We start from the raw sequence: 221,193 nt of genomic DNA on the forward strand, positions 1-221,193 counted from the left end.
CGAAAGAGATTTTTGGTGCCGCCAAGGGCCTCGGCGCCGCGCATATAGCTCGGACCTCCACGGACCCATTCTATCGGCTCGCACCCAATCTTTATCTTATCAAAACACCGGAAATCGGTGCGCAAGGCATAAGTTGCATTGAGGACTTGTTCGATCCCGCGCTTTTGAAAACCGTCATTGATGGTAAGGTGTTCGACCCCAACAAGAAGCACGGAGAGGCCGGGAAATACGGCAAAGCCAGGTTCGCCGAGAAGGTTGTGCAGCCGCAGAAGGACACGATCGATTTCTCGAAATTTGCCGGGTTACTCGACCGGATCGTGGCTGCGCTCGACGATTACGTTGCCAATCCGCCGCCACCCTGAAGGGATCAGGTACGCGGTGGCATCATAGAGGTATCGAGCCTGCGATGGATCAGCGATACGAGCGTCAGCAGATCCTCGGCGTCGGTCTTGGTCATCGGCCAGTGGATGCGCGCCTCGTGGGCAGTTGGGTTGCGGAACATGCCGAAGACGCCTTTGACGAGATTGGCGAAGCCGCTCTGCTCGCTGCGCTCGCTGACCGTGCTTCGCGGATTGATCGCCAGCATCGGCGGCTCGCCGCCGAGCACGCGGTCTACCAGCGTCCCCCCGTCATCGGTGAGGCCAGTCCGCACGCGCATCTTGTCGGCGATGCTTTTCACCGCTTCCTGGACCGCATGGAAATAGTCGTCGGCCAGCAGTTCGGCCCGGCAGAAGCGCAGCACGTCGGCATGGACGCCGCGCGTCTCCAGATCGGTGCGCAGTTCCTTCGCCCGGCGCTGCGCTTCCGGCAGCGTCGTCGCCTGTTCGACCGCTTCGATCTTCCCGGCCTCGCTGACCACAAGGCCGGCGAAGGCGAGTGCCTGGTTGAGACTGGCACGCATCGGCTCGTAGCGATGCGGCTCGCGGCTGTATCGCGCAGGACGCATCGCATGGCGGATGAAGCCGAGGATGCGGGTGCGGTCCTGCCGCGCGTTCTGGCTTTCGGCGAAGGCGTTGTAGATGCGGTGCCGCTTGGTCATCTCGCCGGGATCGGCCATTTGACAGGTCGCGATCAGCATCGCGATCTCGGTTCCTTTCAGCCCGGTTTCCGTATCGCCAAGCGCACCGGCTATGGCTTCGAGCTGATCCTGCGAAAACAATTTCGTCACGTCCTTCCCCCGAATCCTCACGTCCCCATGTGGCTGAAGCAGCCGCACCTTGGAACGTAGAATGAACATCGCGCAAGGCTGCTGGCGGGGTTGCCGACACAAACGGCAGGCATAGCGGAAATCTCATCCCTCGGAGCCGAGCGCCCCGGCGGCCTCTCAATGGCGTGATCTGACCGAGCGACGGCTTCGCCTCGATTGTCTTCGCAACGGCTATGGCCCGCTATTTTCCGCCGCGCGTGCCGCGCTTTGCATCGCGAACCAAAATAACGGGCCGCCGCCATCCTCCGCTCACGCTGCGGCCGCTTTGCGGTGCGCGGCCAATCGCCCCCGGCCTGCCGATCACCATCGAGGCCGCGAAGGGCGTGGCCCGAAAGAACGGAGATTACGACATGGCTACGATCGGCACCTTCACCGCCAACAGCAAGGGCGAGTTCACCGGCGTCATCAAGACGCTCACTCTCAACACCAAGGTCATCTTCCGTCCGGTCGAGAAGGACGGCGAAAAGTCCCCCGACTTCCGCGTCAGCACCGCCGACATGGATATCGGCGCTGCCTGGAAGAAGACCAGCCGCGAAGGCCGCGAATACACCTCGGTCAAGCTGGACGATCCGAGCTTCCCGGCTCCCGTCTACGCCACGCTGTCCGAAACCGACACCGCCGGCCAATACGCCCTCATCTGGTCGCGCTGACCGGACGACGCGTCCCGCCTTTCGGCGGGGCGCCTTCCTCGATCAGACGGTCATTCGCACTTGCCGATGACACGGCGTCAGGCTAGTTAAGAATCATTCGCAAAAGCGAAAGGGGCCAAGTCTAGGAAGGATCGACACGTGACCCGCCATTTTTCGCCGCCCACACAGGATGCGATCGCCGTTCCGGCGATGCTGGTTGATGCGGCGCGGTGCTGGCGGAATGCGCGGGACAGTGGAGCGTCGGTGCAGCCCCGCTTGGCGCACACGTTCGACGCCCATGACTGCACCATGCTCGCGCCGGTGCTCGACAGCCTATGCCTCTTCTATGAAACGGCGCTCGGCCGGCCGATGATCGTCGGCGAAGGACCGGGCCTGTCCGACGACGAGCATCTGCTGCTCGGCCTGGTCGATGGATCCAGCCCGCGCTGCCTCGACTGCCCTCAGAACGCGGCGAACGCGCTCGACTGCGCGCTCTGCTCGACACGGATCATGCTGGCGCTCACGCTCGGCCAGCCCGTGCGGACACTGCAATGAGCGGCGCGGCGATCACCACCGTCGCCGAGCTGGAAAGCGTGATCGGCAGGACTCCGCCGCCGATGCACCTCAAGGTGATCGACCATCTCGATGTCGGCGCGCTGCGCTGGATCTCCGCATCGCAATTGATGTTCGCCGGCTTCGGCGATGGATCGGGCGTCGGCATCACACTGGCCGGCAGCGCGCCGGGCTTCGCCAGCGGCGATGCCCAGGAATTGCGCGTTCCGCTGGCGCTGCTCGACGATCCCGCTCTCGCGCAGCCGGGCGCGGCGTTCGGCGCGCTGTTCCTCCTCTCCGGCATCGGCGAGACGCTGCGCGTCAACGGCCGGGTCGCCGGCATCGACGCCGATCATGTCCGTGTCGCCGTGGACGAATGCTACGGTCATTGCGCCAAGGCGCTGATCCGGTCCGAACTATGGGCGGCGCAGCCGGCCCACGCTCCTGACGATTCTGCCGCCTTCGTTGCCGCAAGCCGTTTCCTGGCGCTGGCGACGATCGGCGCGGAAGGCCGCGCCGATCTCAGCCCAAAGGGCGATCCGGCCGGTTGCATGGCGCAGCTCGATGGGGACGTGCTGTGGTTCGCCGACCGGCCCGGCAACCGCCGCGTGGATAGCTTCCGCAACGTCGTCGAGCAGCCGAATATCGCGCTGGCGCTGCTGATCCCCGGCGCGAACCGGATCGCCGTCGTGCGGGGGCAAGCCCGTCTTACTACTGACGCGACGGCGCGCGAGCGCTTCACCGTCAAGGACAAGACTCCGCTGCTGGCGATCGGCGTGGAGATCGAGACGCTCGACCTGCGCGAAAGCCCGGCGCTGGCCCGCGCGGGCCTCTGGCCGGTTCACACGGAAACCGACATCGACCCCGCCGAGCTGTTTGTCGAGCATATCAAGCTCAACAAGGCGGGTGGCATCGGCGCCAGTCTGGCGCGCGCGACTCTTTCCGTCCCCGGCGTGACCGGCCTGCTCAAGAAGGGCTTGGACAAGGACTATCGCGACAATCTCTATTGAGCGCCGCGAACTGGAGCTCCACCCGGCGAGCCGGGCGAAGCGCCATCCCCCATAAACTCAGCCGTTGAGCTTGTCCTTGACCGCTTTGGCGGGCGTGAACACCAGCTTCTTCGACGCCTTGATCTTGATCGTCTCGCCGGTCGATGGATTGCGGCCGTCGCGCGCTGGGCTGGCCTTCACCTTGAACTTGCCGAAGCCGTTGAGTGAGACTTCCTCGCCCTTGGCGGCTGCGTCACCGATCGCGGCGAACACCGCATCGACGAGCTTCTTCGCATCGGTCTTGGTGACGCCGTGGGCGGCAGCCAGTTGTTCGGCCAGGTCGCTGTTGTTCATTATTGTACTTCCAGGTCTTCGGTTCTTGATCCGCGCCCGATTATGGGCGGGGCACTATTTGCGAGTTGCTCGCAGGTATCTCTAATCCAGATGGGCCGATCAAGCATCCTTGATCGTCGCGCTGGTCGCAGCGCGGCTGGCGCCGCGCGGTTGCTAAGGGCGTTGCCCTCGCGCCGGGCAAGGGAAGTGGAACCGTCCGGGGCGGTATCCCCAGCCTTCCGCGCTTCGCTTGTGCAGGCCGGGTGATCCCCCTCCGCCCCGGCCGCCCTTGCCCTTTGCTACCCCTGGCTCGCCGCCGGGCAGGGTTTCAGCGCGGCGCTTCGCTGCGCGAAACCCAGACCCAAGGAAGGACAGACTCATGAGCATCCATCATCTCGCTACCCGGTTCGGCCGCAACGCCCACCAGATCAGCGGACGTGAACCGCTCGACAACGAGGCGCTGTATCGCCACGTGCCATCCATCTTCGCCCGCGAGGCGCACGACAGCCGTTCCGAGCGCTATGTCTATGTCCCCACCATCGACATCGTGGAGGGGCTGCGCCGCGAAGGATGGTTCCCGTTCTTCGCCGTGCAGTCGGTCCCGCGCGACGGCAGCCGCCACGGCCACGCCAAGCATATGCTGCGCTTGCGCCGGGATGACGGTATCGGCAAGCCGGAGGCGGCGGAAGTCATCATCGTTAACAGCCATGACGGGACCAGCGCCTATCAGATGTTCGCTGGGATGCTGCGCTTCGTCTGCACCAACAGCATGATTGCGGGCGAGCGGTTCGAGGAGGTCCGCGTGCCGCACAAGGGCAACATTCAGGACGACATTATCGAGGGCGTTTATACCGTGGCGGAAGACTTTCCGCGACTGATCGACGCCAGCGAGACCATGAAGGGTGTGCAGCTTTCGCGAGACGAACAGCGCTTGCTTGGCGAGGTAAGCCTTGTCGCCCGCTATGGCGACGATGAAAGCCCGCTTCGCCCCGAGCAGATCATCGAGCCGCGCCGCCGCGAGGATGTAGGCAACAGCCTGTGGAGCACGTTCAACGTGATTCAGGAGAACGTCATTCGGGGCGGGTTGCATGGCCGCAAGCGTAACGCTGAGGGCCGTATCCGCCGCAGCCAGACTCGCGCCATCAATGGCATCGACCAGAATGTGACACTCAATCGCGCGCTCTGGACGCTAGCCGAAGGGATGCAGCGCCTAAAAACGGGTTGACCGTTTCGAGCCGCAGGGCTGGACCGCCCGGCTCTGCGGCTTCGCTTCCCATCGCCCACACGACGCCGCCGACCCGCTCCCCGGATCGGCGGCGGCCGCGCATCCCGATGGTCTGCGCGGCCGCTCAAAGGGCGCGCTCGCCGGGTATTCACCCAGCTCGCGATCAGGATATTCCAATTCCCCCAAGACGACTATAATAGTCGTTTCCGTAGCGAACGACCCGAAGGTTGTGGAGGTGATCTTGCATGATCACTTCCCGCCAGGTGCGGGCCGCTCGCGCACTTCTTGGCTGGACACAGGAGACGCTCGCCGAGAAGGCCATTATTGCTCTGACCGCGCTGAAGCGGCTGGAATCGGAGAGTTATAAGCCGGTGAACGACAATACCCGGCATCAGGTGATGAAGGCGCTTGAGGCGGCGGGGATTGTCTTCCTCGATTCGGATCGAGGCCGAGGCGTGTTGCTCGTGACCGATTCAAGTCCCGAACAGCGCAAGTAGCCGGCAACGGAGCGGGTCCGACTGTTCGCGCAGTATCAGAGGGCCATAGCAAAGACGGTGCGATTACTTCGATCCATTATGGTGTATAGGCGATGAATCAGCAGGCGCAGGGGGCTATGGCTGAAAGCGGAACGAGGCGATGGCAATAGCCGCTTTCGAGGATCGCGCCCCGGACGCGCCCCATGTCACCGACTATGATGAGCATCATCATCGGACCTATTGGCGACTGCTCGATGCGGCCGACGAAAATGCCGACTGGCGCGAAGCCGTTCGCATCATCTTCGGGATCGACCCTGCCGCCGAACCGGAACGCGCCCGCTCCGTCTATGACTCGCATCTCGCCCGCGCGCGCTGGATGACCGCGACCGGCTATCGCCACTATCTGCGCCCGCCGCCGAACTGAGAGCGGCCCCGGAACACGCGCAGCGGTGCGTATAATCCCTTCAAAATGCTGACTTGAATCCGCTATGCGGCCGCCTGCCCGGCAGGGCTTCTCGGCAACGGCGGCGGTGAGAACATCTTCCAACGCGCCCCGCAGAGGGCCATGCTTGGGAGGGTTACGATGCCGCCTGAGAGGGACTGGCGCGCGCCCCTGAACGAGACCGGGGACGACGCGCTGCAATATACGGACATCGCCATCGGCTATCTCGGCCGCAATACCCGCTATCGCGCCGAATACCAGCGCGCGCTCGGCCGCGTGAAACGTGGCGCGATCTCCGCCGACGACGCTACCGCCGCCCTGGTGGATCGCTGGGGGATCAGCTACCACGCCGCGCCCGGCGCGGCCTTCGACCGCAAGCTGGCGGTCGCGCGCCCCGACCTCTCGCCGGCGAGCATCATCCTCGCGCCCGCGGTCGCCGGCATCGGCGCCGGCCCGCTCGACTTGGCGGCGCTGGGCGACATTCGCGCCCGGATCAGGATGGGCGACGTCCTGCATGTCATCCTCGCCGATCCCGATGGCGATGAGCATCTGTGCGTGTGCGGATCACGTCACGACGCGATGGCCTTGATGGTGCCGATCGAACCCGCCCCCTTCGCGCGCCTCGCATCGGCCGAGCGCCTGTGCCGCCGCCTCAGCGGCATGGCGGCCGGCCCGCCGGCGCTACGCCCGCCGCCCTTCCGGCGCGAACATCTCCTCACCCTGCTGCAAGTGCTCGACGGTCGCCGCGCGGGCGCCAGCCAGCGAGAGCTGGCCGCCTCGCTGATCCACCCCAAGGTCCGTCACTACACGCCTACCGAATGGACGGACAGCGCGGAACGCAAGTGCATCAGACGCTGGCTCAAGGAAGCCGTCGAGCTGCGCGACGGCGGTTACATCCGGTTGCTGCGGGGCGGCTGAGGGGGACATTGGCGACCCGGTCGCCCGCGTCCCCTTCTCCACATAGGGGGCATTTCGCCATCATTCCCTCCTGTCCGCCGGACCCCTTTTTCGGGGCCGGCCGTCACCAGGAGGATCATCATGGCCGAGCTTGTCGCCGCCACAACGCCACGCTATCTCAAGACGCCCGACGCGGCGATCCACCTCGGCCTCTCGGCCCGCACGCTGGAAAAGCATCGCTGCTACGGCACCGGCCCCGTGTTCCGCAGGCTCGGCGGTCGGATCGTCTATGCGATCGACGATCTCGACGCCTGGGCCGCGCTCGGCACCCGCCGGTCCACGTCCGATCCGGGCAGCGGCGTCGTCCATCCCGCCAAGCGCCTGCCCACCGATTGCGTGCGCCGCTGAGCACCGATGCCCACCGCACGCTCCCTTTCCGGCCGGTCGAGCGCCGAGCGCACGCAGCTTGAACTGTTCCGCTCGGTCCCCGGCGACCTTGCGGCCCGCGACGCCCAGAACTTGATGGCCTGGCCGTTCTTCTCGCTCGCCAAGGCCCGCCGCACCGCGCCCATCGACTTCCGCGTGGGCGCGACATGGATCTCGGTCGAGGCCGTGCCCGAGCACGGCATGGCGACTATTTGGGACGCCGACGTGCTGATCTGGGCGGCGAGCCAGCTCATCGAGGCGCGCGACGCCGGACGGCCGACCTCGCGCCTGATGGTGACGACGCCGCACGAGATACTGGCGTTCACCCGGCGCGGCACCGGCAAGGCGAGCTACGAGCGGCTGAAGGCCGCGCTCGACCGCCTGCAATCCACGACCGTCGCCACTTCGATCCGGCAGCAGCACCAGCGCCGCCGCCATCGTTTCTCATGGATCAACGAATGGCGCGAGCTGGCGGACAGTAACGGCCGTGCGCTCGGTATCGAGCTGATCCTGCCCGACTGGTTCTATGCCGGCGTGCTCGACCGCGCGCTCGTGCTGACCATCGACCGCGCCTATTTCGACCTCACGGGCGGGCTTGAACGCTGGCTCTACCGCATCGTGCGCAAGCATGGCGGGCGGCAGGAAGGCGGCTGGAGCTTCGACGTTCCGCACCTCTACCTGAAATCCGGCGTGCTCTCGCCGCTGCGCCGGTTCGCGTTCGAGCTGCGCGCCATCGTCGCGCGCCAACCGCTCCCCGGCTACGTCCTCACGCTTGAACATGCGCTCGGCCGCGACCGGCTCAACTTCACCCCTATCCCCGTCGATCCGTTCGACGCGGCCATGCGCCGTGTCGGCCTCAAGCCTGTGGAGAACTGGCCATGAGGCTCGGACTATCGGGAACGGCCGGATTCGGACGATCGGGAACGCGAGACTCGGACTTTCGGGAACGCGCGGTCCTCGCAAACCCGCAGAAATCCTCGCGGAATCGGCCCCCTTCTAACGATGCTAATAGAAAAGAATCCTTCGGATTCTTGCTAACGGCGCGCGCGGCTCTGGACGCCGCTGCCAGTCAGCACGCGCGGCACACCCCCGGAGACCTCCCATGATCGATGACCGGCCCCCGGCCGTGCGCGGCAGCGGCGCATTCAGCGCGCTCGCCCGCGACGGCCTCACCCATGTCGAACTGACCTGGATCGAGAAGAAGCTGGAGCACTGGATACGCTTCGGCCGCATCGCCCAGGACCGCATCCTGACGCGCCGAACCCGCGTCGTCGGCTTCCGTCCGGGCGCCGTCTTCGCGTTCGTGCGCTGGGCGGCCAACGACTTCGGCACGATCGTCTCGCGCATCGACGTGGTGCGCGCGGTCGCGGCCAACGAAGCCTACACGACGCTGCCGTTCGTGCGGCCGGGCGGCGACATCCTGCTCAAGATCGAGGGCTGGCCCAAGGTTAGCCAAGTGCTCGCCGCGATCGACGCGGTGGAAGCGGCCGGCGTCGATCCCTGCGATGCGGCTGCCGACCATTGGCGGCACGTCCACAACCGCATCGCCGCCGGCCAGCAGCCGCGCCTCTACACGATCGAGCGCCATCACGCCTGGCTCAAGCGCCGGGAGATCGAAGAATGACGCGCCGTCGCTATGCCATCGCGACGGCTATCACTGCGTCCGCCTTCGCCACGGCCTTCGTCGCCATCGCCGTCGCCGATCCGCTCCCGCGCGTCATCTGGAACGCCAGCGCCAGCGCACCGATCGGGCTCTATCGCATCCATCCCGATCGCGATCCAAAACTGGGCGATCTGGTCGCTGTCGCGCCGCCCGAGCGACTTTCCCGCTGGCTTTCGGCGCGCGGTTATTTGCCCGAGGGCGTGCCGCTCCTGAAGCATGTCGCCGCGAAGACCGGACAGCGCGTGTGCCGCATTGGTGCTGTGGTGAGCGTCGATGGCCAGTTCGTCGCCAGCGCCCGCGCGCGTGACGGGCGGGGCCGCCCGCTGCCGGTCTGGCGAGGTTGCCGCACGCTGCAACCGGGCGAGCTGCTGCTGCTCAATCCCGCCCATCCCGACAGTCTGGACGGTCGCTACTTCGGCCCGCTGCCGGCCTCCGCCGTCATCGGACGCGCCACGTCGCTCTGGCTGCGCGCGCCCTCCCCAACCCCTTCAACCCCCAAAGCCAAGGAGATCGGCCATGCAAACCAACATCTTTGAATCCACCGCCGACGGCTATGCCGGCCGCGTTCGGCTGTTCGGCATCAACGAAGCGATCGTGCTTGTCGCGCTCGATCCGAGCGACGCCGAAAATGCGCCCGATTACCGCGTCCACCTCGACGACGAGGACGGCCCCGAAGTCGGCGGCGCGTGGAAACGGGTCGGCGAACGCGCCGGTGACTACATCGCGCTTGAGATCGACAGCCCGCTATTTGGATCGCCGTTCCGGCCGGTGCTGTTCCGCGCCGATGATGATGGCCGGACGTTCCGGTTGTCGTGGAAGCGACCCAAGCCGCGCGATGATCGGAGTTGATCGGTGCTGTCCCCGATCATCCCTTTGTTCGCGGAAAGGCCGTCTCATCCCTCCGTCCCGCTCGGTCACAGGCCGGCCGGCGCGCGCAGCGAAGGTCAAGGGCGGCCCCCGGCCGGCGCATCGCGCGCACCCTTTGCCGGAGCGAGCACGCTGGCAGGCTGGCGGCGGAGCGGGGGCGGGTCGCCCGCCATGCTCGCGGTCCTGCTGCTGCTCTTGCCGGGCGCTGCGCCTGTCGCCGCGCTGGCGCAGTATGCGCCCGCCGAACGATCGGCCGCGCGCCATCCCTATGCTGTCCATGTCGCCGACGCAGCCCAGCACTTCGGCATCCCCGAGCGCTGGATATGGGCTGTCATGCGCGTCGAGAGCAACGGCGACTCCCGCGCGATATCGTCGGCCGGAGCGATGGGCCTGATGCAGATCATGCCCGGCACCTGGGCGGGCCTCCGCGCACGCCACGGGCTGGGGAATGATCCCTATGACGTGCGCGACAACATCATGGCGGGCGCGGCCTATCTGCGGGCGATGCACGACCGCTATGGCAATGCGACGGCGATGCTGGCGGCCTACAATGCCGGGCCGGGCCGCTACGACGAATATCTGTCGCGCGGTCGCCCGCTGCCCACCGAAACGCTCGCCTATCTCGCAAAGCTGGCGGCGATCATCGGCAGTTCGGGCGACAGTCAGCTTGCCGCCGCGCCGCCATCCGATCCCTTCGCATGGCGTCGTGCCGCGCTGTTCGCGGTGCGACCGGGGGCGCTTTCGACCGCGCAACCGGCTGCCGACCGGACGGGATCCGATGCGCAGCCGGAGCGACCGTCCGCCGACCACGCCGAGCTTGTGCTGGCCGACGCGCCCGCGCCATCCAACGGCCTGTTCGTCCCCCTTTCCGGGCGTTCTCCGCCATGAGCAGCTCTTGCGCTCTATGGCGTGTTCCCTCGCAGCCTCTCGCAGCGCCGGACGGGTGCAAGGCTCTGTTTTTGAAGGGGAAGGCTGGAGGGCAAGATAAAGGGCGGCAATGTGCGGAGCCCTTGCGCCTCGGTTGTGGCCTTGATTCTCAAGGCTTTCGGGCATTGCTGCGCAATGTGTGCGGAAATCCCGCACTGTGCGGCGCAGGGCCGAAGCCCGTCGCCATAAGGGTTTGCCGCACATTGCGGCCTGTCGCGCCATGAGCGGCGACGACGATTTCCGTATTCGGCCTGGTCGCATCCGCTCGCGAGGAAGCCAGCGGGCGTTGCCGATCATCGTCCAGGCGCTCGCCGCCGCGCAGAGGGCCGGCGGTCATGTCTCGCGCCGTGGCCGCATCGTCGCGCCGGGCCGCTCGACCTTCGGCCGGGGCCGCGTGGCGAGCGTGCGCGCCACCCACCGGCTCGGGCACCGATCGCGCCAGGTTATCGTCAAGGCGCGCGTCGTCCGGCACGGCGGCCGCGCCTCCCTCGCCGCCCATCTCAATTACCTGCAACGCGATGGCGTCACGCGCGACGGCGAAAAGGGCGTGTTGTTCGGCGCGGAGGCGGACGGCCTCGACCGCAACGAGTTCGCGGCGCGCTGCGAGGACGACCGCCACCATTTCAGGTTCATCGTCTCGCCTGAGGACGCTGAGCAGATGCGCGACCTCAAGGGCTTCACCCGCGAGCTGATGACGCGGATGGAAAAGGATCTCGGCACCCGCCTGGACTGGCGAGCGGTCGAGCATTGGAACACCGATAACCCGCACGTCCACATCATCGTGCGCGGCGTCGCCGAGGACGGGCAGAACCTCGTCATCTCGCGCGACTATATCCGCGAGGGGATGCGGGCGCAGGCGCGCGAGATCGTCACCCAGGAACTCGGCCCGCGCACCGACCTCGAAATCCGGCAATCGCTGGAGCGGCAGGTCGATGCCGAACGCTGGACCGAGATCGACCGCGACTTGTCGCGGACGATGCAGCGCGACGGCGTGATCGACATGGCGCCCGAACCCGGCGTCCGGCCGGACGGCGACCATGTGCTGAGGACGGGCCGACTGCGCAAGCTGGAGGGGCTCGGCCTCGCCAACGAGATCGCGCCCGGCCAGTGGACGCTGGCGGACAACGCCCAGGCCGCGCTGCGCGAGCTGGGCGAGCGCGACGACATCATCAAGCGGATGCACAAGGCGATGAGCGACCGCGGCATCGACCGGGGCGCCGGCAGCTACGTCCTTGACGCCGATCCGGCTCAGCCCGTTGTCGGCAGGCTGGTCGATCGCGGCCTGCATGACGAGCTGACCGGCAAAGCCTATGCGATCGTGGACGGGATCGATGGCCGCACCCACCATGTCCAGCTTCCCGACATCGAGGCGACCGGCGATTGCCGGCCCGGCGCGATCGTCGAGCTGCGCCGCTTCGAGGACCGGAAGGGCCGGCAGCGGGTGGCGCTGGCCGTGCGCTCCGACATGGACATCGAGGCGCAGGTTCGCGCGCCGGGGGCGACCTGGCTCGACCGGCGCAACCTGTCGAGCGATGGCCATGATCTCGGCGGCGGCTTCGGGTCTGAGGTGCGCGCCGCGATGGAGGCCCGCGCCGAGCATCTCGCCGACGAGGGGCTCGCGCGGCGGCAGGGCCAGCGCATCATCTTCGCGCGCAACCTACTCGACACGCTCCGCCGCCGCGAGCTGGACGAAGCCGCCAAGGACTTGTCAGCCGAGGTCGGCCTGCCGCACGCGCCGTCCACGGCCGGGGAGTATGTCGCGGGCACCGTGCGTCAGCGCATCACGCTCGCCTCGGGCCGCTTCGCCATGATCGACAACGGCCTGAGCTTCCAGCTTGTGCCCTGGTCTCCCTCGCTCGACCGCCAGATCGGCAAGCACATCTCCGGCGTCATGCGCGCGGGCGGCGGCGTCGATTGGTCGTTCGGTCGCGGGCGGGGGCTGGGCCTCTAAGGGCAGATCACACGCGCTGCATCAATCCGATGGTGCAGCGCATCGCCGTTGACCACGAGTGCGCAGAGAGTCGGGCCGTGGTCCGGCTATCGTGTGAATATTCGTCCAATAACGCCGATCGCGCTCGGAAATATAATGGGCCAAACTACGCTACTCCCTGTCTTTCTACGCTAGACTTTCCTCCATAATAACGGTGACTTGATTTGGTATCCGACCCGCATCGACTTCGATGCCATGTCGGCAACCAAAATCCTTTGGGGTCAGGTCTTCGCGGTCTTCCTGATCGTGCTCGCCGCCCTGTGGACCGCGACGCAATGGACGGCCGCGGCGCTCGCCTATCAGCCCGAGCTTGGGGCGCCGTGGTTCATGCTCGGCGATTGGCCGATCTATCCGCCGCCGGCCTTCTTCTGGTGGTGGTTCTCCTTCGACGCCTATGCGCCGGAGATATTCCAGACCGGCGCGTTCATCGCCGTGTCGGGCGGGTTCGCCGCGATCGTCGTCGCCATCGGCATGTCGGTCTGGCGTGCGCGCGAGTTGAAGAACGCCGAGACCTATGGCTCGGCGCGCTGGGCGACGCGCGGGGAGATCGCCGCCGCCGGGCTGACGGGCGGCAGCGGCGTCATGCTCGGTCGGCTTGGGCGCGACTATCTGCGCCACGACGGTCCCGAGCATGTGTTGTGCTTCGCGCCGACACGGAGCGGCAAAGGGGTCGGCCTCGTGGTGCCGACGCTGCTCACCTGGCCGGGCTCGGCGATCGTGCATGATATCAAAGGCGAGAACTGGCAGCTCACCGCCGGCTTTCGCGCCCAGCACGCGCGGGTGCTGCTGTTCGATCCGACCAATGGCGCGTCGGCCGCCTACAACCCGCTGCTCGAAATCCGCAAGGGCGCCTGGGAAGTGCGCGACGTGCAGAACGTCGCCGACGTGCTCGTGGACCCGGAAGGATCGCTCGAGAAGCGCAACCATTGGGAAAAGACCTCCCATGCCTTGCTGGTCGGCACGATCCTCCATGTCCTCTACGCGGAGGCCGACAAGACGCTGGCGGGTGTCGCCGCCTTCCTGTCCGATCCCCGCCGGCCGATCGAAAGCACGCTATGGGCGATGATGACGACGCCGCATTTGGGCGAGGCGGGCGTCCATCCCGTCGTCGCCTCGGCCGCGCGCGAGCTGCTCAACAAATCGGCCAACGAGCGATCGGGCGTGCTCTCGACCGCCATGTCGTTCCTCGGCCTCTATCGCGATCCCGTCGTCGCGCAGGTCACGCGCACCTGCGAGTGGCGCATAAAGGATCTGGTCGAGGGCGAGCTGCCGGTGACGCTCTACCTCGTCGTGCCACCGTCCGACATCTCGCGCACCAAGCCGCTCATTCGCCTCATCCTCAACCAGATTGGCCGCCGGCTGACCGAGGACTTGAAGGCGCGGCAGTCGCGCCACCGGCTGCTCCTGATGCTCGACGAGTTTCCCGCGCTGGGGCGGCTCGACTTCTTCGAGAGCGCGCTGGCGTTCATGGCCGGCTACGGCATCCAGAGCTTCCTCATCGCCCAGAGCCTCAATCAGATTGAGAAGGCTTACGGACCGAACAACGCGATCCTCGACAATTGCCATGTGCGCGTGTCGTTCGCCACCAACGACGAGCGCACCGCCAAGCGCATATCGGACGCACTCGGCACCGCGACCGAGATGCGGGCGATGAAGAATTACGCCGGGCACAGGTTGAGCCCCTGGCTCGGGCATTTGATGGTCTCGCGTTCCGAGACCGCCCGCCAGCTCCTCACCCCCGGCGAGATCATGCAGCTCCCGCCCGACGACGAGATCGTCATGGTCGCGGGCATCCCGCCGATCCGCGCGAAGAAGGTCCGCTACTTCAAGGACCGGAGGTTCACGCAGCGGGTGATGTCGCCGCCCGACAGCAATGTCGGAGGCGGCCCGCCGCGCCCCGACGACTGGAGCGGCCTGCCGCCGATCGAGGCGCCACCGATGCCCGAACCGATCGAGCATGAATCTCCCAAGAAGCCGAAGAAGAAAAAGGCCGCCAAGAAGGCGGATGCTGAGGACGACGCCGCGAACGCGGACCTGCGCCGCGAGCCGGCGCTGGAGCGCCATATCGACATTGCGCCCACGCCCAGGCCCGCGCCCGCCAATGAGTTCGAGCTGGACGAGCCCGAGCCCGATAGCGACGCGGCGCGGCAGGCGACGGTGCGCCGCCAGATGCAGCGCGCGGCCCGGCAGGCGTCGCTCGATCCCGGTGATGGCATCGAGCTATGACCACGAAGACGCCGCTGTCGGTCTATCTCGACCCGGAGCTGATGCGCGCGCTCGCCGCCTATGCCGATCGGAGGGACAAGTCCCGCTCGCTGATCGCCGAGGCGGCCATCGCATCCTTCCTGTCGCCCGACGCCGATGAGCAGCGCGAGGCCGCCATCGCCAAGCGGCTCGACAAGCTGGACCGGCGCATCACCCGCCTGGAGCGCGACACGGGTATCAGCGTCGAGATGATCGCGCTGTTCGTGCGCTTCTGGCTGTCGAACACCCCGCCGCCGCCCGAGAGCGAGCGAGCCGCGATGCGTCGCCAGGGCGGCGACCGCTACGACGCCTTCATGGATGCGCTGGGCCGCCGACTCGCGAAAGGCCCGAAGGTCAGACAAGAAATTGGCGAGGACTTTCCGCCTCAAGAAGAATGAACTGACTACGCCAGTTCTTGTATCTCTACGCCAGACTACGACGCCCGAATTTACTTGTTGAAGCACGGTCTTTTCTGTCTCTCTTGATGTGCCCCTGACGCCGGGCGGCGGTTCGCCCGGCCCTCATCAGGGGCTTTTTCTTGACCGTCCACCCAATCCGTTCCGAGGCGAAATCACGCGGCGCGCGGATGCTGCGCACGGCGCTGGGACCGTCGATCGCCGCCTGGCTCGACGATGCCGCCGTCATCGAGGTGATGCTGAACCCGGACGGCCGGCTGTGGGTCGATCGGCTTGGCGAAGGCATCAGCGATACCGGCATGACGTTGGCCGCCGCTGACGGCGAGCGCATCGTCCGCCTGGTCGCGCACCATGTCGGCGTCGAGGTTCACGCCCGGTCCCCGCGCGTCTCGGCCGAGTTGCCGGAAGGGGGCGAGCGGTTCGAGGGGCTGCTGCCGCCCGTCGTCGCTGCGCCGGCCTTCGCGATCCGCAAGCCCGCCGTCGCCGTGTTCACGCTCGACGACTATGCGGCGGCCGGAATCATGTCGGCGGCCGAGGCGGCGGCGCTGCGCGATGGCGTGCAGACACGCGCCAACATCCTCGTCGCGGGCGGGACCGGCAGCGGCAAGACCACGCTGGTCAACGCGCTCCTGGCCGAAGTCGCCAAGACCACCGACCGCATCGTCCTGATCGAAGACACCCGCGAGCTGCAATGCGCCGCGCCCAACCTCGTCGCCATGCGGACGAAGGACGGCGTGGTGTCGCTGTCCGAGCTGGTGCGCTCGTCGCTGCGCCTACGCCCCGACCGCATCCCCATTGGCGAGGTGCGCGGCACCGAGGCGCTCGACCTCATCAAAGCCTGGGGCACCGGCCACCCCGGCGGGGTCGGCACGATCCACGCCGGGACCGCGCTGGGCGCGCTGCGCCGCATGGAGCAGCTCATCCAGGAGGCCGTCGTCACGGTCCCGCGCGCGCTGCTGGCCGAGACCATCGACCTGATCGCCGTGCTGGTTCGCGACGGGCACGGGCGCCGGCTGACCGAGCTGGCCCGCGTCGCCGGGCTCGACCCCGCGACCGGCGACTACCGCCTCGCCCCGCTCACCACCCCCCAGCCCGGAGACCTGCCATGACCAAGGACATCAAGCCTATCAGCGCTACAAAGCGCCGCCTGCTCGGCGGCACCATGCTCGACCGCATGGGCCACGCCGCGATCACCGCCGCCGGCCTGCTCTACGCGCTCCCCGCACATGCGGGCGGTTCGTCGATGCCGTGGGAAGCGCCGCTCCAGTCGATTCTCGAAAGCATCGAAGGGCCGGTGGCGAAGATTGTCGCGGTCATCATCATCATAGTGACCGGCCTGACGCTGGCGTTCGGCGATACGAGCGGCGGCTTTCGCCGCCTCATCCAGATCGTCTTCGGCCTGTCGATCGCGTTCGCCGCGTCCAGCTTCTTCCTGTCGTTCTTCTCGTTCGGCGGCGGGGCGCTGATCGCATGACCAGCACGGCCGATCCCGTCGAGCCGATCGCGGGCTTCTTTGCCCCGGTGCATCGGGCGCTGACCGAGCCGATCCTGCTCGGCGGCGCCCCTCGCTCGCTAGCCATCGTCAACGGCACGCTGGCGGGCGCGATCGGCCTCGGACTGCGGCTCTGGATCGCCGGTCTCGCCATCTGGGCCATCGGCCATGCGCTCTCGGTATGGGCCGCGCGCCGCGATCCGCAGTTCGTGGACGTGGCCCGCCGCCACCTCCGCTATCCGGCGTGGATGCGGCCATGATGAGCCTGCGCGAATACAGGAATCGCGCCTCCCACCTGGCCGACTTCCTGCCCTGGGCCGCGCTGGTCGGCGAAGGCGTCGTTCTCAACAAGGACGGATCGTTCCAGCGCACAGCGCGCTTTCGCGGCCCCGATCTCGACAGCGCCACGCCCGCCGAGCTGGTCGCCACCACGGCGCGGCTCAACAACGCGCTCCGCCGCCTGGGCTCGGGCTGGGCGATCTTCGTCGAGGCGCAGCGCACGCCCGCGCTCGACTACCCGGAATCGGAGTTTCCCGATCCGGTCTCGGCGCTCGTGGACATGGAGCGGCGCGAACAGTTCCGCGAGGAGGGCGCGCATTTCGAGAGCGCCTATTATCTGACGCTGCTGTGGATGCCGCCGGCCGAGGAAGCCGCGCGGGCCGAAGGCTGGCTCTACGAGGGCCGGTCCACCAGCGGCGTCGATCCGTGGGAGCTGCTCAAGGGCTTCACGGATCGCAGCGACCGCGTTCTCAATCTGGTCGAAGGCTTCGTGCCCGAGGTCCGCTGGCTCGATGACGGCGAGACGCTGACCTACCTGCACAGCACCATCTCGACCCGGCACCAGCGGGTGCGTGTCCCCGAGACGCCGATGCACCTGGACGCGCTGCTCGCCGACGAGCCGCTGACCGGCGGGCTCGAACCGCGCCTGGGCGACCATCATCTGCGCACGCTGACGATCACGGGATTCCCGAGCGTCACCTTTCCCGGCCTGCTCGACGAGCTGAACCGGCTCGCCTTCGAGTATCGCTGGGCGACCCGCGCGATCATGCTCGACAAGACCGACGCGACCAAGCTGCTGACCCGCATCCGCCGCCAGTGGTTCGCCAAGCGTAAATCGGTCGCGGCGATCCTTAAGGAAGTGATGACCAACGAGGCGTCCACGCTGCTCGACAGCGACGCCTCCAACAAAGCCGCCGACGCCGACATCGCCCTACAGGAGCTGGGCTCCGACTATGCCGGCATGGCCTACGTCACCGCGACGGTGACGGTATGGGATCGCGATCCCGCCATCGCCGCCGAGAAGCTGCGGCTGGTCGAGAAGGTCATTCAGGGCCGCGACTTCACCGTCATCCCCGAGGGCATGAACGCGATCGAGGCATGGTTGGGGTCTCTGCCCGGTCACACCTACGCCAACGTCCGCCAGCCCCCGATCTCCACGATCAATCTCGCCCACCTGATCCCCCTGTCAGCGGTATGGGCGGGGCCGGAACGGGACGAGCACTTCGGACAACCCCCCTTGCTCTACGGCAGGACCGAAGGCTCGACCCCGTTCCGGTTTTCCCTTCACCCTGACGGCAGCGATGTCGGGCACACGCTGATCGTCGGCCCGACCGGCGCGGGCAAGTCCGTCCTGCTCGCCCTCATGGCGATGCAGTTCCGCCGCTACGAGAAGGCCCAGGTCTTCGCCTTCGACTTCGGCGGCTCGATTCGCGCCGCCGCGCTGGCGACCGGCGGAGACTGGCAGGATCTCGGCGGCGGGCTCTCCGACGACAGCGACGGCGGCGTCCAGTTGCAGCCGCTCGCCCGCATCGACGATCCGGCCGAACGCGCCTGGGCCGCCGAATGGCTGGCGGCGATCCTCGCGAGCGAAGGCGTCGCCGTCGATCCCCAGGCCAAGGAGCATATCTGGTCGGCGCTGGGTTCGCTTGCCAGCGCGCCGATGCCGGAACGCACGCTGACAGGGCTCGCGGTCCTGTTGCAGAGCCAGCAGCTCAAGCAGGCGCTCGCGCCCTATTGCATCGGCGGGCCGTGGGGTCGGCTGCTCGACGCTGAGGCCGAGCGGCTGGGCGAAGCCGACATGCAGGCGTTCGAGACCGAGGGGCTGGTCGGGGCCGGCTCGGCGGCCGCGGTGCTCTCCTATCTGTTCCACCGCATCGAGGGCCGGCTGGACGGCTCGCCGACGCTCATCATCATCGACGAAGGCTGGCTGGTCCTCGACAGTCCGGACTTCGCCGCGCAGCTCCGCGAATGGCTGAAGACCCTGCGCAAGCGCAACGCCAGCGTCGTCTTCGCGACGCAGAGCCTCGCCGACATCGAGACGTCGAGCATCGCGCCGGCCATCATCGAGAGCTGCCCGACGCGCATCTTCCTGCCGAACGAGCGCGCGGCCGAGCCGCAGATCGCGGCCATCTACGAGAGGTTCGGTCTCAACGCCCGGCAGATCGAAATCCTCAGCCGGGCCACGCCCAAGAGGGATTATTACTGTCAAAGCAGGCGCGGCAATCGCCTGTTCGAGCTGGGGCTGGGTGAGGTCGCGCTGACCTTCGCCGCCGCGTCGTCGAAAACCGACCAGCTCGCCATCGCCGACATCATCGAAACCCACGGGGCGCCCGCCTTCGCGGCCGAATGGCTGCGCCATCGCGGCTGCGCCTGGGCTGTCGAGCTTCTTCCCCCCGATCCCCCACGCCAACCCCAGCAGGAGTTACCTCTATGACCCGCTTCCCCCTGCGCCGCGCCATCCTGGCCGGCGTCCTCGCCAGCGCGGCCGTCGTGCCGATGATCGCGCCCATGCCGGCCTACGCGCAGTTCGGCGGCATCGTCTATGACCCGACCAACTACGCGCAGAACGTGCTGACCGCCGCGCGGTCGCTCCAGCAGATCAACAATCAGATCCAGCAAATCCAGAACCAGGCGACGAGCCTCATCAACGAGGCGCGCAACCTGACCTCGCTGCCGTTCAGCTCGCTCCAGCAGCTCCAGCAGCAGGTGCAGCGCACCCAGCAGCTTCTGAGCGAGGCGCAGCGCATCGCCTACGACGTGCAGGACATCCAGCAGGCGTTCAGCGGCCGCTACAGGGGCGCGGCGCTGACCGGCGATCACGCGCAGATGGTCGCCAATGCGAACGCCCGCTGGGAGGATAGCGTCGGCGCCTTTCAGGATGCCTTGCAGGTGCAGGCCGGCGTCGTCGGCAACATCGAAGGCACGCGCACGACGATGGACAGCCTGGTCTCGGCCAGCCAGTCGGCGACGGGCGCGCTCCAGGCGGCGCAGGCGGGCAACCAGCTCCTTGCGCTGCAATCGCAGCAGCTCGCGGACCTCACCGCCGCCGTCGCGGCGCAGGGCCGGGCGCAGGCGCTGCAATCCGCCCGCCAGGCGGCCGAGGAAGCCGAAGGGCGCGAGCGGTTCCGCCGCTTCATGGGCAACTGAGACGCCCGATGTCGCGCACGGCGAAGATCGCAGGGGTGGCGGCGCTGGCCGGGCTGATGATGACGGTGGCGATCGTCGCCGCCGTCCAGCCCGATGAGCCTGCGCCGGCGCCGCCGCTCGTCCTGCCGGCTGACGAAGGCCAGGCCAGGCTCGCCCGCGAGCTTGATCGCTGCGCCTCGCTGACCATGCCGGACAGCGGCTGCGAAGCGGCCTGGGCCGCCAACCGCCGCCGCTTCTTCCGCCAGGACGAGTCCACGCCTGCGACGGAACGCGGCGGCGACATGGCGCCGGATGAAGGCGCCCGGCCATGAACGACACCGGCGTTATCGACAATTTCCTCAACGTCTTCACCGGCTACATCGACAGCGGATTCGGGCTGCTCGGCGGCGAGGTCGCGTTCCTCTCGACCACGCTGATCGCCATCGACGTGACGCTCGCCGGCCTGTTCTGGGCCTGGGGCGCGGACGAGGACGTGCTTCAGCGCCTCGTCAAGAAGACGCTCTACATCGGCACCTTCGCCTTCATCATCGGCAATTTCGCGCTGCTCGCGACCATCGTGTTCGAGAGCTTCGCCGGGCTCGGCCTCCAGGCCAGCGGCGGCGCCATGACGATCGACGAGTTCATGAAGCCCGGCACGATCGCGGCGAAGGGGCTCGAAGCGGCCAAGCCGCTGCTCGATGCGGCGGGGCAGTTCTCCAGCCTTTGGGCCGTGTTCTCGAACCTCGCGCTGATCCTCGTGCTGCTGCTCGCCTGGGTGATTGTGGTGCTCGCCTTCTTCATCATCGCCGTGCAGGTCTTCATCACGCTGATTGAGTTCAAGCTGGTCACGTTGGCTGGGTTCGTCCTGCTGCCGTTCGCCTTCTTCAACAAGACCGCCTTCATGGCCGAGAAGGTGCTGGGCCATGTCGTCTCGACCGGCATCAAGGTGCTGGTGCTCGCGGTCATCACCGGCATCGGCACCACCCTGTTCAGCCAGTTCACCGGCGCGGCCCTCGGCCCCGCGCCCGACATCAATCAGGTCATGGCCATCGCGCTCGCCGCGCTGTCGCTCCTGGGCCTGTCGATCTTCGGCCCTTCGATCGCCAACGGCATCGTCTCGGGCGGCCCGCAACTCGGCGCGGGCGCGGCGGCCGGCACCGCGCTGGCCGCAGGCGGCGCGCTGGTCGGCGGCGCGGCGGCGGCGCGGCTTGGCGTCGGCGCCGCCGGTTCCGCCCTCGGCGCGGCCGGCCGGATGACCGGCGCCGCCGCGCGCGGCGGCGCTCAGATGGCAGGCGGTGCGACCAGCGCCTACAGCCTCGGGTCGCTGGGCAAGAGCGGCGCCGGCGCTGTCGCGGGCGGCATGGCCGCTGTCGGCCAAGCGGCGGCGGGAAGCGCGGCGAGCGCCGTCCTCTCGCCCTTGCGCAAGGCGGCCGCCAAGGGCGGCGCGGCGATGAAGGCCAATTTCCGCTCGGGCGCCCGCGCCGGATTCACCGCCACCGGCGGCACGATCACCGGCGGACCCGCATCCGCCACCCCGGCCGCCGCAACCGCTGGCGGTCCCGCGCCGGCCGGCACGTCCGTCCAGCCCGCATGGGCGGCCGCGATTAAACGCCGCCAGGCCGTCAGCCACGGCGCGACCGTCCTCGCCCACACCATGAAGGCTGGCGACAGCCACGGCGGCGGAGCCGGTCCCGACATCAAAGAGAAGGACTGATCCTCCATGTTCCGACGCCCCACCATTCGCTACGGCCAGCCCCCCGAACCCACCACACCCTATCAGCGCGCCGCGCAGGTCTGGGACGACCGCATCGGCTCGGCGCGCGTGCAGGCGAAGAACTGGCGTCTCGCCTTCTTCGGCGCGCTTGCCCTGTCCGGTGGGCTCTCGGCCGGCCTCGTCTGGCAATCCGCCCGCGGCCACATCGTCCCCTGGGTTGTCCAGGTCGATCGACTGGGCGAGGCGCAGGCCGTCGCGCCAGCCGAGGCCAGCTATCGCCCGACCGATCCGCAGATCGCGTTCCATCTCGCCCGCTTCATCGAGCAGGTCAGGGCGATCCCGGCCGATCCGGTCATCGTCCGCCAGAACTGGCTGCGCGCCTACGACTTCACGACCGATCGGGGCGCGATGGCGCTCAATGACTACGCCCGCGCCAATGATCCCTTCGCCAATGTCGGCCGGGTGCAGGTCGCGGTGGACGTCTCCAGCGTGATCCGCGCCTCGCCCGACAGCTTCCGCGTCGCCTGGACCGAGCGGCGCTATCAGGACGGGAGCCTCGCCACCACCGAACACTGGTCGGCGATCCTCACCATCGTCGTGCAACCGCCGCGCACGCCCGACGCGCTGCGCAAGAACCCGCTCGGCGTGTTCGTCAACGCCCTCAACTGGAGCAAGGAGTTGTCGCAATGACCTGGCAATCCGCCCACCATGCCGCCAGCGCGGCAATGCTGCTTTCCGCAACCGCGCTCGCCGGCTGCGCCACCACGTCCGCAAAGCCGCCGGCCATCGCCTACGACGATCCGCCGCGCGAGATCGCGGCGACGCCGGCCGCACAGCCGCCGCGCGCCGTCGAGGTGGTGACGATCCCCGAACCCTTGCCGCTCCCCGGCCAATTGAAGCCGCTCGCGGCCGGGACGGCGACGTCCGAGCCCGCCGATCCGCGCCGCCGCGTCGGGGCCGCGAACGCGGCCGCCCGCGTGCAGCCCACCCGCGACGGTTATGTGAACGCCATCCAGCAATATCCCTGGACGCAGGGCGCGCTCTATCAGGTCTATACCGCGCCCGGCCAGGTGACGGACATCGCCTTGCAGGAAGGGGAGCAGCTTGTGGGGCCGGGGCCGGTCGCGGCCGGCGATACGGTCAGGTGGATCATCGGCGACACGGTGAGCGGCAGCGGGCAGACCGCGCGCGTGCATATTCTCGTGAAGCCCACCCGCCCCGACATCGGCACGAATCTGGTCATCAACACCGACCGGCGCACCTATCACATCGAACTGCGCGCGACAGCTTCGACCTATATGGCCTCCGTCTCCTGGACCTACCCGCAGGACCAGCTCATCGCGCTACGCAGCGCCAATGCCGCCGCTGCCGTCTCGGCCCCCGTCGCCGCCGGCATCGACCTCGCCGCCCTCAATTTCCGCTACCGGATCGAGGGCGACCGCGTGCCGTGGAAGCCCGTCCGCGCCTTCGACGATTCCGCCCAGGTGTTCATCGAGTTTCCGGCCGGGATCTCGCAGGGCGAGATGCCGCCGCTGTTCGTGACCGGCGCGGCCGGCGATGCCGAGCTGGTCAATTACCGGGTGCAGGGCCGCTACATGGTGGTGGACCGGCTGTTCGCCGCCGCCGAGCTGCGCCTGGGCGACCGGCGCAGCGAGCAGCGCGTCCGCATCGTGCGTGACGACGGGCGCAGGGGGCGGCCGTGACCGATCCCGCCGGCAATACCCCGCCCGAAGGGGCCGCACCGCAAGCGCCGCGCGCCGACCCTCAAGCCTTCCAGCTTCGGGGCGACCCGCCCCGCGTCATGCGGCTTTCGCGCAAGGCGCTGGCCCTCATGGGCGTTGCCGCCGGCCTCGGCATCGGCGGCTCGCTGATCTACGCGCTCAAGCCGCCGGGCGAGAAGGAGGCCAAGGAACTCTACAGCACCGACAGCCGCGCCACGTCCGAGACCATCACCTCCGGGCCGCGCGACTACAGCCAGGCGCCGAAACTCGGCCCGCCGCTTCCCGGCGATCTCGGCGGCCCAATCGTCTCCGCCCAGCAGCGCGGGGAGAATGTCCCGGTCCCGCCGGTCGGTGCCCGGCCCGATCCGCGCGCCCAGGCCGAGGAAGCCGCCCGCCAGCGCGCCCAGCAGGAACGCGACGCCGCGCGCATGAGCGGCGTGTTCCTCGGCGGCAGCAGCGCCGGGGCCGCTGCGATGCCGTCCCTGCCGAACTTCGCAATGGCAGCGCCGGACGCCGCCGCTCCGCGGCCCCCAGGACAACCAGATGGCTCGGCCGCGCAGGGCGACCAAGCCGCCAAGCGGGCCTTCATGGCCCAGGCGCCCAATGCGCGCACGGTGAGCGTCGAGCGCCTGGCCGCGCCAGCCTCGCCCAACATCGTGCAGGCCGGCAGCATCATCCCGGCGGCGCTCATCACCGGCATCCGTTCGGACCTTCCGGGGCAGATCACCGCCCAGGTGACGGCCAACGTCTATGACAGCCCTACGGGCCGCATCCTGCTCATCCCGCAAGGCGCCCGGCTGATCGGCGAATATGACAGCGAGATCGCCGCCGGACAGACCCGCGCGCTGCTCGCCTGGGATCGGCTTATCATGCCGGACGGCCGCTCGATCGTTCTCGAGCGCCAGCCCGGTGCCGACGCGGCCGGCTATGCTGGCCTACAGGACCGCGTGAACCAGCATTGGGGCAATCTCCTGAAAGCCGCCGCCGTCTCGACGCTGCTCGGCGTCGGCGCCGAGCTGGGCGCGGACAGCGAGGACGACCTGACTCGCGCGCTCAGGCGCGGCTCGCAGGACACCATCAACCAGACCGGCCAGCAGATCGTGCGGCGGCAATTGAATGTGCAGCCGACGCTCACCATCCGGCCGGGGCATCCGCTGCGCGTGGTCCTGACCCGCGACCTCGTATTGGAGCCGGTTGGAGGCGCACGATGAGCAAATTGAAGCTGGGGCCGCTGGCCGACGATCGGCCGGTCAAGCTCTCTGTGGAGCTGCCCGCCGCCGTGCATCGCGACTTGCAAGCCTATGCCGCCGCGCTCGCGGCCGAGACCGGGGGATCGCCGGTCCCGCCCGACAAGCTGGTCGCGCCGATGCTCACCCGGTTCATGGAAACCGACCGGGCCTTTCGCCGGCACCGCGCGCAGGGGAAATGAGGGCCGCGTTCGCTCGCCTCAATTCCCCATGAACTTCTTGAAACGCTCCCGGCCTTCCGCCTCGATCACGGCCTGCTCGGCGTTGGCACACTCGTCGCCGCGCGCCGTTCCTTCCGCGCATTGCGCCACGACCTGCCGCGCTTCATCGAGATGCGCCGCGAAATACTGCATCCCGCGCGGCTCAGCCGGCGCCGGGACGGCGGCAGGCGGGCCGGCGACGATCGCCGTCCGCTCGACGGGGACGATGATCGGGCGGAGGACGAAGCCCGCCCCGAACCCGATGATGAGCGTGACCAGCACGATGATGAGTGTCTTTCCTTGCGTCATGACGGCTCCTTTCCCGGTTGCTGAGAAGATGGCTGTGGCCTAGGCACCGACGGCATCGAATAGCGGGCGGTGACGAACTCAAGAAACCGGCGCAGCACCGGATTTTCATTGTCCTCACGCCAATAGCCGGAGAAGCCGATCCGCGTGTGGCCGTTGGTCTCGTGGACCTCGCGGAAGATCACGCCGGGAACGTGAATACCGAGCGCAGATTCCGCGACGATCGAGATATGCACACCAAGCCCGACAACACTTAGAACAGTATCGCGCCCAATATCCTCCATGTCGATCTCGGGTGAATGGCTTGGTATCCCGAGCTTACTCAAGATCATGTTGCGGCTTTCTGGACCGGGATCTCGCTGCGTCAGCAGGAAGCGTTCACCGATAAGGTCGGCCCAGTGGATGTTTTCACGGGCGGCAAGGCGATGGTCTTCTCGCATGGCCACCATTATTCGTTCGCTCCAGAACGAGCGGTTCACCAGCCCTGGGCAACGGGACTCGCCAATCATAATCGCGATGTCGAGCACCCCGTTTTCGATCCCGGCCAGCAACATTTTCCGGTCGCGCTCGAACCCGCGCAGCTTCACGTTTGGATTGCGTTCGCCGAACTCGCTGAGTGTGGCGCGCAAATTCCCGGCTGAAAACGATGTGTAAAAGCCCACCGCCAGCCTGCCGGCCTCACCATTACGCGTCGAGCGAACCCAGGCGTTTAATTCTTCCCACTCGCCCACAATTCGCTGCGCCGTGTAAAGATACGTCTCGCCGTCTTTTGTGAGCGTGGCGCCACGCGTCCTGCGGTCGAACAGTGCCATGCCTAGCCGTTTCTCGACATCGAGAATGTGCCGGCTAAGTGTCGCTTGTTTAATATTGAGGTTGCGTGCCGCGCGGCTGAAGCTGCCCGCTTCGGCGGCCGCTATCAGATAGCGGAGCTGGCGTAGTTCAATCACAACCTTGCACGGCTTTGCGACATTTGTTGACCGCCTAATCGCCCTCCCGAGCAAGTGCGACCGCTTGCCGAAGGGTCGCTAGATCGACCGCGCCCGGCAGCAGATAAGGTCCCACCATCAAGCCGGGCGTGCCGGAAAGACCGGCCATCGCTGCGAAGCGGCTCGTGCGGCCGAGCGCCTGACCAATCTCGGACCCATGTTGATCCAGATCGGCTTGGAGCCGGTTCCAATCTACACCGGCTCGATCCGCCGCCGCCCGGATGTTCTGGGATGACAGGCGGCCTTCGGTCTGCATAAGGGCAGCATTGAACTCAGCGTGCTTGCCCTGATACTGCGCCGCGATCGCCGCGCGAGCCGCCTCGGTGCTGGCGGCGCCGAAGATCGGCCAGTCGCGATAGACGAGCCGGACCTTGTTGTCCTCTCGCATCAGCGCGTCGAGCACGGGGTGCATTCGGCGACAATAGGGACATTGGTAATCGGTGAAGAAAACGATGGTCACGTCGTAACCTTCGGGTGCGACCGTTGGCGCGACAGGATCGTTCTGAATCTCCTCGCGGATGCGCAGCGCCTCGGCGGAAGGAGTGGTGCCGCCAGCTTCCGCGATCGACTGAGCCCGCGCATCGGCGCCGTTGCCGCCACGCATCGCGAGCAGGCCCACCAGAACCAGCGCCGCAACCAGCACGGCTGCGATCGACATCTTCTTTTTCATGACGTCATCCTCTCAAGGTCTCGAAGCGCCGCCAGCAAGGCTGCGCGGGATATCTCGCCGGTGTGCGTGCGCCGGATGCGCCCGTCGGCGTCGATGAACAGGGTGGTGGGCATCGCCCGCGTTCCGATCGCCTCGCCCAGAGCGCCGAGCGGATCGAGCCGGATTGAGGTATCCGCCAAGCCCTCCCGCGCGAGATAGTCGCGCACCCGGCTCACATCCTCGCCCTGGTTGACGAGGAGAATGGGAATATCCGAGCCGGCGGCCACGTCGATCATCATCGGCATTTCGCGCCGGCAGGGCGGGCACCAGGTCGCCCATAGATTGACGACAAAGGGTTGTCCGCGCAGGCTCTCGATCGGGATTGGGCGCTGCGCCATGTCTGCTAGGATCGGGCCGCTCGGCAATGGTCGCGGCTGCGGAGCCAGCAGCGCGGTTGCGGCAATCTGCGCGGAGACCAGCACGGCCAGGGATGCGACCAGCCCGGCGGTTGCGCGCTGACGGCCGAGCAGCATGACGATCACCACAGCGGTTGCAAGGACGCCGGGCCACAGCGAGAAACCGCCCTGCCATAGCGCGAGCACGGTCCAGGGCTCGATCGCGAAGGCAGGGGCGTTCTCGGCGACATAACCGACGCGCGCCGCTACAATGCCGACCGCAGCCGCGATCCAGGCAACACGCCCGGCCCGGCTTTCGGTTCGCGCGGCGATAAATCCGCCGACGCCGAGGAACGCCCAAAGCAGCGCGACCGCGATCATGCGGTCGGTCGCGATCATGAGCGGACCCAGTTGCAGCACGCCTTCCATGCTGGATGTCGTGTGCAGCGAACCTTAAGGCAGGCTTAGGGTCACGCTTAAGGCTGGGATAAGTTCGTGCGGTAAGGACGGCGGGATGCGAATATTGGTAATCGAAGACGACGAGATCCTGCGCGACGGCCTTGCCGCCGGGCTGGGCCTCGAAGGGTTCGAGGTGGACAGCGTGGTGAACTGCACCGACGCGCGCGCCGCCGTCGCGACGCAGGATCATGCGGCCATCGTCCTCGATATCGGCTTGCCGGATGGCTCGGGCCTCGAACTCCTGACGGAGTGGCGGCGCGACGGGGTGAAGACGCCCATCCTTCTTCTGACCGCGCGCAACCTCATCGGCGACCGCATCGACGGGCTCGATGGCGGGGCGGACGACTATCTTGGCAAGCCGTTCGATCTTGGCGAGCTATCGGCACGCCTGCGGGCACTTCTGCGGCGCTCGAGCGGCCGGGCCGAGAACGGGATCAGCCTGGGCGACCTGACGATCGACGAAGCCTGCCGCACCGTCGCCGTCGCCGGCGAGGAGGTGGCGCTGTCGCGGCGCGAATATGCGATCCTGCATGCACTCGCGAGCCATCCCGGCCACGTTCTCTCGCGCGGCCAATTGGAGGATCGCATCTACGGGTGGCAGGACGAGGTAGAGAGCAACGCCGTGGAGGTCCATATCCACAAGCTGCGCGCCAAGCTCGGCCGCGAGCGGATCGAGACCGTTCGCGGCGAAGGCTATCGGATCGCCCGCCAATGATGTCGCTGCGTATCCGCCTTTTCGCGTTGGTGGCGGCGATCACCATGATCGTCTGGGCGGGCGCGGCCACCTGGACCGCGCTGTCCACGCGCGCGGAGGTGCAACGCGTCCTGGATGGACGTCTTATCGAGGCCGCCCGCATGGTGGCGGCGCTCGACGTGCCGATGGTCGATGAACCGAGGCGGCTCCCGCCCACGGCCTACACGCGCCAGCTCTCGTGCCAAATCTGGTCGATGGGTGGTGAATTGATCGGCCAGTCCGCCGGCGCGCCTGATCTGCCGCTCGCACAGGGGCAACCCGGATTTTCCGAGCGTCAGATCGGGGACCAGCATTGGCGGGTCTATACCCATGTCGATGCGCAACGCGGCCTGCGGGTGATGGTGGGCGACAATCTCAGTGTGCGCCAACGGCTCGTGACGGGCATGATGATCGGCCTGCTCCTGCCGGCGCTGGTGGGCCTGGCCGGGCTCGGCGTCCTCCTTTGGCTCGGGGTTGGGCGCGGGCTTCGGCCGCTCGATGCCTTGGCCCGGTCGATCGCGGCGCGCTCGCCGAGCAGCCTTACGCCCCTGGATGAGACCGTCGGCCCTAGCGAATTGCGGCACGTCGTGCAGGAAATGAACGGCCTGCTGCGGCGGCTTGAAGCGGCCCGCCAGGCCGAACGCGATTTTGTCGCCAATGCCGCGCATGAAATGCAGACGCCTTTGGCCGGGCTCAAGACGCAAGCGGAGGTCGCCCGGCGGGCAACGGACCCAGCCATGCGCGACCATGCGCTGGAGCAGATCACGCGATCGGTGAACCGCACCAGTCGCATGGTGCGCCAGCTTCTCAGCCTCGCAGGTGAGGAGGGACGAGCGCGCGAGCCGCAGATTCAACCGGTCGTCCTCGACCCCGTGCTGGCCGAGGTGATCGACGACTATCGTGCGGTCGCGACAGCGCGTGATATGCGGATCGTCGTGGCGCCGTCATGCGAAGGAGCCGCGGCGCCGATGGCGCCCGAGGCTTTGCGCCAGGCGATCGGGAATCTTGTCGAGAACGCCCTTCATCACGCCGGTCCGGGCGGCGAAGTCGTCATCGCCTGCGAGACCAACGGCAAGGCAATGGAAATCTTGGTCATGGATCGCGGATCGGGCATCGCGCCGCAGGATCGGGATCGACTGCGCCGCCGCTTCGAGCGCGGGGCCGGTGTGCAGAATAGCGGGAGCGGCTTGGGGTTATCGATCGTCGAGGCAGCGGTGGAGAGTTGCGGCGCGCGCCTCGATCTGCGCGAACGGCCATCGGGCGGCTTGATCGCGGCAATCCGGTTCGATCGATCGATCTAGACGTTGAGAATGCGCGCGAAGGCGGCAGCGCCCTTCACGGACCTAGCGCGATCACCCACTACGCCCGAGCCGGGCGCGATCATAGCAGGATTGCCCGAGCCAAACACCGCCTCGATGCTGCGCACGCACAGCTCGGTCGCATCGTCGGCGAGGCTGTAATAGACCTGCTTGGCCTGCCGCCGCGTCGAAACCATGCCCGATTTGCGCAACTCCCCAAGTTGCTGGCTGAGCGCGGGCTGGCCGATGCCGGTGGCCTCGTCGATCGCCGACACCGATTGCTCGCCGCGCGACAGCAGCAGCGACAGCACCATGAGGCGCTGCGGCTGGGCGAACGCCTTCAGCTTCTCCGTGGCCATGTCGGCCTGCGAACGGCTCTCCCACAACTCGGTCATGGCGCGGCCCGGCAGAACCAGTCATCGCCCTCGGCGTCGCTCGAAGGGGGCAGCAGCATCGGTTCCCCCGGACGCCATCCCTCCGGCGTCAGCCTGTCGCCTGACGCGGCCGCCTGGAGCGCGGCGACCATCCGGACCATTTCGTCGACCGATCGCCCGACCGACATGGGATAGTGGGTGATCGCCTGAATGACGCCTTCGGGGTCGATGAAATAGGCCGCGCGCACCGCCGAGCTGTCCTGGGCGGTCTCGTCCAGCATCCCATAGGCGCGCGCGATAGCCATCGACGGGTCTTCGACGATGGGAAAGCCGATCTCGACATCGAACTGGTCCCGAATCGCCTTGGCCCAGGCGGCGTGGGCATAGAGGCTGTCGACCGACAGTCCGAGCAAGGCGCAGTCCATCGCCTCGAATCGATCCTGCGCCTTCGCCAGCCCCACAAATTCCGTGGTGCAGACAGGCGTGAAGTCGGCCGGGTGTGAAAAGAACACGATCCAGCGCCCGCGATAGGAGGATAGCCGCACCATCCCTCTGGTGGTCCTCGCCTCGAAATCCGGGGCGGTGTCGCCCATCCGCAATGAGCGGCTCGGGCCGCTCGTCAAAACCTCGTTCGTCATCAATCCCGTCTCTCACTCCAAGCGCATTGACGCAACTCACTTACATGATTACATAGATGTTAAATCATGAAAGCGAAAGGCTGTAATCATGGACGAGACAGTTCAAAAGGCAGCGGCTCAGATCGCGAACGCGCGCAACGGCGTGCCGCAGATCAAGGCGTTCTTCGACGAGCCCACCTTCACCGCCAGCTATGTGGTGCATGACCCCGAGACTCGGGCGGCAGCAATCATCGATAGCGTGCTCGACTACGACGCGGCATCGGGAAGGACCTCGTTCGCTTCGGCCGATGCGATCATCGCCTATGTTCACGAGCATGACCTTGCGGTCGAATGGTTGCTGGAAACCCATGCTCATGCCGACCATCTTTCGGCCGCGCCCTATATTCAGGGAAAGGTCGGCGGAAAGCTCTCTATCGGCCGGGCAATCCTTCAGGTGCAGGAGATCTTCGGCAAGATCTTCAACGAAGGCACCGAGTTCGCGCGCGACGGATCGCAATTCGATCGCCTGTTCGAGGATGGCGACCAGTTCACCATCGGCAATCTCCAAGCGACCGTGCTGCATGTGCCTGGCCATACGCCGGCGGACCTTGCCTACGTGATCGGCGACGCGGCGTTTGTCGGCGACACGCTGTTCATGCCCGACTACGGCACCGCGCGCGCGGACTTTCCGGGCGGCGACGCACGCACGCTGTTCCGCTCGATCCGACGGCTGCTGACCATTCCTCCCGAAACACGCCTGTTCCTGTGTCATGACTATAAGGCGCCAGGCCGCGATCGCTTCGCCTGGGAAACGACCGTTGCCGCCCAGCGGGCCGGTAACGTCCACGTTCATGACGGGGCCGAGGAAGAGGCGTTCGTCGCCATGCGCGAGGCGCGCGACGCCACGCTCGACATGCCCAAGCTCATCCTGCCGTCGATCCAGGTGAACATGCGCGGTGGCAGACTGCCCGAGCCTGAGGACAACGGCACGCGCTACCTCAAGATTCCGCTGGATGCCGTTTGATGGGCACGCTGTTTCCCGACGCCATGCCGCTGACGGGTTTCCTCGGCGGGCTGATGATCGGCGTCGCCGGGGCGATCATGCTGCTCGGGCTTGGCAGGATCGCTGGGGTCAGCGGTATGGCTGCGACCTCTATCGGGGTTGGTGAGCGAGGGTCGGATCGCAAGCTGGCGCTGGCCTTCATTATCGGCCTTCCGCTCGGCGCGGCGCTGATCTCGCTCACCGGTCCCTTGCGGATCGCCTTCCCGGACTCGACCGCGCTTTTGATAGCCGGCGGGCTTCTTGTGGGGTTCGGCACACGGCTCGGCAGCGGCTGCACCAGCGGACATGGGGTCTGCGGGTTGTCGCGCCTGTCGCCGCGCTCGCTCGTGGCGACCGGCCTGTTCATGACGGCGGGCTTCGCCACGGTGGCCATCATGCGCGCATCGGGGACGCTCTGACCATGCGGATGCTCATCGCACTTGCCGCCGGCCTCCTGTTCGGCGCCGGCCTCGCCATATCCGGATTGGCGGACCCGTCCCGCGTAACTGCCTTCCTCGACCTGTTCGGTGCATGGGACCCGACCCTCGCTTTCGTCATGGCCGGCGCGATCCTGCCGATGGCCGTTGCATGGCAGGTCCAGCGCCGCGCGCGGCGGGCCTTGTCGGGCGATGCCTTCTGCGTGCCGGAAACGACCAGACTCGACGCACGACTTGCGATCGGGGCGCTGCTCTTTGGCGTGGGGTGGGGGCTTACCGGCATCTGCCCCGGCCCGGCCGTCGCCAATTTGGGGCTCGCGCCGGTCGCGGTGCTTCCGTTCCTGATCGCAATGGCAGGCGGGATGCTTCTCCACCGGCTCTGGGCGAACCGTCGACCATCCTCGAAGGCCGGCAACTGAAAGGCGCGTCTGATGGAAAAGGTCATTCCGATCGGCGAAGGCTTCGCGATCACAAGCCAACTCGACCCTGAGGATCTGAGGGCGGCGGCCGCGGCGGGATTTCGCTCCGTCATCTCCAATCGGCCAGACGATGAGGAGCCCGGCCAACCGAGCGCCGCCGAAATCGAGCAAGCGGCCGCGGCGGCGGGCCTCGCCTTCGCTCACCTGCCAGTCTCAAGCCGCGACATCGCGCTTGAGGATGCGCGCGCGATGCGCGGTGCGCTGGATCGGCTCCCCGGCCCCATTCTCGCCTATTGCCGCACGGGCGCACGCTCCCAGGCCATGCACACGGCCGCGACGTCATTGAATAGTCAGGCGAAGCGCTATGACGTGGTGATCGTTGGCGGCGGCAGCGCGGGGATCGCTTGCGCCGCCAGCATCCTCAAGCGGAGGCCGGACATCTCGCTCGCCATCATAGAGCCGTCCGAAACCCATTACTATCAACCAGGCTGGACGCTCGTGGGCGCCGGCGTGTTTCAACCCGAGGCGACGCGCCGTCCGATGGCGAGCGTGATCCCCAAGGGGGCCGAATGGCTGCGTCAGGAAGCGCTCGCGCTTCATCCTGATGAGCAAGCGGTCGAATTGGCCGACGGTTCGCGCATCGCCTATCGCGGGCTAGTCGTCGCGGCCGGCATCAAGCTCGACTGGAACGCCATCCCCGGCCTCGCCGGGACGCTCGGCGAACATGGCGTGACCTCCAACTATCGCTACGATCTCGCGCCCTATACGCGCGATCTTGTTCAAACACTGAGGAACGGCGTTGCGCTGTTCACGCAGCCGCCCATGCCGATCAAATGCGCGGGCGCACCGCAAAAGGCCATGTATCTCTCCTGCCATGCCTGGGAGCGCGAAGATTGCCTCGGCGCGATCGACGTCGAGTTCCACAACGCCGGCGCGGCGTTGTTCGGTGTCGCCGACTATGTGCCGGCACTCATGCGCTACATCGAGCGTTACGGCATCGATCTTCGACTCGGCTCGACGCTGATTGAGGTTGATGGACCCGGACGCCGCGCGGTCTTTCGGCAAGGGGCCGGCGAACGATCACAAACCTGCGAACGCCGCTTCGACATGCTTCACGCGGTGCCGCCGCAAGTCGCGCCGGACTTCATTGCGAACAGCGCCCTCGCCGACGCCACCGGCTTCGTGGCGGTCGATCCCGCGACGCTTGCCCATCCGCGCTGGCCCAACGTGTTTGCGCTGGGCGATGTCGCCGGCACAAGCAATGCCAAGACCGCCGCCGCCGCGCGCAAGCAGGCCCCCGTCGTCGCGGTCAATCTCCTGGCCGTGCTCGATAGCACGCTGCCCTGGGCGACCTATGACGGCTATGGCTCCTGCCCTCTGACCGTCGAGCGGGGCAGGATCGTGCTGGCGGAGTTCGGCTATGGCGGCAAGCTCCTGCCGAGCTTCCCGTCCTGGCTGCTCGACGGACGCAGGCCGACCCGCCGGGCTTGGTTCCTCAAGGACCGTCTGCTCCCGCCCATCTATTGGCGCGGCATGCTCAAGGGCCGCGAATGGCTGGCGGCGCCCGGTCGCCGCGACGACGAGCAATGACCCTCGAGCCCGTTCAATATGTCCTGGGGCTCGTCTCGGGCGGGCTGGTGGGCTTGAGCCTCGGCCTGGTCGGCGGCGGCGGCTCGATCCTCGCCGTTCCCCTGATGGTCTATCTGGTCGGCGTGCCAAGCCCTCATGTCGCGATCGGAACCAGCGCACTCGCGGTCGCCGCCAATGCGGCCACCGGCCTCGCCAACCATGCCTGGGCGCGCAACGTCAAATGGCGCTGCGGCGGCATGTTCGCTGGCGGTGGCATCGCGGGCGCGCTCGCCGGCTCAACGCTCGGCAAGATGGTCGATGGCGAAAAGCTGCTGTTCCTGTTCGCGCTGGTCATGCTGCTGGTCGGCGGGTTTATGCTCAAAGGGCGCGGCAATCCCGGCGATCCGGGTGCCGAATGCAACCGTGAGAAGGCCCCGAAAGTGATCGGCTACGGCCTGGGCTCCGGGCTGTTCTCCGGCTTTTTCGGCATCGGCGGTGGCTTCCTGATCGTGCCGGGCCTGGTCGCCTCCACCGGCATGCCGATCCTGCTTGCGGTCGGCACGTCGCTGGTCGCGGTTACGGCCTTCGGCCTCACCACGGCCGCCAACTACGCCTTTTCCGGGCTCATCGACTGGCCGCTCGCGGCTCTTTTCATCGCCGGCGGCGCGGTCGGCAGCTTCGCCGGCACGCTCTTCGCCCGGCGTCTCGGTGCCACCACGGGCCGCCTCACCACCGTCTTTGCAACCCTGATCTTCGCCGTCGCCGCCTACATGCTGTGGCGGAGCGGCGCGGCCCTTTTCACCTGAAAGGAACCACAATGACCCTGCATATTGGCGACACCGCTCCCGACTTCACCGTCGATACCCAGGTCGGCCCGATCAGCTTCCATGAATGGGCCGGCGATAGCTGGGTGTTCTTCTTCAGCCACCCGGCCGACTTCACGCCGGTCTGCACGACCGAGATGGGCCGCACCGCCCAACTCGCCCAGGCGTTCGAGAGCCGCAATACCAAGCCGCTCGGCCTTTCGACCGATACAGCGGAAGAACATCGCAAATGGATCGACGACGTTAACGACACGCAGAAGACCGATCTGCGCTTCCCGATCGTCGCGGATGCCAACCTCGCCATCGCGCGTATGTATGACATGATCCACCCGGAGCAGAGCGAGACCGCAGCGGTGCGCTCGGTCTTCATCATCGATCCGGCCAAGAAAATCCGGCTCACGATGACCTACCCGATGAGCGTCGGCCGCAACTTCGATGAGGTCCTCCGGGTGATCGACGCGCTCCAGCTCGGCGACGCGCGCCGCATCGCGACGCCGGCCGACTGGATGCCCGGTAAAGAGGTCATCATCCCGCCGTCGATCAGCGACGAGGAAGCACGCGGCCTGTTTCCCCAAGGCTGGACCGAGCACCGTGCCTATCTGCGGACCACGATGGTCGATTGACGAGCGTGCAAACGCCGCGTGTCTGCGCGCCGGTGGGACGCTTTGCCTAATGTAAAGCGTCCCGCCCACGCATCAGGAGCAGGCGGAGGAGACAGTTTCCGATGTTCGAGTCGTTCGACGCCCTGCTGTTGGCGCGGTTGCAATTTGCGTTCACCGTCAGCTTTCACTTCATCTTCCCGGCTTTCTCGATCGGTCTGGCCAGCTTCCTGATGGTGCTGGAGGCGTTGTGGCTGAAAACCGGCAAAGGCGTTTATGCCAACCTCTACCGCTACTGGCTGAAAATCTTCGCCATCACCTTTGCGATGGGCGTCGTGTCCGGGATCGTCATGTCCTACCAGTTCGGCACCAACTGGTCGGTCTTCTCGGACAAGGCCGGGCCGGTGATCGGACCCTTGATGGCCTATGAGGTCCTGACCGCCTTCTTCCTCGAAGCCGGCTTCCTCGGCGTCATGCTGTTCGGCATCAACAAGGTGGGGCGCAAGCTGCACTTCGCGGCGACCTGCATGGTCGCGCTCGGCACGTTCATCTCGGCCTTCTGGATTCTCTCGGTCAATAGCTGGATGCAGACCCCGACCGGCTTCGAGATGGGCGCGAACGGCCAGTTCCTCCCCGGCCCGAGCTGGTGGGCGATCGTCTTCAACCCAAGCTTTCCCTATCGGCTCGTCCACACCGTCATCGCCGCCTATCTAACCACCGCCTTCGTGGTCGGCGCGGTAGGCGCGTGGCATCTGCTCCGCGACCGCGCCAATCCCGGCGCTCGCAAGATGTTCTCGATGGCGATGTGGATGGCGGCGATCGTTGCGCCGATCCAGATTTTCGTCGGCGACCTTCATGGTCTAAATACGCTGGAGCATCAGCCGGCCAAGGTCATGGCGATGGAGGGCCACTATCAAAGCCATCCCGACGGCGCGCCGCTGATCCTGTTCGGTATTCCCAATAGCGCCGAGCGGCGGGTGGACTACGCGGTCGAGATTCCCAAGGCTTCCTCGCTGATCCTCAAGCACGATCCCGACGCCCCGCTCGACGGGCTCGACACGATTGCCGAGGAAGACAGGCCGCCAGTCGGCATCGTCTTCTGGGCGTTCCGCATCATGGTCGCGATGGGGCTTGCGATGCTCGGCCTCGGCCTGTGGAGCCTCGCCGCGCGGGTGCGCCGCCGGCTTTACGACTGGACTTGCCTGCACCGCGCCGCGGTCGTGATGGGACCGTCGGGTTTCGTCGCGGTCCTGGCGGGATGGATTACCACCGAGGTCGGACGCCAGCCCTGGACGATCTATGGCCTGTTGCGCACCGCCGAATCCGCCGCGCCGCTCGATGCGCCCGCGGTCGCGGCGTCGCTCATCGCCTTCATCATCGTCTATTTCGCGGTCTTTGGAGCAGGCACGCTGTATATCCTCAAGCTCATGGCCAAGCCGCCCGAGCCGCACGAGGACCCCGTGCCGGTCCACGGGCCGGTGCGGACCGCCGGCATCACGCCCGCGCCCGCGATCGATGGTGGGGATCAATGATCGACCTCACCATCATCTGGGCCTTCATCATCGCCTTCGCGGTCTCCGCTTATGTGGTGATGGACGGGTTCGATCTCGGCATCGGCATCCTGTTCCCCCGCTTCAAGGTGGGCAGGGAGCGCGACATGGCGATGAACAGCATCGCGCCGGTGTGGGACGGCAACGAGACCTGGCTGGTCATGGGCGGGGGCGGCTTGCTCGCTGCCTTTCCGCTGGCCTATGCGATCGTGCTGCCGGCGCTCTACGCCCCGCTGATCGCGATGCTGCTCGGTCTGGTGTTTCGCGGTGTCGCCTTCGAGTTCCGCTGGCGTGACCCGGCGCATCGCCACTTCTGGGATGTATCCTTCTGCGCGGGATCGATCATTGCCGCCCTGTCGCAGGGGATCGTGCTCGGCGCGCTGCTCCAGGGGATCGCCGTCGAGGGACGCGCCTATGCCGGCGGATGGTGGGATTGGCTCACCCCCTTTTCGCTGGCGACAGGAGCGAGCGTGGTGGTCGGCTACGCCTTGCTCGGCGCAAGCTGGCTGATCTGGAAAACCGACGGGCCGCTGCATGAACAGGCGCGGCGCATGGCGCGGCCTCTCTTGCTCGGCCTGCTCCTCGCCATCGCGCTCGTCAGCGCCTGGACGCCGTTTCTCGAAGCGCAATATTACCGGCGCTGGTTCGAGTGGCCCGGCGTGCTGGCGGCCGCGCAGATGCCGCTGATGGTCACGGTCGTTGCGATCTTCACCTGGCGAGCGATCGGAAAGGGGCGCGACTGGTTGCCCTTCCTGCTCGCGCTCGCGCTGTTCGGCCTTACGATGATCGGGCTCGGCATCTCGATCTGGCCGGACGTCGTGCCGGGCGCCGTCACCATCTGGGAGGCCGCCGCGCCGGAACGCAGCCAAGTCTTCATGCTGATCGGCGCCGGCATCCTCATTCCGATCATCCTCGCCTACACGGTGTGGGCCTATTGGGTATTCCGGGGAAAGATCGATGAAGCTGGATACCACTGACAAGGGCGGCCCCCTGTGGCGGCGGCTGCTCTGGTTCGCCGCCATCTGGCTCGGCAGCGTAACCGTCCTTGCGGCGGCCGCCTTCGCCATCCGGCTGGTGCTCAAACAGTAAGCGTAAGGAGAGCGATATGAAGGACGACTTGACAAGCGCATCTGACGACGGCGCATTGACCGCCTCGGATTGGGCCGGCGCCTCGGGCGAACGCTGGCTGGCCAATCTCGATAGTCTGGAGCGGATGATCGAGCCGATAGGGACCGCGCTGCTTTCCCATGCCGGCTACAGGCAAGGCGAGAGCGTCGTCGATATTGGCTGCGGCGGCGGATGGACAACGCGGCAGATCGCCAGGGCGGTCGGCCCGGAGGGCGGGGTCGTAGGGGTCGATATCTCGCCGGTTCTCATCGGAGCGGCGCGCGAGCGCGCGCGGGACGAGGAAATCGCGAACATCGCCTTTGAGGTCGCCGACGCCGCGAGCGTTATGCCGGCCGGGGCGCCATTCGACCGGCTGTTCTCTCGCTTCGGCTCGATGTTCTTCGCCGTTCCCTATGCCGCTTTCGCCAATCTGCGCCGCATGCTGGTGAACGGCGGCCGGCTCGATATCGCCGTCTGGGCGCCGCCGGGCGAGAACCCCTGGTTCACCGCCATGATGAGCGTGCTCGCGCGGCACGTCGAGCTTCCGCCGCCAGTGCCGCGCGCGCCCGGCCCCTTTGCGCTTGGCGAAACCGACTATGTGCGCGACCTGCTGGGCAATGCCGGCTTCGATGAGCCCGATATCATCGCGTGGGAAGGAACCCAATATATCGGCGGGCGGGGGAACGGGGCGGAGGAAGCCGCGTCCTTCACGCTGGAGTCCCTGCATATCGGCGATCTCATCAAGAATCTCGATCCTTCCGGACAGGCGGCCGTCCGGGACGATCTGATCCGCATGTTCGCAGGGCGGGAAACGCCCGAGGGCGTCGGCTTGCCGTCGAAAGCCCTGTTCGTCACAGCCTATGCCGGGAGGACGGCGTGATGACCCGGCGCGAGACGGGGATCGCCCTGGTCGCCGCCGCGCTGGCGGCCGCCGGGACGACGAGCGCCAGCGCGCAATCGGCGCCGGACCCCCGCCATCCGGTGATCGCCGGGTTCGGGACCATCACGCCGATGCCGGGAACGGCCGGCCAACCCGACCCCTCTCTTGCTTACAGGGTCGTGTTCGACGTGACGGAAGGAGCAGAAAAGCCGGACCAATCCAATCCCGGCCTCGATAAGGTTGCGCGGTTCGTGAACTTGCTTGGTTCCGCCGGCATCCGCACGGAGCGCGGAGACTTGGTAGCGGTGGTGCATGGGCCGGCAACCATGTCCGTCCTGGGCGACGCGGCCTATCGAGCGCGCTACGGGCATGACAATCCGAATACGCCGTTGATCGCGGCCCTGGCGGAGGCGGGCGTGGACATCCGCGTTTGTGGCCAGGCACTGGCGCGGCAGGGCATCGAGCGGCAGTCGGTATCGCGGCAAGTGACCGTCGATCTTTCCGCGATGACCACGCTAGCGACGTTGCAGCTCAAGGGATGGTCGCTGATCCGTTGAGGAATGGGCGCCTGCTGCATCGCGGGCGTCGCTGCTAAGCCAGCCTTAAGCTGCGCGGCCGATGGCGCCATGATGCACGGCTCCATGAACATCGTCGGCCCGGCGCCGGCCACGCCCACGTTGTCGCTCGGATCGCTCAAGGCCCTCGCGCTCGGGGTGATTCTGGCGATCCTGCTCATTGCTGTCCCATCGACGGCCGCGCAAGGCAGCCAGCATATCGACGCATCCATTCATGCCTCGACCGAGACGCCCAGGCCGGGGGCGACGAGTCGCATCGCCATCCGCATGACGCCCGAGTCCGGCTGGCACGGATACTGGATCAATCCGGGCGATTCCGGCCTGCCGGTGGAGGCGGTATGGCGCGCACCCCAAGGCGTGCGGATCGGGGAGCTGCAACACCCCGCACCGACTCTGCTCGAACTGGCCGGGCTTGCCAGCTACGTCCATAAGGGCGCCTTCACCCTGCTCGCCGATCTCGACGTGCCGCCATCGATCCCACGAGGGACGCGGCTTCCGATCGAAGTCGATCTCAACTGGCTCGCTTGCTCGGACACGCTGTGCGTGCCCGAGCGCGCCACGCTCCGGCTCGACCTTGCTACAGGCGACGGCGCGGCAGGCAGCAGTCGCGCGCTGGTTTCCGCCGCCGAGGCCGCATTGCCGCGTCCGGGCGCGGCGCGCATCGCGATCGCGCGGCAGGGGGCGAACTGGACTTTCGACGTGACTGGCGCGCAAGGACTCGATCCATCCAGCGCGCGCCTCTTTCCGGGTGACGCGGGATGGTTCGATGCCGCCACGCCTCAACGCGCGACGAGAGGGCAAGGCGGCGCGATCCAGATCACCGTTCCGGCGTCGGGCTCCGCGCCGCCCGGCGACTTTTCCGGCGTCGTGACCGATGGGCGCAGAAGCTTTGTCCTGGGCGGTTCACCGACACCTGCACCGGCCTCGGCGAGTGGTCCAGTCGCCGAGGCCGAAGAAGCGCCTGCGCCCATTCCCGGTCCGACGGCGAAGGTCGAGACGATCGATCCATTGATCGACACCGCGTCGTCCACGCCTTCACAAGAACCCGGCAACGGCTCGCCGCTGCGGTTCGCGCTGATCGGCGCGATCCTTGGCGGCCTTTTGCTCAACCTGATGCCGTGCGTGTTCCCGATCCTCTCGCTGAAAGCGCTCAGTCTGGCCAAGTCGGGGATCGATCGACGCACGGCCAAGGTGGAGGGTGTCGCCTACTTCGCGGGCAGCGTCGCCACGACCACGCTTCTGGGTGCGATCCTGATCGGCGCGCGGGCGCTGGGCCACGACATCGGCTGGTCGTTCCAGTTACAGGACCCCCGCATCATCTTGGTTCTGATGCTGCTGTCGCTCGCCATCGCTCTCAACCTTGCGGGCCTGTTTGAAATCCGCGGCATTTCGCTCGCCGGTGGGCGGTTGGCACAGCCGGGCTGGAGCGGCGCGTTCGGCACCGGCGCGCTCGCGGCAATCATCGCCACCCCTTGCAGCGGGCCGTTCCTGGGCGTTGCGCTCGGCGCCGCGCTCGTGCTGCCGGCACCCGCCACGCTGGCGGTTTTCGCCGGGCTTGGCATCGGCATGGCGCTGCCCTTCCTGGCGATCGCCTTCGTTCCCGCCTTGCAGCGCATTTTGCCCCGACCTGGAAAATGGATGGAAACGTTTCGCCGCGTGCTGGCCATTCCCATGCTGCTCACCGCGATCGGCCTCGCCTGGGTGCTTGGCCGTCAGAGCGGCGTGGACGGCATGGGCTTCGGCCTCCTGCTCGCGGGCCTCGCGGGCATCGGGCTATGGTGGACGGGCCAGCGTCAGGCAGGCGGCCGCACGGCGGGGCCGGCGCTGATCCCGGTGTTGGCGTCGGTTCTTGTCGTCTTCGCCATCCAGATGTCCGTTCCCTCGACCGCCGGCAGTCAGGCCGCCGCCACGGTTTCGGCGGGCCGGGCGGAACCGTTCAGCGAAGCACGGCTGGCCGAACTGCGAACGGCGGGAACGCCGGTATTCGTCGACATGACCGCCGATTGGTGCCTGATCTGCCAAGTCAACAAGCGCGTCGCCATCGACCGTGATGACACCCAAGCCGCCTTCGCCCAGGCCGGCGTCGTCACCCTGGTCGGCGACTGGACGCGCGGCGATCCCGCCATCACGCGCTTCCTGGCCTCGCGGGGCCGAAACTCCGTTCCCTATTATCTGTTCGTCACGCGCGGCGGCAAGGAGCGCGAGCTGCCGCAGATACTGTCAAGCGGGCTGCTGGTCGAACAGGCGTCGACCTCGTGATCCGCATCCGAGCGGCGATCTTCGCCCTCGGCGCGATCTCGGCACTCGGCTTTGAACCCTGGTCGCTCTGGCCGGTTACGCTGGTGAGCCTGACTCTGCTGCTCCGCCACGCGGGCGGCGCGCGATCGTGGCGGCAGGCGGCAGGCGCCGGATGGTGGTTCGGCCTTGGCCTGGGCTGCGCCAGCCTGACCTGGCTGGCGCATGCCTTCACCTTTCAGGCAGCGATGCCTCAATGGCTTGGATGGCCCGCGGTGGCGTTGCTGGCGGCCTACACCGCCGGCTATTGGGCGCTGTCGCTCGGCGCGGCTTCTGCTGTCTCGCGAACCAGCGGACCGGCCGGCTTCGCCCTTGCCAGCGCCGCCACCTTCATCCTGGCCGAATGGCTACGCGGCGTCCTGTTAACCGGCTTCCCGTGGAATCCGCTGGGCGTCATCTGGCTACCGCTCGGTGAGATGGCTCGAAGCGCGGCGGTGATCGGCGCGCTCGGGCTATCGGGCGTGACCATAGCGATCGCGGGGCTGCTCGCGGCCATCACGCGGCGCGATGGTGTGACTGCGATGCTTCTGGCGCCCGCGGTAGTCGTCCTCACGCTCGCATTGGCTGGTCCCCGATCCGCACCCGACACGGATGTGCCAATCCGTCTCGTGCAGGGGAATATCGATCAGGCCGACAAATGGCGGCCGGGTCAAGCGATGGCGCAGGTCGAACGCTATCGCAGCCTCAGCGGTCCGCCTGGAACGACAGCAACACCGCGGCTCGTATTCTGGCCGGAAGCGGCGATCATCGAGCCGCTCGATGCCGATCCCGTGCTGCGATCGCGAGCGGCATCGGTTCTGGGTCCTCGAGACCTGCTGTTCACCGGCGCGACCGGCGAAGCTGGAGACGGCCGCTATACCAACAGTGTCTTCGTCCTCGACGCCGCCGGACGCCTTCTCGGCCGTTACGACAAGGCGCAGCTCGTGCCCTTCGGCGAATATCTGCCGTTCGCAGGGTTGCTGGAGCGGCTCGGTGCCGCCCGACTAGTGCCGGGCGAGGCGGACTTCGTTCCAGGACCTGGCCCGCAAACGCTCGATATCGACGGCCTCAGGCTGGGCATATCCATCTGCTACGAGATCGTATTCCCATCAACCGTGATTGATCGATCGCACCGGCCGGCGTTCCTTTTCAATCCGTCCAACGACGCCTGGTTCGGCAAGGGGGGTCCCGAACAGCATCTCGCCCAGGCGCGCATGCGTGCGATCGAGCAAGGATTGCCGGTCATTCGCGCCACATCGACGGGCCGCACGGCTGTCATTCGCGCTGATGGCACTATCGCGGCCAGCCTGCCGGCGCATGAAGCCGCGCGGCTCGATACCGTCCTGCCAGCGTCCAACCCGGCCACCATTTTCAGCCGTTGGGGTTCGGTCCCGCAGATGGGCGCGGCCATCGTCATGCTCGCCACGCTGCTTCTCCGGCGTCAGCAGCACGGCCGAGCGAGTCGTCGTCGCCTGTGACGACGCCTGAATCGCGTTCGCCCAGGCCGGCATCCTTATCGTGTTTGCCGATCCCGTCGAGTTTGAGTGGCGTCTGGGTGGTCGAACGTATGCTGCGCGGATCGAACGGCTTCGATCAGGTGCTGGCGGGACTTCGCAAAACCCTGTCTGCGCCACAGCGCAGCCGGGCTGAGGATGGCGCGCCTTGGCGAACAAGTGGCGGATATTTTTTCGCGGTGCAGCATCTCATAAGCCAGCCTTAAGCTGAGCCGTCTTTTCCCGATCTCGCGGGAGGACGAACGATGCTCACCAATTCACCTCTGTTTGGGAACCAAGCCCGATGATGGCGCTCGTGCGCGTCGCTCTGACGCGACCGCTGACCTTCATCGTCATGGCCGTGCTCATTTTCGGCCTGGGAATCCTGTCCGTTCTTCGGATGCCGGTCGATATCTTCCCGCGCATCGGGGTGCCGGTGATCGCGACCGCATGGACATATAATGGGCTGTCCCCCGAGGACATGGCCGGGAGGATCATCAATCCTTTTGAACGCGTGCTGACCACGACCGTCAACGACATCGACCGGATTGAAAGCCAGTCGATGAACGGCGTCGGCGTCGTGCGAATCTACTTTCAGCCCGGCGCGGATATCCGCACCGCGACCGCGCAGGTGACGTCGATCTCGCAGACGGTTTTGCGTCAGCTCCCGCCGGGCATCACGCCGCCCCTGATCGTGAACTACGACGCATCGACCGTGCCGATCGTGCAGCTCGCACTATCGGGCGAAGGACTGAGCGAACAGCAGCTCTACGATCTCGGCGTCAACCAGATCCGCCCGCAACTCATCACCGTTCCCGGCGTCGCCATGCCTTTCCCATTCGGCGGGAAGCAGCGCCAGATTCAGATCGACATCGATCCCGAGGCGCTGCGGGCTCGCGGCTTGTCCGCTGGCGACGTCGCGGCCGCGATTGCCGCGCAAACCCAGATCGCCCCGGCCGGTTTCGCCAAGGTCGGCGGTCTGCAATATACCGTCAGGCTCAACAACGCGCCGGGCTCGGTCGAACAGTTGAACAATCTGCCGGTTCGCGTGGTGGACGGCGCAACCATCACCATGCGCGACATCGCTCAAGTCCGCGACGGCGCCCCGCCGCAAATGAACATCGTCCAAGTCGAAGGTCAGCGCTCGGTCCTGATGACCGTCCTGAAAAGCGGCGCGGCTTCGACCATCGATATCGTCGATACGGTTCGCGGCCGTATCCCCCAGATACTCGAAGGTCTTCCCGAAACCCTGCGGGTCCAGCTTATCGGCGACCAGTCGGTTCTCGTGAAGGCCGCCGTCTCCACCGTGGCCCACGAGGGCATCCTGGCAGCGGTGCTGACGTCGTTGATGATCCTCCTGTTCCTGGGATCGTGGCGATCGACGATCATCATCGTGACCACGATTCCCCTGGCCATCCTCGCCGCATTGCTGGCTCTCGGCGCGACAGGCCAAACGATCAACATCATGACGCTGAGCGGGCTGGCCCTGGCCATCGGCATATTGGTCGACGACGCGATGGTCACGATCGAGAACATCAACTGGCATCTGGAGAAAGGAAAGCCGGTGCTGCGCTCGATCATGGACGGCGCCGCGCAGATCGTGACGCCGGCCTTCGTGATCGTGACCTGCATCTGTATCGTGTTCGTGCCGATGTTCTTCCTGCCGGGCGTCGCGGGCTATCTGTTCGTGCCGCTGGCGCTGGCGGTCATCTTCTCCATGATCGCCTCGTTCATCCTGTCTCGCACGCTCATTCCGACGATGGCGATGTATCTGTTGCGTCCGCACCGGGAAGGCGAGGAGGCGGAGCGGGCTCGCTCGCGCAATCCGCTTGTCCGGTTCCAGCACCGATTTTCGGCGGGCTTCGACCGGCAGAAGGACCGCTTCGAGCAAATGCTGGCCCGCGTAATGTCCGCGCGCCGCATCTTCATCCCGGCCTTCCTCGGCGCGATGGTGGCGTCGCTGCTGCTGATTCCCACGCTTGGCCGCGATTTCTTTCCCACGGTCGATTCGGGTCAAATCACCCTGCATGTGCGTGCGCCGGCAGGCACGCGTATCGAGGACAGCACGGCGCTGATATCGCGGGTGCAGGCGCGCGTGCGTGAATTGATTCCCGCCGAGCAGGTCGAATCGATGGTCGCCAATGTCGGCCTGTCTTCCGCGCCGCTCAACATCATCTACAACAATTCCGGCACGGTGGGTCCGAACGAAGGGGACATCCTTATCTCGCTCGGCCGGGATCGCACCGCGACCGGCGCGCATGTGGCGACCTTGCGGCGCGAACTGCCCTTGAGCTTTCCGGGTGTCGACTTCTCCTTTCTGCCCGCCGATATCACCAGCCAGATTCTCAATTTCGGCTCGCCTGCGCCGATCGACATCCAGGTGCGCGGCCGCAATCTCGCGGCCAACGAGACTTACGCGCAGGAGCTTCTTAAGCGCATCCGCGCTGTCCCCGGCCTGGCTGACGCCCGCATCCAGCAGTCCTCGCGCGCGCCGCAGCTCAACATTGACATCGATCGTTCGCGGATCGCGCAATATGGCCTCAACCAGCGGGACGTCACCACCAGCGTCGCAACGGCCCTGGCGGGCACGCAGCAGTCAGCACCCGTCTATTGGCTCAATCCCGAGAACGGAATCTCCTATCCCGTCGTGGCGCAGGTTCCCGAGCTGGACGTCAGCACCATCTCCGCCTTGGAAGCGCTGCCGGTTTCACCGACAGGCGCGAGCGAAGCGCAAACGCTTGGCGGCTTGGGCGCAATCACCCGCGATACGACCGTCAACGTGGCGAGCCGGTGGAACATCCAGCCCGTCGTCAACATCTATGCTACGCCTCAGGCGCGCGATCTGGGTGCCGTGGCCGGCGACATCCAGCGTATCATCGCAGAGATGGACGCCGAGCGTCCGGCAGGCGTGACCGTCACGCTCGCTGGGCAATATGAGACGATGAACCACGCCTTCTCCGGGCTCGCGTTCGGGCTCATCGGCGCAATCATCCTCATCTACCTCGTGATCGTCGTGAACTTCCAGAGTTGGATCGACCCGCTGGTCATCATCGGCGCTCTACCGGCCGCCTTCGCGGGCATCGTCTGGATGCTGTTCGTCACGGGGACGACCATCTCCGTGCCCGCCCTGACCGGCGCGATCATGTGCATGGGCGTCGCGACGGCGAACTCGATCCTCGTCGTCAGCTTTGCGCGAGAACGACTGGCCGAGACCGGCGACGCGACCCGTGCCGCAATCGAAGCGGCGGTGGTCCGCTTCCGCCCCGTGCTGATGACCGCGCTTGCGATCATCATCGGCATGACCCCCATAGCGCTCGGCATCGGCGAAGGCGCCGAGCAGAACGCCCCGCTCGGCCGCGCCGTCATCGGTGGCCTGTTCTTCGCGACGGTGGCGACGCTGCTGCTCGTGCCCGCCCTGTTCAGCATCGCCCATCGCAAGGGCGCACCGTCCTCACCTGCAAGGGAGCTTGAACTCCAGCATGTCTGATCCAACCCCAAGGAAACGAACCGGCCTTTACCTCGGCGCGGCCGGTCTCGTAATCGCCGCTCTCGTTGGCGGGGGCCTCGCCTCTCGTAGCATGGCCGAACGCGAACAGGCCGCCATCGCGGCGGAGAACGCGCTGCCGACCGTCAGCGTGATCCAGCCCCGCGCCTCCGAGGCGGGAGAGATCGTTCTGCCAGGCAGCCTCGACCCATATAATCGCGCGGCGATCAATGCCCGCGTGAGCGGCTATGTGCGTGAATGGCGCGCGGATATCGGCGACCGGGTGCGGCGCGGACAAACGCTCGCCATTCTCGATGCGCCGGAGATCGACCAACAGCTCGCGCAGGCCCAGGCGACCTATCAGACCGCGGCCGCCGATCGCGGGTTGGCCGAGACGACAGCGGCGCGCTGGAACAACCTGCTCGAAAAGGATGCTGTGTCCCGGCAGGAAGCCGATGAGCGCCAAGGGCAGTTCGCCGCTGCCGATGCGCGCGCGCGTGCCGCTCGGGCGGATGTCGGCCGGCTGAGGGCGCTGACCGGATTCACGCGGCTGACAGCTCCCTTTGATGGCGTCGTCACCAGCCGTTCGGCCCAGCTCGGCGCCCTGGTGCAGACGGGCGCACCGGGAGCGGAACCGTTGTTCACCGTCGCCGACGTCAGCCGTCTGCGCCTCTATGTGCGCGTGCCGCAGGCCCTGTCCGGACGGCTGGCGCGCGGCATGCGAGCGACATTCACCGTGCCTGAAAGACCGGGAGAGGTGTTCGAGGCCACCTTGTCCCGTCTCGCCGATGCGGTGGACCGCCAGTCCGGCGCCATGCTGGTCGAGTTTCTGGTCGACAACAGCGATCGGCGCCTCAGGCCCGGCGGCTACGCGGAGGTGCGGGTGTCCATGCCCGGCGGCGCTGGAACGTTCCAGGTGCCGGCAAGCGCCCTCATTCTCGGTTCCGACGGCGCGCGCGTCGCCGTGGTCGATGGTCAGGGCCAGGTCGCGCTTCGCGAGGTCGCGGTGGGTCGCGACCAGGGAGCGACCATCGAAATTCTGTCAGGGTTGCGCCCAACCGACCGTATCGTCCAGACGCCGCCCGATGCGCTGGCAACCGGCGACAGGGTTCGCGTCGTCCCCGCACGGCAACCGGCGGCTCCGAATGCGCAGCGCTAGGATCGTCCTCGTCGCCGCTTTCGGCCTCGGCGGTTGCGCCACCCTGCCGCCGATGCAGACGCCGGCGATCGAGACCCCCGCGAGTTTTCGCCATATGGACGGATGGACGACGGCCACGCCCGGCGATCATCTCGATCGCGGTGAATGGTGGCGCGGTTTCGCGGACCCGGTGCTCGATGAACTGATCGCGCGGGTGGATGAACGGACCCCGACGCTCGCCGCTGCGCTTGCGCGTTACGACCGGGCGCTGGCAGCGGCTCGGCTCGACCGATCCGACCAGTTGCCCAACGTGGACCTGGCAGGCAGCGCCTCGCGCGAACGGCTTTCAGCCGGGCGTCCCATCGGACCTGGCGAGCCCATAATCGCGAACCAGATTATCTTCGGTGTCGGCCTCGACTATGAGCTGGACCTGTGGGGCCGGGTCCGTAACAGCGTGCGCGCGAGCACGGCGGACGCCCAAGCGCAGGAGGCCGCATTGCGTTCGGCGCGGCTCAGCCTTCAAGCATCGGTTGCCGACCTGTATGTTCGACTTCGCGCCGTCGATGCGGAGCAGATGCTGCTGACCCGCACCGTGGCCGCCTATGCGCGCGCCGATGAACTGATACGCACGCGCCACGAAGGCGGCATTGCCTCAGGAGTGGACCGAAGCCGATCGATGGCCCAACTCGCCGATGCCCGCGCGCGCTCTGAAGCGTTACGGGCGCAGCGCGCGGCGATCGAGCACCGGATTGCCGCACTGGTGGGTGAGAGCGCGTCCAGTTTCGCCATAGCCCCCGCGCAACAGAACTTGGCGCTACCTGACCTGCCGCCGTCCTTGCCGTCCGAACTGCTTCAGCGTCGTCCCGACATCGCCGAGGCGCAGCGACGCCTGGTCGCCGCCAATGCGAGGATCGGCGTCGCTCGGGCCGCCTTTTATCCGCGCATAAGCCTCGGCCTCGGGGCGGGCTATCAGGCCGTCGAGGCACCGATCATCAGCGCGGATACCGGCTTCTGGGCGCTTGGGCCGATCAGCACGATCTTCAATCTGTTCGATGGTGGCGGACGCCGAGCGCGTCTCGCCATCAGCCGGGCGAACTATGAAGAACTCGCGGCGGACTATCGCCAGACCGTGCTGGACGCCTTTCAGGAGGTGGAGGATGGCCTGTCCCGCATGGATGCCCTGGCCGGTCAGAATCGCGAGCAGCGCATCGCCGCCGAAGCGGCGGCCCGCGCGGAGAATCTTGCGCTCGAACGGTATCGTGATGGCGCGGCGGACTATCTGGAAGTGACGACCGCGCAAACGGCTGCACTCGCCGCACAGCGCGCCAGCATCACGGTCGACTATGATCGCGCCCGAACGGCGATAGCCTTGATCCGTGCCCTGGGAGGTGCAACCCCAGACGATACATGACAGAAAAGCGCCGCCTTTCACGACGAGAGCTGCTGCAAATCGGCGGCGTGGTCGCCATCGGTTATGGTGTCAGCGTTGTTCTGAGCGCCACCGCACCCCTCGGAATCGATGTCTCGACAAACGCTATCGCTCAGGGTCTCGTGCTTGATCCCGGTGGCCCCATCGAAGGCCCTGAACACGCGGATCTGCGCGTCGTGGTATTTACCGACTATCAATGCCCGGCCTGTCGCCGGGCGGCGCCGGAACTCGATGGCGCGATGCGTGACGACGGCCGCACCCAGGTAGCCTACAAGGACTGGCCGATCTTCGGCGACGTGTCCGAGCAGGCGGCGCAGGTGGCGCTAGCAAGCGAACCTCAAGGACTCTACTTCAAAATTCATCATGCGCTCATGCGCGAGCATCGGGCGCTCACAGAGCCGGTGCTGCGTGCGATTGTCGAGCGCGAGGGCGGCGATTGGACTCGCCTCGCTAGCGACCTTCAAGCAGGGCAGACCAGAATCCAGACCGCCTTGGCGCGAACCGCTACCCAAGCCTTCGCTCTTGGCATCTCTGGCACGCCCGCATTTCTGATCGGGCCATTGCTGGTGAAGGGCGCGCTAAGCCGTTCCGAGTTTGCAAAGGCGTTTTCGGATGCCAGAGCCAAACTCTCCCGCTGATACAAGGCTCCTAGCAGAGCGGAGTAAATGTCCGCGATAACGGGATCGCTGGCTACCTCGTCATGCCGTCCTTTCCCGTTCTGTGGTTCACCAGCGTCCCCATTGAGAGGCAATCCTTCCGCGCGGCGCATAAATGTTCCAGCCGAGGGCTCCGGCTAGACCGGCCACGCCGATCCCGCCGAATGGCCGGATCAGCGCGGCCGGATGCATCGGATCAAGCTGCAAGCGCCATATCGGCGTTTTCGGCCTCGCCCGCGCCGGCAAGGAAGCGCGCAAGCGCCGCCTTCCGTGACCGTCGATCGAGAGCGTAGTGCGTGTGCGATAGCTCCGCGCCGTCTAAGAGCGCTTGGATGTAGCCTGACACCGTATCTGCCGCCATGACCAGCGCAGCATCTAGCGTGTGGATATAGCGGCTTGTGATCGAACCTGAGGCATGGCCGAGCAGCGCCGCAATGGTGATCTCGGTGAAGCCGAGATCGTTGGCGATGCTGGCGAAGCTATGGCGCAAGACGTGGGCGGTGACGCTCTCCAACTCAGTATCGGCGAAGATTTTCTCCCAGTGCCGTGGAAAGCTTCCGAACGGCCCGTCCGGGTTTCTCTCGCCCGGAAACACATAAGGGCTGTCGCCGTCCATGTTCCGCTCGTCGAAATACTCGACGATCGGTAGACCCATCGGGCGAACGGACTGACCTTCCTTTGTATCCTCGAACCGGAAGGCACTCCCCATCGTATCGATTTCCGTTTTCTTCGCTTCGATTATCTCGCCGCGACGGCACCCCGACATTGCAATCAGTCGAATCATGTCGACGGTTCGCGTATAGCGTTCGTCCTCAGCAGCTTTGGCGAGGATGCGGCCCAGCGTCCGATACTCGTCCTCGTTCAGTCGTCGCTTCCGCACCACATCCTTCGGCTTGCGAACACCATGCGCGGGATTGATCTCGATGATGCCCAGCTCATCCCGCGCATAGCTGAAAATGCCGCCCAGCAGCCCGACCGTCCGGCTCGCGGCACCGAGGCCACCCCGGACGATCGACTTGCCACGCAACTTCTTGGTCTTCTCCGTAGCGCGGGTCTTGCCGGCCATGATGTCCTTCATCATCGCCGTCACGTCCGCCTTCGTGACATGCGTGACGCGCTTCGAGCCGAGGAGCGGAATGATATGGCGCGTAATCCGGCCGAGATCGGTGATCTTGGTGCTGGCCTTCTTGGGGCGACCGCCCTTGCCGAGAATCCGGCCGGCTTCAAGTTCCGCCGTATATAACTCGCAAAGCTCCTTCACCGAGATCGCCTTGCGAACGCTGTTCCGATCTTCGAGCGGATCGTTGCCCTTGGCGACTTCGGCCAGCGCCTGAATCGCCAGCGTCCGCGCCTGTTCGGCGGTGACGGTGCCGTGGCGACCGAGTTTCATCCGACGCCGAACATTGTTAGCGTTTCGGTAATCGACGAAGTAGGTTCGTGTTCCTGAGGGCAGCACGAACACGCCAAAGCCTTTCAAATCGCTGCACCAAACGGTATATTGCCGGTCCCGTTGCTCGGCCTTGTCGACGACGGTTTTCGTCAGTTTTGGCATATGCACCTCGCTAGAGCGGGCTCAGAAAACTCACCAAAAACTCACCAGCAGATCGAAAACTGTGGGGGTTTTTTGCGTAGTCTGGAATACCCTTCGTGTCAAGAAAACACTGTATAAACAGTGAGTTATCGTGCTCTAGCGTTGACTTGAAAAGCCTAGCGTAGCGTTGTAGTTCTAGCTCCGAAGGCAGAGGTCACAGGTTCGAATCCTGTCGGGTGCGCCAGCCTTTCAATGGCTTAGGTCAGCGCCACTCGCTCCCACCACGGGGCAGCTTGCACGCGCTGAATCGAGGAACACCCTCAACGCTTGAGTGATCAGCCCATCGCACAGCAGATGAGCATCGTGCTGACCGTGACAGGCACCGATGGAAAACAAATGCTGGATTTCATGGCGTGGTGGGAACACTTCCGCATTGCCCGCGACAAAGTTCAGCAATGTCGAACGCACCAGTTTCGCCGGCTGAAGGGGACATGAGAGGTGCCCAAATCGCTGATGGGGTTTTCTTCACAACTCAAGCCGCTTAAACGCGAGCCATGAAGATCACGCCCTTGCGCATTCCCGACATAAAGCTCGTAACGCCGCACCAGATCGGCGACGAGCGTGGCTACTTCGCCGAAATCTTCCGTGCCGACGTCTTTGCGAAGGCCTGCGGCCACTGGACCTTTGTCCAGGATAACGAATCCCGGAGTGCGAAGGCCGGCACCGTCCGCGGCCTTCATTTTCAGAGCGAACCAAGTGCGCAGGGCAAACTGGTACGTTGCACTGCCGGAGCCCTTTTCGATGTAGCTGTGGACATCCGGCGCGGTTCGCCCACGTTCGGCGAATGGGTCGGCGAAACACTTACGCCGACCAACGGCAGGCAACTCTGGCTGCCTCCGGGCTTTGCACACGGCTTCTGCTCGCTCGAACCAGATACCGTAATCTGCTACAAGGTCACCAGCTACTATAGCGCTGAATGCGACAAGGGTTTGGCCTGGGATGATCCGGCAGTAGGAGTGACTTGGCCCGAGGCTATCGACCCTTCGACCCTTTCTGCCAAAGATCGTACTCAGCCGCGTCTCGGCGATCTTCCTGAGTACTTTGCTTTTTAAATACATATAGATACGGGAGTAACTCCTTCTACATGCGTGTAATCGTCACCGGCGGTGCCGGCTTCATCGGCTCAGCGGTAGTCCGTTATCTGGTTCTGCAGAAGGGCTTCGACGTGTTGACGATCGATGCTCTGACTTATGCGGGCTGTGTGGCTTCCCTGCGGGCTGTCGAGGGTCACAGCAACCACCGCTTCCTGAAAGCAAATATTTGCGATCGCATCGCAATGGATCAAGCGATCGCAGAATTTCAGCCAGACCGAATCATGCATCTCGCAGCCGAAAGTCATGTGGACCGCTCGATTACGGGTGCGGCGGAGTTCATCCAGACCAACATCGTGGGCACCTTCACGTTGCTGGAGGCAGCACGCGCCTACTGGGAGGGCTTGGATGCTGAACGGATGGCTCGTTTCCGCTTCCTTCATGTTTCGACAGATGAAGTGTATGGTTCACTCGGCAGCGACGGGTTGTTCGAGGAAACCACGCCCTACGATCCGAGTTCGCCTTACTCGGCATCTAAAGCAGCCTCGGATCACTTGGCGAAGGCTTGGGTGCGAACCTACGGCCTGCCCGTGGTGGTATCCAACTGCTCCAACAATTACGGACCCTACCACTTCCCCGAAAAGCTTATTCCGCTGACCATCCTTAACGGCCTCGCGGAACGTCGGCTTCCCGTCTACGGAAGGGGTGAAAATGTGCGCGATTGGCTGTTCGTCGACGACCATGCGCGCGCGCTGGACATAATCGTCGAGAAGGGACGTATAGGAGAAACCTATAACGTTGGCGGCAGAAATGAGCGCCGCAACATAGATGTCGTGCGGAAGATCTGTGAAGTACTCGATCGCCTGGCGCCAGGGACGGCGCCGCGCGAGACATTGATCGACTTCGTTCCTGATCGGCCGGGCCATGATGCGCGCTACGGAATCGATGCGACCAAGCTGGAAGCTGAGCTGGGCTGGCGGGCGGAGGAAACCTTCGACACAGGAATCGAGAAGACCGTGGGCTGGTATTTCGACAACGAGTGGTGGTGGGGGCCGTTGCGTGATCGGTATGACGGCCAGCGGCTGGGCCTGACCGATTCTAAAGCTCCAGCATGAGGATCGCTGTTACCGGCAAGTCCGGCCAAGTTGTCACTGCGATGTTGGAGCGGGGTACCGCCGCCGGGCATGAGATCTTGGCGCTTGGACGCCCCGAACTTGACCTTACCGACACCGCCTCTATTCTTCGGGCGATTGAGGCTGCCGCGCCGGACGTGGTTGTCTCAGCAGCAGCGTATACCGCCGTGGATAGGGCGGAGAGCGAAGGTGGCCTTGCCCATCAGGTCAACGGAGCGGGGGCGGCTGCCGTTGCGAAAGCTGCCAAGGGCCTCGGCGTGCCCCTAGTGCACGTTTCCACCGACTACGTGTTCGACGGCACTTTGGATCGTCCATACATTGAGACGGACGAGACCGCTCCGGGCAGCACCTACGGTTCATCCAAGCTTGCCGGTGAAGAGGGCGTCCTGGCCGACTACCCGGAGAATTGCGCGATTGTTCGTGTGGCCTGGGTGTATAGTCCCTTCGGCAGCAACTTCGTGAAAACGATGCTAAGACTTGCCCGGGAGCGTGACGAGGTTGCCGTTGTGTCGGACCAACTGGGCAACCCCACGAGTGCGCTGGATATCGCGGACGGCTTGCTCACGGTGGCTGCGAACCTCGTAAAAGATGCCTCGCCAGTCCTGCGCGGCATATTCCACATGACGGCAGGGGGCGAAGCCAGCTGGGCGCAGTTTGCCGAGGCAACCTACCACGCTTCTTCCGAGAGGGGTGGTCCATTTGCGGCCGTCCGACACATCACCACGGCTGACTATCCCACACCCGCAGCTCGTCCCGCGAACTCGCGGCTCGATTCGAAAAAAATTGCCTTGGTCCATGGTGTCTCCCTGCCGGTCTGGCACCGCGGGCTCGAGGTTGTGATCGAGCGGCTGCTGACCAGCAAAACGACCAATGAGGAAAAACGCAAGTGAAGGGGATAATACTCGCCGGGGGCAGCGGAACGCGCCTCTATCCGATGACGCTCGCCACGTCGAAGCAGCTCATGTCAGTCTATGACAAGCCCATGATCTATTACCCCCTCAGCGCGCTGATGCTGGCGGGAATCCGCGAAGTGCTGATTATCTCCACCCCCCGCGATCTACCGGCCTTTCAGGCTTTGTTAGGAGATGGCTCCCAATGGGGCATGGCATTCGAATATGCGGAGCAGCCCAGTCCCGACGGTTTAGCGCAAGCCTATATTATTGGGGCCGACTTCGTTGCCGGGGGACCTTCCGCTTTAGTTCTGGGCGATAACATTTTCTATGGCCATGGGCTTCCAGCCCTGCTGGACAGCGCGAAAGGCCGCCGGGTCGGTGCGAGTGTCTTCGCATATCACGTCAACGATCCCGAACGCTATGGCGTGGTGGACTTTGACGAGAGCCGCCGTGCGATGTCCATTGAGGAGAAGCCGGAGAAGCCGAAATCCAGCTGGGCGGTGACGGGTCTATATTTCTATGACGAGCAAGTTGTAGACATTGCCGCTAACCTCGAACCTTCCACGCGTGGTGAGCTGGAAATCACCGACGTCAACCGCGTCTATCTGGAGCGTGGACAGCTGTCGGTCGAAATCATGGGCCGCGGTTATGCTTGGCTGGACACTGGCACTCCAGATAGCCTGCTTGATGCTGCCGAATACGTGAGAATTCTCGAGAAAAGGCAGGGCTTTAAGATCGCGAGCCCAGAGGAAATAGCGTTTCGACAGGGTTTCATTGACGCCTCGTTGATGGAACGAGCGATTAATCGGCTCGGAAAGTCCGATTACGCTAATTATTTGCGTAGCGTCGTGACTGAATACTGAGGATGCCACGCTGAGCGGCCCCCTATCGCGCTCGTGCTATGTGGGCGCTTAACGCTGGCCGCTTCAGAAGTGACCAAGTCGCGGCCGCTGTGGGCGCGGGTTGCTGCAACAATCCAGGATGACGGCCTACTGGGTGGGGCAGTTTTGGGCTGAGCTTGAAGTGTAAAGGACCCCGATTGGAGGCTACACCGTGGTGATGCTGCCCGGCTCGTCACCTCTACGGCAGGTGAGGTGGTTCCGCCTTCTTGGACAGGTCGGCGACGAAGTTAAGCTAATCCCCGATGTGATTATGCCGCCAGTCTGGTCGTCAGATCATGGGGGGCATGCCCCCCATGATCTGGTTCGCTGATCCGCCCGTAGGCCTCTGCCGGGGTCCGCCCGGCGAGACCCGAGTGCGGTCGCTGCGTGTTGTAATAGGTGATCCATCGCCGGAGGCCAGTGCGCAGCTCCGAGCCGGTCTCGAAGGCGTGGAGATAGACGCATTCATACTTCAGAGATCGCCACAGCCGCTCGATGAACACATTATCCATCCAACGGCCTCGACCGTCCATGCTGATCTTGACCTCTGCGTTGCGCAGCACGCTGGTGAAGGCGAAGCTGGTGAACTGGCTACCCTGATCCGTATTGAAGATCTCCGGCTTACCGAAGCGCGCCAGCGCATCTTCCAGTGCGGCGACGCAGAAGCCGGCGTCCATCGTATTCGACAGCCGCCAGGCCAGCACCTTGCGGGTCGCCCAGTCCATCACCGCGACCAGATACAAGAAGCCCCGGCGCATCGGGATATACGTCACATCGGCGCACCACACCTGGTTGGGGCGCTCGATCACCAGTTTGCGCAGAAGATACGGATAGATCCGGTGCTGCGGGTTCGGATCGCTGGTCCGAGGGCGCTGGTAAATCGGCGACAAGCCCATCTTCGCCATCAGCCGCCGCACACGTCGTCGGCCGACATCGTGGCCCTCGCGGCGCAGGTGCCGGACCATCTGGCGGCTACCATACCATGGCATGTCGAGGAACGCCGCGTCGATCATCCGCATCAGTGCCAGCGTCTCGTCGGTCTCCGGCACCGGCGCATAATAATAGGAAGACCGGCTGATCGACAGCAGCCGGCATTGCGCCGCAATCGACAGCCGGTGGTGAGCAGGTTCGATCATCGAACGCCTCCGTGCCACGCTCATCGACCGGAGGCTTTGGCTAAAAAATCCCGCTCCACGACCAACTGGCCGATCTTGGCGTGCAGCTTCTCCACCTCGGCCTCGCTGGCTGCCTTGGCTGCATCGCCGGCTCCGGAGAACGTGCTCCCCATTCCCTCGACAGCCTGGCGCTTCCAGGCCGCGATCATCGTATGGTGGATGCCATGCTTCGCTGCCAGCTCGGCCAGGGTCAGGTCACCCCGGAGCGCCTCCAGCGCCACCTTCGCCTTGAAATCTGCGCTGTACCGCTTCCTCGTCTTCTTCATTTCCCGTCCATTCCTCAGGTCGGGATTAGCTTAGCACCCTGTCCAGATTTCCGGGACCACCTCAAGGCTTTCATCATCGTGCAATCAAGTAGGCCGCCCTTGCGAAACTCTTGACCACATTCCCCGCGATTATGTTGTCGCGCGCCCCATCTGCAGCTAGAATTCCGACGTCCATCCGCCCCCCATCAGAAATGACGTTGTCGGTGATGCGATTGTTACGCGCCACACGTGCGCCGTGATCGTCCTCGAGCTTTATTCCGAACGTAGTCGATTTCGGCCATTGCCCTGACGCTCCTACCGCACTGATCACGTTGCGGGCGATGAGGTTGCCTTCTGTATCCTGCGCGTCCCCCGAACTCCCGGCGAGCACGATCCCGCCAAGCCCTGGCCGCACAATCCGGTTGTTCTCCACCACGTTATTGCGAGCGCCGTGTACTAGCTTCACCCCGTAGTTGCGGCAGGATCGTAGCCAGTTATCGCGAACGATGCACCCGTGACCGAAGCAATCAACGCCCTCTCCCACCGTATCAATCAGATTGCGGGCGATGAGATGGCCTGAACTGCTCGCATGGCTAATGTTGATGCCATCGGTCTGATCGCCATAGGCGCTTAAAAATGCATCAGACACGGTGATACGGCGCATTACGTTGTTCGTGATCCGCAATCCTGTGCTGCCGCCATTTAAGCGATTGTCGTCAACGTCGATGCAGGTGAGTTGAGCGTCCGCCTTGCTTTCGAGGTGGCAATCATGAAACTCGTTTCCGTGGATCCAGCAATCGTCGCAGCTATCGACGCGAAGGATCTTGCTCTTGCTGAATCCTTCGAATTGGCAGTGTTTAACGTGCACCTTACTACAACCGCGCAGGGCGATCGCCATTGCGATCAACTCCGCGCCGTAGGCGCTTAGCGCAAACTGTATACCGCAAACGCCCCCGCCCCTGTTCGCCCGGAACATCAGTGCGCAAGCGTTCGCAGCGTAAGTGTCGGCAGGATCGGTCGCGCTGAAGGCATCGACGTCGATCAGAATCTTCGCATTACCGGTTCCTTTGAGGACTACGCCCGACGGAACCAAGATCTGTCGCGTGATGCGATACGTACCATCCGGTACGAAGACCACCGTGGCGTCGCCGCCAAGGGCCCTTTCGAGGGCGGCGGTGGCATCTGCCCGGCCGTCGCCGACCGCCACAAGGCCTTGCCGTATCGCTCGACTGCGAGCAGTCGTCGGGGCTGGTAGGGAGCTCACCACAAGCCCGGCGCCAAGCCCTAGCAGGACTTGTCTTCGGCTCACCCTGATCCGGGCAGTTGCTTGTTCTATTGCGGACCGCGATCCTAAACATGACGCACGCACTGCAGCCCGCGTTTCGATCAGCCGGAATAAATCGTACGGCAGCGCCTTGGTCTCGCCGAGCGTCACACGTGCCGTCATCGTACGCCGGTATGCGACGCCATCTTGACCTTAATAATCTTCGCCACAGCCCTGCCTCGTGAGCTGTTGGGGTCAATCTGAAGGGCGACCTTTAATAATTTTCGCGCTTCCTCCACGTCGTGCTCGGCGAGTACCTTCGCGCTGTCAATAATACGATTCAATACAGCGTTGCTTACGGATATTAAGCGCTTCCGCTTAACGTAATTATCTATGGTTCGCCGATATGGTTCAGGGGAAGGAGCGAGGGAGCTAACATCCTTCCGCCCCAAGGGACGGTTCAATAATTCTCCCCCCACACTGCCGTCCGTCAACAAGAAACCCACCAAACCCACCGGAGCTGAAAACTGCAGGTTTCCTGAGCCGATTTCCCATTCGTCCGCCAATTCGCCTGCCGACCGCCGGGTCAGATGAATCGACTCCTCGGTTGTATCTTGCATATCCCCGTAAAATGATCCTACCAAACAGCCTAGCTTAATTACAGGCTGAGCGACAAACTCGTTAAACGAGTAAAGATCACCGAATGGCTTAATAAATATCTCGTCCCCGTTAGACAATCTCATGCAAGAGAAATTATCGGACCAAGAGAGCACTCCTAGGAGTGTGCGGCCTATAGCCTCAGATGGGACTGAAACATCGCCTTCAAGAAGAATTACATCCTCAGAAAATCGAGAGTTCGATTTTCTCGTGCGTTTACAATGCTCGAAGTCTTCTGCCCGCAGGAAAGATAACGGCGACCTCGACAAACGTACTTGCTCGGAATGCACGGTCCGGTGGTCCGCCAACGCCCGCCTATTTTCGCGCGCATACCGCCCGATGTTGGATCCGAGGTGGTACATGTAACTATGGATCGGATGCCTAGCATCGAGCATCAGGAGATCGGCCTCGTCCGGCCCGTTGCTCTCGAAAATTTTGTCAATCTCGAGGGTCATGAAGCCATACAGGTCGGCGTTTCTAAGGTGCCGTTCGTTTATACACTTTATGATATCCCGAGTTTCGAACGGATTCGCCTTAACCGGCAGTATCAGGACGACCACGTTTGGATTTAGCCGAAAAAGCTCTCGATAGAATAGATCTATCGAATTCTCGACGAATCGAATGTCACGGCCAAAATACTTGAGGCAGCCCACATCGTTAACGTTTGACTCAGTTACAATCAGCTCGGCGTTCCTGACGCGCTCCTCGTTCCTTACAACTTCGCAAAGGTTCTGCACGCAAGTTGTCGCGCCGAGAGCTAAGTTAGCAACCTCAAGCTGCTGCTCGAGACCGCAAGAAAGGGCATGCGACAGAACAGAATTAGACCCGCCTAGCAACACCGCCTGCATACTATTTAGCAGATTTTGTGTCTAGGTTCTGTAGGCCGTTCCAGATAATCTCATCAAGAGTCTTTGTCGCTCTGAGATCATGCACCAAATCATGATCGAGACCTTCATGTGGAACGAGAGAGACACCTGACATGCCGGACAACTGAGCGGCATATTCCTTATCCTGTCCGCAGCCTGCTCCGAAATGGATGTCGACGCTTCCGTCATAGGTATTCGGCCATCTGGAATGCAGCGCCATGGCTTCTACGTCGTGCTGCGCCCGCATCTCGATATAAGCGTCGCGCCACCGAGACTCGCCGATCTGTTCGCAGAAAGCGGAATCAAACCGGGTCTGCGGGCTGAATGCTAAGATCGCATCGGCTTTCAAGGGCGCTCCGAACAACATCGCGGCATAACCCCCCATGGAGTTACCCAAGAACATCGTCGCATCGTAACTCGCCATCGCCCGCTCGATCTCGGCGAAAGAGGCTTCCAGACTGTTACACCCTTGAACGCCGGAAAAGTACCAGTCGTTCTTACGCGCCGTCAGGTAGTAACTGTCGAATGAGGCCCCAAACGCCTTCTTCAGGCGTAGCACCGTGTTCACAAATGCATATGAGGGCTCTTGTCTGCCTGGATTTGTGAAAGACCCGAACGTAAACAATGCCACGTCTGCGCCCGGAGATTTGTCAAGACGCCACACGCGCGACCTCGGCAAACATCCTTCTGACATGTGCAGGCTGCCAACGAGGTGCCATTTCTGATGCTTCCTCGAACGTTTTGGCGCCTTGGGCAATGGCACTCAACACGTCCGCCCGCAGCGCGGCCTTTTGTTCGGGCGTTAAGACGTAGTTGGTTTTCGCGCGGCGCTCTATTCCGTCAGGCCAATAGCTATAATAATAAACTGCCAGACTCTTCCGCGTCACACCTTCCGGACATGTCAGCGGCACCGGGTGACCGTGAAAAGAAATCTCACTCGTCTCGAAAAGCACCGCTCGATTAAACTTCGGAAGAAACGATGCCTCACATCTAGTGACGTCGGCATTCCATAGTTCCAGGGCGCCGCCCCACTCTTCATGCCACTCCTCGTTGAGATAAATAATCAGGTTGAGGCGCCGGTGCGTATCTTCAGTAGGGTGGAAATTGAAGTCCGTGTGAACGTTCAGATACGCACCCCGCCAGGAACTGTGGAGGCCGCCGCCGCGCAACTCTGGATCCGCAAACACGGGACTTATTCCCGTCACGCCCTCTAGAAACCTGACAAAGCGATTGGAGTGAATTTCGGTAAAAATCGCAACTTGGTCGGGCGTCATCACTTTTAAATTTGGCGTCCCCGTTTTCAGCAACACATCTCGATGGGACTTAGGGGCACTATGCTGCTTATGCCTGAGCGCCGTTGCGAAGCCCGCTTCCGCACGACGGGCCGCATCAGGCAGCAGGATGTCGTCGATGGCGACGTGCCGAAACGGCCTTTCCTGCGCGAACTGATCGCGCAGATATGGAATCTTGGATTCGAAGGACGTCCAGTTCAGCATCATGTACCCTCAAGAATGATGCCCATCATTATGGCTATCTGCCGAATGACGCAACATCGCCGGCAGGCATCGACGGGTGTCTCATTGAGTGGGCCTCACCCGCTCCTTGACCGGCACGCAGAAGTTCACCATGGCAGCGCCATGCGTCCAGACTCTGCCCGCCGTCACGACAATTGCTACCGTCGTGAACTCCCCGCGCGTCGCGCGCTTGCGCAACGCATCGGTCCTGGCGCTGCCGTCCTGCTTGTAGCGCTAGCGCTTTGCGGCTGCTCATCGCTGGGCGCCAGCGGCCCTCAAGCTCGTAAGATCGGCCAGGCTCAGAACGAGCTACTGGGCGACAGTCAGATCGCCGTTGTTGAGTTGACCGACCCCGTCGCGCGGCAGGTCATGGAGGCGGACAAGGGCAAGACGTTCGCACAGGCCTTCGGAAACGTGACGGCCGTCGGGCAGGTGATCGGGCGGGGGGACACGCTGGACATCAGCATTTGGGAGGCACCGCCGGCGACGCTGTTTGGCGCCGTAGGGGGATCAGCGCCGATATCTACAGCCATGGCTCTGGGTCCGATGACCATGCAGAATTCGAGTTTGCCTCCGCAAATGGTGGCAGAAGATGGAACGATAACCATTCCGTTTGTCGGCTCTATCGCCGCCGCCGGACTGAGTGCTCAGCAACTTCAGCGAGCCATCGTTGCCCGGCTGCAGGGCAAGGCACACATGCCGCAGGTTATGGTACGTGTGACGGAACCGCGGTCGGCAAGCGTCACAGTCGTCGGCGACGTTGCCAACAGTGCGCCCGTCCCGCTCACGTCAAAGGGAGAGCGCATACTTGACGCACTTGCTAGCGCGGGGGGGGTGAAGCAACCCACCAGCAAGACGACATTGCGACTTACCCGCGGAGAGGAGACGGTTTCGCAGGCGATGGATGCAGTGATCCTTGATCCCAGACAGAATATCCGCCTGCAGCCCGGCGATGTGCTGACGGCTCTTTTTCAGCCTTTCACCTTCACCGCTTTAGGCGCCGTGGGCCTCAATGCGGAAGTCCCGTTCGAAGGGACAGGCCTTACGGTGGCGCAGGCGCTCGGACGGGTCGGCGGGTTACAAGACAGCCGAGCGGATATTCGAGGTGTCTTTATATTTCGGTTGGAAGACCCCGCCGCTCTAGGCACCATTGGGCCCCAAGGCTTCAGGTTGACGCCTGACGGCCGTTTGCCGGTCATATACAAGCTCAACATGAGCGATCCGCGTTCTTTCTTCATCGCCCAGAGCTTCCCGATCCGTAATGGCGATGTCGTCTACGTATCGAACGCTCCCGTGGCTGATATACAAAAGTTCGTCACGATCGTGTCGTCGATGGCGTATTCGATAATCGGGATTGGTAACGCGGTTCAGTAGATCCAGTGGGAGGCCGTGTCGCAGACCTGACAGCCAGGCAATTTCGCAGCGATACCGGACGAAGTCGTCGATTAGGGCAGTTCCCTGAATGGAGCGGGGTAGAGAAGGACATCAAGGGGAAGGTCATTGCGTAATCGCCCGATTTTGCCCCGCAAAGGCGAGGTGTCTGCGCTCGGGACGGCAATGAGCGGCCTGAAGCTTGCTACGCTCGTGGCGCGCCTCCACCTCGACGGGTTTCGGGTGTCCCCCGCGTCCTATTGCAAGGCCCTGTGGTGGCGAGTTGCGGGCAAGCGTCTGCGCGCGAAGGCCCGGTTCTCCCCTCTCATTGGCCGCTCCGCCGTTGCGTACCGGGTCTGGCTGGCCCGACGGCGAGCAACACCAGCCGAGGGAGATGCTGTCGGAGCCCCGAAGGGCCCCTCGATTTTGGTGATCATAGATGCTCGCGACAACCAAGCCGAAGTCCCAACGACGCTGGCCAGCCTCGCTGATCCGGACCGGGCGATCATCCTCGATGTAAATGGGAGCGTTCCCGACAGTACCGGTTCGCTCGGAGCGGTAGCCAGGCAACTGGGTCGTGGCGAAGTTTGGCTACTTCCTCTACGGGCCGGCGATAGGCTCGAACCGGGCGCTGAGCGACATTATTCTTTGGCTGCGACAGACAGCGACGCGCGGTTCATTTACGCTGACGATGACGAACGTGACGCAAGAGGCGAGTTTACCAAGCCGCATTTCAAGCCGCTTTGGAACGCCGAGCTGTTCCGCTACCATGATTATCTATCGTGGTCCGGGATCGTAAAGGTCGACCGGCATTCCCTTGCGGCCGTGGACGGCAAATACGATTGGGTAGAGCGTCTCACAGCACAGGCGGCGGTGTCAGCACCTCCCCGGCATGTTCCGCTCGTTCTGCATCATCGGGTTACAAGACCACAGCCGATCCCCCCCCCTTCGTTGCCTCTGCACAGGGCGGGCGACTTGCCTGCTGTGTCGATCATCATTCCCACGCGCAACGGCACGGATCTGCTTCGCACCTGCCTGGAAGGCCTTGAACGGACCACTTATCCCGCCTTGGAGGTCATCATCGCGGACAATGACAGCGACGACGCGACGACGCTGGCGCTTTTGTCCACGCTGGATGCGTCGCGGCACACCGTCATCCGTCATGGGGGACCCTTCAACTATTCAGCCATCAACAATGCCGCAGTTCGGCATGCCACGGCGCCTTTCTTGTGTTTCCTGAACAATGACATAGAGATTCTCGAGCCGGATTGGCTGTCCGTCCTCGTCACCCAAGCCATACGGGAGGATGTCGGTGCAGTTGGCCCAATGCTACTCTACCCCGACGGCACCGTGCAGCATGCAGGCGTAGTCCTCGGAGTGGGCGGGGGCGCCGCCCATGCCCATCGCAACATTCATCCGGGAGAGGAGGGCTATTTTCGGCGGCACACGCTCCCGCAGTTCGTTTCGGCAGTGACGGGCGCGTGCCTCGTGGTCGCTCGCCGGCACTTCGACGCCGTCGGTGGGTTCGACGAAAGCAATTTTCCCGTTGCTTTCAATGATGTCGATCTTTGCCTTAAGTTGGCTAGGATTGGCTACCCGGCATTTTACGAACCAAGGGCGAGACTTGTGCATCACGAATCCAAGAGCCGCGGTAACGATCGGGACGCAGCCGGTGCCCGTCGGCTGGAGCAGGAACTCCGAGCGCTCAAAATGTTGTGGGGCACAGATCGGCAGCGCGATCCCTATCATCACCGCTCGCTAAGCCCATATAGCGAACAGTTCGTCATCGGCTTGTGAGACTCGCCCTTCCTGATGTGACGCTGTGCGCGGTCGCGTCGGTTAACGTCGAGGCTACGATCTTTGCCCTGCGGCGGGCCATGGCGCTTGCCGATTTTCGCGAGAGCCTATTGTTCAGCGATGCCAGGCTCGACCTTACCGACGTCGGCATTCGGCTGGTTCCTATCGAGCGTATCGGGAGCAGCGCGGCCTACTCCTCCTTCGTGTTGACCCGGCTTGCCGATTACGTGGCATCTGGCCACTGCCTTCTTGTTCAATGGGATGGCTTTCCCACCCATAGCGCCAACTGGGACCCCGCCTTTCTGGATTGCGACTATATCGGCGCGCCGTGGCCGCAATTCGCGGACGGGTATGACGTCGGCAATGGCGGCTTTTCATTGCGCAGCCGCCGCCTCATGCACGCGTGTCGCGAGCCCGGCTTTGCACGGTCGCATCCGGAAGACGTTGCTATCGGCCGTATCAATCGCCCATTTCTAGAAGCGCGCGGTCTGCGTTTCGCCGACAGCGCGCTCGCTGCTCGTTTTTCCCGTGAAAGAAGTGGCGCTGATGGCAGCACGTTTGGCTTTCACGGCGCTTTCAATATGATTGACGCCATCGGCACGGATCTATTCTGGACATTGTACGAAGGCCTTGACGACCGCACAACCGTCTGGCGCGATGCAAAGCTCATCGCGCGCCAGCTAAGGCTTGGCGACCGAGGCTTAATGCGCTCTTTCCAGCTGCGCACCGACGCCTTCGTAAAATCAGTCGGAACCCCACGCTGATCCCCGCCTTACGATGCGCCGGATCAAGCCGCGCGCTGCGCATCCCCCGCCTGATAAAGATCGCACTCAGCGCGCCACAAATCCGCATAGTCGACGCTCTGCCATTCAGCGAACCAAGGGCCCCCATTGGTGTAATGGATCACCCGCGGTTGCTTTTCCGGCTTGGGATACTCGCCTTCCAAGAAGTTCCAATCCAAATCGAGCGCGCCAATCGCATCATCATGCGAAACCCAGTCGAAGCGGTGCAGGAAGGCTGGGGTTGCAGAGTTCACCACGTCTGGCGTCAGCGCCTTCACGTCTGGATGATCGCAGTTGAAAACCATAAAGGAGGACCAGTTCTTGCGCGGATAGGTCGTCTGCTTTCGGTTATCCATCTTGATGTCAAAACTCGGCGTATAATCGTGCTGCACGCAGTACACCGCCTTGGAAGAATCGAGCCCTTCAAGAACACCCCGGACATCCGCGGTGAAAAGAAAATCGCAATCGCAGAACACGACCCAGCCGGAGGTCGCAGCCAGGTAGGGTGTAAGGAAGCGGGTCAGCGAGAACTCTGTCGAGGCCATCTTGTCCAGCGGCCGCTGGTACAGGCCGAGCTCGCGCAACACCTTCTGGCGAAGGGGTACAACCGCCACTTCATGTCCGGAATGCCGCAAGAGCGAATGCCTGCACACTTGCCAGGCGATGTCTTCCCGACTGTCATATCCGACGAAAACCTTGAGAAAATCTTTCTCGGTCATACTACCCTTCTCCAAGCCCGTCCGTGGTCAAGGTGCCGCACAAACTGCATCCTAGCGGCTCAACCAGAAATTACAGGATCGAACGTCTTCACGAGGCGATCCAGCGCGAGCATCTGTTTAAGATATGACTCCAACAGATCCAGAGGAAGCGCGCAAGGGCCGTCGCACAAGGCACGATCCGGATCTGGATGAGCTTCGAGAAACAATCCCGCAAGGCCTAGCGCGATACCCGATCTTGCCAGCGCGGCCGCCTGCGCTCGGCGCCCGTCCGCGCTGTTCTCTCGTCCGCCAGGGCGCTGCAGCGCGTGCGTTGCGTCGAAAACGACCGGAGCCATGGTCTTCATCAGATCCATCCCCAGCATATCGACGATCAGATTGTTGTAGCCAAAACTTGTGCCGCGTTCGCACAGCATGACCTGCTCATTGCCGGCCTCCTGGAATTTGCGCAAAATGTGGCCCATTTCCTGCGGAGCGAGAAATTGTGGTTTTTTCACGTTGATGACCGCCCCGGTCTTCGCCATCGCCACGACAAGATCCGTCTGGCGGGCGAGAAAGGCCGGCAATTGGATGATGTCTGCGACCTCAGCGGCGGGCGCCGCTTGTTCCGGCTCATGAACATCCGTGAGCACCGGCAAACCAAACCGCTCCTTTACTTCCGCTAGTATCGCCAGTCCTTCTTTAAGTCCTGGTCCCCGGAAAGAGTGAATCGACGATCGATTAGCCTTGTCAAAGCTAGCTTTGAAGACGTAGGGTATTCCCAATCGTCTTGTGACATCGGCGAAATTTCCTGCGACCTCCATCACTAGATCGCGACTTTCTATTACGTTCATTCCGCCAATCAGCACGAACGGTGCATCATTGGCGAATTGGATGCCGTTCTTCAGCGTAATGGACCGTATCAAGACAGGAAATCCTTAGCAGGCAAAATGAGGTGTGCGCGGGCGGAGTTAAGGCTTAGCGCGTAGAGAAAGCTGCGACAGTTCTGCTATCAAAGGTTGTCAATGGCTTCTTCGTCACAAAGAATATCAAGCAACTTCTCCACCTTCTCTGCCCCCGATTGTCGAGACTTAGGCAATAGCTCCTCGGGTTCGCAGTCCGCACCCGGGGCGTCAGCATAGTGCCGCATGAAGGTGGACATGACATGCTTGACGCCGTCTGGCTGTATCTCCCGACAATCGCTGGCATAGTATCGCCCGCGCACAAAGGGTGAGGTTATAATCTCGTAGGACGGGAAGTAGTCGCAACCCTGGTTCCGCTGACAGATTTCCTCGGCGGCCACACGCAGCACTGCCTTCGAATAGGTGGTCGATGTGAAGACATGGCGGTTTACTGCCGTCGCATTGAGCGGAACGGGCGATACCGTGAGGATGACACGCACCTTCGGATTCCGTGTGCGAATGAACTCAACTGCCGCCTGCATGTCCGCAACAGTTTCCTCGACCGTGAAATTGTGAAAGGCGTGAATGGCAGGATCGAACTCACCGCCTGCAACGCCGGGCGCCAGTGGATAAACGGCGCCGTCGCGGCGATCCTGCCAGGATTCGGTCAGCCCAAGAGTGAAAACAAAGACGTCCATCCTTTCGAACGCTTCACGCACCGCTGCCAGATGCACCATACGGTCAAGAGCCAGTTCTTCGGCGGATTGAAAACCGCCCGGCTGAAGCTGCGGCCTGAAAGGATCGACCACCCCGCCTTCCGGTCCCTCCCAAGCTTGGACAATCGGCTCAAACAAGCCGTAAGCGCGCTCGAGCAACTGCCGCAACTGGCGGGCTGTGTAGAGATTGCCGTATCTCGCCGAGAACAGCCCATAATTGAACGCTGCTCCGACTTTCGGATCAAAGGCGGGGTTGAGACTTTCGGTGACCAGAAAATTGAAGCCGCTGGCGGCTAGAAAGCGAGCGACATGCTGTGCGAAGCAACTGCCTGCCGTCACCACTTCGTCGCGCTGTGTGATCCGAAAACTGGGTGATACGACCGGGTCGAAGGCCTGCGGCCGCACAATCCCAGGCTCCTTACGCCAGAATTGATAATCCGGCCGGCCGCGATAAGGGTGGGCTCTAGGCAAACTGGCTGCTCCTTATCTGCTCGATCACGCTCTGGCCGTATCGAGCGTTTCCATGCGTAGGGTCTTTGTCCCAGAACTCCCTGCGCAGGTAACCTGCGTCGTCCGTCGCGTTTGACGGTGCCGGCATGAAGGTGATCTCCTCTGCCCGGCAGTGTGCCTGCAACAGTTCCAGCTGCACGTTGTAGAGCTTAAGCCGCAAACGGGCCGGAGCAATGCCCTTGTCGAGATGTGGCACAAACGCGCGCGGCAAGTTCACCGTTGCGTCCAGCTCCGCAAACGGGGGCGGCGGTGCGACACACGTAAAGGGACACTCATACTGCGCCCTCACATCGGCCATACGGGCCAGCGATGAGCGCATGCGCGACGCGAGTGCCGCTCTCACCAATCCATGCGGTACCGGCGTGCGCTCTGGAGCGACAGCGTCGCCGGGGCTAAGCAGGAAATCGAATGGTTGCGGGGATTCAATTAGGCCGAGCAGATTATATTCGGTTCCACCAAGACAGCAAAAGACAGCCTCAGCCGGAAAGGCGCGGGCAAGATCTCCAGGAATTTCCTTGGCGTTGGCCCGCCCGTCCTTGATCCTCCTGACATCAACGGCAATGAGATCTTCTTCCCCGCTTCCTTTCGCCAACGCGCGGATCAACGAGTGGGCATGGCTGTCGCCGAAAAAAACTACATGCATCCCTGCGCTCGCAAGGCATTTACTCCGGTCGGGGCAGAGGCCCATAGCCTCCCGCGTTCCTTGCATGTTTAGCCAAACGCCGCCACAAGCGACAAGGTTCGAAACCAAATTTATCCCACCACGGTCAAGGCAGTTGATGGCGCGGTCAGACGACGAGATTGAACGGGACAACGCACGGCCGCTACGCTCTTCCGACAGAACATGCCTGCTCGTTGTAGGAATGCATCGCAGCGGAACGTCGGCATTGGCGCGGGTTCTTGCCCTCTTGGGCGCCGATCTTCCGACCACCCTAATGCAAGGCACAGCAGCCCATCAGGCAAGCAACGCGACAGGACACTGGGAATCGGAGGCAGCAGCCCGTTTGGGCGATGCCATCCTGGATTCCGCCGGGACCGACTGGCGCAGTCCTGAATCCGTGGCGGCCGGCTGGTACCACTCCGTGCGCTACAGGGAGATGCGGGAGCGGGCGGTTGACCTGCTTCAGGCGGAGTTCGGGGATTCGCCCCTGTTCGTGTTCAAGGATCCGCGTGTCAGCAAGCTCCTGCCCTTCTGGCTTGACGTACTGGACCGGTTCGGCGCGACCGCCAAGGTCGTCTCGATCCTGCGCAGCCCCCTTGAAGTGGCCGCGTCGCTGCAATCCCGCAATGGTTTCGACCTTCCCATAGGCCAACTCCTATGGCTGCGTTACGTTCTAGATGGAGAGGTTTCCAGTCGCGCGGTTCCGCGAAGTTTCGTCACCTACGACCAATTGCTCGACAATGCAGGCGATGTCGCTGGCCGTATCGGCGCTTCCCTCGATCTGATCTGGCCGAGAGCCTCCTTGAGGACTACCGCCGAAATCGCCGATTTTCTGTCGCGGGAGCATCGCCATCACTCCCGCGACCTAGCTCCCCCAACTGGCCTCCACCAAGGCCTGCTTCCGCTGTTGGCGGAAGTTTACATGATCCTAAGGCGCTGGGCAGTTGAGGGGGAGCGCCCCGCAGACCGCCCCGCGCTCGACAGGGGGAGAGAGGAGCTGGACCATGCTTTGGCGCTGCTCGGCGAACCGCTCCGTCTGGGGATTCACCACGGCTCGAAATCCCGGCGGCTTGAAAGAGAGCGTGAAGCGCAAAAGATCTCCGCCCATGAACAGCAACAGGCTCGAATTCGGGCCGAAGAACAGTTTGCACGCGCGCAAGCCGAGCTCGAGAAGCTCCAGTTCAAGACCGCCACACTCGAAGCTTCGCGCGCAGAAGCGGCCCGGCGGCAGCAGGAAAGCCAGGCAGCGCTGAGGCGCGCCGAAAAGCAGCTTCTTACTGTGGAAACCGCGCGCGCCGAGGCGCGCCTCGCAGCGGTCGAAAAGGAACTGAAGGCGCAGCGACATGCTGCAGCAATCGAGCGGAAACTGGCGAATCAGATCCGCATTGCGGCAGACAGGCAGAGAGCGATCGAGCACCTGAGGCATGATCGAGCACGCAAGGTAGCCGAACGTGATCAGCGGAACGCCGATCTGCGCAACCAGATCGCGGCGCTTCAGAACCAGGTTGCGCTTGTTCGCGCAGAATTAATAAAGCCCGCGCTCGCGAAGCGATTGACCTCGGGAATAAGCCGCCTGCTCCATTTGCCGAGGAGGTCAGCGACGGCAAGGAGGGCGAGCCAGCTCGACCTGTTGCGGAAATCCCCGCTATTCGACCCGCATTGGTATCTGGATAAGTATGAGGATGTCCGGCTGCAGGGCCTCGACGCCGCGGAGCATTATCTGGATCACGGCGGAAAGGAGGGGCGATCGCCAAGTCCTAACTTCGACGCCCGCTACTATCTGGACGTGAATGCCGACGTCAGGGAAGCCAGCATAAACCCCCTCCTCCACTACATCGAACACGGGCAGTTGGAGGGACGCGACATCCGCGCCGTGGGAAAGGGAAGGGGGCGTAGGGGATTGCCCCCCATTGGCACGGCGCCGCTAGCGGGCACCTTCGCAGAGAAGTCCCTTGCGATGCAGCAAGCGGGTGGCGCTGTCAGCGAGCCCTCTGCTGCCGCCTTCACGCTCCCGCCGATAGAAGAAGCCGACCCCTCCGCTTGGCGGGCACGAGCGCTGTCCTTCTCCACTCTGTCCCGCTTCACCGATTCCGCAGCCGACGAGAACTTGAGCGCTGCGAATTACGATTTTCGTGGCAACGGGGATGCTGCTCATACGTGGCTTTCGGTACTTAGCGGATGCGCGCCTGCGGTCCCCCCACCGCCCGTGGCCGAAGCCTTGCGGCGGCGGCTATGCGACGGCGCGCTCCTGCTCACCGACGCGTGGTTTGAAACGCATGCCGAACTCCGCCTGCGCCTTGTGCTGGAACCCGGGGCGCAGCCGCTGATACTCCACGCCTTGCAGGATGATGGCAAAGGCGGTTTGCTCCCCTGCGGGCGTGTTGCGCTGAATTCAGGCGGGCAAGCAATCCTCGATGCGCGCCTGCCATCGCCCTACCGGTCTCTTATCCTCGTCGCCACAGATGCTGCCGGCGACCCCATCGACAGCACACTTCTGCCGTTCCCATCGCTCTTTCGCGGGGGGGCGCATTTCGGCGAGCTCGGCCCTCTCCTCCCCGAGACCGGCTCAGCACAGGCAGCCGCTTGTAGGTTAAGCGGGGAGTTGCTTACCAAAAGACATGCGGTGATTTCGGGCAGTGCCTCGTTCGCGCTGTCGGCCATTGAAATCAACGTGGCCGGAGCGAATGGCACTGAGCCCGCTCTCGCGCCCGACTTGCTCGCGTGGCTAATACATGACCTCGGGGTAGTCGTTACGGCCGAGAGCAAGAGGCAAGACGACTCTGCGGCTGCGCTTTGTGCGGATGTGGCTGCGCTCGGCACCCCTACGATCCCCCGGGCTGAATCTGCGCACTTGAAAATGCCTGCAACAGGCATTCCGACGCTCGCCGCACTGTTCGCTCTCACCGGCCAACTCGCCGATGATATGTGCCGGTCGATCCACATGGACCAGGAAGGGGCCGCTGCCTACAGCCTCGCCTGCGGCGCTGCCGCTCCCTTGGATATGCCAGGGCAGGTTCCGGGCATCGAGGACAACGCCAGGACCATCGGCGGATGCGTTGATGGCGGTAACCCCGTCCCGCTGGCGATCCATTGGTGCGCTTCTGCCGCCACAGGGGTGCAGGCCTTTTTTCCGGTCGCCGCAGGAATTCCACTGGCGTCCGCACAGAGCCAACAGGGTGATCGCGGTTTATCGGTGCTGGTCGATTGCCCCGCCGATGGATCCGATCTTTTGCCGCTGCTCTTGTCCATCAGCCAGCTGCGAGCAGACTTCGAGGTGGACTGCCTGCTTATCACTGATCCGCGCTCCCCCGCCATCACGTCGTTTCCGAGGGATTTGGGAGTGGACGTCCGCGTTGTGGAATCGGCGGAGACCAGTAGCCTCGGACGCCTAACCGCTGCTTCCGGAGCGAGCCGGTTCGAGCAGTTACTCCTCCTCGATCGCAGTATTATACTGCACGACCCTCGGGCGTGCCTTGCCATGCGCGACGCGTTGCGCCAGCCGGGGATTGGTGCGGTATCGTGTGCGCTGATTAGCGAAGCGGCTGGAGCTAAGGGCGTCGTTAGGGTGCACCGGACCGTGGGATGGATCGCAACGAGCGATGTCGACACGCGCGTTTCAGCGGAAAAGCCCGACCTCGCGATGCATGCGCTGCCCGCTCGTTTCCCGCTTGTCGCGCCGGACCTACGCTGCACGATGATCGACCTAGCCGTGCTGAAGGACATTGGCGACCGTGCCGATGGCGATCTGTCACTCGGACTGGCGCTTGCCGAGAAGCGGCTCGCCAGCATGTGCCTGAGCTTCGTGACTGCGACATCGGAGCGGCCCAATGTCGAAGGAAGGAGAGCCGTGCCGATCGTTCCGGCGCGTGCACTCCACATCCGAAACCTGCTGCGATGACGCTAACCTTTCTAGTCCCCTCCCCGACCTACCTGACCTCCGCTGGAAACCGCATCCGCTACCAGCGCCTGCGCGAACCTCTCGCGCGGGCTGGTCAAACGCTCAATATAACGACCGTCGACAGGCTCGACGCCGGGATCAGACCCGAAAAGCAGGACATATTCCTGTTCAGCAAGGTTCAGGATGCGCGCGGTGTCGCACTTGCACAAGCGCTGCGATCACACGGGGCGCGGGTCGGGGTGGACCTGTTCGACGATTATTTCAGCCAGACAAATGACGCCCGTTTCGCACAGCAGCGCCTATGGCTCGGGGCAATGGCGAGGACCGCCGATTTTTTTCTGTGCTCCACTCAGAGGATGAAACAGACGGTCCAGCCCTATTTCGGCGAAGTGCCCGGTCATGTCCTCAATGACCCCTTCGACCGATTCGATCTTGCACAACTCGGTCGCCGGCTTGTGTCCAAGCGTCAGGCGGCCTTGGCGTCACGGCGCATCGACGTTCTGTGGTTTGGTATGGGCGATAATCCCAATTTCCCGGTGGGCCTGCACGATCTCGCGCATTTCGGAAATTTGCTCAATGGCTTTCGGCAGAACGGTTTCGATGTCCGCCTGAAGGTGCTCACCAACGCCCGCGCACTGGATACACGGGGGCTGTCGCTGCTCCGCCGCCTGTCGGTGAGGGCCGAGATCGAAGAATGGACGCGGGCTCGAGAAACGGCGCTGCTCGAAGAAAGCCTGGTGTCCTTTTTGCCCGTCAATGCCCAGAGTTTCAGCATCGCCAAGTCACTCAACCGCGCGGTCACGGCCCTGACGGGCGGCACTCAGATACTGGCGGGGGGCTACCCCTTATACGCACCGCTCAACCCATTCCTGTATCGTGACGCGCAGTCCCTGTTGGAGGACCTGATAACGGATACACTAAAGGTTTCCGCCACAACGCTCGAGACCCTGGGTGCTGAACTCGATCGCCTTTCCAGTCCCACCGTGGAAGCGGCCGCGCTCGTGACATTTCTGGATGCGATTCCTGCCCCCTCACCCGATACTGCACAAGCACCGCTTGCGATCCTGCACGGCGAACGCAGCACCGGCGCCATCCACAAGTTCGCCCGTAATCGCAATTGGCTTTCTCTTGGCTCGCCCTTCACTCCGGTCGGCTTAGCCTATGACGCTCACTTAGCCCTGTTCGAGTCCGCGCGTTCGCCTTCGCTGCGGCTAACCAAAAGCGCAGCCGAGATGGTCGTATCGCCCATGGCCGCCCAAATTCGGCGCCTCGCGGGAGCAGTCGAGGGTCTCACGCACGAAATCCGGTCTGACGCTTTTGACGAGAAGCTGTGTGCGCTTCTCGCGAGCGTTCCAGCCGCTACAGGTAGTGGAGCGCGCATGGCGCTTTATCCGCACGTCATTGAGGCAGCCCGCTCCCTCTATACGCGGCTCTTTGGCCCCCTGAATTTTTTCGATTCGGAGTTGAACCCCCTCCTCAACCAGGTGCGGGAGTTCGAAAACCGCGCAATCCGAGTGTCTTCCTGATGTCGCGAAACGCCCATGCCGTGCTGATCCTGGACCTTCTCCAGGACTTTAACATCTTGCGCCCCCTCGCCTGCCTCATCGCTGACGAAACCGCGATGAGGGTGGTGATCCTTGTGTCCAAACGCTTCTTCGAGCGAGACACACAAGGTATCTGGGCAGGAGAGCTTGAAGAGCTTGCACGGGAAAAGGGCGCGCTCATCGTTCCGTTTCAGACGGATGTCGAATTACATGCAGTCTTGACCGACAAGTACGGCATCATCATCGCAGGCAGCGAGTCCAACCTCAATGCCCACGCCACGAGCCACCGCATCTTCCGTCTCGCGCCGCCGGGCTTCCTGAAGATCACGCTCCAGCACGGCTATGAGTGCGTAGGGTTTCTCCAAAACCGCGAGCAATCTTTAGCTTTTGGCGAGGATGTTCGTTTTGCCGCAGACATCCTGTGTGGGTGGATGGGCGCGGAGCACATGCGACATTTGCGTCCCACCGAAAGGGACAAGCTGCTGAAGACAGGCTCCACCGCGCGCCTGCGGGCGGGCCGCCAACCCCCTCGCCTCGCCGCTCCGGCAGTCGGCACCGGTCTCGTCTGCGAAAACCTTCACTCGGTGCGGATGAACATCGCCGGCGACTTCAAGGCCAGCTATATGGACACCTTCTTTGCCTTCGCAGAAGCGATGGCGAAGAAAGGGCGCCAAGTTGCCCTTCGCCCACATCCCGGTGGGCAATACGTCATCCGTAATTCGGTTAAGCTGCCTGGAAATGTCGTGCTCAACAACGAGCCGATGTATCGCGTAGACCTCTCCCAGTACGCCTATGGCATTTCCGCACCATCCTCTGTGCTCGTCGACATGGTGCTTGCCGGTATCCCGACAGCCGTTTGGCACGACGGTAGCGATCGGCTCGACACGAGCCATTATGACGGGCTCACACACATCAGCTCACTCGCCGAATGGCGCGAGTTCGCCGAGGCAGCCATTGCTGACCCGGCTCCTTTTCTAGCCCGACAGGCCGACTATATCGAACGCACTGGCATGATCGTCGATTGTGACGACGTCCGTCGGCGCTTTCTCGACCTGTGCTGGGCGGGGGGTGGCCAGCCCGCGCCCCGTCGCATTCTATTCGTGGCGAACTCAGAGATTCCTACCCTTCAGTTGGGCTTCTTCAAGCCGCTGCAACCTTTGATCGACAGTGGGGTGATCGAAGTCGAATTGGTGACTGAAAGTGAAATGAACCGCAGAAAGGGGAAGGGACAGTCCGATCCGCTTCAGGCGGAGAACTGGGTATACGATAGCATCCAACGGCTACGGCCCGATGTCGTAGTTTTCTGCCGGTACAGTGGCCCATTTTGCGATGCTATGGTCGCTAAACTCCGTAGCCGCCATGTGCCTGTGCTCTATCACATCGACGACGATTTGCTGAATGTTCCGAAGGAAATCGGCGAAGTGAAGCATGCTGAACACAACAGGCCCGAGCGTCTGGCGGCTGTCACCTCGCTCTTGCGATCAGCCGATCTAGTCTATTGCTCCACCGAACCTCTGCGCGAGCGCTTTGGCGCGCTGGGCTTCAATACCGAAAACATGGCCGCCGGCACAATCTACTGTTCGGCTGAAATCCTTGCCCCCGCAGTCGAGCGCCCCGTCCGAAAGGTCGGTTACATGGGCTTTGACCACGCCCATGATTTTGAACTCGTTCTGCCAGAGCTCGTCCAATTCCTGCGAGAACGCCCGGACATCCAGTTTGAGTTGTTTGGCTCAATTCCAAAACCCAGTGTGCTGGAGGAGTTCGGCGACAGGGTTACAGTGGTTCCGCCGGTCAGGCCTTATTCGGCGTTTCTCGACGCCTTCGTAACACGAGAATGGGATATTGGGATCTGTCCGCTCGCCCGCACGCCTTTCAACGAGGTGAAGGCGAACACCAAGTGGGTCGAATACTCCTCTGCCGGAGCGGCAGTTATTGCAACGTCAGGAATGGCCTATGACGAGTGCTGCGCGGATGATTGCGGCATCCTAATAGACGGCACGAGCGGATGGCGCGCCGCCTTGCACGCGCTCTGCGACGATCCCAGCCTGCGCTATCGCATGGTGGCGAACGCTCAAGCGAAAATCATTCGCGATTATTCGGTGGAGCGGTTACGCGATCAAGTCCTTACGATGATTGATGAGGCCCTTCGCCGGGCCAGCCACCATCCGGAGAAAGCATCTTGACCGTCATAACGCATGACGCACCCCTTCGCGGCAAGCGCATCTTCATCACCGGCGGCGCCGGCTTCATAGGATCGCGCCTTTGCGTCGCACTCGCGGAGCAAGGTGCAACCGTCACCATCTACGATAATTTGCTAAGTCAAGTTCACGGCCCGGCACCCTGCATCGACCTACCGGCACATCTGGTTAAGGGAGACGTGCGTGACCGCGAGACCATGCGTGGCGCGATTGATTCCAGTGATCCCCAGGTTGTAATCCACCTGGCAGCGGAGACCGGAACTGGGCAATCCGCAGATGAACCCACCCGATATACAGAGGTAAATGTCGTTGGGACAGCTCAGCTGATCGAGATATGTCGCGATCGCGCCATCCCACCGGAGCGGTTCGTACTCGCGGGCACCCGCGCGGTTTACGGGGAAGGTGCTTACCGAGACCGCGCTGGCAAGATTGCCGTACCACCGCCGCGCGAGCCGGAAGCCATGAGAGCGGGTCGTTTCGGGGTATTCGACACGAACGGAGACGAACTCATTCCCGTCCCCACCAGCACCGACGCTGCACCCATGCCAGGTTCCGTCTATGGGTCCAGCAAGCTAATGCAGGAGTACCTGCTCGCGCAGACACCGGCTCCGTGGCAATCTGTAATTTTGCGTCTTCAAAACGTTTACGGCCCCGGGCAGTCCCTCCACAATCCTTACACCGGTGTCCTGTCGATCTTTACGAACCAAGCTATGAGAGGACAGCAGATAAACATCTACGAAGACGGCGAGATCTATCGCGACTTTGTCTTCGTTGATGACGTGGTCGCTGCCTTCGTGGCCGCATGCCACGAACCGTCGCTCTTAAGCCGCACTTTCAACATCGGCACCGGTGAGCCCACGTCCATCATTGCCGCCGCACGGCTGATACTGCGCGAACTCGCTCTGGATGGAAACACCGTAAGGGTTAACGGTGCTTTCCGGCCAGGGGATATCCGGTATGCTGTGGCAGACATCGATCCGATCTTGAAGACGGGTGTGTGGGCCCCAAGAATTGACCCGTCAGAGGGAATTGCAAGGCTGGTGAAGTGGGCGCGTCAAGAGTTCGAAGCGGCGCTGACCTAAGGCGACTTTCAACCCGTGGCGCAGCGTGGCTCCCATTTCCGGCAGCTTCGTTACCTGGACTGCAGCAGTTGCGGCGCGTTTGCATTTCTTGGAAGCCGGCGGTGCTGCTCATCCGGCCGGCGCAGTCGGCGCTTGACTGCCGCCTTCGCCGCCAAGCTGTAGGACAACGAAAGCGCCGGTGGTTTAGGTAATAATAGGCCTGCTCGCGTTCTGAAGGATCTTTTTATATTCATGGTACACTTGTCGAAAGCTGCCATATTCCTCTAGCCTGCCTTCGTGAAGAAGCATAAAGCGGTTGCACACTTCTTCCAAATACCGACGGCTATGAGAAATGAGAACCATCGCGCGATCGGCTCTTTTTTCAAATAGTTCGACGTTGCATCGATCACGGAACCGCTCGTCACCCACTGCTGTCACCTCATCGATCAGATAACAGTCGAAATCGATTACCATTGAGATTGCGAAGGCTAGTCGCGCCCGCATGCCCGAGGAGTAAGTTCCCGTGGGCTCATTCAGAAACGGGCCGAGTTCAGAGAATTCCTGCACAAATTCCATACGGGGCGCGAAATCGACGCCGTAGACGCGGCAGATGAAGCGCAAATTGTCGGCACCGCTTAGCCTCGGATGAAAACCGCCATTCAAGGCCAACGGCCAGGACACAGTCATTTCGCGACGCACCCGCCCAGAGGTGGGCTGTTCAGCACCTGAAATTATTCGCGCCAAGGTTGATTTCCCCGCGCCATTGCGGCCCATAATGCCGATGCGCTCCCCGGGGTTAATTGTCATATTGACGTTTTCAAAAACGGTCAGGCGACCAGAACTCGTCTTATACTGCTTTTTGATGTCAATGAGCGTAATCACAGGAGATGATCACCTGCGGCAATTCGACGAACTTGGCTTAGTCCAAATACGGTGAGGGCCACATTCCAGACTACTAAGTAAAACAGGTCGTAGTGTGCAACAATCTTCGTACCGAAGAATCCTTCCCGCATGAACTCCAGACCGTGGATCATAGGGAGATAAAGGTTTAGTTCGCGTGCATGGGGCGGCAACGCATCGACCATGTACGCCGCCCCTGAAAAGGGGAATAAAAGCAGCGCGATGGGCGACCAGATTTTTGCGATAACGTCCCACCGTTCAGCCAAGGCGCCGATCGTCAGGGCAAGTCCAGCACCGAACCACGCCAGAAGCAACCATCCCGCCCACACCTCTAGGACATCTTCAGGCGGCATGAGCAGCCCTCCCAGATAGAGCGCAAAACCCAAAACCAAAAAGCTAACCGTCACTGCGCCCTGCTCCAGCAAGATGCGGGCGATATAGATGTCGAGAACCTTAACGTAGCGATGGTGGAGCAGAGTTCTGTTGTTTTCGGCCGCCCCGATACAGCGGGCCGGCAGTGTTCGCCACAGCATCATCGAGGAATAGCCAGTTAGCGCAAAGGCAGCGATCGGAATGTCGGAGTTGTGGAAGGAACGCGTCGCAGCCCAGATACCGGTGATGGCGCCGATGAAAAGCATCGGTTCCAGAAATAGCCACAGCACACCGATATTGTTGCGACCGTAACGCGTAAGCATTTCCCGGAGGATCAGCGCCCATACGACGCGCCCTTGGATCGACAAAGCCTCGCGCAACGGTGAGGCTGGCGCGCTGCCGCCGCTAGTTGCCATGTTCACGCACGCCCGCGATCAGCATCGCCAGAATGCCCCAGGCCGCAAAGCCGATCGCCAAGGTGGCGAGTATGCCGCGCAACCGCCGCGGCTCGATCGGTTCGTCCGGAAGATTGGGATCTACAATGCGCTCGACGTAGACTTGCTGCCGCCGCGCCTCGTTTTTCGCATCAGCGAGCGCGGCTAAAGCGCTGGATAGCTGCTTTTCCGCGAGCTGGTTCTCGAGCATCCGGCGCTGGAATTCTACGGCCGAACTGGCAAGCGAACTACGTTTGCCCACAAGCAGCCCGGATTGTTCGTTAATCTCACCCTGAATGGCTCTCACCCGTTCCTGAAGTGTCGGAATCTGAGGGTTCTCTGGAGTAAAGGCCTTCAGCTGGGCAAGCTGTGTCTTGGATGCGATTAATTCGTCTTGAAGCTTGGAGATCATCTGCAGTTGCGCCTCAGCCTGCTTCTCGGGATCAACAATTCCCGAACGGTTGCGCAGCCGGGCCAACGCGAGCGAAGCCTGCTCAGCATCCTTTTTCGCTGCTTCTACTTCGACGGTGGCATACCGGACCAGGTCTCCTTGACCACGTTCATTGAGGTTGTTCACCGTCGCTTCGCTCATCTGCAGCAACTTACGGTTTATCCAGTAAGCATCCTGAGCAGAATATGCGCGCACTGTCAGTGTGCTGATTGAGGTGGTAGGATCAGCATTTATTTGTACATGCGACGAGAAATAGGAAAAGAGGTCTTCGAACGAGCCCCCCCAGCCGAACGGATTGAAGCGATCAAAAATCGAAATCTCGGGCCGAGTGTAGGCTTTGCGGTAAGCGTCGTTCGTATTTAGCGCGCGTAGCGCATCCCTTGATTCAGCGAACGCCTTCGCCGTGAAAACCTCTTCTCCAGCATTAGCAAACCCGGCGCTCTGCAACAGAATGCCTAAGCCCGAAGCAGAGGGCTTTTCCGGGCTCCGCACGACGAACTGTGATTCTGAAACGTATACGTCGCTTGCTAAAACCCCGAAATACAATGTCGACAGAAGGAAGGGAATTATAACAGTGACGGTGAACAACCAGCTTGGCCGGCGCTGAAATCGGTCCATTACGGGCACACGTATTCCTCTAGCATGGAGCGTCCAAACTAACGGACCACAGTCGCATAGGCGTGTTCGCTCGCATTGCAACTGCCAAGCCACAACCGCTTCGCCTGCTTGGTGCTCGAACGCACGAGCACGGCCCGCGTGAGTTTAGGTTGGGGGGATGAGCCTCGTGATCACACTGCGCTGTATGGAGCGGGTAGCGGGAATCGAACCCGCATAGCCAGCTTGGAAGGCTGGAGCTTTACCACTAAGCTATACCCGCTCGGCCTCGCGCAATTGCCACTTGCGGACGGTAGCCGTCAAGCGTCTCCGTCCGCAGGGGGTGCAGCGGCTTCCCCGGCATCCTCCTTTGGCTGTTCGCTCTGGCGGCCTGGCGGAGCGATCCAGATTTCCACGCGGCGGTTCTCGGCCCGCCCGGCCTCGTCGGGTGAACCGTCGAGGTGCGCATTGGGTGCGATCGGGCGCTGTTCGCCGAGGGCGACAATGTGGATCCTCTCATGTGCGATCCCGTGATCCACAAACCAGCCCGCCACAGTTTCGGCGCGCTTTTCGGACGCGATCAGGTTGCCGCTGTCGGTGCCGACGGAGTCGGTGTGGCCGCGCAGCACGATGGGCCAGCCTTCCCTGAGCGGCTTGGAGGCGAGCACGTCCTCCAGCAGGCGCGTGGCGCGGTCGTCGAGGTCGTAGCCTCCCTGGGGAAAGGGGATCGTCAAGCCGAGCGGCTCGGGCGGCACGTCCACGATCGGCTCCACCGAGACATCGGGCCGGATGATCGATGCTGTGGCTAGCTCCTCCGGCGAGGGGCTCGAAGCGGGGAAGGCTGTTTCGCCGGCCTGCGGCGTGGGATCGCTGGTGGCAGGTTCGTCCTCCCGCTTGATCTCGCAGCCGGCCAGGGCGAGCAGGGCGGCCGCGGCCAGCAGGCTGGTTTCCGGTTTCAGGCGTGCCATGGTCTCTCCCTTATGCGCGAGCCTTCTGTTCACGCTTCCCGCCCCCTGTGGAGCGCGTGGACTTCTTCTCCGCGGCAGGCGCGGGCGCGGCCTGGTCGCGCGGCGGCGAATAGCTGACGATCGTATCGCCCGGCTGCGGCTCCGGGGCGCTGGCATGGGTGAAGAAGCGCATCTTCCCGTCCGGCTTCAGCAGCAGCAGCATATTGGCCGCATCCGGCAGCACGTCCTTCGCATCATCTATGTTGAATTGGTCAGACAGTTTTGTGCGGCGGAACACCCAGCCTTCCATCTGGCGCTGGCGCACATCCGTAATGCCCAGACCAGAGGCGAAAAGGCCGCGGCCCTTGAGCGAAGCGGGCAACTTGCGGTGATCGCTGTCATCCGCTGCTTCGCCGAGCTGGTAGACGGAGTCCGTGCCGATCTCCGGCGCAAATTCCGAGCAAACCAGTGTATTGTATGCCTCGTTATCCGTCGCGGCCACGAGCACCTGAAACGGGCCCATCTCAATGTTGTGCTCGGTCGCTTCGTTGAGGATCTCTCCGTGATAGGTAGGAATGCCGGCCGCCCGGGCGGGTTTGAGGCGACCCCAGGCAGCATCGACGACGAGAACAGGCGTCTTCAACTCGTGCATCTGCTTGGCCAGAGCGATCGCCCAGGGCGTGGCCCCGACAATCAGCAGCCCCGGCCGGGATTCGCCCGTGATCTTCAGCAGCCGCGCGACGAGATTGACCGTGAAGCCGTGCGCGACGATCGTCGCCACCACCACGGCAAAACTCAGCCCGATCAAGATAGACCCGTCGGCATAGCCGAGTTCCTCGAGCCGGAGCGCAAACAGGCCAGAGATGGCGACGAGCACAATACCGCGCGGCGCGATCCAAGCGAGGAACAGCCGTTCGTTCCAGGGCACGCGGCTGAACATCAGACTGATGAGGATCGTTGCCGGGCGCACGAGGAACAACAGGGCGAGGAGGAAAGCCCCGAAGCGCCACTCGAAACTGCGCAGCTCCTCAAAGTCGAGACTGGCCGAAAGCAGGATGAAAATGCCGGAAACCAGCAGCACCGCGATGTTCTGCTTGAACGGATGGACGCTGCGCAGGCTGGCCACATTCATGTTCGCCAGCGCGACGCCCATCACCGTTACGGCAACTAGGCCTGCCTCGTGCTCGACCAGATTACACAGGACGAATACGCCGACGACAGTGACGAAGAGGACGGGAACCTTGAGGAATTCCGGGACCAAGCCGCGCGGGAACACCCATGCCAAGACCCAGGCCGCCGCATAGCCGATCACGCCCGAGAAAGCCGCGGCGATCAGCAGCGGCGGTACCACTTCAATGACCGTGGCCCCGTCCGCGGACAGGCGGAAGTACTCATAGGCGATGACGGCGCACAGCGCTCCCAGCGGATCGTTGACGATGGATTCCCACTTGAGGATGCCGGCCGGCCGCTGCTTGATGTTAGACTGGCGGAGGAGAGGCAACACGACTGTTGGCCCCGTCACGACGAGGATGCCGGCAAAGAGGATCGCCACTGGCCAGACCAACCCGGCGACGTAATAGGCCGCGAGCGAGCCGAACAACCAACCGAGCGGCACACCGAAGATGACAAGGCGCCAGACCCCATCGCCATATTTGTTCAGTTCGCGGAAATCGAGACTGAGCCCGCCTTCGAACAGGATGAGCGCAACGCCGATCGAGATCATCGGCTCGAGCATGGGGCCGAAGGCCGTCTCCGGATCGACGATATGGAGCAGCGGGCCCGAAATGAAGCCGGCGGCCAGCATCAGCACGATGGCGGGCCATCCGGTCCGCCACGCGATCCACTGGGCGCCGATGCCCAGTATGCCCACCAAGGCTATGACGAGTGCCTGTTGTTCCATTGCGTGATGTTGAGCGTCGCACGAAGCGCGCCCGCATTGCAAATGCACGGGGGACAAATTCTATCCGCGAATTGCACGGAATCCGCGACCAGCCCCTGGCAGGATCAGTGGCCGGCGAACGCCATCAGCGCTTCAGCCGTCACGCCTTGGTCAGCCAGCGCCGCAGCCCCGCCAAGTTCCGGCAGTTCGATGACGAACAGCGCGCAGTCCACGACAGCGCCCGCCTGCCGCAGCAACTGCGCGCCGGCGAGCGCTGTGCCGCCGGTGGCGAGCAGGTCGTCCACCAGCAGAATACGTTGACCCGCCTCGATCGCGGTGGGATCGAGCTCGATACGAGCGCTGCCATATTCCAGATTGTAGTCGATGCCGATCGCCGGCACCGGAAGCTTGCCGGCCTTGCGCAATGGCAGAAAGCCCACCCCCAGCATGGCCGCGATCGCTGCCCCGAAGATGAAGCCGCGCGCTTCCATCGCGGCAATGGCGGCAGGTCCAGAGTCCCGCGCGCGCGATGCGAGGTGATCCATCGTCGCCGCGAGACCAGGTCCATGGGCGATCAGCGTAGTGATGTCGCGGAACTGGATTCCCTCAGCAGGGAAGTCCGGAATGGTGCGCACCAGGGCCTTGAGCTCCTCGGGCGACATGCTCATGCGCCCGAGGTTGCCCAAGTGGTCAAGAACCGCCTCAGGCGCTCTTCTTCGGCTTCACCGCCGACCACACCTGCTTCTTGGAGAGCCAGGCGAGAATAGTGGCGAAGAGGAGGAAGCCAAGCACGGCCCAGCCTGTCTGATGACGCTTCTCGAGCGTGGGCTCTGCCGTCCACACGAGGAAGGCCGACACGTCCGTGGACATCTGGTCGATCGTGGCCGTCGTGCCGTCGGCGAAGCTCACCTGCCCTTCGCTGGTAAGGGGCGGCGGCATGCCGATGTTGAGAGCGGCGAAATACGGGTTGTAGTAGGCGCCAGTGGGCGTCTTCGCATCCGGGAAGCGCTGCAGCAGTTCCGCCGGCTGTTCGGTGTAGCCGACCAGCAGAGAATGGACATACGAAGCTCCGCCATGCCGCGACTTCGTGATCAGCGAAAGATCGGGCGGGACCTTGCCACCATTGGCCGCCGCCGCCGCAACGTCATTCGGATAGGGCGAGGGGAAATAATCGGTCGGCGTGCCGGGCCGGGTGCTGGCTTCACCCGTGTTAGGGTCAACGCCAGGCACCGTCCAGGTCGCGGCCTCTGCCTTCACCTGCGCCTCGGTGTAGCCGAGCTCGGCAAGGTCGCGGAGCGCAACCTGCTTCAGCGAGTGGCAAGCGGAGCAGACTTCCTTGTACACCTGATAGCCGCGCTGGAGCTGCTGGCGATCGAAATGGCCAAAGGGGCCGTCGCTCGCCAGGTGCAGATCCATCGGGTGCTTGTGGAACACAGTCTCGGCGGTTTCTTCGCCCAGCCCCTCGGTCGCGGCGGTGTAGGCGCCGATCACGAAGGCCAGCAACACCACGAAGCTGAAGCCCAGCCCAACAACGATACCAATCAGACGGGTCATTGCGTCGTCTTTCCCTTAATCCCGCGCGCTCAGGTGGCCGGTGTCGTGTTTTCGCCAAGCACGGCCTTGTTGTCCGAACCCAGCACCGCCTCGGTAATCGAGAAAGGCAGCGGCTTCGGCTTTTCGATCATCGAGACCAGCGGCAGGATGACCAGGAAGTGCAGGAAGTAATAGGCGGTGGCGATCTGGCTGAACATCACATAGGGCTCTTCCGCCGGCGCACCGCCGAGATAGAACAGCACCAGCATGTCCGCGATCAGGACGCCAAAGAACACCTTGAACAGCGGGCGATAATGGCCTGACCGCACCGGTGATTTGTCCAGCCAGGGCAGGACGAACCAGCACAGGATCGCCGAGAACATCGCGAGGACGCCCCACAGCTTCGCCGGCAGGATGAAATCCGCGGTGAAGGCGCGCAGGATCGCGTAAAACGGCCAGAAGTACCATTCGGGCACGATATGCGCCGGGGTGGATAGCGGGTTCGCCGGAATATAGTTGTCCGGGTGGCCCAGATAGTTCGGCGCGAAGAACACGAACAGGCAGTAGATGATCAGGAACACGCCGAGTCCGAAGCCATCCTTCGCCGTGTAATACGGGTGGAAGGGCACGGTGTCGCTCTCGCTCTTCACTTCAACACCCGTCGGGTTCGACGAACCCGGGATATGCAGTGCCCAGATGTGCAGGATCACGACGCCCGCAATCACGAAGGGCAGCAGGAAGTGCAGCGAGAAGAAGCGGTTCAGCGCCGCGTTGTCCGGAGCGAAGCCGCCGAGCAGCCAGATCTGGAGCGGTTCACCGACGCCGGGGATCGCGCCGAAGAGGCCGGTGATCACCTTGGCGCCCCAGAAGCTCATCTGACCCCAGGGAAGCACATAGCCCATGAAGGCGGTGGCCATCATCAGCAGGAAGATCACCACACCCAGCAACCAGATCATTTCGCGCGGTGCCTTGTAGGAACCGTAGAACAGGCCGCGGAAGATGTGGATGTAGACGACGACAAAGAATGCGCTGGCGCCGTTCGCATGCGCGTAGCGCATGAGCCAGCCCCAGTTCACGTCGCGCATCGTATGTTCGATGGAATCGAAGGCGATGTTGGCGTTGGGCGCATAGTGCATCGCCATGATCACGCCGGTCACGATCTGCAGCACGAGGCAGAAGCCCGCGAGTACGCCGAAGTTCCAGAAATAGGAAAGGTTGCGCGGCACGGGATAGCCGGCGCCGATCGCGTTGTAGACCAGACGCGGAAGCGGCAGCTTCTCGTCGATCCAGCGCATCACGGGCGCCTTGGGTTCGTAGTGCTTGGCCCAGGGGAAGCTCATCGTCGGTTCTCTCGCCTCAGCCGATCAGGACAGTCGTGTCGGAAGTGAACTCGTAGTCCGGCACTTCCAGGTTCTTCGGCGCGGGGCCCTTGCGGATGCGCGCAGCCGTGTCGTAGCTCGAGCCGTGGCAGGGGCAGAAATATCCGCCGAACTCGCCGCGCGGCTCCCCTTCGGCGGCGCCCAGCGGCACGCAGCCGAGATGGGTGCAAACGCCCATAGTGATGAGCCAGTTCTCATGACCTTCCGCAGTACGTTCCTGCAAGGTCTGCGGATCGCGGAGGATGGACAGCGGCACCGCATCGGCCTCCGCGATTTCGCGCTGCGTGAGGTTGCGCACGAACAGCGGCTGCTTGCGGAACACCGCCTTGATCGCCTGACCCGGTTCGATCGACGAAAGATCCACCTCGGTGGTGCTTTCCGCCAGCACGTCCCTGGACGGCGCCATCTGGCTGATCAGCGGAACCAGCGTGGCGATGCCGCCAACGCCGGCTGCAGCGACAGCCGCGATATTGATGAAATCGCGCCGGCGCACGCCTTCAGCGGTGGCCAGCGTGTCTGTTTCCGCACTGCCAGTGGTGGTTGCCATTGCCTTGCCTTGCCTGCCGGCCCGAGCGGACGCGATGCCCCCAGCAGACCGAAGAATTCTGACCCGCCGCGCCCCGAAAACAGCCCCCGGGGCGGCGACTTGGCGCGGCTGATAGACGAGGGAGCCCTGCGAGCCAAGAGGCTTTTGCCCCCTTTGTGACCTTCCGTGCGGCGGCCATGCCGCAGCGCGGCTAGATCAGCCCGATCAGAGAGAACTGGCGGCCATAGGTCGGCTCCTGCTGATGGGTGGAGCGGCGGTAGGAGAAATAACGCTGCGGTGCGGCATAGGTATCCACTCCCAGCCGGTCGATCCTGCCGACCCCCGCGCCTTCCAGCCGCCGAGCGGCATAGCCCTCGAGGTCGAACTGCCAGTGCCCCGTCCGCCCCTCGGCGAACAGATCTTCGTCCGCCTCGGTAAAGTTCTCGCGGAAGGCGGCGTCCACTTCGTAGCTGGGCTGTGCGATGGCGGGGCCGATGGCCGCGGCGATGCGCGAACGGTCGGCACCGAGCCCTTCCATCGCCACTACCGTTGCCTCCAGCACGCCGCCATGCGCGCCGCGCCAGCCGGCGTGGGCCGCCGCGATGACGCCGGCCTCGCGATCCGCCAGGAGGACCGGCGCGCAATCGGCGGTCACCACCGCTAGCAGCATGCCCATTCGCGCAGTGACCAGCGCGTCGGCGCGGGGCCGCGCATCCTCGCTCCACGGCTCGTCGACTACGACCGCATCGGCAGAATGCACCTGATAGCAGGTGACGAGCTTCGCGCCGGGAAGCACCGCCGCGGCCGTGCGACGGCGATTCTCGGCCACGGCGGCCGGATCGTCTCCCGCCCCCAGGCCCACGTTCAATCCCTCCACCAGGCCGCGCGAGACACCGCCCTCGCGGCCGAGGAAGCCATGCGGGATACCAGCCAGCGCGCCGGAGCGGAGGATGCGGACACCCTGCTCGGTGAGAGTCTCAGGCAAGGCTGCGCGAAACCTGTTCGGAGGTGTCGCGCGAAAGCCCCGGCGCGGCGGCGATGCGTTCCAGTTCGGCGCGCATCAGGCCCGCACGGTGCGGCTCGATTCGGCGCCAGCGCCCGAGCGAGGGCACGAAGCGCGCCGCCGTCTGCGGATTGATCGGATCGAGCGCGAGGATGAGATCCGCGATCATCCGGTATCCTTCGCCGTCGGCGGTGTGGAAGGCGTGCGGGTTCGCCGCGAACGCCATGTAGAGCGAGCGAACCCGGTTGGGATTGCGCAGTGTAAAATCAGGATGTTCCGCCAATGCCTTCACATGGGCCAGCGCATCGGGGTGGAGCGATTGCGCCTGGATCGCGAACCACTTGTCGATCACCAGCGCGTTGCCGCAATAACGGTCGTAGAAATCCGCCAGTCGCGCGCTCCGCTCCGGGCTCTCGAGCCCCGCTAGCACCATCAGCGCGCCTTGCCGGTCGGTCATATTGGTGGCGGCATCATATTGTGCCGCAGCCCGCTGCGCCGCGTGACCGGGGGTCCCGGCCGCAAGGTAGACCAGCGCCTGCGTCTTGAGTTTGCGCGCGCCGCGGGCGGCGGGGCTGGTGTCGTCTGCAGCTTCGCCCGCCCTGTCATGCAGCGCGGCCAGCTGCGCTTCCAGCTTCGCGCCGAGCCAGCGCTTCAGCCCTTCGCGCTCGCGATGGATCGCGTGGGGATCAGCCACCAGCATCTGCTCCGCCAGATAGGTCTGGCTCGGCAGAATCATCAGTTCGCCGCGCATCAGATCGTCGATCCCGTCATCGGCGAGGACAGCGGAGAAGGCCTGCAGGATTGCATCGCGGCCCCGCTCCATCCCGGCATCATCCAGTCCGCCGCCGATCGCATCGCACAAATGGCCGACCACTAGATCCTGCATCGCTTCATAGCGGGCAAAAGGATCGTCGTCATATTGGGCGAGGAACACCAGGTCCGCCGGATCGACCCGCCGTTCGATCGAGACGGGGGCGGAGAAGCCACGATTGATCGAGAGCACCGGCCTTTGCGCGAAGCCCGTGAAGCGGAAGCTCGCCTCGGCTTCCTCCAGCACAACCAGTTCTTCCCCGCGGTGGGCACGCGATTCGCGATCGAACAGGGCGAGACGCAGGGGGATCGGCATCGGCTGCTTTTCCGGCTGTCCCGGCGTTGGGGGGACGAGCTGGCGGAGGCGCAGCGTCACCGCGTCATCCGCATAATCCATGGCGACCGATACCTTGGGCGTGCCGGCCTGCGCATACCACAGGCGGAAGCGGCCAAGGTCGAGCTCCGCCCCTTCCTCGATCGCGCGGACGAAGTCCTCGCAGGTCGCCGCCTCGCCATCGTGCCGCGCGAAATAGAGGTCGGTGCCCCGGCGGAAGCGCTCCGTCCCCGCCATAGTCCGCATCATGCGGATCACCTCGGCGCCCTTGTTGTAGACGGTGGCGGTGTAGAAGTTGGAGATTTCGCTGTAGCTATCCGGGCGAATGGGATGCGCCAGCGGGCCGCTGTCCTCCGGAAACTGGATCGAGCGCAGCACGCGCACGTCCTCGATCCGCTTGATCGCCTCGCTTCCCATGGCGGCGCTGAACAGCTGATCGCGCAGGACGGTGAAGCCTTCCTTGAGCGAGAGCTGGAACCAGTCGCGGCAGGTCACGCGATTGCCCGACCAATTGTGGAAATATTCGTGGCCGATCACGCCCTCGATCGCGTCATAATCCGCGTCGGTGGCGGTTCCGCGGTCGGCCAGCACATATTTGGTGTTGAAGATGTTGAGGCCCTTGTTCTCCATCGCGCCCATGTTGAAATCGCTGACGGCGACGATGTTGAAAAGGTCAAGATCGTACTCCCGGCCGAAGGCTTCCTCATCCCAGCGCATACTGTTCTTCAGCGACTGCATGGCGTGGACGGTGCGCGGCAGATCGCTTTCTCGCACCCAGATGCCCAGTTCGACCTCGCGGCCCGAGCGGGTGACGAAGCGATCGCGGTTGCAGACGAGATCGCCCGCCACCAGCGCGAAGAGATAGGACGGCTTGGGCCAGGGATCGTGCCATTCAGCCCAATGGGCGCCCTCTTCGCCATCCCCCTGCGCCACCCGATTGCCGTTGGAAAGCAGCACGGGGAACTGGCTCCGCGGCCCCTCCATCCGCACGCGATAGGTGGAAAGCACATCCGGCCGATCGGGGAAGAAGGTGATGCGGCGGAAGCCTTCCGCCTCGCACTGGGTGCAGAGCATGCCGCCCGAGGCGTAGAGGCCCATCAGCTGGCTGTTGGCGAGCGGATCGATCTGCGTGGTCACTTCCACCAGATGGCTATCCCCATGCAGGGGCAGGATCAGGTCGCCCCCGTCCACCGACCAGTCGTTCACCGCCTCGCCATCGACGGCAACGGCGATGGGGGTCAGCCCGTCGCCATTGAGCCGGATGCTCTCGCTACGCGGGGCCGCGGCATTGCGCTGCACCGTCAGCGCGGCATGGACGCGCGTTTTTTCCAGACCCAGGGCGAAATCGAGCGCGATCTCCGGGACCAGCCAGGGGAACGGCGTGTAATCTTCCCGGCGGATAAGCAGCGGCGCGCGCGGTTCGGGCGCGGCGTCCGCCATTTCGGGGTTTTCCGGGAGGGCGGATTGAGTGCGGGCGATATCCATAGACGCCTCTTAGAATCTTTCGGGTTTGCGTCTAGAACGCCTGTGTGGCGCATCTGTTCATTTTCGGCCTCGGTTACACTGCGAGCTATATCAAGGCCGCAGCGGAAGGGCACGGCTGGCTGGTTTCGGCTACCGGATCGGCGGGCAATGTCGCGTTTGAAGACGATGCCGCGGTTCGGGCGCATCTGGCCCGGGCGAGCCATGTGCTGTCCTCCGTTCCGCCCTCCGGCGGCGATGATCCGGTGCTGGCACGCTATGGCGCAGAGCTGCCGCGGAACCGCTGGATCGGCTATCTGTCCTCTACCGGCGTCTATGGCGATACCGGCGGCGCCTGGGTGGATGAGACGGCGCCGACCGGCACCGGCCGCCGCGCGCTGCGTGCGGCCTGCGATGCGCAATGGCTGGCGCACGGCGCCCACGTGTTCCGCCTGCCGGGCATCTATGGCCCCGGCCGCAGCGTGATCGAGCGTCTCAGGGCGGGCACCGCCCACCGAGTCGACATGCCGGGGCAGGTGTTCAGCCGGGTGCATGTGGCAGATATCGTGAGCGGGGTGATCGCGGGCTTTGCCGGGCCGCCGGGCGCGTACAATCTGGCCGATGACTGCCCGGCCAGCCAGAACGAGGTGATGGACTATGCCGCGCGGCTGCTGGGCATCGAGCCGCCGCCCATCCTGCCGGCGGACAGTCCCGCCCTTTCACCCGCCGCGCGGGCCTTCTATTCGGAGAATCGCCGCATCGCGAACGGCAGGGCCAGGCGGCTGCTGGGCTGGCGCCCGCGTTATCGCGATTACCGCATCGGCTTGATGGCGCTGGCCCGCGGATAGGGCGCATGCCGGCTGCGCAGCGCGACGATCAGCCCGATCATCGCCACGGCGCCGCCAGCCGCCGCCAGCCATGACCAGCGATAGCCTTCGAAGATCGTGGACAGCAGCATGGCCACCACCGGCACCAGCACGCCGTTATATGCCGCCCGGCCCGGTCCGAGATCCCGAATCAGCCCGAAATAGAGCGGGAAGGTGACCACCGAGCCGACGATGCCGAGATAGGCCACGCCTGCCCAATAGCGCGGGCTGGTGGGAAAGACCGGCGGACCGGCGAAGCTCCAGGCGAAGGCGGCATCGGCCAGCGCACCCCACAGCATGGCCCAGGCGAGCAGCACCAGCATCGGGCGCTTGCGTGCCGTTTCCGTGGCCTGCAGCACATTGGCGGTGGAGGCGGACAAAATACCGAGCAGGGTGTAAACGATGCCGAGGCCGACCAGCCCGGTGGGCGGCGCCTCCCGCGCTTCATGCACCAGCAGCAGGGCGATGCCGCCCAGCGCGATTGCGGTGCCGATCAGGAAGCGGCGCGTGATCCGGTTGCCCAGGAAGATCAGCCCGAACACGGCGTTCGGCAGCACCAGCAGGGCGAACAGCACCGCCACGATGCCGGATGTGAGGTGGATTTCCGCGCGATAGACGAAGTTGAAGTTCATGAAGAACTGGGCGAAGCCCACCGCGAAGGCGATCACATGGCCCTGCAGCGTCATGCGGAAGCCGCGCCCGCCGATGGAGGCGAGCGCGAACATGCCTGCGGCCGCGATGGCGAAGCGATAGGTGACGGACCAGCTGGGCGGCGCGGCCAGCAGCTGATCCTTGATCACCAGCCATGTCGAACCCCAGATCAGCGCCACCAGCAGGAAGGGCAGCGCAATTTCCAGCCGCAGCAGCGCATGGGGGCGCGGGGCACCAAGCACGTCCCCGCTCACAGCGCGGCCACCGCACGGGCGAGCGCCTTCGCGTCCTCTTCCCGCGTGTCCCAAGCCGCGACAAAGCGGGCCGCCTCCGGGCCCCAGTCATAAAAGCCGAAGCCCTGCGCGCGCAGGGCAGCGCGTTCGGGCGCGGTGCATTGCAGAAACACTTCGTTCGCCTCCACCGGATGGAGCAGCCGGCCCCCTGCAGCGGCGCCGATCTCCCCCGCCGCCGCATTGGCCGCAGCGGCATTGTGCAGCCACAGGTCGCCTTCCAGCATCGCCAGCAATTGCGCGGCGAGGAAGCGCCCCTTGGATGGCAGGTGCCCGGCCCGCTTGCGGCGATAGCGCGCCACATCGGCCAGCCCGGGATCGAAGAATACCACCGCTTCCGCGCTCATGCCGCCATTCTTGACGCAGCCGAAGCTCAGCGCGTCCACGGGCCCCGCCACTTCGGCTGCCGGCCGCAGCAAATGGGCCACGGCATTGGCGAAGCGCGCGCCATCCATGTGGAGGCGCAGCCCGCGGGGGGCCAGTTCCATGTCCAGCCGGGACAGCTCGGCGGGGCGATAGACGCAGCCATATTCGCTCGCCTGGGTGATGGAAACGGCATGCACCTGCGCCTGATGAACATCGTCGCGGATGGCTTCCAGCGCCGCACGGGCCGCCTCCGGCGTCACCTTGGCATGATCGCCCTCCACCAGCACCAGCTTGGCGCCATGAAGGAAGAAGCCCGGCGCGCCCCCTTCGTCCATTTCGATATGGGCTTCGCGGTGGCACAGCACGGCGCCATGCGGCTGCACCATGGTGGAGAGGGCCAGGCAATTGGCGGCGGTGCCGGTGGCGGCCCACAGCACGGCCACTTCGCGCCCGAACAGCTGGGCGAAGGCATCGTCCAAGGCGCGGCTCAGGCGATCCCCGTCATAGGGCAGGTCCGCATCGTCCGCAGCCTGCATGGCGCGCCACACATTGGGGTGAACCGCGGCGGCATTGTCGGAAAGAAATTGCACCGGAACGCCATGGCTCGCCCAAAGGTTGGAGGCAAGAAGGAGATGCCCGAATGGCCCAAGAGATCGAGATTTCCCGCAGCGATCACGTGGCGCACGGCGCCTACACGGCTGCCGTGCCAGGCACCGACCGCGAGGCGGAGCTGACCTGGACCGCGCGCGGAAACGCGCGGATCGCGGAACACACCTTCGTGCCGCCGGAAGCCCGCGGCCTGGGCGTTGCCGGCAAGCTGGTGGATGCGCTGGTGGCCGATGCGCGGGAGCAGGGGTTCACGATCGTTCCGCAATGCAGCTATGTTGAGGCCGCATTCCGTCGCCATCCGGAGTGGGCGGACGTGCGCGCGCAGATCGAAAGCTGAGGCGTTGCGAATCCGGGCCAATAGGCGGAACGACGCCATGCCGCATCCGTTGGTTGGGTAAGAACAGCGCGGAGCGAAAAGCCGGCCCGAATACGGCAAGCCCATGCAGATCGCGCTCCCCACCCAATCAGGAGATCAGCCATGGATATGACGCAAGGCAATCGCAGCAGCTATTCCGACGCGGAACTCGACCGGCGCCGCGAATATGATCGCAGCCGGCCCGTGGAACGCGACGAGACGCATAACCTCATCAGCTCCGACAAGGTCGACGGTACGCCCGTTTATTCGCTGGACGGCGAAAAGGTCGGCCATATCGACCACCTCATGATCGGCAAGCGATCGGGCCGGGTCGAGTACGCCGTCATGAGCTTCGGCGGCTTCCTCGGGATCGGCGAAAGCTATCACCCGCTGCCTTGGGAAACGCTGGATTACGATACCGACCGTGGCGGCTATGTCGTCAATATCGACAAGGCCAAGCTGCGTGACGCCCCGCATTACGAAGCGAATGCTGCGCCTCCGTTCGACCGTGCCTATGGCCAGAACGTCTATACCTATTACGGCGTGCTTTACTGAGGCCCACCTCCCCAGCATGCCAAAGCGAAGGGCCCCCGCCGCAGGGGCCCTTTTTGCGCTATCGCGGCAGGCGGGAAAAATCGACGCGAGCGATACTATCCAGCACCGCTGCCCGCACGCGATGCGCTTCACTCTGGGGAATCCCGTGCATGGCCAGTGTCCCTCCGGCGATGCCGAACACCACATCGGCATAGCCCCGCCCCCGCGCGAGCGGTCCCTGGCGGATCTCGACCGACTGGATCTTCACGCGGGAAGCGATCGCGCAATGGGGCGCCAGCCAGCCCCGGCGGACAAGGATCTGGCGCATGTCCAGGGCATGGCGATCATGCAGCCACAGGTAATGCTGGCGCAGCGCCAGCGCGGCGCCGAGCAGCCCGATCCCTACCGCCGGCAGGAACAGGCCGGCAGCCGCTAGCGCCACCCCGCCGATCGCGCAGGGCACAACGCCCAGCAGGGCGCGGTCCAGCCGATGCCGAGCGCTGGGCCGATGCCAGCGCGTGTCCGGCCCCGGCAGAGAGAAGCCGGTGCAATCCACCACTGCGGCAATCTCCTCCATCGTGCCGAAGGGAACCACCACATGGCTGGCCGAGGTGCTGTCCCGCGCCAGGCTCACCACGCTGAGTGCATGCCAGCCAAAGCGGCGGCGAATGATGCCTGTCGATAGATCGAGCGCCTGCACGCGGTGCAGCGGCATCACCACGTCGGTGCGCGTCAGCAGGCCGCGCTGCCGGCGCAGCCCGCGCGGGGTCTCCTCCAGCCGGAAGTTCCAGTCCCGCAGCACGGTGCGCGCAATGCCGCTTGCCAGACCCACCAGCCCGAGCACCAGCAAAGCCAGTGCCACGCCCGCGATCTGCGCCGCAAAGCCGAGATGCGCGAGCCAGTCGCCCGGCCCTGCCAGCCGCCCGCGCCACGCTTCGCCATTCCAGATGTCGAACGGCAGCAGGAAGTCGAGCTGCTGCGCCACGCCGGCGAGCACGCCGAACACCACCAGCGAGAACTCGAACAGGCCGAAGGTCAGCAAGCGCCGAGGGTCCATGCTGAAGAGCAGGCGCCCCGGTGCCTCCTCCGCTTCCGCTTCGCTCGCCACAACCGCATTGTCCCGCCGGATGCGCACGGCCTCGCGCAGCGCCTCGCCCTCCGCGGCGGAGACATAGGCGATCTTCAGCTCGTCCTGCCCGCCGGCGCCGGTTTCGACGCGCACCTCCACCATGCCGAACAGACGCGGCACCAGCGCCTGCTCCAGGCTGACATCCTGTATCCGCTCATAGGGGACGGACCGGGCCGCACGGCTGAACACGCCGCTTTCCACGCTGATATCCTCCGCCCCCAGGCGATAGCGAAAATGCCGCCAGCCGAGCCAGGCGATGGCCAGATTGGCGAGGATGATCGCGGCCACGACGCCCGCCACCGCCGCTCCACCATCGCTGAAGCTGCGCGAGCCGAACAGCACCGCCGCACTGGGCAGCAGCCCCTTGCGCAGCGTCACTATGCCCCGCACCACGAAACCGAGCACGCTGGTGCGCCGCCAGCCGCCCTCGCCCGCTGACACGGTCACCTTGCCCCGATCACATCGTATCGCGGCGGATGTGGGCGCGAATCTGCTCCCGCATCGCCGCCGCGTCCGCTTCCGCAAGGCCGGGGAGCGAGACCGACGCATTATGATTGCCGGCGGTGTGCAGCACCAGTGTAGCAAGGCCGTAAAGCCGCTCGATCGGGCCGCGGTTGAGGTCGATATGCTGCACGCGGCTGAAGGGCACCACGGTATCGGACCGGAACAACAGGCCGCGCACCACGCGCAACCGGTCCTCCCCCAGCTGATAGCCCCGCGCCTGGTAACGGCGCAGCGGCACCCGGATCAGCACAAGGGCGGCAAGCACCAGAACGGGCAGCAGGAAGCCGCCGGGGGGCAGCAGGCCCACCGTCTCCAGCACGCCGGCCGCGATCACGAAGGGCAGCGTAACCAGCAGCCAGCCGATCCGCAGAACCTTCACATAATCGCGGTGCAACGGGGTGAGCGCATCCTCGTCCATGGGTGCATCATGTGAACAATACACTTGCGGCAGGCAAGCGAATCCGGCCCCCGTGAGGGGATGCGCCGACGCCAACGAAAGAGAATGGTGCTGCTGGGGAGGATTGAACTCCCGACCTCACCCTTACCAAGGGTGCGCTCTACCACTGAGCTACAGCAGCACTGGAGGCATGCCCCAAGCCGGCCTGTTTGCCGGCGGGGAGCAGGCGCGCGCTAATGGCATGCCTCGCCGGGATGTCAAGCCATGCTTGAGCCTGCCCGCCTTTGGCGGCAAAGCCTTTGCGATGAGCGAAGGCGAACAGAAATTGTCGCGCGAGGAGCGTCTGGCGGCCAAGCTGCGCGAGAACCTGCGCCGCCGCAAGGCGCAGGCGCGCGCGATGGGGGATGACCATACGGGGCAGGACGCCCTTCCCAAACCGGCGGAGGACGGCTAACGGGCGGGGCTTCCAAACAGCCGCAGGAGCCGCAGCCCAAGTGCCCAGCCTGATCCTCGTCCGCCACGGCCAGAGCCAGTGGAATCTGGAAAACCGCTTCACCGGCTGGTGGGATGTGGACCTGACCGAAAAGGGCGTCGGCGAAGCGACTGCCGCCGGCGAACTGCTGGCGCAGAAGAACCTGCTGCCCACGCGCGCCTTCACCTCGCTGCAATTGCGGGCGATCAAGACGCTGCATCTGGCGCTGGAGGCCTGCGGCCGCCTGTGGATCCCCGAGATAAAGGACTGGCGGCTCAACGAACGGCATTACGGCGGCCTCACCGGGCTGGACAAGGCCGAGACCGCGGCGAAGCATGGCGAGGAGCAGGTGCATGTCTGGCGCCGCAGCTTCGATGTGCCGCCGCCCCCGCTGGAAGCGGGCAGCGCCTTCGATCTTGCCGGCGATCCGCGTTATGCCGGGCTGGCGGTCCCCGACACCGAAAGCCTGAAGCTCACCATAGAGCGGGTGCTGCCTTATTGGCAGAGCGACATCCTGCCCGTGCTGGCGAGCGGCGAGACGGTGATCATCTCTGCCCATGGCAATTCGCTGCGCGCGCTGGTGAAGCACCTTTCCCGCATATCGGACGAGGACATTACCGGGCTGGAAATCCCCACCGGGCAGCCGATCGTCTATGAGTTCGACGGCGACATGAAGCCGGGCGAGCGGCACTATCTGAAGGATCGGTGATGAAGGCTTCCGCCGCACCCGTCGCCATCGTGATGGGCAGCCAGTCCGACTGGCCGACGATGAAGCGCGCCGCCGAAGTTCTGGAAGAGCTGGGCGTGGGGCATGAGGCGCGGATCGTGTCCGCCCATCGCACGCCGGATCGCATGGTGGCCTTCGGCAAGGGCGCGGCAGACGAAGGCTTCCGCGTAATCGTGGCGGGCGCCGGCGGCGCGGCGCATCTGCCGGGCATGCTGGCGGCGCTGACCCACCTGCCCGTGCTGGGCGTGCCGGTGCAGAGCCGCACGCTTTCGGGCCTCGACAGCCTGCTGTCCATTGTCCAGATGCCCGCCGGCGTGCCGACGGGGACGCTGGCGATCGGCGAAGCGGGCGCGACCAATGCCGGCCTGCTGGCGGCCGCGATCCTGGCCCTGTCGGACGAGGCGCTGGCGGAGCGGCTGAAGGCCTGGCGCGCAGCCCGCAGCGATGCCGTTGCCCTGGCGCCTTCGGAGGCATGAGAGCGCCGCGATGATCCCTACCGGCGCGACGATCGGCATTCTCGGCGGCGGCCAGCTCGGCCGGATGATCGCCATGGCGGCCGCGCAACTCGGCTATCGCTGCCATGTCTTCGCGCCCGAGAAGGACAGCGTCGCTGCAGAGGTGAGCGCGGATTTCACCTGCGCATCCTGGCACGATCAGGCAGCGCTTTCCGGCTTCGCGCAGGATTGCGCCGTCATCACCTATGAGTTCGAGAATGTGCCGGTCGCCCCGCTGGCGGCGATCCCCGATGGGCGGCTGATTTCCGGGCGCCGCGCGCTGGAAGTGGCGCAGGACCGGCTGGCGGAGAAACGCTTCGTGGCCGAACTCGGCGGCCGCCCCGCGCCCTATGCGGCGGTGGACGGCGGCGCTGCGGATGGCGAGGCGGAGCTGCGCGAGGCCGTGGAACGGGTGGGCCTGCCGGGCATCCTCAAGACCCGCCGCGACGGCTATGACGGCAAGGGCCAGTGGCGCGTCGCCAGCCTGCGCGAGATCGACGGGCTGCGTATCCCCCGCTCCGGGCTGGTCTTCGAAGGGCTGGTGCGATTCGAGGCGGAGTTCTCCGTCATCCTCGCCCGCCGGGCCGATGGCGTGATCGCGTTCTGGGACAGCGCGCAGAATGTGCATCAGGGCGGCATTCTCGCCCGCTCCTTCCTGCCCCCGTCGCAGGCGGTGCTCGATCAGGTGGACGAGGCCCGCGCCCTTTCGCGCAAGGTGGCCGATGCGCTGGGTTACGTGGGTGTGATGGCGCTGGAATTCTTCGCCACGGCGGACGGTCCCGTGTTCAACGAGATGGCGCCGCGCGTGCACAATTCGGGCCACTGGACGATCGAAGGCGCGGTGACGAGCCAGTTCGAAAACCATGTGCGCGCGATCTGCGGCCTGCCGCTGGGCGACACGTCCACGGTGGGCGGGCAGGTGGAAATGCGCAATCTGATCGGGGATGAAGCCGCCGACGTGGCGGGGCTGCTGGGCGATCCGCAGGCGCATCTCCATCTCTATGGCAAGGCCGAAGCGCGCCCCGGGCGCAAGATGGGCCATGTGACCAGGATCGGGTAACGAAGGCGGGCTGATGACGCGGGAAGTGATCTTCGTGGTGGCACGCGCGCTGGATGGCACCATCGCGCAGGATGGCGACGTGCCGTGGAAGATCCGCGCCGATCTGCAGCGGTTCAAGCGGCTGACCATGGGCAAGCCGATGATCATGGGGCGCAAGACCTTCGACAGCCTGCCCGGCCTGCTGCCCGGCCGCCGGCATATCGTGCTGACGCGCCAGCAGGGCTGGAGCGCGCCGGGCGCGGAAGTGGCGCATGATGCACAGCAGGCGCTGGAATTGGCCGGCGCCGGCGATGTCGCCGTGATCGGAGGGGCGGATATCTTCGACCTGTTCCTGCCGCTGGCCACGCGGCTGGAAATCACCGAAATCTTCGAAAACACCGCGGGCGACGTCTTCATGGCGACCCCCGATCCGAAGCTGTGGCGCGAAACCGGGCGGGAGAAGCACCACGCCGAAAAAGGCGATCCCGCCTATGCGTTTGTAACGCTGGTGCGCAGCTGACGCGCGAATGGACGCAGCACGCCTGACCCTGCCCGCGCCGAAGGCCCAGATCGCATGATCCGGCTGGACCACGGCGCCCCCGTTCCGGCGGAACTGCGCGGCGCGATCCTGGCGCTGGGCAATTTCGACGGCTTTCACCTCGGCCATCAGCGCGTGGTCGCCGAGGCGGTGGGCTGGGCGCGGGGCGAAGGACGCAGGACCATCGTGGCCACCTTCGATCCGCATCCGGTGCGCCATTTCGCGCCGCATATTCCGCCCTTCCGCCTCACCACGCTGGACCAGCGGCAGGAACTGTTCGCCGCCGCCGGCGCCGATGCGATGATGGTGTTCCATTTCGACGGGACGCTGGCGAAAACGCCTGCCGAAAGCTTCGTGACGCGCCTGCTGGGGGAACAGATGGGCGTGGCCGGGGTGGTGACGGGGGAGGATTTCACCTTCGGCAAGGATCGTGGCGGCAATGTGGAGCTGCTCGCCTCGGTCGGGCGGCGCTGCGGCATCGCCGCCCGCGCAGTCGGCCCGGTGCGGGCGGGGGGGATGACCGTGTCCTCCAGCCGAATCCGCGATGCGCTGAAGGCAGGCGATTGCGAAGGCGCGGGCGCGCTGCTGACGCGGCCTTTCGCGGTGCGCGCCGTGGTCCAGCATGGGGACAAGCGCGGGCGGACCATCGGCTTCCCCACGGCGAATATGAACCTGGGGCAGTATCTGCGCCCGCGATACGGCATCTATGCCGTTACCGGGCGGATCATGGATACGGGGCAGACGCTGAAGGGCGCCGCCAATGTGGGCATCCGCCCGCAATTCGCCCCGCCGCAGGAACTGCTTGAGCCGCATTTCTTCGACTACTCGGGCGATCTCTACGGGCGGGAGCTGGAGGTGGCCTTCCACCACTTCCTGCGCCCCGAAGCCAAGTATGACAGCCTGGACGCGCTGATCGCGCAGATGACGGCGGATTGCGAACAGGCCCGGCGGCTGCTGGGCTGATGCCCGGGGGCGAGCGAGAGAAATTGCAGTCCGCCCCCGCCGCCGCTAAGGCGCGCGCTCTATGACCGAACAGCGCGACTATAGAGATACCGTCTTCCTGCCGAAGACCGATTTCCCGATGAAGGCCGGCCTTCCCCAGAAGGAGCCGGGGATTCTCGCGCGCTGGGAGGATGACGGCCTCTATGCCGCGGTGCGCCGCAGCCGCGAAGGCCGCGAGAAGTTCATCCTCCACGACGGCCCGCCCTATGCCAATGGCGACATGCATATCGGCCACGCGCTGAACCATGTGCTGAAGGACATGGTAGTGCGCACCCAGACGCTGCTGGGTAAGGACGCGCCCTATGTGCCCGGCTGGGACTGCCACGGCCTGCCCATCGAATGGAAGGTGGAGGAGCAGTACCGCAAGAAGAAGCTGGACAAGGATCAGGTCGATCCCACGGAATTCCGCGCCGAATGCCGCGCCTATGCGCAGCATTGGGTGGATGTTCAGCGCGAGCAGCTGAAGCGGCTGGGCGGGCTGGGCGATTGGGACAATCCCTATCTGACCATGCAGTTCGACAGCGAAGCGACAATCGTGCGCGAGCTGCTGAAATTCGCCGAAAGCGGCCAGCTCTATCGCGGTGCCAAGCCGGTGATGTGGAGCCCGGTTGAAAAGACCGCCCTCGCCGAGGCGGAGGTGGAGTATGAGGACATCACCTCCACCCAGATCGACGTTGCGTTCGAGATCGTCGAATCGCCGATCGCGGAACTGGTCGGCGCCCATGCGGTGATCTGGACCACGACGCCGTGGACGATCCCGGTGAACCAGGCTTTGGCCTATGGGCCGGAGGTCGAGTATCACCACTATCGGGCCCATGACGGCCGCCGCTTCCTCGTGGCGGCGCCCTTGCTGGCTTCGTTCTTCCTGCGCACCGGCCTTGGGCCCGTGGCGGAGGACATCGAGGGCGATCTCGCGATAGAGGAATACGCTCTCGGGACGATAAAAGGCTCTGACCTGGCCGGCACCAAGGCCCGCCACCCGATGCACCATCTCGGCGGATTCTTTGCCGAGCCGCGGCCGATGCTGCCGGGCGATTTCGTCACCACGGACAGCGGCACGGGCCTCGTCCATATGGCGCCGGACCATGGCGAGGACGATTTCGAGCTGTGCAAAGCCCATGGAATCGCGCCGAAATTCGTGGTCGAGGCCGATGGTCGCTATCGCGAGGACTGGGGCTGGCTGCCGCGCAGCGACCCGCGTTCGATGAGCGTCATCAATCCGAAGTTCAACGCGCCTGACGGGCCGATCTGCGAAGACCTGAAGGAAGCTGGAGCTTTGCTGGCGGCGAGTGCCGATTACCGGCACAGCTATCCGCACAGCTGGCGGTCCAAGGCCAAGGTGATCTTCCGCTGCACGCCGCAGTGGTTCGTGCCGATGGACAAGCCCGGCATCGCCGAACACCTTGAAACGCCTGCAGAACAGGGCTGGGACAATGAAGGCGGCGCGATCGGGCCGGAGGCCACGCTGCGCAGCCTGGCGATGGAAGCGATCGAGCAGACGCGCTTCGTTCCGGAGAAGGGGCGGAACCGGATCGGCAGCATGGTGGAAGGCCGGCCCGATTGGGTGTTGAGCCGCCAGCGCGCCTGGGGCGTGCCGATCACCCTGTTCGTGAACCGGAAAACCGGGGAATATCTGGTAGATAAGGCCCTCAACGCGCGCATCGTGGAGAGCGTGCGTGCACAGGGCGTGGATGCGTGGAGCGACGAGGCTGCAACGCTTCTGCAAGAGTATGGGCATGACCCGGACGCGTATGAGCGGGTGACCGACATTCTCGACGTGTGGTTCGACAGCGGATCGACCCATGCCTTCGTGCTCGAAAGCGGGCGCTGGCCGGCGCTGCAATGGCCGGCCGACCTCTACCTGGAAGGCAGCGACCAGCATCGCGGCTGGTTCCAGTCCAGCCTGCTGGAAAGCTGCGGCACGCGCGGGCGGGCGCCCTACAAGGCGGTGCTGACCCATGGCTTCACCATGGATGCCCGGGGCGAGAAAATGTCCAAGAGCAAGGGCAACACGGTGAACCCGCTGGAGGTGATGCGCGATTACGGCGCCGACATCATCCGCCTGTGGGCGCTGAGCGTCGATTATACCGAGGACCACCGCATCGGGCCGGAAATCCTGAAGGGCGTGGCCGACCAGTATCGCAAGCTGCGCAACAGCTTCCGCTATATGCTCGGCGCGCTGGACGGCTTTACCGACAGCGAGCGAGTGGCCCCGGCCGACATGCCGGAGCTGGAACGCTACATGCTGGCGTTGCTGGGCGGGCTGGATGCCGAACTGCGCCGCGCGGTCGATGATTTCGACTTCAACGCCTACACCCGCCGGCTGGTGGACTTCTGCAACGAGGATCTGTCCGCCTTCTTCTTCGATATCCGCAAGGATCGGCTCTATTGCGACGCTCCGGGCGATCCCGCGCGGCGCGCCTATCGCACGGTGCTGGACACGCTGTTCCACGCGCTGGTGCGCTATGCCGCGCCGGCGCTGGTGTTCACGGCGGAAGAGGTGTGGGGCACACGCTATCCCGATGGCGGCAGCGTGCATCTGCTGGAATGGCCCGAAGTGCCGGCCGCCGAGGCCGACCTCGCCCGCTGGGATCGCCTGCGCGCGCTGCGCGAAGAGGTGATGGAAGCGATCGAGCCGCTGCGGCGCGAGAAGCTGGTCCGCTCCGGGCTGGAGGCGGAGATCACCGTGCCGGCCGAGGCCGTGCCCGAGGGCGTGACCGACGAGGAGCTGGCCGGGCTGTTCATTTCCGGCACCGTCTCCCGCGAGGAAGGCACCGCGATCCGCGTTTCGCGCAGCGACGACAACAAATGCGGCCGCTGCTGGCGGCTGCTGCCCGAAGTGACCGAGGACGGCGCCCTGTGCCATCGCTGCACCGCCGTGGTCGCCGAACTGGACAGCGCGGCATGAGCCCCGCCTGGCGCAACCGCCTGATCGGCCTGCTGCTGGCCGCCGTGGTGACGGCGGTGGACAAATGGGTGAAGCTGCAGGTGCTCGGCCCCTGGCAGGTGCGCGAACGCGGCTCGATCGAGCTGCTGCCCTACTTCAACCTCACCTTCACGCGCAATTTCGGCGTCTCGCTCGGCATGTTCGAGGCGACATCCATGGAAATGCGCTGGATGCTGGTGGCGGTGACCGGGCTGATCGCGCTGGTGGTGTTCGTCTGGCTGCTGCGCGAGCGGCGGGCATGGGACATCATGCCCCTCGCGCTCGTGCTGGGCGGCGCCATCGGCAATATCCACGACCGCTACCGCTATGGCTTCGTGGTCGATTACGCCGATTTCCACATCGGCAGCTTCCGCCCCTTCCTGGTGTTCAACGTGGCCGATGCCGCGATCACCGTGGGCGTCGTTATTATCCTTGCCCGCGCCTTGTTCATCCGCGAGAAACCGGAAGGCGAACAACAGGCGGACAGATCCGCGGAGATTACCTGATGCGCAAAGCGACCACGATCCTTCTTCTCGCCGGTTCCTCGGCCCTGCTCGGCGCCTGCGGGTCCGGCGGCATCATGAGCCGCGAGCGGCCGGACGAGTTCGCCGTGCAGCGCCAGGCTCCGCTGGTGGTGCCGCCCGATTTCCGGCTGGAGCCGCCCGCCCCCGGCGCGCCGCGCCCCACCGAAGGCACCGCTGCGGAACAGGCGCTGGATGCGCTGTTCGGCGATCAGGCGCCCAAGTTCAGCCAGGCCGAAGCCGCCGCCCTGCAGCGCGCGGGCGAGGCGGACAGCGGCATCCGCTCCTCCGTGGGCGATGCCGGCACCTTCACCGTGGACAAGGGCAGCACCACCCAGGCCATCGTGGCCGCGCCCGAGGGTGACGGGCAGGACGCGCGCGCCGTCATCCCCGGCTGACCGGGTCCGCGAGCGGGCAGGCCGGGCGGCAGGTGCCGCCGGGCCGCTCTCTCAAATCCCGGCGGAGATCCCCGCCATGGCCGCAGCCTGCGCCGCGAACACGCGGCCCGGCTGCATCACGAAGCCGGGATCGAATTCCGCATAATTGCAGGTGATTTCTTCCCCCGCGGCGATATCGCGGATGGCCCAGCCGGTGCGCGGATCGGTGAAATCCGTGTTGGGCAGATCGGCATGGTTCATGAACCGGCCATTGTCGAATTCCACCACGGTAAGGCCCGGCCGCGTCATATGCGGATAGCCATAGCGTTCCACGAAATCGCGCTGCAGCGGGCCCATGGTTTCCAGATCGGCCGGCGTCAGCAGCAGATCGTAGCGTTCATCGAGTGACCAGATGGCGGCGCCCCGTTCGATCGGGGAAACCGCGAAGATGCCGATGCCCTCGATCGCACTGGGGCCGACATAGGTAGGAACGATCATCATCGCTCGTCTGTCCGGGCGCGCGAGAAGGCGGGCGCCCACGCATCGCCGGAATGTCCGGCGACGGCACGAGAAATGCGGCGCTTCGGGTTTGCCCGCAATATGGAAAATGCGCCGCCAGCAGCAGCCCGCCGCATTTTCGCGTCAGCTCATTTTATCTGCGTTGCCAACAGCTTGTCTATCTTGCGGCCATCCATGTCGACCACTTCGACACGCCATCCCTGATCGTCGAAATATTCGCCTTCATGCGGCAGGTGCTTGAGCATGAAGAGCACATATCCGGCGGCAGTGGCGAACTCGCGATCCTCCGGCAGATCGAGCCCCAGCCGTTCGGACAGCATGTCCGCCGGCATGGCGCCGGAGAGCAGCAGCGAGCCGTCCTCCCGCTCCACGACCTGGGGGTCTTCCCCTTCGTCCTGATGGCTGGCGAAGCTGCCGGCGATGGCACTGAGCAGATCGGCCGGGGTCACGATGCCTTCGAAATGGCCATATTCGTCATGCACCAGCACCATGGGCATGCCCGATTGCTGCAGCGTGCGCAGCGCATCCATGGCGTCCAGCTGATCGGGCACCACTTCCGCCTTGCGCACCAGCGTGGCGAGGTCCGCACGCCCATCGGCCAGCAGCTGGGCCAGCACTTCGCGCAGCTTGACCACGCCGATCACCTTGTCCGGCGATCCATCGGCCACGGGCAGCAGCGAATGCGGCGTTTCGCGCGCCACCTTGCGGATTTCCTCCGCATCGGCGCCCAGATCGAACCAGTCCACTTCGGTGCGCGGCGTCATCAATTCGCGCACCGGCCGTTCGGCCAGCCGCATCACGCCCGAGAGGATGACCCCTTCCTGCTCCTCGATCACGCCGGAGCGCATGGCATCGGTGAACACCAGCTGCAGCTCTTCCGCGGTCAGCCGCGATTCGCCGCGCGCACCGATGCCCAGCAGGCGCATGAGCAGGGCGGATGAGGAATCGAGCAACCACACGAAGGGCGCGGCGATGCGCGCGACCCACACCATCGGCAGCGCCATGGTGATGGCGATCGGCACGGCGGCGCGCAGGGCCAGCTGCTTGGGCACCAGTTCGCCCACCACCAGGCTGAGATAGGTGGTGATGGCGATCACCAGCACGAAGCCGGCTTCCTGCGCCACATCGCCCCCCACGCCCAGCACTGCCAGCCGTTCGCCCACCGGGCCGCCCAGCGTGGCGCCGGAATAGGCGCCCGAAATAATGCCCACCAGCGTGATGCCGATCTGCACGGTGGAAAGGAACTTGCCGGGATCGGCCGCCAGATCCAGCGCCGCGCGGGCACCGGCGCTGCCCTTGTCCGCCGCCACGCGCAATTGCCCGTGCCGCGCGGAGACGATTGCCAGCTCCGACATCGAAAAGACGCCGTTGAGCAATATCAGGCCGGCAAGGATGGCCAGATCGAACCAGGGAAAGGGTGACATGGGGGGAGCAGCGCTAGCAGATCGTGCCGCGAAGGCGAAGCGCCATCGGCGGGCCTGCCGGATGATCGCCGTTTCGCAGCTGCAGCCGCTTCAGGAACATGCGGGCGGCCTGAACGTTCAAAAGGGCACATTCAGGTGGCGTTCTCCATTCGCCGGCCAGTGCTGCGCGTGGAGTAAACAAGCATGAGGATGCAACGCATGAAGAAATCCCGCATTTTGGTATCCAGCATGGCCGCGATCTCGCTGCTGGGCGTCTCTGCCTGCGTGACGGACCCGAACACGGGCGAACGCAAGGTTTCGCGCACCGCCATCGGCGGCGTGGGCGGCGCCGGGCTCGGCTATCTGCTGGGCGGGCTGATCGGCGGCAAGACCGCGCGCATCGTGGGTGCGGGCATCGGCGGCGCGGCCGGCGGCTATGCCGGCTATCGCATGGACCAGCAGATCAAGGAGCTGAAGGAAACCACCGCCGGCAGCGGCGTGGATGTGACCGAGACGCCCAATGGCGACGGCATCCTGCTGAACCTGCCCGACGTGACCTTCCCGGTCGATTCGACCACCATCAGCCCGAGCTTCCGCGCCACGCTGGATAATGTGGCGCAGAGCATGATCAAATATCCCAACAGCCTGATCGACGTGATGGGCCACACCGATTCGACCGGCTCCGACAGCTATAATCTCGATCTGTCGCGCCGCCGGGCCGAGAGCGTGGCCAATTACCTCGTCTCGCGCGGCGTATCGCGCGCACGGATCGAGACGGTGGGCTATGGCGAGCAATATCCGGTGGCGAGCAACGACACGCCCGAAGGCCGCGCGCAGAACCGGCGCGTGGAAATCCGCATCACTCCGGTGACGGAGCAGGATGTGAACAAGGCCTATTGATCCGGTTTACCGGTTGGAGAGGGAAGGGCCGGCCGCAAGGACCGGCCCTTTTTCCTGCGCGGGATACCTAGCGCACGATCGCGGAATAGCGGCGCGCCCGGTCCGCCAGCCGCTCCACGGCCGCGCCATGGATGGCGGGGGCGCAGACCAGCATGCCGAAGGCGCGCGGATCGCGCTTGTTGTAGCTCAGCGGCTGGCCGAAGGCGTCGCTCACTGCGGCGCCCGCCTCGCGCGCGATCAGGGCGGCGGCGGCGATGTCCCATTCATAGCCCCAGCGCAGCGTGGCGACCAGATCGGCGCGGTCATCCGCCACCATGGCCACGCGCAGGGCGATGGAATTGGGCTTTTCCACCGTCACCAGATCGCGATCCTCCTTCGGCAGCGAATCGGTGGGCACGCGGGCACCGGGCAGCTGCCTGCGGGTGCTGGCGGAGAGCGGTTTCCCGTTGAGCCGCGATCCCCGGCCCGAAATGCCGACCCACATTTCCCCCCGCGCCGGGGCATCGAGGATGCCGATCAGTGGCTTGCCCGCGCTGATCAGCGCGACGGACACCGCCCAGCCCGGGCGCCCGCGGATGAAATCGCGCGTGCCGTCAATGGGATCGACCAGCCAGATGAGGTCGCGCTCCAGCCGGGCGGGGGCGTCCACCGTCTCTTCCGACAGCCAGCCGGCCGCGGGCAGCAGCGCGCCCAGTTCGCGCTTGAGGAAGTGATCGACCTCCAGATCGGCCTGGCTCACCGGGCTGCTGTCGCCCTTGTCCCAGCTTTCCAGCGCGTGGCCATGGCCCGGCCAGCGGCGCAGCGCCATGCGCCCCGCCTCGCGGCAGATTTCCTCGAGTCTGGCGAAGTCGATCATTCCCCCGGCGATGGCGGCGATGCTAAGGGTTTGCAAGCCGTGCGCGCATTGCCTAAGCGCCCCGGCATAGCCCATCTCCCAGTGGCCCCAATCCTAGTCATCGGAAGGCAACTCCAGCGATGAACATCCACGAATACCAGGCGAAGGAACTGCTCGCGAAATTCGGCATCGGCGTACCCGCCGGCCATGCGGCGCTGACGGTGGAGGAAGCCGTGGCAGCGGCGAAGAAGCTCCCCGGGCCGCTGTATGTGGTGAAGGCGCAGATCCACGCGGGCGGCCGCGGCAAGGGCAAGTTCAAGGAACTGGGCGCCGATGCCAAGGGCGGCGTGCGTCTGTCCAAGAGCGTGGACGAGGTGGAAGCCAATGCCCGCGAAATGCTGGGCAACACGCTGGTGACGGTGCAGACGGGCGAGGCCGGCAAGCAGGTCAACCGCCTGTATGTGACGGACGGCGTGGACATCGCGAAGGAATATTACCTCTCCATGCTGGTGGACCGCGCCAGCGGCCGCATCGCCATGATCGTGTCCACCGAAGGCGGCATGGACATCGAAACCGTGGCGCATGAGACGCCGGAGAAGATCACCACCGTCACCATCGACCCGGCGACCGGCTTCATGCCGCATCACGGCCGCGCGGTGGCCTTCGCGCTGAAGCTGGAAGGCCAGCTGGCCAAGGCCGCGCAGAAGCTGGCCAAGCAGCTCTATGACGCCTTCACCGCGCTCGATTGCGCGATGCTGGAAATCAACCCGCTGGTGGAAACCGAAGGCGGGGAACTGCTGGTGCTCGACACCAAGATGAGCTTCGATTCGAACGCGCTCTATCGCCACCCCGACGTGGAAGCGATGCGCGACGAGACCGAGGAAGACCCGATGGAGGTGGAGGCGAGCAAGTACGACCTCGCCTACATCAAGCTGGACGGCAACATCGGCTGCATGGTCAACGGCGCGGGCCTCGCCATGGCGACGATGGACATCATCAAGCTGAACGGCGCCTTCCCGGCCAACTTCCTCGACGTGGGCGGCGGCGCCAACAAGGAGAAGGTGACCGCGGCGTTCAAGATCATCCTGTCGGACCCGGCGGTGGAAGGCATCCTCGTCAACATCTTCGGCGGCATCATGAAGTGCGACATCATCGCCGAAGGCATCGTGGCCGCAGCGAAGGAAGTGAACCTGTCCGTACCGCTGGTCGTGCGGCTGGAAGGCACCAATGTGGAACTGGGCAAGCAGATCCTCGCCAATTCGGGCCTGCCGATCGTGCCGGCCGACGATCTGGGCGACGCCGCCCGCAAGATCGTGGGCGAAGTGAAGCAGGCCGCCTAGCGGCCCGCCGCCCGCCGCAGCGGGAACAGCAATTCGGACGTGCTGCCATCGTCTTCGCGCACCCGCACGGCGATGCGCAGCACATCCGGCCCCTGCCGCTCCAGCGTCAGCCCATCGAAATACCAGTTGCCCCCCTCGCGAGCGATCAGCGGGAAGCTGGCGAACTCTGCGGGCTCTTCCCATCCGGTCATGTCGGGGCCGAAATGCTTGAGCCGCATGACGAGGCTTCCCCCGTCCTCCGCCAGCTGGATGAATTCGTAGAACATCACGCCGCCCTTGCCGTCCTCCTGGACGAAGGTGCCCGCCATCGTCCCGCCGAACGGGGCAGAATAGCTTTCCTGCGCCGGCGCGCCGCCGATGCCCGGCCCCTCCCACGAGCCCGCGAGCCAGGCCAGGTCCGCGATCACGGCCGCCGGCCGCTCCGCCCCCTCCTGCGCGCTGCGGGTCAGCGCCGGCTGGTCCTGTGCCGCAGCCGGCACGGCGGTGACGAGGCAGAAGGCTGCGAGAATCGCACGCATGGGACAACTCCGGGATGATGACGGGCGATGTTATGCCGCTTCCGACACGGCGCCAAGCATGGCCGGGCTTGACCTCGACCTCCGACAACGCGAAGGCGCGACGTAAGATTATAACCCTGAACGAACCCTCAGGAGGGGCTCCTCGATGAAGATCCTCGTCCCCGTCAAGCGGGTGATCGATTACAACGTCCGCCCGCGGGTGAAGCCCGACGGCAGCGGGGTCGATCTCGCCAATGTGAAGATGAGCATGAACCCCTTCGACGAGATCGCCGTGGAAGAGGCGATCCGGCTGAAGGAGAAGGGCGCGGCGGAGGAAATCGTGGCCGTGTCCGTCGGCCCGGCGAAGGCGCAGGAAACGCTGCGCACCGCGCTCGCCATGGGGGCCGATCGCGCGATCCTGGTGGAGACGGACGAGGCGGTGGAGCCGCTGGCCGTGGCCAAGATCCTCAAGGCCATCGTGGATGAGGAACAGCCCGGCCTGGTGCTGCTGGGCAAGCAGGCGATCGACGACGACAGCAACCAGACCGGCCAGATGCTGGCCGCGCTGGCCGGCCTGCCGCAGGGCACCTTCGCCAGCAAGGTCGAGATCGAGGGCGACAGCGTGTCCGTCACCCGCGAGGTGGATGGCGGGCTGGAGACGGTGAAGCTCACCCTCCCCGCCGTGGTCACGGCCGACCTGCGGCTGAACGAGCCGCGCTATGCCTCGCTGCCCAACATCATGAAGGCCAAGAAGAAGCCGCTCGATGTGAAGACGCCCGCCGACTTCGGCGTGGACGTCACGCCGCGCCTGACCACCACCCACGTGGCCGAGCCGCCGGTGCGGCAGGCGGGCGAGATTGTCGCCGACGTCGATACGCTCGTCGCCAAGCTCAAAGCCCTGGGAGTTGCCTGATGACTGCCCTCGTACTTGCTGAACTGACGGGCGGCGCCGTCGCGCCCGCCACGCTCGCCACCGTCACCGCCGCCGCCGCGCTCGGCGGGCCGGTCCATGTGCTCGTCGCCGGTCCGCAGGGCGCGGCCGACGAAGCGGCGAAGATCGCGGGTGTGGAGAAGGTGCTCCACGCCGCCGACGCAGCCTATGCCGACATGCTGGCCGAGAATGTCGCGCCACTCGTGGCGGGCTTGATGGAGGGCTACGATGCCTTCCTCGCCCCTGCCACCACCACCGGCAAGAACGTAGCCCCGCGCGTCGCCGCCCTGCTCGACGTGATGCAGGTGTCGGACATCATCGCGGTCGAAGGGCCGAAGAGCTTCAAGCGCCCGATCTATGCCGGCAACGCCATTGCAACGGTCGAATCGCGCGATGCCAAGCTGGTGATCACCGTGCGCACCACCGCTTTCGACAAGGCGGCGGAAGAGGGTGGCTCGGCCGCTGTCGAGGCGGTCAGCGGCCCCGGCGATGCGGGCCTGTCGCAGTTCGTCGGCATCGAAGCGGTCAAGAGCGAACGCCCCGAGCTGACCAGCGCCGGGATCATCGTCTCGGGCGGGCGGGCGCTGAAGGACGGCGACACCTTCCAGCAGATCATCACCCCGCTTGCCGACAAGCTCGGCGCCGCCATCGGCGCGAGCCGCGCGGCGGTCGATGCGGGCTATGTGCCGAACGATTACCAGGTCGGCCAGACGGGCAAGGTCGTCGCCCCGCAGCTCTACATCGCGGTCGGCATTTCGGGCGCGATCCAGCACCTGGCCGGGATGAAGGATTCGAAGGTGATCGTGGCGATCAACAAGGACGCCGACGCCCCGATCTTCCAGGTCGCCGACCTCGGGCTGGTGGCCGATCTGTTCACGGCGGTGCCGGAGCTGACCGAGAAGCTGTGAGCGTTGCTTCTCCGACCTGGCAGGCATAGATCTATCGGCAGGTAGGGGGGCTCGCTCATGGGGTGGTTTCGAACTGGTCTTCTCTGTGCCGCTACCGCCGCGACGCTGGCCATTCCGGCGCAGGCGGAAGAGGTCCGGCTGACCCCAACTGCCAACACGAGTTGGATTGTCGACTATGCGAGGGGGAAGTGCCGTCTCGCGCGGTATTTTGGCGAAGAGGACGATCGCTATCTGCTGATGTTCGATCAGTTCCAGCCCGGAACCTACGCCACCCTCACTGTGGCCGGTCGTGAGATGTGGCGCTATGTCGGGCGAGACAATGTCGAACTGACTCTAAGCCCTCTATTCAGCGCCCGGGAGGTTCGCGCAGAGGCCGTGAGCTTCGGTGACTTTCGCAGCGCCGTCCACGTCCGGCTTGAAGTGGCCCCCGAACAGGAAGCGAAAGGCGAATCCGCCGGCTACGAGGTGGAGGGCCTGCCCCACATCGACACAAGCCGATTGCAGGGCAACGCCGAACTGTCGTTCAGCAAGCGCAACAGGGCGATCACCTTCGCGCTGCCCGAACTGGCGGCGGCATTCAATGCGCTCAACACCTGTTCGCGCGATCTGGTGTCTTCCTGGGGACTCGACCTGAAAAGCCAGGACAGGATGCGCCGGCAGGCCGAGCCAATCAACCTTCGAGAAATCGCCGAGCGGATCCAGCAGCAATACCCGTTGCAAGCGCTACACGCCCGCGAGCAGGCCTCGCTGGCGTTGCGGATCATCGTCGATGCCGACGGGTCGATCGAGGAGTGTAGCGTCAACGAGATCACCTCGACACGCTACCTCCATTCCCCCGCCTGCGACGTATTTGGCGATCGCGCGATGTTCGTTCCTGCCCAGGATGAGCATGGCGAGCCTATCAAGTCCTATTACGCTACGGCTATCGTCTACCGTATCGACGCCCGCCGTTGAACTGGCCGGCGATTCGCTGCCTTTACAGCAGCTACATCGCCGCGTGACCGAGAAGCTGTGAGCGGGCGCCGCGTCACGCCCCGCCGGGCGGACGTTCGAACAGGATGACCGAATCGCCCGCAGGAAGCTGCGCCTCGCGCATGCGGCGGAAGCCGAGCTTTGCCGCCAGCCGCAGCGAGGGCACGTTGCCGCAGGAGATCATGCACACGATGCGCCGTTCGCCATGCGTGTGTTCGAACCACGCCAGGGCGGCGCGCATGGCTTCGCCGGCCAGCCCCTGCCCCACGTGGGGCGCGCCGATGATCCAGCCGGCTTCCGGGCTGTCATCGAAATCCGCCCCCAGCCCGCGCCAGCTGTGGAAGATGCCGCAGGTGCCGATCAGCCCATCCTCATCCGGCCGGCGCAGCATGAAGATGCCATAGCCATAGAGCACCCAGCTGCCGGCATTGCGGCACAGCCGGTCGAACTGGCCGCGGAGGCCATCCAGATTGGCAAGGAAGCGCGCCGTATCCCCCTCCGTCAGCAGATCATGCAGCGGGTGCAGATCGCCCTGAGCGGGAGCGGTCATCTCCAGCCGTTCCGTATACAGCGTGGGGAAGACGATCATAGCAGCTGCGTCGCCGCGTGGATCGCCACGCCGACCAGCCCGCCCACCAGCGTGCCGTTGATCCGGATGAATTGCAGATCGCGACCCACTGCGCCTTCGATCCGCTCCGTCACCGTGCGGGCATCCCAGCGGCGCACCGTTTCGGACACCAGCTTCACGATCTGATCGCCATAGCGCGTCGCCACGCCCACCGCCGTGCGCCGGGCAAAGCGATTGACCTGCCATTGCAGCGACGCATCGTCATGCAGCGCCCGGCCAAGCTCCGCCATGGCGCCGCCGAGCTGGCCCGGCAGCTCGCCCTGCGGATCGCGCAGCCGCTCGATCAGGCCGTGGCGCAGCCGTTCCCACACGCTCATCCACCAATCGGCCACGGCGGGATTGTCCAGCAGCTCCTTCTTCATCGCCGCCACCTTCGCCTGGGTGGCGGGATCATGCTTCAGATCCTCCGCCAGCTGGCGCAGCCCTTCCTCCACCTTGCCGCGCAGCGGATGATCGGGGTCCACCAGCACTTCGGCCAGCAGGCGATAGAGCCCGTCCACCACGGAATTGGCCAGCCGCTCGTCCAGCCCCGTCCAGCGCAGCAGGGCATTGGCGCGCGCATGGATCATGCTGCGCACCATCTCCTCATTGTCTTCCAGCGCCAGCCCCACCCAGCGCACGATGGCATCGATCAGCGGGCGGTGCTTGTTGTCGGCCATGGCGGTGGAGATCATATTGCCCAGCAGCGGCGCGATATCGAACTTCTCCAGCTGCTGGGCCAGCCCGGCGCGCACCTGCATGCCCAGCCGTTCGGGATCGAGCGATTCCAGCAACCCGGCCAGCAATTCGCCCGCCCCCGCGCGCACGCGCCCTTCGCCGCTGCCGCTCGGCTGGAGCAGGAAATTGCCGATGCCGCGGGCGAAATTGCGATCGCGCATGCGCCGGGCGACCACGGCCGGCGTCAGGAAATTGCTGCGCAGGAAGCCCGCCATCGTATCGGCGATGCGATCCTTGTTTTCGGGGATGATCGCGGTGTGGGGGATCGGCAGGCCCAGTGGGTGGCGGAACAGCGCCGTCACCGCGAACCAGTCCGCCAGCCCACCCACCATCGCCGCTTCGGCGAAGGCGCGCAGATAGCCCCAGCCGGGATGCACCGCCTGATAATGATGGCCGAGCAGGAACAGGCCCGCCATGGCCACCAGCAGCGCGGTGGCGGTGATGCGCATGCGCCGCGCGCGATCGACCGGGGGCACCGGCGGCGCGGCGGGGCGCGGCAGCTGCCTGCGCGCCGTCACTCCCGCGCCCCGGTCACTCGGCGGGGTGGGCCTCCGTCGCCCCATGATCGCGGCGCCTGCCGTCGCTGTCGCCGGGGCGATAGGTGAGGAAGCGTTCGCGCAGCCAGGGGCCGAGCCGCTTTTCGAAGCCATCGGCCAGGCTGAACCCCGCCGGCACGATCAGCAGGGTGAGCAATGTGGACAGCAGCAGGCCGCCGATCACCACAATGCCCATCGGCGCGCGCCAGGCCGCATCGCCCGAGAGCGAAAGCGCGGTGGGGATCATCCCCGCCGTCATCGCCACGGTCGTCATCAGGATCGGCTGGGCGCGCTTGTGCCCGGCATCGATGATCGCAGCCTTCTTCGGCACGCCCGAGTGCATTTCCTCCAGCGCGAAGTCGATCAGCAGGATCGAGTTCTTGGCGACGATGCCCAACAGCATCAGCAGGCCGATATAGACCGGCATGGAGATCGGATCGCCCTTGATCCACAGCGCCAGCAGACCGCCCAGCGGGGCGAGCAGCAGCGAGGTCATGTTCACCAGCGGCGATACGAAGCGCTTGTAAAGCAGCACCAGCACCGCGAATACCAGCAGCACCCCGCTGATGACGGCGATGATGAAGTTCTGGATCAGCTCCTGCTGCCATTCATCCTCGCCCACCGGGCGGTTGGACACGCCGGCGGGAAGATCCTTCATGATCGGCAGGGCGTTGATGGCGTTCATCACCGGCCCCTTCACCACCCCTTCGCCGAGATCGGCACCGACGAAGATGCGGCGGGACTGGTTGAAGCGCTGGATCTGCGTCGGCCCCGCGCCGAAGCGGATATCCGCCACGCGGCTGAGCGGCACCGAGCCGCCGCTGGCGGTGGTGACGGGCAGGTTCTCGATGGTGGAGAAATCCTGCCGCGAGGATTTGGCCAGCACCACGCGGATCGGCACCTGGCGATCGCTGAGCGAGAATTTGGCGGCGTTCTGGTCGATCTCGCCCAGCGTGGCGATGCGGATCGCCTGGCTGAGCGCGGAGGTGGTGACGCCGAGCTGCGCCGCCAGATCGAGCCGGGGCACGATGACCAGTTCGGGCCGCTGCAAATCGGCATCGATGCGCGGAGCCACCACGCCGGGGACGGACTGCATCTGCTCCGCCAAGGTCTGCGCGGCGGATTGCAGCACATCGGGGTCCGAGCCAGTCAGCATCACCGAAATATCGCGCCCGGTGCCGAAGCCGCCCGATTGCGAGGCGAAGCTCACCCGCGCATCGGCGATCTTCTGCAGTTCGGGATTCAGCCTGCGCTCGAACTCATAGCTGGGGGTTTCGCGGTCGGTCCGCAGCACGACGAACAGCCGCGCCTCACCCTCGTTGATGCGTTCCAGCACCCGCTCCACCTCGGGCTGCTTCTCCACGATCGCAGTGACGCGATCGGTCACCCGCTCCGTCTCCTCGATCGTGGTGCCGGGCACCATTTCAATATTGACGCGGCTGGTGTCCGAATCGGTGGTCGGATCGAATTGCTGCGGCAGATGGGTGAGCAGCAGCGCGGTGATGACCAGCGCGCCGATGCCGGCGAGGAACATCCAGAAACGGTGGTCCACCGTGCGCGAGCGGACGCGGAGCATGAAGCGTTCATGCGCCTGGGCGAAGCCGCCGCCGGTGGCATAGATCACGCGGTTGAGCACCCAGCCGACAGCGAAGCCCGCGGCGACGGGCAGCACGATCAGCAGCAGCGAAGTGGGCAGCCATGCGGGCAGACCGGGAATCCCGGTGCCAGCCACGACATAGGCCACCACCAGCACCACGGCGAACACGGCCAGCCAGTACAGCGTCTCTCCGGCGGCGTTCCAGCCGCTACGCACTGCGGGCGCCATGCCCTGGCGGCGCTTTTCCGTCTTCGTTTCGTCCAGCGTCCAGCGCAGGATGCCCATGTAGCGGTCCATCAGCCAGCCCTCGCCATGTTCGGCGTGGCCATGGGCCTTGAGGAAATAGGCCGCGATCATCGGCGTGATCATCCGCGCCACCGCCAGGCTCATCAGCACGGCGGCCACCACGGTGAGGCCGAAGTTCTTGAAGAACTGGCCGGAAATGCCCGGCATCAGGCCCACCGGCAGGAACACGGCGACGATCGACATGGTCGTGGCGACCACGGCGAGGCCGATTTCGTCCGCCGCGTCGATCGAGGCCTGATAGGCCGTCTTGCCCATGCGCATGTGGCGCACGATGTTCTCGATCTCCACGATGGCGTCGTCCACCAGCACGCCCGCCACCAGGCTCAGCGCCAGCAGCGAGAGCGTGTTGAGCGTGAAGCCCATCATGTCCATGAACCAGAAGGTCGGCACGGCGGAGAGCGGGATCGCCAGCGCGGCGATGATCGTGGCGCGCCAGTCGCGCAGGAACAGGAACACCACCACGATCGCCAGCAGCGCGCCTTCGATCATGGCGTGCATCGAGCTGTCGTACTGGTCCTTGGTGTATTCCACGCTGGTGAAGAGCTGGGTGATGTGGATGCCGGGATTGTCTTCCTCGATCGACTTCAGCTCCTTGATCGCCGCGTCATAGACGGTGACGTCGGAAGCGCCCTTGGCCCGCTCGATGCCGAAGGTCACCACCTGCCGGCCGCGCATCTTGGCGATGGAGCTCTGTTCGGAATAGCCGTCGAACACCTCGGCCACATCGTCGAGGCGGATCGTCACGCCATTGCTGAGGCGGATGCGGGTCTTGGCGAGATCGCGCGCCGTATCGGCATTGCCGAGCACGCGCACGGACTGGCGCGATCCGGCGATCTGCGCCTCGCCACCCGCGGCATCGGTGTTCACCTGCCGCAGCGCGGTGTTGATCGTCGCCGCGGTGACGCCGAGCGCCTGCATCCGCGCGGGATCGAGGACTACGCGGATCTCGCGGTCCACGCCGCCGGCGCGGCTCACCGCCGCCATGCCTTCGATGGACAGCAAGCGGCGCGAGATCGTGTCGTCGATGAACCAGCTGAGCTGCTCCATCGTCATGTCGTCTGCCGCCACGGCGAAATAGCCGATCGGGCCGTTGCCGCCGACTTCCACCTTGGTGACGCGCGGTTCGAGAATGCCTTCGGGCAGATCGCCGCGGACCTGGTCCACCGCGTTCTTCACCTCGTTCACCGCATTGTTCGCATCGGTGCCGATGATGAACTGTACCGTGGTGACACTGCTGCCTTCGGTGGCGGTGGACTGGATCTGGTCCACCCCGTTCACCGATCGCACCGCCGCTTCCACCTTCTGGGTGATCTGCGTCTCGATCTCGGTCGGTGCGGCGCCCGGCTGGCTGATCTCGACGATCACCGCGGGGAAATCGATGTCCGGATTGTCGTTCACGTCCATGCGGCTGAACGAGACGATCCCCGCCAGCGTCAGGCCGATGAACAGGACGATGGGAACGATCGGATTGCGGATCGACCACGCCGAGATGTTGCGGAAATTCATGGCTTAGCGCGCCGACCCGGCGGGCTCCGCACGCTCCGCAACCGGGCGCACCGTGTCGCCTTCGTTCAGGAAGCCGCCGGCACGCAGCACGACCTTCTCGTTTCCTTCGAGACCGGAGGTGACGGCGATGCCCGAAGCCGCGACGAGGCCGGTCGTCACCTTGCGGCGGCGCACCTTGTTATCCTTGTCCACCACATAGACGAAGGAGCCATCCTCATCCGACAGGATCGCGCTTTCGGGCAGCTGCGGGGCCACCACCGTGCCGCTGTTGATCCGCACTTCGGCAAAGCCGCCGGGCCGCAGTTCGGGCGCATAGGCCAGCGCGACGCGGGCGATGCCCTGGCGGCTCTGCTCGTCGATCGTCGGCGCGACCTGCCATACCTGGCCGGTGAATTGCTTGCCGGTACCCACCGGAGTGACGGTGGCGCTGGTGCCCACGGACACGCGGGCGAGATCGGTCTCGCTGAGCCGCGCCTGCACTTCCATCTCCCCGCCCTTGGCGATGGAGAACAGCGCGGTGGAGCCCGCGCCGACCACCTGGCCCGGTTCCACACTGCGGGTCAGCAGCAGGCCCGCGGCGGGGGCGACGATATTCAGCCGGTCGTTGCGGGCCAGCAACTCGCGATATTGCGCTTCGGCGACCTTCACCCGCGCCACGGCCGCATCGCGCGTGGCGGTGAGGCGATCGACATCGGCCTTCGAGATGAAGCCGCGGTCGACCAGCTTGAGCGCACGGTCGAGATTGGCCTGCGCCAGTTCCGCATCCGCCTTGTTCACCGAAACGGTGGCAGCTGCGCTGGCGGCCTGCTGGCTCTGCACTGCGCGGTCGATCACCGCCAGCACCTGCCCCTGGCGCACCCATTCGCCCTGATCCACCGGCACCGAGACGACGCGGCCGCCTTCGCCCACCACGCCCACGGGCATTTCGCGGCGGGCAGCGATGGTGCCGGTGGCATTGATCACGCCGGCGATCGTGCCCTGCCCCGGGGCCAGCACGGTGACGCTGGGCACGGTTTCCGCATCCGCCGACAGATCGGCCTCTTCCCCGCCGCTCAGCAGCAGGGCAGCGGCGATCGCGATCAGCACGGCCGCGATCAACGCTGCCACGATGATGCGCCGCCGGCGCGTGGACGCAGCCGCGGCTTCGGTTTCGACCGTCTCGCCAGCCTCGGGATCGGCCGGGCCGCTGTAGTTCATGGTCGTTTCGTAGTTCATGCGCGCATTCAGCCCCTGGCTTCGCGGGCAGCAGTCACCGCCCGCGCCGGCCCAACGATATGGTGTTTTCCGCAAATCCTCGCGGAAAATTACGTCAGACGCCTTATACGCGGTGCGTTACTCAAGCAATCCACCACTCTGCGAGCGCGCGCCGGGGGCCGACGAGAGACTTGCCCGGCCCACACCAAAACGGGCGGACAAGCAGTGCTGTCCGCCCGTTCGGGGAATTTGTATCAAATTGTCCGCGCGTCAGCGCACGCGGCCCCGCTGGATCATGTTCACGATCGCCAGCAGTACAACCGCACCGACGAATGCGGTGATCAGGTACATCACCCAGTTCGCGTCGGTGGTGAGGAAGCCGGTGACATTCCCGATGGCGCTGCCGATGATGCCGCCAACGATGCCGACTATGATGTTCCAGAGAATGCCCATGGAGGCATCCCGGTTCATGACCATGCTCGCCAGCCATCCAGCTATGCCGCCGAGGATTATCGTCGCTATCCAACCCATTCCAGGCCCTCCTGTTAAGGGCGGCGCTTCATGCGTGCCCGCCGGATGAACGGCGCAGGAATGGTTGCGTTCCCTGGCGCGGCCAGGGGTGTCCGCGATGGACGCAGGAACGGTCAGTATTTCAGCTGGCGTTCGTAGAGATCGCGGTAATGCTGGATACGGGTGACGCGCAGGCCCTGCATGCCGGAACGATCCACGGCACGCTGCCAGCTGGCGAATTCCTCCAGCGTGAGGTTGTAGCGTTCGAGCACCTCGTCGATCGTCAGCAGGCCGCCATTGACGGCGGCGACCACTTCGGCCTTGCGGCGCACGACCCAGCGCTTGGTCGAGGGGGCCGGAAGATCGTCGAGAGTCAGCGGCTCGCCCAGCGGGCCGATTACTTGTGCCGGACGGATTTTCTGGTTCTCGATCATTGCTTCCCTCGGCTCGCGGGCCCTCGGCCGTGCTCTTGCGTGGAGCGATGTTGTGCGACGGTCACTTTGCGATTGCCTGAATGTTCAAGGTTAACGGGATTTTTACCATCGTGATGCCCGGGAATCCGTGGTTCGGACGAGGCATCGAAGGGGGCCACTCCGGGGCCGGCCTCTTCTTCTGCCTCGGATGAGGTGGCCGCGCGCACGCCACGCGAAGCGGCAAGCCGGTTCACCAAATCGGCCCAGGCGAGCTGCCGCAAGGGTTCGCTGCCATGCGCATCCGGCTCCACCGCCTGCCGATGCCCGGCCTCTGGGGTCTTTCCCTGGAACATGCCCCAGCCCTACCCCGGCAACCGTCAAGATCAGGTAAAGCCGGCGTTCACCACATGTTAGCCGGCGGTTTGGCAGCGCGGCGCCCGGCGTGTAAGGGCGGCGCGATGGAAAGCCGCCTCGAATCCCCCCTGCGTGCCGCGGCCCTGTTCGACCTTCCGCGCGATCCGGCCAGCTGCCGGATCGTGGTGGCTATGTCGGGCGGGGTGGACAGTTCCGTTGTCGCCGCGCTGGCCGCCGCCAGCGGCGCCGAGGTGATCGGGATCACGCTGCAGCTGTATGATTATGGCGCCGCCACCGGGCGCAAGGGCGCCTGCTGCGCGGGCGACGACATCCGCGATGCGCGGCAGGTCGCCGACCGCCTGGGCATCGCCCATTATGTGTTCGACCACGAAAGCGCCTTTCGCGAGGAGGTGGTGGAGCGCTTCGCCGAGGATTATCTCGAAGGCCGCACGCCGATCCCCTGCATTCGCTGCAACATGGGGCCGAAATTCACCGATCTGCTGCGCATGGCGCGCGAACTGGGCGCGGATTGCCTGGCGACCGGCCATTACGTGCGCCGCGTGGCGGGCCCCGCCGGGGCCGAACTGCACCGCGCGATCGATCCGGCGCGCGACCAGTCCTATTTCCTCTACGGCACCACCGAAGCGCAGCTCGACTACCTCCGCTTTCCGCTGGGCGGCCTGCCCAAGCAGGAGGTGCGGCGGATCGCCGGGGACTTCGGCCTTGCCGTGGCGGCCAAGCCCGACAGCCAGGACATCTGCTTCGTGCCTGATGGCGATTATGCGAAGATCGTCCGCTCCGTGCGGCCGGAGGGGGCGCGCGGCGGCAATATCGTCCATGCCGAAACCGGCGAAGTGATGGGCACGCATCAGGGCGTGATCCACTATACGGTGGGCCAGCGGCGGGGGCTGGAGATCGGCGGGCAGGCGGAGCCGCTGTATGTCGTGCAGCTCGATGCCGGCCGGGCCGAAGTGCGCGTGGGCCCGCGCCGGATGCTGGCGGTTGGCGCGGCGACCATCGTGGACACCAACCGCATCGGGCCGCTGCCGGCGGGGCCGCTCACCGCGAAAGTTCGCTCGCTGGCCCGGCCGGTGCCGGTGGAACTGGACGGGCCGCTGGGCGATGGCGCCGCCTGCACGATCCGCTTCGCCGAACCCGAATATGGCGTTGCGCCGGGGCAGGCGGCGGTAATCTATGCCGGGGAGCGGGTGCTCGGCGGCGGATGGATCGATTCGACCGAGCCGGCCTGACCTAGCGGTCCCAGCGGTCCAGCACGCAGCCATATCCTCTGCGGAATCGGGCGGTTTCGCTGGCGATCAGCGGAACCCGGGCGGTGACGCTTTTCGCTGCCTCGTCCTCGCTCAGGAACACCATTTCCATGCCGGGTTCGAAATCCTTCTTGCAGTCCGACAGGCTGCGGCCGGCCACGAAGCGGCAGGAACAGGCGGTGCGCGCGCCGAACGCAGTGCCAAGAGTGGTGTAGCCCCGGATCGGGGCCTGATAATACCATCCCAGCACCGCCAGCAGTACCACCGCCAGCAGCAGGATGCGCGGCCAGTGCCGGTTCGGCCCGATGCTGCGGTTCTTTGCGGTTGCCATTGCCCGATGCCTGGAGGAAGCAGCGCCGAGATGACGCCTGTGTTCAAGATCTGCCGCTCCCCTAGCCTCCGCGCCGCGCTGCTGCCAGCCCTGCTGCCGCTTCTCCTGCTCGGCGCCTGCAAGGAGGAGGGGCCGCCTCCGCCCCCGCCCGTCCCGCCCGAGGCGATGGCGGCGGTGGTGGCCGACCCCGGCACCGACCGGGAGAAGCTGGCGCGGGCGGTGGATGCGCTGTTCACCCGGGATGATCTCGGCGAAACGCGCGCGCTGATCGTGATGCATGCGGGGGAAGTGGCCGCCAGCCGCTATGGCGAGGGCTACGGCCCGGAAACGCCCTTCCTCGGCTGGTCCATGTCCAAGACCGTGACCGGCGTGCTGATCGGAATGATGGTTGCGGACGGGCGCCTGCGGCTCGACGAATCGCCGCCCATTCCGCATTGGCAGCGCGCCGGCGATCCCCGCGGCGAGATCACGCTGCGCCAGCTGCTGCAGATGCGCTCGGGCCTGCGGCACCAGGAGAAGGCGGAGCCTGTCTACACCTCGGACGAAGTGCGCATGCTGTTCCTCGACGGGCGCGACGACATGGCCGGCTGGGCGGAGGCGCAGCCGCTGGAGCATGAACCGGGCCGCGAGTTCGAATATTCGACCGCCAGCAGCGTGATCCTGTCCGACATCGCCACCCGCGTGCTGGCGCCCGACGGCACCCCCCAAGTCCGGCGCGAAGCCATGGACGATTTCCTCCACGCGCGGCTGGGCGTGCCGCTGGGGATGAAGTCGCTCACTGCCGAATATGACCGGGCGGGCACGATGATGGGCGGCAGCATGATATGGGCCACCGCGCCGGACTGGGCGCGCTTCGGCGAATTCCTGCGCCATGGCGGCTCGGTGAAAGGCGCGCAGATCGTGCCGCGCGGGTGGATCGACTTCATGAAGCACGCCAGCCCGCGCGCCCCGGATTATGGCGCCAGCGTGTGGCTCAACCGGGATTCGGGTGGCGACCGGCGCGTGCTGTTCCCCGATCAGGGCCCGGCCTCGCTGTTCGCGGCGGTGGGGCACCTCGGCCAGTACATCCTCGTCTCTCCCGCCCAGAAGCTGACGATCGTCAGGCTGGGCAAGACCGACGAGGAGGACCGGGCGGCGCTGGTGGAGGCGCTGGCGCAGGTGGCCGCGCTTTATCCCGCCGATTGAGGCTCAGCCGGGGAAGAAGCGCCCTTCCACCACGGTGACGCAGTGCCCGCCCAGCCAGGCCCGGTCACCCTCCAGCCGGCAGGTAAGATCGCCGCCCCGGGTCGAGGCCTGATGCGCGGTGAAGCTGCTGCGGCCGAGCCGTTCGGCCCATAGCGGGGTGAGCACCGCATGGGCGGAGCCGGTGACGCTGTCCTCATCCACGCCGGCGCCGGGCACGAAGACGCGGCTGACCACGTCGCTGTTCGCACCGGGTGCGGTGCAGATGAAGGCATTGTCCCCCAGCGCCGCGAGTCCGCGCAGATCGGGCTGCAGGCCGCGCACCGCAGCTTCGCTTTCGAAGAAGAACACGTCGTAGCCATCGGCATTGCGCCACACTTCCACCGGCTGCGCGCCAAGCAGCGCCGCGGCTTCGGGCCAGTCGGACCGCTCGGTGGCGATGGCCGGCAGAGCCAGTTCATAGCCGCCCCGGTGATCGCTGGTGGGGGCCATGCGCCGCACTTCCAGCACGCCCGCCTTGCGGGTGCGGAAGGTCACGCGGTCACCCCCATCGCGGCAGAGCAGAACATGGCCGCTCGCCAGCGTGGCATGGCCGCACAGGCGAATTTCCTGCGTCGGGGTGAACCAGCGCAGCTCGCAATCCGACGCACCGCCGGCATCGGGCAGGAGGAAGGCGGTTTCGGCGAACATGTTCTCCGCCGCGATGGCGCAGAGCTGGTCGTCCGCCAGCCATTCCTCCAGCAGCATGACCGCTGCCTGATTGCCGGCGAAGGGGCGCGCGGCGAAGGCATCGACATGCCAGTAGGGCAGGCTGTTGCGGCTCATTCCTGGTCCTTCAGCTTGGCGAACTCGTCATCCTCGGCCAGCTCGTTGCCGGGCTCGTCCACATGGCCGGCAGGGTCGATATGGATGAAAATGTCGGTATCGGGGAACGCCGCCTGCAGATCGGCCTCCACCTGTTCGAGGATCGCATGGGCGCGGGCGACGCTCATGCTGCCGGGCAGATCGACGTGGAACTGCACGAAATCCCGCTCGCCACTGCTGCGGGTGCGCAGATCGTGCAGCTTGCTGAGCTCCGGATGGCGCGCAGCCCGCTCCACGAAGGCAAGGCGCTTCTCCTCCGGCCATTCGCGGTCCATCAACGCGTCCACCGCCTCTACCGAGGCATGCCACGCGCCCCACAGCAGCCAGCCGGCGATAAGCAGGCCGAACAGTGGATCGGCCCGCCCGAAGCCGAGATATTGATCCAGCACCAGCGCCGCGATCACCGCGAGGTTCAGCAGCAGGTCGGACTGGTAGTGCAGATTGTCCGTGCGGATCGCCACCGAGCCGGTGCTGCGGACCACATGCCGCTGCCATGCCAGCAGCGCGAAAGTGGCGCCGATGGCAATCACCGACACGGTGATGCCCTCACCCGCGGCCTGCGTCCGCCCGCCGTCCAACAGGCCGAGCACGGACCGGAAGCCGATGGCCCCGGCAGACAGCACGATCAGGATCACCTGGAACATGGCCGCCAGCGCCTCCGCCTTGCCATGGCCGAAGCGATGCTCCTCATCCGCGGGCTGCGCGGCGATCCAGACCCCGGCCAGCGTCGCCAGGCTGGCGACGAGATCGAGCGCCGAATCGGCGAGGCTGCCGAGCATGGCCGTCGATCCGGTGCGCCACACGGCCCACATCTTGAGCGTGGACAGGAACAGCGCCATCGCGATGGAGGCGAAGGCGGCGCTGCGCGTCAGCCATGCGCGCGAAGGGGCGCGATCCTCCCGCCCGGCTGCCCTCATGGGTAGAGCAGGGCGCTCTGCCAGCCCCCATTCACCCGGTTGAACTGCCGCCGCTCGTGCAGGCGGTGCGCGCGATCCTGCCAGAACTCCATCCGCACGGGCGCGAGACGGAAGCCGGTCCAGTGCGGCGGGCGGGGGATTTCGCCGTCGCCATAGGCGGCGCGCAGCTGCTCCACGCGGTCCAGATAGGTCTGGCGCGAAGCCAGCGGGCGCGACTGGTCGCTGGCGGCCGAGCCAAGCTGCGAATCGGGATGGCGCGAGTGGAAATAGGCATCGGCCTCTGCCGCCGTCACTTCACTCAGCGGCCCTTCGATGCGGATCTGCCGCCGCAGGCTCTTCCAGTGGAACAGCAGCGCGGCCTGCGGATTGGCGAGGATTTCCCCGCCCTTCCGGCTCTGCGCATTGGTGTAGAACACGAAACCATCGGGGTCGTGACCCTTCAGCAGCACCATCCGCACGGAGGGCGCGCCCTCCGGCGTCGCCGTGGCGAGCGCCATGGCATTGGCGTCGTTCGGCTCGCTGGCGCGCGCCTCTTCGAACCAGGCGTCGAACAGGGCGAAGGGGTCGGTGGCGGGGATGGCGTCGGCTGCAGGTTCCATGGCCTGCCACTATCCTTTCCGCCGCGCGCAGGAAAGTGTTGCGCTTGCGCCGGATCATTGCATTACCTAGCTAACACACCATGGCAGATCCATACGCAACACTGGGCGTGGCCCGCACCGCGAGCGAGCAGGACATCAAGTCTGCCTATCGCAAGCTCGCCAAGGAATTGCACCCCGACCGGAACAAGGACAAGCCCGACGCTTCCGAGCGGTTCAGCGAAGTGACCCGCGCCTACGACCTGCTGTCCGACAAGGACAAGCGGGCGCAGTTCGACCGGGGCGAAATAGACGCCGACGGCAACCCCGCCATGCCCTTCGGCAATGGTGGGTTCGGCGGCTTCGGCGGCCGGCCCGGCGGTGGCCAGTCGCGCAGCTATTCCGCGCGCGACTTCGAAGGCATGGGCGGCGAGGAAGTGGATCTGGGCGACATCTTCGAAGGGCTGTTCGGCGGCCGCGGCGGCATGGGCGGCGCGCGCGGCGGCGCGGGCTTCGGCCGGCGCCCCCCGCCACCCCCGCCGCAGCGCGGGGCCAATGTCTCCTACAAGCTGCGCGTGCCCTTCGCCGATGCGGCGGCGCTGAAGCCGCAGCGCATCACGCTGGGCGACGGCAAGACGATCGACCTCAAGCTGCCCGAAGGGGTGGAAGACGGCACGCAGATGCGCCTCAAGGGCAAGGGCCAGCCCGGCCCCGCCGGCAGCGGCGATGCGCTGGTGACGGTGGAGATCGAGCCGCATGCCTTCTTCACCCGCGATGGCGACGACATCCGGCTGGAACTGCCGGTCACGCTGGACGAGGCGGTGAACGGGGCAAAGGTGAAGGTGCCCACCGTGGAAGGCGCGGTGATGATGACGGTGGCGCCCGGCTCCGCTTCGGGCAAGATCCTGCGCCTCAAGGGCAAGGGCTTTTCCCGCAAGGGCGGCGGGCGCGGCGATCAGCTGGTGCGGCTGGAAGTCACCCTGCCCGCCGATCTGGCCGAACTCACGCGCAGGCTGGAAGGCTGGCACGATACGGCGGCGGTGCGGAACCATCTGGGCGTCTGAACCGCTGGGGCAGGCCGGGCGGTATGGTCCGCCGGGGGCTCGACAGGCAGCCGGTGCCTGATAGGTAGGGCGCATGGTTGCACCGCTGCATCCGGAGCAGGACATCCCCGAAGCGCCGCAGGTGGACCTTTCGCCCGAGGGGCGGCGGCGCGAAGCTCTGCGCCACCGCGCCGGCTTGGCGGAGCGGATGGCCGAAGACGTGGGGCTGGGCGGCCGGGCTTTTGAAATCCTGCGCCGCGTGGCCCTGGGTACCTATAACGACGGCTTCATCCACGCGGGCAATCTCGCCTATATGGCGATCCTGGCGATCTTCCCCTTCTTCATCACCGGTGCGGCGATCTTTTCGGCGTTCGGCGAAGAGCATGAGCGGATGGCCTCCATCAATGCGGTCCTCACGGCCCTGCCGCCGGTGGTGCGCGAAGTGATCGAGCCGGTCGCCCGCAATGTGGTGGAACAGCGCAGCGGCTGGTTCCTGTGGGCCGGCGGATTGTTCGGCCTGTGGACGGTGGGCAGCCTGGTGGAAACGATCCGCGACATGCTGCGGCGCGCCTATGGCACCAAATCCACCAAGGCTTTCTGGAAATACCGGCTGCTGTCGACCGGGATCATCGTGGGCGCGGTGGTGCTGCTGTTGCTGAGCCTGATCGCCCAGGTGCTGATCGGCGCGGCGCAGGAATTCATCTCCATCTGGCTGCCCGAACTGGAAAGCGCACTGGGCGAATTGTCGCTTTCGCGGGTCATACCTGCCTTCGGACTCTTCGGCTCCATCTACCTGCTGTTCTACACGCTGACCCCGGCGGCCTATCGCAACCGGCGCTATCCCAAATGGCCCGGTGCGCTGCTCGTCACCGGCTGGTGGGTGCTGGTGACCATCTGGCTGCCGCCGGTGCTGCGCACGATGTTTTCCTACAATCTCACCTACGGCTCGCTGGCCGGAATCATGATCACGCTTTTCTTTTTCTGGCTCGTCGGCTTAGGGATGGTCATGGGTGCGGAGCTGAACGCCGCGCTGGCCGAAACGCCCGAGGAGGAACAGGATCGGGTGGGCCAGCTCGACAACCGGCAGCGCCGGATGCACGGAAAATAATACGGAGGAAGGCAAGCGATGGGTTCGCTGATGCAGGGCAAGCGCGGTCTGATCATGGGCCTCGCGAACGAAAAGTCGCTGGCCTGGGGCATTGCGAAGAAGCTGCGTGAAGAAGGTGCGGAACTGGCGTTCTCCTATCAGGGGGACGCGCTGCTGAAGCGGGTGAAGCCGCTGGCGGAACAGCTCGGTTCGGACTTCCTCCTGGAATGCGACGTGTCCGACATGGAGGCGCTGGACGGCACCTTCGCGGCACTGAAGGCACGCTGGGAAACGATCGACTTCGTGGTCCATGCGATCGGCTTTTCCGACAAGAACGAGCTGCGCGGCCGCTATGTCGATACCAGCCTCGACAATTTCCTGATGACCATGAACATCTCCGCCTATTCGCTGGTGGCGGTGGCGCGCCGCGCCGCGGCAATGATGCCGCCGCTCGCGGAAGACGGCAGCGGCGGGGGCTCGATCCTCACCCTCACCTATTACGGTGCTGAAAAGGTCGTGCCGCATTACAATGTGATGGGCGTGGCCAAGGCGGCGCTGGAAACCAGCGTGCAATATCTCGCCAACGACCTGGGGCCGGGCGGCATCCGCGTGAATGCGATCAGCGCTGGCCCGATCAAGACGCTGGCGGCCAGCGGCATCGGCGATTTTCGCTATATCCTCAAATGGAACGAGCTGAATTCGCCCATGCGGCGCAATGTCACCATCGAGGATGTCGGCGGCGCAGGGCTGTATATGCTATCGGACCTGTCATCCGGCGTTACCGGTGAAGTGCATCATGTGGATGCCGGTTACCACGTCGTCGGCATGAAGCAGGAGGACGCGCCGGACATCTCGCTGGCCTGAGCTTTCCCGCCTGCTTTGTTCGTGGTATGTTCCTGATATGGAGTGATTCGGATCAGGGGATGCCAATGCTTACCGGTGGATGCCGCTGCGGTGAGGTGCGTTACGAGGTCGAAGGGCCGGTGCTGCACCATGCCCTGTGCCATTGCGGCGATTGCCGGGCGTCCTCCGGCGCGCCCGTGATGGCGTGGATGGCCTTTGCCCAAGATGGCTTTCGCGTGACCAAGGGCACGGCCAAGGCCTTTCACGGATCGGGGGGCTCCGTCCGCCATTTCTGCGGCACATGCGGCAGTGGGCTCTATTTCCTCAATGCGGAGATGCTGCCCGGGGTGGTGGACATCCAGTCGGCCACGCTGGACGACGCGGCGGAGCATGCGCCCACGGCGCAGATCCAGACGGCGGAACGGCTGCCGTGGATGACGCGGCTTGGCGAAATGGCGGAGTTCGAGCGGTTTCCCGGCGGCTGATCCGGGGCGTTACCCAGCCTTGCGGAGAGCGGGCTGCACGGCCCCGGGCGCAAGCTGGGGCTGATCCGGCCAGATCCCGCGCGTGTCATAGACCACCTTGTCCGCCCGCTCGGCCAGCGGCACGGATTTGAACACATCGTGATCCACCAGCACGATCAGCACGTCGCATTCTTCCAGCGCCGTATCGATGTCGATCGCGCTGGCGCCCGTGCCTTCGAATTCGCGCGGCAGCTCGGCGGCATAGGGTTCCACCACATGGATGCGGCTGCCGAAGCGCCGTGCGAGGGTGGCGGCCACCAGCCGGGCCGGGCTTTCGCGAAAATCGTCGATATTCGCCTTGAAGGCTAGGCCCAGGCAGGCGACCTTCGCGCTGGGACTTGCCTCCACGAGCGCACTCGCGCGGGCGATGACATGGTGGATCTTGTTATCGTTCACCCCGCGCGCCGTGCGGATCAGCGGCGTCTGTTCAGGCGCGCCATGGACGATGAACCACGGGTCCACCGCGATACAGTGGCCGCCCACGCCCGGACCGGGGTTGAGGATGTTGACCCGCGGATGCCGGTTGGCGAGGCGGATCACCTCCCATACGTCCAGCCCCATGGCATCGGCGACCACCGAAAGCTCGTTGGCAAAGGCGATGTTCACGTCGCGATAGGCGTTTTCGACCAGCTTGGTCATTTCCGCGCTCGCCGCGTCGGTAGTCACGCAGGTGCCGCGCACGAAGCGCTTGTAGAAGGCCAGCGCCTTGCGCGCGCACCGCGGCGTGATGCCGCCGATGGAGCGATCGTTGTTGGTCAGCTCCTCGAGAATGCGGCCGGGCAGCACACGCTCGGGGCAATAGGCGATGGAGACGTCGGGCGTCCCTTCGCAGAGGCCGGGCATGGCGAGATCCGGCCGTTCGGCGGCGATCATGTCGCGCATTTCCACGGTCGTACCGACGGGCGAGGTCGATTCGAGGATGATCGTATCGCCCGGCTTCAGCACACGCGCCACGTTTCGCGCAGCTTCGAGCACATAGGAGATGTCGGGCGTATGCCGGCCGTCCTTATGGAAGGGGGTAGGCACGGCGATCACGAAGACGTCGGCAGGGGCGATATCGGTCGCCGCCGACAGCAGGCCGCGCTGCACCACACCGTGCACCAGCCCGTCGAGATCGACTTCCTCGATATGGATTTCGCCCCGGTTGATCGTATCCACCACGGCTTGCGACACATCCACGCCGCGCACGCGCATCCCGGCGCGGGCGATCACCGCCGCCGTGGGCAGGCCGATGTAGCCGAGTCCGATCACACTGACCGTGGGAAGTTCCTGTCCGCGCATGAATCGCCTTTCGCCGTCTGGTCCGGGCATCGCGCAAAAGGGTGAAGGAAGCGGTAACGCTTCCGCCAACATGTCAGGCGGCGGCGAGCAGTTCCGCGATCCGCCCCGCGCTCCTGCCGTCGCCGAAGGGGTTATGCGCCCGCGCCATGGCGGAATAGGCATCCGGATCGTCGAGCAGGCGTGTGGCCTCGGCCACGATCCGCTCCGCATCGGTGCCCACCAGCCGCGCGGTGCCGGCGATCACGCCCTCCGGCCGTTCGGTGGTCTCGCGCATCACCAGCACGGGCTTGCCCAGCGCTGGCGCCTCTTCCTGCACGCCGCCGCTGTCGGTCAGCATCAGCGTGGACATATCGAGCAGGCGGGCGAAGTGGGGATAGTCGAGCGGCTCGATCAGGGCGACGTTCTCCAGCCCGCCCAGCGCCTCGTTCATCACCTGCCGCACATTGGGATTGAGATGGACGGGGAAGATCACCGCCGCGTCCGGCCTTGCGGCCAGGGTGCGGACGGCCTGGGCGATCGCTTCCATGCCGCCCCCGAAATTTTCGCGCCGGTGGCTGGTGACGCCGATGATCCGCTTCCCGGCAAAGCGCGCCTCCAGATTGGCAAGGCCGCCGGCAAGATTGGGCTCGCGCGCGATGCGCCCGGTGATCCAATGCAGCGCGTCGATCACCGTATTGCCGGTGACATGCACGGTAGAGGGGGCGACATTCTCCCGGCGCAGCGCCTCGGCCGCCGTCTCCGTGGGCGCGCAATGCAGTGCGGCGATCGCGCCGATGACCTTGCGATTCACCTCCTCCGGCCAGGGGTGATAGATGTTCCCGCTGCGCAGCCCTGCCTCCACATGCGCGACGCGGATCTTGCGGTAATAGGCGGCCATGGCGCCGGCCATGGCGGTGGCCGTATCGCCCTGCACCACCACCCAGTCCGGCCGCTCCTCATCCATCACCGCGCCGAGGCCCGTAAGCAGCCGCGCCGTGAGCGCATCCAGCGTCTGGTCCGGCGTCATCAGGTCGAGATCGTGATGGGGGACCACGCCGGAAATCTCCAGCACCTGATCGAGCATCCCGCGATGCTGCGCGGAAACGCACACGCGGCTGTCAAAGCGCGCGTCCGCTTCCAGCACATGAATGAGGGGAAAGAGCTTGATGGCTTCCGGCCGCGTGCCGAAAACGGTGAGGATGCGCTGTGGGGCAGTCATGCCCCAGCCCCCTAGCGTATTTTGGTTAAGCGCCTGCTTACAGCAGATTGTCCTGCCACATCATCAAGGTCTCCTCGAAGTAGCGGGCCATGGCGCGAGCAGCGCGATCGCTGAGCGAGATGAAGGCCCGGCGGCGATCCTGCTCGTCCTGCTCCCGCTCCAGCCAACCCGCCGCCACCATCTCGTTTATCCAGCGCAAGGCGGTGGTCGTCGGGACACCGCTCGCCAGGCATAGCGAGGACACCGAGACACGCTTGTGCTCGCCACGCGCGGCGGTGGGTCGAGCAGCATGTCCCATGCGGGCTCCCCGAACAACTGGGGGTCAAATGCGTTGCTACGCAACCGCCTCTGTTTGGCGATAAGGCGCACAAGCCGCGGGTCCGGCAGCGGCGGCTTGGCCTTGGGGGTAACACGCGAATCGCTCCGGTCCGGCCCCGCGCGCGGACGGTCAAGGTAAGCAATCCTGTCGGACGGCAGAACGATGTCAGGCGAGTCTTCCTCCTCGTCCCGCAAAGCGACTAGACGGGCGGCGATGCTTTCGACCTGCTCCGTCAACTCCTGAAGCACAACATGCGATCTGTGAGGCATTTTCACCTCTCAACGTTGATTGTGCGCAGACTCTTCGCGTTTCCACCTAGGGCCGCAAGGGTTTATTAATAAGGGTCATTTCGTATCTGGCCATTCGTTCGGTTTTCAGTCATCGTGCCGTTTCGGCACAAATCGGCAGCAACCGTCCGAACCCCCGCATCTATCCGTATCGCCGCGGCTGAGAGACACACGACGGCCGGAGCGGACTTGAAAAAATCAACAATAAATTGTCGGAGTCAAACGGGCCAGGCATTCGTTTGGCCTCATAACGATTCGCTCCGCACCCGAATCGGTGTCGCACCGGACAGGGGTGAACGCGTTAGGCCGGCCCGTCTCAGTTTTGCGGCGGCTGGGCGAGCTTGGCGGGATCGACGACGCGCGGCGTCTCGTCGGCCGGGCGCGGGGCCTGCGAATCGTCGCCTTCCTGCGCCGCGCGCTGGCGTTCGGCATATTGCCGCTCGATTTCTTCGACACGCGACTGGGTATCGGCCGCTTCCTCGTTGATCGTCGAGAGCCGCTCGGCCCGCGCCTGCGCGATCAGTTCGCTGAAGCGAACGTTGGAGCCCGCGCGCTTTTCGGCATAGGCCGCCTCGATCATCTGGGCAGTGCAGCCCAGTTCGCCGCCGGCACCGATCGTGGTGCAGGAAAGCGGACCGAAATCGCCCACCGTTTCATAAGCGAGGACCTTCTGGCTCCAGGCTTCATTGGCCGGATCATCGCTCTGGCGGAGCCGCTCGGGAATGCGATAGCGCTCGGTCTCGTCCAGCCGCGCGCACACGGTGATTTCGCCCTCGGTGGATTTGGGGCACTCGTCATCCCCATAGATGATGACGGTGTTGACCCGGTCTCCCGCCGCTTCCTGCGCGGAGGCAGGCGAGGCGCCGAGGCCGACGGCGGCCGAAAGGGCGAACAGGGCGACGGCGAGGCGAGTCATGGCGTTATCCTTCAGGCGCGGGCGCTCCGCCCGGAAAACTTGTGCGCGGCGGCGGCCTTAATCAAGGCTCACAGCGGTGAACCGTTACTGAAGCGTGCGGCAGGCTGTCCTTGTTCCTGCGCAAAAGCGCCCGGCGCCTAGAATTTCTCGGCCAGCCGGATGGCTACGCGGCAGCCCAGCCGGATGGCACCCGACAGCAACGGATAGGCGGGCGCCCGCTCCGCCCCAGCGGCCAGCGCCATATCGCGGTGCTCCCGCTCTTCCTCGCGGAAACGCGTGACGAGATCGGCGAGCTCGGGATCGTCGCCATCCCGCTCCAGCTCTTCCAGCTGCGCGCTGTAATGGCGATCGATCTCCTCCTCCACGGCGGCGGTGCACGCCATCGCCGCTTCGGGCCCCAGCAGGGCGGTGCCCGCCCCCAGCGCGTATCCGGCGACCGACCAGAAAGGCTGCAGGATCGTGGGTCGCACGCCGCGCCGGGCCATCAGCGCATCGAAGGCGGCGCGGTGCTGTTCTTCCTGTTCGGCCATGGCGCGTATTTCGGGACCGTGAGGGCCGCGTTCCCCCATGACCACCAGCTGGCCGGCATAGATCCGCGTGGCGCCGAACTCGCCCGCCTGGTCCACCCGGATCATATGGGAACGGTCTTTCATCCCTTCCTGTCTAGCCCGAGAAGGCGGAAGATCGCCAGACCTGAAATGGTAGAGAACAGCGCGTTCCAACCGGCAAGGGAAATGCCGAACAGGCTCCACTGCACTTCGTCGCAGCGCACCAGCGGGGCATTCATGATCGCGTCCAGCGGATCGCCCCCGCCCGCGCCCACCGGCCGCGAACAGGTCGTAAGGCCTTCCCACCAGCCATATTCCACGCCGGCATGGAACACGCCGATGAGGCCCGAGATCATGATCGCTGCCGCCGCCAGAGCGAGAAGGAAGGTACGGGCGCCCGGCCGTGCGCCGAGCGAGACGAGCCCCAGCACGAGCGCGATGAAATGCGGATAGCGCTGCCACCAGCACATCTCGCACGGAAACAGGCCGAAGACATATTGCGAGATATAGGCCCCGCCCAGCAGCAGGGCAGGCACGGCGATGGCGAGCCGCTGGGCCAGCCGGAAAGATGACGTCATGCCCCTGCCCCGATCAGTTGCGCGCAGCGACCGCGGTCCGCGCGCCGGTGCGGCGCAGCGTCTTCAGCGCATAGTCGAGCTGGAAGTCGGTGATGCCTTCCTTCTCCAGCTCCTCCGCCGTGGCGGTGAAGCGCGGATCCGGCTTGGCATCGTTCTCCAGATCCTTGTCCTCCAGCTTGATCTCGTTGATCAGATGCCCCCGCAGATCGCTTTCGCGCAGGGCGAATTTCTCGCGCTTGGCGGCATCGGGATCGGAAAGCTGCGGCACGCGGATATCCGGCTCGATCCCGCCTTCCTGCACCGAACGCCCGCTGGGCGTGTAATAGCGGGCGGTGGTGAGCTTCAACGCGGCGTCGCGCGTGATCGGCAGCAGCGTCTGCACGCTGCCCTTGCCGAAGCTGCGCTCCCCCATGACCAGCGCGCGATGCTGATCCTGCAGCGCACCAGCCACGATCTCGCTGGCGGAGGCAGAGCCCGCGTCGATCAGCACGATCATCGGCACGCCCGGCGCCGCTTCGCCCCGGTAATAGCTTTCCGCGTCGTAATAGATCGTGTCCTTCTTGGTCCGGCCGCGCTGCGAAACGATCACCCCATTGCTGAGGAAGAGGTCGCTCAACGCCACCGCCTCGTCCAGCGAGCCGCCGGGGTTCTTGCGCAGATCCAGCACCAGCCCGGTTAGCTTGCCACCCGCCTTGCTGCGCAGATCGGTAATGGCGGAGTTCACATCCTTGCCGACGTCGCGGCTGAATTCGTTCACGCTGATGACGCCGACGCCGCCATCCTTGATTTCCCAGGTCACGGGCTCCAGCTCGATCAGGCCGCGCGTCACCGTCACTTCCACCGGCTCGTCCCGCCCGGGGCGATAGAGGCGCAGATCCACCGTGCTGCCCGCCGGGCCGCGCATCTGGGCCACCGCATCATCCAGGTCGAGGCCGTAGATCAGATTGCCGTTGAGATGGGTGATGTAATCGCCCGCCTTGATGCCCGCCTTTTCCGCGGGGCTGCCCTTGAAGGGGGAGACGACCTTCACCGCGCCATCATCCATCTGCACCGAGATGCCGAGGCCCTGATAATTGCCGTCGATCATCGTTTCGAGCCGTTCGAGCGCCGCGCCATCCAGATAGGCCGAGTGCGGATCGAGTGCAGCCAGCATGCCGTCGATGGCGCCGCGGATCAGCACGTCGTCATCCACCGGCTCCACATAGCTGGCCTTGATGCGCTGGTAGGTCGCGAAGAGCTTGGCAAACTCCGGCGAGGCGGAGCCCTCCACCTCGGCAAAGCCGGCGGTGGTGGCGGGGAGCAACGCAACGGCAGTGACAAGCGCGGTGGCGCGCAGCGGCCCTGCGATTCTACGGGCAATGTTCATGCGATCAGATCCTGCAATATCCGCCCGTTCTATCGCGCATCGGCGCTTAACGCCAGATGAGGGCGGGACGCGGCGTAGAAGGGGCGGCGCCCGCTCAACCGATGAAACGTAGCGGGTTCACCGGCTCGCCCCCTTGCCGAAGTTCCAAGGTGATCGCCGGCCGATCGGGCGCGGCAATTCCGATGGGCGAGCCAGCCACCACGTCCTGCCCCACCCCTGCCTCGGCGCGGGCAAGGCCCGTGACGAGGCTGGTCCAGCCGCCCTCATGCTCGATAATGACGATGCGGCCATAGCCGCGATAGGGGCCGGCAAAGACTACCCGGCCGGCGGCGGGGGCGACCACCTGTGCTCCGCCGCGAGGCGCCAGCGTGAGCCCCGTGCTGCGCCCGCCGTCGATCGGCGCGCCAAAGCCGGTAACCGTGCGCCCCGTCACCGGCAGAAGATAGGGCGCCGGGGGGTTGGTGCTGCCTTCCGGCTGATCCGCTGCCTGCCCCCGGGCAACCCGCGCCTGGTCCGGCCGGGGCGGGCGCAACACGGGGCCGGGCAGCGCGGCCAGCTGTCGGCGCAGCGCAGCCGCCCGGTCGAGCTCGCCCACCAGCGTATCGAGATCGCGCGCCTGTTCCCCCAGGGCCAGCGCCCGCTCCGCCTCGCGCGCAGCGGTGCCCCCGGCCTGGCGCAGCGCCAGCCGCTGGCGCGTTTCGAGCATGGCGAGCTGCTGCCGGCGCTCCGCCAGCTGCCGTTCCTCCGCCCGGAGCACGCCGGCGGCCTCTTCGGCTTCACGGCGCAAGGCGCGGCTGCGGGCGATACGCTGGCGCAGCGCGGCGGTGCGCTGGTGCACCTGGGGCACAGCGCTGTCCAGCATCGCCCGCAGATAGACCACCTGTTTCACCGAGCCCGGCCGCAGGAGCGAAAGCCCCACGGGGCGGCGGGAGAATTGCTGCAGCGCCGCCGTCAGCTGCACCACCGGCCGCTGCTGCGCCCCCAGTTGCTCGCGCAGGATCGCCCGTTCACGGTCCACCAGCGCGATGCGGGCTTCCGCCGCGGCAATGCCCGCTTCGGCCTGCTGGATACGCGCCGCCAGCGCCGCGGCCTGGCGCGCGGTGCGTTCCGCGGCGCTGCGCACCTGCGCGGCTTCGGCTTCCAGGGCAGCGCTGCGCCGCTCCGCCGCCTGCCGTTCGGCCAGAGCGGCGCGCAGCGCGGCGCGCGTTTGCGCAGGATCGTCGTAGAGGGGCACGCGCTGCGCCGCAGCGGCGGAAGCCAGCAGCGCCAGCATGGGCAGGAGGATCAGCCGCTTCACCCGCTCAGCCTGCCCGATGATAGGGATGGCCGGCAAGGATGCTGGTGGCGCGGAACAATTGTTCCATCAGCATGGCGCGCGCGAGCAGATGAGGCCAGGTGGCCTTGCCGAAGGCGAGCAGCAGGTCGGCCGCTTCCCGTTCAGCAGCCGAATGGCCGTCGGCCGCGCCGATCATGAAGCGCGCCTCGCGTATGCCGTTGTCCCGCCAGTCTTCGAGAACGCCGGCAAAGGCGGGCGAATCGAGCTGCTTCCCCTTCTCGTCCAGCAGCACCGTGCGGTACGGCGTGGGCGGATCGGGAATCCGGCCGCCGGTTTCGGGCAGCTCCGTCAGCTTCAATGGCCAGGTGATGCGCTTCTCGTAGCGCGCGACCAATTCCGCTTCGGGGGAGCGCCCGATCTTTCCGCGTGCGATGACATGCAGCTGCATGGGCGACCCTTAGCCGCCCTTGCGCTGCGATTTAAGGGGGTCAGGCCCGCCCGGCCGCAGCCGACGGTGCATCCTCCCCGAAACCCCACATGCGCTCGAGATTGTAGAAGCTGCGCACTTCGTGGCGGAACAGGTGGACCACCACGTCCCCCGCGTCGATCAGCACCCAGTCGGCAGCCGGGAGGCCTTCGATGCGGGGCGAGCCGTGCCCTTCCTTCTTGAGCCGCTCGGCAATCTTGCCGGCCATCGCCGCGACCTGCCGCGTGGAGCGGCCGGTGGCGATCACCATGTGATCGGCAATGCTCGACTTGCCTTCAAGTGGGATGGAAACGACGTCCTGCGCCTGATCTTCGTCCAGCTGGTCGAGCACGAGCGCGTGCATGGAGCCGGGTTCGGCGGAATGGGAGAGAGGTGTGTCAGCCATGGTGATGATGGTCGATGCGCCGGAATGCTCCGGCAGGGCTTGCGCCTGGGTCATCGCTGCTTGTCATGCTCCTTCTTGGCAATGGGCGATCGCGACCAGTGGAAGACTCGGCCGGGAACGCGGGACGCATCATGCGCCACCATCCCTTGCCGCGCCGTTCATGGCCGGATCGTGAATGAGGGAATGCGTTATCCCGTCCCTGGGCGGCGGACCGTTGAAGCGGCTGGCCCAGTCGGGATCCGCCCGGCGTATGTCTGTCGCCGAACGCGGATCAGGATCGAAACGCAGTTCAATCAGCGCAGGTGCGCTCCATTTGCCCCGGTTGCGAAATCCGGCTGCGGATAACCGGTAGCGCCGCAGCCAGGCCATCGCGGGGCTCGCGAGGGCGTCATCATCATAACCCGGGCGCGCGATCACCGCAATCGGCATTTCCTGGGCGACCCGGCGCCAGTTCTTCCACCGATGAAACTGGGCCAGATTGTCCGCACCCATCAGCCACACGAAACGGCGGCGCGGAAACCGGCGGGTGAGCGCGCGCAGCGTGTCCGCCGTGTAGCGCGTGCCCAGCTCGCGCTCGATCGCAGTCACGCGGATCGGCGCCCGGCGCGCCATCACGCGGGCGGAGCGGACGCGCGTGGAGAGCGGGGCCATGCCGGCTTTCGGCTTCAGCGGATTGCCCGGCGACACCAGCCACCAGACCTCTTCCAGCCCGAGCGCCGGCATCGCGAAGACGGAGATCCGCCGATGGGCGGCGTGCGCCGGGTTGAAGCTGCCCCCCAGCAGCCCGATCACGGGATAGCGATGCCGCACGTCAGGCCGGCCGGCCGCTCATCCCGGCGTGCGCCGCGGCGATACGCGCCCGGACACGTAGCTGCCCTGCGTCTCGAACATCCAGCCGGGATATTCGCGGGGCAGGGCGCTCAGCTGGCCGAGCTCGTCCAGTTCCTCGCGCGTCAGTTCCACCTCCACGCTGGCGAGATTGTCCTGCAGCTGGTCCGCCCGCTTTGCGCCGATGATGATGGTGGACACCACCGGCTGGTACAGCAGCCAGGCGAGCGCAATCTGCGCGACGGAGACGCCGCGCTTCTCCCCCATGGTACGCATGGCATCGACCAGCGGCGCGGCGCGCTGCAGGTCCACCGGCGGGAAGTTGAAGCCGGAGCGGCGGCCTTCGCCCTCCGTCCCCTCGTCGGTGAAGCGATATTTGCCGCTCAGCAGCCCGCCGGCGAGCGGCGACCAGACCATGAGGCCGAGCCCTTCGCTGCGCATCATCGGCACCAGTTCCCGCTCCAGATCGCGGCCCGCGACCGTGTAATAGGCCTGCAGCGAGGCGAAGCGGGCGAAGCCGCGCCGCTCCGAAATGCCCAGTGCCTTGGCGATCTGCCAGGCGGCCCAGTTGCTGACGCCCACATAGCGCGCGCGCCCCGACCGGACGATGTCGTTCAGCGCTTCCAGCGCCTCTTCCATCGGCGTCACCGGATCCCAGCCATGGATCTGGTAGAGATCGACATGGTCGAGCCCCAGCCGGGCGAGGCTAGCATCGATCTGGTCGAGCAGGTGCTTGCGGCCGGTCCCTGCCTCGTTCGGCCCTTCGCCCATGGCGCCCATGGCCTTGGTCGCGATCACCACGTCGGCACGCGGGATGCCCAGCGCCTTCAGCGCGCCGCCAACGAATTCTTCCGACTGGCCGGTGGTATAGACATTGGCGGTGTCGATGAAATTGATCCCGCCATCCAGCGCCTGCTTCACCAGCGCGGTGGAACCATCCTGGTCGAGCCCGTGAATCTGGCCGAAGCGGCCGGGATTGGTGCCGAAGGTCATTGCCCCCAGGCACAGTTCGGAAACGATCAGGCCGGTGTTGCCGAGCTGGTTGTAACGCATGCGAAAGACTCCTCTGCCCGGTCCGCCGCAGAGTGTAGCCTGCGCCGGCTGCGCTTCAAGGGCGCTCCTGCCCCTCGCCGCGGACCTGCCACTTGTAGGTGGTGAGGCCTTCCAGTGCCACCGGCCCGCGCGCATGCAGCCGCCCGGTGGCGATGCCGATCTCCGCCCCCAAGCCGAATTCGCCGCCATCGGCGAACTGGGTGGAGGTGTTTACCATCACGATGGCGCTGTCCACTTCGGCCAGGAAGCGCTCCGCCACCGCGGCATCGGCGGTGATGATCGCGTCCGTATGGCCGGAGGAGTGGCGGGCGATATGCTCCAGCGCGGCGTCGAGCCCGTCGACCACCGCCACGGAGGCGATCGCATCGAGATATTCCGTGTCCCAATCCTCGCTGCTGGCGGGCAGGATGCGCGGATCGAGCGAGCGGGCGCGGGCATCGCCGCGCAATTCGCAGCCGGCATCGAGCAGCGCCGCCACCACATCGCCGCTGGCGGGGAAGCTGGCATCGAGCAGCAGCGTTTCCAGCGACCCGCAGATGCCCGTGCGCCGCATCTTGGCGTTGAGCACCAGCTTGCGCGCCATCTCCGGATCGGCGGCGGAATGGACATAGGTGTGGCAAATGCCGTCGAGATGGGCGAGCACCGGCACGCGCGCATCGGTCTGCACCCGCTCCACCAGTCCCTTGCCGCCGCGCGGCACGATCATGTCGATCAGCCCCTGCGCGCGCAGCATGGCGCCCACGGCTTCGCGATCCTGCGTCGGCATCAGCTGCACCGCCGCTTCGGGCAGGCCGGCAGCGGTGAAGCCTTCGACCATCGCTGCGTGGATCGCGCGATTGGAATGCACCGCCTCGCTCCCGCCGCGCAGCAGCACCGCATTGCCGCTGCGCAGGCACAGCGAGGCGGCATCGGCCGTCACATTGGGGCGGCTTTCGTAGATGATCCCGATCAACCCGATCGGGATGCGGACGCGGGAGAGGGCGAGGCCGCTGGGCGCGGCAGTGCGATCGATCACCTGGCCGACCGGATCCGGCAGGGTCGCAACGGCTTCCAGCGCTCCGGCGATGCCTTCCAGCCGCCCCTCGTCGAGCCGCAGCCGATCGAGCATGGCGCCGGTAAGGCCATTCGCCTCCCCCGCCGCCACGTCGCGCGCATTGGCGGCGAGGATGGTGCCGGACGCGTCCCGCAGCCGTGCCGCAGCAGCCCGCAGGGCTTCCGCCTTCTGTTGATCGCTGGTGCCGGCCAGCCGGCGCTGTGCGGCGCGTCCGGCGCGTGCCAGATCGGCCACAAGCGCGTCGTGATCGGTGCGGGTCTGTTCAAGCGTGCTCATGCGCCGGGCCCTTATCATCCGCTCCCCCGCTTGTCAGACGCTTTCGTGCCGAGTCGCCTTGTGAACAGATGGCAGGATTTCGGCCAGCGCCCTTTTGTTCCCGCTGCGGAGCGGTATGATTAACACTTCATCGCAAAAGCGGTTCGCTTCGCCCCGTCGGCGGCGCGACGGATTCGACCCCACCGGCCTTGCTGCGTAGCGGGGTGCCCGGGGACGCAGAGGCACGGGACAAACGGGGTCGTTTTGATCAGTCAATCCGTCGGCAAGGTTCGGCACCAGCTGCAACGCTGGTTTCCGGAACGGGAGTTCTTCATGCGCTCCCAGGGACAGGTCCGATTCATCACCATTACGTCGCGCATGCAGATCGCGGCCGCTTCGCTGGTGGCGGCGCTGCTGATCGGCTGGGCGCTGTCCATGGCGGTGATGGCCGTGTTCCAATGGCAGGCCAGCAGCGAACGCGCTTCGCTGATGTCACGCGAAGCGAAAGTGGCCAAGGCGGCGAGCCGGGTGAAGGCCTATCGCGACAATCTGGACGAGGTGGCCGATGATCTCGGCCGTCGGCAGGATTTCATCGAAAGCGTCCTGCCGATGCTGCCCGACGATGTGCTGCCTGACGAAACCGTCTCCGACAGCAAGGCGGAAGCGGACAAGACCGTGGCGAAGGTGAGCGCGGCGATTCCCGAAGCCGGAGCGCTCGCCCGGCTGGAGGCGCGGCAGATCGCCTTTGTCGAGCGGCTGACCCGCTTTGCCGACCGCCGCGCCGCCCGCGCGGAGAAGGCACTGCGCACGCTGGGGCTGGACCCGCGCGGCATCCTGCGCGCATCGCACACGGCACAGGGCGGCCCGCTGGAGAAGCTCTCCACCGCCCGGGACGGTTCGATCGACCCGCGCTTCGAACGGATGGGCGCCAGCCTGGAACGGATGGATGCGCTGGAGCGCGGCCTTTCCGGCGTGCCGCAGGTAATGCCCGCCGATTCGAGCTTGATCTCCTCGGGCTTCGGCTATCGCCGGGATCCCTTCAACGGCCACGCCGCGATGCATGCGGGGCTGGATTTTCGCGGCGCGGTGGGCGCGCCGATCCATGCCGCCGCCGCCGGCCGCGTGAGCTTCGTCGGCATGCGGTCGGGATATGGCAAGGTGGTGGAAGTCAGCCACGGCAACGGCTTGATGACCCGCTATGCCCATATGTCGCAATGGAAGGCCAAGGCCGGCCAGCAGGTCGCCGCCGGCGCCGTGATCGGCGCCATCGGCAGCACCGGCCGTTCCACCGGCCCCCATCTTCATTTCGAAGTGCGAATCAACGGGCGCGCGGTTAACCCGCGCCCCTTTCTGGAGACGGCACCCCATGTTCTCGAAGAAGCCCGGGCCAGCGACGCAGAGCGGCGGACGCCAGCCGGTGACTAGCGGAGCGACCTTCTCCGTGATCGGCGCCGATGTAACGATTCGCGGCGATCTGGAAGCGAGCGCCGATCTCCATGTGGACGGCACCGTACTGGGTGACATCACCTGCGCGTCGCTGGTGCAGGGCGCCAGCAGCCGCATAGAAGGAGCAGTGAAGGCCGACAGCGCCCGTCTTTCCGGCACGGTGAAAGGGGCCATAACGGCGCGAGAGCTGATCGTGCTGAAAAGTGCGCGCATCGAAGGCGACGTGCAGTACGAAACGCTGACCATCGAGCAGGGCGCCAGCGTGGAAGGGCGCTTCGCGCCGGAACTCGCCGCCATCAGCGCCCCGCGCGCAGGCGGTGAGGCCGAAGAAGGCGAACCGCGGCTGCATCTCGCGGGCTGACGCGGCACCCGGCTCACGCACATGAACCGCGCATAAGAAAAGGGCCGCTCCCGATGGAGCGGCCCTTTCTGTTTCTTCAGCGATGCAGGCCGATCAGCCCTTGGCTTCGTTCGCCTCGGCCGCGCGCTTCGCCACCAGCCAGGCTTCGGCTTCGGCTTCCTGCGCGGCTTCGACGGCCGCCTTGGCGGCCGCTTCGCGTTCCGCCCGCAGTTCCTCGATCAGCTTTTCTCGCTCGTCCCGCTGTTCGACGGGGCGGATTTCATCCTCCTCCTCCGTCTCGGCAGGCCCGGCGCGCTTGGCGGCCTTGGCCACCGCAGAGTCGAGCTCTCGCTGCGAGCACAGGCCCAGGGTCACCGGATCCTTCGGCTGAATGTTGGAGATGTTCCAGTGCGAACGATCGCGAATCGCGTTGATCGTGTTCCGCGTGGTGCCGATCAGCTTGCCGATCTGCGCATCCGAGATTTCCGGATGGTTGCGGATGATCCAGGCGATCCCGTCCGGCTTGTCCTGCCGCTTGGACACCGGCGTGTAGCGCGGCCCCTTGGTGCGGCTGACATCCACCGGCGCCCGCTGCATGCGCAGGCGATAGGACGGATCCTGCTGCCCGCGCTCGATCTCGTCATGCGTCAGCTCGCCCGAGTAGATCGGATCGCGGCCGGTGTATTTGGAGCTGGCGAGATCATCCGCCATGGCCTGCACCTCGAGGATGTGCAGCCCGCAGAATTCGGCGATCTGCTCAAAGCTCAGCGCAGTGTTGTCGACCAGCCAGGAAGCGGTCGCATGCGGCATCAGGGGAGTGGGCTGGGCCACGTTCTCTCTCCGGTAAAAATAGAAGGGCCGCCCCTTGCGGAGCGGCCGTACACAGGGAGATGTAGGCCCTTTACCGGCAAACGGCAAGCGCGCAGGCCCGTCCCTCTCCTGAGAGGCCCCTCCGGAGCCGGCGCTCAGGCCAGCCCGATCGCGTGCCGCATCCCCGCAGAGGGCCGGGCGCATGCTTCCGGCGCCAGCGCGGCGAAGAACTGGTCCGCGCTCGCCTGCCAGCTGAAGCCGCGCCCATGCGCCAGGCAATCGGTGCGGCGCAGCCGCAGCGCCGCGGCGATGGCATCCTCCAGCCGCTCCGCCATCGCGCCGCTCTTCGCATCCAGTATGTCGAGCGGCCCCTGCACCGGATAGGCTGCCACCGGGGTGCCGCAGGCAAGCGCTTCGATAATGACGAGCCCGAAAGTGTCGGTGCGGCTGGGGAACACGAAGACGTCGGCCCCGGCATAGCAGGCTGCAAGGTCGCGTCCGGTCTGCCGACCGAGGAAGTGGGCATCGGGATATTCGGCCTCCAGCCGCGCCAGTTCCGGCCCGTCGCCCACCACCACCTTCGATCCGGGGTGGCGGTTGCCGAGGAAGGCATCGATGTTCTTCTCCACCGCGACCCGGCCGACATAGAGCTGGATCGGCCGGGGCAGATCGAAGAACAGGTCCGGCGGGGCGATGTCCGGCCCGAAGCACGAGAGATCCACCCCGCGGCTCCACGGCCGCAACTGCGTAAGGCCTTGCGCGCGCAGCTGGCGCCGCACCGTCTCCGTGGCGACCATGATCCCGGCGGAGGGGCGATGGAACCAGCGGATGAAGGGCCAGAACAGGCTGGCCGGCAGCCCCGTTCGGCGCGCAAGGTAATCGGGGAACTGCGTGTGATAGGCGGTGGTGAAGCTGCGCCGCCGCGCGATGCAATGGCGTCGCGCCGCCAGCCCCAGCGGTCCTTCGGTGGCAATATGGACCGCTTCGGCGCCGAAGCCCTCGATCCGCGCGCCGACGCCACGGCGGCCGGCGAAGGCGAGACGGATTTCCGGATAGGTGGGACAAGCGACGGAGCGATAGGATTCGGGCGAGATGACCAGCAGCTCGTGCCCGCGGCGGGTGAGCTCGCGGCTAACCTCGCTCAGCGTGCGGACGACTCCATTGACCTGGGGCGCCCAGGCATCGGTGATCAGAGCTATCTTCATTCCTCTTCCCGCATGCCTTCCTGTTGGCTCGCCGCGATCAGGCGGCCACCGGGAGCTTCTGCGCCGCGACTGCCTCCGCCGCTTCGGCGGCCTCCCTTTCGCGGCGGGCGATTTCTTCCGGCCAGTGGAGGATCTCCATCCGCCCATCGGCATGTTCGACCAGTGCGTTGCAGCCTTCGACCCAGTCGCCATCGTTCCAATATTCGATGCCGTCGAAGCTGCGGAACTCGGCCGTGTGGATGTGCCCGCACACCACGCCGTCCACCCCGCGCTGGGAAGCCGCGCGGGCCACGATCTCTTCGTAGCGGGAGATGAACTCGACCGCGTTCTTGACCTTGTGCTTGGCCATCTTGGACAGCGACCAATAGGGCAGGCCCAGCCGGCGGCGGACCATGTTGACCCAGCGGTTGAGCCCCATGGTCAGCGTGTAGAGCGCGTCCCCCACGAAGGCGAGCCAGCGGTGGGCGAGCATCACGGCGTCGAATTCGTCGCCGTGGATCACCATCAGCCGGCGCCCGTCGGCGGTTTCGTGGAAGGCGGCGCGGCGGATTTCCACCCCGCCGAAGTGCAGGCCAGTGAACTGGCGGAACATCTCGTCGTGATTGCCGGGGATATAGACGATCCGCGTGCCGCGCTTGGCGCGCTTCAGGATGCGCCAGACGATGTCATTATGCGTATCGGGCCAATAGAACTTCTTCTTCAGCCGCCATCCGTCGATAATGTCGCCCACGAGATACATCGTCTCGCTGTCGACATTGTCGAGGAAGTCGATCAGCATCTCGGCATTGCAGCCCTTGGTGCCGAGATGGATGTCGCTAATCCAGATCGTGCGATATTTGCGCCGCCCATCGGGGGATGGTTCCGGCACGACTGGCTGATGCTGATCGAAATTGGGGAATGCGGAAATAATGCCGCCATTCCCGATCTCGCCTTGAAGATACGTGCCGAACATCGGTAACGCCCCAAAATACCTGTCTCGGGCTTATGCCTATGACGGTGAATTGTTGCAGGCGATTCACAGTTCGCGGACAGTTCAGGGACGGTGTTACACTTCGGCGTCACTCCATCGGGACATATCCCGGCAGCGCGGCAACGCGTTTTAGCCAGGCGCAGACATGCCTGCGATCCTCCAGCCGAAAGCCGCCCGCCTCGCTCAGATGCGTGTAGGCATAGAGCGCAACATCCGCGATCGAGGGGGCGTCGCCCGCGAACCATTTGTGGCTGGCGAGATGGATATCCATCAGCGCCAGCGCGTCTTCCCCGGCCATGCGCTTGGCCGGAATCTGAGCGATCTGCTGCGTGCTCAGCGCCGCTTCGCCCACGTAGCACAGCCAGAAGCGCAGCGTGGCGATGTTGGGTTCGTGATTATATTGTTCGAAGAACATCCAGCGCAGCATGTCCGCGCGGGTGAAACGATCTTTGGGAATCAGCGGCGTGCCTTCGGCCAGGTACCAGCAGGCGGCGTTGCTTTCGGGCAGGAAGCGATCCCCCACCTGCAGCACCGGGATACGGCCGTTGCAATTCACCTCGCGCAGGAATTCCGGCGTGCGCGTCTCTCCCCGCAGTATGTCATAGGCCACCCGCCGCAGGGGCAGGCCCAGCAGCGCCGCGGTGAGGCGGATCTTGTAGCAATTGCCGCTGCGCGGATCCTCGTGGAGGGTCAGTTCATCCATGGGTCACCTGTAGCACGATCTTGCCGATGTGATCGCCCCCTTCCATGCGCGCATGGGCGGCGGCGGCCTCCGCCAGCGGAAAGCTGCGGTCCATGGCCGGCCGCAGCGCGCCTTCGCCCACCGCCGGCCAGACCTGTTCGCGAATTTCGTTGGCCAGCAAGGCCTTGAACGAATCGGGCCGGGCACGCAGCGTCGAGCCGGTCATCGTGTGGCGCTTCACCATCAGCTTCGCCATGTTGATCTCGGCCTTCGCGCCGCCGAGCACGGCGATGGTCACCAGCCGGCCATCTTCGGCGAGGCAGTCCAGATTGCGCTGCGTGTAGCTGCCCGCCACCATGTCCAGCACCAGGTCGGCCCCGCGGCCGCCGGTGATGCGACGCACCGCCTCCACGAAATCCTCGTCCCGATAGTTGATCGCGTGATCGGCGCCGAGGGCGCGGGCGGCGGCGCATTTCTCCTCGCTGCCGCAGGTCACGATCACTTCGATCCCGAACAGGCGGGCGAGCTTGATCGCCATCGTGCCGATGCCGCTGGTGCCGCCGTGGACCAGCAGCGTCTCCCCATCGCGCGCCCAGCCGCGTTCGAACACATTGTGCCAGACGGTGAACAGCGTTTCGGGCAGGGCCGCCGCTTCCTCCAGCGGCACCCCGGCGGGCACGGGCAGGCAGTGGTCGGCCTTCGCGAGGCAATATTCGGCATAGCCGCCGCCGCTGACCAGCGCGCAGACCATGCCGCCGCCGAGTTCAGGGCCCACATCGGCGCCGCAGCTCACCACCTCGCCGGCGATTTCCAGCCCGGGAATGTCGGATGCGCCCGGCGGCGGGGGATAAAGGCCCTGGCGCTGCAGCACGTCCGGCCGGTTGACCCCCGCCCAGGCGACCTTCACCAGCACCTCGTCCGGCCCCGGCTGCGGCACCGGCCGCTGCTCCAGCTTCAGCACCTCAGGGCCGCCCGGCTCGGCGATGGCTACGACATTCATTGTATCCGGCAGTGTGCGCGGCATGTGCCCCCCGTGACTTTTCCTCGCGCGCTTACCGGACAGGCCCGCTGTCGCATCTCGGCCACGCTCCACAAGCCTAGTGCGCGGCCCCATTGACAGCAAGCGGTGGCCGTTGGATGCTGCATTGCAATGGAGGACGATGATCTCCCCCGGATGCGCGGCGATGCCGCAAGCCGGCTGGCCGGCGAACCGCTCGATAGCTATTCGCAGGACGAGCTGATGGCCCGCATCCAGGTTCTGGAGGCGGAAATCGCCCGGGTGAAGGCGCATCACGCGAAAGCCGCCGACCACCGGCAACTGGCCGATTCGCTGTTCAAGCCAAGGGACACGGATTGATGGGGCGGGCCTCTGCCCCCTCACCCTCTCGCAATCGCGCTTCGGCGCCCCATATCTCACATGACCAAAGCTCCGAAGCGCCTGCCACGCGCCGTTCCGGCGCCTCTGGCCTCTTCAACAAAAATCACCCTTCGGATCGCAACCTGCAGCCAACGGACAGCTGAATCATGCCTAGTTTCGCCCAGAGCCTTGAAAAGACCCTCCACACGGCGCTCCAGCACGCCACCGACCGGACGCATGAATATGCGACGCTCGAACACCTGCTGCTGGCACTGGTGGAAGATAGCGACGCCGCCGAGGTGATGACCGCTTGCGGTGTCGACCTGGGCGAACTGGCCAATGTGGTGCGCCAGTATCTCGACCAGGAATATCAGTCCCTGAAAACGGAAGACGATGCCGATCCGCAGCCCACGGCCGGCTTCCAGCGCGTGATCCAGCGCGCCATCCTGCACGTCCAGTCCAGCGGCAAGGACACGGTGACCGGCGCCAATGTGCTGGTGGCCCTGTTTTCCGAGCGGGACAGCTATGCCGTCTATTTCCTGCAGCAGCAGGACATGAGCCGGCTGGATGCGGTGAGCTTTATCAGCCACGGCATCGGCAAGGGGGGCCGCAAGGCGGAAGGCCGCCCGCCGCAGGGCGCCGAAGAGCCGGAAGCCAAGGCGGAAGAAAAGCCCGAGAAGGGCAAGAAGGATTCCGCGCTCGACCAGTTCTGCGTCAACCTCAACACGAAGGCGCTGAACGGCAAGGTCGATCCGCTGATCGGCCGCGGCCCCGAAGTGGACCGCACGATCCAGATCCTCTGCCGCCGGTCCAAGAACAACCCGCTCTATGTGGGCGATCCCGGTGTGGGCAAGACCGCCATCGCCGAAGGCCTGGCGCGCAAGATCGTGGAAGGCGAAGTGCCCGAAGTGCTGGAAGAAGCGGTGATCTACTCGCTCGACATGGGCGCGCTGCTGGCCGGCACCCGCTATCGCGGCGATTTCGAGGAACGGCTGAAGCAGGTCGTTTCCGAGCTGGAAAAGATGCCCGAGGCGATCCTGTTCATCGACGAGATCCACACGGTGATCGGCGCCGGCGCCACCAGCGGCGGGGCGATGGACGCATCCAACCTGCTGAAGCCCGCGCTGTCCAGCGGGGCGATCCGCTGCATCGGTTCCACGACCTACAAGGAATTCCGCAACCACTTCGAGAAGGATCGCGCCCTGCTGCGCCGGTTCCAGAAGATCGACGTGAACGAACCTTCGGTGGAAGATACGGTGAAGATCCTCAAGGGCCTGCGCACGGCCTTCGAGGAACATCACAAGGTCAAGTACACGCCCGATGCGATCAAGACGGCGGTGGAGATGAGCGCGCGCTACATCAACGACCGCAAGCTGCCCGACAAGGCGATCGACGTGATCGACGAAGTGGGCGCGATGCAGATGCTGGTGCCGCCGAGCCGCCGCCGCAAGACGATCACTGCCAAGGAGATCGAAAAGGTGATCGCCACCATGGCGCGCATCCCCCCGCGTTCGGTGAGCAAGGACGACAAGGCCGCGCTCGCCAGCCTGGAAAAGGATCTGAAGCGCGTCGTGTTCGGGCAGGACAAGGCGATCGAGGTGCTGTCCACCGCGATGAAGCTCAGCCGCGCCGGCCTGCGCGATCCCGACAAGCCGATCGGCAGCTTCCTGTTCTCCGGCCCCACCGGCGTCGGCAAGACGGAGGTGGCGCGCCAGCTCGCCTCCATCATGGGCATCGAGCTCAAGCGGTTCGACATGTCGGAATATATGGAACGCCATTCGGTGAGCCGGCTGATCGGTGCCCCTCCGGGCTATGTCGGCTATGACCAGGGCGGCCTGCTGACCGACGCGATCGACCAGCATCCGCATTGCGTGCTGCTGCTGGACGAGATCGAGAAGGCCCACCCCGACCTGTTCAACATCCTGCTGCAGGTGATGGACAACGGGCGGCTGACCGATCACCACGGCAAGACGGTGGATTTCCGCAATGTCGTGCTGGTGATGACGACCAATGCCGGCGCGGCCGATGCGGCCAAGCAGGGCATCGGCTTCGGCGCGGGCACCAAGACCGAGGCGAGCGAGGAAGCGGTGAAGAAGATGTTCACCCCCGAATTCCGCAACCGTCTCGATGCGATTGTCCCGTTCGCCTATCTCGGCACCGAGACCGTCAGCCGCGTGGTCGACAAGTTCATCCTGCAGCTGGAACTGCAGCTGGCCGACCAGAACGTGCACATCCAGTTCGACAGCGATGCGCGCGAATGGCTGGGCACGCGCGGGTATGATAAGCTGTATGGCGCGCGCCCCATGGCGCGGCTGATCCAGGACAAGGTGAAGCAGCCGCTGGCGGAAGAACTGCTGTTCGGCAAGCTGAGCCAGGGCGGCGAGGTGCATGTGAGCGTGAAGGATGACAAGCTGTCCTTCGAACTCTCACCCGCCGCGCCCAAGCCGACCAAGCCCAAGGGTGGCCGCAAGCCCGCCGCGAAGAAGAAGCCCGAAGCCTCGGCCGAGGGCAAGGGTGAGGACGAGCAGGACTGATCCGCCACCTCTGAGAAGACCAGGTTCGCGGGCCGAGCCGGAACGAAGCGCCGCCACGGCCTTTGTTTCCGCGCGATGCCCGCGAACTTTTCCTGGATACGCGCCGAACCGCACGGCATCCATGTGGTGCCGGCCGATTGCTGGATCGATCCTTCGCGCCCGGTGGCCCATGCGCTGGTGACGCATGGCCATGCCGATCACGCGCGTGGCGGCCACGGCCGCACCGTGGCGACGCCCGAAACGCTGGCGATCATGGAGCTGCGCTACCAAACGCGCGAGGGTGCCACGCCGGTGCACTATGGCGAAACGCTACGCCTTCCCGGCGGGGTGGACGCCAGCTTCATCCCCGCAGGACATGTGCTCGGCTCCGCCCAGATCCTGCTCGAACACGCTGGCGAGCGGGTGGTGGTGACGGGCGACTACAAGCGGCGGCCCGATCCCACCTGCCGCCCCTTCGAAGTAATCCCCTGCGACATCTTCGTGACCGAGGCGACCTTCGGCCTGCCCGTGTTCCACCATCCGCCCATCGGGGAGGAACTGGACAAGCTGCTGGTGGCGCTGGCGGCCAATCCCGATCGCTGCATCCTGCTGGGCGCCTATGCGCTGGGCAAGGCGCAGCGGCTGATCGCCGAATTGCGCGCGGCGGGCCATTCGCACCCGATCTATCTGCATGGCGCGATGGAGCGCATGTGCCGCCTCTACGAGGAATGGGGCGTGCCGCTGGGCGATCTGCGCCTCGTCTCCGACCACAGCCGCGATGACATGCGCGGCCATATCGTGATTTGTCCGCCCTCCGCGCTCAATGACCGCTGGAGCCGCCGCCTGCCCGATCCGATCACCGCCATGGCAAGCGGGTGGATGCGGGTGCGCCAGCGCGCGCGGCAACGCAATGTCGAACTGCCGCTGGTGGTTTCCGACCATGCCGACTGGGGCGAGCTGACGCGCACGATCGAGGAGGTGAACCCGCAGGAAAGCTGGATCACCCATGGCCGAGAGGAAGCCCTGCTGCGCTGGTGCGAATTGCACCAGCGGCGCGCGCGGGCGCTGGCGCTGGTGGGCTATGAGGATGAGGATGATTGATCCGGCGGCGCCCGGCGCGGTGAGCAGCTGATGGAGGAATTCGCCGCCCTGGTCGATGCGCTGGTCTATACCCGCAGCCGGAACGAGAAGCTGCGGCTGATTGCCGATTATTTGCACCGCACGCCCGACCCCGATCGCGGCTGGGCGCTGGCGGCGCTGACCGGCTCGCTCGATTTCCCGGCGGTGAAATCCTCCACCATCCGCAATCTGCTGCACGAACGGGTCGATCCCGTGCTGTGGTCGCTCAGCCGCGATTTCGTGGGCGATACCGCCGAAACCGCCAGCTTCCTGTGGCCGGAGCCCGATCCCAAGCCCGCCGGCCCCGCCCCCCGCGTGAGCGAGGCGGTGGCGGCGCTGCAGCGGATGACGCGGGCCTCCGTCATGTCGGAACTGCCGCGCCTGCTCGACCGGCTCGACTCCTCCGGCCGCTATGCGCTGTTCAAGCTGGCGACCGGGGGAATGCGCGTGGGTGTTTCGGCGCGGCTCGCCAAGGTCGCCTTCGCCGAACGCTTCGATGTGCCGGTGGAGAAGGTGGAGGAATATTGGCACGCGCTGGAGCCGCCCTTTACCCCGCTGTTCGACTGGGCCGCGCGCGGTGCGCCGGCGCCCGATACGGCGAACATGCCGCTGTTCCGCCCCTTCATGCTCGCGCATCCGCTGGAGGATGGCACGGAGGTGGACCTTTCCGACTATGTGGCGGAATGGAAATGGGACGGCATCCGCGTGCAGCTGGTCCATCTGGGCGGGGAGACGCGCGCCTATTCCCGCTCGGGCGATGACATCACCCATACCTTTCCCGAAATGGCGGAGGCGCTGCGCATCCCCGCGGTGCTCGACGGCGAATTGCTGGTGCGCGGCAGCCATCAGGGCGGGGAAGAGGGCGGCGCGGCCAGCTTCAATGCGCTGCAGCAGCGGCTGGGCCGCAAGACCGTGAGCAAGGCCATGCTGGCCGAGGCGCCGGCCTTCGTCCGCCTGTATGACATATTGCTGCTGGAAGGGGAGGATCTGCGGCCCCTGCCCTGGGCCGATCGCCGCGCGGTGCTGGAAACGCTGCTGCCGCGCCTGCCCGAGGAGCGGTTTGATCTCTCTGCCACGATTGCGGCCGCGTCGTGGGAACAGCTGGCGGCGCTGCGCGAAGGCGCGCGCGACGATGCCATCGAAGGGCTGATGCTGAAGCGGCGGGACAGCCCCTATGTCGCCGGGCGCAAGACCGGGCTGTGGTACAAGTGGAAACGCGATCCGCTGCTGGTGGATTGCGTGCTGATGTATGCGCAGCGGGGGAATGGCAAACGCTCCAGCTTCTATTCGGACTACACATTCGGCTGCTGGGCCGGCGATCCGGATGAAGGCGCCGAACTGTTGCCTGTAGGAAAGGCCTATTCGGGATTTACCGACGAGGAACTGAAGCGGCTGGACCGCCATGTGCGGCAGAACACCGTCAATCGCTTCGGCCCGGTGCGCGAGACGGATCGTAGCCTGGTGTTCGAAGTGGCGTTCGATTCGGTCCACGCCAGCAAGCGGCACAAGTCCGGCCTCGCCATGCGCTTCCCGCGCATTCACCGCATCCGCTGGGACAAGCCGGCGCATGAGGCGGACCGGATCGAGACGCTGCAGGCACTGATCCGCGACTGATCGCGGCGGCGGCGGCGCGCCTTTTCAGCCGATGCGCACCAGCTTTTCCCGCCCGGTTGCGCCGCGCAACAACTCCAGCCGCGAACGGGGCAGCCCCAGCGCAGCGGCGAGCAGCGCCAGCACCGCGTCATTGGCTTCGCCGTCCTGCGGCCTTGCGCGGACCTTCACCAGCAGCCGGTCGCCGGCGATCTCCACCGCTTCCTGCCGCGCGCCGGGGGTGACGCGCAGCGCCAGCCGCCCCTCGCCATCGGCCAGGGCGCGGATCGCCTCCGCCGGGGGCAGTTCAGGCTTCGGCCGTGCCATTCAGCGCGGCAAGGTGGCGCCGGGCCAGCTCGCAATAGCGGGCGGACTGGAACCGGATCTTCTCCACCTGCTCCTCGCTCTGCCGCTTGAGGAACTTCGCCGGGCGGCCAACCCAGATCTCGCGCTCCGGAATGCTCTTGCCCGGACTCAGCAGCGCCCCCGCGCCCAGCATGGCGCCGGCGTCGATGCGGCATGCGTCCATCGCCACCGCCCCCATGCCCACGAAGGCGCGATCCTCCAGCGTGGCGCCATGCACCACCGCCATATGGCCGATCACGCAATCCTCGCCCACGATGGTGGGGCAGCCCTCGGTATCCGGCCGCGGCCCTTCGACATGGAATACGCTGCCGTCCTGCACATTGGACCGTGCCCCGATCTCGATCCGGTGGATGTCACCGCGCAGCACGCAATTGTACCAGACGCTCGCCTCGGGCCCGATCGTGACATCGCCGATGATCCGCGCGCCGGGCGCCACGAAGGCGCTCTCGTGAATCCGCGGCACCTTGCCTTCGAAGGGCAGGATGGTGGCCCAGGGGAACCGCTCGTTCACCGCTTCGCTCCCGCGCCGCTTGCCAGCCAGTCCTGCCGGTCGAGCGAATAAACGATGATCATGCCCGCCTCGGGATCGAAATCCTTGCTCGCGAAGTCGAGATCCGGGCGGCGGGTCATGCCGAGCCGCTCCATCAACCCCCAACTATTGCAGTTGCGTTGTACCGTCAGTGCAATCACGTGCGGAGCGTCGAATTGGGTGAAAGCCGCCCGCAGGGAAGCCTCCGCCGCTTCCCGGGCATAGCCCTTCCCCCAGGCATCTTCGCGCAGCCGCCAGCCGATCTCGAAATCGCCCGCCGGCCCGCCTTCCTGATTGGCCCGCTTAAGTCCGCAGAAACCAAGCACTTCTCCGGCCAGATGGCCGCCATCGTCCTTGCGCTGCACCACCCAGAAGGTATGGCCATGCTCGGCCCGATAGCGCTCCAGCCTCCCCCTCGCGGCAAGCTGCCCCGCTTCGTCCAGCACGCCGCCAAGCCAGCGCATCACCTCCGGCGTGTTGGTGTGCCGGAAGAACGGTTCCCAATCCTCGTCGCGCCAGTCGCGCAGCACGAGGCGATCGGTTTCCAGGCGAAAATCAGCCATTCAGAAGCCTCGCCGCGAGCGGCGCATGATAGGTGAGCACACCCGCGCAACCCGCCCGCTTGAACGCCATCAGCGTTTCCAGCACGAGGGCCTCCCGATCACCCGCGCCAGCAGCAGCAGCGGCCTCGATCATCGCGTATTCGCCGCTGACCTGATAAGCGAACACCGGAACGTCGAACCGGTCCTTCACCCGGGCCACCACGTCGAGATAGGGCAGGCCGGGCTTCACCATCACGCTGTCCGCGCCCTCGGCGATGTCCATCGCCACCTCGCGCAGTGCCTCAGAGCCGTTGGCGGGGTCCATCTGATAGCTCTTCTTGTCGCCCTTCAGCAGCCCGCCGGAGCCCACCGCATCACGGAACGGGCCATAGAAGGCCGAGGCATATTTGGCCGCATAGCTCATGATCTGGACGTTGTGGTGCCCACCCATTTCCAGCGCCATGCGGATTGCCCGCACCCGCCCGTCCATCATGTCGGAAGGCGCGACGATGTCCGCCCCCGCCTCCGCCTGGTTGACCGCCTGATCCACCAGCACGGCCACCGTATCGTCATTCACCACATAGCCCGCATCGTCCAGCAGGCCATCCTGCCCATGCGCCGTATAGGGATCGAGCGCGACGTCTGTGAGCACGCCGATTCCCTCGCCACAGGCGTCGCGAATGGCCCGGATCGCCCGGCACATGAGATTGTCGGGGTTGAGCGCTTCCTCCCCGCTGTCAGAGCGCAGCGAGCCCGGCGTATTGGGGAACAGCGCGAGGCAGGGAATGCCCAGCGCCACGGCCTCTTTCGCCCGGGCAGCGATCCCATCAAGGGACCAGCGCGAGACCCCTGGAAGCGAGCCCACCGGTTCCTCCACGCCCTGCCCTTCGGTGACGAAGAGCGGCCAGATCAGGTCGGCCGGGGTAAGGATGTTTTCGCGGTGCATCGCCCGGCTCCAGGCCGTGGCGCGGCTGCGGCGCATGCGCGTTGCGGGATAGGAAGCTGTCATGGCCCGCGCTCTACGCCCAAAGCGGGCCTCTGGGCAATGCGCCGCTCAGCCGACCTTCTGGGGGGTGTCCAGCCGGTCGATCTCGCGTTGCGGCTTCTCGGCCGCATCGGGATCTGGCTCCAGCCTGTTCAGCGCGGCGCCCGGTTCCACCTTCTGCAGCCGGGCGAGTTCGCCCCGGAAATTGACGAGATCGCGCCCGGAAAGCTGCGCCCGCGTGACGAAGCTGACGCTTCCCGGATTCACGGTCTTGCCGTTGCGATACATCTCGTAATGGAGGTGCGGCCCGGTCGAGAGGCCGGTGGAGCCGACATATCCGATTACCTGACCGCGCGAGACATGGGCGCCGCTTTTCACCGCGATGCGGCTCATATGCGCATAGCCGGTGCCAAGACCATTGCCGTGGCTGATCTTCACGAAATTGCCGTGCCCGCCGTGACGGCCGGCAAATTGCACGGTGCCATCGCTCACCGCATGGATCGGCGTGCCATAGGCGGCGCGGAAATCGATCCCCGCATGCATCCGCTTGTAGCCCAGGATGGGATGCTTGCGCAGGCCGTAGCTTGAGGTGATGCCGCCCGGCACGGGGGCGACGAGCCCGCTGCGCTGCTCCCCCACGCCAGACGCTTCATAGAAGCGCCCATCCTTGCCCCAGCGCATCAGCTGCTGGCGGGGCTTTCCGCCGCGGAGCAGCCCGGCATAGAGCAGATTGCCCGCTTCCACTTCGCCCGTCGCGGCGCGCTTATAGTCCACGATGATGTCGAATTCGTCCTGCGCGCCAATGGCGCTGTCGAGATCGACGGCTTCGCCCAATGCGCGAAGATATTGCTGCACCGCGCGCGGCGGAGCGCCGGCGGCGCGCGCCGAACGGTATAGGCTGGGACCGACCTTGCCCCGGATGCGGAGCGGGGTCGTATCCACCTTGATCGGGTGCGGATCGAGCGCCAGCTGGCCGCCACGCCGCTCCACGGCGAGTTCAAGATCGAAACGGGCGCGGAACGATAGCGCCTCAACCGGGCGGGGCTGGTCGGCTGCGGACCGCCGGCCCAGAGTGATGTCCACCTGCGTTCCGGGCTTGAGGTCCGACAGCGGGATCGCACCGGCGACCATCTCTGCCACGCGCCCAGCCTCCGCCGTGCCCACCCCAGACCGTTGCAGCATGCGGGCGAAGCTGTCCCCTGCCGAAAGCGTGGCCACGCGATCCAGTCGCGGCCGTTCCGGAGCGCTGCGCAAGGGGATTACCGCGCGTGTCGCGCCCATATGGCGGCCGCTGTCAGCCCCCAGCGCCAGGGGCATGATCATCTGACTGCGGAATTCATCTCGCGCCGGGCCGTCGATCTCCATCGCCGGGGCAGCGGCTACCGGACTGAAATCCGGCCAGGCAGCGAGCGCGACAGCGGACAGTGCGAGCAGGGTTGCGGCCCCGCCAAACCAGCGCGCGGAGCCGATGTCCTGCGCCAGATCAGGAGCGAGTTCGAATCGGGCGATGTGGAGCGAAAGCCGGTGCCGCCATTCGTCATAGCGTTCGGCGAAGCTGTTGATCCGGGCAATCCGCCGCGGCGCCTCCGGCAGGATCTGCGCATGGGCGAGCTGAGCCGGCGGGACGGTTACCGCTCCGGCCAGTTCGCCCGCGTAGCTGATCCTGTCGTTGAACAAGCGGCTCTCCTAGGCGACGCCTGCACCGGCCATTCCGGCGGCGCCGATCGGCGCGGTGCGACCCGGCCCCTGATCGTTCTGTCCCAGGGCTCTGCCGCCATAAAGTTAATTTCGCCTAAAGCACGGCAGGACGAGTCGCGATTGCGCCGAAGCGAGCCCCCCAAGCGGAACCGCTACGCAGGGTTGCGGCCAGAGCGGCGTGCGGCCACATTAGCTGTATTGTGAGACATGCCCATCCCGAGAGCCGGCTGCGCGCCGTGCTTGGCCCCACCAACACCGGCAAGACGCATCTGGCGATCGAGCGCATGTGCGGCCACTCCAGCGGCGCTATCGGCTTCCCGCTGCGCCTGCTGGCGCGGGAGGTGTACGACAAGGTCCGCGCGATCAAGGGTGACGCCGCGACGGCACTTATCACCGGCGAAGAGCGGATCGAACCGCCCGGCGCGCGCTACCTGCTCTGCACGGCGGAGGCCATGCCACGAAATGGCGGACAAGCCTTCGTCGCTCTCGACGAGGCGCAACTCGCGGCAGACCGTGAGCGGGGGCACATCTTCACGGATCGCCTGCTGCACGCCCGCGGCCGGGAAGAGACGATGCTGCTGGGCTCCGCGACGCTGGAGCCAGTTGTGAAGGCGCTACTCCCCGGCATCGAGGTGGAGGAGCGGCCGCGTTTTTCCACCCTTACCCATGCCGGGGCAACGAAGCTTTCCCGCCTGCCCCCGCGATCCGCCGTGGTCGCCTTCTCGATCGAGCAGGTCTACGCCGTGGCAGAGATGCTGCGCCGTTTTCGCGGCGGCGCGGCAGTGGTGATGGGCGCCCTGAGCCCGGAGACGCGCAACCGTCAGGTGGCACTGTTTCAGAGCGGCGAGGTGGACTACATCGTCGCCACCGATGCCATCGGCATGGGCCTCAATCTTGACGTCACTCATGTCGCCTTCGCCGCCCTGTCGAAGTTCGACGGACAGCGGCAGAGGCGGCTGACCCCTGCTGAAATGGCCCAGATCGCCGGCCGCGCCGGCCGCCACCAGAAGGACGGCACCTTCGGCGTGCTGGCCGGCGGCCGCCGGGGCGAGCCGCTGGAGTTCACCGAGGACGAGATCTTCGCCATCGAGCGGCACCGCTTCGCGCCGCTCACCCGCCTCTTCTGGCGGGAAGCGGAGCCGCGCTTCGACAGCCTGGCCACGCTGATCGGCGATCTCGAGGAAAAGCCGCAGGAGCCGCAACTCGCCCCCGCGCCCGAGGCGATCGACCTCGCAGTGCTCAAGCGGCTGGCGGAGGACCCCGCCTTTGCGACTGACGTCACGACGCCCGGGCTTGTCCGCCGTCTGTGGGAGGCATGCCAACTGCCCGACTTCCGCCAGCAGGGAGCAGACATGCATGCGCGCTTCGTCTCCCGTCTGTGGAGCGAATTGCGCGAAGGCTATCTCGGCGCCGACTATGTGGCCGGGCGGATCGCCGAGCTCGATCGAACGCAGGGTGACATCGATGCGCTGCAGAGCCGCATCGCCGCGATCCGCAGCTGGGCCTATATCTGCCAGCGCCCGGACTGGGTGCTGGCGCGCGATGAGATGGCAGCCCGGGCGCGCGCGGCCGAGGCTCGCCTGTCGGACGCATTGCACCAGCGGCTGACGGAACGTTTCGTCAATCGCCGAACTGCTGTATTGATGAAAACGATGGGGAAAGATGCAGGCTTGCTGCGCGTCGCGCTGGAGGATGATGGCGGGGTGACGGTGGAAGGACACCGGATCGGCCATCTGGAAGGATTCCGCTTCGTGGTGGATGCCAGCGCGGATCAGGAAGATCGCAAGCTGATGCTGGCCGCTGCGGAAAAGCACCTGCCGCAACTGCTGGCGGCCAAGGCGCAGGCACTGGTGCAGGACGAATTGGGCGATCTGGTGATCGCCGATTCCGCAGTCTGGCGCGGCAATCAGCTGGTCGCCCGGCTGCTCCCCGGCAAGCAACGCACCGCTCCGCGCATTGAGCTGGCGAAGGAGCTCGGTGCACTTGATCACGCGCAGTGGGCGCGGCTTGAGGAAGCGCTTTCCCGCTGGCTGGAAGCGGAGCTCAGCCCGCTGGCGCCGCTGGCAGCGATCGAGCGTGCCGCGCTGGATCCGGAAGCTGGATCGGAAGTCCGTGCGCTTTTCCTCACTCTCGCCGATCGCGCCGGCACGGTGCCGCGCGAAGACGCCGGCCTGGCGCAGATTTCCAAGGAGAAACGGCCCCTGCTGCGGCGGCTTGGCGTCACCATTGGCGCGCTGGATGTGTTCATGCCTGCCCTGCTCAAGCCCGCCCCGCGCCGGCTGCTTCAAGCCATCGGCCTCGACCGGCGGCCGCTACAGCCAGGCATGGAAGCGGTTATTCCCGGGGGCCGCCATGTCCCTGCGGGGTATCGCCGCGCAGGGACGCAGGCAATTCGCGTCGATCTGGCGGAAAAGCTGTTCCGCGCCGCGCACGAAGCGCGGGCAGGAGCGGGGACAGGCGGCTTCCGCGTGGATAGCGCCCTTGCCACCTCCATGGGCTTGCTGCCCGACAACGCCATGCGCCTGATGCGCGATGGCGGTTTCCGCCCTGGGGGTGTGCGCTTGCTGCCGGATGGTGCCCTTGGCCCCCCCGCGCCGGTGCTTTGGAACTGGCGCGCACCCCGCAAGGATCGACGGCCACCCGCTCCGGGCAAGGCGCCGGTGCGGGAAGGTAATGCCTTCGCTGAACTGGCGCGGCTCGTCCGGTGAGGACGGAGCCCGGCATGCGGATCGACCGCCTGCTGTTCTTCCTCCGCTTTGCAAAGACGCGCGCGCTGGCGCAGGCCCTCCTTGGACGAGGCCATGTTCGCCTGAACGGAGAAAGGGTCATCCGGCTCGACCGCATGGTGGGAGTGGGTGATGTGCTGACACTGCCACTGGGCGCAGCAGTGCGGGTGATAGAAATCCTTGCTTTGCCGCAGCGGCGTGGACCCGCTAGCGAAGCGCAGGGCTGCTATCGCGCGCTTGACGCCGGGCGTCCTATGGCCATAGCAGGCGCCACGAATGACCTTGTCGCCGGCGGACCGGCTCAGGGGGAAGAAGGGAAAGCGCAACAATGACCTATGTCGTCACCGACGCATGCATTCGATGCAAATATACCGACTGCGTCGAGGTTTGCCCCGTCGATTGTTTCTACGAGGGCGAGAACATGCTGGTCATCAACCCTTCCGAATGTATCGACTGCGGCGTGTGCGAGCCGGAGTGCCCCGCCGAAGCCATCCTGCCGGATACCGAAGGCGGCCTGGAGCAGTGGCTGGAGCTGAACGCCAAATATTCGGCCGAGTGGCCCAACATCACCGAGAAGAAGGACCAGCCGGACGACGCCGAGGAGCATAAGGGCGAGGACGGGAAGTTCGACAAGTACTTCTCGCCCGAGCCCGGCGAAGGCGACTGAGCAGGCCCGGCGCGGCTCGACTCGCGCCTTTGCCGGTCTACGCGCAAGCAAGGATTTCTGGCTCGCTCCGTGGCTTTTTCGCTGCAGGGTGGCAATTTTGTTGCGAATCTGCTAAATAGCGCTGCAACTGCCCCCCGGTCGGGTGTGGCAGGCGGATAAGGAAGGCAGGTCGCCCCCCATCAGCGCTCAGCATAATCAAGGGAGAACCGCCGAGGGGGGTCGCGCGGTTTCGTCCTTGTTGGCGCTGGCGTTTCCTGACCTGCCGCAGAGAAAGGACTATTAATGTCTGCGAATGCGCCCGCCTTCGACGTCGGTGATTATGTGGTTTATCCCAAGCACGGGGTAGGCCGGGTGATTGAGCTGCAGAGCGAGGAAATCGCCGGCATGAAGCTCGAACTTTACGTGCTGCGCTTCGAAAAAGAGCGGATGACGCTCCGCGTTCCGGTCAACAAGGTCGAAACGATCGGCATGCGCAAGCTTTCCAGCGACAAGACGCTGAAGGAAGCCATGGAAACGCTGAAGGGCAAGCCCAAGGTGAAGCGCACCATGTGGTCGCGTCGTGCGCAGGAGTACGAAGCCAAGATTAATTCCGGCGATCTCGTCTCCATCGCCGAGGTTACTCGCGATCTGTATCGCCCCGAGGACCAGCCGGAGCAGAGCTATTCCGAGCGGCAGATCTTCGAAGCCGCTTCCAGCCGTCTCGCCCGCGAGCTGGCGGCGATGGAGAAGACCGACGAGCCGGCCGCGCTGGTCAAGATCCTCGACGTGTTGAAGACCCACGCGCCGCAGTATTACGAGAACACCGAAGACGCCTGATCGCTATCGCGACGGCCAGTTCGGCTGCCGAGGGCCGTTCCGCCATGCGGAGCGGCCCTTCGCATATGGCCGATCGACGCACGACCAGGTTCGACGAGCGGCAATTGCGGCTGCCGCATACTGCGCGTATTAGCTCAGTAACACAGGGATGGAGGTAGCCGCATGGGCTTCGCAAAACTCGCCACATCCGCCGCTCCGCTGCTGGCCTTCGCTGCGCTGGGCGCGCTCGCCGGCTGCAAGGGCGGCACAACGCAGATCAACGGGTCGGAGGGCGTGCCGCTCTCGCAACTGGACCTGTCCGGCCCCGCTCCCGATACCGTGGTTCTCGCAGGGCCCGACAATGTGATTATCGAAGAGGGTGCGAAATTCGACGTCAAGGTGGCGAGCGGCGCGGGCGCATCCTCCCACCTCCGTTTCACGCTTGACGACGGCACACTTGGAATCATGCGGGACGAAACCAGTTTCCCCGGCAGCGACCCCGCCACTGTCCATGTGACGATGCCGGCACCACGCAGCCTGACCGCGGCCGGAAGCGGGACGATCCGCAGCGCGGCACTGACCGGCGCGGCTGAGGTGGTAATCGGCGGCTCCGGCACGATCGAAACTCCCTCCGTCGCAGCCGACGCGCTGGAGGTGACGATCGCCGGTTCCGGCACCTATGTCGCGGGAGGTGCGGCCAAGACTCTCGAACTCTCCATCGGCGGAAGCGGAAGCGCGCGCATGGACGGACTCAAGGTGGAATCGGCCCAGGTCAACATGGCCGGATCCGGCAGTGCAGGCTTCACATCCGACGGAACAGTCAACGCCAGCATCCTCGGTTCCGGTGACGTGACGGTGCACGGCAAGGCGCGCTGTACGGTAGATGCGGTGGGATCGGGTACGCTAACTTGCGACGGCGGAACCAAGGGCAGCGAATGATCTGGACACCGGGTCATCCGCCCGCAATGTTCGGCGGCGTATCACAGGCGCCGAAAGGATTGCGATGCCCCGCCTGCCTCTCGTGCCCGCATTTGCCGTCGCTTTCGGGCTGCTGCTGAGCGGCTGCGTAGCCCGAACGGCGCTGAATGTCGCCACTGCGCCCGTCAGGATCGTCGGCAAGGGCGTCGATCTCGCCACCACCAGCCAATCCGAAGCAGACGAGAAGCGCGGCCGCGAACTGCGCAAGCAGGACGAGCGCCTTGCCCGGCTGCAACGGGATTATGACAAGCAGATGCGCCGCTGCCAGCAAGGCGATCGCAACGCCTGCGAGGATGCTCGCGAAAGCTACGCGGCGATGCAGCAGATCAGGCCATCCGCCTCGATCGAGCCGGATCGGCGCTAGGCTGCCGCGCGGCGCAGACGATCGTTGATCGCTGCGCCGATGCCCTCCGCGGGTATCGGCGCCACCGCGATCCGCGGCCTCGGTGAGGCGGCCGCAGCATGCAGGCAGGCGTAAAGGCGTGCTGCGGCAATCGCGACGTCGCCAGTTTCCGAGAGCGTGCAATCCCCTGTCACCGGGCCGAAGCCGATGAAATATTCGTCCGGCTCCGCCTCCTCCGCCGCGAGGCGCAGCGGCTTGCCCGGAGAATAATGCTGGGCGAGCTGGCCTGGGGCTTCAACCTTTGCCTCGCGCACCGGCTGCGGAGGGCCCAGCACCGCCGTCAGTTCCGCCTCCGTGATCGGCCCGTGGCGCAACAATTGCCACTCCCCCCCGGGACGCAAGGCCACGATGGTCGATTCGAGCCCGCGCGGACAGCCTCCGCCGTCCAGCACCGCGTCCACCGCCGATCCAAGCGATGCCACAACATGCTCAGCCTCGGTTGGACTCACGGCTCCGCTACGATTGGCCGATGGCGCTGCCAGCGGCGATTGCAGGGCTGCGAGCACCGCCCGCATGGCGGGATGATCGGGGATTCGCAGTGCGACGGTCGGCAGCGCTGCGGTCACCGCAGGCGTGATCGCGCTCCCCTCCCGCAGCGGCAGTACGAGCGTGAGCGGGCCGGGCCAATAGCGCGCCGCCAGCAGTTCCGCCGCATCCCCAAATTCGGCCACCCGGCGCGCCATCACGAGATCGTCCACGTGCACGATCAGCGGATTGAAATCGGGACGCCCCTTGGCGCGGTAGATGCCCGCCACCGCCTCTGCGCTGTCGGCCCGCGCCGCCAGCCCGTAAACCGTCTCCGTCGGCAGGGCGACGAGCTTGCCGGCGCGCAGCAATTCGGCCGCCCGGGCAATGCCCGCCGGATCCATTGCCAGCCGCTCGGGTGCTCGCTTGCCGCTCATCGCGCCGCGCTATAGGTCAGCAGGCCATGAAAGACCAAGTCGATCCTCCCGCGCCGGGCGCGGACGAGCCGTTGATCCGCATCGCCGAGGCGCTCGAGCGACTTGCGCCCAAGCCGCTGCACACCAACTGGCTCGCCTGGCCGGCCTATGTGTGGACCGGCGCTGGCGCTCGCGGCGTGGAGCGGCTGGAAGCCCCGCCATTGGGACTCCTGAAAGGGATCGATCGGCAGAAATCCGTTGTCACCGACAATGTTCGCCGATTGGCGCAGGGCCATTCGGCACATGACATGTTGCTGTGGGGCGCGCGCGGGATGGGGAAATCGGCCCTGCTGCGCGCCGCCGTATCTGCTGCGCAGCTGGAGGCGCATGGCGCGCTGGCGCTGGTGCAAGTGGCTCCCGACGCGCTTGCGACGCTGGTGCAGCTGTTCAACGCACTGGGCAAGGTGGAGCGGCGCTTCCTGGTGTTCATCGACGACCTCGGTTTCGCGCCCGGCGATCCCACTGGGCCCCGGCAATTGCGCAGTTGGCTCGACGGCGGCGTGGAAGCGCGCCCGGCCAACGCACGGCTGGCAATCACGTCCAATCGCCGCGCGATCGTGGCACGAGAAGCGAATGAGCAATCCGATCCGCTGAATCCGCGGGACGATGTGGACGATCAGCTTGCGCTGGCGGATCGCTTCGGCCTCGCGCTCGGCTTTCATGCCTGCTCGCAGGATGAATATCTCGAGATCATCGAGGGCTACGCGGGTGAATATGGCCTCGAATTTACCCGCGCCGAAGCGCTCGAATGGTCTCGTCGGCGCGGTGGCCGGTCTGGCCGCATCGCCTGGCACTTCGTGACGGAACTCGCCGGGCGCGCCGGAAAGCTGCTGTAGCGCCCCTCAGAACGATCCCGGCAACAGATCGGCCGGCGGATTGTCGAACGCCTGGGCAGGATCGCCATTGAGCTCGCGCTGCGGCGGAAGGCGCGCCCCCGCATTGCGCTTGGGCGCAGCGGCGGGTGCCGCCCCCGGCGCTTCGATACGCCAGATCGTATTGGCCGTATCGTCGCTCAACAGCAGCGCGCCCGTCTTGTCCCACGCCACCCAGGTGGGCCGGCCGTGCGTTTCGCCTTTATCGGCTAGGAAGCTCTTGAGCACGGGCTTGGGCAAGCCTTCTGGATTGCCGCGCTCGTCGAAGGCGACATAGACGAGATCATAGCCAGACGGCGGCTTGCGGTTCCACGAGCCATGGCGGGCGATAAAGGCGCCATGGCTGAAGCCCGTCCCCATGCGCGAGCCTTCTTGCGTAAAGGCGAGGCCGAGAGCGGCCACATGCGGCCCCAAGGCATATTCCGGTTTGCGCGTGTAGTCGGTGAGATACAGCGGCATCGGCGCGGTCACGCGCTCGTCCACCACATCCTTCCAATAAACCCAAGGCCAGCCGTAGTTGACCCCGATAGGCACATTGGTGAGATAATCGGGCACCAGATCGGATCCGAGCATGTCACGCTCGTTCACCGTCACCCACAGCTCCCCGGTCCAGGGGTTCCAGTCGAGGCCGTTGGGGTTGCGCAGTCCGGACGCATAAATGCGCGATTCGCCCGTCGTCAGGTCGAGCTCGTGGATCGCCGCGCGGCCATCTTCCTTGTCCATCCCGCCTTCCCCGATGTTGGAGGCGGAACCCACCGCGACATAGAGATGGGTCCCATCCGGCGAGAGTACGAGGTTGCGCATCCAGTGGTTGCCGCCCCCCGGCAGCGTCATCAGCCGTTCGGGCTTGCCCGTAATGCTGGTGGCCCCTTCGGCATAATCATAGCGCCAGACGCCATCATGGGTCGCGAGGTAGAGCTTGCCGTCGCGCCAAGCCATTCCGGAGGGGGAAGCCACGCCCTGGAGCAGCACGCTGCGCGCCTCGGCCGCCCCGTCGCCATCGGCGTCGCGCAACAGTACCACCTTGTCCGGGGAAGGCACGCCTGCCCCCGCCCGGCTGAAGAGGATTCCGGCCACGAAATTGGTGATGCCACCCCCGGCCACCACGCGCTCGGGCGCATTGGCTTCGGCAACGAGTATGTCGCCGTTCGGCATCGCGTAGATCACCCGCGGATGCTCCAGACCCGTGGCGAAACGGCTTACCGTGAAGCCTTCGGCGGCCTGCGGGGCACCCTCCCCCCAGCCGACTGGCTTTGCCACCTCCACCGTGGGGATCGTTTGCGGATCGGGCTCTGCGAACACCGGATCGAGCCCCGTCACCTGCGCCACGCTGTATTGCGCGGGATCGCCGCGCAATACCCACCAGCCCGCCACGGTGAGAATGATGATAAGGGCCAGGAGGCCGAGGGCGATCTTCTTCATCGTGCTCATTGCAGCCGAGAGTAGGCCAGCGTGTCCTCCGCGGCAACGGGCTAAAGATGATGGGATGGCGGATCAGCAGCCATTGCCGGCAGTTCCTCTCCAGACGGAATAGTTATACGGGGAGCCGTATGTTTTCCTTCACCACCGATCCCGCCCAACCCAAGTCGCAGCTCTATGCCGAACTGCGTTCCGCCGCGCTCGCCCTCACGGATGGCGAAACCGATGCAGTTGCCAACATGGCCAATCTTGCGGCGCTGATGTGGCAATTCCTTCCCGAGCTGAATTGGGCCGGATTCTACCGTACCATTAACGGAGAACTGGTGCTCGGCCCCTTCTGCGGCAAGCCGGCCTGCATAAGGATTCCGTACGGCAGCGGAGTATGCGGTACAGCCGCGGCGCAGGGCGAGACGCAAATGGTGGCGGACGTTCACGCTTTTCCTGGACACATCGCCTGCGATGCGGAGAGCCGGAGCGAACTGGTGGTGCCAGTCATCCGTGAGGGTAAAGTGCTTGCGGTGATCGACCTGGACAGTCCACGCGTGTCGCGCTTCGATGAAGACGATCAGGCGGGCGTCGAAGCGCTCGCCGCTGCAATAGGCGAGCGCATCTAGAGCGACCCGGAACGGGACAACCGTCCTTGCTGTGGCCCGCGATATGGTAACCAGGGGCTTAACGAGCGTATAGGTAGTCGGCCGCAACAGGGGACCTGCTGATGACGATTCGCTCCGCCTCGCTGTGTGTTCTCATGACCTTCGCCGCAACTTTGGCTCCAGCCAGGGCGCAGCAAGCCCCGCTTCCAGCGGAAATCCCCCAAGCGGAAAGCGGCAGCTATGACGGCGAGTGGATCGGGGCATGGGACGACGACGCCGTGTATCGCGGCGTTTGGCACGGCACCTACACGGGCGCGGATGGCGAACCTGTCGAAGCGGAGTTTCGCGGCATTTTCCTTGATGACGGCCACTTCCTCTCTGATGGAGGGCGCGCGCTCGCGCGCGACGAACGTGGCTGGCGGGAGGAGCAGGCAACAGGCTGGCGCGCGGGATATCGGCGCTCTTATCAACCCGCCATGCTGGGGTATTCACCTGAGGAGCGCGCCGAATGGCTGTACCGTTGCCGAAGCGCCTATACTGCCCCGGAGCAGCGGGACGGCGATGGCCGGCTTATCGGAGCTGTGGTCGGCGCGGCGGCCGGCGGCCTCATCGGCAACCGGGTTGCGCGTGGAAATCGTCTTCTGGGCACTGTGATTGGCGCGGGTGCGGGTGGGCTTGCCGGTGCAGCGATCGGCGATGCCGCCGATGACGCCGCCCGCCGCCGCGATGACCGCGCGATCTTCGACGTGTGCGAGGATTATCTCGACCGCTACGAACGGAGCTACGGCGGCTCAATAGCAGGATACGGCCCGGTGCGCTGGGTTCGCGTTCCGATCCGGCGAGAACCGCGCGACTGCGCGTGTAGCGAAGAGGACCGCTACTGAAGCAAAGTGGGAGCTGAAATTCTCGCTCTGGTCCAAGACTGTTTGAATATCAATAGGGTAGCCGTACGGAGCGAGTTGCGCCGCGCGACTTTTCGAATTCTAGATGCCACCGCCAGTGAGGCGCTGGCATACCAGATCAAGCTGGTCGAGCGTGTGGTAGCGGATCGAGATGGTGCCGGAACGCGGATCAACCTCGGCCGCGATGCGGACAGGCAGGCCGAGGAATTCTTCCAGATGGTTCTGAACCGCGGCGATATCCGCATCTTCCGCCGTATCACGCGGTGGCCGTGCCCGCCGCTGACTGATGCTCTCGCCATTTGCGGATTTGCGCGCGAGCTTTTCGACCTCTCGCACGGACAGCTTCTTGTCCACCGCCCGCTGGGCCAGTTCTTCCGCATCATCCCGGCCAATCAGCGCGCGGGCGTGACCCATGTCGAGCCGGCCCGCCTCGACATGATCGAGCACCACATCCGGAAGGCTGAGCAGGCGCTGCAAATTGGCGACATGGCTGCGCGACTTTTCAACCAGCCTCGCGATCTCGGCCTGCGTCATCGCTTCTGCTTCCGCCAGGCGCTGATACGCCCGCGCCTCCTCCACGGGATTGAGATCCTCGCGCTGGATGTTTTCGATGAGGGCAAGTGCCATGACATCGCGATCGCCAAGCTCGCGAATCAGCGCGGGGATCTCGTGCAATTGCGCCTTCTGCGCGGCACGCCAGCGGCGCTCCCCAGCCACCAGTTGGTAACGTCCCTCACCGAGTGGGCGCACGATCACTGGCTGAATGACACCCCGCGTGGCGATGGATGCGGCGAGTTCTTCCAAGGCTTCGGGTGCAAAATGCCGCCGAGGCTGCTCGGGATGCGGCTCGATACTCGAAACTGCAAGACTGGCCAGACCGGATCGGCTTGGGAGTGCCGCTGCGCTCGTTGCGCGGCTCCCCGGTTCAGCTGCCAGCGGCTCCTCCCGACGTGCTTCGCCCAACAGTGCGCCAAGCCCGCGTCCAAGCTTGCGCCGCTGTGCAGGACGCGCATCGCTCCGCTCCGTCGTCGTCTCTTCCGGGCTCATGCGGCTTTCCTCTCTTCGGGCAGACGGCCGATCAGCTCTCGCGCGAGCGCCATATAGGCTCGGCTGCCGGCACAGGCATGGTCGTAGATCAGTGCGGGAAGGCCGTGGCTGGGCGCTTCGGAGAGCCGGACATTTCGGGGAATAACCGATTCGAAGACCAGCTTGCCCAGGCATTCGCGCACATCGTCAGCTACCTGATCGGTCAGGCGATTGCGACGATCGAACATCGTCAGCACGATTCCGACGATGCCCAAGTCTGCATTGAAGCGCTGCTGCACCTGTTCGACAGTGTGGAGGAGCTGGCTCAGGCCTTCGAGGGCGAAAAACTCACATTGCAGCGGAACGAGCAACGTGTCTGCGGCGCAGAGCGCGTTCAACGTAAGCAAACCGAGCGAAGGCGGACAGTCGATAAAGCAGATGTCATGCGCGGCATGATTCTTCATTGCCGTCGCGAGGCGGTCGGTGCGGTTCTGATACTGCACCAGCTCTATTTCGGCGCCGCTCAGATCCACCGTCGCTGGCACCAGATGCAGGTTGGGAATGCTTGTCGGGACGATGCATTCATCGAGAACAGCATCTTCCATCAGCAGATCATAGCTGGAATATTCGCGATTCGCGGCAGCCACTCCCAGACCGGTCGAGGCATTGCCTTGGGGGTCGAGGTCGACCAGCAGCGTTCGCCAACCTGTCGCCGCCATGGCGGTTGCTATGTTGATAGCAGTAGTGGTCTTCCCCACTCCGCCCTTCTGATTGGCGATGGCAATCCGTATCATGGAAGTTTCGGCGTCCCTTTTCCTACCAGGATACCCGCCTCAGGATCGGTGCAGGACTGTTCCACGTGGAACATCTCCCGAATGGCGACAGGCTGTTCCTGCAGTTCTTGCGCTGCCTTGCGCCCCTTGGGCAACAGCCAAACGGTTTCGCGTGTGGAAAAACGGGCGGACAAACCGAGCAACTTGCCGAGCGGAGCAAATGCGCGGGCCGAAATTATCGCAGCAGGGGTGCTCTCGACATCTTCCAACCGCGCACCGAGTACCCGGCAATTGACCAGCGCCAGCTCGGCAGCCGCCCGGCTAAGCCACTCGACCCGCCGCCTGCGCGATTCGACCAGCAGCACGGGCAATTCCGGTCGGAGCGCGGCGATCACGAGCCCCGGCAGTCCAGCGCCGGTACCCAGATCGAGCCATGGACCCAATAGACCGGCAGGCGCATGCAACAGAAGCTGCGCGCTGTCAGCCAAGTGCCTCTGCCAAACTACTGCCAGACTTGCGGTTGACACGAGGTTCTGGCGCTCGTTTTCCTCTTTCAAGAGCTCGGCGAAAATGGCCAGCCGGCCCAGTGAGCCATCTGAACCAACCCGGCGACACAGCTCCATCGCTTCTTGCTCATCGCAGATCATGCCGGCTGTCTAGCATGCCGCCGCGCGTGTACCAGCAGTGCTGCCAAAGCGGCGGGGGTAATGCCGCGCACACGCGATGCATCAGCAAGCGTTTCCGGATGCACTGCGGAAAGGCGCTCGACCATCTCGCGGGAGAGGCCGGGCACTTGAGCATAGGGAAACGTTGGGCCGAGGAGGACGCTGTCATTCGCGCGTAAATCACGCAACTCACTCTCCTGACGCTGCAGGTAGGGCGCATAAAGCGCGTCCTCGGCAATTTCCGTCGCCAGTTCATCGCAGGTCGAGAGATGAGCAGGAAGAAATCCTGCCACGTCAGAGAGGCCTACTCCCGGGAAACGGAGCCAGTCTTTCAGCGGTTGAGGGGCTGCGTCTGTGCGGACTTTACAGCCAGCCGTGTGGAGATCGCGGCCGCTTACAGCGGAAGCGAGTGCATTGTTCCACGTGGAACGCAGTTCCTCTCTATGCTCAAACCATCGCGTCCGCGGCTCGGCCACACAACCAGCCTGTATCGCTATCGGGGTGAGCCGAGTCGCTGCGTTGTTCGCCCGCAGCCGCAGCCGATATTCGGCTCTGGCAGTCAGCATCCGGTAAGGCTCGCTCACCCCGTGCAAGGTGAGATCATCGATCATCACTGCCATATAGCTGTTGGCTCGATCCAAGGCGGGTGGCTGTCGATCCAGAACGCCGGCCGCCGCAAACAACCCCGCAAGGAGCCCCTGCGCTGCCGCCTCTTCATAGCCGGTCGTCCCGTTGATTTGACCGGCGCAATACAAACCCGGAAGCGCACGAACCTGCAGATCGCCGCCTAGCGCCCGTGGGTCAACGTGATCGTATTCTACAGCGTAGCCGGCGACTGCCATTTCTACACGCTCCAGCCCGGGCATGGCCCGCAGCATAGAGAGCTGTACATCGGCGGGGAGCGAGGTGCTGATTCCGTTCGGATAAACCAGCGGTGTTGCCAACCCCTCTGGCTCGAGAAAAACCTGGTGGCCATCGCGATCGGCGAAGCGATGGATCTTGTCCTCGATTGACGGGCAATAGCGCGGACCGGTGGCCCCGATCGCTCCCGAGAAAAGCGGTGAGCGTTGGAGATTGGCGCGGATGATGTCATGCGCTCGCTCATTCGTCCGCGTAATCGCGCAAAACAGCTGCGGGTTCACACGGCGTGGTGTCAACGGCGACATCGTCCACGTGTCCGCATCGGACGCCTGCTCCTGAAGCACAGCCCAGTCAATCGTCCGGCCATCAAGCCGCGGAGGGGTGCCCGTTTTTAATCGTGCCAGCGGGAGGCCCGCTTCGCGCAGCTGATGAGCCAGGTGCGAAGCGGCGGCTTCTCCAATCCGGCCTCCCTCGAGCCGCTCCTCCCCCCTGAACAATGTGCCGCCGAGGAAAGTGCCAGTGCAAAGAACTACCGCCTGCGCAGCGATGGCGCTTCCGTCGCCCATGGCCACGCCGCACACCCGCCCTTTGTTTATCCGCAAGCCGGCTGCCTCTCCGGCAATCACCTCCAGACCCGCCTGACGTCGAAGCATGTCCTGGATCGCGGCTTTGAACAAAGTCCGGTCTGCCTGCACGCGTGGACCCCAGACCGCACTGCCCTTCGAACGATTGAGCATACGATAGTGGATCGCGGCTGCATCTGCGGCGTGTGCGATCAGCCCGTCGAAAGCGTCCACCTCGCGAACGAGATGACCCTTTCCCAAGCCACCAATCGCGGGATTGCAGCTCATCGCACCGAGCGTTGCAGGGTCAAAGGTGATGAGGCCGACCCGCGCACCCATTCGCGCGGCAACCGCAGCCGCTTCGCAGCCCGCGTGGCCGCCGCCCACCACGAGGATATCGTATGCCTTCATCGTTTCGGCCATTAATAGCCGGGCACCGCGGCGTCAAAACCCCCGAAGCGTTTCACGTGAAACACTGCTATTTGCCGATGCAGAACTGGCCGAATAGATTATCCAGAACATCCTCCGTCCCGGCGCGGCCCGTCAAAAAATCGAAAGAGACCCGTGCCTGCCGCAGGTGCTCGGCAACAATCAGGAGATCGTCCGAGGGGGCGAGTGCTGCCAGAGCCGAATGCGCCTCCGCAATAAGCCGACGTTGCCGCTGATTGAGTGCCACCTCACCCGGTCGGGGCAGAGCCTTGGTCGCGTGATCGACCAGTGACTGCTTGAGGCCCACGAGTCCTTCGCCCGTCAGAGCCGAGACACGATGCGTTGGCTTGAATTTCACGGCTCGTTCCACCCGATCGCACTGCGCGTCGATCTCCCAAGCGCCTGCCGGCCCTTCGCCCTCTGCGCCTAGCCACAGCACCAGATCTGCGCGGGCCAGTTCGGACCGTGCGCGATCTATACCAATGGCTTCGACCGTATCGCCACCGCTGTCGCGCAGGCCCGCCATGTCCACGAAGGTGAAGGGAACCCCCTGCAGCGCCACCGGCCGCGTGAGTACATCGCGCGTCGTCCCGGCAATCGGGGCGGTGATGGCAGCCTCACTTTCGACGAGAGCATTGAACAAGGTGGACTTGCCTGCGTTGGGCGGCCCCGCAAGCGCCACACGATAGCCCTCGCGCAACGCCTCCGCAGCTGGTGCGGCGAGGCTCACCTCTATATCTCGCGCCAAATCGTTGATTTTATGAGGATAATCAAGATTGCGGGCATGCACGTCGTCTTCGTCATCGAAATCCATCTCGGCCTCGATCGCGGCCGAGATGGCCAGCAGCTGCGCGCGCCATCCTTCCACTCTGCGCGACAGTACGCCCCCGGCCAGACCGATCGCCGCCTGGCGCTGCAACTCCGTCTCGGCGGCCAGCAAATCTCCGAGACCCTCCGCCTGCGCAAGATCCAGGCGACCATTGGCGAAGGCCCGGCGGGTGAACTCCCCGGGCTGCGCCCTGCGCGTGCCTTCCACGATCCCGATGGCGGCTTCCACCGCCGCGATGACAGCCCGGCCACCATGCAGATGAAATTCCGCAAGATCCTCCCCGGTCGCGGTCTGCGGACCGGGAAACCACAGCACTAGTGCCTCATCCAGCACTGCGCCATCGCCCCCGCATAAGGTGGAGAGCCTTGCGCGGCGTGGGGGCGGGAGTTCGCCCGCCAAAGCCACAAGCGTTGCGCCCGCCGCAGGGCCGCTGACACGCACGACTCCAATGCCGGCGGGGGGCGCCCCGCTTGAGAGTGCGTAAATCGTATCCACGATGCTTAGCGAATCACTCGCCTGTCTTCTTCCCGACCGGCTTCTGCCCCGATACGTTTCGCGCGCCTTCCATGAAGCTCTGGAACACTTTCAATCCCATCTGCCCCATCGGCGCCAGTTGCCGCGCATATTCCTCAAGCTGGTCCACGTTGGACACGCCCTGCATCGCTTTCGCCATCGCGTCCATATAGGCAGCGTTCGCCTTCTCAACGTCAGGCAGCCCCATGAACCGCCGCGCCTCTTCCGGCGAGCACTCGATCTCGATATTGACCTTCATCTGGCAACCTTTCGCAGTGCCGTGCGTGCCAGCGGAACGCGCGGGTGATGGGCGCGTAAGTGACTGTAAGACGCTTACGCCTGCAGGAGCATACATATATGAGCGAGACCGTCACCATTTCCACCCTGAGCGGCGACGCGAACTTTACCGGCTATTGTGCGAAGCCTGAAGGCACACCGCGGGCCGCAATCGTGGTGATCCAGGAAATCTTCGGCGTGAATGCGGGAATCAGGCGGAAGTGCGATTGCCTGGCAGAAGCCGGCTATCTTGCCCTTGCGCCGGACCTCTTCTGGCAGATCGAGCCGGGTATCGAGCTGGACCCCGATATCGAGCCCGAATTCAAGCGCGCTCTCGAGCTGATGAACGACTTCGATCAGGACAAGGGAGTGCGCGATATCGAAGCCACGATCCGCCACGCCCGAACGATGCTTGGTGGAAGCGGGAAGGTCGGCGCGGTCGGCTACTGCCTCGGCGGAAGGCTGGCCTTCATGACTGCGGCACGCACGGATTCCGATGCCACGGTGGGGTATTACCCCGTCGGCGTGGACAATCTCCTGCGCGAATCGCACGCGATTGCCAATCCGCTCATGCTGCATATCCCGACCGCGGACGGCTTTGTGTCGCCCGACGTGCAGAAGACCATGCACGAGGGACTGGACGGGCATGCAAAGGTCACGCTGCACGACTACGAAGGGTTGGACCACGGTTTCGCGACCGAGTTCGGTAAGCGCCGTAACGAGGAGGGCGCGGAACTGGCCGACCGTCGCACGGCGGAATTCTTCGCCGCGCACCTCGGCTAAAAAGAGGGGTGATGGAAAAGGGGGCCCGGCGGCCCCCTCCCCTTACTGGTTCATCGTCGCGAAGAAATCTTCGTTCGTCTTGGAATCCTTCATCTTATCGAGAAGGAATTCCATCGAATCGATCGTCCCCATTTGCATGAGGATGCGACGCAGCACCCACATCTTGGATAGCTGCTCCTTCGGAACGAGCAGCTCTTCCTTGCGCGTGCCGGACTTGCCAACATCCAGCGCCGGGAAGATGCGCTTGTCCGCAACCTTGCGGTCCAGCACGATTTCCGAGTTGCCGGTGCCCTTGAACTCTTCAAAGATCACTTCATCCATTCGGCTACCGGTATCGATCAGCGCCGTAGCAATGATCGAGAGCGAACCGCCTTCCTCGATGTTGCGCGCAGCACCGAAGAAGCGCTTGGGCCGCTGGAGTGCGTTGGCGTCCACGCCGCCGGTCAGCACCTTGCCAGAGCTCGGCACCACCGTGTTGTAAGCGCGGCCCAGACGCGTGATCGAGTCCAGAAGGATTACCACGTCCTTCTTGTGCTCGACCAGGCGCTTGGCCTTTTCGATGACCATTTCCGCAACCTGGACGTGACGCTGTGCGGGCTCGTCGAAGGTCGAGGAGATCACCTCGCCCTTCACGCTCCGCTGCATGTCCGTCACTTCCTCCGGCCGCTCATCAACCAGGAGCACCAGCAGGAAAACCTCCGGATGGTTATCCGTGATCGCCTTGGCGATGTTCTGCAGAAGCACGGTCTTGCCGGTCCGCGGCGGAGCCACGATAAGCGCGCGCTGGCCCTTACCCTGTGGGCTGATGAGATCGATCACCCGCGCCGATTTGTCTTTCACGGTGGGATCCACGGTATCGAGGATCAGCCGTTCTTCCGGATAGAGCGGTGTGAGGTTATCGAAATTGGTGCGATGCCGCACGGCGTCTGGATCGTCGTAATTGACCTTGAGCAGCTTGGTCAGCGCGAAATACCGCTCCCCGTCGCGGGGGGCCCGAATCTCGCCCTCCACCGTGTCACCGGTGCGCAGGCCCCATTTCCGGACCTGATTGGGGGAAACATAGATGTCGTCCGGCCCGGCGAGATAATTCGCTTCCGGGCTACGCAGGAAGCCAAAGCCGTCCTGCAGCACCTCGATGGTGCCAATGCCGAGGATTTCCTCCCCGTCGTCCGCCACTTCCTTTAGGATGGCGAACATCAGGTCCTGCCGGCGCATGGTGCTGGCGCCTTCGACACCGAGCTCCTCGGCCATCGAAACCAGCTCGGCCGGCGCCCTTTTCTTCAATTCTTTCAGATGCATTTGTTGTGATTTCCATTGGCTTGGAGGAGCCGGCAGGTCTTTGGGCTTGGGGAAAGCGGACCCGGCCGCTCGGGACGGCGGCCTCAGCCGGTGCGCCTCATGAAATATGGGTTCGGCAACGGTGCGTCAATTCGCAAAGATACAACTGGCGCCGCCACCGGTCGCAAAACGCGCGCAGCTCATGCCTTGCTCAGAAAGGCCGCACCACCACCAGGATCACGATGATCGCCAGTACGATGCCCGGCACCTCGTTGAGCATCCGCAATGTCTTGCCCGACAGCGTTCGTTCTCCCCGGGCAAGCTTCTTCGCATAGCTGGCGAGAAAGCCGTGATAGCCCGAAAGTACGAGCACGAACAGCAGCTTGGCATGCAGCCAGCCTTCGCCCCACGCATGGGTGGCAAAGGCCAGCGCGATGCCCAGCGCCCAGACCACGAGGATCGAAGGCAGCAGGATGATCTTGAGCAGCTTGCGCTCGCGATCGATCCAGATCGCGTTCTCCGCGGAAGCGGGATCGGTTTCCTGATGATACACGAACAGGCGCGGGAGCATGAAGAGCCCCGCCATCCAGAACACGACGAAGATGATATGGCCGGCCTTGAGCCAGAGATACGTCATCGCAAGCACGTCCTGCATAAGGCCAATGTAGGCATCGGCGAGGCCGCCGTCATCCCCCGCTGCGCACGATCTGCAGCAGCTGCTCCACATGGGCGATCGGCGTCTCCTTGTCGATCCCATGGCCAAGATTGAACACATGCGGCCGCTCGGAAAATGCGCGAAGCACGGTTTGCGCCTGCACCGCAAGGCTATTGCCACCAGCCAGCAACAGCAGCGGATCGAGGTTGCCTTGTACGGGCATGCCCGCCGGGAGCTCCCGCGCCGCCCATAGCGGATCCACGGTCTCGTCCACGCCCACCGCATCCACGCCGGTCTCGCGCGCATAGGCGGGCAGCTTTTCCCCGGCACCCTTCGGGAAGCCGATCACCGGCACATCGGGATAGCGCGCCTTGACCTGCGCTGTAATCGCCGCATTTGGCGCGATGACCCACCGTTCGAACTCCGCCGGAGCGAGACTGCCCGCCCAGCTGTCGAACAATTGCACGGCTTCGGCGCCTGCCTGGATCTGACCGCAGAGATAATCGACCGTGACCGCCACGACCGAATCGATGATCTTCTGAAACGCCTCGGGGTCGCGATAGGCGAGCGCCCGCGTCACATGCTGGTCGCGACTGCCCTCCCCGGCAACCATGTAGGTGGCAACGGTCCAAGGGCTCCCTGCGAAGCCCAGCAGCGTCGTCTCGCCCGTCAGCTGGGCCTTCACCAACTCCACCGTGCGATAGATCGGCATGAGCCGGTCTGGGACCGCCTCCAGCGAGCCGAGCGCCCGATCGATCAGGCGCGGCGAAAGCCGGGGCCCCTCCCCCGCCACGAAAGCCAGGTCCTGACCCATGGCGTAGGGAACGATCAAAATGTCGGAAAACAGGATCGCCCCATCGAAGCCGAACCGCCGGATCGGCTGAAGGGTAATCTCTGCCGCTGCTTCGCTGTCATACACCAGCTGCAGGAACCCGCCCTTGCTGGCCCGCAACGCGCGATATTCGGGGAGATACCGACCCGCTTGCCGCATCAGCCATACCGGGCGCCGGTCCCCCATGGTCCCGCGCAGGGTTTCGAGAAGAAGGCCGGGCATCGCGAAAGGTCCAATCCAATAAAATATATATATGAATAGGATTCAGGACTCTGTTGGCCCTGTGGAAACTGGGGAAAGGCGGCCCTTGCCCGATTTCTCCCACGCTGAACAGGGGGCTCGGCGGGATGCGAATCCCACGTTGCGCGTGGTCAAGCAAAGGTTCTGCCCGCTATCCCCAGCCTGTCGATAGGTCTGCCAGGCTGTCGATGGACCTGCCGGGGAATCGCCGGTCAGTGGGTGTGCTTTTCGCTTGCGAACTTGTCCGGTGATTCCTCCGGCGGTTTGTGCCAGTGCTTTTCCACATGGCCCTTTTGCACCTGCATCTGCTGTCGGATTCCACCGGCGAAACGCTGGAAATGATCGCCAAGGCTGCTCTTGCCCAATTCGACGATGCGGAGGTGATCCGCCATTTCTGGCCGATGGTCCGTTCACAGCAGCACCTTGATCGTATCGTGGAAGAGCTGGCTGCCAACCCCGGCCTCGTTCTCTACACGCTGGTGAATGACGACACACGTCGGCGGTTGGAGGATCGTTGCCGCGGGCTGGGCTTGCCGCATGTGGCCGCGCTCGACACGGTAACAGCCGCGCTGGAAGATCGGCTGGGCCAGCAGGCGAAAGGGCGGCCGGGGCGGCAGCATCAGCTGGACGAAGCCTATTTCGCACGTGTGGATGCCATCCAGTTCACCATCGCGCATGACGACGGGATTGCGTGGGAGGAGTGGGAGGAAGCGGACATCCTTCTCGCCGGCGTATCACGCAGTTCCAAGACCCCGACCAGCATTTATCTGGCCAATCGGGGTTACAAGGTGGCCAATATCCCGCTGGTAATGGAAAGCCCGCCGCCGCCCTCCCTCTTCGAACTGCGCAATCCCTTGATCGTGGGCCTCACCACCGCCCCCACGCGACTGATTCAGATAAGGCGCAACCGCCTGCTGTCCCTGAACCAGGAAACGCAGACCGCCTATGTGGACGAGGAGAAGGTCGCCCGGGAAGTGGCATTTGCCCGGCGCATGTTCGCCGACAATGGCTGGCCGGTGATCGATGTCACCCGGCGCTCGATCGAGGAGACCGCAGCCGCGGTTATCCGCCTGTATAATCAGCGGTGCGAACGCGCCAAGGAGCGTCCGCCGCAAGTGGGAACCAAGCCGATATGATCACCCTCGCCTCCCGCAGCGCCTCTCGCCGGGCGATGCTGGAAGCCGCCGGCGTTGCCTTCCGACCGGTGCCCGCCGCAATCGACGAGCGTGCGCTGGAACGCGACCTGGCCGGCTCGCCGCCGGCCGCTGTCGCTGTGGCCCTCGCGGAGGCGAAGGCTCTCGCGGTCGAGGCGGCAGGCGATCGGCTGGTCCTTGGCAGCGACTCGCTGGTCGTGGTGGACGAGCTGCGGTTCGACAAGCCGTCGAGCCGGCGCGATGCCGCATCTCATCTGCGATTCTTCTCCGGCCGGGAGATGCAGCTCCATTCCGCAGCGGCGCTTGCGCGGGAGGGTAAAGTGATTTGGCGTCACTCCGCCATGGCCACTCTTCATGTGCGCAGGCTCACGGATGAGTTTATCGAAACCTATCTTGCGGAGGAATGGCCCGCCGTAAGCCAGTGCGTGGGCGTGTTCAGGATCGAAGGCCCGGGCGTGCAATTGTTTGAGCGGATCGAGGGCGACCACTTCACCGTGCTAGGGATGCCACTGCTGGCGGTGTTGGCAGCCTTGCGCGAGCACGGCGAGCTGCCTTCGTGAGTACGCCCTATGCAGAGGTGATCGGCGACCCCATCGCGCAGTCAAAATCGCCCACGATCCACAATCTCTGGATCGGGCGCCTCGGCTTGGAGGCAGAGTACCGTGCCTGCCATGTGAAGGGTGATGGGCTGGCAGAGTATCTCGCGCGTCGCCGGGAGGATCTGGCCTGGCGGGGCTGCAATGTCACCATGCCGCACAAGCAGGCGGTCATTCCCCTGATCGATCGGCTCGATCCGCTGGCGCAGAGGATCGGCGCGGTGAATACGATCCTGCGGGAAGCAGATGGCTCGCTGACCGGTTTCAACACCGATGCAGGTGGCTTTCTGGAGCCGCTCCGCGCAGAGTTGGCCAAGACGCACTATTTCCGGATGGCCCGCATTCTTGGCACCGGCGGTGCCGCGCGGGCCATCGTGGCTGCTCTGGCGGATCAGAACATGGTGCTGGTTCTTGCCGGGCGCGATCCAGCGAAGGCACGCGCCCTGCTGGACGAGCTCGCCCCCGGCGGTGAGCACCACGCCATCGACATCGCCCATTTCGCAGCGCCCGGCGATTTCGCCTTCGACGATCGGGAAGGCTGCTTCGATCTTGTGGTGAATGCCAGCCCGCTCGGCATGGCAGGGCAGCCGCCGCTGTTGTTCGACATGGGCCATGTGCCGCCGGGCAGCATAGTTTACGACATCGTCACCCATCCGCACGACACACCGCTCCTGCTATCCGCCCGCGCCGCGGGATTTGCCACGCTTGATGGGCTCAACATGCTGATCGGCCAGGCAGCTGAGGCGTTCGAGAAGTTCTTCGGTGCCTCACCGCCCCGGGCGGATGGCGACGAGGAATTGCGGCACCTGTTGCTTGGATGAGCGGGCCTCACGTTCTCGGCCTTACCGGCTCGATCGGCATGGGAAAATCCACCGTGGCGGCCATGTTTGCCGAACTGGGCGTGCCCGTATTCGATGCCGATGCCGAGGTTCGCCAGATGCAAGGCCGCGGTGGCGCATTATTGCCCGTGATCGAGGCGGCCTTTCCCGGCACCACTGGCCCTGATGGGGTGGACCGCAAGGCCCTGGGCGCAGCGGTGTTTGAGGATCCAGAGGCGCTCGCCCGGCTGGAAGCGATCGTCCATCCCGCAGTGCGCGCGCAGCGGAAAGCCTTTCTGCTCCAGCACGCGGCGGCTCCGCTGGTCGTGATCGATGTGCCGCTCCTTTTTGAAAGGACCGACCCAGCAGAGGTGGATTCGGTGCTCGTCGTCTCCGCCGGGCCAGATGTGCAGCGCGCCCGTGTCCTCGCTCGCCCGGGCATGACGCCCGCAAGCTTCGCGCGCATCTTGAGGCTGCAGATGCCGGATGCAGAGAAGCGGGCGCGGGCCGATCACATCATCGACACAGGCACGCCTCTTGCGGAAACGCGCGCTGCGGTCGCGAGGCTGGTGGAGAAGCTTACCCGCTAAGCGCTGCGCCCTTGCCAGCCGACCTGTCGCGGCCGATAATCCCCTGATGCGGGAAATCGTCTTCGACACCGAAACCACGGGCCTTGATCCACGGACCGGGGATCGCATGGTTGAGATCGGCTGCATCGAACTCCTCAATCGCGTTCCCAGTGGCCGCAATTTCCACGCCTATTTCAATCCGCAGCGGATGATGCCCTTCGAGGCGGAGAGGGTACACGGTCTCAGCGATGCCTTCCTTGCTGACAAGCCGCTTTTCGGGGAGAAGGTGCCGGAACTGCTCGACTTCATCGGCGATGCGCCGCTTGTTGCGCACAATGCGCAATTCGATTTCGGCTTTCTGAATTTTGAACTCGAGAGCTGCGGCCATCCGATTGTCGGGATGGAACGCATGGTCGATACGTTGGTGATCGCGCGTCGCCGGCACCCAGGTGCCAAGCATTCCCTCGATGCGCTCTGCTCGCGTTACGGTGTCGATCGAAGCCACCGCGTGATGCATGGCGCGCTGCTCGATGCCGAATTGCTCGCTCAGGTTTATGTGGAGCTGCTCGGCGGTCGGCAGATCGGCCTGGAACTCGGAGTTTCGACCGTAGCGGTACAGGCGGCAACGGTCTCAGCCGTGCCGACCAGCGGGCGCGCAAGGCCGTGCCGGCGAGTATTCCGCGAACCCCGCCCGCATGGCGCCACGCCGGAAGAGCGCGCGCGGCACGATCTGTTTATCCAAACGTTGGAATCTCCGCTCTGGAAGCGTTGAAACCGGTCGGTTTCGTGCACAAATCCACAGCACAACGATAATCAGAGGAGCAACCCCGCCCATGGAAATCCGCGTCTCCGGCCACCAGATGGACACTGGTTCGGCCTTGCAGGAACACGCCTCGGACCGTCTCACTGGCATCAGCGAGAAGTATTTCAGCCGGGCGCTTTCATCTTCGGTGACATTCGGCAAGGCGCCCGCTGGCGCCGTCGGGTGCGATATCGTTCTGCATGCGAACCAGGGGCTGATCCTCAAGAGCCACGGCGAAGCGCAGGATGCGCATGTGGCTTTCGACGTCGCCGCGGAGAAGATCGACAAGCAGCTGCGCCGTTACAAGCGCCGGCTGAAGGACCGCCATGAGCAGGCGCAGCACGCCGTGGAGCTGGAAGAAGCGGCTTACACCGTGTTCGGCGTGGAAGAGCCTTCCAGTGATGAAGAGGAAGCGGCTGACGCCCCCCCCGTAATCGCTGAGACGCGGATCGACGTGCCAGAGGTGAGCGTGTCGGACGCGGTGATGCTTCTGGACTTGCGCCATACCAATGCGCTGTTCTTCAAAAACGCTGGCACGGGACGCCATAATATGGTCTATCGCCGCGAAGATGGTTCGATCGGCTGGGTTGAGCCGTCCTGACAGATGCTCAAGCGGTGATTCACATCGCTCGTCATATCGATTTTTCATCCTATTGATGGAGTGGATGAGGCAGCGCCGCCGCTATGGTGGCCCTGCCTCATCAAAATCGTTCCGATCGGAAGTGCGAAGCCAGAAGACATGCGTGGCCTATTTCTGATGAAACCGGAAGCCGTTGCCATCGTGCACGCGGCGGACAAGCCGACCATCCTGGCGAAACTCAGTAGTCTGTTCGCAGGGGCGTGGGGCCTCGACGCGGCGCTGGTGCAGGAACAGCTGGAAGAGCGCGAGAAGCTCGGCAGCACCGGCTTTGGCAGGGGCGTGGCAATTCCCCATGCACGCGTGCCTGGATTGCAGCGGCCTGTGGCGGCGCTCCTCAAGCTGCGTCAGCCGGCGGACTTTGCCGCGGCTGACGGACTGCCGGTGGACCTGGTTTTCGGCCTTCTCTCGCCCGAAAATTGCGGCGCCACACATTTGCACGCGCTTGCGGCGATCTCCCGGCTGGTGCGGGATGAGCGAGTGCATGAGGCGCTGAGCGAAGCGCCCGATGAAGAGGCCATGTTCGGATTGCTCACCAATGCCACGGATCGCGACGCCGCCTGACGGATCCGCAAGCGCGGGCGCGAGCGGCGCTGCGCTGCATTATCGCGCGCTGGAATCGCTCTATGCTTCCGCGCCGGTCAACGCCCTGTTCGAATCTCGCCTGGAAGTGGTGGGCGAAGGCCATGCCCGGATCCATTTCACAGTGGACGAGCGCGTCTTTCACGCCGCCGGGGCGGCGCATGGAACAATCTATTTCAAGATGCTGGATGACGCTGCCTTTTACGCGGCCAATTCGCTCGTGTCCGATCGCTTTCTGCTGACCACGGCGTTCAATCTCCATTTCACGGCGCCGGTCCGCAGCGGGAAAGTGATCGCGGAAGGCCGTTGGATCAGCGGCAAGCGCCGCGTTTTCATTGCCGAAGCGCATCTCACCGATGAGACGGGTGAGGAAATCGGACGCGGAACGGGCACGTTCCTGCGGTCCCATATCGCGCTTTCCGGTCTTCCCGGCTACCGGATCGAAGGCTGAGGCCGGGATGGAGCCGCGGCTGCCCACTCACCTGGAAGTCGCCGGGATGATTCGCGCCGTGGAGGCTGCATCCGGCTTCGCCACCGTTATCAAAAAGGGTGAACGCGACGCGGGGACATTGCTCGTCGTCTGTTGCAAAAATGGCACCAACGCTTGCACGTGGGAGCGCATGCCACAGATGGATGGCACTCGCATGTGGACTAAAACGAGGCAGCAAGACCCGACAAATCCGGCAGAATTCTGGGATTACTGCACCCGCCGCCATGATCAGGATCGCGACCTGTGGGTGGTCGAACTGGATGTTCCCGATCCGGAACGATTCCTTACCGGGTCGGTTCACAAAGGTTGACACACGGGCCGCCGGGCCTATCTGCCGCCGCACTTCCAACAGCGCAGGCGGTTCGCCCGCGGCATTCTTGCCGTACGAACTGGCACGCAGACGGGGGGTAGCCGGCAGGCTGCAAGTTCGATCGCGCTGAAAGGCCACAGTTGGCCGCGATCACCACCTGCGTCGGGCGCCAACCGCCTTGATCAAAGGGACAGATGGTCCGTAGTGGTTTTGGTGCCGGGGCTATGGCCTCGGCCGTGATGTTGATGTTCGCTGTTTTCGGCGCCGAAAGTCCCGGCGCGGCGGCGTCAGACGAGATTGCGGCAGAGGCTTCCGCGGCCCTACCGCCCACCGGGGCGGACGAAGCAGCGCAAGGACCGCGCTTTGTCGCTCACGAGGTGGTTCAGCAGCTTCCCGAAAATGATGCAGAAGATGCTTCTTCGTTGGATGCATCTTCTCTGCGCGAACTCGTGTCCGACATTCCGACCGAGGGGCCCCTCTCACCCGAAATGCGCTGCCTTGCCGAGGCGGTGTATTTCGAAGCACGCGGCGAACCGCTTGCGGGCCAACTGGCAGTGGCGCGTGTGATCGTGAACCGCGCTGAATCGGATGCCTTCCCGGACGATTACTGCAGCGTAGTGAAGCAGCGCGGCCAGTTCTCCTTCGTGAAGAGCGGCCGTATCCCTGCGGTGCGTGCTTCATCCTCTGCCTGGCGCCGCGCCGAGGCGATTGCGCGTGTGGCTCACCAGGAACTGTGGGAAAGCGCGGCGGGCGATGCCCTCTATTTCCACGCTCAGCGTGTTCGCCCGAAGTGGGCCAGCCGCAAGATTGCCCGGGCGACGATCGACAGCCACATTTTCTATCGATGAACGCGAGCGACCGGTGGCGGATGGCTCAGCTCAGGCGAGTTCCACCCACACCGGCGCGTGATCGCTGGCCTTCTCCCGCCCGCGATAGTCCTTGTCCACCCCCGCCGCCCGCAGCCCGTCGGCGCATTCCGGTGACAACAGCAGGTGGTCGATGCGGAAGCCATGGTCCCGCTGCCAGGCGCCGGCCTGATAGTCCCAGAACGTCCAGATGCCTCCTCGCGGGTTCAGCGTGTCGATCGCATCAGTCCAGCCCTCATGCAGCAGACGCATGTAAGCATCGCGGCTGGCGGGCTGCATCAATGCGTCATCGCGCAGCGCAGCGGGGGACCAGATGTCCTTGTCCTCGGGCACCACGTTAAAATCGCCCACGACGACCACTTGCTTTTCGCTCGCCAGCAGATCCTTCATGCGCTGGCGCAGCCGCTCCATCCAGGCGAGCTTGTAGTCGAACTTGGGGCCCGGCTGTGGGTTGCCGTTGGGCAAGTAGATGTTGACGACGCGGACGTTGCCCACATCGGCTTCGATATAGCGGGCGTGATCGTCCGTATCGTCGCCCGGCAAGCCCCGGAGCACTTCGACAGGCGCAGTCCCATCGGCGAGGATGGCCACGCCGTTGAAGCTCTTCTGGCCGTGCCAGATGGCGTGATACCCGATCTTCTCCAGCTCATCGGCCGGGAAATTGGCATCCTGACTCTTGATTTCCTGGAGACAGGCGACCGCAGGCCGGGTTTCCTCCAGCCATTCGATCAGGCGCGGCAGTCGGGCCTTGATGCCATTGATGTTGAAGCTCGCTATCCGCACGCGGACAGCCTTAGATCCCGAAGCTGGAACCGCAACCGCAACCCGCGGCTGCATTGGGATTTTCTACACGAAAGGCGGCCCCGCCCAAGGACTCGACGAAATCTACCGTGCTGCCGGCAACCAGATCCAGGCTTACCGGATCAATTACCAGCTTCACTCCATCCGTTTCGCTTACGGCGTCGTCGCTCTCGATCTGTTCTGCGAGATCGAAGCGATACTGGAAGCCGGAGCAACCGCCACCCTCCACGGAAAGCCGCAGCATCGGCGGCCTGCTCCGCATTTCAGCGATCCGGCCGACGCGCTTCGCCGCAGCCTCGGTTAGTGTCACAGCGTTGCTCATGGCACAGATGTAGGGTCTGCATCCGCCTCGCTCAAGCCGGCCGATCAAGCGGCGGTGATATATTCCCGCATGGCGCGTGCTTCGGTCTCTACCTGATCGATCCGGTATTTCACGAGATCGCCGATTGAAACGAACGCCACCATCTCGTCGCCTTCCACCACCGGCAGGTGCCGGATGCGGCGTCGCGTCATCAGCGAAAGCGCCGCGAGCACATCCGTTTCCGGACCTACCGTTATCGGGGGCGTCGTCATGACCTTGCGCACCTCGTGCAGCAGTGCCACCGCCGCATCGCGGGCGATGGCATAGAGCAGGTCACGTTCCGAGAAAATCCCGACCACGCGCTGTCGCTCCAGCACCGGCATTGCGCCGATACGCTGTTCGGCAAGCAAGCCCGCGGCCTCGCGGACTGTGGTTTCGGGTGCGCAGTGAACAATGCTCTGGTTACGGCCGGCGATTATCCTGGCGATTGTCATCGCTCGTCTCCTTCCTCTGCCCACCGCCATAATGACACGAAACAGCCCGCCGCGCCAAACGGCGAGGTGTGCGGAGGTTGTCACCCGCACCTTTGACGCCCATGGAGCCGTCATGGCCAAGCGCTCCCCGCTCGAAGATCCGGACACGGCCGCCCATGCTTGGGCACGTTATCGGCGAATCATGCGATTGATGTTGCTGGTTACGCTGGGCGTCGTCGCAATTGCCATGACATTGATTTACAAGGAAATCGGGACTCAATCCGTCCATCTGTTTATCGCCACGGCGCTGGGCCTTGGCTTTACGATGCTGCTTTTTTCGGCGTTGATGGGTCTCGTGTTCCTGTCAGCGGGCACCGGTCATGACGAGTCGGTGATCGATCCGCTCAACGACTCACCAGATTCTGCGGGTGACCTCAGCCGATAGGCTTCCACCGGCACTCCCCCAATGAAGTGGTCCTGGATGATCTGTTCCAGCACCTCTTCCGTGCAGGAGTGATACCAGACATTGTCCGGCCAGATGACCGCGATTGGGCCGGCGGCGCAGATCTGCAGGCAATCCGCTTTGGTCCGCTGCACCCCGCCGTTGCCGGCGAGGCCGAGTTCCTTGAGCCGCTTCTTGAGATATTTCCAGGCGCGTTCGCCGACTTCGCGGCGGCAACATTCCTGCTTTTCCGAAATTCCGCAGAGGAAAATTTGCCGCCGGATGCCGTCGCCGCCGATCTTGCGGAAGGCTCGCTCGGCGCGCTCTAGCTCACGTTCGCTGGAATGCTTGCTCATATTCCTTAGCTAGGACCTGAGCGGCCCAAGGCAAGCTGCCGAAGCCTTATTCAGCCTTTCTTGCCAGCAATCCGGGCTATCTCGTCCTTCACCATTCGCTCCACGATCCCCGGAAGGTGGGTGTCCAGCCATTGCGCCAGCATGGGGCGCAGCATTTCGCGCGCCATCCCCTCCAGCGAGGTTTCGCCGGAGCGAACGATCTGCGGCTGTGCGCCGGGCCGAGCAATCATAGCCAGAGCGGCCAACGATTCGCGCATCGCCGTCGCTGCCGCTGCATTGGTGAGTCCGGGTTCGCCGGTGCCACTCTCGCCCTCATCATCGGAATGATCTGCGGGACGATGGCGGAGCGCCTCGTCGCTATCCACCATCTCGGCCGCTTCGCCCAGTTCCAGCACCCCTTCGGCGTCATGGACAGAATTGCGGGCGGCTTCCGGGGCTTCGCGAGGGAGGCCGCTATTCTCCCGACGGCGGCGTTCGGCGAGGGCGGATTCGCGGTTGTCCCGCGCGATCACCTTCTTGATCGATTCAAGGATTTCCTCGACCGAGGGTTCGCCGTCCTGTCGCATGAAGCCCAACACCCCCATTTGCGCTATTCCGGCGGAATCTCGCCGTCCGGCGCGGGGATGTCAACGGTCCTCGTGGATTGCGGCGTCGGATCAGGATCCATCGACCAATCCCAGAACTTGCCCTTCACGCGGTTGTAATTGGCGGCGGGATCATAGAGGGGGCCGACAATATCCTCTTCCAGGCCAAGATCGCGTGCCTCCGCGCGGCCCATCGCGGCCAGAAGCGTGAAGCCAGCCACATAGGCATTGCGCCGTGCGGTCACCAGATTGACCTGGGCGTTCAGCAATTCCTGCTGGGCGTTCAGAATGTCGAGGATGGTGCGGTTGCCCACCGTATTTTCCGCTCGCACCCCTTCCAGGCTCAGATTGGCCGCATCCACGGCAGATTGGCTGGATACGATAATGGCATTGGCGGCCAGCATGCTGGCGTAGGCGGACCGCACCGTTGCGATGATGTTGCGTTCGGTCTCGATCACGCGTTCGAGCGCGGCGGAGGCGTTGGCCTGGGCCTGCCGTTCCTGCGCTGCCACGCGGCCGCCCTGGAACAGCGGCAGCGTGAGGCGGACGCCGGCCTGCGCCGAGGTTTGCACCTGCTCTGCAGGCTCCCCCCCGGGAACAGCGCCGAGGGAGCCGAGATAATCCGTATAGTTGCCATTGCTGAACAGTGACAGCGTCGGCAGGCGGCCTGCCCCGGCAACTTCAATGTCGTAACCGGCCGCCTTCGCCTGCTCGCGGGCCGCAATCATGTCGGGATTGCTGTCCAGCGCGACCAGCACGGCCGCGTCCGCCGTATCGGGCAGGCCGGGAAGCGGCGGCGGAGGTTGCAGATCGCTGGCCGAACTGCCGACGAGCTGGATGTAACGCTCCCGCGCATCCACCAGGTTTGCCTGGGCCGAGCGCAAATCGCTTTCGGCCTGCGCGAGGCGCGACTGAGACTGCGCCACGTCCGTGCGTGTCAGGTCACCAATCTCGAAGCGGTCGCTCGTCGCCTGCAGATTGACCTGCAGCACGTCCACATTGTTGCGCGACAGGCCGACGAGCGCCTCCCGCAGGATCACGTCCATATAGGCTGCCACGACCTGGGAAAACACGCTGCTTTCCGTGCCTCGCAGATCGGCCCTGCCCGCCAGCACACGCGTCTTGGCTGCCTTGATGCCGTTGCGCACGCTGCCGCCGGAATAGATCGGCACGCTGAGCTCAACCGAGCCTGCCGCCGCGCGCTCCGGGGCGATGAAGCTGGCGGAGGATTGCTTGAGATATTCGGTGTACTGGCCGTTGGTGCTGACGTTCGGGAGCCCCTGCGCCCGCTGGATCACCACGTTTTCGTCTGTCGCGCGCAGTTGGGCGCGGGCGGCTTCGAGCGTGGGATTGGTGGAATAGGCCTTCGCCAACGCTTCCTTCAGCGTCTCGGCAGTCGCCGGCGCAGCGCAGGCCACACTCGCGCCGAGGCAGGCGGCAAACGTCGCCTTCAGCGTCGGACGCGCCCGGGTCATTACTGGAAGCTCCAGCCTTTCGCGACGGCAAATTCAGGAAGGACCGGGATGCCGATCTCCGCCAGCGGCAGCAGCGCGATCTCTCCGGTAACCTTGCGGCCGCGCGCCAGCCGGGTGACGCCGTTGCGCACGATGCCCGTCACCAGCCGCCCGTCTTCGGCAAGGCGGCGGGCGAGCGATTCCGGAATCTGTTCCCCGGCGCCGTCCACGATGAGCACGGTGATATCGGCAGGCTTGCGGGATTTCGTGCAGGCTTCCTCGGGAGTGAGCACTTCGAGCGAGCCGACCAGCGGGCGCAGCAGTTCGGCCATGTAGCCGCTCCCGCCGTCCACCAGCAGTACCTTGTCTGCGAGGCGCGGAGCGGCTTCCTGCAGCATCAGACCCTGCACCACCGGGGCGGCGATATAGCGCCCCCCGCCCAGCGGCACGGCGCGGTCCATGTAAGCGATGCCACGCGAGGCGACCGGGACGAAATCCTCCCGGGCCACCGCACCCATGCGCTGCAGCACGACATCCGCGTTCACGCCGCTGGGGCGCAGCTGGCTGTTGATCATGGCCTTGCGGGCCGCCTCATTTCCGGCGCTGCTCGGCCGGTCCTCCACGATCGTCACTTCGCTATCTCTTGTCGCTGGAACACACGCTGGAACCCATCGGCCTTAGGCAAAACACCGCCAGAGGCCAAGAGCTTTGACCGTAGCCCCGCTTCCCGCCTATGCGCGGCCGGTTCTGCCAAAAGGAGTGCTGGATCGATGAGCGACATGGTCGTCATCCGTGAGGAAGATCTGATCGAAAGCGTGGCCGACGCGCTGCAATACATCTCCTACTATCATCCGATGGACTATATTCGTGCGCTCGGCGCTGCGTATGAAGCGGAGCAAAGCCCCGCCGCGCGTGACGCCATCGCCCAGATCCTCACCAACAGCCGCATGTGCGCCGAAGGCCATCGGCCGATTTGCCAGGACACGGGGATCGTCAATGTGTTCGTCAAATGGGGCATGGATTGCCGCCTCTCCGACACATCGCGCCCGCTTCAGGCGGTGATCGACGAGGGGGTGCGCCGGGCCTATATGCATCCCGAGAACCGGCTCCGCGCCTCGGTGCTGGCCGATCCCGCCTTCACCCGCCGCAACACGCGCGACAACACCCCCAGCATTCTGCATGTCGAGATGGTGCCGGGTCGTACGGTGTCGATCGATGTCGCCGCCAAGGGCGGCGGCAGCGAAGCCAAATCGAAGTTCAAGATGATGAACCCCAGCGACAATATTGTCGACTGGGTGCTGGAGATGGTGCCGCAGATGGGTGCGGGCTGGTGCCCGCCCGGCATGCTGGGCATCGGCATCGGCGGCACGGCGGAACATTGCGTGCTGCTGGCGAAGCAGGCGCTTATGGATCCGATCGATATGGGGCAGCTCAAGGCGCGTGGACCGCAGACCGACATAGAGCGGCTGCGCATCGAAATTTTCGACGCCGTTAATGCGCTGGGGATAGGAGCGCAGGGCCTGGGCGGCCTGGCGACGATACTCGACGTCAAGATCATGGATGCGCCCTGCCATGCGGCGAACAAGCCGGTGGCCATGATTCCCAACTGCGCGGCGACGCGCCACGCCCATTTCACGCTGGACGGTTCCGGCCCGGCCTATCTCGATGCGCCAAACCTTGATGAATGGCCGAAGGTGGACTGGGCGCCCGACAGCTCGGCGCGGCATGTCGATCTCGATACGCTGACGGCGGAGGACGTACGCAGCTGGAAGCAGGGTGATCGTCTGTTGCTGAATGGCAAGATGCTCACCGGGCGGGACGCGGCGCACAAGCGGATCAAGGACATGCTCGAAGCTGGCGAAGAGCTGCCGGTCGAGTTTCGCGGGCGGGTGATCTATTACGTCGGCCCCGTCGACCCGGTGGGCGCGGAGATCGTGGGCCCTGCCGGCCCCACCACCGCCACGCGGATGGACAAGTTCACGCGCATGATGCTGGAACAGGGATTGCTCGCCATGGTCGGCAAGGCAGAGCGCGGGCTCATGGCTGTGGAAGCGATCCGCGACCACCAGAGCGCCTATCTGATGGCGGTGGGCGGTGCGGCCTATCTGGTGTCGCGTGCCATCAAGGGCAGCAAGGTGGTGGGCTTCGAAGATCTGGGCATGGAAGCCATCTACGAATTCGAGGTGCGCGATTTCCCCGTCACCGTCGCGGTGGATAGCGAAGGCAGCAATGTCCACGCGCTGGCGCCGCTGCACTGGCGCCGCAGGATCGCCGAAGAAAAGCTGCTGGAAGGAGCATGACCTGCGGCGCAGGGTGTTCGACCAAGGCATGATGGTGCTCGACAGCCGGGCTGGCAGTGTGGCGGCCGGCGAGAGTAAGGCTGCGCGATGAACAGCACGCGCCCTGAGGATCCGGTGGTCCGGGTTCCGTTCAAGACGGTGCTGGCCTCGATCGTCGGGCTTTGGTTGTGCTATTTCGCGCTGACCACTCTGCGCGGGCAGCTGCTTGATCTCGGGCTGGAGCGGGAGCTGCTGTGGCGGCGCTCGCTGGCTTGCCTTGCGGGCATGGTCATCACCCTGGGCCTCTGGCTGGTCCTGCGCCTGTTCGACGCGAAGCCGCTGTGGGCGAAGATCACCGCGGCGCTGATCTTGTCGGCGCCGGTTGCTCTGCTGATCGCGCAGGCTAACCAGATGCTGTTCGCCAGCCTGTCCGACCACTATCTCCAGCAGAAGGTGGCGGAGCAGGGCTACAGCCTGCGCCGGTCCGAAAATGGCGAGATCCTGATCGACATCCCCGGCTTCACCGTCGCCGGGGCTCCGGCCAACAGCCATGCAAGCCTGCCCGCCTCGGCGCTTCTGGGAACGGCGCAGCAGCAGGTGGCAGAGATTGCCTTCGGCCGTTATTCGCTGCTGCTTGCCTGGTGCGCGCTCTACCTCGCGCTGTTGACGGGGGAGAAGGCGCGCGCGGCAGAGCGGCGTGAGGGCGCCTATCGCAGGGCGGCCAAGGCGGCGGAACTGCGGAGCCTGCGCTATCAGGTCAATCCGCATTTTCTGTTCAACACGCTCAATTCCCTGTCCGCGCTGGTGCTGACCGGCAAGACGCAGGCGGCCGAACGGATGATCCAGACGATCTCGACGTTCTATCGTCGCAGCCTGGCCGATGACCCGACCTCCGATGTGCCACTCAGCGAGGAATTCGCCCTGCAGAAGCTCTATCTCGACATAGAGGCGGTGCGGTTTCCCCGGCGCCTGCAGGCGGAATACGACCTGCCCGACGGACTGGAAGACGCGAAGGTGCCGGGCATGATCCTCCAGCCGCTGGTGGAAAACTCGGTAAAGCACGCGGTCAATCCCACGTCCGGCAAGGTGACGATTACGCTGGCGGCGCGGGAGGAATATGGCCGGCTAGTGGTCACGGTGGCCGACGACGGAAAAGGCGATGGAGGTGCGGCGACGCGACAGGGCTACGGGATCGGCCTTGCCAATGTGCGGGAACGGCTGGAAGCGCGCTTCGGCGAGCACGCCAGCGTGGTTTCCGGACGCACAGAGGAAGGCTATTCCACCACCTTGCGGATGCCGATTGCGCGGCAAAGGGAGGACAAGGCTTGAGCGAGCGGGATGGCGCCTTGCGCACGCTGATCGTGGATGACGAACCGCTGGCGGTGGAACGCATGCAGGTGTTGTGCGCCGAGCTGGACCAGCTCGCCGTCGTGGGCACCGCGAGCGATGGCGAGGCGGCGCTACGCCTTGCCGAGAAGCTGAAGCCCGATCTGCTGCTCCTCGACATGACCATGCCGGGCATGGATGGCCTCACGGTCGCGCGGCGGCTCGGCAAGTCCGCCAACCCGCCGGCAATCATCTTCGTAACCGCTCATGAGGATTTCGCGGTCGAGGCCTTCGATCTCGAAGCGGTGGATTACGTGCTGAAGCCGGTGGCGGGGGAACGGCTCGAGCGGGCGATCGACCGCGCGGTGAATCGCCGCGACCACGCGCCCGCCGATCGCGAGGACTGGCTTAGGGAGTTCTGGGTGCCTCACCGCTCCGAATTGCTGCGCATCGAAGCGGCACTGGTGGAGAGGATCGATGCGGAGCGGGATTACGTCCGCCTGCATGTGGGGGATCGCAGCTATCTGCTGCTGCAGACCATCGCCGGACTGGAAGGGCGGCTCGATCCCGCCGAATTTATCCGCATCCACCGCTCTACCATCCTCCGCCGCGACCGGATTCGCGGGCTGCGGCACGAGGGGCTGGGCGTGTGGGCGGCGGAACTGATCGATGGCGAGATGCTGCGGATCGGCCGCACCTATCTGCGCAAGGTCAAGGCGATGGCCGGCCGGTGACCCGCGGTTGGCATTAATGCGACACAGTAAGGGCGCCGCTCGCAAGAGAGGCGCCCCGTGTTGCCGCCGATCGGCCTATTTTCCGATCAGCCACCGAATTGCGTATCCGCCACCGCCACCCGCTGCGCCATCTGCACGGCCATGTCCTGACGGGTGTAGCGATAGCAGGCGCGCTGCATGTCGAGCGAGCGCACGCGGCCCTGCTCATCGTCCTGGCACACGCGCCAGGCGGCGCGCTTCAGCCGTGTGTCGAGCTTTGCCTGCCCTTCGGGCGTGGTCAGATCCAGATCGTGATAGGTGACGCGCTCGACCCGATCGCGGGCCAGCGCCGGGGTAGCGATACAGGCGGCGCCAAGCGCCGCGGCAGTGATCGCGGTGATGATCTTCATGGTTCCGTCTCCTCCTTTGACTTCCCGGTTGCGCCGCGACCCGGCTTGGGACTGCGGGGCAGGGCCGCGGCGCAAGGAGAGAAATACTATCCGGCGAGCAGGCATGCGCGGTGTGATCGACCTCGTCCCGTCTGCGTTCGACGGTGGTGACCGTGGCCGGACGAACCGCGCCGGAGGGACGGCGAACCGCAATTTGCAATCGACGAAGGATGCGGCACATTGCTGACCAATGGCGATACTCCTCACCTTTCTGCTCGGAATCGGCAATTTCGCTCTTCAGGGCGCGGTTCTGGAAAGCCGCCATCGCCTGCTTCGCGAGCTGCCGCCGCTCCTGTTGAAGCTGGGTGGCCGCGCGAGCCTGGTGGCAGAGTTCTGTCTGCTCGCAGGCGCGCTGCTGCTGGTGGCTGACGGGCAGGTGGGATGGGCCTGGGCCTATTTCGGCTACAGCCTCATCAATGGCTTCTCGGCGTGGCTCATCATTTCGCGCAGGATATAACGGGAACTCGGGCACGCCCTGCGCGCTGTGGCGGTGATGCAAGACTCCTCAACGATCTGGCTTGTCACCAATCCCGCAAGCGGGAGCAATGACGAGGATGCGATCACCGCCCTCCATGAATGTTGCGGCACGGCCGGTTTCGACGTGGGGCGGATGATTCGCTTCCCGGACGAGGACCTTCCCACCGCAGCGGAACTCGACGCGGCCGGCGTGGAATTGGTGGCGGTGTTTGCCGGCGATGGCACGATCAACGCGCTCATCTCGTCACTTTCCGGCTGGAGCGGGGCCATTCTCGTGCTCGAAGGCGGCACGATGAATCTCCTCTTTCATCGCTTGCATGGCGATGCGGCGATGGACGAGGTGATCGCTGCCGTTGCGCGTGGCGACGCCCGGCGCACGCGGCCCGGGTTGGTCCGCTCGGCCCATGGCGATGCGCTCGCCGGGCTGCTTGCCGGACCGGGCACTGCTTGGAACACAGTGCGCGAGGCTATGCGCGAGGCCGATGTTGTCCGAATGGCCGACGGTGCCGCCGAAGCGATCGAGCAATCAGTGTCCGGCCCTATGGTAGCGTGCGTGGAACCTGCGCTAGGCCGCCCGGAAGGCTATCCGCTCGTCATGCTCACGCCACGCGACGATGGCATGGAAGTGCGCGGGTATCATTCGGAAACGCCTGCGGACTATCTCAGCCAGGGGCTCGCCCTCCTGCGGCGAAACTTTCGCGAAGGACCCCACGATTATCTTGGGAAGGTGGATCGCCTGCTGGTGGCGAACGTCGCGAACGAAGCCTTCGGGCTCTCGATAGACGGAGAGGCCCAGGAGGCCGCGCCGCGGGAACTGTTCGAACTGGCGCGGTGTGAGGTCGATCTGCTAGCGACCACCCGCGATGCCCTCTGAAACCCTGCTCTTCCACCTTTCGGATATTCATTTCGGTCTTGAGGACCAGCGTGCGCTGGACTGGGTCAGGAGCGAAATAGAGGCCCGCCGGCCGGATGCCATTGCGATCACGGGCGATTTGACGATGCGCGCGCGCCACCGGGAGTTCGCCGCGGCGAGCCATTGGATCGGCTCGCTCGATCTGCCGGTTACGGTGGAGGTGGGCAATCACGACATGCCCTATTTCAACCTGTTTGAACGGTTCTTCAGGCCCTATCGCCGTTTTCACCAGATCGAGCGGTTGGTGGAACGTGAAATCGATCTGCCTGATATCGCCCTCGTGCCGCTCAAGACGGCGGTCCCCGCGCAGCCGCGATTCAACTGGTCGAAGGGCTGGGTGACGGAGCGGGCGCTGCGCAAGTGCCTCGCAACCATCGATGCCTTGCCCAGCGGCACGAAAGCGCTCGTCGCCGTGCATCATCCGTTGCGCGAGGTTGGTACGCGCGGCACGGCGTTGACGCGCCATGGCCAGCGCGCCTTGGAAGAGCTCGCGCGGCGGCCGGTCCTGGCCGTACTCAGCGGCCATGTGCATGACGCGTTCGACCTGGTGCAGCAGACCGAGAGCGGGCCGGTGCGCATGGTCGGCGCCGGCACGCTGTCGCGCCGGCTGCGCTCTACGCCGCCGAGCTTCAACGAATTGCGCTGGGATGGTGAGCGGCTGGAGGTGTGCGTGCGCAATCTCGAAAACGTCGACACGCCCGACATGCAGATCAGCGATGTTCCGGAAGACGCCATGCCGCCGCGCGAGCCCGGCGAACCCGTGGCTCCGGTCAACCGGATCCCGCCGACCGATCCGCCCGTCCATTAGTTGCGAGCGGCCGCTAGCACGGCAGCGCCGCATACGAAAAAGGCGGCCCCGCGGGACCGCCATTTCCAATCGACTGAGTCGAGGCCTTAGCGCTTCGAGAACTGGAAGCTGCGGCGGGCCTTGGCGCGGCCGTACTTCTTGCGCTCCACCACGCGGCTGTCGCGGGTGAGGAAGCCGGCGGCCTTCACCGTGCCACGCAGGGCCGGTTCGAACTTCGAAAGCGCCTGGCTGATGCCGTGCTTCACCGCGCCGGCCTGGCCCGAGAGGCCGCCGCCCTTGACGGTGGCGATCACGTCATACTGGCCTTCCCGATCGACGACCTGGAACGGCTGGTTGATCACCAGGCGCAGCGTCGGACGCGCGAAATAGACTTCCTGGTCACGCCCGTTGACGATCACCTTGCCGGTGCCGGGCTTGATCCACACGCGGGCTACGGCGTCCTTGCGGCGGCCGGTGGCATAGGCACGGCCCTGCCCGTCAAGCTCCTGCTCGCGCAGGGGGGCAGAGGGAGCCTGCGGCGCCACGGTGCCTTCCGCACCTTCGCCGGCGATGTCCTTGAGATCCGACAGATCGTTCACGGTGTTGGTTTCGTCCGCCATTACTTGGCTGCCTTATTCTTGCGGTTCATCGAAGCGACGTCGAGCGGCTGGGGCTGGGTGCCGCCGTGCGGATGCTCGGTGCCGGCATAAAGGTGCAGGGCCTTCATCTGCTGGCGACCCAGCGGGCCGCGCGGGATCATCCGCTCTACCGCCTTCTCCAGCACACGCTCGGGGAAGCGGCCGTCCAGCACCTTGGCCGCCGTCACTTCCTTGATGCCGCCGGCATAGCCGGTGTGCTTGTAATAGGTCTTTTCCTGCAGCTTGCGGCCGGTGAAACGCACCTTGTCGGCATTGATGATCACGACGTGGTCACCGCAATCCACATGGGGCGTGAAGCTCGGCTTGTGCTTGCCGCGCAGGAGGTTGGCCACGATCGTGGCGAGGCGGCCGACAACCAGCCCCTCGGCATCGATCAGATGCCAGTTCTTTTCGACCTCGGCCGGCTTGATCGACCGGGTCTGCTTGCTGAGCGCCTTCATGGCTCTGATGTCCTTGTCTCGCGAATTGGTCTGCCGCGGCGAAGATTGCGAATCCCGCCCGCGAAGAGCGCGCCATTTGTCTGCGGAAGGCCCGCAAGTCAAGCAAATCTGCGCCTCAGCGAAGAGGTAAAATAATACCTTCAAGCTGCCGAAGTCGGTTAGCTCCCGCCCCCGATCAGGGTTTTCTTGGTCACCCCGGCGAGCCAGGCTTCCGTCGCGGGCGTGCTGGCATCGGCCTGCCAGCCGATCACGGCCGGCTCCTCATAGGGATGCAGGGCGGCCAGCCGTTCCACCGTGCGCGCCAGCATCGCCGGGCTCGTCTTGAGCAGGGCGCCCGCTTCGCGGCAGTCGCTACGCTCACCGCGCCACAGCGCGAGCGACCGCATGGCGGGCATGATGTTGGCGCAGGCGATCAGCCCTTCGTCCAGCAGTGCCCCGCAGGTGACGGCGGCGCTCTCCTCATCGGGAAAGGGGCACCAGATCAGCGCAGCCTGCGCGTCGCTCAAGGCCGGCGTCCCGTCTCATAGGCGCCCCAGGCCGTGGCCGCGACCAGCAGCGCGCCGACCAGTTGGTGCAGGGCCGCCAGCCACAGCGCGACACCGGTCAGCACCGTCGCGATGCCGAGCAGGATCTGGATGCCGAAGGCGGAATGGATCGCCACCGACGCGGGGCGGGCGCCGCGCCGCTTCACAGCCCGCGCCAGCAGGATCAGTGCGGCCACCGCCGCCCAGGCCCACCAGCGATGGAGGAAGTGCAGCATAAAGGGATCGTGGGACAAGGCCCACAAGGCGCCGTGCGACCAGTCTGCTTCGGGCACGAAGCGGCCCTGCATCAGCGGCCAGCTGTCGGATGCCAGACCCGCATTGGTGCCCGCCACCCAGGCGCCGAGCATCAGCTGGATCGCCAGCACCAGCCCCACGCCCGCGGCGACACCCGTCAGCCGCGCGGGGCGCGCCGCCGGATCGGCATCAAGCGCCGCGAGGTCCAGCGCCGTCCACACCAGCCCTGCAAGCGTGAACAAGGCGGTGAGCAAGTGGATCGAAAGCCAGAAGTGGCTGACATCCGTGGTCTGCGTCGAAAGGCCGGAACGCACCATGTACCAGCCGAACACACCCTGCAGGCCGCCCAGCGCAAGCAGCGCCAGCAGGCGTGGCTTGTAGCCGGCAGGGATGGCGCCGCGCAGCCAGAACCACGCCAGCGGCAATGCGAAGGCAAGGCCGATCAGCCGGCCCAGCAGCCGGTGCGACCATTCCCAGAAATAGATGAACTTGTAATCGGCCAACGTCATACCGGCGGGGCCGTTGATCTGCTGATATTCCCCGATCTGCTGGTAGGCGGCGAATTCTGCCTGCCACTGCGCTTCCGACAGGGGCGGCAGCGCGCCGGTGACAGGCTTCCATTCGGTGATGGAAAGCCCGCTTTCGGTGAGGCGGGTAATGCCACCCACCACCACCATGGCCACCACCAGCGCGGCGACGCACAGCAGCCACAGCGCGACAGTGCGGGGGCGGGCCGCGCGGCGGCCGGAGCGGTCGGGAGGGGTGAGTCTGCTGGCCGGGGCGTTCATGGCGGGCGGATTTGCTCCGCCCGGCGCAGAAGCGCAAGGTCTGCCGGTGCCTTGACTGGCAGGCGATAAGACCTTGCCTAATGTTATATGGTTACATAGATGGGCGACCATGGCACTGGCATCCCACCGGATTCGCGGCCGACTCGATCGGCTCGGCATGGTCCTCTCGGGCCTGTGCGCGGTGCATTGCGTGGCGGGGATCGTGATTATCGCCGGGCTGGGACTCGGCGGGGGTGCTCTGCTCGATCCCGCCATTCATCGCATCGGCCTGGTGGCAGCCACCGTAATCGCGGCGATCACGATCGGGCTCGGCGCGCTGCGGCATGGGGGGCGCTTGCCCTTCGTGCTCGCAATGACGGGGATCAGCTTCATGGGCGGCGGCCTTGCCGTCGATCATGGCGTGGAGGAGGCGGTGCTGACCATTATCGGTGTCGCGCTTCTCTCCCTCGCGCATGTCATCAATCTGCGGCGTGGAACTGCGCATTGCCGCGTGCGCGGGTTGCACCGGCCGTAACAGCCGCTATCTCGCGCGGGACATGACCGCGCCCCTTACCCTGACCGTCAACGGCGAGACGCGCCGTTCCTCCGCCCACACCATTGCTGAGCTCGTGCGCGAGCTGGATCTCGACCCGGCGAAGGTGGCGGTGGAACGCAATACGGTGATCGTGCCGCGCTCCACCCTGGCGGAAGCGCCGTTGGCGGATGGCGACGTGCTTGAGATCGTGCATTTCGTCGGCGGCGGAGACCACGCCCCGGCCGAGGCTGGCGAGGACGATGGCTGGGAAGTCGCCGGCCGCCGCTTCCGCTCGCGGCTGATCGTCGGCACGGGCAAATACAAGGATTTCGCCCAGAATGCGGCCGCGCTGGAAGCGAGCGGGGCGGAAATCGTCACCGTGGCCGTGCGCCGCGTCAATGTGTCGGACCCCAAGGCGCCGATGCTGACCGACTATATCGACCCGAAGAAGATCACCTACCTTCCCAACACCGCCGGCTGCTTCACCGCAGACGAGGCGATCCGCACGCTGCGCCTCGCACGCGAGGCCGGCGGCTGGGATCTGGTGAAGCTGGAAGTTCTGGGCGAAGCGCGAACGCTCTATCCCGACATGCGCGAGACGCTGCGAGCGACGGAGGTGCTGGTGGCCGAAGGCTTCAAGCCGATGGTCTATTGCACCGACGATCCCATCGCCGCAAAGCAGCTGGAAGACGCCGGCGCGGTGGCGATCATGCCGCTCGGAGCGCCGATCGGATCGGGGCTGGGCATCCAGAATCGCGTCACCATCCGGTTGATCGTGGAAGGTGCCGGCGTGCCGGTGCTGGTGGATGCCGGCGTCGGCACGGCCAGCGATGCGGCCGTCGCGATGGAACTCGGCTGCGACGGGGTGCTGATGAACACCGCCATTGCGGAGGCGAAGGATCCGATCCGCATGGGCCGGGCCATGAAGCTGGCCGTGCAGGCCGGTCGCGATGCCTATCGCGCGGGGCGGATGGCGACGCGGCGCTATGCCGATCCCTCCAGCCCGTTGGCCGGCCTTATCTGAACGCCCCTAGTCGGTGTTTTAGCCGGCCTTAACCAAACTGCGCGACATTCGCTTCCGAAGTATCCCTCGGGAGCCGAATCATGGCCGCAACGAGTACCGCCTGCAACGTGATCGCCGAACTGCGCGAGTTCGCGAGTTTTACCGAACGGGAACAGCGCACGATCGAGCGGGGCCTCGACATCGGCCTGGGTCGCGGCGATGCGTTTCGGCGCTGGTCGCGACAGGCGGACGACCTCGCCTCGATCCGCAGCCAGTATCTCGCCTATCACGAGCTGCGGAGCCTGCGCAGCGCCATTCCCCATCCGGAAGCGGTGGAAGGGATCGAGGAGTTTCTCGGCCCACTGGTGCGCATCGCCGGGCAGGATCTCGCGCGCGAAGGGCTGGAGAGCTTCTCTGCCTTCCGCTTTCTCTACGAACGGCTGCTCGGCGCCGCCTCGCGGCCGTGGCTCCCCTCGGCCTTCTGCGCGGCCGCCGCGTTGCCGCTGCTGCGCCCGCTCCAGCGCAAGGCGCTGCTGCAATCGCTGAGCGAAACAGCGGCCATGGCGCCCGCCTGGTCCAGCAGCGAACCCGGCTTCTTCCCTGAAAAGCTCGACGCCGCCGAAGCGGCGTAAGCCGCTCCGCCAGCAGGTTCAGCCACGGTAGAGCCTGTCCAGCCGCTCGCCATAGCGGGCGCGGATCATGTGGCGGCGGATCTTGAGGCTCGGTGTCATTTCGCCGTTCTCGATGCTGAAGGGCTCGTCGGCGAATGCGAACTGGCGCACCTTCTCGATCACCGACAGATCCTTGTTCACCCGGTCCACCGCCTCGCGGATGGCCGTGCGGAAGGCGGGGCGCTGCTGCAACTCGGCCAGCGTGCCGCTTTCCCCCGCCTGCTTCGCCCAGTTCTCGGCCCATTCGGCATCGGGTACGATCAGGCCGACGACATAGGGCTTCTGCTCGCCCGCCACCATGGCCTGGCCGATTTCCGGCTGCAGCGTCAGCATCCCTTCGACGCGCTGCGGGGCGATGTTGTCGCCCTTGTCGTTGATGATCATGTCCTTCTTGCGGTCGGTGATCTTGATTCGGCCGGCATCATCGAAATGGCCGATGTCCCCCGTATGCAGCCAGCCGGCCTGGAGGGCGCGCGCGGTCTCCTCCGGATTGCGCCAATAGCCGTTCATCACCTGCTCGCCGCGGACGAGGATTTCCCCATCCTCCGCTATCTTTACCTCCGCGCCCTCCAGCGGCACGCCCACCGTATCCAGCCGAATGCCGGCGGAAGGATAATTGCAGCTGATCACCGGCGCAGCCTCGGTCTGGCCATAGCCCTGCAGCATGGTGAGGCCGAGCGCCTGGAAGAACCGGCCGACTTCGGGATTGAGCGGGGCGCCGCCCGACACCAGCGCGTTGATCCGCCCGCCGAAGCGCGCGCGGATCTTCGGTCGCAAGCTGCGCTCCAGCAGCTGGTCGAGCAGCCAGTCCCCCGGCCGCCATTTTCCCTGCTCCCGTCGCGCGGCAAGGGCGAGGGCCTGGGCCAGCAGAAAGCTGGCGAGCCGGCCCTGCTTTTCGATCTGCTTCATGATGCGCGTGCGCAGCACTTCGAACAGCCGCGGCACGACCACCATAAGCGTGGGCCGTGCCTCCTCGATATTGCCGGCGAGCTTTTCCAGCGACTCGGCGTACCAGATCTCCGCCCCCAGCCCCACCGGCAGCATCTGCCCGGCCGTGTGCTCATAGGCGTGGCTCAGCGGGAGGAAGGAGAGGAAGCGATGCGGCGGCCCCCAGCCGTAGTCGCCGACGAGCGCGCAGGCGGCGCCATACATGTTGGCAAGGATCGCGCCGTGCGACAGCACGACCCCGCGCGGCGCGCCACCCGTACCACTTGTATAAATGATGCAGGCCGCTTGCTTGCGGTCGATTCCGGCGATGCGTTGTTCCACCGCGCGGCGCGCCGCCTCGGCATTGCCCAGCAGCATGTCACCCCAGCCATGCGCCGAAAGCCGGCCTTGCTGGCCGATGCGCAGCGACTCGATGCCGATCACATGCTCCGCCACTCCGGCATTCATCGTGGCCCGGATGAGGGGCTCGGCCAGCTTCTGGTTGGAGACGATCAGCACCCGCGCGCCGGAATCTCCCAGCACATGGGCGTGATCCCGCTCCGTATTGGTGGTGTAGGCGGGCGTGGTGATGCCGCCCGCAGCCATGACGGCAAAATCGGCGATGCACCATTCAGGCCGGTTCTCCGACACGATCATCACGCGGTCGCCATCGGCAAGGCCCAGATCGCGCAGGCGTTCGGCCACCAGGCACACCTGCCGCGCCGCGTCCCGCCAGCTCAGCGCGTGCCATTCCCCGTCTCGCTTGGCCGTCAGGAACGGCCGGTCGCCGAGCTGGTCCGCACGATCGAGGAAGAGGCGGACGAGATTGCGCGCATTTCGAAAATCCGCGATCTCCACCGGCATTTCTCCCCCTTTGGGCGGCCTTTCCCGCCTGCCGCGCTGGGATTAGGCAACGCGCCGGCTTACGGCAAGCTCACTCGCCTGTGCCGAGCAGACCGTCGAGCCGCGGGTCATAGGCGCTCTCCCAGCCATTCGGCCGATGGACCGCACCCACGGCCCGGAAGGAAAGCGAAGCGGTGGCGATGTCCTTGTAGCCCATGCCCTGCAGTTGCGGGATCAGCGCTTCGAAGGCGCCCTTTTCCACCACCACCCGGTCTCCGAAGGCGGTAACCAGCGGCAGGCCCAGCGCCTGCTTGATCGGCATGTGGAAGTCGATCACGCCGATGATGGTGCGGGCGACCTGAATGGGAATGGTTGCGCCACCGGCGGCGCCCACCACCATGAAGGGCTTGCCGTCCGGCGCATAGATGACCGTGGGGGCCATGGAACTGCGCGGGCGCTTGCCGCCCTCTACCCGATTGGCCACGGGCACGCCGTCCTTGTCCGGCACCAGGCTGAAATCGGTCAGCTCGTTGTTGAGGTAGAAGCCGCCGAAGGTGAGGCCGGAGCCGAAGGCACCCTCCACCGTGCTGGTATAGCTGATCATGTTACCCGCGCCGTCCACGGCGACGAAATGCGATGTGCCATGTTCCACGGGCTCGTCACCGTCGGCCAGGGCGGTTTTGGCGCCAGGCGGAGTGCCGGGCGCCACCTGATCGAGCGGCTTGCCTGGGGTGAGCAGGGCGCCGCGTGACGCCAGATAGGTCTTGTCGGTCAGGCCCTTCACCGGGACGTCCACGAAATCGCCGTCCGCAAGGTAAAGCTCGCGATCGGCATAGGCCAGGCGCTGTGAATCGAGGAAGAGTTGCCAGAACACGGGGGAATCCGGCCCGAGGCTGGCGAGGTCGAACCGCTCCAGCTGGCCGAGCATGGCGAGCACGGTCGTCGCACCCGAGGACGGCGGGCCCATGCCGCAGATCCGGTAAGCCCGATAGGTGCCGCAGACGGAAGGACGCTGCTTCGCTTCGTAGCTGGCGAGGTCTTGGGGCGCCATCGCCGCTTCGTGCGGGGTCTGCGACGCGACATACACGGCCATCTTGTCGGCGCCGGCGCCCCGATAGAATGCCTCCGGTCCTGCGGCGGCGATCGCTTCGAAGCTGGCCGCCAGATCCGGGTTCACGACTCGTGCGCCCACCGGCACGGCCGCGCCCGCTGCATCGTAGAACAGCTGGCGGCCGAAGGAATCACGCCCGGCCCGCGCCGCATTGGCGACCAGCGATTCATGCAGCCGCGGATTGACGATGAACCCTTCGCGGGCGAGCCGGATGGCGGGACCGAACAAATCCGCCCACGGCAGCCGGCCGTGCTCGTCATGTGCCCGCGCCGCCAGGGCGATGTTTCCCGGTACGCCGACGCTCAGGCCCGTCAGCACCACCTGCGGGTAGGTCTGCGGCTTGCCGTCGGCGCCAAAGAACCACTTCGGCCCCGCAGCGGCCGGGGCCGTTTCGCGGCCGTCGAATGTTTCCGTCGCTCCGTCGCTCGTGCCGCGCACCATGAAGCCGCCGCCGCCGATCCCGGAGCTCTCGGGCTCGACCACCGTCAGCGCCAGCATCGTGGCGATGGCCGCATCGGTGGCGCTGCCGCCCTTGCGCAGCATCTCCATGCCCGCCGCAGCGGCGCGGGGATCGGCTGCCGTCACGAAGCCATTGTCCGGCGCGGTGGCGGGCGGCGAACTGCCCTGCGCGGAGGGGGTGGTGGCAGTGGTGGCGCAGGCTCCGAGCAGGAGCGGCGCGGACAGCGAGATCAGGAAACGGCGGAGCATCGCCGCCCGTGCTATTCGCTTCCCACCGCCTCCGCAATGGAGCCGAAGCCGTCGCGACGCATCAACTGCTCCAGCCCGCGGGTGATGCGGCGGGCGATGTGCGGGCCTTCATAGACCATCGCGCTGTAGAGCTGCACCAGGCTGGCGCCGGCGCGAATCCGCTGCCAGGCATCCTCCGCCGTGGCGATGCCGCCCACGCCCACCAGCGGCAGGCCGCCCCCCGTGGCCCGGCGGAAATCACGCAGCCGCCCCAGCGCCAGCTCCCTTAGCGGAGCGCCGGACAGGCCGCCGGTTTCGCCCGCGTGCGGGGAACGCAGCGGCGGCCGCGAAATGGTGGTGTTGGAGATGATCAGCGCCCCCAGCCGCTTGTCCAGCGCGATACGGGCGATGGCGTCGATGTCTTGGTGTGTCAGATCGGGGGCGAGCTTGAGGAAGATCGGCGGCCCTTCGCCTCCCCGTGCCTCGGTCACCGCGTCGAGCAGCGCGGTGAGCGCTCCTTCGTCCTGCAGTGCGCGCAGGCCGGGGGTGTTGGGGCTGGAAATGTTCACCGCGAGATAGTTCGCCAGCGGCGCCATGATGCGCGTCATCTCGGCGTAATCGGCCACGCGATCGGCCGAATCCTTGTTCGCGCCGATATTGATGCCCACCACGCCGCCGCGGTTCCGGCGCGCCGCCAGCCGCTGCGCCGCGGCTTGCCCCCCGCCGTTGTTGAAGCCCATGCGGTTGATTACCGCCCGATCGGCAGGCAGGCGGAACAGGCGCGGGCGGGGATTGCCGCTCTGCGGAAGCGGCGTGATCGAGCCAACTTCCGCAAAGCCGAAGCCAAGGCCGAGCAGCGCATCAGGCACCTGTCCGTCCTTGTCAAAGCCCGCCGCGAGCCCCACCGGATTGGGAAAGCGCAGCCCTGCCACTTCCGTCGCCAACGGGCCACCCTGTGCGGGTGCCGCGCCTGCGGGAAGCAGCCGCAGCGCGCGAATCGCCAGTCCATGGGCGGTCTCCGCATCGAGCGCGAAAAGAAGCGGGCGAAGGAGCCGATAGAACATCCGCGCGCCTATGGCAGAGCCCGCGATTCCTGTCGATCACGACCAAAAAAGGCAGCGGGAAACGAAAAAATGACAATGTTTTTCAGGATGAATCAGGATTGCGTGTCGGTTTCTTACAATCGCCCCGGCGCGAATCTACGTATTCGCCGCATGCGACCCGAAGGGCTCGAAGCAGCGATGCAACGAGTTCTCGACTTTCGAGGGCGGCTCCGCATATGCGGAGCCGCCCCTTTTTTCGCTTTCCCCGCAATTCCGGTTTGAAACGCGCGCGCTCTCACCCTAAGTGCAAATCCGACTGATTTGCTCCGATTAGAGGTGGCTCGCCAAATGCGCCTGTCCAGCATGGCCGACTATGCTGTCGTTACAATGAGCGCTGCCGCGCGTCATTGCGGCGGTGCGCGCGTTTCCGCGGCTGAGCTGGCAGAAGAGACCGGGCTGCCCCTGCCGACCGTGCAAAAGCTCGTAAGCCTCCTTGGCCGCGCCGGGCTGCTGCGCTCGGTGCGCGGTGCCGGCGGCGGCCTGCAACTGGCGCGGCCGGCCGCGGCGATCACACTGGCGGATATCGTGGAGGCCGTGGAAGGGCCGATCGCGCTCACCGCCTGTGTCGAATCGGGCAAGCATGACTGCGCGCTGGAAAGCAATTGCACCGTCCGCCCGCATTGGAGCGTCGTCAACGCCGCCTTGCGCGGCGCCCTGGCCGATGTCCCGCTGAGCCGGTTAGCCGGCCGGCCCGTGGCGCAGCCCGCCGGAGAGATTCCCGCATGAGTGACCAAGTGAAAATCGAAGAGAAGCAGGTGACCGAACGGCCCGAGACGGATCGCGAGGCGCGCGAGGCTGCTGCCCGCGCGGCAGATTATGAATTCGGCTGGTCGAGCACGATCGAGCAGGAATTCGCGCCCAAGGGCCTGAGCGAGGAGACCGTCCGGTTTATCTCGGCCAAGAAGAACGAGCCGGAATGGATGCTGGAATGGCGGCTCAAGGCCTTCCGCCTGTGGCAGGAGATGGAGGAGCCGAACTGGGCGAAGCTGGGATATCCGGCGATCGATTACCAGGACGCCTTCTACTACGCGGCGCCGAAGAAGAAGCCGACGCTGGCCAGCCTCGACGAGCTCGATCCCGAGATCAAGGAAGTCTACGACAAGCTCGGCATTCCCATCGCGGAGCAGGAAGTGCTGGCGGGTGTCGAAGGCGCGCGCAAGGTCGCCGTGGACGCCGTGTTCGACAGCGTGAGTGTGGCCACCACCTTCCGCGAAGAGCTCAAGAAGGCGGGGGTCATCTTCCTCTCCATCAGCGAGGCAATCCGTGAATATCCTCAGCTGGTGAAGAAGTGGCTCGGCAAGGTGGTGCCGCAGCGCGACAATTTCTTCGCCACGCTGAACAGCGCGGTCTTTTCCGACGGCACCTTCGTCTACATCCCCGAGGGGGTGCGCTGCCCGATGGAGCTGTCCACCTATTTCCGCATCAACGCGGAAAACACCGGCCAGTTCGAGCGAACGCTGATCGTGGCCGAGAAGGGCAGTTACGTGTCCTACCTCGAAGGATGCACCGCACCGCAGCGCGATGAGAACCAGCTGCACGCTGCCGTGGTGGAACTGGTCGCAATGGAAGACGCGGAGATCAAATATTCCACAGTGCAGAACTGGTATCCCGGCGATGCCGAAGGCAAGGGCGGGATCTACAATTTCGTCACCAAGCGCGGCCTGTGCCAGGGCGCCCGCAGCAAGATCAGCTGGACCCAGGTGGAAACGGGCAGCGCGGTGACGTGGAAATATCCCAGCTGCGTGCTCAATGGCGAGGACAGCGTGGGCGAATTCTACTCCGTCGCCGTCACCAACAATTTCCAGCAGGCCGATACCGGCACCAAGATGGTGCACAACGGCAAGGGCAGCCGCAGCACGATCATTTCCAAGGGGATCAGCGCGGGCCGTTCCGACAACACCTATCGCGGGCTGGTGCGGGTGGCCGCAAACGCCGATGACGTGCGCAATTTCACCCAGTGCGACAGCCTGCTGCTGGGGGACCGCTGCGGCGCGCATACCGTGCCCTATATCGAGGTGAAGAACTCCAGCGCACAGATCGAGCACGAAGCGACGACGAGCAAGATCAGCGACGATCAGCTGTTCTACGCCATGCAGCGCGGACTCGATCAGGAGCAGGCGGTGGCGCTGATCGTGAATGGCTTTGCGAAAGAGGTGCTGAAGGAACTGCCGATGGAATTCGCGGTCGAAGCGCAGAAGCTCCTCGCGATTTCGCTCGAGGGGAGTGTGGGGTGATGACTGACCGCAAGACCCTCCAGCTCCGAGATCCCTCCGAGGCCACGGAAGCCCCCGCGCTCAAGAAGAAGGGGCGCGGCTGGGAAATCTCCGAGAAGCGGCTGGATGTGCTGCACGATCAGGCGCGCGACATGCGCCGCCATGCCTCGGAAGCGAACAAGGCCTTGGCCGCGCGCTTCGCCAAGGCTGATCTCGGGCGCTACAAGTTCACCCGTTTTGCCGTGGTCGGATCGGCGATCGTCGATTTCAATTGCCCCAATCTCGGCATGGCGATCCTGATCGACGAGGAAGGGGCTAATGAAGCGCTCGCCCGGCGGCGCGACAAGAGCCTGGAATCGGTCGGCATCCGCGTGATGCACATCAAGGCCGCCGATATCCTGGAAAACATGGACGAAGTGCTTGCCCGGATCACCGCCGGCATGCGCATGCGCATCGCCGATCGGAAGGACGCGGCACGCGCGCATAAGGAAGCCAATCCGCGCCAGACCTATTCGCGGGTGCGCCGGTGAAGCGGGACATCCTTCATTCGTCCTCCCTGTCCCGATCCGGGCGCTCGCTGCTCGCTGGCGGTACGCGCCGCGCCACACCCCGGATCAAGTCCGGGGTGATGCTGAAACTGGAAAGCAAGTCATGCTGAAAATCGAAAACCTCCATGCCGAGATCGACGGCAAGAAAATCCTCAACGGACTGACGCTCGAAGTCGGCGCGGGCGAGGTGCATGCGATCATGGGCCCCAACGGCGCGGGCAAGTCCACGCTGGCCTATGTGCTCGGTGGCCGCCCCGGCTACGAGATCACCGAAGGCTCGGTGAGTTTCGACGGGCAGGATCTGCTGGAGCTGGAGGCGCATGAGCGTGCCGCAGCCGGCCTGTTCCTCGGTTTCCAGTATCCGGTCGAGATTCCGGGCGTGTCGAACGTCCAGTTCCTGCGCGAAGCGCTGAATTCTCAGCGCAAGGCGCGCGGCGAAGAACCGCTCAGCGGCGGCGAATTCCTCAAGCTGGCCAAGGAGAAGGCCGGCCTGCTGAAGCTCGACATGGATATGCTCAAGCGCAACGTGAATGTCGGCTTCTCCGGCGGCGAGAAGAAGCGCGCCGAGATGGTGCAGATGGGCATCCTCGATCCGAAATTCGCCGTGCTCGACGAAACGGACAGCGGGCTGGATATCGATGCGCTGCGCGTGGTGGGCGAAGGGATCAACGCGATCATGCGCAGCCCGTCCAAGGCGGTGCTGCTGATCACCCATTACCAGCGCCTGCTCGATTACGTGCAGCCCGACTTGGTTCATGTGCTGGCCAAGGGACGGATCGTGAAGACCGGCGGGCCGGAGCTGGCGCATGAGCTGGAGCGCGAAGGCTATGAGGCGGTGGCTGCGTGATGGCCAGCGTCGCCCTGCCCACGATCAAGCAAGAAGAATGGCGCTACGCCGATTTCGTCGCGCTCGAACGGCTCGACCAGCGGGCGTTCTCCGAGTGGCAGGAGGTGGCGCTCGCGCCCGGCGAAGTGCGCCGCCACGCAATGGTGATCGGCGGCGATGCACCCGAACTGCATCGCATCCGCATCACCCTTGCAGAAGGCGCGCGGGCGGAGCTGTTCGTCGCCAACGTCGGTGATGACTACAGCCGCCTCGAAGTGGTCGTGCGCATGGGACGGGGCGCGCATTTCGAATTCGGCGGCGTCACCATCGGCGGCGGCACCGCGACGCGCGAATTCGTGACGCGGATTGAGCATGCCGAGCCGGAGGCAACATCGCATCAGGTGGTGCGTGCGGTCCATTGGGGCCGCGCAACCGGCAATTTCCTCGGCCGTATCGACGTGGCCCGCGACGCGCAGAAGACGGACGCGGCGCAGGATTTCAAAGGCCTGCTGCTGGAGAAGGGCGCCAGCGCCAATGCCCGGCCGGAACTGGAAATCTATGCCGACGACGTGAAATGCGCCCATGGCGCCGCGATCGGGCAACTGGACGAACAGGCGCGCTTCTACATGGCAGCGCGCGGGCTTGCGCCGGAAGCGGCGCGCAAACTGCTGATCCGTGCTTTCATCGCCGATGCCTTCGCCAGCCTCGATGACGAGGTGGAACAGGCCCGGCTGCTGGATGCTGTGCTGACGGCGCTGGGAGAGGCGGCATGAGCGAGGCCGCAACCCTCACCACCCTGGCGCACAAGACGGATTTTCCCGGCCTCGTGACCGGCAAGGGACAGCCGTGGCATTATCTCGACACCGCCGCGACCGCGCAGAAGCCGCAGGCGGTGGTCGACGCGGTGACGCGCGCGATCGGTGCCGATTATGCCACGGTGCATCGCGGGGTCTATACGCGCTCGGCCGAGATGACGCTGGGCTATGAAGCCGCGCGCCGCCGCGTTGCGGGCTTCATCGGCGGGCAGGAGGACGAGCTGGTCTTCGTGCGAGGCGCGACCGAAGCGATCAATCTCGTTGCCCAGAGTTGGGGTGCGGCGAATCTCGGACCCGGCGACCGCGTGCTGCTGTCGGTGCTCGAACACCATTCGAACATCGTGCCCTGGCAATTGCTGCGCGATCGCATCGGCTTTGCGATCGATGTCTGCCCGCTCACCGCCGATGGCCGCATCGATCTGGATGCGGCGGAACGGATGCTGACGCCGCAGCACAAGCTGGTGGCGTTCGCGCATGTTTCCAATGTGCTGGGCTCCACGCTCGATGCGCGTCGTGCGGCCGATCTGGCACATGGGGTGGGCGCGAAGCTCCTGCTCGATGGCTGCCAGGCGGTGGCGCGCCTGCCGGTCGACGTCACGGCGCTCGACTGCGATTTCTACGTCTTCTCCGGCCACAAGCTCTATGGCCCCACGGGCATCGGGGCGCTGTGGGCGCGGCAATCGATCCTCAATGCCATGCCGCCCTGGCAGGGAGGCGGATCGATGATCGACCGCGTTACTTTCGACCAGACCACCTATGCGCCGGCCCCCACCCGCTTCGAGGCGGGGACGCCCGCGATCGTGGAGGCGATCGGCTTCGCGGTAGCCTGCGATTATGTGTCCTCCTTCGGCATGGAGGCGATCCACCGGCACGAGGCGCGGCTGGTCGCCCGCATGCGCGAAGCACTGGGCGCCATGAACAATGTGACGCTGTTCGGGCCGGAAGAAAGCGCCGGCATCGTCAGTTTCGCGCTGGACGGGGTTCACCCGCACGATCTCGGCACCATATTGGACGAGGAAGATGTGGCGATCCGGGCCGGGCATCACTGCGCCCAGCCGCTGATGGACAGCCTCGGCGTGCCGGCCACGGCCCGTGCCAGCTTCGGCATTTACAGCGATGATGATGATGTCGCGGCGCTGCTGCGCGGCATCGAGCGTACCAAGAGGATCTTCGGATGAGCGAGGAAGCGAACAAGCGTTTCGAGGTTGAAGAGGTGGCCGCTGCCGCCACGCCACCGCGCGCGCGGGTGGAGGAGGCGGAAAGCCCCACCGAGAAGCTCGAGCGCAAGAAGGATTATCTCGAAGGGTTCCTCGCCCGCAAGCCTGCCACCACGGCGGAAACCGAACCGGGCGGGGCGCTTTATGATGGGGTGATCGAAGCGCTCAAAGATATCTTCGACCCGGAAATCCCGGTGAACATCTATGACCTCGGGCTCATTTACGGGGTCGAGGTGACGCCTGATGCCGATGTGGCCATCACCATGACGCTCACGACCCCGCACTGCCCCGTGGCGGAAAGCATGCCGGGCGAGGTGGAGCTGCGGGCCGGCTCCGTGCCGGGCGTGCGCAGCGCCGAGGTCAATCTGGTCTGGGATCCGCCGTGGGATCCCGCAAAGATGACCGACGAAGCGCGGCTCGAACTGGGGATGCTGTGATGGCCGAGGTCAAGACCCGTACGCACCCCGCTGCCGTGATCCTGACGCCGGGTGCCGAACGGCGCGTGGCGGAGCTGATGGAGAAGGCCCCTCCCGGCGCGATCGGGGTGAAGCTCTCGACGCCGCGGCGCGGCTGTTCGGGCCTTGCCTATTCGGTGGACTATGTGACCGAGGAACAGGCTTTCGACGAGAAGATCGTGACGCCCGGCGGCACCTTCTACATCGACGGGGCGAGCGTGCTTTATCTGGTCGGCAGCACGATGGACTGGCGGGAGGATGATTTTACTGCCGGCTTCGTGTTCGAGAATCCGAATGCCAAGGGTGCCTGCGGCTGCGGCGAAAGCTTCATGGTATGACCCCACACATGCTCCGCGGAGTTGCCCGGGCGGCCTTCGCCGTCGCGCTGATCCTCGGCGCGATCTGGCTGCTCGAGGTGCTGGGCGTGGTCGACCTGATCGATCATCCGGGGATCGGCGCGATCGGCTTCGCGCTGCTGGCCTTCTTCTGCAACTATCTGGCCGGCAAGGGCAATCGCCCGGAATAGCGCGGTCCGTCAGGCGCCCACCTCCTCCGCAATAAAGTGCAGCAGGGCGCGGTCGTATTCGTCCACTTCACCATTGGCGTCGATATGCGCGGCGAGCCAGTCCTGCTCCGGCCCGGTGATCGTTGCGGCTTCGGCGGCGCGTTCCGCGGGGCTGGGCGAAGGGCGCTTGCGGCCGAACACCACTCTTAGAGCATTGGGCGAAGTGCGGGCCATTCCACCGAGAAACCGCCCGACGCTGGCGCTGTTGTCGTCCACGAAGCGCTGCAGTTCCAGCATGCGCTCCGCTTCCAGCGGGGCGGACGAGGCGAAGCCCATCAGGTAATTGCCCACCCCCTGCACGAACAGGCATTTCCATTCGGGGGCGTTGGCGGCGTGGAGCATGGCGTCCTTGATGCGGAATAGCATTTCGGCCTCGCGCCGGCTCACCGCGGCCGGCCGATCACTCGCCACGCCGAAGATTACGCGGCGCATCAGGCGGCATTCGCCCTCCGTGACGTGCGCGCCCGAGAGGCTGCCGCCGCGGCGCAGCGCGCCTGCTCCGCCGAGAACCGCCTGCTCGATCGCATCCAGCGTGAAGTCCCTCAGCGCTTCGGGCACGCTCTCCGCCTTTTCGATGATGCTCGCCAGCAGCTCCAGCTCCACCATGGAGCAGATCTTCCCGTCCTGCTCCACCTGCGCGATCAGCCAGCGGGCATCCTCCTCCCCGGCGTAGCCGCGCGGTTCGGCGGCGTTGAGCACATATTCGCGGATCGCTTCCACCAAGAAATCGCACCAGTCAGCGTCGGGCGCGGCGAGGGCGCGCTGGATGGCGAAGATCGCCTCCGCCTCCTCGCGCGAAATGGCGCCGTCGGCCCAGCCGGCGCGGCGCAGGGCGAGGATTTCTCCGGGCGAGATGGCGGCATCGGCTGCCGCCTGGCGAGCGATCTCGGCAAACTGGAAGGTCATCGGCGCATTCCCCCTTTGCCGCGATCATGCCCGAGCGAGGTTAAATCCGCGTTATCTGCGCCCGCGACGCAGCGCCTGAACGCAGGCCGCGCGATCGACATCGAGCCCGTCGCTCCCCCGCCTTGCCTCGACATGCGTCGCCACCGGCTCGGCACCCGGTCGCAGCGGATAGAGGAACACGTCGAGCACGCAGGCCTCGCCCGAGAACTGCAGCTTGCGCATGTCCCCCTCCGTCACGTCCAGCCGGGGCTGGCCGAACAGGCGTGTGAGCGCGGTGCGATCCTGCTGGATCACCCCATCCAGGCCCGGCTGGTGCTGGATCTGCGGCGCGATGAAGCCCGCGCCGCCGGGCGCGGCCGGCCGGGTGGGTGGCACGGGAAGATTGCGTGCCGGCCCGGTGCTCGATTCCCGCCGCGGCGCGGTGCTGCCGGAGCCCTGCGGCACGGCGGCGCAGGCGGCGAGCAGCGGAAGCAGCAGGGCCGGGACTAGCGCGCGCATATCATCTCTCCCTGCGGCGATGGATCAGATGGGTCGCCGCCGCGGCGCCCAGCATGGGGGCAAGGAAATTGATGAAGGGTACCGCCAGCAGCATGGCCACCGCGCCGCCCAGCAGCAGCCGCTCCGCCGTGCTGACGGGCGCCGGATCGCCCGCGCTGCTCCGATGCCGCAGCCACACCATGTCCACCAGCTCGCGCCCCAGCAGCACGGCATTCACCAGCAGGAACAGCAATGCCGTTCCCACCCCGGTCACCAGCAGCGCCAGCGCGAAGGGCAGGGCGATCAGGTTCACCAGCAGGGCGCGTCCGGCCGATTTCAACCCTTCCGCCAGCTGTTCGCGCAGCGGCAGGTCGCGCGCTCGGGCGGCGGCCTGCGGATAATGGCGCAGCTCCACCGCCTGCACCGCTTCGTCCGCATAGAACTGGATCACCGCCATGGCGACGATCCGCCACGCGAGCCACAGCCACAGCAGGGCCAGCAGCAGCGAGGCGATCCCGCGCACTTCCCCCGCGCCGGTGAACAGCGCATCGGAAAGCCCCGCACGCTGCAGCAGCCAGTCCAGCCCGTACCATCCCCCGCCGCCCAGCAGCGCGAACAGCAGCAGGGTGACGCCCAGGCTCTTCAGCAGGATGCGCAGCACGCGCGGATCGCCCATCTGCGCAAGCGCACGGAACAGCGAGGCGATCACGGCCAGCATCGACGCTTGCGATTGCGCGCGCGCCGGGCCAAGTCAACGCCGCGCAAGCGAACCTTCCCGTGCCGCCCCTGCTTGCCGGCACGTATCCTGCCAGAATTTCCGGAGTATCCATGCCCGAACCCAGATATGACGTGATCGCGATCGGCAATGCCATTGTCGACGTGATGGCCCATTGTACCGATGAACTGATCGACGAACTCGGCCTCACGCGCGGGGGCATGATGCTGGTGGACGAGGAACAGGCCAACCAGCTGTATGAGGCGATGGGGCCCGCGCGGGAGATTTCCGGCGGATCGGCTGCCAACACTCTGGCCGGGCTTTCGGCCATGGGCGCGCAATGCGCCTTCATCGGCCAGGTGGCGGATGACCAGCTGGGCGCGGTGTTCGCCCATGATATTCACGCCGTTGGGATCGATTTCGATACGCCGAAGCGGGCGGGGGAGCCGGCAACGGCGCGCTGCCTGATCTTCGTGACGCCCGATGGCCAGCGCACGATGAACACTTTCCTCGGCGCCTCGCAATTCCTTCCCGCCACCGCGCTGAACGAGGAAGCGATCGGCGGGGCGCGCATCCTCTATCTCGAAGGCTATCTGTGGGACCCGGAAGAGCCGCGCGCGGCCATGCGGCGGGCGATCGAAACGGCGCGCGCAGCGGGGCGCAAGGTCGCCTTCACCCTGTCCGACACCTTCGTGATCGCCCGTCATGGCGAGGATTTCCGCCAGCTGATGGCCGAAGGCCTGATCGACATCCTGTTTGCCAATAAGGCGGAACTGGCAGCGATCACCGGCAAGGAGGATTTCGAGGAAGGGCTGGCGGAGATCGCGCCGCTGGTGCCCGTGCTCGTCGTCACCCGCAGCGAGGAGGGGGCGGTGGCGATCGCCCACGGCGAACGCGCCGAAGCGGCGGCGGAACCGATCGCCAAGGTCGTCGATACCACCGGCGCCGGCGATCTCTTCGCCGCCGGCTTCCTGTTCGGCCATGTGCGCGGCCGCGATCTGGCTACCTGCCTGCGCATGGGCGCGATCGCAGCGGCAGAGATCATCAGCCATATTGGTGCCCGTTCCGAAGTGGATCTGGCCGCTCTGATCGAGAGCAAGCTGGGCTGACGCACAACCCCGCTGGAACACGCTGGAACAAGGTTCAGGCCCAAGGAATTCTGCGGTTTTCGGGCGCGGCCTCGGCCCGCCCGGCACCAGCCGATTGACTGCCCGCCCCGGCGCCTGGAACACGCTGGAACAGGGTTCAGCGCAAAGATTCCTGCGGTTGGAGCGCAGGCCTTGCAAACGGGTGCGAACGGGGTTGCGAGCGGCGCGGTGGATGCGGGTCATGCCCCGGATCATGCCGCGCCCGGCCGATTGTAGGACAGGGGCGCGGGCGGCTCAGCCCCGTTTTTGTTCCCGCGCCACTTCGCGCCAGCCGACGTCGCGGCGGCAGAAGCCGGTGGGGAAATCGATCGCGTCCACCGCGCGATAGGCGCGGGCCTGCGCCTCTGCCGTGGTGGCCCCGCGCGCAGTGACATTCAGCACCCGCCCGCCATCGGCGACGAGATGCTCGCCCTCCATCGCGGTGCCGGCATGGAACACCTTGGCGCCGGTTTCCTCCGCCACGCCCACGCCCATGATGGTGCCGCCCTTTTCGGGCGTATCGGGATAGCCGTTGGCCGCCATCACCACCGTCAGCGCGCGGTCGGGCGAAAAGCGCGGCGCATCCATCGCGCCAAGGCGATTCTCCGCGCAGGCGAGCATATATTCGCCCAGGTCGCTTTCCAGCCGCATCATCAGCACCTGGCATTCGGGATCGCCGAAGCGACAATTGTATTCCACCAGCTTCGGCCCCTCTTCCGTCAGCATCAGCCCGGCATAGAGCACGCCGGAATAGGGCATCCCCTCATCCGCCATCTGCCGCACCGTGGGGGCGATGATCCGGTCGATCGCCTGCGCCCGCAGCGCCGGGGTCAGCACCGGGGCGGGGCTGTATGCGCCCATGCCGCCGGTGTTGGGGCCGGTATCGCCTTCGCCCACGCGCTTGTGATCCTGCGCGCTGCCGAAGGGCAGGATCGTGGCGCCATCGGTCAGGGCGAAGAAGCTGGCCTCTTCCCCCTCCATGAATTCCTCGATCACCACTTCCGCGCCGGCGCCGCCGAAGGCCCCGCCGAACATGTCGGCCAGCGCGGCTTCCGCCTCATCCTGCGTGGCGGCGATCACCACGCCCTTGCCCGCCGCCAGCCCATCGGCCTTCAGCACATAGGGCGGGGCGAAATCCGCCAGCGCCTGCACCGCCTGTTCCAGCGAGGCGGCCCGGAAATAGCCGGCGGTCGGAATGCCAGCGCGGTCGCACAGATCCTTGGTAAAGCCCTTGCTGCCTTCCAGCTGGGCGGCGGCCTTGCTGGGGCCGAACACGGCCACGCCTTCCGCCCGCAGCGAATCCGCCAGCCCATCCACCAGCGGCGCTTCCGGCCCGATCACCACCAGCCCGATTCGGTGGTCGGCGCAGAACGCCGCCACGGCGGCATGGTTGGCCGCATCCAGCGTGACGAGATGCGCATGCTCCGCAATGCCGGGATTGCCGGGGGAGGCATACAGCGTGTCCCCCGCTTCCACGATCAGGCGGGATTGCGCCAGCTTCCATGCCAGAGCATGTTCGCGCCCTCCCGATCCCAGCAGAAGGATGTTCATGGCCGGCCCTTTCCCCGATTCCGATGACGATTTTGACGGCCGCGATGGCGCGCGTGGCGGGCTGGTAGCCAAGGGGCAGGCTGGCGACAACGCTGCACCGCTATCCATCACCGAGATTTCGCAACTGCTGAAGCGCACGGTGGAAGACCGCTTCGGCTATGTGAAGCTGCGCGGCGAGCTTTCGGGTGTGAAGCGGGCCGCTTCCGGCCACCTCTATTGCTGCCTGAAGGATGACAAGGCGGTGATGGACGGGGTGATGTGGCGCACCACCGCCCAGCGGCTGGGCTTCCTGCCGGAAGACGGGATCGAGGTGGTGGCCAGCGGCAAGATCACCACCTTTCCCGGCCGTTCCAAATACCAGATCGTCATCGAACATATGGAAATCGCGGGAGAAGGCGCGCTGCTGGCGCTGCTGGAAAAGACGCGGCGGCGGCTGGAGGCCGAAGGGCTCTTCGCGGCGGAGCGCAAGCGGCCGCTGCCGTTCCTGCCCGACGTGATCGGTGTCGTGACCTCGCCCACGGGATCGGTGATCCGCGACATCCTCCACCGCCTGGCGGATCGTTTCCCCAGCCGGGTGCTGGTGTGGCCGGTGCTGGTGCAGGGGCGCGGCTCGGCCGAGCAGGTGGCCGCGGCGCTGCGCGGATTTGCCGCCATGGCGCCGGGCGGTGGGCGGGGCGGGGCGCTGCCCCGGCCCGATCTGCTGATTGTGGCGCGCGGGGGCGGCTCAATCGAGGATCTGTGGGGCTTCAACGAGGAGATCGTGGTCCGCGCCATTGCCGAATCGCCGATCCCGGTGATCAGCGCGGTGGGCCATGAAACCGATACGACGCTGGCGGACTATGCGGCCGATCGCCGCGCCCCCACGCCCACGGCGGCGGCGGAGATCGCCGTGCCGGTGCGGCATGAGCTGGCGAATGCGCTGGGCGAGCTGGGGCTGCGCCAGCGGCGCTGCGTCAACCGGCCGCTGCAGCTGGGGCGCGAACGGCTGGAGGCGCGGCTCGCGCGCATGCCGCGGCCCGAAGCGCTGGCGGCGCAGGCGGCGCAGCGGCTGGACGAATTGGGCGAGCGGCTGCGGCGCGGGCTGGCCGACCGGGCGAGCCGGGCGCGCGAGCGGCTGCAGGCGGACCGCGCGCGGCTTTCGGCGCCGCTGCTGCGCGCGCAGCTGGGGGAGGCGCGGCAGCGGCTGGCCGGCGTGCGGCTGGCGCCCGTGCTGGTGCAGCGGCCGCTGGCGGAAGGGCGCGAGCGGCTGGCGGCAAGCTGGCGGCTGGCGCAGCAGCTCCACCCCGAACGGCCGCTGCAACGCGGCTATGCGATGGTGCTGGACGGGGGTGGGCGGCCGGTCACCTACAGTGCGGCGGCGCGGCGGGAGCCGGCCCTGACGCTGAAGTTCCGCGATGGCAGGCTGGATGTCATCCCGGCCACGGGCGAGGGAGCGGAGAAGGCGGGCGCGCAGGCGGCAGCCCCGACCCCCGCCCCGGCGCCGCGCCGCGCGTCGCCGCGCGCCAGGCCCGCCCCGCCGTCTGCGGAGCAGCCGAAATTGCTTTGACGGGCGCGGCTTGGTAAGCCTGTGGCCATGCTGATGTCCTCCGGCGAGAAAGCCGCAACCCTGATCTACGGGCCCAACGGGTTCCGTGTCGTGAAGCCTGGCAGCTATGTGCTCTGCGCCGTGACCGGCGAACCGATCCCGCTTGAAGAGCTGCGCTATTGGAGCGTGGACCGGCAGGAGCCCTATGCCAGCCCCGAAATCGCCACGCAGCGCCTGAACCGCGACTCGTGAGGCGGGCGGCCGCACTGGGGGCGCCGGCGGTGCTTGCCGCCTGCGTGCCCGCGGGCAGCGGTGCGCCGGATGTGGCGGTGGTGCAACCGGTGGAGGCTTCGCCCGCCGCCGTGGCGCCTCCGCAAGCCCCGCGCCTCGCAGGCCCCAGCACTTTCGTCTATGATGGCCAGCTTACCCAGGGCGGCTGGATCCGCGGGCAGGCACCTGCGGGCACCGTCTCCGCCCGCCTGGGGGAGCAGGTGCTCACGCTGGATGGGGAAGGGCGCTTCTTCGCCGCCTTCGATCGCGACGCCGGCCCTACCGCCAGCCTGACGGCCACGCTGGCGGACGGGCGCGTGGTGCGCAGCCCGCTCTCCATCGCACCGCGCGAATGGCAGATCGAACGGGTGAATGTCGCCCGTTCGCCGGGAGGGCCGAGCGAGGCCTTCATGAAGATCCGCCGGCCGGAGCTGGCGCAGATCGCCGCCGCGCGCGCGAAGGACACGGGTGCAGAGGGCTGGCGGCAGGATTTCATCTGGCCCGTCACCGGGCGAATCTCCGGCCGGTTCGGATCGCAGCGCATCTATCGCGGGGAGCCGGGGAGCTATCACACCGGGCTCGACATCTCGAGCGGCACCAGCGGCACGCCCTTCGTCGCCCCGGCCGACGGCGTGGTGATCCTCGCCGCGCGGGAGCCGTTCTCGCTCGAAGGGCACCTGCTGATGATCGACCATGGGGCGGGCCTCAACAGCGCCTTCCTTCACTGTTCGGAAATCGACGTGGAGCCGGGCCAGCATGTGAAGCAGGGGCAGATGCTCGGCCGCATCGGCGCCTCGGGCCGGGCGACCGGGCCGCATCTCCACTGGAGCATCAAATGGCACGATGCGCGGCTCGATCCGCTGCTGTTCCTCGGGCCGATGCCCTGATCGCCTGACCGGCCGGTGAGCGCGCGGGCAAGCAGGCGGCGGCAGGGAGCGCGCGGCCGCATCCTGCGGCTGCTCGCGGTCGCACTGGTGGCGGCGGCCCTTGCGCCGGGCACCTGGTGGCGCGAGCGGGTGAGCTGGGGCACGGCGGAAGGCAGCCCGCTGCTCACCGCCGTCCCGCTTTCGGTGCCGACCGATCAGGCGGGGCCGCTGCGAGTGACGGGGCTGTGGTGGTTGCGCAGCACGAATCAGCATTTCGGCGGCTTCTCCGCGCTGCTGGCGCGCCCCGGCGGGCGACTGTTCGCCGCCAGCGATCGCGGGCGGCAGATGGACTTCTCGTCCCCAAGCGACGGCGGTGGCCGAGGGCCTGCTCAGTTCGCCTTCTTCGCCGGGCGGCAGGAGCTGGACAAAGCGGGTGCCGACATCGAATCGCTCACCGCCGATCCCGCCAGCGGCCGCATCTGGGCCGGCTATGAAGGCGCCAATGCGATCGAGCGCTACGATCCCGGCTTCGCCAACCGACGCCGCGCGCAACCCGCGGCCATGCGCGACTGGCCGCGCAACAGCGGGCCTGAGGCGATCCTGCACCTGCGCGACGGGCGCTTCATCGTGCTGGCCGAAGGCGATCCCGCGCCGCTGCCGGGCGAAACCACGCCCGGCCTGCTGTTCCCCGCCGACCCGGTGGACGCGGAGGGGGACGAATCAGAACCGCTCCGCTTCCGCTTCCCGCGGCCCGACGGCTTTCGCCCGGTAGACATGGCGCAACTGCCCGATGGGCGCGTGCTGATCCTGCTGCGCAAATTCGTGCTGGGTCTGCCGCCCCACTTTGAAACCCGGATCATCCTGGCCGATCCTGCGCGAATCACCGGGGGCGGGGCATGGAGCGGCGAAACGCTGTTCGAACTGGCCAGCCCGCTACCGCGCGAGAACTACGAAGGCATGGCCATCGTGCCCGGGCCCGGCGATGCCGTGACCATCTGGCTGATTTCCGACGACAACACGTCCGTGTTCCAGCGCACGCTGCTGATGCGGCTGGCGTGGAGTCCCAGTAGAGGCGCACAAGAAAAGGCGCGCGACAGCAGCCGCGCGCCCGGTTGATCGGCCCCGCCGCGGCGCCTTGCGGCGCCCGCGAATCAGGCGGCCGGCTGCACCTTCTTGAGATCGCGCTTCACCTTGCGGGCGCGCGGGCTCAGCTTCTCGTCAGAGGTCTTGAGCAGCCAGTTGTCCAGCCCGCCATTGTGCTCGACGGAGCGCAGGCCCTGCGTGGAGACGCGGAACTTGAAGCTGCGGTCCAGCTTCTCGCTCAGCAGCGTCACGTTCTGCAGATTGGGCAGGAAGACGCGCTTGGTCTTGTTGTTGGCGTGGCTAACATTGTGGCCAATCTGGCGGCCCTTGCCGGTCAGTTCGCAGATACGCGACATGATGCTCTCTCGAATTCTGTCTGTGCCGATGTTCGGAAAGCGGCGCGCATAGCGGGGGAGGGGGCACTCGTCAAGCAATCCGCCCCGCTCCTCGGCCATTTCGCAGCCATTGCCGCGACCCCTGCCCCCCGCTAGCGCATGGCAATGACCACCTGGCCGCTCCCCCCGCCGATGGCCCGCGCGATCGCGCTGGCCGAGCGCGCCTCCGCCAGCGGAGAAGTGCCCGTGGGCGCGGTGGTGATGCGCCGTGGGGAAGTGCTGGGCGAAGGCCACAATGCGCCGCGCGGGCTGGCCGATCCCACCGCCCATGCCGAAATCCTGGCCCTGCGACAGGCAGCCCAGCGCCTTGGTAACGAGCGGCTGGATGGCTGCGACCTGTGGGTGACGCTGGAGCCCTGCGCCATGTGTGCGGGCGCCATCGCCCATGCGCGAATCGCCCGGCTCTATTATGCCGCACCCGATCCCAAGGGCGGCGCGGTGGAGCATGGCGCAAGGCTGTTCGACCAGCCGCAATGCCTGCACCGGCCAGAGGTCTATTCCGGCATGGGGGAAGAGCGGGCGGCGGCGCTGCTGCGCCAATTCTTTGCCGCCCGCCGATGATCAGGCCGCTGATCTAAAGGCCGCGCCAGATCTTCACCGGCGCCGAATCGCCGCTGCCCCGCCGCCGCGCATCGCAGCGGGCTGGCAGGAAATCCGTGCCGTAACAGAGCCACATCTCCTCCAGCCAGCCGCGCGAGTTGAGACGGATGCCGATATGCTCCGGCTGCCAGTGGCGATTGGCATCGGCAAAACCGCGGCGGACATCGCCCGCCGTCAGCCCCTCCTTGCGTGAGAGACGATCGTAGTCAGGCAGGCGCAGGCTGTTCCACAGGATGCGGGTGATGCGGAAATAGGTTTCGGGCCGCTGGGCCATACAACTGCCATGCTTGGCCCATTCATTGGCAAGCAGCGCAGGCGACGGGGTCATGCACAGGTTGCGCGCCAGCTCGCCGCCGGTGAGCGCGTTCCGCACCGGGCAATATTGTGGCCAGCCACGCGATCCGCCTTCGGGCCAAAGCCCGTGGACCACGAAGCCGAACCGGCCGCTGCTGCCCGAACACTGCCGCGCATCG

236 protein-coding genes and 2 tRNA genes (2 of these 238 only partly in view) are annotated in these 221,193 nt (G+C 65.5%); 133 read left to right on the forward strand and 105 right to left on the reverse strand.

Translation table 11 applies throughout. From position 1 onward, the window contains the following. Window positions 1-362 carry the final stretch of a retron Ec67 family RNA-directed DNA polymerase/endonuclease gene (locus AEB_RS02030; RefSeq protein WP_119084399.1) on the forward strand. It extends 1,429 nt beyond the left edge of the window, so 362 of the gene's 1,791 nt are visible here — the last part of the coding sequence; the start codon falls outside the window, past its left edge; its stop codon occupies window positions 360-362. A 5-nt stretch (window positions 363-367) separates the two neighbouring features. Here AEB_RS02030 and AEB_RS02035 read toward each other — a convergent pair whose 3' ends face one another. Continuing rightward, window positions 368-1,168, reverse strand: a complete 801-nt coding sequence (locus tag AEB_RS02035; protein WP_066549560.1) for a TIGR02391 family protein — start codon at window positions 1,166-1,168, stop codon at window positions 368-370. A gap of 389 nt (window positions 1,169-1,557) precedes the next feature. Here AEB_RS02035 and AEB_RS02040 point away from each other — a divergent pair, with 389 nt between their 5' ends. From AEB_RS02040 to AEB_RS02050, 3 genes are all read left to right on the forward strand, one after another. Next, the gene (locus AEB_RS02040; protein ID WP_066549571.1) at window positions 1,558-1,857 is read left to right on the forward strand and encodes a DUF736 domain-containing protein; all 300 of its coding nucleotides are present in this window, start codon (window positions 1,558-1,560) and stop codon (window positions 1,855-1,857) included. A gap of 138 nt (window positions 1,858-1,995) precedes the next feature. Further along, entirely contained in the window at window positions 1,996-2,391 is a 396-nt protein-coding gene (locus AEB_RS02045; protein WP_119081681.1) for a hypothetical protein, read from the forward strand. After that, window positions 2,388-3,398: a pyridoxamine 5'-phosphate oxidase family protein gene (locus AEB_RS02050; RefSeq protein WP_066549558.1), complete on the forward strand. Its 1,011-nt coding sequence runs from the start codon at window positions 2,388-2,390 to the stop codon at window positions 3,396-3,398. Before AEB_RS02045 ends, AEB_RS02050 begins: the two co-directional genes overlap by 4 nt. A gap of 57 nt (window positions 3,399-3,455) precedes the next feature. Here AEB_RS02050 and AEB_RS02055 read toward each other — a convergent pair whose 3' ends face one another. After that, window positions 3,456-3,731 (reverse strand): HU family DNA-binding protein, encoded by a 276-nt coding sequence (locus AEB_RS02055; RefSeq protein ID WP_066549557.1) that lies wholly within the window; start codon window positions 3,729-3,731, stop codon window positions 3,456-3,458. Between the two features lie 358 nt (window positions 3,732-4,089). Between AEB_RS02055 and AEB_RS02060 the strand changes: the two genes are divergently transcribed. From AEB_RS02060 to AEB_RS02180, 24 genes are all read left to right on the forward strand, one after another. Then, window positions 4,090-4,935 carry a DUF932 domain-containing protein gene (locus AEB_RS02060; RefSeq protein ID WP_066549556.1) on the forward strand — a complete coding sequence of 282 codons (846 nt, stop codon included), beginning with the start codon at window positions 4,090-4,092 and terminating at the stop codon, window positions 4,933-4,935. A 245-nt stretch (window positions 4,936-5,180) separates the two neighbouring features. Next, complete coding sequence (locus AEB_RS02065) at window positions 5,181-5,432, forward strand: helix-turn-helix domain-containing protein (protein ID WP_066549555.1); 252 nt, start codon at window positions 5,181-5,183, stop codon at window positions 5,430-5,432. A 139-nt stretch (window positions 5,433-5,571) separates the two neighbouring features. Beyond that, window positions 5,572-5,835 (forward strand): DNA -binding domain-containing protein, encoded by a 264-nt coding sequence (locus AEB_RS02070; RefSeq protein ID WP_066549553.1) that lies wholly within the window; start codon window positions 5,572-5,574, stop codon window positions 5,833-5,835. A 159-nt stretch (window positions 5,836-5,994) separates the two neighbouring features. Continuing rightward, window positions 5,995-6,771: a DUF2285 domain-containing protein gene (locus AEB_RS02075; protein WP_119081683.1), complete on the forward strand. Its 777-nt coding sequence runs from the start codon at window positions 5,995-5,997 to the stop codon at window positions 6,769-6,771. Between the two features lie 120 nt (window positions 6,772-6,891). Next, window positions 6,892-7,158, forward strand: coding sequence for a helix-turn-helix transcriptional regulator (locus AEB_RS02080; RefSeq protein WP_066549548.1), 267 nt, complete (start codon window positions 6,892-6,894; stop codon window positions 7,156-7,158). A 6-nt stretch (window positions 7,159-7,164) separates the two neighbouring features. Further along, window positions 7,165-8,058, forward strand: a complete 894-nt coding sequence (locus AEB_RS02085; RefSeq protein WP_119081684.1) for a replication initiator protein A — start codon at window positions 7,165-7,167, stop codon at window positions 8,056-8,058. A gap of 220 nt (window positions 8,059-8,278) precedes the next feature. Then, a complete protein-coding gene (locus AEB_RS02095) occupies window positions 8,279-8,800 on the forward strand; it encodes a DUF2840 domain-containing protein (protein WP_119081687.1) in 522 nt (173 codons plus the stop codon). Beyond that, on the forward strand, window positions 8,797-9,375 hold the full coding sequence (locus tag AEB_RS02100) for a S26 family signal peptidase (protein ID WP_066549541.1): 579 nt from the start codon (window positions 8,797-8,799) through the stop codon (window positions 9,373-9,375). The genes AEB_RS02095 and AEB_RS02100 overlap by 4 nt, the downstream gene beginning before the upstream one ends. Next, complete coding sequence (locus tag AEB_RS02105) at window positions 9,356-9,688, forward strand: DUF736 domain-containing protein (protein ID WP_066549539.1); 333 nt, start codon at window positions 9,356-9,358, stop codon at window positions 9,686-9,688. The genes AEB_RS02100 and AEB_RS02105 overlap by 20 nt, the downstream gene beginning before the upstream one ends. 189 nt (window positions 9,689-9,877) lie before the next feature. Next, a complete protein-coding gene (locus AEB_RS02110; RefSeq protein ID WP_231727511.1) occupies window positions 9,878-10,594 on the forward strand; it encodes a lytic transglycosylase domain-containing protein in 717 nt (238 codons plus the stop codon). Between the two features lie 259 nt (window positions 10,595-10,853). Next, window positions 10,854-12,584 carry a relaxase/mobilization nuclease domain-containing protein gene (locus AEB_RS02115; RefSeq protein WP_119081689.1) on the forward strand — a complete coding sequence of 577 codons (1,731 nt, stop codon included), beginning with the start codon at window positions 10,854-10,856 and terminating at the stop codon, window positions 12,582-12,584. A gap of 234 nt (window positions 12,585-12,818) precedes the next feature. Beyond that, window positions 12,819-14,849 carry a conjugal transfer protein TraG gene (locus AEB_RS02120; RefSeq protein ID WP_119084400.1) on the forward strand — a complete coding sequence of 677 codons (2,031 nt, stop codon included), beginning with the start codon at window positions 12,819-12,821 and terminating at the stop codon, window positions 14,847-14,849. Next, entirely contained in the window at window positions 14,846-15,265 is a 420-nt protein-coding gene (locus AEB_RS02125) for a CopG family ribbon-helix-helix protein (RefSeq protein WP_119081691.1), read from the forward strand. Before AEB_RS02120 ends, AEB_RS02125 begins: the two co-directional genes overlap by 4 nt. A gap of 140 nt (window positions 15,266-15,405) precedes the next feature. Continuing rightward, window positions 15,406-16,392 (forward strand): P-type conjugative transfer ATPase TrbB, encoded by a 987-nt coding sequence (trbB, locus tag AEB_RS02130; RefSeq protein WP_119081693.1) that lies wholly within the window; start codon window positions 15,406-15,408, stop codon window positions 16,390-16,392. Between the two features lie 53 nt (window positions 16,393-16,445). Further along, a complete protein-coding gene (locus tag AEB_RS02135) occupies window positions 16,446-16,757 on the forward strand; it encodes a TrbC/VirB2 family protein (RefSeq protein WP_119084402.1) in 312 nt (103 codons plus the stop codon). Further along, window positions 16,754-17,035 carry a VirB3 family type IV secretion system protein gene (locus AEB_RS02140; protein WP_119081694.1) on the forward strand — a complete coding sequence of 94 codons (282 nt, stop codon included), beginning with the start codon at window positions 16,754-16,756 and terminating at the stop codon, window positions 17,033-17,035. Before AEB_RS02135 ends, AEB_RS02140 begins: the two co-directional genes overlap by 4 nt. Then, the gene (gene trbE, locus AEB_RS02145; RefSeq protein WP_119084401.1) at window positions 17,032-19,488 is read left to right on the forward strand and encodes a conjugal transfer protein TrbE; all 2,457 of its coding nucleotides are present in this window, start codon (window positions 17,032-17,034) and stop codon (window positions 19,486-19,488) included. Before AEB_RS02140 ends, trbE begins: the two co-directional genes overlap by 4 nt. Further along, window positions 19,485-20,201: a P-type conjugative transfer protein TrbJ gene (trbJ, locus tag AEB_RS02150; protein WP_119081696.1), complete on the forward strand. Its 717-nt coding sequence runs from the start codon at window positions 19,485-19,487 to the stop codon at window positions 20,199-20,201. Before trbE ends, trbJ begins: the two co-directional genes overlap by 4 nt. A gap of 8 nt (window positions 20,202-20,209) precedes the next feature. Then, a complete protein-coding gene (gene trbK-alt / locus AEB_RS02155; RefSeq protein ID WP_119081697.1) occupies window positions 20,210-20,512 on the forward strand; it encodes a putative entry exclusion protein TrbK-alt in 303 nt (100 codons plus the stop codon). Next, complete coding sequence (gene trbL, locus AEB_RS02160; RefSeq protein WP_119081699.1) at window positions 20,509-21,894, forward strand: P-type conjugative transfer protein TrbL; 1,386 nt, start codon at window positions 20,509-20,511, stop codon at window positions 21,892-21,894. Before trbK-alt ends, trbL begins: the two co-directional genes overlap by 4 nt. Before the next feature lie 6 nt (window positions 21,895-21,900). After that, window positions 21,901-22,584 (forward strand): conjugal transfer protein TrbF, encoded by a 684-nt coding sequence (trbF, locus tag AEB_RS02165; RefSeq protein ID WP_119081701.1) that lies wholly within the window; start codon window positions 21,901-21,903, stop codon window positions 22,582-22,584. Next, window positions 22,581-23,597, forward strand: coding sequence for a P-type conjugative transfer protein TrbG (gene trbG, locus AEB_RS02170; protein WP_119081702.1), 1,017 nt, complete (start codon window positions 22,581-22,583; stop codon window positions 23,595-23,597). Before trbF ends, trbG begins: the two co-directional genes overlap by 4 nt. Next, window positions 23,594-24,826 (forward strand): TrbI/VirB10 family protein, encoded by a 1,233-nt coding sequence (locus tag AEB_RS02175; RefSeq protein ID WP_119081704.1) that lies wholly within the window; start codon window positions 23,594-23,596, stop codon window positions 24,824-24,826. Before trbG ends, AEB_RS02175 begins: the two co-directional genes overlap by 4 nt. Beyond that, the gene (locus AEB_RS02180; RefSeq protein WP_119081706.1) at window positions 24,823-25,044 is read left to right on the forward strand and encodes a DUF2274 domain-containing protein; all 222 of its coding nucleotides are present in this window, start codon (window positions 24,823-24,825) and stop codon (window positions 25,042-25,044) included. The genes AEB_RS02175 and AEB_RS02180 overlap by 4 nt, the downstream gene beginning before the upstream one ends. An 18-nt stretch (window positions 25,045-25,062) precedes the next feature. Here the strand turns inward: AEB_RS02180 and AEB_RS02185 are convergent, their stop codons facing one another. From AEB_RS02185 to AEB_RS02200, 4 genes are read right to left on the reverse strand one after another with little or no spacing between them, the layout of a single operon-like run. Next, complete coding sequence (locus AEB_RS02185) at window positions 25,063-25,371, reverse strand: hypothetical protein (RefSeq protein WP_119081707.1); 309 nt, start codon at window positions 25,369-25,371, stop codon at window positions 25,063-25,065. Then, window positions 25,368-26,315, reverse strand: a complete 948-nt coding sequence (locus AEB_RS02190) for a LysR family transcriptional regulator (protein ID WP_119081709.1) — start codon at window positions 26,313-26,315, stop codon at window positions 25,368-25,370. Before AEB_RS02190 ends, AEB_RS02185 begins: the two co-directional genes overlap by 4 nt. Window positions 26,316-26,349: 34 nt before the next feature. Then, window positions 26,350-27,024: a DsbA family protein gene (locus AEB_RS02195; protein WP_119081710.1), complete on the reverse strand. Its 675-nt coding sequence runs from the start codon at window positions 27,022-27,024 to the stop codon at window positions 26,350-26,352. Next, window positions 27,021-27,827: a TlpA family protein disulfide reductase gene (locus AEB_RS02200; RefSeq protein WP_231958862.1), complete on the reverse strand. Its 807-nt coding sequence runs from the start codon at window positions 27,825-27,827 to the stop codon at window positions 27,021-27,023. The genes AEB_RS02195 and AEB_RS02200 overlap by 4 nt, the downstream gene beginning before the upstream one ends. An 85-nt stretch (window positions 27,828-27,912) precedes the next feature. Here AEB_RS02200 and AEB_RS02205 point away from each other — a divergent pair, with 85 nt between their 5' ends. Further along, on the forward strand, window positions 27,913-28,572 hold the full coding sequence (locus AEB_RS02205) for a winged helix-turn-helix domain-containing protein (protein WP_119081712.1): 660 nt from the start codon (window positions 27,913-27,915) through the stop codon (window positions 28,570-28,572). After that, the gene (locus AEB_RS02210; RefSeq protein WP_119081714.1) at window positions 28,569-29,891 is read left to right on the forward strand and encodes an ATP-binding protein; all 1,323 of its coding nucleotides are present in this window, start codon (window positions 28,569-28,571) and stop codon (window positions 29,889-29,891) included. The genes AEB_RS02205 and AEB_RS02210 overlap by 4 nt, the downstream gene beginning before the upstream one ends. Here the strand turns inward: AEB_RS02210 and AEB_RS02215 are convergent. Continuing rightward, entirely contained in the window at window positions 29,888-30,283 is a 396-nt protein-coding gene (locus AEB_RS02215) for an ArsR/SmtB family transcription factor (RefSeq protein WP_119081715.1), read from the reverse strand. The genes AEB_RS02210 and AEB_RS02215 overlap by 4 nt on opposite strands. Further along, a complete protein-coding gene (locus tag AEB_RS02220; protein ID WP_197714480.1) occupies window positions 30,280-30,900 on the reverse strand; it encodes a peroxiredoxin in 621 nt (206 codons plus the stop codon). The genes AEB_RS02215 and AEB_RS02220 overlap by 4 nt, the downstream gene beginning before the upstream one ends. Window positions 30,901-30,988: 88 nt before the next feature. On the opposite strand from AEB_RS02220, the gene AEB_RS02225 reads away from it, so the two are divergent. The 17 genes from AEB_RS02225 to AEB_RS02305 all read left to right on the forward strand — a co-directional run bounded on the left by AEB_RS02225 (window position 30,989) and on the right by AEB_RS02305 (window position 50,337). Further along, window positions 30,989-31,903, forward strand: a complete 915-nt coding sequence (locus tag AEB_RS02225; RefSeq protein WP_119081718.1) for an MBL fold metallo-hydrolase — start codon at window positions 30,989-30,991, stop codon at window positions 31,901-31,903. Next, entirely contained in the window at window positions 31,903-32,340 is a 438-nt protein-coding gene (locus tag AEB_RS02230) for a YeeE/YedE family protein (protein WP_119081720.1), read from the forward strand. The genes AEB_RS02225 and AEB_RS02230 overlap by 1 nt, the downstream gene beginning before the upstream one ends. Window positions 32,341-32,342: 2 nt before the next feature. Next, complete coding sequence (locus AEB_RS02235; RefSeq protein ID WP_119081721.1) at window positions 32,343-32,777, forward strand: DUF6691 family protein; 435 nt, start codon at window positions 32,343-32,345, stop codon at window positions 32,775-32,777. Window positions 32,778-32,789: 12 nt separating this feature from the next. Further along, window positions 32,790-34,367: a bifunctional protein tyrosine phosphatase family protein/NAD(P)/FAD-dependent oxidoreductase gene (locus tag AEB_RS02240; RefSeq protein ID WP_119081723.1), complete on the forward strand. Its 1,578-nt coding sequence runs from the start codon at window positions 32,790-32,792 to the stop codon at window positions 34,365-34,367. Next, complete coding sequence (locus AEB_RS02245) at window positions 34,364-35,152, forward strand: sulfite exporter TauE/SafE family protein (protein WP_119081724.1); 789 nt, start codon at window positions 34,364-34,366, stop codon at window positions 35,150-35,152. Before AEB_RS02240 ends, AEB_RS02245 begins: the two co-directional genes overlap by 4 nt. 11 nt (window positions 35,153-35,163) lie before the next feature. Beyond that, the gene (locus AEB_RS02250; protein ID WP_119081726.1) at window positions 35,164-35,793 is read left to right on the forward strand and encodes a peroxiredoxin; all 630 of its coding nucleotides are present in this window, start codon (window positions 35,164-35,166) and stop codon (window positions 35,791-35,793) included. A 101-nt stretch (window positions 35,794-35,894) separates the two neighbouring features. Next, complete coding sequence (locus AEB_RS02255; protein ID WP_119081727.1) at window positions 35,895-37,301, forward strand: cytochrome ubiquinol oxidase subunit I; 1,407 nt, start codon at window positions 35,895-35,897, stop codon at window positions 37,299-37,301. Next, window positions 37,298-38,296 carry a cytochrome d ubiquinol oxidase subunit II gene (gene cydB / locus AEB_RS02260; RefSeq protein WP_119081729.1) on the forward strand — a complete coding sequence of 333 codons (999 nt, stop codon included), beginning with the start codon at window positions 37,298-37,300 and terminating at the stop codon, window positions 38,294-38,296. Before AEB_RS02255 ends, cydB begins: the two co-directional genes overlap by 4 nt. After that, window positions 38,277-38,408 carry a DUF2474 family protein gene (locus AEB_RS02265; RefSeq protein ID WP_119081731.1) on the forward strand — a complete coding sequence of 44 codons (132 nt, stop codon included), beginning with the start codon at window positions 38,277-38,279 and terminating at the stop codon, window positions 38,406-38,408. Before cydB ends, AEB_RS02265 begins: the two co-directional genes overlap by 20 nt. A 16-nt stretch (window positions 38,409-38,424) precedes the next feature. Then, window positions 38,425-39,306 (forward strand): class I SAM-dependent methyltransferase, encoded by an 882-nt coding sequence (locus tag AEB_RS02270; RefSeq protein ID WP_119081732.1) that lies wholly within the window; start codon window positions 38,425-38,427, stop codon window positions 39,304-39,306. Next, complete coding sequence (locus AEB_RS02275) at window positions 39,306-39,863, forward strand: DsrE family protein (RefSeq protein WP_119081734.1); 558 nt, start codon at window positions 39,306-39,308, stop codon at window positions 39,861-39,863. Before AEB_RS02270 ends, AEB_RS02275 begins: the two co-directional genes overlap by 1 nt. 84 nt (window positions 39,864-39,947) lie before the next feature. Continuing rightward, window positions 39,948-42,140 carry a protein-disulfide reductase DsbD family protein gene (locus tag AEB_RS02280; RefSeq protein ID WP_231958863.1) on the forward strand — a complete coding sequence of 731 codons (2,193 nt, stop codon included), beginning with the start codon at window positions 39,948-39,950 and terminating at the stop codon, window positions 42,138-42,140. Beyond that, a complete protein-coding gene (gene lnt / locus AEB_RS02285; protein ID WP_119081738.1) occupies window positions 42,137-43,633 on the forward strand; it encodes an apolipoprotein N-acyltransferase in 1,497 nt (498 codons plus the stop codon). The genes AEB_RS02280 and lnt overlap by 4 nt, the downstream gene beginning before the upstream one ends. A gap of 319 nt (window positions 43,634-43,952) precedes the next feature. Beyond that, window positions 43,953-47,135, forward strand: coding sequence for an efflux RND transporter permease subunit (locus AEB_RS02290; protein ID WP_119081740.1), 3,183 nt, complete (start codon window positions 43,953-43,955; stop codon window positions 47,133-47,135). Window positions 47,136-47,226: 91 nt separating this feature from the next. Further along, a complete protein-coding gene (locus AEB_RS02295; protein WP_231725692.1) occupies window positions 47,227-48,291 on the forward strand; it encodes an efflux RND transporter periplasmic adaptor subunit in 1,065 nt (354 codons plus the stop codon). Further along, window positions 48,218-49,681 carry an efflux transporter outer membrane subunit gene (locus AEB_RS02300; protein ID WP_231958864.1) on the forward strand — a complete coding sequence of 488 codons (1,464 nt, stop codon included), beginning with the start codon at window positions 48,218-48,220 and terminating at the stop codon, window positions 49,679-49,681. Before AEB_RS02295 ends, AEB_RS02300 begins: the two co-directional genes overlap by 74 nt. Next, complete coding sequence (locus AEB_RS02305) at window positions 49,678-50,337, forward strand: DsbA family protein (RefSeq protein WP_119081744.1); 660 nt, start codon at window positions 49,678-49,680, stop codon at window positions 50,335-50,337. The genes AEB_RS02300 and AEB_RS02305 overlap by 4 nt, the downstream gene beginning before the upstream one ends. A 214-nt stretch (window positions 50,338-50,551) precedes the next feature. Here the strand turns inward: AEB_RS02305 and AEB_RS02310 are convergent, their stop codons facing one another. Further along, window positions 50,552-51,907 carry a tyrosine-type recombinase/integrase gene (locus tag AEB_RS02310; RefSeq protein WP_119081745.1) on the reverse strand — a complete coding sequence of 452 codons (1,356 nt, stop codon included), beginning with the start codon at window positions 51,905-51,907 and terminating at the stop codon, window positions 50,552-50,554. A gap of 306 nt (window positions 51,908-52,213) precedes the next feature. On the opposite strand from AEB_RS02310, the gene AEB_RS18115 reads away from it, so the two are divergent. The 5 genes from AEB_RS18115 to rfbA are packed head-to-tail and all read left to right on the forward strand — an operon-like array spanning window position 52,214 to window position 55,866. Then, entirely contained in the window at window positions 52,214-52,381 is a 168-nt protein-coding gene (locus AEB_RS18115) for a hypothetical protein (RefSeq protein WP_172592978.1), read from the forward strand. Between the two features lie 59 nt (window positions 52,382-52,440). Further along, the gene (rfbC, locus tag AEB_RS02315) at window positions 52,441-52,998 is read left to right on the forward strand and encodes a dTDP-4-dehydrorhamnose 3,5-epimerase (protein WP_119081747.1); all 558 of its coding nucleotides are present in this window, start codon (window positions 52,441-52,443) and stop codon (window positions 52,996-52,998) included. A gap of 32 nt (window positions 52,999-53,030) precedes the next feature. Further along, on the forward strand, window positions 53,031-54,092 hold the full coding sequence (rfbB, locus tag AEB_RS02320) for a dTDP-glucose 4,6-dehydratase (protein WP_119081749.1): 1,062 nt from the start codon (window positions 53,031-53,033) through the stop codon (window positions 54,090-54,092). Continuing rightward, window positions 54,089-55,000, forward strand: coding sequence for a dTDP-4-dehydrorhamnose reductase (gene rfbD / locus AEB_RS02325; RefSeq protein WP_119081751.1), 912 nt, complete (start codon window positions 54,089-54,091; stop codon window positions 54,998-55,000). The genes rfbB and rfbD overlap by 4 nt, the downstream gene beginning before the upstream one ends. Next, window positions 54,997-55,866, forward strand: coding sequence for a glucose-1-phosphate thymidylyltransferase RfbA (gene rfbA / locus AEB_RS02330; RefSeq protein ID WP_119081752.1), 870 nt, complete (start codon window positions 54,997-54,999; stop codon window positions 55,864-55,866). The genes rfbD and rfbA overlap by 4 nt, the downstream gene beginning before the upstream one ends. 287 nt (window positions 55,867-56,153) lie before the next feature. Here rfbA and AEB_RS02335 read toward each other — a convergent pair. The 5 genes from AEB_RS02335 to AEB_RS02355 form a co-directional block, all read right to left on the reverse strand. Further along, a protein-coding gene (locus AEB_RS02335) for an IS3 family transposase (protein ID WP_119081383.1) occupies window positions 56,154-57,325 on the reverse strand; the annotation gives its coding sequence in 2 pieces (ribosomal slippage) (window positions 56,154-57,061 and window positions 57,061-57,325; 1,173 coding nt in all). A 73-nt stretch (window positions 57,326-57,398) separates the two neighbouring features. Continuing rightward, complete coding sequence (locus tag AEB_RS02340; RefSeq protein ID WP_172592979.1) at window positions 57,399-58,511, reverse strand: NosD domain-containing protein; 1,113 nt, start codon at window positions 58,509-58,511, stop codon at window positions 57,399-57,401. A gap of 236 nt (window positions 58,512-58,747) precedes the next feature. Then, window positions 58,748-60,073, reverse strand: coding sequence for a hypothetical protein (locus AEB_RS02345; protein WP_119081755.1), 1,326 nt, complete (start codon window positions 60,071-60,073; stop codon window positions 58,748-58,750). Window position 60,074: 1 nt separating this feature from the next. Further along, complete coding sequence (locus AEB_RS02350; RefSeq protein WP_172592981.1) at window positions 60,075-60,722, reverse strand: YqiA/YcfP family alpha/beta fold hydrolase; 648 nt, start codon at window positions 60,720-60,722, stop codon at window positions 60,075-60,077. Between the two features lie 19 nt (window positions 60,723-60,741). Beyond that, window positions 60,742-61,590, reverse strand: a complete 849-nt coding sequence (locus AEB_RS02355; RefSeq protein WP_119081757.1) for a 2OG-Fe(II) oxygenase — start codon at window positions 61,588-61,590, stop codon at window positions 60,742-60,744. Between the two features lie 42 nt (window positions 61,591-61,632). Between AEB_RS02355 and AEB_RS02360 the strand changes: the two genes are divergently transcribed. From AEB_RS02360 to AEB_RS02370, 3 genes are all read left to right on the forward strand, one after another. Then, window positions 61,633-62,979 (forward strand): polysaccharide biosynthesis/export family protein, encoded by a 1,347-nt coding sequence (locus AEB_RS02360; RefSeq protein WP_231958865.1) that lies wholly within the window; start codon window positions 61,633-61,635, stop codon window positions 62,977-62,979. A gap of 126 nt (window positions 62,980-63,105) precedes the next feature. Next, a complete protein-coding gene (locus tag AEB_RS02365; protein ID WP_231958866.1) occupies window positions 63,106-64,773 on the forward strand; it encodes a glycosyltransferase family 2 protein in 1,668 nt (555 codons plus the stop codon). Continuing rightward, complete coding sequence (locus AEB_RS02370; protein WP_231958867.1) at window positions 64,770-65,537, forward strand: DUF5672 family protein; 768 nt, start codon at window positions 64,770-64,772, stop codon at window positions 65,535-65,537. Before AEB_RS02365 ends, AEB_RS02370 begins: the two co-directional genes overlap by 4 nt. 23 nt (window positions 65,538-65,560) lie before the next feature. Here the strand turns inward: AEB_RS02370 and AEB_RS02375 are convergent, their stop codons facing one another. From AEB_RS02375 to AEB_RS02390, 4 genes are all read right to left on the reverse strand, one after another. Beyond that, entirely contained in the window at window positions 65,561-66,274 is a 714-nt protein-coding gene (locus tag AEB_RS02375; protein WP_119081761.1) for a glycosyltransferase, read from the reverse strand. A gap of 59 nt (window positions 66,275-66,333) precedes the next feature. Beyond that, window positions 66,334-67,176, reverse strand: a complete 843-nt coding sequence (gene kdsA / locus AEB_RS02380) for a 3-deoxy-8-phosphooctulonate synthase (RefSeq protein WP_119081762.1) — start codon at window positions 67,174-67,176, stop codon at window positions 66,334-66,336. A gap of 86 nt (window positions 67,177-67,262) precedes the next feature. Continuing rightward, on the reverse strand, window positions 67,263-68,273 hold the full coding sequence (locus AEB_RS02385; protein ID WP_197714467.1) for a GSCFA domain-containing protein: 1,011 nt from the start codon (window positions 68,271-68,273) through the stop codon (window positions 67,263-67,265). Window positions 68,274-68,331: 58 nt separating this feature from the next. After that, window positions 68,332-69,021 carry a hypothetical protein gene (locus AEB_RS02390; RefSeq protein WP_145985255.1) on the reverse strand — a complete coding sequence of 230 codons (690 nt, stop codon included), beginning with the start codon at window positions 69,019-69,021 and terminating at the stop codon, window positions 68,332-68,334. Between the two features lie 361 nt (window positions 69,022-69,382). On the opposite strand from AEB_RS02390, the gene AEB_RS02395 reads away from it, so the two are divergent. Genes AEB_RS02395 through AEB_RS02410 form a run of 4 tightly spaced genes read left to right on the forward strand, consistent with a single transcriptional unit; the run spans window position 69,383 to window position 77,761 of the window. Further along, window positions 69,383-72,937 carry a hypothetical protein gene (locus tag AEB_RS02395; protein WP_119081764.1) on the forward strand — a complete coding sequence of 1,185 codons (3,555 nt, stop codon included), beginning with the start codon at window positions 69,383-69,385 and terminating at the stop codon, window positions 72,935-72,937. Then, the gene (locus AEB_RS02400) at window positions 72,934-74,463 is read left to right on the forward strand and encodes a hypothetical protein (RefSeq protein ID WP_119081765.1); all 1,530 of its coding nucleotides are present in this window, start codon (window positions 72,934-72,936) and stop codon (window positions 74,461-74,463) included. Before AEB_RS02395 ends, AEB_RS02400 begins: the two co-directional genes overlap by 4 nt. Then, a complete protein-coding gene (locus tag AEB_RS02405; protein ID WP_119081766.1) occupies window positions 74,463-76,664 on the forward strand; it encodes a glycosyltransferase in 2,202 nt (733 codons plus the stop codon). The genes AEB_RS02400 and AEB_RS02405 overlap by 1 nt, the downstream gene beginning before the upstream one ends. Continuing rightward, the gene (locus AEB_RS02410) at window positions 76,661-77,761 is read left to right on the forward strand and encodes an NAD-dependent epimerase/dehydratase family protein (RefSeq protein ID WP_197714468.1); all 1,101 of its coding nucleotides are present in this window, start codon (window positions 76,661-76,663) and stop codon (window positions 77,759-77,761) included. The genes AEB_RS02405 and AEB_RS02410 overlap by 4 nt, the downstream gene beginning before the upstream one ends. Before the next feature lie 183 nt (window positions 77,762-77,944). Here AEB_RS02410 and AEB_RS02415 read toward each other — a convergent pair whose 3' ends face one another. The 12 genes from AEB_RS02415 to pepN form a co-directional block, all read right to left on the reverse strand. After that, entirely contained in the window at window positions 77,945-78,622 is a 678-nt protein-coding gene (locus AEB_RS02415; protein WP_119081767.1) for an ABC transporter ATP-binding protein, read from the reverse strand. Continuing rightward, a complete protein-coding gene (locus AEB_RS02420; protein ID WP_119081768.1) occupies window positions 78,619-79,428 on the reverse strand; it encodes an ABC transporter permease in 810 nt (269 codons plus the stop codon). Before AEB_RS02420 ends, AEB_RS02415 begins: the two co-directional genes overlap by 4 nt. Then, window positions 79,418-80,515 (reverse strand): hypothetical protein, encoded by a 1,098-nt coding sequence (locus AEB_RS02425; protein ID WP_119081769.1) that lies wholly within the window; start codon window positions 80,513-80,515, stop codon window positions 79,418-79,420. The genes AEB_RS02420 and AEB_RS02425 overlap by 11 nt, the downstream gene beginning before the upstream one ends. Before the next feature lie 185 nt (window positions 80,516-80,700). Further along, a tRNA-Gly gene (locus AEB_RS02430) sits at window positions 80,701-80,774 on the reverse strand. Window positions 80,775-80,811: 37 nt separating this feature from the next. Further along, on the reverse strand, window positions 80,812-81,459 hold the full coding sequence (locus tag AEB_RS02435; protein ID WP_119081770.1) for an OmpA family protein: 648 nt from the start codon (window positions 81,457-81,459) through the stop codon (window positions 80,812-80,814). 10 nt (window positions 81,460-81,469) lie between these two features. Further along, entirely contained in the window at window positions 81,470-83,338 is a 1,869-nt protein-coding gene (locus AEB_RS02440; RefSeq protein WP_119081771.1) for a cation:proton antiporter, read from the reverse strand. A 104-nt stretch (window positions 83,339-83,442) separates the two neighbouring features. Next, entirely contained in the window at window positions 83,443-83,979 is a 537-nt protein-coding gene (locus tag AEB_RS02445; protein WP_119081772.1) for an adenine phosphoribosyltransferase, read from the reverse strand. Between the two features lie 40 nt (window positions 83,980-84,019). Then, entirely contained in the window at window positions 84,020-84,871 is an 852-nt protein-coding gene (locus AEB_RS02450; protein WP_119081773.1) for a cytochrome c1, read from the reverse strand. Window positions 84,872-84,900: 29 nt separating this feature from the next. After that, window positions 84,901-86,190 carry a cytochrome b gene (locus AEB_RS02455; protein WP_119081774.1) on the reverse strand — a complete coding sequence of 430 codons (1,290 nt, stop codon included), beginning with the start codon at window positions 86,188-86,190 and terminating at the stop codon, window positions 84,901-84,903. 16 nt (window positions 86,191-86,206) lie between these two features. After that, on the reverse strand, window positions 86,207-86,776 hold the full coding sequence (petA, locus tag AEB_RS02460; RefSeq protein ID WP_172592982.1) for a ubiquinol-cytochrome c reductase iron-sulfur subunit: 570 nt from the start codon (window positions 86,774-86,776) through the stop codon (window positions 86,207-86,209). Window positions 86,777-86,966: 190 nt separating this feature from the next. Further along, window positions 86,967-87,740 carry a peptidoglycan editing factor PgeF gene (gene pgeF, locus AEB_RS02465; RefSeq protein WP_119081775.1) on the reverse strand — a complete coding sequence of 258 codons (774 nt, stop codon included), beginning with the start codon at window positions 87,738-87,740 and terminating at the stop codon, window positions 86,967-86,969. Further along, entirely contained in the window at window positions 87,733-90,387 is a 2,655-nt protein-coding gene (gene pepN / locus AEB_RS02470; protein ID WP_119081776.1) for an aminopeptidase N, read from the reverse strand. The genes pgeF and pepN overlap by 8 nt, the downstream gene beginning before the upstream one ends. A gap of 44 nt (window positions 90,388-90,431) precedes the next feature. Here pepN and AEB_RS02475 point away from each other — a divergent pair, with 44 nt between their 5' ends. After that, window positions 90,432-91,211, forward strand: coding sequence for an SDR family NAD(P)-dependent oxidoreductase (locus AEB_RS02475; protein ID WP_119081777.1), 780 nt, complete (start codon window positions 90,432-90,434; stop codon window positions 91,209-91,211). On the opposite strand, the gene AEB_RS02480 is transcribed toward AEB_RS02475, so the two are convergent. After that, window positions 91,175-92,134 (reverse strand): DMT family transporter, encoded by a 960-nt coding sequence (locus AEB_RS02480; protein ID WP_231958868.1) that lies wholly within the window; start codon window positions 92,132-92,134, stop codon window positions 91,175-91,177. The two genes, AEB_RS02475 and AEB_RS02480, sit on opposite strands and share 37 nt — an antisense overlap. Further along, a complete protein-coding gene (locus tag AEB_RS02485) occupies window positions 92,131-93,126 on the reverse strand; it encodes a threonine aldolase family protein (protein ID WP_119081778.1) in 996 nt (331 codons plus the stop codon). Before AEB_RS02485 ends, AEB_RS02480 begins: the two co-directional genes overlap by 4 nt. A gap of 50 nt (window positions 93,127-93,176) precedes the next feature. Between AEB_RS02485 and AEB_RS02490 the strand changes: the two genes are divergently transcribed. Further along, window positions 93,177-93,482, forward strand: coding sequence for a GNAT family N-acetyltransferase (locus AEB_RS02490; RefSeq protein ID WP_119081779.1), 306 nt, complete (start codon window positions 93,177-93,179; stop codon window positions 93,480-93,482). Window positions 93,483-93,623: 141 nt separating this feature from the next. Then, window positions 93,624-94,055 carry a PRC-barrel domain-containing protein gene (locus AEB_RS02495; protein WP_231958869.1) on the forward strand — a complete coding sequence of 144 codons (432 nt, stop codon included), beginning with the start codon at window positions 93,624-93,626 and terminating at the stop codon, window positions 94,053-94,055. A gap of 58 nt (window positions 94,056-94,113) precedes the next feature. Here the strand turns inward: AEB_RS02495 and AEB_RS02500 are convergent, their stop codons facing one another. The 3 genes from AEB_RS02500 to AEB_RS02510 all read right to left on the reverse strand — a co-directional run bounded on the left by AEB_RS02500 (window position 94,114) and on the right by AEB_RS02510 (window position 96,245). Beyond that, entirely contained in the window at window positions 94,114-95,610 is a 1,497-nt protein-coding gene (locus tag AEB_RS02500) for a PH domain-containing protein (protein ID WP_231958870.1), read from the reverse strand. Window positions 95,611-95,620: 10 nt separating this feature from the next. Then, window positions 95,621-96,085, reverse strand: a complete 465-nt coding sequence (locus AEB_RS02505; RefSeq protein ID WP_119081781.1) for a PH domain-containing protein — start codon at window positions 96,083-96,085, stop codon at window positions 95,621-95,623. 85 nt (window positions 96,086-96,170) lie between these two features. Further along, window positions 96,171-96,245, reverse strand: a tRNA-Thr gene (locus tag AEB_RS02510). An 87-nt stretch (window positions 96,246-96,332) separates the two neighbouring features. Here AEB_RS02510 and AEB_RS02515 point away from each other — a divergent pair. From AEB_RS02515 to AEB_RS02555, 9 genes are all read left to right on the forward strand, one after another. Continuing rightward, entirely contained in the window at window positions 96,333-96,518 is a 186-nt protein-coding gene (locus AEB_RS02515; RefSeq protein WP_145985257.1) for a hypothetical protein, read from the forward strand. 40 nt (window positions 96,519-96,558) lie between these two features. Beyond that, window positions 96,559-97,245 carry a 2,3-diphosphoglycerate-dependent phosphoglycerate mutase gene (gene gpmA, locus AEB_RS02520; RefSeq protein ID WP_119081783.1) on the forward strand — a complete coding sequence of 229 codons (687 nt, stop codon included), beginning with the start codon at window positions 96,559-96,561 and terminating at the stop codon, window positions 97,243-97,245. After that, a complete protein-coding gene (gene purE / locus AEB_RS02525) occupies window positions 97,245-97,739 on the forward strand; it encodes a 5-(carboxyamino)imidazole ribonucleotide mutase (protein ID WP_119081784.1) in 495 nt (164 codons plus the stop codon). The genes gpmA and purE overlap by 1 nt, the downstream gene beginning before the upstream one ends. Window positions 97,740-97,749: 10 nt before the next feature. Further along, on the forward strand, window positions 97,750-98,817 hold the full coding sequence (locus AEB_RS02530) for a 5-(carboxyamino)imidazole ribonucleotide synthase (RefSeq protein WP_119081785.1): 1,068 nt from the start codon (window positions 97,750-97,752) through the stop codon (window positions 98,815-98,817). A 13-nt stretch (window positions 98,818-98,830) separates the two neighbouring features. Further along, complete coding sequence (locus AEB_RS02535) at window positions 98,831-99,316, forward strand: dihydrofolate reductase (protein ID WP_119081786.1); 486 nt, start codon at window positions 98,831-98,833, stop codon at window positions 99,314-99,316. A 54-nt stretch (window positions 99,317-99,370) separates the two neighbouring features. Continuing rightward, the gene (locus tag AEB_RS02540) at window positions 99,371-100,297 is read left to right on the forward strand and encodes a bifunctional riboflavin kinase/FAD synthetase (protein WP_119081787.1); all 927 of its coding nucleotides are present in this window, start codon (window positions 99,371-99,373) and stop codon (window positions 100,295-100,297) included. A 61-nt stretch (window positions 100,298-100,358) separates the two neighbouring features. Further along, window positions 100,359-103,244 carry an isoleucine--tRNA ligase gene (gene ileS / locus AEB_RS02545; RefSeq protein WP_119081788.1) on the forward strand — a complete coding sequence of 962 codons (2,886 nt, stop codon included), beginning with the start codon at window positions 100,359-100,361 and terminating at the stop codon, window positions 103,242-103,244. Beyond that, window positions 103,241-103,768: a signal peptidase II gene (lspA, locus tag AEB_RS02550; protein ID WP_119081789.1), complete on the forward strand. Its 528-nt coding sequence runs from the start codon at window positions 103,241-103,243 to the stop codon at window positions 103,766-103,768. Before ileS ends, lspA begins: the two co-directional genes overlap by 4 nt. After that, window positions 103,768-104,181, forward strand: coding sequence for a DUF3035 domain-containing protein (locus AEB_RS02555; protein ID WP_119081790.1), 414 nt, complete (start codon window positions 103,768-103,770; stop codon window positions 104,179-104,181). The genes lspA and AEB_RS02555 overlap by 1 nt, the downstream gene beginning before the upstream one ends. Window positions 104,182-104,232: 51 nt before the next feature. Here AEB_RS02555 and AEB_RS02560 read toward each other — a convergent pair whose 3' ends face one another. Beyond that, window positions 104,233-104,661, reverse strand: coding sequence for an SET domain-containing protein (locus tag AEB_RS02560; protein WP_119081791.1), 429 nt, complete (start codon window positions 104,659-104,661; stop codon window positions 104,233-104,235). Between the two features lie 146 nt (window positions 104,662-104,807). After that, the gene (locus AEB_RS02565; RefSeq protein ID WP_119081792.1) at window positions 104,808-106,103 is read right to left on the reverse strand and encodes a hemolysin family protein; all 1,296 of its coding nucleotides are present in this window, start codon (window positions 106,101-106,103) and stop codon (window positions 104,808-104,810) included. 198 nt (window positions 106,104-106,301) lie between these two features. Between AEB_RS02565 and AEB_RS02570 the strand changes: the two genes are divergently transcribed. Then, on the forward strand, window positions 106,302-106,982 hold the full coding sequence (locus AEB_RS02570; RefSeq protein ID WP_119081793.1) for an OmpA family protein: 681 nt from the start codon (window positions 106,302-106,304) through the stop codon (window positions 106,980-106,982). Window positions 106,983-107,049: 67 nt separating this feature from the next. Here AEB_RS02570 and AEB_RS02575 read toward each other — a convergent pair whose 3' ends face one another. Next, window positions 107,050-107,838, reverse strand: a complete 789-nt coding sequence (locus AEB_RS02575; RefSeq protein ID WP_119081794.1) for a 3'(2'),5'-bisphosphate nucleotidase CysQ — start codon at window positions 107,836-107,838, stop codon at window positions 107,050-107,052. A gap of 119 nt (window positions 107,839-107,957) precedes the next feature. Here AEB_RS02575 and sucC point away from each other — a divergent pair, with 119 nt between their 5' ends. Continuing rightward, window positions 107,958-109,157, forward strand: coding sequence for an ADP-forming succinate--CoA ligase subunit beta (sucC, locus tag AEB_RS02580; protein WP_119081795.1), 1,200 nt, complete (start codon window positions 107,958-107,960; stop codon window positions 109,155-109,157). Here sucC and AEB_RS02585 read toward each other — a convergent pair. Next, window positions 109,154-109,675 (reverse strand): DUF6265 family protein, encoded by a 522-nt coding sequence (locus AEB_RS02585; protein WP_119081796.1) that lies wholly within the window; start codon window positions 109,673-109,675, stop codon window positions 109,154-109,156. The genes sucC and AEB_RS02585 overlap by 4 nt on opposite strands. A gap of 145 nt (window positions 109,676-109,820) precedes the next feature. On the opposite strand from AEB_RS02585, the gene AEB_RS02590 reads away from it, so the two are divergent. From AEB_RS02590 to AEB_RS02600, 3 genes are read left to right on the forward strand one after another with little or no spacing between them, the layout of a single operon-like run. Beyond that, a complete protein-coding gene (locus AEB_RS02590; RefSeq protein WP_119081797.1) occupies window positions 109,821-110,567 on the forward strand; it encodes an electron transfer flavoprotein subunit beta/FixA family protein in 747 nt (248 codons plus the stop codon). Beyond that, entirely contained in the window at window positions 110,567-111,493 is a 927-nt protein-coding gene (locus tag AEB_RS02595; protein WP_119081798.1) for an electron transfer flavoprotein subunit alpha/FixB family protein, read from the forward strand. The genes AEB_RS02590 and AEB_RS02595 overlap by 1 nt, the downstream gene beginning before the upstream one ends. A 57-nt stretch (window positions 111,494-111,550) precedes the next feature. Beyond that, window positions 111,551-112,447, forward strand: coding sequence for an energy transducer TonB (locus AEB_RS02600; protein WP_119081799.1), 897 nt, complete (start codon window positions 111,551-111,553; stop codon window positions 112,445-112,447). 73 nt (window positions 112,448-112,520) lie between these two features. Here the strand turns inward: AEB_RS02600 and AEB_RS02605 are convergent, their stop codons facing one another. From AEB_RS02605 to AEB_RS18055, 7 genes are all read right to left on the reverse strand, one after another. Beyond that, window positions 112,521-113,054: a GNAT family N-acetyltransferase gene (locus AEB_RS02605; protein WP_119081800.1), complete on the reverse strand. Its 534-nt coding sequence runs from the start codon at window positions 113,052-113,054 to the stop codon at window positions 112,521-112,523. Continuing rightward, complete coding sequence (locus AEB_RS02610; protein ID WP_119084409.1) at window positions 113,051-114,259, reverse strand: DUF445 domain-containing protein; 1,209 nt, start codon at window positions 114,257-114,259, stop codon at window positions 113,051-113,053. The genes AEB_RS02605 and AEB_RS02610 overlap by 4 nt, the downstream gene beginning before the upstream one ends. Window positions 114,260-114,341: 82 nt before the next feature. Beyond that, a complete protein-coding gene (locus AEB_RS02615; RefSeq protein WP_119081801.1) occupies window positions 114,342-117,755 on the reverse strand; it encodes an efflux RND transporter permease subunit in 3,414 nt (1,137 codons plus the stop codon). Between the two features lie 3 nt (window positions 117,756-117,758). Then, on the reverse strand, window positions 117,759-118,970 hold the full coding sequence (locus AEB_RS02620) for an efflux RND transporter periplasmic adaptor subunit (protein WP_119081802.1): 1,212 nt from the start codon (window positions 118,968-118,970) through the stop codon (window positions 117,759-117,761). A 249-nt stretch (window positions 118,971-119,219) separates the two neighbouring features. Next, the gene (locus tag AEB_RS02625; protein ID WP_119081803.1) at window positions 119,220-119,480 is read right to left on the reverse strand and encodes a GlsB/YeaQ/YmgE family stress response membrane protein; all 261 of its coding nucleotides are present in this window, start codon (window positions 119,478-119,480) and stop codon (window positions 119,220-119,222) included. Between the two features lie 113 nt (window positions 119,481-119,593). Then, window positions 119,594-119,893: a CtrA inhibitor SciP gene (sciP, locus tag AEB_RS02630; protein WP_119081804.1), complete on the reverse strand. Its 300-nt coding sequence runs from the start codon at window positions 119,891-119,893 to the stop codon at window positions 119,594-119,596. After that, on the reverse strand, window positions 119,890-120,225 hold the full coding sequence (locus tag AEB_RS18055) for a hypothetical protein (RefSeq protein WP_145985258.1): 336 nt from the start codon (window positions 120,223-120,225) through the stop codon (window positions 119,890-119,892). The genes sciP and AEB_RS18055 overlap by 4 nt, the downstream gene beginning before the upstream one ends. A 105-nt stretch (window positions 120,226-120,330) precedes the next feature. Here AEB_RS18055 and mnmA point away from each other — a divergent pair, with 105 nt between their 5' ends. After that, a complete protein-coding gene (gene mnmA / locus AEB_RS02635) occupies window positions 120,331-121,476 on the forward strand; it encodes a tRNA 2-thiouridine(34) synthase MnmA (protein WP_119081805.1) in 1,146 nt (381 codons plus the stop codon). 1 nt (window position 121,477) lies between these two features. On the opposite strand, the gene AEB_RS02640 is transcribed toward mnmA, so the two are convergent. Next, window positions 121,478-121,825, reverse strand: a complete 348-nt coding sequence (locus AEB_RS02640) for a hypothetical protein (protein ID WP_119081806.1) — start codon at window positions 121,823-121,825, stop codon at window positions 121,478-121,480. 30 nt (window positions 121,826-121,855) lie between these two features. Here AEB_RS02640 and AEB_RS02645 point away from each other — a divergent pair, with 30 nt between their 5' ends. Continuing rightward, entirely contained in the window at window positions 121,856-123,010 is a 1,155-nt protein-coding gene (locus AEB_RS02645) for a serine hydrolase domain-containing protein (protein WP_119081807.1), read from the forward strand. Window positions 123,011-123,013: 3 nt separating this feature from the next. Here AEB_RS02645 and AEB_RS02650 read toward each other — a convergent pair whose 3' ends face one another. The 3 genes from AEB_RS02650 to pdxH are packed head-to-tail and all read right to left on the reverse strand — an operon-like array spanning window position 123,014 to window position 125,387. Then, window positions 123,014-123,832: a PhzF family phenazine biosynthesis protein gene (locus AEB_RS02650; RefSeq protein WP_119081808.1), complete on the reverse strand. Its 819-nt coding sequence runs from the start codon at window positions 123,830-123,832 to the stop codon at window positions 123,014-123,016. Beyond that, window positions 123,829-124,788 (reverse strand): cation diffusion facilitator family transporter, encoded by a 960-nt coding sequence (locus AEB_RS02655; protein ID WP_119081809.1) that lies wholly within the window; start codon window positions 124,786-124,788, stop codon window positions 123,829-123,831. The genes AEB_RS02650 and AEB_RS02655 overlap by 4 nt, the downstream gene beginning before the upstream one ends. Further along, entirely contained in the window at window positions 124,785-125,387 is a 603-nt protein-coding gene (pdxH, locus tag AEB_RS02660) for a pyridoxamine 5'-phosphate oxidase (RefSeq protein WP_119081810.1), read from the reverse strand. The genes AEB_RS02655 and pdxH overlap by 4 nt, the downstream gene beginning before the upstream one ends. 80 nt (window positions 125,388-125,467) lie before the next feature. On the opposite strand from pdxH, the gene AEB_RS02665 reads away from it, so the two are divergent. From AEB_RS02665 to AEB_RS02680, 4 genes are all read left to right on the forward strand, one after another. Then, window positions 125,468-126,427: a DnaJ C-terminal domain-containing protein gene (locus AEB_RS02665; RefSeq protein WP_119081811.1), complete on the forward strand. Its 960-nt coding sequence runs from the start codon at window positions 125,468-125,470 to the stop codon at window positions 126,425-126,427. A gap of 73 nt (window positions 126,428-126,500) precedes the next feature. After that, window positions 126,501-127,514: a YihY/virulence factor BrkB family protein gene (locus tag AEB_RS02670; RefSeq protein WP_119081812.1), complete on the forward strand. Its 1,014-nt coding sequence runs from the start codon at window positions 126,501-126,503 to the stop codon at window positions 127,512-127,514. A gap of 18 nt (window positions 127,515-127,532) precedes the next feature. Continuing rightward, window positions 127,533-128,357 (forward strand): enoyl-ACP reductase FabI, encoded by an 825-nt coding sequence (fabI, locus tag AEB_RS02675; RefSeq protein WP_119081813.1) that lies wholly within the window; start codon window positions 127,533-127,535, stop codon window positions 128,355-128,357. A gap of 59 nt (window positions 128,358-128,416) precedes the next feature. Then, a complete protein-coding gene (locus AEB_RS02680) occupies window positions 128,417-128,821 on the forward strand; it encodes a GFA family protein (protein WP_119084410.1) in 405 nt (134 codons plus the stop codon). A gap of 9 nt (window positions 128,822-128,830) precedes the next feature. Here the strand turns inward: AEB_RS02680 and wecC are convergent, their stop codons facing one another. The 13 genes from wecC to AEB_RS02745 all read right to left on the reverse strand — a co-directional run bounded on the left by wecC (window position 128,831) and on the right by AEB_RS02745 (window position 140,712). Beyond that, window positions 128,831-130,141, reverse strand: a complete 1,311-nt coding sequence (gene wecC / locus AEB_RS02685) for a UDP-N-acetyl-D-mannosamine dehydrogenase (protein WP_119081814.1) — start codon at window positions 130,139-130,141, stop codon at window positions 128,831-128,833. Between the two features lie 73 nt (window positions 130,142-130,214). Continuing rightward, complete coding sequence (wecB, locus tag AEB_RS02690; protein WP_119081815.1) at window positions 130,215-131,339, reverse strand: non-hydrolyzing UDP-N-acetylglucosamine 2-epimerase; 1,125 nt, start codon at window positions 131,337-131,339, stop codon at window positions 130,215-130,217. A gap of 37 nt (window positions 131,340-131,376) precedes the next feature. Further along, on the reverse strand, window positions 131,377-131,637 hold the full coding sequence (locus tag AEB_RS02695; protein WP_331851751.1) for a winged helix DNA-binding protein: 261 nt from the start codon (window positions 131,635-131,637) through the stop codon (window positions 131,377-131,379). Window positions 131,638-132,261: 624 nt separating this feature from the next. Next, window positions 132,262-132,861, reverse strand: a complete 600-nt coding sequence (locus tag AEB_RS02700) for a hypothetical protein (protein WP_188115287.1) — start codon at window positions 132,859-132,861, stop codon at window positions 132,262-132,264. A gap of 137 nt (window positions 132,862-132,998) precedes the next feature. After that, window positions 132,999-133,514 carry a demethoxyubiquinone hydroxylase family protein gene (locus AEB_RS02705; RefSeq protein WP_119081816.1) on the reverse strand — a complete coding sequence of 172 codons (516 nt, stop codon included), beginning with the start codon at window positions 133,512-133,514 and terminating at the stop codon, window positions 132,999-133,001. After that, entirely contained in the window at window positions 133,511-133,987 is a 477-nt protein-coding gene (locus AEB_RS02710; protein ID WP_119081817.1) for a disulfide bond formation protein B, read from the reverse strand. The genes AEB_RS02705 and AEB_RS02710 overlap by 4 nt, the downstream gene beginning before the upstream one ends. 13 nt (window positions 133,988-134,000) lie before the next feature. After that, window positions 134,001-135,353 (reverse strand): S41 family peptidase, encoded by a 1,353-nt coding sequence (locus AEB_RS02715; protein ID WP_119081818.1) that lies wholly within the window; start codon window positions 135,351-135,353, stop codon window positions 134,001-134,003. Window positions 135,354-135,447: 94 nt separating this feature from the next. Continuing rightward, a complete protein-coding gene (locus tag AEB_RS02720; RefSeq protein ID WP_231958871.1) occupies window positions 135,448-136,686 on the reverse strand; it encodes a murein hydrolase activator EnvC family protein in 1,239 nt (412 codons plus the stop codon). Continuing rightward, window positions 136,655-137,077, reverse strand: a complete 423-nt coding sequence (locus AEB_RS02725) for a 23S rRNA (pseudouridine(1915)-N(3))-methyltransferase RlmH (protein WP_119081819.1) — start codon at window positions 137,075-137,077, stop codon at window positions 136,655-136,657. Before AEB_RS02725 ends, AEB_RS02720 begins: the two co-directional genes overlap by 32 nt. Before the next feature lie 40 nt (window positions 137,078-137,117). After that, window positions 137,118-137,555 (reverse strand): ribosome silencing factor, encoded by a 438-nt coding sequence (gene rsfS, locus AEB_RS02730; RefSeq protein WP_119081820.1) that lies wholly within the window; start codon window positions 137,553-137,555, stop codon window positions 137,118-137,120. 75 nt (window positions 137,556-137,630) lie between these two features. Next, window positions 137,631-138,311, reverse strand: a complete 681-nt coding sequence (locus tag AEB_RS02735) for a nicotinate-nucleotide adenylyltransferase (protein WP_119081821.1) — start codon at window positions 138,309-138,311, stop codon at window positions 137,631-137,633. A gap of 18 nt (window positions 138,312-138,329) precedes the next feature. Then, a complete protein-coding gene (locus AEB_RS02740; RefSeq protein WP_119081822.1) occupies window positions 138,330-139,382 on the reverse strand; it encodes an aldo/keto reductase in 1,053 nt (350 codons plus the stop codon). Window positions 139,383-139,437: 55 nt separating this feature from the next. After that, a complete protein-coding gene (locus AEB_RS02745) occupies window positions 139,438-140,712 on the reverse strand; it encodes a glutamate-5-semialdehyde dehydrogenase (protein ID WP_119081823.1) in 1,275 nt (424 codons plus the stop codon). Between the two features lie 243 nt (window positions 140,713-140,955). Between AEB_RS02745 and AEB_RS02750 the strand changes: the two genes are divergently transcribed. Beyond that, window positions 140,956-142,116 carry a M23 family metallopeptidase gene (locus AEB_RS02750; protein ID WP_442858048.1) on the forward strand — a complete coding sequence of 387 codons (1,161 nt, stop codon included), beginning with the start codon at window positions 140,956-140,958 and terminating at the stop codon, window positions 142,114-142,116. After that, complete coding sequence (locus AEB_RS02755) at window positions 142,109-142,498, forward strand: bactofilin family protein (RefSeq protein WP_231958872.1); 390 nt, start codon at window positions 142,109-142,111, stop codon at window positions 142,496-142,498. The genes AEB_RS02750 and AEB_RS02755 overlap by 8 nt, the downstream gene beginning before the upstream one ends. 93 nt (window positions 142,499-142,591) lie before the next feature. Here AEB_RS02755 and AEB_RS02760 read toward each other — a convergent pair whose 3' ends face one another. From AEB_RS02760 to AEB_RS02780, 5 genes are all read right to left on the reverse strand, one after another. Next, entirely contained in the window at window positions 142,592-143,308 is a 717-nt protein-coding gene (locus AEB_RS02760; protein WP_119081825.1) for a DUF1013 domain-containing protein, read from the reverse strand. Window positions 143,309-143,442: 134 nt separating this feature from the next. Beyond that, the gene (locus tag AEB_RS02765) at window positions 143,443-144,492 is read right to left on the reverse strand and encodes a glycosyltransferase family 4 protein (protein WP_119081826.1); all 1,050 of its coding nucleotides are present in this window, start codon (window positions 144,490-144,492) and stop codon (window positions 143,443-143,445) included. Window positions 144,493-144,529: 37 nt separating this feature from the next. Then, window positions 144,530-145,444 (reverse strand): UDP-2,3-diacylglucosamine diphosphatase, encoded by a 915-nt coding sequence (locus AEB_RS02770; protein ID WP_119081827.1) that lies wholly within the window; start codon window positions 145,442-145,444, stop codon window positions 144,530-144,532. A gap of 106 nt (window positions 145,445-145,550) precedes the next feature. Continuing rightward, window positions 145,551-146,165 (reverse strand): glutathione S-transferase family protein, encoded by a 615-nt coding sequence (locus tag AEB_RS02775; protein WP_119081828.1) that lies wholly within the window; start codon window positions 146,163-146,165, stop codon window positions 145,551-145,553. Continuing rightward, complete coding sequence (locus AEB_RS02780; protein ID WP_119081829.1) at window positions 146,158-147,168, reverse strand: NAD(P)H-quinone oxidoreductase; 1,011 nt, start codon at window positions 147,166-147,168, stop codon at window positions 146,158-146,160. Before AEB_RS02780 ends, AEB_RS02775 begins: the two co-directional genes overlap by 8 nt. 150 nt (window positions 147,169-147,318) lie before the next feature. Between AEB_RS02780 and AEB_RS02785 the strand changes: the two genes are divergently transcribed. From AEB_RS02785 to AEB_RS02800, 4 genes are all read left to right on the forward strand, one after another. Next, entirely contained in the window at window positions 147,319-147,501 is a 183-nt protein-coding gene (locus tag AEB_RS02785; protein ID WP_331851752.1) for a DUF1192 domain-containing protein, read from the forward strand. A 167-nt stretch (window positions 147,502-147,668) separates the two neighbouring features. Continuing rightward, a complete protein-coding gene (gene clpA / locus AEB_RS02790) occupies window positions 147,669-150,035 on the forward strand; it encodes an ATP-dependent Clp protease ATP-binding subunit ClpA (RefSeq protein WP_119081831.1) in 2,367 nt (788 codons plus the stop codon). Between the two features lie 75 nt (window positions 150,036-150,110). Then, complete coding sequence (locus tag AEB_RS02795) at window positions 150,111-151,115, forward strand: ligase-associated DNA damage response exonuclease (RefSeq protein WP_119081832.1); 1,005 nt, start codon at window positions 150,111-150,113, stop codon at window positions 151,113-151,115. Window positions 151,116-151,145: 30 nt separating this feature from the next. Next, window positions 151,146-152,747 (forward strand): cisplatin damage response ATP-dependent DNA ligase, encoded by a 1,602-nt coding sequence (locus tag AEB_RS02800; RefSeq protein ID WP_119081833.1) that lies wholly within the window; start codon window positions 151,146-151,148, stop codon window positions 152,745-152,747. 24 nt (window positions 152,748-152,771) lie between these two features. On the opposite strand, the gene AEB_RS02805 is transcribed toward AEB_RS02800, so the two are convergent. From AEB_RS02805 to AEB_RS02825, 5 genes are read right to left on the reverse strand one after another with little or no spacing between them, the layout of a single operon-like run. Then, a complete protein-coding gene (locus AEB_RS02805) occupies window positions 152,772-153,050 on the reverse strand; it encodes a DUF167 domain-containing protein (protein ID WP_119081834.1) in 279 nt (92 codons plus the stop codon). Then, window positions 153,031-153,600: a gamma carbonic anhydrase family protein gene (locus AEB_RS02810; RefSeq protein ID WP_119081835.1), complete on the reverse strand. Its 570-nt coding sequence runs from the start codon at window positions 153,598-153,600 to the stop codon at window positions 153,031-153,033. The genes AEB_RS02805 and AEB_RS02810 overlap by 20 nt, the downstream gene beginning before the upstream one ends. Then, window positions 153,597-154,181 (reverse strand): GNAT family N-acetyltransferase, encoded by a 585-nt coding sequence (locus tag AEB_RS02815; protein ID WP_119081836.1) that lies wholly within the window; start codon window positions 154,179-154,181, stop codon window positions 153,597-153,599. Before AEB_RS02815 ends, AEB_RS02810 begins: the two co-directional genes overlap by 4 nt. Further along, window positions 154,174-155,169 (reverse strand): porphobilinogen synthase, encoded by a 996-nt coding sequence (gene hemB / locus AEB_RS02820; RefSeq protein WP_119081837.1) that lies wholly within the window; start codon window positions 155,167-155,169, stop codon window positions 154,174-154,176. Before hemB ends, AEB_RS02815 begins: the two co-directional genes overlap by 8 nt. 45 nt (window positions 155,170-155,214) lie before the next feature. Then, entirely contained in the window at window positions 155,215-156,822 is a 1,608-nt protein-coding gene (locus tag AEB_RS02825; protein ID WP_119081838.1) for a M23 family metallopeptidase, read from the reverse strand. Window positions 156,823-157,127: 305 nt separating this feature from the next. On the opposite strand from AEB_RS02825, the gene AEB_RS02830 reads away from it, so the two are divergent. The 6 genes from AEB_RS02830 (at window position 157,128) to AEB_RS02855 (ending at window position 162,373) form a co-directional block, all read left to right on the forward strand. After that, complete coding sequence (locus tag AEB_RS02830; protein WP_119084413.1) at window positions 157,128-159,551, forward strand: helicase-related protein; 2,424 nt, start codon at window positions 157,128-157,130, stop codon at window positions 159,549-159,551. A 14-nt stretch (window positions 159,552-159,565) separates the two neighbouring features. Next, entirely contained in the window at window positions 159,566-159,901 is a 336-nt protein-coding gene (locus AEB_RS02835; RefSeq protein WP_119084414.1) for an RNA-binding S4 domain-containing protein, read from the forward strand. After that, entirely contained in the window at window positions 159,898-160,236 is a 339-nt protein-coding gene (gene fdxA / locus AEB_RS02840) for a ferredoxin FdxA (protein ID WP_119081839.1), read from the forward strand. Before AEB_RS02835 ends, fdxA begins: the two co-directional genes overlap by 4 nt. Before the next feature lie 282 nt (window positions 160,237-160,518). Next, window positions 160,519-161,052: a CarD family transcriptional regulator gene (locus AEB_RS02845; protein ID WP_119081840.1), complete on the forward strand. Its 534-nt coding sequence runs from the start codon at window positions 160,519-160,521 to the stop codon at window positions 161,050-161,052. Between the two features lie 162 nt (window positions 161,053-161,214). After that, the gene (locus AEB_RS02850) at window positions 161,215-161,970 is read left to right on the forward strand and encodes a head GIN domain-containing protein (protein ID WP_119081841.1); all 756 of its coding nucleotides are present in this window, start codon (window positions 161,215-161,217) and stop codon (window positions 161,968-161,970) included. 64 nt (window positions 161,971-162,034) lie between these two features. Next, on the forward strand, window positions 162,035-162,373 hold the full coding sequence (locus tag AEB_RS02855; protein WP_119081842.1) for a hypothetical protein: 339 nt from the start codon (window positions 162,035-162,037) through the stop codon (window positions 162,371-162,373). Here the strand turns inward: AEB_RS02855 and AEB_RS02860 are convergent. Next, window positions 162,370-163,314: an L-threonylcarbamoyladenylate synthase gene (locus tag AEB_RS02860; protein ID WP_119081843.1), complete on the reverse strand. Its 945-nt coding sequence runs from the start codon at window positions 163,312-163,314 to the stop codon at window positions 162,370-162,372. The two genes, AEB_RS02855 and AEB_RS02860, sit on opposite strands and share 4 nt — an antisense overlap. Before the next feature lie 26 nt (window positions 163,315-163,340). On the opposite strand from AEB_RS02860, the gene AEB_RS02865 reads away from it, so the two are divergent. Beyond that, complete coding sequence (locus AEB_RS02865; RefSeq protein ID WP_119081844.1) at window positions 163,341-164,189, forward strand: DUF815 domain-containing protein; 849 nt, start codon at window positions 163,341-163,343, stop codon at window positions 164,187-164,189. Window positions 164,190-164,195: 6 nt separating this feature from the next. Here AEB_RS02865 and AEB_RS02870 read toward each other — a convergent pair whose 3' ends face one another. After that, on the reverse strand, window positions 164,196-165,647 hold the full coding sequence (locus tag AEB_RS02870; protein ID WP_331851753.1) for a PQQ-dependent sugar dehydrogenase: 1,452 nt from the start codon (window positions 165,645-165,647) through the stop codon (window positions 164,196-164,198). A 128-nt stretch (window positions 165,648-165,775) separates the two neighbouring features. Here AEB_RS02870 and AEB_RS02875 point away from each other — a divergent pair, with 128 nt between their 5' ends. Both AEB_RS02875 and AEB_RS02880 read left to right on the forward strand, forming a co-directional pair. Beyond that, complete coding sequence (locus AEB_RS02875) at window positions 165,776-166,258, forward strand: GAF domain-containing protein (protein WP_119081846.1); 483 nt, start codon at window positions 165,776-165,778, stop codon at window positions 166,256-166,258. 101 nt (window positions 166,259-166,359) lie between these two features. After that, window positions 166,360-167,121: a glycine zipper 2TM domain-containing protein gene (locus tag AEB_RS02880; protein WP_119081847.1), complete on the forward strand. Its 762-nt coding sequence runs from the start codon at window positions 166,360-166,362 to the stop codon at window positions 167,119-167,121. A gap of 99 nt (window positions 167,122-167,220) precedes the next feature. On the opposite strand, the gene AEB_RS02885 is transcribed toward AEB_RS02880, so the two are convergent. From AEB_RS02885 to AEB_RS02910, 6 genes are all read right to left on the reverse strand, one after another. Next, complete coding sequence (locus AEB_RS02885) at window positions 167,221-168,186, reverse strand: ParB/RepB/Spo0J family partition protein (protein ID WP_119081848.1); 966 nt, start codon at window positions 168,184-168,186, stop codon at window positions 167,221-167,223. After that, complete coding sequence (locus AEB_RS02890) at window positions 168,183-168,959, reverse strand: ParA family protein (protein WP_119081849.1); 777 nt, start codon at window positions 168,957-168,959, stop codon at window positions 168,183-168,185. The genes AEB_RS02885 and AEB_RS02890 overlap by 4 nt, the downstream gene beginning before the upstream one ends. After that, on the reverse strand, window positions 168,956-169,585 hold the full coding sequence (gene rsmG, locus AEB_RS02895; protein WP_119081850.1) for a 16S rRNA (guanine(527)-N(7))-methyltransferase RsmG: 630 nt from the start codon (window positions 169,583-169,585) through the stop codon (window positions 168,956-168,958). The genes AEB_RS02890 and rsmG overlap by 4 nt, the downstream gene beginning before the upstream one ends. Beyond that, window positions 169,582-171,438: a tRNA uridine-5-carboxymethylaminomethyl(34) synthesis enzyme MnmG gene (gene mnmG / locus AEB_RS02900; RefSeq protein ID WP_119084415.1), complete on the reverse strand. Its 1,857-nt coding sequence runs from the start codon at window positions 171,436-171,438 to the stop codon at window positions 169,582-169,584. Before mnmG ends, rsmG begins: the two co-directional genes overlap by 4 nt. Before the next feature lie 67 nt (window positions 171,439-171,505). Beyond that, the gene (gene mnmE, locus AEB_RS02905) at window positions 171,506-172,783 is read right to left on the reverse strand and encodes a tRNA uridine-5-carboxymethylaminomethyl(34) synthesis GTPase MnmE (protein WP_119081851.1); all 1,278 of its coding nucleotides are present in this window, start codon (window positions 172,781-172,783) and stop codon (window positions 171,506-171,508) included. Window positions 172,784-172,793: 10 nt separating this feature from the next. After that, window positions 172,794-173,057 (reverse strand): DUF6489 family protein, encoded by a 264-nt coding sequence (locus AEB_RS02910; RefSeq protein ID WP_119081852.1) that lies wholly within the window; start codon window positions 173,055-173,057, stop codon window positions 172,794-172,796. A 98-nt stretch (window positions 173,058-173,155) separates the two neighbouring features. Here AEB_RS02910 and AEB_RS02915 point away from each other — a divergent pair, with 98 nt between their 5' ends. Beyond that, a complete protein-coding gene (locus AEB_RS02915; RefSeq protein ID WP_119081853.1) occupies window positions 173,156-173,857 on the forward strand; it encodes a dienelactone hydrolase family protein in 702 nt (233 codons plus the stop codon). 42 nt (window positions 173,858-173,899) lie between these two features. Here AEB_RS02915 and rho read toward each other — a convergent pair whose 3' ends face one another. The 3 genes from rho to hemE all read right to left on the reverse strand — a co-directional run bounded on the left by rho (window position 173,900) and on the right by hemE (window position 176,844). Further along, window positions 173,900-175,156: a transcription termination factor Rho gene (gene rho / locus AEB_RS02920; RefSeq protein ID WP_119081854.1), complete on the reverse strand. Its 1,257-nt coding sequence runs from the start codon at window positions 175,154-175,156 to the stop codon at window positions 173,900-173,902. Window positions 175,157-175,346: 190 nt separating this feature from the next. Further along, entirely contained in the window at window positions 175,347-175,772 is a 426-nt protein-coding gene (locus tag AEB_RS02925; RefSeq protein WP_442858049.1) for a CopD family protein, read from the reverse strand. 49 nt (window positions 175,773-175,821) lie between these two features. Beyond that, on the reverse strand, window positions 175,822-176,844 hold the full coding sequence (hemE, locus tag AEB_RS02930) for a uroporphyrinogen decarboxylase (RefSeq protein ID WP_119081856.1): 1,023 nt from the start codon (window positions 176,842-176,844) through the stop codon (window positions 175,822-175,824). 302 nt (window positions 176,845-177,146) lie between these two features. Here hemE and AEB_RS02935 point away from each other — a divergent pair, with 302 nt between their 5' ends. From AEB_RS02935 to AEB_RS02980, 10 genes are all read left to right on the forward strand, one after another. Further along, complete coding sequence (locus AEB_RS02935) at window positions 177,147-177,998, forward strand: pyruvate, water dikinase regulatory protein (protein WP_119081857.1); 852 nt, start codon at window positions 177,147-177,149, stop codon at window positions 177,996-177,998. Further along, on the forward strand, window positions 177,995-178,576 hold the full coding sequence (locus tag AEB_RS02940; protein WP_119081858.1) for a Maf family protein: 582 nt from the start codon (window positions 177,995-177,997) through the stop codon (window positions 178,574-178,576). The genes AEB_RS02935 and AEB_RS02940 overlap by 4 nt, the downstream gene beginning before the upstream one ends. Further along, window positions 178,573-179,433, forward strand: a complete 861-nt coding sequence (locus tag AEB_RS02945; protein ID WP_119081859.1) for a shikimate dehydrogenase family protein — start codon at window positions 178,573-178,575, stop codon at window positions 179,431-179,433. The genes AEB_RS02940 and AEB_RS02945 overlap by 4 nt, the downstream gene beginning before the upstream one ends. Next, window positions 179,430-180,020: a dephospho-CoA kinase gene (coaE, locus tag AEB_RS02950; RefSeq protein ID WP_119081860.1), complete on the forward strand. Its 591-nt coding sequence runs from the start codon at window positions 179,430-179,432 to the stop codon at window positions 180,018-180,020. Before AEB_RS02945 ends, coaE begins: the two co-directional genes overlap by 4 nt. Window positions 180,021-180,066: 46 nt before the next feature. Next, window positions 180,067-180,771, forward strand: a complete 705-nt coding sequence (gene dnaQ / locus AEB_RS02955) for a DNA polymerase III subunit epsilon (protein ID WP_119081861.1) — start codon at window positions 180,067-180,069, stop codon at window positions 180,769-180,771. Between the two features lie 61 nt (window positions 180,772-180,832). Continuing rightward, window positions 180,833-181,402 (forward strand): ribosome hibernation-promoting factor, HPF/YfiA family, encoded by a 570-nt coding sequence (gene hpf / locus AEB_RS02960; protein ID WP_119081862.1) that lies wholly within the window; start codon window positions 180,833-180,835, stop codon window positions 181,400-181,402. A 138-nt stretch (window positions 181,403-181,540) separates the two neighbouring features. After that, window positions 181,541-182,002 carry a PTS sugar transporter subunit IIA gene (locus tag AEB_RS02965; RefSeq protein ID WP_119081863.1) on the forward strand — a complete coding sequence of 154 codons (462 nt, stop codon included), beginning with the start codon at window positions 181,541-181,543 and terminating at the stop codon, window positions 182,000-182,002. Further along, entirely contained in the window at window positions 181,977-182,471 is a 495-nt protein-coding gene (locus tag AEB_RS02970; protein ID WP_172592985.1) for a PaaI family thioesterase, read from the forward strand. Before AEB_RS02965 ends, AEB_RS02970 begins: the two co-directional genes overlap by 26 nt. A 7-nt stretch (window positions 182,472-182,478) precedes the next feature. Further along, window positions 182,479-182,820, forward strand: coding sequence for a DUF1491 family protein (locus AEB_RS02975; protein WP_119081865.1), 342 nt, complete (start codon window positions 182,479-182,481; stop codon window positions 182,818-182,820). A 224-nt stretch (window positions 182,821-183,044) separates the two neighbouring features. Next, window positions 183,045-183,668 (forward strand): cell wall hydrolase, encoded by a 624-nt coding sequence (locus tag AEB_RS02980; protein ID WP_231958873.1) that lies wholly within the window; start codon window positions 183,045-183,047, stop codon window positions 183,666-183,668. A gap of 30 nt (window positions 183,669-183,698) precedes the next feature. Here the strand turns inward: AEB_RS02980 and xth are convergent, their stop codons facing one another. From xth to AEB_RS02995, 3 genes are read right to left on the reverse strand one after another with little or no spacing between them, the layout of a single operon-like run. Next, window positions 183,699-184,469, reverse strand: a complete 771-nt coding sequence (gene xth, locus AEB_RS02985) for an exodeoxyribonuclease III (RefSeq protein WP_172592986.1) — start codon at window positions 184,467-184,469, stop codon at window positions 183,699-183,701. A gap of 10 nt (window positions 184,470-184,479) precedes the next feature. Further along, window positions 184,480-184,809 (reverse strand): iron-sulfur cluster insertion protein ErpA, encoded by a 330-nt coding sequence (erpA, locus tag AEB_RS02990; protein ID WP_119081867.1) that lies wholly within the window; start codon window positions 184,807-184,809, stop codon window positions 184,480-184,482. A gap of 44 nt (window positions 184,810-184,853) precedes the next feature. After that, window positions 184,854-185,282, reverse strand: a complete 429-nt coding sequence (locus tag AEB_RS02995; RefSeq protein ID WP_119081868.1) for a CBS domain-containing protein — start codon at window positions 185,280-185,282, stop codon at window positions 184,854-184,856. 112 nt (window positions 185,283-185,394) lie between these two features. Here AEB_RS02995 and AEB_RS03000 point away from each other — a divergent pair, with 112 nt between their 5' ends. Then, window positions 185,395-185,706 (forward strand): hypothetical protein, encoded by a 312-nt coding sequence (locus tag AEB_RS03000; protein WP_119081869.1) that lies wholly within the window; start codon window positions 185,395-185,397, stop codon window positions 185,704-185,706. Here AEB_RS03000 and AEB_RS03005 read toward each other — a convergent pair. The 4 genes from AEB_RS03005 to AEB_RS03020 are packed head-to-tail and all read right to left on the reverse strand — an operon-like array spanning window position 185,640 to window position 188,729. Further along, entirely contained in the window at window positions 185,640-186,059 is a 420-nt protein-coding gene (locus AEB_RS03005) for a (2Fe-2S) ferredoxin domain-containing protein (RefSeq protein WP_119081870.1), read from the reverse strand. The two genes, AEB_RS03000 and AEB_RS03005, sit on opposite strands and share 67 nt — an antisense overlap. Window positions 186,060-186,109: 50 nt before the next feature. Continuing rightward, on the reverse strand, window positions 186,110-186,625 hold the full coding sequence (locus AEB_RS03010) for a DUF2497 domain-containing protein (protein ID WP_119084417.1): 516 nt from the start codon (window positions 186,623-186,625) through the stop codon (window positions 186,110-186,112). Between the two features lie 23 nt (window positions 186,626-186,648). Further along, window positions 186,649-188,118 (reverse strand): TolC family outer membrane protein, encoded by a 1,470-nt coding sequence (locus AEB_RS03015; protein WP_119081871.1) that lies wholly within the window; start codon window positions 188,116-188,118, stop codon window positions 186,649-186,651. After that, window positions 188,118-188,729, reverse strand: coding sequence for a protein-L-isoaspartate O-methyltransferase family protein (locus AEB_RS03020; protein ID WP_231958874.1), 612 nt, complete (start codon window positions 188,727-188,729; stop codon window positions 188,118-188,120). Before AEB_RS03020 ends, AEB_RS03015 begins: the two co-directional genes overlap by 1 nt. 147 nt (window positions 188,730-188,876) lie before the next feature. On the opposite strand from AEB_RS03020, the gene AEB_RS03025 reads away from it, so the two are divergent. The 3 genes from AEB_RS03025 to AEB_RS03035 all read left to right on the forward strand — a co-directional run bounded on the left by AEB_RS03025 (window position 188,877) and on the right by AEB_RS03035 (window position 192,436). Further along, window positions 188,877-190,397: a fumarate hydratase gene (locus AEB_RS03025; protein ID WP_442858057.1), complete on the forward strand. Its 1,521-nt coding sequence runs from the start codon at window positions 188,877-188,879 to the stop codon at window positions 190,395-190,397. 87 nt (window positions 190,398-190,484) lie between these two features. Then, on the forward strand, window positions 190,485-191,705 hold the full coding sequence (locus AEB_RS03030) for a sensor histidine kinase (protein ID WP_119081873.1): 1,221 nt from the start codon (window positions 190,485-190,487) through the stop codon (window positions 191,703-191,705). 62 nt (window positions 191,706-191,767) lie between these two features. After that, window positions 191,768-192,436 (forward strand): LytR/AlgR family response regulator transcription factor, encoded by a 669-nt coding sequence (locus AEB_RS03035; protein WP_231959010.1) that lies wholly within the window; start codon window positions 191,768-191,770, stop codon window positions 192,434-192,436. A gap of 86 nt (window positions 192,437-192,522) precedes the next feature. On the opposite strand, the gene AEB_RS03040 is transcribed toward AEB_RS03035, so the two are convergent. Then, window positions 192,523-192,825, reverse strand: coding sequence for a UrcA family protein (locus AEB_RS03040; protein ID WP_119081874.1), 303 nt, complete (start codon window positions 192,823-192,825; stop codon window positions 192,523-192,525). Window positions 192,826-193,054: 229 nt separating this feature from the next. Here AEB_RS03040 and AEB_RS03045 point away from each other — a divergent pair, with 229 nt between their 5' ends. From AEB_RS03045 to AEB_RS03055, 3 genes are read left to right on the forward strand one after another with little or no spacing between them, the layout of a single operon-like run. Beyond that, window positions 193,055-193,321, forward strand: coding sequence for a hypothetical protein (locus AEB_RS03045; protein ID WP_119081875.1), 267 nt, complete (start codon window positions 193,055-193,057; stop codon window positions 193,319-193,321). Between the two features lie 36 nt (window positions 193,322-193,357). Next, entirely contained in the window at window positions 193,358-194,215 is an 858-nt protein-coding gene (locus tag AEB_RS03050) for a diacylglycerol kinase family protein (protein WP_119084420.1), read from the forward strand. Then, window positions 194,205-195,062: a metallophosphoesterase family protein gene (locus tag AEB_RS03055; RefSeq protein WP_119081876.1), complete on the forward strand. Its 858-nt coding sequence runs from the start codon at window positions 194,205-194,207 to the stop codon at window positions 195,060-195,062. Before AEB_RS03050 ends, AEB_RS03055 begins: the two co-directional genes overlap by 11 nt. 86 nt (window positions 195,063-195,148) lie before the next feature. On the opposite strand, the gene rpsI is transcribed toward AEB_RS03055, so the two are convergent. The 4 genes from rpsI to AEB_RS03075 all read right to left on the reverse strand — a co-directional run bounded on the left by rpsI (window position 195,149) and on the right by AEB_RS03075 (window position 197,707). Next, a complete protein-coding gene (rpsI, locus tag AEB_RS03060) occupies window positions 195,149-195,661 on the reverse strand; it encodes a 30S ribosomal protein S9 (protein ID WP_119081877.1) in 513 nt (170 codons plus the stop codon). Beyond that, the gene (gene rplM / locus AEB_RS03065) at window positions 195,661-196,140 is read right to left on the reverse strand and encodes a 50S ribosomal protein L13 (protein ID WP_119081878.1); all 480 of its coding nucleotides are present in this window, start codon (window positions 196,138-196,140) and stop codon (window positions 195,661-195,663) included. The genes rpsI and rplM overlap by 1 nt, the downstream gene beginning before the upstream one ends. Before the next feature lie 158 nt (window positions 196,141-196,298). Continuing rightward, a complete protein-coding gene (gene cutA, locus AEB_RS03070; RefSeq protein ID WP_119081879.1) occupies window positions 196,299-196,646 on the reverse strand; it encodes a divalent-cation tolerance protein CutA in 348 nt (115 codons plus the stop codon). After that, entirely contained in the window at window positions 196,643-197,707 is a 1,065-nt protein-coding gene (locus AEB_RS03075) for a COX15/CtaA family protein (RefSeq protein ID WP_119081880.1), read from the reverse strand. The genes cutA and AEB_RS03075 overlap by 4 nt, the downstream gene beginning before the upstream one ends. 109 nt (window positions 197,708-197,816) lie before the next feature. Between AEB_RS03075 and AEB_RS03080 the strand changes: the two genes are divergently transcribed. The 3 genes from AEB_RS03080 (at window position 197,817) to AEB_RS03090 (ending at window position 199,856) form a co-directional block, all read left to right on the forward strand. Then, complete coding sequence (locus tag AEB_RS03080; RefSeq protein ID WP_119081881.1) at window positions 197,817-198,221, forward strand: MerC domain-containing protein; 405 nt, start codon at window positions 197,817-197,819, stop codon at window positions 198,219-198,221. 22 nt (window positions 198,222-198,243) lie between these two features. Next, window positions 198,244-199,245, forward strand: a complete 1,002-nt coding sequence (gene thiS, locus AEB_RS03085; protein WP_119081882.1) for a sulfur carrier protein ThiS — start codon at window positions 198,244-198,246, stop codon at window positions 199,243-199,245. Between the two features lie 80 nt (window positions 199,246-199,325). After that, a complete protein-coding gene (locus AEB_RS03090) occupies window positions 199,326-199,856 on the forward strand; it encodes a hypothetical protein (protein WP_119081883.1) in 531 nt (176 codons plus the stop codon). An 18-nt stretch (window positions 199,857-199,874) separates the two neighbouring features. Here the strand turns inward: AEB_RS03090 and AEB_RS03095 are convergent, their stop codons facing one another. The 3 genes from AEB_RS03095 to AEB_RS03105 all read right to left on the reverse strand — a co-directional run bounded on the left by AEB_RS03095 (window position 199,875) and on the right by AEB_RS03105 (window position 204,527). Beyond that, a complete protein-coding gene (locus AEB_RS03095; protein WP_119081884.1) occupies window positions 199,875-201,686 on the reverse strand; it encodes an AMP-dependent synthetase/ligase in 1,812 nt (603 codons plus the stop codon). 70 nt (window positions 201,687-201,756) lie between these two features. Next, a complete protein-coding gene (gene ggt, locus AEB_RS03100) occupies window positions 201,757-203,484 on the reverse strand; it encodes a gamma-glutamyltransferase (protein WP_119081885.1) in 1,728 nt (575 codons plus the stop codon). A gap of 11 nt (window positions 203,485-203,495) precedes the next feature. After that, entirely contained in the window at window positions 203,496-204,527 is a 1,032-nt protein-coding gene (locus AEB_RS03105) for a quinone-dependent dihydroorotate dehydrogenase (RefSeq protein ID WP_119081886.1), read from the reverse strand. 327 nt (window positions 204,528-204,854) lie between these two features. On the opposite strand from AEB_RS03105, the gene AEB_RS03110 reads away from it, so the two are divergent. The 9 genes from AEB_RS03110 (at window position 204,855) to AEB_RS03150 (ending at window position 211,166) form a co-directional block, all read left to right on the forward strand. After that, window positions 204,855-205,292, forward strand: coding sequence for an SUF system Fe-S cluster assembly regulator (locus AEB_RS03110; protein WP_119081887.1), 438 nt, complete (start codon window positions 204,855-204,857; stop codon window positions 205,290-205,292). Further along, window positions 205,289-206,800, forward strand: a complete 1,512-nt coding sequence (gene sufB / locus AEB_RS03115) for a Fe-S cluster assembly protein SufB (RefSeq protein WP_119081888.1) — start codon at window positions 205,289-205,291, stop codon at window positions 206,798-206,800. The genes AEB_RS03110 and sufB overlap by 4 nt, the downstream gene beginning before the upstream one ends. Beyond that, window positions 206,800-207,309 (forward strand): endonuclease domain-containing protein, encoded by a 510-nt coding sequence (locus AEB_RS03120; RefSeq protein ID WP_119084421.1) that lies wholly within the window; start codon window positions 206,800-206,802, stop codon window positions 207,307-207,309. The genes sufB and AEB_RS03120 overlap by 1 nt, the downstream gene beginning before the upstream one ends. Window positions 207,310-207,430: 121 nt before the next feature. Then, complete coding sequence (gene sufC / locus AEB_RS03125) at window positions 207,431-208,174, forward strand: Fe-S cluster assembly ATPase SufC (protein ID WP_119081889.1); 744 nt, start codon at window positions 207,431-207,433, stop codon at window positions 208,172-208,174. After that, window positions 208,174-208,926, forward strand: coding sequence for a SufD family Fe-S cluster assembly protein (locus tag AEB_RS03130; protein WP_119081890.1), 753 nt, complete (start codon window positions 208,174-208,176; stop codon window positions 208,924-208,926). The genes sufC and AEB_RS03130 overlap by 1 nt, the downstream gene beginning before the upstream one ends. Continuing rightward, window positions 208,923-210,146, forward strand: coding sequence for an aminotransferase class V-fold PLP-dependent enzyme (locus AEB_RS03135; RefSeq protein WP_119081891.1), 1,224 nt, complete (start codon window positions 208,923-208,925; stop codon window positions 210,144-210,146). Before AEB_RS03130 ends, AEB_RS03135 begins: the two co-directional genes overlap by 4 nt. Continuing rightward, entirely contained in the window at window positions 210,143-210,622 is a 480-nt protein-coding gene (locus AEB_RS03140) for an SUF system Fe-S cluster assembly protein (RefSeq protein WP_119081892.1), read from the forward strand. The genes AEB_RS03135 and AEB_RS03140 overlap by 4 nt, the downstream gene beginning before the upstream one ends. Beyond that, entirely contained in the window at window positions 210,622-210,978 is a 357-nt protein-coding gene (locus AEB_RS03145; protein WP_119081893.1) for a HesB/IscA family protein, read from the forward strand. Before AEB_RS03140 ends, AEB_RS03145 begins: the two co-directional genes overlap by 1 nt. Window positions 210,979-210,986: 8 nt before the next feature. Beyond that, the gene (locus AEB_RS03150) at window positions 210,987-211,166 is read left to right on the forward strand and encodes a hypothetical protein (RefSeq protein ID WP_119081894.1); all 180 of its coding nucleotides are present in this window, start codon (window positions 210,987-210,989) and stop codon (window positions 211,164-211,166) included. A 9-nt stretch (window positions 211,167-211,175) separates the two neighbouring features. On the opposite strand, the gene AEB_RS03155 is transcribed toward AEB_RS03150, so the two are convergent. Genes AEB_RS03155 through AEB_RS03165 form a run of 3 tightly spaced genes read right to left on the reverse strand, consistent with a single transcriptional unit; the run spans window position 211,176 to window position 213,306 of the window. Then, window positions 211,176-212,111 (reverse strand): hypothetical protein, encoded by a 936-nt coding sequence (locus AEB_RS03155; RefSeq protein WP_119081895.1) that lies wholly within the window; start codon window positions 212,109-212,111, stop codon window positions 211,176-211,178. 51 nt (window positions 212,112-212,162) lie between these two features. Further along, window positions 212,163-212,609 carry a hypothetical protein gene (locus AEB_RS03160; RefSeq protein WP_119081896.1) on the reverse strand — a complete coding sequence of 149 codons (447 nt, stop codon included), beginning with the start codon at window positions 212,607-212,609 and terminating at the stop codon, window positions 212,163-212,165. Window position 212,610: 1 nt separating this feature from the next. Next, window positions 212,611-213,306, reverse strand: a complete 696-nt coding sequence (locus AEB_RS03165; protein WP_119081897.1) for an EI24 domain-containing protein — start codon at window positions 213,304-213,306, stop codon at window positions 212,611-212,613. 110 nt (window positions 213,307-213,416) lie between these two features. Between AEB_RS03165 and AEB_RS03170 the strand changes: the two genes are divergently transcribed. Continuing rightward, window positions 213,417-214,412, forward strand: a complete 996-nt coding sequence (locus tag AEB_RS03170; RefSeq protein WP_119081898.1) for an adenosine kinase — start codon at window positions 213,417-213,419, stop codon at window positions 214,410-214,412. Between the two features lie 273 nt (window positions 214,413-214,685). Here the strand turns inward: AEB_RS03170 and purD are convergent, their stop codons facing one another. Next, window positions 214,686-215,981, reverse strand: coding sequence for a phosphoribosylamine--glycine ligase (purD, locus tag AEB_RS03175; RefSeq protein ID WP_119081899.1), 1,296 nt, complete (start codon window positions 215,979-215,981; stop codon window positions 214,686-214,688). Here purD and xseA point away from each other — a divergent pair. From xseA to AEB_RS03195, 4 genes are read left to right on the forward strand one after another with little or no spacing between them, the layout of a single operon-like run. Further along, window positions 215,980-217,527, forward strand: a complete 1,548-nt coding sequence (gene xseA / locus AEB_RS03180; RefSeq protein ID WP_119081900.1) for an exodeoxyribonuclease VII large subunit — start codon at window positions 215,980-215,982, stop codon at window positions 217,525-217,527. The genes purD and xseA overlap by 2 nt on opposite strands. A gap of 27 nt (window positions 217,528-217,554) precedes the next feature. Then, a complete protein-coding gene (locus AEB_RS03185) occupies window positions 217,555-217,758 on the forward strand; it encodes a DUF2093 domain-containing protein (protein WP_119081901.1) in 204 nt (67 codons plus the stop codon). Continuing rightward, entirely contained in the window at window positions 217,755-218,663 is a 909-nt protein-coding gene (locus AEB_RS03190; RefSeq protein ID WP_231958875.1) for a M23 family metallopeptidase, read from the forward strand. Before AEB_RS03185 ends, AEB_RS03190 begins: the two co-directional genes overlap by 4 nt. Before the next feature lie 15 nt (window positions 218,664-218,678). Further along, window positions 218,679-219,758 (forward strand): esterase-like activity of phytase family protein, encoded by a 1,080-nt coding sequence (locus tag AEB_RS03195; RefSeq protein WP_119081902.1) that lies wholly within the window; start codon window positions 218,679-218,681, stop codon window positions 219,756-219,758. 35 nt (window positions 219,759-219,793) lie between these two features. Here AEB_RS03195 and rpmB read toward each other — a convergent pair whose 3' ends face one another. Then, window positions 219,794-220,081 (reverse strand): 50S ribosomal protein L28, encoded by a 288-nt coding sequence (gene rpmB, locus AEB_RS03200; protein ID WP_119081903.1) that lies wholly within the window; start codon window positions 220,079-220,081, stop codon window positions 219,794-219,796. Window positions 220,082-220,225: 144 nt separating this feature from the next. Here rpmB and AEB_RS03205 point away from each other — a divergent pair, with 144 nt between their 5' ends. Then, on the forward strand, window positions 220,226-220,681 hold the full coding sequence (locus AEB_RS03205; RefSeq protein ID WP_119081904.1) for a nucleoside deaminase: 456 nt from the start codon (window positions 220,226-220,228) through the stop codon (window positions 220,679-220,681). A 13-nt stretch (window positions 220,682-220,694) separates the two neighbouring features. Here AEB_RS03205 and AEB_RS03210 read toward each other — a convergent pair whose 3' ends face one another. Continuing rightward, window positions 220,695-221,193, reverse strand: partial view of a ribonuclease T2 family protein gene (locus AEB_RS03210; RefSeq protein ID WP_231958876.1) — the 3' portion only. It continues 161 nt past the right edge of the window; only the last 499 of its 660 coding nucleotides appear in the window; its start codon lies beyond the right edge, outside the window — the gene reads right to left on this strand; the stop codon is at window positions 220,695-220,697.

Origin of the sequence: Altererythrobacter sp. B11 (assembly GCF_003569745.1) — a bacterium.
In the GTDB taxonomy this organism is placed as follows: Bacteria; Pseudomonadota; Alphaproteobacteria; order Sphingomonadales; family Sphingomonadaceae; genus Croceibacterium_C.

Bases quoted from the DNA above. Each gene is read 5' to 3' on its own strand.
- AEB_RS02040 (WP_066549571.1), top strand. From the start codon at position 1,558: ATGGCTACGATCGGCACCTTCACCGCCAACAGCAAGGGCGAGTTCACC.
- AEB_RS02050 (WP_066549558.1), top strand. From the start codon at position 2,388: ATGAGCGGCGCGGCGATCACCACCGTCGCCGAGCTGGAAAGCGTGATC.
- AEB_RS02055 (WP_066549557.1), bottom strand. From the start codon at position 3,731: ATGAACAACAGCGACCTGGCCGAACAACTGGCTGCCGCCCACGGCGTC.
- AEB_RS02060 (WP_066549556.1), top strand. From the start codon at position 4,090: ATGAGCATCCATCATCTCGCTACCCGGTTCGGCCGCAACGCCCACCAG.
- AEB_RS02065 (WP_066549555.1), top strand. From the start codon at position 5,181: ATGATCACTTCCCGCCAGGTGCGGGCCGCTCGCGCACTTCTTGGCTGG.
- AEB_RS02070 (WP_066549553.1), top strand. From the start codon at position 5,572: ATGGCAATAGCCGCTTTCGAGGATCGCGCCCCGGACGCGCCCCATGTC.
- AEB_RS02075 (WP_119081683.1), top strand. From the start codon at position 5,995: ATGCCGCCTGAGAGGGACTGGCGCGCGCCCCTGAACGAGACCGGGGAC.
- AEB_RS02080 (WP_066549548.1), top strand. From the start codon at position 6,892: ATGGCCGAGCTTGTCGCCGCCACAACGCCACGCTATCTCAAGACGCCC.
- AEB_RS02085 (WP_119081684.1), top strand. From the start codon at position 7,165: ATGCCCACCGCACGCTCCCTTTCCGGCCGGTCGAGCGCCGAGCGCACG.
- AEB_RS02095 (WP_119081687.1), top strand. From the start codon at position 8,279: ATGATCGATGACCGGCCCCCGGCCGTGCGCGGCAGCGGCGCATTCAGC.
- AEB_RS02100 (WP_066549541.1), top strand. From the start codon at position 8,797: ATGACGCGCCGTCGCTATGCCATCGCGACGGCTATCACTGCGTCCGCC.
- AEB_RS02105 (WP_066549539.1), top strand. From the start codon at position 9,356: ATGCAAACCAACATCTTTGAATCCACCGCCGACGGCTATGCCGGCCGC.
- AEB_RS02110 (WP_231727511.1), top strand. From the start codon at position 9,878: ATGCTCGCGGTCCTGCTGCTGCTCTTGCCGGGCGCTGCGCCTGTCGCC.
- AEB_RS02115 (WP_119081689.1), top strand. From the start codon at position 10,854: ATGAGCGGCGACGACGATTTCCGTATTCGGCCTGGTCGCATCCGCTCG.
- AEB_RS02120 (WP_119084400.1), top strand. From the start codon at position 12,819: ATGTCGGCAACCAAAATCCTTTGGGGTCAGGTCTTCGCGGTCTTCCTG.
- AEB_RS02125 (WP_119081691.1), top strand. From the start codon at position 14,846: ATGACCACGAAGACGCCGCTGTCGGTCTATCTCGACCCGGAGCTGATG.
- AEB_RS02135 (WP_119084402.1), top strand. From the start codon at position 16,446: ATGCTCGACCGCATGGGCCACGCCGCGATCACCGCCGCCGGCCTGCTC.
- AEB_RS02140 (WP_119081694.1), top strand. From the start codon at position 16,754: ATGACCAGCACGGCCGATCCCGTCGAGCCGATCGCGGGCTTCTTTGCC.
- trbE (WP_119084401.1), top strand. From the start codon at position 17,032: ATGATGAGCCTGCGCGAATACAGGAATCGCGCCTCCCACCTGGCCGAC.
- trbJ (WP_119081696.1), top strand. From the start codon at position 19,485: ATGACCCGCTTCCCCCTGCGCCGCGCCATCCTGGCCGGCGTCCTCGCC.
- trbK-alt (WP_119081697.1), top strand. From the start codon at position 20,210: ATGTCGCGCACGGCGAAGATCGCAGGGGTGGCGGCGCTGGCCGGGCTG.
- trbL (WP_119081699.1), top strand. From the start codon at position 20,509: ATGAACGACACCGGCGTTATCGACAATTTCCTCAACGTCTTCACCGGC.
- trbF (WP_119081701.1), top strand. From the start codon at position 21,901: ATGTTCCGACGCCCCACCATTCGCTACGGCCAGCCCCCCGAACCCACC.
- trbG (WP_119081702.1), top strand. From the start codon at position 22,581: ATGACCTGGCAATCCGCCCACCATGCCGCCAGCGCGGCAATGCTGCTT.
- AEB_RS02180 (WP_119081706.1), top strand. From the start codon at position 24,823: ATGAGCAAATTGAAGCTGGGGCCGCTGGCCGACGATCGGCCGGTCAAG.
- AEB_RS02185 (WP_119081707.1), bottom strand. From the start codon at position 25,371: ATGACGCAAGGAAAGACACTCATCATCGTGCTGGTCACGCTCATCATC.
- AEB_RS02195 (WP_119081710.1), bottom strand. From the start codon at position 27,024: ATGAAAAAGAAGATGTCGATCGCAGCCGTGCTGGTTGCGGCGCTGGTT.
- AEB_RS02200 (WP_231958862.1), bottom strand. From the start codon at position 27,827: ATGGAAGGCGTGCTGCAACTGGGTCCGCTCATGATCGCGACCGACCGC.
- AEB_RS02205 (WP_119081712.1), top strand. From the start codon at position 27,913: ATGCGAATATTGGTAATCGAAGACGACGAGATCCTGCGCGACGGCCTT.
- AEB_RS02210 (WP_119081714.1), top strand. From the start codon at position 28,569: ATGATGTCGCTGCGTATCCGCCTTTTCGCGTTGGTGGCGGCGATCACC.
- AEB_RS02215 (WP_119081715.1), bottom strand. From the start codon at position 30,283: ATGACCGAGTTGTGGGAGAGCCGTTCGCAGGCCGACATGGCCACGGAG.
- AEB_RS02220 (WP_197714480.1), bottom strand. From the start codon at position 30,900: ATGACGAACGAGGTTTTGACGAGCGGCCCGAGCCGCTCATTGCGGATG.
- AEB_RS02225 (WP_119081718.1), top strand. From the start codon at position 30,989: ATGGACGAGACAGTTCAAAAGGCAGCGGCTCAGATCGCGAACGCGCGC.
- AEB_RS02230 (WP_119081720.1), top strand. From the start codon at position 31,903: ATGGGCACGCTGTTTCCCGACGCCATGCCGCTGACGGGTTTCCTCGGC.
- AEB_RS02235 (WP_119081721.1), top strand. From the start codon at position 32,343: ATGCGGATGCTCATCGCACTTGCCGCCGGCCTCCTGTTCGGCGCCGGC.
- AEB_RS02240 (WP_119081723.1), top strand. From the start codon at position 32,790: ATGGAAAAGGTCATTCCGATCGGCGAAGGCTTCGCGATCACAAGCCAA.
- AEB_RS02245 (WP_119081724.1), top strand. From the start codon at position 34,364: ATGACCCTCGAGCCCGTTCAATATGTCCTGGGGCTCGTCTCGGGCGGG.
- AEB_RS02250 (WP_119081726.1), top strand. From the start codon at position 35,164: ATGACCCTGCATATTGGCGACACCGCTCCCGACTTCACCGTCGATACC.
- AEB_RS02255 (WP_119081727.1), top strand. From the start codon at position 35,895: ATGTTCGAGTCGTTCGACGCCCTGCTGTTGGCGCGGTTGCAATTTGCG.
- cydB (WP_119081729.1), top strand. From the start codon at position 37,298: ATGATCGACCTCACCATCATCTGGGCCTTCATCATCGCCTTCGCGGTC.
- AEB_RS02265 (WP_119081731.1), top strand. From the start codon at position 38,277: ATGAAGCTGGATACCACTGACAAGGGCGGCCCCCTGTGGCGGCGGCTG.
- AEB_RS02270 (WP_119081732.1), top strand. From the start codon at position 38,425: ATGAAGGACGACTTGACAAGCGCATCTGACGACGGCGCATTGACCGCC.
- AEB_RS02275 (WP_119081734.1), top strand. From the start codon at position 39,306: ATGACCCGGCGCGAGACGGGGATCGCCCTGGTCGCCGCCGCGCTGGCG.
- AEB_RS02280 (WP_231958863.1), top strand. From the start codon at position 39,948: ATGAACATCGTCGGCCCGGCGCCGGCCACGCCCACGTTGTCGCTCGGA.
- AEB_RS02290 (WP_119081740.1), top strand. From the start codon at position 43,953: ATGATGGCGCTCGTGCGCGTCGCTCTGACGCGACCGCTGACCTTCATC.
- AEB_RS02295 (WP_231725692.1), top strand. From the start codon at position 47,227: ATGGCCGAACGCGAACAGGCCGCCATCGCGGCGGAGAACGCGCTGCCG.
- AEB_RS02300 (WP_231958864.1), top strand. From the start codon at position 48,218: ATGCGCTGGCAACCGGCGACAGGGTTCGCGTCGTCCCCGCACGGCAAC.
- AEB_RS02305 (WP_119081744.1), top strand. From the start codon at position 49,678: ATGACAGAAAAGCGCCGCCTTTCACGACGAGAGCTGCTGCAAATCGGC.
- AEB_RS02310 (WP_119081745.1), bottom strand. From the start codon at position 51,907: ATGCCAAAACTGACGAAAACCGTCGTCGACAAGGCCGAGCAACGGGAC.
- rfbC (WP_119081747.1), top strand. From the start codon at position 52,441: ATGAAGATCACGCCCTTGCGCATTCCCGACATAAAGCTCGTAACGCCG.
- rfbB (WP_119081749.1), top strand. From the start codon at position 53,031: ATGCGTGTAATCGTCACCGGCGGTGCCGGCTTCATCGGCTCAGCGGTA.
- rfbD (WP_119081751.1), top strand. From the start codon at position 54,089: ATGAGGATCGCTGTTACCGGCAAGTCCGGCCAAGTTGTCACTGCGATG.
- AEB_RS02345 (WP_119081755.1), bottom strand. From the start codon at position 60,073: ATGCAGGCGGTGTTGCTAGGCGGGTCTAATTCTGTTCTGTCGCATGCC.
- AEB_RS02355 (WP_119081757.1), bottom strand. From the start codon at position 61,590: ATGATGCTGAACTGGACGTCCTTCGAATCCAAGATTCCATATCTGCGC.
- AEB_RS02360 (WP_231958865.1), top strand. From the start codon at position 61,633: ATGACGCAACATCGCCGGCAGGCATCGACGGGTGTCTCATTGAGTGGG.
- AEB_RS02375 (WP_119081761.1), bottom strand. From the start codon at position 66,274: ATGACCGAGAAAGATTTTCTCAAGGTTTTCGTCGGATATGACAGTCGG.
- AEB_RS02390 (WP_145985255.1), bottom strand. From the start codon at position 69,021: ATGCATGTAGTTTTTTTCGGCGACAGCCATGCCCACTCGTTGATCCGC.
- AEB_RS02400 (WP_119081765.1), top strand. From the start codon at position 72,934: ATGACGCTAACCTTTCTAGTCCCCTCCCCGACCTACCTGACCTCCGCT.
- AEB_RS02405 (WP_119081766.1), top strand. From the start codon at position 74,463: ATGTCGCGAAACGCCCATGCCGTGCTGATCCTGGACCTTCTCCAGGAC.
- AEB_RS02420 (WP_119081768.1), bottom strand. From the start codon at position 79,428: ATGGCAACTAGCGGCGGCAGCGCGCCAGCCTCACCGTTGCGCGAGGCT.
- AEB_RS02425 (WP_119081769.1), bottom strand. From the start codon at position 80,515: ATGGACCGATTTCAGCGCCGGCCAAGCTGGTTGTTCACCGTCACTGTT.
- AEB_RS02435 (WP_119081770.1), bottom strand. From the start codon at position 81,459: ATGGCACGCCTGAAACCGGAAACCAGCCTGCTGGCCGCGGCCGCCCTG.
- AEB_RS02440 (WP_119081771.1), bottom strand. From the start codon at position 83,338: ATGGAACAACAGGCACTCGTCATAGCCTTGGTGGGCATACTGGGCATC.
- AEB_RS02445 (WP_119081772.1), bottom strand. From the start codon at position 83,979: ATGTCGCCCGAGGAGCTCAAGGCCCTGGTGCGCACCATTCCGGACTTC.
- AEB_RS02450 (WP_119081773.1), bottom strand. From the start codon at position 84,871: ATGACCCGTCTGATTGGTATCGTTGTTGGGCTGGGCTTCAGCTTCGTG.
- AEB_RS02455 (WP_119081774.1), bottom strand. From the start codon at position 86,190: ATGAGCTTCCCCTGGGCCAAGCACTACGAACCCAAGGCGCCCGTGATG.
- petA (WP_172592982.1), bottom strand. From the start codon at position 86,776: ATGGCAACCACCACTGGCAGTGCGGAAACAGACACGCTGGCCACCGCT.
- pepN (WP_119081776.1), bottom strand. From the start codon at position 90,387: ATGGATATCGCCCGCACTCAATCCGCCCTCCCGGAAAACCCCGAAATG.
- AEB_RS02490 (WP_119081779.1), top strand. From the start codon at position 93,177: ATGGCCCAAGAGATCGAGATTTCCCGCAGCGATCACGTGGCGCACGGC.
- AEB_RS02495 (WP_231958869.1), top strand. From the start codon at position 93,624: ATGGATATGACGCAAGGCAATCGCAGCAGCTATTCCGACGCGGAACTC.
- AEB_RS02505 (WP_119081781.1), bottom strand. From the start codon at position 96,085: ATGGACGAGGATGCGCTCACCCCGTTGCACCGCGATTATGTGAAGGTT.
- purE (WP_119081784.1), top strand. From the start codon at position 97,245: ATGAAGGCTTCCGCCGCACCCGTCGCCATCGTGATGGGCAGCCAGTCC.
- AEB_RS02530 (WP_119081785.1), top strand. From the start codon at position 97,750: ATGATCCCTACCGGCGCGACGATCGGCATTCTCGGCGGCGGCCAGCTC.
- AEB_RS02535 (WP_119081786.1), top strand. From the start codon at position 98,831: ATGACGCGGGAAGTGATCTTCGTGGTGGCACGCGCGCTGGATGGCACC.
- AEB_RS02540 (WP_119081787.1), top strand. From the start codon at position 99,371: ATGATCCGGCTGGACCACGGCGCCCCCGTTCCGGCGGAACTGCGCGGC.
- ileS (WP_119081788.1), top strand. From the start codon at position 100,359: ATGACCGAACAGCGCGACTATAGAGATACCGTCTTCCTGCCGAAGACC.
- lspA (WP_119081789.1), top strand. From the start codon at position 103,241: ATGAGCCCCGCCTGGCGCAACCGCCTGATCGGCCTGCTGCTGGCCGCC.
- AEB_RS02555 (WP_119081790.1), top strand. From the start codon at position 103,768: ATGCGCAAAGCGACCACGATCCTTCTTCTCGCCGGTTCCTCGGCCCTG.
- AEB_RS02560 (WP_119081791.1), bottom strand. From the start codon at position 104,661: ATGATGATCGTTCCTACCTATGTCGGCCCCAGTGCGATCGAGGGCATC.
- AEB_RS02565 (WP_119081792.1), bottom strand. From the start codon at position 106,103: ATGTCACCCTTTCCCTGGTTCGATCTGGCCATCCTTGCCGGCCTGATA.
- AEB_RS02570 (WP_119081793.1), top strand. From the start codon at position 106,302: ATGAAGAAATCCCGCATTTTGGTATCCAGCATGGCCGCGATCTCGCTG.
- AEB_RS02575 (WP_119081794.1), bottom strand. From the start codon at position 107,838: ATGATCGACTTCGCCAGACTCGAGGAAATCTGCCGCGAGGCGGGGCGC.
- sucC (WP_119081795.1), top strand. From the start codon at position 107,958: ATGAACATCCACGAATACCAGGCGAAGGAACTGCTCGCGAAATTCGGC.
- AEB_RS02585 (WP_119081796.1), bottom strand. From the start codon at position 109,675: ATGCGTGCGATTCTCGCAGCCTTCTGCCTCGTCACCGCCGTGCCGGCT.
- AEB_RS02590 (WP_119081797.1), top strand. From the start codon at position 109,821: ATGAAGATCCTCGTCCCCGTCAAGCGGGTGATCGATTACAACGTCCGC.
- AEB_RS02595 (WP_119081798.1), top strand. From the start codon at position 110,567: ATGACTGCCCTCGTACTTGCTGAACTGACGGGCGGCGCCGTCGCGCCC.
- AEB_RS02600 (WP_119081799.1), top strand. From the start codon at position 111,551: ATGGGGTGGTTTCGAACTGGTCTTCTCTGTGCCGCTACCGCCGCGACG.
- AEB_RS02605 (WP_119081800.1), bottom strand. From the start codon at position 113,054: ATGATCGTCTTCCCCACGCTGTATACGGAACGGCTGGAGATGACCGCT.
- AEB_RS02610 (WP_119084409.1), bottom strand. From the start codon at position 114,259: ATGCGCATCACCGCCACCGCGCTGCTGGTGGCCATGGCGGGCCTGTTC.
- AEB_RS02615 (WP_119081801.1), bottom strand. From the start codon at position 117,755: ATGAATTTCCGCAACATCTCGGCGTGGTCGATCCGCAATCCGATCGTT.
- AEB_RS02620 (WP_119081802.1), bottom strand. From the start codon at position 118,970: ATGAACTACGAAACGACCATGAACTACAGCGGCCCGGCCGATCCCGAG.
- AEB_RS02625 (WP_119081803.1), bottom strand. From the start codon at position 119,480: ATGGGTTGGATAGCGACGATAATCCTCGGCGGCATAGCTGGATGGCTG.
- sciP (WP_119081804.1), bottom strand. From the start codon at position 119,893: ATGATCGAGAACCAGAAAATCCGTCCGGCACAAGTAATCGGCCCGCTG.
- AEB_RS18055 (WP_145985258.1), bottom strand. From the start codon at position 120,225: ATGTTCCAGGGAAAGACCCCAGAGGCCGGGCATCGGCAGGCGGTGGAG.
- mnmA (WP_119081805.1), top strand. From the start codon at position 120,331: ATGGAAAGCCGCCTCGAATCCCCCCTGCGTGCCGCGGCCCTGTTCGAC.
- AEB_RS02640 (WP_119081806.1), bottom strand. From the start codon at position 121,825: ATGGCAACCGCAAAGAACCGCAGCATCGGGCCGAACCGGCACTGGCCG.
- AEB_RS02645 (WP_119081807.1), top strand. From the start codon at position 121,856: ATGACGCCTGTGTTCAAGATCTGCCGCTCCCCTAGCCTCCGCGCCGCG.
- AEB_RS02650 (WP_119081808.1), bottom strand. From the start codon at position 123,832: ATGAGCCGCAACAGCCTGCCCTACTGGCATGTCGATGCCTTCGCCGCG.
- AEB_RS02655 (WP_119081809.1), bottom strand. From the start codon at position 124,788: ATGAGGGCAGCCGGGCGGGAGGATCGCGCCCCTTCGCGCGCATGGCTG.
- pdxH (WP_119081810.1), bottom strand. From the start codon at position 125,387: ATGGAACCTGCAGCCGACGCCATCCCCGCCACCGACCCCTTCGCCCTG.
- AEB_RS02665 (WP_119081811.1), top strand. From the start codon at position 125,468: ATGGCAGATCCATACGCAACACTGGGCGTGGCCCGCACCGCGAGCGAG.
- AEB_RS02670 (WP_119081812.1), top strand. From the start codon at position 126,501: ATGGTTGCACCGCTGCATCCGGAGCAGGACATCCCCGAAGCGCCGCAG.
- fabI (WP_119081813.1), top strand. From the start codon at position 127,533: ATGGGTTCGCTGATGCAGGGCAAGCGCGGTCTGATCATGGGCCTCGCG.
- AEB_RS02680 (WP_119084410.1), top strand. From the start codon at position 128,417: ATGCCAATGCTTACCGGTGGATGCCGCTGCGGTGAGGTGCGTTACGAG.
- wecC (WP_119081814.1), bottom strand. From the start codon at position 130,141: ATGCGCGGACAGGAACTTCCCACGGTCAGTGTGATCGGACTCGGCTAC.
- wecB (WP_119081815.1), bottom strand. From the start codon at position 131,339: ATGACTGCCCCACAGCGCATCCTCACCGTTTTCGGCACGCGGCCGGAA.
- AEB_RS02695 (WP_331851751.1), bottom strand. From the start codon at position 131,637: ATGGGACATGCTGCTCGACCCACCGCCGCGCGTGGCGAGCACAAGCGT.
- AEB_RS02700 (WP_188115287.1), bottom strand. From the start codon at position 132,861: ATGACTCGCCTCGCCGTCGCCCTGTTCGCCCTTTCGGCCGCCGTCGGC.
- AEB_RS02705 (WP_119081816.1), bottom strand. From the start codon at position 133,514: ATGAAAGACCGTTCCCATATGATCCGGGTGGACCAGGCGGGCGAGTTC.
- AEB_RS02710 (WP_119081817.1), bottom strand. From the start codon at position 133,987: ATGACGTCATCTTTCCGGCTGGCCCAGCGGCTCGCCATCGCCGTGCCT.
- AEB_RS02715 (WP_119081818.1), bottom strand. From the start codon at position 135,353: ATGAACATTGCCCGTAGAATCGCAGGGCCGCTGCGCGCCACCGCGCTT.
- AEB_RS02725 (WP_119081819.1), bottom strand. From the start codon at position 137,077: ATGCAGCTGCATGTCATCGCACGCGGAAAGATCGGGCGCTCCCCCGAA.
- rsfS (WP_119081820.1), bottom strand. From the start codon at position 137,555: ATGACCCAGGCGCAAGCCCTGCCGGAGCATTCCGGCGCATCGACCATC.
- AEB_RS02740 (WP_119081822.1), bottom strand. From the start codon at position 139,382: ATGCGTTACAACCAGCTCGGCAACACCGGCCTGATCGTTTCCGAACTG.
- AEB_RS02745 (WP_119081823.1), bottom strand. From the start codon at position 140,712: ATGAGCACGCTTGAACAGACCCGCACCGATCACGACGCGCTTGTGGCC.
- AEB_RS02765 (WP_119081826.1), bottom strand. From the start codon at position 144,492: ATGAAGATAGCTCTGATCACCGATGCCTGGGCGCCCCAGGTCAATGGA.
- AEB_RS02770 (WP_119081827.1), bottom strand. From the start codon at position 145,444: ATGTTCGGCACGTATCTTCAAGGCGAGATCGGGAATGGCGGCATTATT.
- AEB_RS02775 (WP_119081828.1), bottom strand. From the start codon at position 146,165: ATGGATGAACTGACCCTCCACGAGGATCCGCGCAGCGGCAATTGCTAC.
- AEB_RS02780 (WP_119081829.1), bottom strand. From the start codon at position 147,168: ATGCCGCGCACACTGCCGGATACAATGAATGTCGTAGCCATCGCCGAG.
- AEB_RS02785 (WP_331851752.1), top strand. From the start codon at position 147,319: ATGCGCGGCGATGCCGCAAGCCGGCTGGCCGGCGAACCGCTCGATAGC.
- clpA (WP_119081831.1), top strand. From the start codon at position 147,669: ATGCCTAGTTTCGCCCAGAGCCTTGAAAAGACCCTCCACACGGCGCTC.
- AEB_RS02795 (WP_119081832.1), top strand. From the start codon at position 150,111: ATGCCCGCGAACTTTTCCTGGATACGCGCCGAACCGCACGGCATCCAT.
- AEB_RS02800 (WP_119081833.1), top strand. From the start codon at position 151,146: ATGGAGGAATTCGCCGCCCTGGTCGATGCGCTGGTCTATACCCGCAGC.
- AEB_RS02805 (WP_119081834.1), bottom strand. From the start codon at position 153,050: ATGGCACGGCCGAAGCCTGAACTGCCCCCGGCGGAGGCGATCCGCGCC.
- AEB_RS02815 (WP_119081836.1), bottom strand. From the start codon at position 154,181: ATGGCTGATTTTCGCCTGGAAACCGATCGCCTCGTGCTGCGCGACTGG.
- hemB (WP_119081837.1), bottom strand. From the start codon at position 155,169: ATGACAGCTTCCTATCCCGCAACGCGCATGCGCCGCAGCCGCGCCACG.
- AEB_RS02830 (WP_119084413.1), top strand. From the start codon at position 157,128: ATGTGCGGCCACTCCAGCGGCGCTATCGGCTTCCCGCTGCGCCTGCTG.
- AEB_RS02835 (WP_119084414.1), top strand. From the start codon at position 159,566: ATGCGGATCGACCGCCTGCTGTTCTTCCTCCGCTTTGCAAAGACGCGC.
- fdxA (WP_119081839.1), top strand. From the start codon at position 159,898: ATGACCTATGTCGTCACCGACGCATGCATTCGATGCAAATATACCGAC.
- AEB_RS02845 (WP_119081840.1), top strand. From the start codon at position 160,519: ATGTCTGCGAATGCGCCCGCCTTCGACGTCGGTGATTATGTGGTTTAT.
- AEB_RS02850 (WP_119081841.1), top strand. From the start codon at position 161,215: ATGGGCTTCGCAAAACTCGCCACATCCGCCGCTCCGCTGCTGGCCTTC.
- AEB_RS02855 (WP_119081842.1), top strand. From the start codon at position 162,035: ATGCCCCGCCTGCCTCTCGTGCCCGCATTTGCCGTCGCTTTCGGGCTG.
- AEB_RS02860 (WP_119081843.1), bottom strand. From the start codon at position 163,314: ATGAGCGGCAAGCGAGCACCCGAGCGGCTGGCAATGGATCCGGCGGGC.
- AEB_RS02865 (WP_119081844.1), top strand. From the start codon at position 163,341: ATGAAAGACCAAGTCGATCCTCCCGCGCCGGGCGCGGACGAGCCGTTG.
- AEB_RS02870 (WP_331851753.1), bottom strand. From the start codon at position 165,647: ATGAAGAAGATCGCCCTCGGCCTCCTGGCCCTTATCATCATTCTCACC.
- AEB_RS02875 (WP_119081846.1), top strand. From the start codon at position 165,776: ATGTTTTCCTTCACCACCGATCCCGCCCAACCCAAGTCGCAGCTCTAT.
- AEB_RS02880 (WP_119081847.1), top strand. From the start codon at position 166,360: ATGACGATTCGCTCCGCCTCGCTGTGTGTTCTCATGACCTTCGCCGCA.
- AEB_RS02885 (WP_119081848.1), bottom strand. From the start codon at position 168,186: ATGAGCCCGGAAGAGACGACGACGGAGCGGAGCGATGCGCGTCCTGCA.
- AEB_RS02890 (WP_119081849.1), bottom strand. From the start codon at position 168,959: ATGATACGGATTGCCATCGCCAATCAGAAGGGCGGAGTGGGGAAGACC.
- rsmG (WP_119081850.1), bottom strand. From the start codon at position 169,585: ATGATCTGCGATGAGCAAGAAGCGATGGAGCTGTGTCGCCGGGTTGGT.
- mnmG (WP_119084415.1), bottom strand. From the start codon at position 171,438: ATGAAGGCATACGATATCCTCGTGGTGGGCGGCGGCCACGCGGGCTGC.
- AEB_RS02910 (WP_119081852.1), bottom strand. From the start codon at position 173,057: ATGAAGGTCAATATCGAGATCGAGTGCTCGCCGGAAGAGGCGCGGCGG.
- AEB_RS02915 (WP_119081853.1), top strand. From the start codon at position 173,156: ATGAGCGAGACCGTCACCATTTCCACCCTGAGCGGCGACGCGAACTTT.
- rho (WP_119081854.1), bottom strand. From the start codon at position 175,156: ATGCATCTGAAAGAATTGAAGAAAAGGGCGCCGGCCGAGCTGGTTTCG.
- AEB_RS02925 (WP_442858049.1), bottom strand. From the start codon at position 175,772: ATGACGTATCTCTGGCTCAAGGCCGGCCATATCATCTTCGTCGTGTTC.
- hemE (WP_119081856.1), bottom strand. From the start codon at position 176,844: ATGCCCGGCCTTCTTCTCGAAACCCTGCGCGGGACCATGGGGGACCGG.
- AEB_RS02935 (WP_119081857.1), top strand. From the start codon at position 177,147: ATGGCCCTTTTGCACCTGCATCTGCTGTCGGATTCCACCGGCGAAACG.
- AEB_RS02940 (WP_119081858.1), top strand. From the start codon at position 177,995: ATGATCACCCTCGCCTCCCGCAGCGCCTCTCGCCGGGCGATGCTGGAA.
- coaE (WP_119081860.1), top strand. From the start codon at position 179,430: ATGAGCGGGCCTCACGTTCTCGGCCTTACCGGCTCGATCGGCATGGGA.
- dnaQ (WP_119081861.1), top strand. From the start codon at position 180,067: ATGCGGGAAATCGTCTTCGACACCGAAACCACGGGCCTTGATCCACGG.
- hpf (WP_119081862.1), top strand. From the start codon at position 180,833: ATGGAAATCCGCGTCTCCGGCCACCAGATGGACACTGGTTCGGCCTTG.
- AEB_RS02965 (WP_119081863.1), top strand. From the start codon at position 181,541: ATGCGTGGCCTATTTCTGATGAAACCGGAAGCCGTTGCCATCGTGCAC.
- AEB_RS02970 (WP_172592985.1), top strand. From the start codon at position 181,977: ATGCCACGGATCGCGACGCCGCCTGACGGATCCGCAAGCGCGGGCGCG.
- AEB_RS02975 (WP_119081865.1), top strand. From the start codon at position 182,479: ATGGAGCCGCGGCTGCCCACTCACCTGGAAGTCGCCGGGATGATTCGC.
- AEB_RS02980 (WP_231958873.1), top strand. From the start codon at position 183,045: ATGGCCTCGGCCGTGATGTTGATGTTCGCTGTTTTCGGCGCCGAAAGT.
- erpA (WP_119081867.1), bottom strand. From the start codon at position 184,809: ATGAGCAACGCTGTGACACTAACCGAGGCTGCGGCGAAGCGCGTCGGC.
- AEB_RS02995 (WP_119081868.1), bottom strand. From the start codon at position 185,282: ATGACAATCGCCAGGATAATCGCCGGCCGTAACCAGAGCATTGTTCAC.
- AEB_RS03000 (WP_119081869.1), top strand. From the start codon at position 185,395: ATGGCCAAGCGCTCCCCGCTCGAAGATCCGGACACGGCCGCCCATGCT.
- AEB_RS03005 (WP_119081870.1), bottom strand. From the start codon at position 186,059: ATGAGCAAGCATTCCAGCGAACGTGAGCTAGAGCGCGCCGAGCGAGCC.
- AEB_RS03010 (WP_119084417.1), bottom strand. From the start codon at position 186,625: ATGCGACAGGACGGCGAACCCTCGGTCGAGGAAATCCTTGAATCGATC.
- AEB_RS03015 (WP_119081871.1), bottom strand. From the start codon at position 188,118: ATGACCCGGGCGCGTCCGACGCTGAAGGCGACGTTTGCCGCCTGCCTC.
- AEB_RS03025 (WP_442858057.1), top strand. From the start codon at position 188,877: ATGGTCGTCATCCGTGAGGAAGATCTGATCGAAAGCGTGGCCGACGCG.
- AEB_RS03030 (WP_119081873.1), top strand. From the start codon at position 190,485: ATGAACAGCACGCGCCCTGAGGATCCGGTGGTCCGGGTTCCGTTCAAG.
- AEB_RS03035 (WP_231959010.1), top strand. From the start codon at position 191,768: ATGCAGGTGTTGTGCGCCGAGCTGGACCAGCTCGCCGTCGTGGGCACC.
- AEB_RS03040 (WP_119081874.1), bottom strand. From the start codon at position 192,825: ATGAAGATCATCACCGCGATCACTGCCGCGGCGCTTGGCGCCGCCTGT.
- AEB_RS03045 (WP_119081875.1), top strand. From the start codon at position 193,055: ATGGCGATACTCCTCACCTTTCTGCTCGGAATCGGCAATTTCGCTCTT.
- AEB_RS03050 (WP_119084420.1), top strand. From the start codon at position 193,358: ATGCAAGACTCCTCAACGATCTGGCTTGTCACCAATCCCGCAAGCGGG.
- AEB_RS03055 (WP_119081876.1), top strand. From the start codon at position 194,205: ATGCCCTCTGAAACCCTGCTCTTCCACCTTTCGGATATTCATTTCGGT.
- rpsI (WP_119081877.1), bottom strand. From the start codon at position 195,661: ATGGCGGACGAAACCAACACCGTGAACGATCTGTCGGATCTCAAGGAC.
- rplM (WP_119081878.1), bottom strand. From the start codon at position 196,140: ATGAAGGCGCTCAGCAAGCAGACCCGGTCGATCAAGCCGGCCGAGGTC.
- AEB_RS03075 (WP_119081880.1), bottom strand. From the start codon at position 197,707: ATGAACGCCCCGGCCAGCAGACTCACCCCTCCCGACCGCTCCGGCCGC.
- AEB_RS03080 (WP_119081881.1), top strand. From the start codon at position 197,817: ATGGCACTGGCATCCCACCGGATTCGCGGCCGACTCGATCGGCTCGGC.
- thiS (WP_119081882.1), top strand. From the start codon at position 198,244: ATGACCGCGCCCCTTACCCTGACCGTCAACGGCGAGACGCGCCGTTCC.
- AEB_RS03090 (WP_119081883.1), top strand. From the start codon at position 199,326: ATGGCCGCAACGAGTACCGCCTGCAACGTGATCGCCGAACTGCGCGAG.
- AEB_RS03095 (WP_119081884.1), bottom strand. From the start codon at position 201,686: ATGCCGGTGGAGATCGCGGATTTTCGAAATGCGCGCAATCTCGTCCGC.
- ggt (WP_119081885.1), bottom strand. From the start codon at position 203,484: ATGCTCCGCCGTTTCCTGATCTCGCTGTCCGCGCCGCTCCTGCTCGGA.
- AEB_RS03105 (WP_119081886.1), bottom strand. From the start codon at position 204,527: ATGTTCTATCGGCTCCTTCGCCCGCTTCTTTTCGCGCTCGATGCGGAG.
- AEB_RS03110 (WP_119081887.1), top strand. From the start codon at position 204,855: ATGCGCCTGTCCAGCATGGCCGACTATGCTGTCGTTACAATGAGCGCT.
- sufB (WP_119081888.1), top strand. From the start codon at position 205,289: ATGAGTGACCAAGTGAAAATCGAAGAGAAGCAGGTGACCGAACGGCCC.
- AEB_RS03120 (WP_119084421.1), top strand. From the start codon at position 206,800: ATGACTGACCGCAAGACCCTCCAGCTCCGAGATCCCTCCGAGGCCACG.
- sufC (WP_119081889.1), top strand. From the start codon at position 207,431: ATGCTGAAAATCGAAAACCTCCATGCCGAGATCGACGGCAAGAAAATC.
- AEB_RS03130 (WP_119081890.1), top strand. From the start codon at position 208,174: ATGGCCAGCGTCGCCCTGCCCACGATCAAGCAAGAAGAATGGCGCTAC.
- AEB_RS03135 (WP_119081891.1), top strand. From the start codon at position 208,923: ATGAGCGAGGCCGCAACCCTCACCACCCTGGCGCACAAGACGGATTTT.
- AEB_RS03140 (WP_119081892.1), top strand. From the start codon at position 210,143: ATGAGCGAGGAAGCGAACAAGCGTTTCGAGGTTGAAGAGGTGGCCGCT.
- AEB_RS03145 (WP_119081893.1), top strand. From the start codon at position 210,622: ATGGCCGAGGTCAAGACCCGTACGCACCCCGCTGCCGTGATCCTGACG.
- AEB_RS03150 (WP_119081894.1), top strand. From the start codon at position 210,987: ATGCTCCGCGGAGTTGCCCGGGCGGCCTTCGCCGTCGCGCTGATCCTC.
- AEB_RS03155 (WP_119081895.1), bottom strand. From the start codon at position 212,111: ATGACCTTCCAGTTTGCCGAGATCGCTCGCCAGGCGGCAGCCGATGCC.
- AEB_RS03160 (WP_119081896.1), bottom strand. From the start codon at position 212,609: ATGCGCGCGCTAGTCCCGGCCCTGCTGCTTCCGCTGCTCGCCGCCTGC.
- AEB_RS03165 (WP_119081897.1), bottom strand. From the start codon at position 213,306: ATGCTGGCCGTGATCGCCTCGCTGTTCCGTGCGCTTGCGCAGATGGGC.
- AEB_RS03170 (WP_119081898.1), top strand. From the start codon at position 213,417: ATGCCCGAACCCAGATATGACGTGATCGCGATCGGCAATGCCATTGTC.
- xseA (WP_119081900.1), top strand. From the start codon at position 215,980: ATGGCCGGCCCTTTCCCCGATTCCGATGACGATTTTGACGGCCGCGAT.
- purD (WP_119081899.1), bottom strand. From the start codon at position 215,981: ATGAACATCCTTCTGCTGGGATCGGGAGGGCGCGAACATGCTCTGGCA.
- AEB_RS03185 (WP_119081901.1), top strand. From the start codon at position 217,555: ATGCTGATGTCCTCCGGCGAGAAAGCCGCAACCCTGATCTACGGGCCC.
- rpmB (WP_119081903.1), bottom strand. From the start codon at position 220,081: ATGTCGCGTATCTGCGAACTGACCGGCAAGGGCCGCCAGATTGGCCAC.
- AEB_RS03205 (WP_119081904.1), top strand. From the start codon at position 220,226: ATGACCACCTGGCCGCTCCCCCCGCCGATGGCCCGCGCGATCGCGCTG.